This is a genomic window from Flavobacterium sp. N502536 (assembly GCF_025947345.1).
Lineage (GTDB): Bacteria > Bacteroidota > Bacteroidia > Flavobacteriales > Flavobacteriaceae > Flavobacterium.
The window spans coordinates 749,728-980,413 of the sequence record NZ_CP110011.1; the positions used below are offsets into that span (position 1 = coordinate 749,728).

Annotated in this window: 194 protein-coding genes, 9 tRNA genes, 4 pseudogenes and 1 riboswitch (1 of these 208 cut by a window edge); of the genes and pseudogenes, 121 read left to right on the top strand and 86 right to left on the bottom strand. The window is 36.7% G+C overall.

Annotated elements, in window-relative coordinates; translation table 11 throughout:
* Nucleotides 1–250: 250 nt before the first annotated feature.
* Nucleotides 251–1,099: a transketolase gene (locus OLM61_RS03340; RefSeq protein ID WP_264525093.1), complete on the top strand. Its 849-nt coding sequence runs from the start codon at nucleotides 251–253 to the stop codon at nucleotides 1,097–1,099.
* 72 nt (nucleotides 1,100–1,171) lie between these two features.
* Complete coding sequence (locus OLM61_RS03345; RefSeq protein ID WP_017498449.1) at nucleotides 1,172–2,125, top strand: transketolase family protein; 954 nt, start codon at nucleotides 1,172–1,174, stop codon at nucleotides 2,123–2,125.
* A 323-nt stretch (nucleotides 2,126–2,448) separates the two neighbouring features.
* On the opposite strand, the gene OLM61_RS03350 is transcribed toward OLM61_RS03345, so the two are convergent.
* Nucleotides 2,449–3,639, bottom strand: coding sequence for an FKBP-type peptidyl-prolyl cis-trans isomerase (locus tag OLM61_RS03350; RefSeq protein WP_264525094.1), 1,191 nt, complete (start codon nucleotides 3,637–3,639; stop codon nucleotides 2,449–2,451).
* 79 nt (nucleotides 3,640–3,718) lie between these two features.
* Here OLM61_RS03350 and OLM61_RS03355 point away from each other — a divergent pair, with 79 nt between their 5' ends.
* Both OLM61_RS03355 and OLM61_RS03360 read left to right on the top strand, forming a co-directional pair.
* Entirely contained in the window at nucleotides 3,719–4,108 is a 390-nt protein-coding gene (locus OLM61_RS03355) for an RNA-binding S4 domain-containing protein (protein ID WP_264525095.1), read from the top strand.
* Nucleotides 4,109–4,279: 171 nt separating this feature from the next.
* On the top strand, nucleotides 4,280–4,780 hold the full coding sequence (locus OLM61_RS03360; RefSeq protein ID WP_264525096.1) for a phosphoribosyltransferase domain-containing protein: 501 nt from the start codon (nucleotides 4,280–4,282) through the stop codon (nucleotides 4,778–4,780).
* On the opposite strand, the gene OLM61_RS03365 is transcribed toward OLM61_RS03360, so the two are convergent.
* Nucleotides 4,772–5,290, bottom strand: coding sequence for a shikimate kinase (locus OLM61_RS03365; RefSeq protein WP_264525097.1), 519 nt, complete (start codon nucleotides 5,288–5,290; stop codon nucleotides 4,772–4,774). The two genes, OLM61_RS03360 and OLM61_RS03365, sit on opposite strands and share 9 nt — an antisense overlap.
* Before the next feature lie 127 nt (nucleotides 5,291–5,417).
* On the opposite strand from OLM61_RS03365, the gene OLM61_RS03370 reads away from it, so the two are divergent.
* The 7 genes from OLM61_RS03370 (at nucleotide 5,418) to OLM61_RS03400 (ending at nucleotide 8,494) form a co-directional block, all read left to right on the top strand.
* Nucleotides 5,418–5,490: transfer RNA gene (locus OLM61_RS03370), tRNA-Lys, on the top strand.
* Between the two features lie 38 nt (nucleotides 5,491–5,528).
* Nucleotides 5,529–5,601, top strand: a tRNA-Lys gene (locus OLM61_RS03375).
* Between the two features lie 41 nt (nucleotides 5,602–5,642).
* Nucleotides 5,643–5,725 (top strand) — tRNA-Leu (locus OLM61_RS03380).
* Nucleotides 5,726–6,010: 285 nt separating this feature from the next.
* The gene (locus tag OLM61_RS03385) at nucleotides 6,011–6,838 is read left to right on the top strand and encodes a phosphatase PAP2 family protein (protein ID WP_264525098.1); all 828 of its coding nucleotides are present in this window, start codon (nucleotides 6,011–6,013) and stop codon (nucleotides 6,836–6,838) included.
* A gap of 412 nt (nucleotides 6,839–7,250) precedes the next feature.
* A tRNA-Lys gene (locus tag OLM61_RS03390) sits at nucleotides 7,251–7,323 on the top strand.
* A gap of 41 nt (nucleotides 7,324–7,364) precedes the next feature.
* Nucleotides 7,365–7,437: transfer RNA gene (locus tag OLM61_RS03395), tRNA-Lys, on the top strand.
* 112 nt (nucleotides 7,438–7,549) lie between these two features.
* Nucleotides 7,550–8,494, top strand: coding sequence for a DUF4421 domain-containing protein (locus OLM61_RS03400; protein WP_264525099.1), 945 nt, complete (start codon nucleotides 7,550–7,552; stop codon nucleotides 8,492–8,494).
* Nucleotides 8,495–8,572: 78 nt separating this feature from the next.
* On the opposite strand, the gene OLM61_RS03405 is transcribed toward OLM61_RS03400, so the two are convergent.
* Nucleotides 8,573–9,895 carry a serine hydrolase domain-containing protein gene (locus OLM61_RS03405; RefSeq protein ID WP_264525100.1) on the bottom strand — a complete coding sequence of 441 codons (1,323 nt, stop codon included), beginning with the start codon at nucleotides 9,893–9,895 and terminating at the stop codon, nucleotides 8,573–8,575.
* Nucleotides 9,896–10,181: 286 nt separating this feature from the next.
* Between OLM61_RS03405 and OLM61_RS03410 the strand changes: the two genes are divergently transcribed.
* From OLM61_RS03410 to OLM61_RS03445, 8 genes are all read left to right on the top strand, one after another.
* Nucleotides 10,182–10,682, top strand: a complete 501-nt coding sequence (locus OLM61_RS03410) for a tetratricopeptide repeat protein (RefSeq protein ID WP_264525101.1) — start codon at nucleotides 10,182–10,184, stop codon at nucleotides 10,680–10,682.
* 126 nt (nucleotides 10,683–10,808) lie between these two features.
* Nucleotides 10,809–11,771 (top strand): ion channel, encoded by a 963-nt coding sequence (locus OLM61_RS03415; protein ID WP_264525102.1) that lies wholly within the window; start codon nucleotides 10,809–10,811, stop codon nucleotides 11,769–11,771.
* Between the two features lie 71 nt (nucleotides 11,772–11,842).
* Entirely contained in the window at nucleotides 11,843–12,742 is a 900-nt protein-coding gene (locus tag OLM61_RS03420; protein WP_173967592.1) for a MerR family transcriptional regulator, read from the top strand.
* A 36-nt stretch (nucleotides 12,743–12,778) separates the two neighbouring features.
* On the top strand, nucleotides 12,779–14,245 hold the full coding sequence (locus OLM61_RS03425) for a phytoene desaturase family protein (protein ID WP_264525103.1): 1,467 nt from the start codon (nucleotides 12,779–12,781) through the stop codon (nucleotides 14,243–14,245).
* A gap of 3 nt (nucleotides 14,246–14,248) precedes the next feature.
* Complete coding sequence (locus OLM61_RS03430; RefSeq protein WP_264525104.1) at nucleotides 14,249–15,088, top strand: phytoene/squalene synthase family protein; 840 nt, start codon at nucleotides 14,249–14,251, stop codon at nucleotides 15,086–15,088.
* A 33-nt stretch (nucleotides 15,089–15,121) separates the two neighbouring features.
* On the top strand, nucleotides 15,122–15,562 hold the full coding sequence (locus tag OLM61_RS03435; protein ID WP_264525105.1) for a sterol desaturase family protein: 441 nt from the start codon (nucleotides 15,122–15,124) through the stop codon (nucleotides 15,560–15,562).
* A gap of 911 nt (nucleotides 15,563–16,473) precedes the next feature.
* The gene (locus tag OLM61_RS03440) at nucleotides 16,474–16,938 is read left to right on the top strand and encodes an SRPBCC family protein (protein ID WP_264525106.1); all 465 of its coding nucleotides are present in this window, start codon (nucleotides 16,474–16,476) and stop codon (nucleotides 16,936–16,938) included.
* A gap of 95 nt (nucleotides 16,939–17,033) precedes the next feature.
* Nucleotides 17,034–18,329, top strand: a complete 1,296-nt coding sequence (locus OLM61_RS03445; protein WP_264525107.1) for a cryptochrome/photolyase family protein — start codon at nucleotides 17,034–17,036, stop codon at nucleotides 18,327–18,329.
* Nucleotides 18,330–18,427: 98 nt separating this feature from the next.
* Here the strand turns inward: OLM61_RS03445 and OLM61_RS03450 are convergent, their stop codons facing one another.
* Nucleotides 18,428–19,732 carry an ABC1 kinase family protein gene (locus tag OLM61_RS03450; protein WP_264525108.1) on the bottom strand — a complete coding sequence of 435 codons (1,305 nt, stop codon included), beginning with the start codon at nucleotides 19,730–19,732 and terminating at the stop codon, nucleotides 18,428–18,430.
* Nucleotides 19,729–20,391 (bottom strand): TetR family transcriptional regulator C-terminal domain-containing protein, encoded by a 663-nt coding sequence (locus OLM61_RS03455; RefSeq protein WP_264525109.1) that lies wholly within the window; start codon nucleotides 20,389–20,391, stop codon nucleotides 19,729–19,731. Before OLM61_RS03455 ends, OLM61_RS03450 begins: the two co-directional genes overlap by 4 nt.
* 98 nt (nucleotides 20,392–20,489) lie before the next feature.
* On the opposite strand from OLM61_RS03455, the gene OLM61_RS03460 reads away from it, so the two are divergent.
* Together OLM61_RS03460 and OLM61_RS03465 are read left to right on the top strand one after the other, a co-directional pair.
* Nucleotides 20,490–20,696 (top strand): NAD-dependent epimerase/dehydratase family protein, encoded by a 207-nt coding sequence (locus tag OLM61_RS03460; protein WP_264525110.1) that lies wholly within the window; start codon nucleotides 20,490–20,492, stop codon nucleotides 20,694–20,696.
* Nucleotides 20,630–21,400 (top strand): TIGR01777 family oxidoreductase, encoded by a 771-nt coding sequence (locus tag OLM61_RS03465; RefSeq protein WP_264525111.1) that lies wholly within the window; start codon nucleotides 20,630–20,632, stop codon nucleotides 21,398–21,400. Before OLM61_RS03460 ends, OLM61_RS03465 begins: the two co-directional genes overlap by 67 nt.
* Nucleotides 21,401–21,403: 3 nt before the next feature.
* Here OLM61_RS03465 and OLM61_RS03470 read toward each other — a convergent pair whose 3' ends face one another.
* The 4 genes from OLM61_RS03470 to OLM61_RS03485 all read right to left on the bottom strand — a co-directional run bounded on the left by OLM61_RS03470 (nucleotide 21,404) and on the right by OLM61_RS03485 (nucleotide 24,801).
* Nucleotides 21,404–21,973 carry a YceI family protein gene (locus tag OLM61_RS03470; RefSeq protein ID WP_264525112.1) on the bottom strand — a complete coding sequence of 190 codons (570 nt, stop codon included), beginning with the start codon at nucleotides 21,971–21,973 and terminating at the stop codon, nucleotides 21,404–21,406.
* Between the two features lie 265 nt (nucleotides 21,974–22,238).
* Nucleotides 22,239–22,631 carry a VOC family protein gene (locus tag OLM61_RS03475; RefSeq protein ID WP_264525113.1) on the bottom strand — a complete coding sequence of 131 codons (393 nt, stop codon included), beginning with the start codon at nucleotides 22,629–22,631 and terminating at the stop codon, nucleotides 22,239–22,241.
* Between the two features lie 157 nt (nucleotides 22,632–22,788).
* Nucleotides 22,789–23,337 carry an acyl-CoA thioesterase gene (locus tag OLM61_RS03480; RefSeq protein WP_264525114.1) on the bottom strand — a complete coding sequence of 183 codons (549 nt, stop codon included), beginning with the start codon at nucleotides 23,335–23,337 and terminating at the stop codon, nucleotides 22,789–22,791.
* 90 nt (nucleotides 23,338–23,427) lie between these two features.
* Nucleotides 23,428–24,801 (bottom strand): DNA recombination protein RmuC, encoded by a 1,374-nt coding sequence (locus OLM61_RS03485; RefSeq protein WP_264525115.1) that lies wholly within the window; start codon nucleotides 24,799–24,801, stop codon nucleotides 23,428–23,430.
* A 159-nt stretch (nucleotides 24,802–24,960) separates the two neighbouring features.
* Here OLM61_RS03485 and OLM61_RS03490 point away from each other — a divergent pair, with 159 nt between their 5' ends.
* From OLM61_RS03490 to OLM61_RS03510, 5 genes are read left to right on the top strand one after another with little or no spacing between them, the layout of a single operon-like run.
* Nucleotides 24,961–25,836, top strand: a complete 876-nt coding sequence (locus OLM61_RS03490) for a protease complex subunit PrcB family protein (protein WP_264525116.1) — start codon at nucleotides 24,961–24,963, stop codon at nucleotides 25,834–25,836.
* A gap of 8 nt (nucleotides 25,837–25,844) precedes the next feature.
* Nucleotides 25,845–26,243, top strand: coding sequence for a hypothetical protein (locus OLM61_RS03495; RefSeq protein WP_264525117.1), 399 nt, complete (start codon nucleotides 25,845–25,847; stop codon nucleotides 26,241–26,243).
* A 50-nt stretch (nucleotides 26,244–26,293) separates the two neighbouring features.
* The gene (locus OLM61_RS03500; RefSeq protein ID WP_264525118.1) at nucleotides 26,294–26,845 is read left to right on the top strand and encodes an RNA polymerase sigma factor; all 552 of its coding nucleotides are present in this window, start codon (nucleotides 26,294–26,296) and stop codon (nucleotides 26,843–26,845) included.
* Nucleotides 26,842–28,635, top strand: coding sequence for a hypothetical protein (locus OLM61_RS03505; RefSeq protein WP_264525119.1), 1,794 nt, complete (start codon nucleotides 26,842–26,844; stop codon nucleotides 28,633–28,635). The genes OLM61_RS03500 and OLM61_RS03505 overlap by 4 nt, the downstream gene beginning before the upstream one ends.
* A gap of 52 nt (nucleotides 28,636–28,687) precedes the next feature.
* Nucleotides 28,688–29,209, top strand: a complete 522-nt coding sequence (locus OLM61_RS03510; RefSeq protein WP_264525120.1) for a MepB family protein — start codon at nucleotides 28,688–28,690, stop codon at nucleotides 29,207–29,209.
* Between the two features lie 126 nt (nucleotides 29,210–29,335).
* Here the strand turns inward: OLM61_RS03510 and OLM61_RS03515 are convergent, their stop codons facing one another.
* Complete coding sequence (locus OLM61_RS03515) at nucleotides 29,336–32,767, bottom strand: T9SS-dependent choice-of-anchor J family protein (RefSeq protein ID WP_264525121.1); 3,432 nt, start codon at nucleotides 32,765–32,767, stop codon at nucleotides 29,336–29,338.
* Between the two features lie 334 nt (nucleotides 32,768–33,101).
* Between OLM61_RS03515 and OLM61_RS03520 the strand changes: the two genes are divergently transcribed.
* Complete coding sequence (locus OLM61_RS03520; protein WP_264525122.1) at nucleotides 33,102–33,677, top strand: pseudouridine synthase; 576 nt, start codon at nucleotides 33,102–33,104, stop codon at nucleotides 33,675–33,677.
* A 113-nt stretch (nucleotides 33,678–33,790) separates the two neighbouring features.
* Entirely contained in the window at nucleotides 33,791–34,249 is a 459-nt protein-coding gene (locus OLM61_RS03525; protein ID WP_264525123.1) for a tRNA (cytidine(34)-2'-O)-methyltransferase, read from the top strand.
* 63 nt (nucleotides 34,250–34,312) lie between these two features.
* Here the strand turns inward: OLM61_RS03525 and OLM61_RS03530 are convergent, their stop codons facing one another.
* The 3 genes from OLM61_RS03530 to OLM61_RS03540 form a co-directional block, all read right to left on the bottom strand.
* Nucleotides 34,313–35,089: an ABC transporter ATP-binding protein gene (locus OLM61_RS03530; RefSeq protein ID WP_264525124.1), complete on the bottom strand. Its 777-nt coding sequence runs from the start codon at nucleotides 35,087–35,089 to the stop codon at nucleotides 34,313–34,315.
* Between the two features lie 91 nt (nucleotides 35,090–35,180).
* Nucleotides 35,181–36,209: an iron chelate uptake ABC transporter family permease subunit gene (locus tag OLM61_RS03535; RefSeq protein ID WP_413614370.1), complete on the bottom strand. Its 1,029-nt coding sequence runs from the start codon at nucleotides 36,207–36,209 to the stop codon at nucleotides 35,181–35,183.
* A gap of 5 nt (nucleotides 36,210–36,214) precedes the next feature.
* On the bottom strand, nucleotides 36,215–37,357 hold the full coding sequence (locus OLM61_RS03540; RefSeq protein WP_264525125.1) for an ABC transporter substrate-binding protein: 1,143 nt from the start codon (nucleotides 37,355–37,357) through the stop codon (nucleotides 36,215–36,217).
* A gap of 178 nt (nucleotides 37,358–37,535) precedes the next feature.
* Between OLM61_RS03540 and OLM61_RS03545 the strand changes: the two genes are divergently transcribed.
* The 9 genes from OLM61_RS03545 to OLM61_RS03585 all read left to right on the top strand — a co-directional run bounded on the left by OLM61_RS03545 (nucleotide 37,536) and on the right by OLM61_RS03585 (nucleotide 45,889).
* A complete protein-coding gene (locus tag OLM61_RS03545) occupies nucleotides 37,536–37,898 on the top strand; it encodes a DUF5522 domain-containing protein (RefSeq protein WP_264525126.1) in 363 nt (120 codons plus the stop codon).
* Between the two features lie 24 nt (nucleotides 37,899–37,922).
* Entirely contained in the window at nucleotides 37,923–38,297 is a 375-nt protein-coding gene (locus OLM61_RS03550) for a four helix bundle protein (protein WP_264525127.1), read from the top strand.
* Between the two features lie 48 nt (nucleotides 38,298–38,345).
* A complete protein-coding gene (cobU, locus tag OLM61_RS03555; RefSeq protein WP_264525128.1) occupies nucleotides 38,346–38,855 on the top strand; it encodes a bifunctional adenosylcobinamide kinase/adenosylcobinamide-phosphate guanylyltransferase in 510 nt (169 codons plus the stop codon).
* A 132-nt stretch (nucleotides 38,856–38,987) separates the two neighbouring features.
* Nucleotides 38,988–40,667, top strand: a complete 1,680-nt coding sequence (gene cobT / locus OLM61_RS03560; protein ID WP_264525129.1) for a nicotinate-nucleotide--dimethylbenzimidazole phosphoribosyltransferase — start codon at nucleotides 38,988–38,990, stop codon at nucleotides 40,665–40,667.
* A 44-nt stretch (nucleotides 40,668–40,711) separates the two neighbouring features.
* The gene (gene tnpA, locus OLM61_RS03565) at nucleotides 40,712–41,143 is read left to right on the top strand and encodes an IS200/IS605 family transposase (RefSeq protein ID WP_264525130.1); all 432 of its coding nucleotides are present in this window, start codon (nucleotides 40,712–40,714) and stop codon (nucleotides 41,141–41,143) included.
* A gap of 225 nt (nucleotides 41,144–41,368) precedes the next feature.
* Entirely contained in the window at nucleotides 41,369–42,154 is a 786-nt protein-coding gene (locus tag OLM61_RS03570) for an adenosylcobinamide-GDP ribazoletransferase (protein ID WP_264525131.1), read from the top strand.
* The gene (cobC, locus tag OLM61_RS03575) at nucleotides 42,139–42,675 is read left to right on the top strand and encodes an alpha-ribazole phosphatase (RefSeq protein WP_264525132.1); all 537 of its coding nucleotides are present in this window, start codon (nucleotides 42,139–42,141) and stop codon (nucleotides 42,673–42,675) included. Before OLM61_RS03570 ends, cobC begins: the two co-directional genes overlap by 16 nt.
* Before the next feature lie 67 nt (nucleotides 42,676–42,742).
* A riboswitch (cobalamin riboswitch) is annotated at nucleotides 42,743–42,946 on the top strand.
* Nucleotides 42,947–42,972: 26 nt separating this feature from the next.
* Nucleotides 42,973–44,826 (top strand): TonB-dependent receptor plug domain-containing protein, encoded by a 1,854-nt coding sequence (locus tag OLM61_RS03580; protein ID WP_264525133.1) that lies wholly within the window; start codon nucleotides 42,973–42,975, stop codon nucleotides 44,824–44,826.
* A gap of 4 nt (nucleotides 44,827–44,830) precedes the next feature.
* Nucleotides 44,831–45,889: a YncE family protein gene (locus OLM61_RS03585; RefSeq protein ID WP_264525134.1), complete on the top strand. Its 1,059-nt coding sequence runs from the start codon at nucleotides 44,831–44,833 to the stop codon at nucleotides 45,887–45,889.
* A gap of 354 nt (nucleotides 45,890–46,243) precedes the next feature.
* Here the strand turns inward: OLM61_RS03585 and OLM61_RS03590 are convergent, their stop codons facing one another.
* A complete protein-coding gene (locus tag OLM61_RS03590) occupies nucleotides 46,244–47,716 on the bottom strand; it encodes a S41 family peptidase (RefSeq protein ID WP_264525135.1) in 1,473 nt (490 codons plus the stop codon).
* A 160-nt stretch (nucleotides 47,717–47,876) separates the two neighbouring features.
* On the opposite strand from OLM61_RS03590, the gene OLM61_RS03595 reads away from it, so the two are divergent.
* The 6 genes from OLM61_RS03595 to OLM61_RS03620 all read left to right on the top strand — a co-directional run bounded on the left by OLM61_RS03595 (nucleotide 47,877) and on the right by OLM61_RS03620 (nucleotide 51,782).
* Nucleotides 47,877–48,386, top strand: a complete 510-nt coding sequence (locus OLM61_RS03595; RefSeq protein WP_264525136.1) for an RNA polymerase sigma factor — start codon at nucleotides 47,877–47,879, stop codon at nucleotides 48,384–48,386.
* The gene (locus OLM61_RS03600; RefSeq protein WP_264525137.1) at nucleotides 48,373–48,831 is read left to right on the top strand and encodes a hypothetical protein; all 459 of its coding nucleotides are present in this window, start codon (nucleotides 48,373–48,375) and stop codon (nucleotides 48,829–48,831) included. Before OLM61_RS03595 ends, OLM61_RS03600 begins: the two co-directional genes overlap by 14 nt.
* Before the next feature lie 16 nt (nucleotides 48,832–48,847).
* Nucleotides 48,848–49,375, top strand: coding sequence for a DUF4252 domain-containing protein (locus tag OLM61_RS03605; RefSeq protein ID WP_264525138.1), 528 nt, complete (start codon nucleotides 48,848–48,850; stop codon nucleotides 49,373–49,375).
* A gap of 1 nt (nucleotide 49,376) precedes the next feature.
* The gene (locus OLM61_RS03610) at nucleotides 49,377–49,916 is read left to right on the top strand and encodes a DUF4252 domain-containing protein (protein ID WP_264525139.1); all 540 of its coding nucleotides are present in this window, start codon (nucleotides 49,377–49,379) and stop codon (nucleotides 49,914–49,916) included.
* 161 nt (nucleotides 49,917–50,077) lie between these two features.
* Entirely contained in the window at nucleotides 50,078–50,476 is a 399-nt protein-coding gene (gene yiaA, locus OLM61_RS03615; RefSeq protein ID WP_264525140.1) for an inner membrane protein YiaA, read from the top strand.
* A gap of 247 nt (nucleotides 50,477–50,723) precedes the next feature.
* The gene (locus OLM61_RS03620) at nucleotides 50,724–51,782 is read left to right on the top strand and encodes a T9SS type A sorting domain-containing protein (RefSeq protein ID WP_264525141.1); all 1,059 of its coding nucleotides are present in this window, start codon (nucleotides 50,724–50,726) and stop codon (nucleotides 51,780–51,782) included.
* Between the two features lie 61 nt (nucleotides 51,783–51,843).
* Here OLM61_RS03620 and carB read toward each other — a convergent pair whose 3' ends face one another.
* Together carB and rpmH are read right to left on the bottom strand one after the other, a co-directional pair.
* Entirely contained in the window at nucleotides 51,844–54,699 is a 2,856-nt protein-coding gene (gene carB / locus OLM61_RS03625; RefSeq protein ID WP_264525142.1) for a carbamoyl-phosphate synthase large subunit, read from the bottom strand.
* Nucleotides 54,700–54,845: 146 nt separating this feature from the next.
* On the bottom strand, nucleotides 54,846–55,007 hold the full coding sequence (gene rpmH / locus OLM61_RS03630) for a 50S ribosomal protein L34 (RefSeq protein ID WP_008464848.1): 162 nt from the start codon (nucleotides 55,005–55,007) through the stop codon (nucleotides 54,846–54,848).
* A 166-nt stretch (nucleotides 55,008–55,173) separates the two neighbouring features.
* Between rpmH and OLM61_RS03635 the strand changes: the two genes are divergently transcribed.
* Nucleotides 55,174–55,689 (top strand): hypothetical protein, encoded by a 516-nt coding sequence (locus OLM61_RS03635; RefSeq protein WP_068845085.1) that lies wholly within the window; start codon nucleotides 55,174–55,176, stop codon nucleotides 55,687–55,689.
* Nucleotides 55,690–56,312: 623 nt separating this feature from the next.
* On the opposite strand, the pseudogene OLM61_RS03640 reads toward OLM61_RS03635, so the two are convergent.
* A pseudogene (locus OLM61_RS03640) lies at nucleotides 56,313–56,971 on the bottom strand (alpha/beta hydrolase).
* Between the two features lie 288 nt (nucleotides 56,972–57,259).
* Here OLM61_RS03640 and OLM61_RS03645 point away from each other — a divergent pair.
* A complete protein-coding gene (locus tag OLM61_RS03645) occupies nucleotides 57,260–57,571 on the top strand; it encodes a GNAT family N-acetyltransferase (protein WP_264525143.1) in 312 nt (103 codons plus the stop codon).
* Here the strand turns inward: OLM61_RS03645 and OLM61_RS03650 are convergent.
* The 3 genes from OLM61_RS03650 to OLM61_RS03660 all read right to left on the bottom strand — a co-directional run bounded on the left by OLM61_RS03650 (nucleotide 57,568) and on the right by OLM61_RS03660 (nucleotide 61,417).
* A complete protein-coding gene (locus OLM61_RS03650; RefSeq protein ID WP_264525144.1) occupies nucleotides 57,568–58,998 on the bottom strand; it encodes an anion permease in 1,431 nt (476 codons plus the stop codon). The two genes, OLM61_RS03645 and OLM61_RS03650, sit on opposite strands and share 4 nt — an antisense overlap.
* A gap of 20 nt (nucleotides 58,999–59,018) precedes the next feature.
* Nucleotides 59,019–60,095 carry an OprO/OprP family phosphate-selective porin gene (locus OLM61_RS03655; protein WP_264525145.1) on the bottom strand — a complete coding sequence of 359 codons (1,077 nt, stop codon included), beginning with the start codon at nucleotides 60,093–60,095 and terminating at the stop codon, nucleotides 59,019–59,021.
* Between the two features lie 92 nt (nucleotides 60,096–60,187).
* A complete protein-coding gene (locus tag OLM61_RS03660) occupies nucleotides 60,188–61,417 on the bottom strand; it encodes a hypothetical protein (RefSeq protein WP_264525146.1) in 1,230 nt (409 codons plus the stop codon).
* Between the two features lie 268 nt (nucleotides 61,418–61,685).
* Here OLM61_RS03660 and OLM61_RS03665 point away from each other — a divergent pair, with 268 nt between their 5' ends.
* From OLM61_RS03665 to OLM61_RS03675, 3 genes are read left to right on the top strand one after another with little or no spacing between them, the layout of a single operon-like run.
* Entirely contained in the window at nucleotides 61,686–63,068 is a 1,383-nt protein-coding gene (locus OLM61_RS03665; RefSeq protein WP_264525147.1) for a TolC family protein, read from the top strand.
* 12 nt (nucleotides 63,069–63,080) lie between these two features.
* Entirely contained in the window at nucleotides 63,081–64,034 is a 954-nt protein-coding gene (locus OLM61_RS03670) for an HlyD family secretion protein (RefSeq protein WP_264525148.1), read from the top strand.
* A gap of 2 nt (nucleotides 64,035–64,036) precedes the next feature.
* Nucleotides 64,037–65,197 carry an ABC transporter permease gene (locus OLM61_RS03675; protein WP_264525149.1) on the top strand — a complete coding sequence of 387 codons (1,161 nt, stop codon included), beginning with the start codon at nucleotides 64,037–64,039 and terminating at the stop codon, nucleotides 65,195–65,197.
* A 141-nt stretch (nucleotides 65,198–65,338) separates the two neighbouring features.
* Here the strand turns inward: OLM61_RS03675 and OLM61_RS03680 are convergent, their stop codons facing one another.
* From OLM61_RS03680 to OLM61_RS03690, 3 genes are all read right to left on the bottom strand, one after another.
* Nucleotides 65,339–66,973, bottom strand: a complete 1,635-nt coding sequence (locus OLM61_RS03680; protein WP_264525150.1) for an ABC-F family ATP-binding cassette domain-containing protein — start codon at nucleotides 66,971–66,973, stop codon at nucleotides 65,339–65,341.
* 262 nt (nucleotides 66,974–67,235) lie between these two features.
* Entirely contained in the window at nucleotides 67,236–68,411 is a 1,176-nt protein-coding gene (locus OLM61_RS03685) for a GlmU family protein (RefSeq protein WP_264525151.1), read from the bottom strand.
* A 260-nt stretch (nucleotides 68,412–68,671) separates the two neighbouring features.
* Nucleotides 68,672–68,926, bottom strand: coding sequence for a type B 50S ribosomal protein L31 (locus OLM61_RS03690; protein ID WP_008464817.1), 255 nt, complete (start codon nucleotides 68,924–68,926; stop codon nucleotides 68,672–68,674).
* A gap of 261 nt (nucleotides 68,927–69,187) precedes the next feature.
* On the opposite strand from OLM61_RS03690, the gene OLM61_RS03695 reads away from it, so the two are divergent.
* From OLM61_RS03695 to OLM61_RS03720, 6 genes and pseudogenes are all read left to right on the top strand, one after another.
* Nucleotides 69,188–69,718 carry a DUF4199 domain-containing protein gene (locus tag OLM61_RS03695; RefSeq protein WP_173965264.1) on the top strand — a complete coding sequence of 177 codons (531 nt, stop codon included), beginning with the start codon at nucleotides 69,188–69,190 and terminating at the stop codon, nucleotides 69,716–69,718.
* A gap of 8 nt (nucleotides 69,719–69,726) precedes the next feature.
* Nucleotides 69,727–70,683 carry a glycosyltransferase family 2 protein gene (locus OLM61_RS03700; RefSeq protein WP_173965263.1) on the top strand — a complete coding sequence of 319 codons (957 nt, stop codon included), beginning with the start codon at nucleotides 69,727–69,729 and terminating at the stop codon, nucleotides 70,681–70,683.
* Between the two features lie 143 nt (nucleotides 70,684–70,826).
* Nucleotides 70,827–72,553: pseudogene (locus OLM61_RS03705) on the top strand (phospho-sugar mutase).
* Nucleotides 72,554–72,559: 6 nt separating this feature from the next.
* Nucleotides 72,560–73,600 (top strand): PDDEXK nuclease domain-containing protein, encoded by a 1,041-nt coding sequence (locus OLM61_RS03710; RefSeq protein WP_264525152.1) that lies wholly within the window; start codon nucleotides 72,560–72,562, stop codon nucleotides 73,598–73,600.
* Nucleotides 73,597–75,426, top strand: coding sequence for an ABC transporter ATP-binding protein (locus OLM61_RS03715; RefSeq protein ID WP_264525153.1), 1,830 nt, complete (start codon nucleotides 73,597–73,599; stop codon nucleotides 75,424–75,426). Before OLM61_RS03710 ends, OLM61_RS03715 begins: the two co-directional genes overlap by 4 nt.
* 131 nt (nucleotides 75,427–75,557) lie before the next feature.
* Nucleotides 75,558–76,259 (top strand): hypothetical protein, encoded by a 702-nt coding sequence (locus tag OLM61_RS03720; protein WP_264525154.1) that lies wholly within the window; start codon nucleotides 75,558–75,560, stop codon nucleotides 76,257–76,259.
* A gap of 59 nt (nucleotides 76,260–76,318) precedes the next feature.
* Here the strand turns inward: OLM61_RS03720 and OLM61_RS03725 are convergent, their stop codons facing one another.
* From OLM61_RS03725 to OLM61_RS03745, 5 genes are read right to left on the bottom strand one after another with little or no spacing between them, the layout of a single operon-like run.
* Entirely contained in the window at nucleotides 76,319–76,738 is a 420-nt protein-coding gene (locus OLM61_RS03725) for a hypothetical protein (protein WP_264525155.1), read from the bottom strand.
* A 24-nt stretch (nucleotides 76,739–76,762) separates the two neighbouring features.
* Nucleotides 76,763–77,485: a hypothetical protein gene (locus OLM61_RS03730; protein ID WP_264525156.1), complete on the bottom strand. Its 723-nt coding sequence runs from the start codon at nucleotides 77,483–77,485 to the stop codon at nucleotides 76,763–76,765.
* Between the two features lie 46 nt (nucleotides 77,486–77,531).
* Nucleotides 77,532–78,161, bottom strand: a complete 630-nt coding sequence (locus OLM61_RS03735; protein ID WP_264525157.1) for a hypothetical protein — start codon at nucleotides 78,159–78,161, stop codon at nucleotides 77,532–77,534.
* The gene (locus OLM61_RS03740) at nucleotides 78,158–80,575 is read right to left on the bottom strand and encodes a carboxypeptidase-like regulatory domain-containing protein (protein WP_264526355.1); all 2,418 of its coding nucleotides are present in this window, start codon (nucleotides 80,573–80,575) and stop codon (nucleotides 78,158–78,160) included. The genes OLM61_RS03735 and OLM61_RS03740 overlap by 4 nt, the downstream gene beginning before the upstream one ends.
* A gap of 53 nt (nucleotides 80,576–80,628) precedes the next feature.
* Nucleotides 80,629–82,323 (bottom strand): M23 family metallopeptidase, encoded by a 1,695-nt coding sequence (locus OLM61_RS03745; protein ID WP_264525158.1) that lies wholly within the window; start codon nucleotides 82,321–82,323, stop codon nucleotides 80,629–80,631.
* Nucleotides 82,324–82,502: 179 nt separating this feature from the next.
* Between OLM61_RS03745 and OLM61_RS03750 the strand changes: the two genes are divergently transcribed.
* From OLM61_RS03750 to rny, 3 genes are all read left to right on the top strand, one after another.
* On the top strand, nucleotides 82,503–82,793 hold the full coding sequence (locus OLM61_RS03750) for a hypothetical protein (RefSeq protein ID WP_173965255.1): 291 nt from the start codon (nucleotides 82,503–82,505) through the stop codon (nucleotides 82,791–82,793).
* Nucleotides 82,794–82,801: 8 nt separating this feature from the next.
* Nucleotides 82,802–83,095 carry a cell division protein ZapA gene (locus OLM61_RS03755; protein ID WP_012022231.1) on the top strand — a complete coding sequence of 98 codons (294 nt, stop codon included), beginning with the start codon at nucleotides 82,802–82,804 and terminating at the stop codon, nucleotides 83,093–83,095.
* Between the two features lie 209 nt (nucleotides 83,096–83,304).
* Nucleotides 83,305–84,867: a ribonuclease Y gene (rny, locus tag OLM61_RS03760; RefSeq protein ID WP_264525159.1), complete on the top strand. Its 1,563-nt coding sequence runs from the start codon at nucleotides 83,305–83,307 to the stop codon at nucleotides 84,865–84,867.
* 72 nt (nucleotides 84,868–84,939) lie between these two features.
* Here rny and OLM61_RS03765 read toward each other — a convergent pair whose 3' ends face one another.
* The 3 genes from OLM61_RS03765 to OLM61_RS03775 form a co-directional block, all read right to left on the bottom strand.
* Nucleotides 84,940–86,460, bottom strand: a complete 1,521-nt coding sequence (locus OLM61_RS03765; RefSeq protein WP_264525160.1) for a sensor histidine kinase — start codon at nucleotides 86,458–86,460, stop codon at nucleotides 84,940–84,942.
* A 150-nt stretch (nucleotides 86,461–86,610) separates the two neighbouring features.
* Nucleotides 86,611–87,507, bottom strand: coding sequence for a site-specific tyrosine recombinase XerD (xerD, locus tag OLM61_RS03770; RefSeq protein WP_264526356.1), 897 nt, complete (start codon nucleotides 87,505–87,507; stop codon nucleotides 86,611–86,613).
* A gap of 77 nt (nucleotides 87,508–87,584) precedes the next feature.
* Nucleotides 87,585–88,166: a porin family protein gene (locus OLM61_RS03775; protein WP_264525161.1), complete on the bottom strand. Its 582-nt coding sequence runs from the start codon at nucleotides 88,164–88,166 to the stop codon at nucleotides 87,585–87,587.
* 426 nt (nucleotides 88,167–88,592) lie between these two features.
* On the opposite strand from OLM61_RS03775, the gene OLM61_RS03780 reads away from it, so the two are divergent.
* The 3 genes from OLM61_RS03780 (at nucleotide 88,593) to OLM61_RS03790 (ending at nucleotide 92,472) form a co-directional block, all read left to right on the top strand.
* Nucleotides 88,593–89,159, top strand: a complete 567-nt coding sequence (locus OLM61_RS03780) for a porin family protein (RefSeq protein ID WP_264525162.1) — start codon at nucleotides 88,593–88,595, stop codon at nucleotides 89,157–89,159.
* Between the two features lie 149 nt (nucleotides 89,160–89,308).
* Entirely contained in the window at nucleotides 89,309–89,722 is a 414-nt protein-coding gene (gene aroQ, locus OLM61_RS03785; RefSeq protein WP_264525163.1) for a type II 3-dehydroquinate dehydratase, read from the top strand.
* A 260-nt stretch (nucleotides 89,723–89,982) separates the two neighbouring features.
* Entirely contained in the window at nucleotides 89,983–92,472 is a 2,490-nt protein-coding gene (locus tag OLM61_RS03790; RefSeq protein WP_264525164.1) for a DUF5686 and carboxypeptidase regulatory-like domain-containing protein, read from the top strand.
* A 191-nt stretch (nucleotides 92,473–92,663) separates the two neighbouring features.
* Here OLM61_RS03790 and OLM61_RS03795 read toward each other — a convergent pair whose 3' ends face one another.
* The 4 genes from OLM61_RS03795 to OLM61_RS03810 form a co-directional block, all read right to left on the bottom strand.
* Nucleotides 92,664–93,542 carry a cation diffusion facilitator family transporter gene (locus OLM61_RS03795; protein WP_264525165.1) on the bottom strand — a complete coding sequence of 293 codons (879 nt, stop codon included), beginning with the start codon at nucleotides 93,540–93,542 and terminating at the stop codon, nucleotides 92,664–92,666.
* A gap of 87 nt (nucleotides 93,543–93,629) precedes the next feature.
* Complete coding sequence (gene murA / locus OLM61_RS03800; protein ID WP_264525166.1) at nucleotides 93,630–94,943, bottom strand: UDP-N-acetylglucosamine 1-carboxyvinyltransferase; 1,314 nt, start codon at nucleotides 94,941–94,943, stop codon at nucleotides 93,630–93,632.
* A 199-nt stretch (nucleotides 94,944–95,142) separates the two neighbouring features.
* On the bottom strand, nucleotides 95,143–95,865 hold the full coding sequence (locus OLM61_RS03805; RefSeq protein ID WP_264525167.1) for a DUF4290 domain-containing protein: 723 nt from the start codon (nucleotides 95,863–95,865) through the stop codon (nucleotides 95,143–95,145).
* 3 nt (nucleotides 95,866–95,868) lie between these two features.
* Entirely contained in the window at nucleotides 95,869–96,165 is a 297-nt protein-coding gene (locus tag OLM61_RS03810; RefSeq protein WP_264525168.1) for a DUF493 domain-containing protein, read from the bottom strand.
* A 292-nt stretch (nucleotides 96,166–96,457) separates the two neighbouring features.
* Here OLM61_RS03810 and OLM61_RS03815 point away from each other — a divergent pair, with 292 nt between their 5' ends.
* The 6 genes from OLM61_RS03815 to OLM61_RS03840 all read left to right on the top strand — a co-directional run bounded on the left by OLM61_RS03815 (nucleotide 96,458) and on the right by OLM61_RS03840 (nucleotide 102,112).
* Nucleotides 96,458–97,375 carry an alpha/beta hydrolase family protein gene (locus OLM61_RS03815; protein WP_264525169.1) on the top strand — a complete coding sequence of 306 codons (918 nt, stop codon included), beginning with the start codon at nucleotides 96,458–96,460 and terminating at the stop codon, nucleotides 97,373–97,375.
* A 154-nt stretch (nucleotides 97,376–97,529) separates the two neighbouring features.
* Nucleotides 97,530–98,063, top strand: a complete 534-nt coding sequence (locus OLM61_RS03820; protein WP_264525170.1) for an ATP-binding protein — start codon at nucleotides 97,530–97,532, stop codon at nucleotides 98,061–98,063.
* Nucleotides 98,064–98,128: 65 nt separating this feature from the next.
* Entirely contained in the window at nucleotides 98,129–100,024 is a 1,896-nt protein-coding gene (locus OLM61_RS03825) for an ATP-dependent DNA helicase RecQ (RefSeq protein WP_264525171.1), read from the top strand.
* A complete protein-coding gene (gene fmt, locus OLM61_RS03830) occupies nucleotides 100,024–100,971 on the top strand; it encodes a methionyl-tRNA formyltransferase (protein ID WP_264525172.1) in 948 nt (315 codons plus the stop codon). Before OLM61_RS03825 ends, fmt begins: the two co-directional genes overlap by 1 nt.
* A gap of 179 nt (nucleotides 100,972–101,150) precedes the next feature.
* On the top strand, nucleotides 101,151–101,423 hold the full coding sequence (locus OLM61_RS03835) for an HU family DNA-binding protein (protein WP_017498096.1): 273 nt from the start codon (nucleotides 101,151–101,153) through the stop codon (nucleotides 101,421–101,423).
* A gap of 128 nt (nucleotides 101,424–101,551) precedes the next feature.
* Nucleotides 101,552–102,112, top strand: coding sequence for a YqgE/AlgH family protein (locus tag OLM61_RS03840; RefSeq protein ID WP_173965240.1), 561 nt, complete (start codon nucleotides 101,552–101,554; stop codon nucleotides 102,110–102,112).
* On the opposite strand, the gene OLM61_RS03845 is transcribed toward OLM61_RS03840, so the two are convergent.
* The gene (locus OLM61_RS03845; protein WP_264525173.1) at nucleotides 102,109–102,948 is read right to left on the bottom strand and encodes an aminotransferase class IV; all 840 of its coding nucleotides are present in this window, start codon (nucleotides 102,946–102,948) and stop codon (nucleotides 102,109–102,111) included. The genes OLM61_RS03840 and OLM61_RS03845 overlap by 4 nt on opposite strands.
* A 55-nt stretch (nucleotides 102,949–103,003) precedes the next feature.
* Nucleotides 103,004–103,396, bottom strand: coding sequence for an START-like domain-containing protein (locus OLM61_RS03850; protein WP_026984135.1), 393 nt, complete (start codon nucleotides 103,394–103,396; stop codon nucleotides 103,004–103,006).
* 155 nt (nucleotides 103,397–103,551) lie between these two features.
* On the opposite strand from OLM61_RS03850, the gene OLM61_RS03855 reads away from it, so the two are divergent.
* From OLM61_RS03855 to OLM61_RS03885, 7 genes are all read left to right on the top strand, one after another.
* Nucleotides 103,552–103,625 (top strand) — tRNA-Met (locus OLM61_RS03855).
* Nucleotides 103,626–103,740: 115 nt separating this feature from the next.
* Nucleotides 103,741–103,998 (top strand): hypothetical protein, encoded by a 258-nt coding sequence (locus OLM61_RS03860; RefSeq protein WP_264525174.1) that lies wholly within the window; start codon nucleotides 103,741–103,743, stop codon nucleotides 103,996–103,998.
* A 545-nt stretch (nucleotides 103,999–104,543) separates the two neighbouring features.
* A complete protein-coding gene (locus OLM61_RS03865; RefSeq protein ID WP_264525175.1) occupies nucleotides 104,544–104,954 on the top strand; it encodes a hypothetical protein in 411 nt (136 codons plus the stop codon).
* Nucleotides 104,955–105,166: 212 nt separating this feature from the next.
* Nucleotides 105,167–105,730: a DUF6642 family protein gene (locus tag OLM61_RS03870; protein WP_173965236.1), complete on the top strand. Its 564-nt coding sequence runs from the start codon at nucleotides 105,167–105,169 to the stop codon at nucleotides 105,728–105,730.
* Entirely contained in the window at nucleotides 105,731–106,654 is a 924-nt protein-coding gene (locus OLM61_RS03875; protein ID WP_264525176.1) for a helix-turn-helix domain-containing protein, read from the top strand.
* Nucleotides 106,655–106,725: 71 nt separating this feature from the next.
* Nucleotides 106,726–106,926: a hypothetical protein gene (locus OLM61_RS03880; protein ID WP_264525177.1), complete on the top strand. Its 201-nt coding sequence runs from the start codon at nucleotides 106,726–106,728 to the stop codon at nucleotides 106,924–106,926.
* Between the two features lie 44 nt (nucleotides 106,927–106,970).
* Nucleotides 106,971–107,543, top strand: a complete 573-nt coding sequence (locus OLM61_RS03885) for a pentapeptide repeat-containing protein (RefSeq protein ID WP_264525178.1) — start codon at nucleotides 106,971–106,973, stop codon at nucleotides 107,541–107,543.
* Between the two features lie 75 nt (nucleotides 107,544–107,618).
* On the opposite strand, the gene OLM61_RS03890 is transcribed toward OLM61_RS03885, so the two are convergent.
* From OLM61_RS03890 to OLM61_RS03905, 4 genes are all read right to left on the bottom strand, one after another.
* The gene (locus tag OLM61_RS03890; RefSeq protein ID WP_264525179.1) at nucleotides 107,619–109,172 is read right to left on the bottom strand and encodes a fibronectin type III domain-containing protein; all 1,554 of its coding nucleotides are present in this window, start codon (nucleotides 109,170–109,172) and stop codon (nucleotides 107,619–107,621) included.
* A 34-nt stretch (nucleotides 109,173–109,206) separates the two neighbouring features.
* Entirely contained in the window at nucleotides 109,207–111,003 is a 1,797-nt protein-coding gene (locus OLM61_RS03895) for a RagB/SusD family nutrient uptake outer membrane protein (RefSeq protein WP_264525180.1), read from the bottom strand.
* Between the two features lie 18 nt (nucleotides 111,004–111,021).
* Complete coding sequence (locus tag OLM61_RS03900) at nucleotides 111,022–114,252, bottom strand: SusC/RagA family TonB-linked outer membrane protein (protein ID WP_264525181.1); 3,231 nt, start codon at nucleotides 114,250–114,252, stop codon at nucleotides 111,022–111,024.
* 685 nt (nucleotides 114,253–114,937) lie between these two features.
* Nucleotides 114,938–116,104 (bottom strand): MFS transporter, encoded by a 1,167-nt coding sequence (locus OLM61_RS03905; RefSeq protein WP_264525182.1) that lies wholly within the window; start codon nucleotides 116,102–116,104, stop codon nucleotides 114,938–114,940.
* A gap of 102 nt (nucleotides 116,105–116,206) precedes the next feature.
* On the opposite strand from OLM61_RS03905, the gene OLM61_RS03910 reads away from it, so the two are divergent.
* From OLM61_RS03910 to OLM61_RS03935, 6 genes are all read left to right on the top strand, one after another.
* A complete protein-coding gene (locus tag OLM61_RS03910) occupies nucleotides 116,207–117,040 on the top strand; it encodes an AraC family transcriptional regulator (RefSeq protein ID WP_264525183.1) in 834 nt (277 codons plus the stop codon).
* A 70-nt stretch (nucleotides 117,041–117,110) separates the two neighbouring features.
* Nucleotides 117,111–117,497 carry a hypothetical protein gene (locus OLM61_RS03915; RefSeq protein ID WP_264525184.1) on the top strand — a complete coding sequence of 129 codons (387 nt, stop codon included), beginning with the start codon at nucleotides 117,111–117,113 and terminating at the stop codon, nucleotides 117,495–117,497.
* A gap of 165 nt (nucleotides 117,498–117,662) precedes the next feature.
* Nucleotides 117,663–118,193: a DUF3347 domain-containing protein gene (locus OLM61_RS03920; RefSeq protein ID WP_264525185.1), complete on the top strand. Its 531-nt coding sequence runs from the start codon at nucleotides 117,663–117,665 to the stop codon at nucleotides 118,191–118,193.
* A gap of 2 nt (nucleotides 118,194–118,195) precedes the next feature.
* Nucleotides 118,196–118,756: a helix-turn-helix domain-containing protein gene (locus OLM61_RS03925; RefSeq protein WP_264525186.1), complete on the top strand. Its 561-nt coding sequence runs from the start codon at nucleotides 118,196–118,198 to the stop codon at nucleotides 118,754–118,756.
* Nucleotides 118,757–119,042: 286 nt separating this feature from the next.
* Complete coding sequence (locus tag OLM61_RS03930) at nucleotides 119,043–121,280, top strand: multicopper oxidase family protein (RefSeq protein ID WP_264526357.1); 2,238 nt, start codon at nucleotides 119,043–119,045, stop codon at nucleotides 121,278–121,280.
* Between the two features lie 197 nt (nucleotides 121,281–121,477).
* On the top strand, nucleotides 121,478–121,657 hold the full coding sequence (locus tag OLM61_RS03935) for a hypothetical protein (RefSeq protein WP_263361872.1): 180 nt from the start codon (nucleotides 121,478–121,480) through the stop codon (nucleotides 121,655–121,657).
* Between the two features lie 294 nt (nucleotides 121,658–121,951).
* Here OLM61_RS03935 and OLM61_RS03940 read toward each other — a convergent pair whose 3' ends face one another.
* Nucleotides 121,952–122,404, bottom strand: a complete 453-nt coding sequence (locus OLM61_RS03940; RefSeq protein WP_264525187.1) for a DUF4442 domain-containing protein — start codon at nucleotides 122,402–122,404, stop codon at nucleotides 121,952–121,954.
* Nucleotides 122,405–122,636: 232 nt separating this feature from the next.
* On the opposite strand from OLM61_RS03940, the gene OLM61_RS03945 reads away from it, so the two are divergent.
* The 5 genes from OLM61_RS03945 (at nucleotide 122,637) to OLM61_RS03965 (ending at nucleotide 127,108) form a co-directional block, all read left to right on the top strand.
* Complete coding sequence (locus OLM61_RS03945) at nucleotides 122,637–123,116, top strand: DUF4870 domain-containing protein (RefSeq protein ID WP_264525188.1); 480 nt, start codon at nucleotides 122,637–122,639, stop codon at nucleotides 123,114–123,116.
* Nucleotides 123,117–123,344: 228 nt separating this feature from the next.
* Nucleotides 123,345–123,677: a PadR family transcriptional regulator gene (locus OLM61_RS03950; protein ID WP_017498072.1), complete on the top strand. Its 333-nt coding sequence runs from the start codon at nucleotides 123,345–123,347 to the stop codon at nucleotides 123,675–123,677.
* A gap of 3 nt (nucleotides 123,678–123,680) precedes the next feature.
* Nucleotides 123,681–125,414, top strand: a complete 1,734-nt coding sequence (locus OLM61_RS03955) for a PspC domain-containing protein (protein WP_264525189.1) — start codon at nucleotides 123,681–123,683, stop codon at nucleotides 125,412–125,414.
* Between the two features lie 3 nt (nucleotides 125,415–125,417).
* Nucleotides 125,418–126,152: a head GIN domain-containing protein gene (locus tag OLM61_RS03960; protein WP_264525190.1), complete on the top strand. Its 735-nt coding sequence runs from the start codon at nucleotides 125,418–125,420 to the stop codon at nucleotides 126,150–126,152.
* 86 nt (nucleotides 126,153–126,238) lie between these two features.
* Complete coding sequence (locus OLM61_RS03965) at nucleotides 126,239–127,108, top strand: DUF2807 domain-containing protein (RefSeq protein ID WP_264525191.1); 870 nt, start codon at nucleotides 126,239–126,241, stop codon at nucleotides 127,106–127,108.
* A gap of 330 nt (nucleotides 127,109–127,438) precedes the next feature.
* Here OLM61_RS03965 and trxB read toward each other — a convergent pair whose 3' ends face one another.
* Entirely contained in the window at nucleotides 127,439–128,386 is a 948-nt protein-coding gene (gene trxB / locus OLM61_RS03970) for a thioredoxin-disulfide reductase (RefSeq protein WP_264525192.1), read from the bottom strand.
* A 355-nt stretch (nucleotides 128,387–128,741) separates the two neighbouring features.
* On the opposite strand from trxB, the gene OLM61_RS03975 reads away from it, so the two are divergent.
* The gene (locus OLM61_RS03975) at nucleotides 128,742–130,631 is read left to right on the top strand and encodes an alpha/beta hydrolase-fold protein (RefSeq protein ID WP_264525193.1); all 1,890 of its coding nucleotides are present in this window, start codon (nucleotides 128,742–128,744) and stop codon (nucleotides 130,629–130,631) included.
* Nucleotides 130,632–130,789: 158 nt separating this feature from the next.
* Here the strand turns inward: OLM61_RS03975 and OLM61_RS03980 are convergent, their stop codons facing one another.
* From OLM61_RS03980 to OLM61_RS03995, 4 genes are all read right to left on the bottom strand, one after another.
* Nucleotides 130,790–132,475, bottom strand: a complete 1,686-nt coding sequence (locus OLM61_RS03980) for a cadherin-like beta sandwich domain-containing protein (RefSeq protein ID WP_264525194.1) — start codon at nucleotides 132,473–132,475, stop codon at nucleotides 130,790–130,792.
* Between the two features lie 801 nt (nucleotides 132,476–133,276).
* Nucleotides 133,277–133,336 (bottom strand) — tRNA-Pro (locus tag OLM61_RS03985).
* Between the two features lie 64 nt (nucleotides 133,337–133,400).
* Nucleotides 133,401–133,460, bottom strand: a tRNA-Pro gene (locus tag OLM61_RS03990).
* Between the two features lie 674 nt (nucleotides 133,461–134,134).
* Nucleotides 134,135–134,209, bottom strand: a tRNA-Pro gene (locus OLM61_RS03995).
* 202 nt (nucleotides 134,210–134,411) lie between these two features.
* On the opposite strand from OLM61_RS03995, the gene OLM61_RS04000 reads away from it, so the two are divergent.
* From OLM61_RS04000 to OLM61_RS04035, 8 genes and pseudogenes are all read left to right on the top strand, one after another.
* A complete protein-coding gene (locus tag OLM61_RS04000; RefSeq protein ID WP_264525195.1) occupies nucleotides 134,412–136,937 on the top strand; it encodes a DUF2339 domain-containing protein in 2,526 nt (841 codons plus the stop codon).
* Nucleotides 136,924–138,156 carry a hypothetical protein gene (locus OLM61_RS04005; RefSeq protein ID WP_264525196.1) on the top strand — a complete coding sequence of 411 codons (1,233 nt, stop codon included), beginning with the start codon at nucleotides 136,924–136,926 and terminating at the stop codon, nucleotides 138,154–138,156. Before OLM61_RS04000 ends, OLM61_RS04005 begins: the two co-directional genes overlap by 14 nt.
* Nucleotides 138,157–138,392: 236 nt before the next feature.
* Nucleotides 138,393–139,160 carry a ParA family protein gene (locus OLM61_RS04010; RefSeq protein WP_173964366.1) on the top strand — a complete coding sequence of 256 codons (768 nt, stop codon included), beginning with the start codon at nucleotides 138,393–138,395 and terminating at the stop codon, nucleotides 139,158–139,160.
* Between the two features lie 5 nt (nucleotides 139,161–139,165).
* Nucleotides 139,166–140,068, top strand: coding sequence for a ParB/RepB/Spo0J family partition protein (locus OLM61_RS04015; RefSeq protein ID WP_264525197.1), 903 nt, complete (start codon nucleotides 139,166–139,168; stop codon nucleotides 140,066–140,068).
* Nucleotides 140,068–140,628: a DUF5683 domain-containing protein gene (locus OLM61_RS04020; RefSeq protein WP_264525198.1), complete on the top strand. Its 561-nt coding sequence runs from the start codon at nucleotides 140,068–140,070 to the stop codon at nucleotides 140,626–140,628. The genes OLM61_RS04015 and OLM61_RS04020 overlap by 1 nt, the downstream gene beginning before the upstream one ends.
* Nucleotides 140,629–140,666: 38 nt before the next feature.
* Nucleotides 140,667–141,368, top strand: a complete 702-nt coding sequence (gene dapB / locus OLM61_RS04025) for a 4-hydroxy-tetrahydrodipicolinate reductase (RefSeq protein WP_264525199.1) — start codon at nucleotides 140,667–140,669, stop codon at nucleotides 141,366–141,368.
* 66 nt (nucleotides 141,369–141,434) lie between these two features.
* A pseudogene (gene lepB, locus OLM61_RS04030) lies at nucleotides 141,435–142,987 on the top strand (signal peptidase I).
* Nucleotides 142,988–143,078: 91 nt separating this feature from the next.
* Nucleotides 143,079–143,696, top strand: a complete 618-nt coding sequence (locus tag OLM61_RS04035; RefSeq protein WP_264525200.1) for a WbqC family protein — start codon at nucleotides 143,079–143,081, stop codon at nucleotides 143,694–143,696.
* 162 nt (nucleotides 143,697–143,858) lie between these two features.
* Here the strand turns inward: OLM61_RS04035 and OLM61_RS04040 are convergent, their stop codons facing one another.
* A complete protein-coding gene (locus OLM61_RS04040) occupies nucleotides 143,859–145,169 on the bottom strand; it encodes a S28 family serine protease (protein WP_264525201.1) in 1,311 nt (436 codons plus the stop codon).
* Nucleotides 145,170–145,346: 177 nt separating this feature from the next.
* Here OLM61_RS04040 and OLM61_RS04045 point away from each other — a divergent pair, with 177 nt between their 5' ends.
* Nucleotides 145,347–145,946 (top strand): aminopeptidase P family N-terminal domain-containing protein, encoded by a 600-nt coding sequence (locus tag OLM61_RS04045; protein ID WP_264525202.1) that lies wholly within the window; start codon nucleotides 145,347–145,349, stop codon nucleotides 145,944–145,946.
* Between the two features lie 11 nt (nucleotides 145,947–145,957).
* Nucleotides 145,958–146,566 carry a M24 family metallopeptidase gene (locus OLM61_RS04050; protein ID WP_264525203.1) on the top strand — a complete coding sequence of 203 codons (609 nt, stop codon included), beginning with the start codon at nucleotides 145,958–145,960 and terminating at the stop codon, nucleotides 146,564–146,566.
* Nucleotides 146,567–146,636: 70 nt separating this feature from the next.
* Here the strand turns inward: OLM61_RS04050 and OLM61_RS04055 are convergent, their stop codons facing one another.
* The 9 genes from OLM61_RS04055 to OLM61_RS04095 form a co-directional block, all read right to left on the bottom strand.
* Complete coding sequence (locus OLM61_RS04055) at nucleotides 146,637–150,488, bottom strand: M43 family zinc metalloprotease (protein WP_264525204.1); 3,852 nt, start codon at nucleotides 150,486–150,488, stop codon at nucleotides 146,637–146,639.
* A gap of 412 nt (nucleotides 150,489–150,900) precedes the next feature.
* Nucleotides 150,901–152,358 carry a SusD/RagB family nutrient-binding outer membrane lipoprotein gene (locus OLM61_RS04060; protein WP_264525205.1) on the bottom strand — a complete coding sequence of 486 codons (1,458 nt, stop codon included), beginning with the start codon at nucleotides 152,356–152,358 and terminating at the stop codon, nucleotides 150,901–150,903.
* Nucleotides 152,359–152,372: 14 nt separating this feature from the next.
* A complete protein-coding gene (locus OLM61_RS04065) occupies nucleotides 152,373–155,579 on the bottom strand; it encodes a SusC/RagA family TonB-linked outer membrane protein (protein WP_264525206.1) in 3,207 nt (1,068 codons plus the stop codon).
* A gap of 262 nt (nucleotides 155,580–155,841) precedes the next feature.
* Complete coding sequence (locus tag OLM61_RS04070) at nucleotides 155,842–158,004, bottom strand: S9 family peptidase (protein WP_264525207.1); 2,163 nt, start codon at nucleotides 158,002–158,004, stop codon at nucleotides 155,842–155,844.
* Nucleotides 158,005–158,006: 2 nt separating this feature from the next.
* The gene (locus OLM61_RS04075; RefSeq protein WP_264525208.1) at nucleotides 158,007–159,302 is read right to left on the bottom strand and encodes an aminopeptidase P family protein; all 1,296 of its coding nucleotides are present in this window, start codon (nucleotides 159,300–159,302) and stop codon (nucleotides 158,007–158,009) included.
* Between the two features lie 3 nt (nucleotides 159,303–159,305).
* Nucleotides 159,306–160,541, bottom strand: a complete 1,236-nt coding sequence (locus tag OLM61_RS04080) for an NAD(P)/FAD-dependent oxidoreductase (protein ID WP_264525209.1) — start codon at nucleotides 160,539–160,541, stop codon at nucleotides 159,306–159,308.
* 72 nt (nucleotides 160,542–160,613) lie between these two features.
* On the bottom strand, nucleotides 160,614–161,624 hold the full coding sequence (locus OLM61_RS04085) for a 4-hydroxyproline epimerase (protein WP_264525210.1): 1,011 nt from the start codon (nucleotides 161,622–161,624) through the stop codon (nucleotides 160,614–160,616).
* Between the two features lie 3 nt (nucleotides 161,625–161,627).
* Nucleotides 161,628–163,211, bottom strand: a complete 1,584-nt coding sequence (locus tag OLM61_RS04090) for an aldehyde dehydrogenase (NADP(+)) (RefSeq protein WP_264525211.1) — start codon at nucleotides 163,209–163,211, stop codon at nucleotides 161,628–161,630.
* Nucleotides 163,212–163,292: 81 nt separating this feature from the next.
* Nucleotides 163,293–164,207 carry a dihydrodipicolinate synthase family protein gene (locus OLM61_RS04095; RefSeq protein WP_264525212.1) on the bottom strand — a complete coding sequence of 305 codons (915 nt, stop codon included), beginning with the start codon at nucleotides 164,205–164,207 and terminating at the stop codon, nucleotides 163,293–163,295.
* Nucleotides 164,208–164,385: 178 nt separating this feature from the next.
* Here OLM61_RS04095 and OLM61_RS04100 point away from each other — a divergent pair, with 178 nt between their 5' ends.
* A complete protein-coding gene (locus OLM61_RS04100; protein ID WP_264525213.1) occupies nucleotides 164,386–165,231 on the top strand; it encodes an AraC family transcriptional regulator in 846 nt (281 codons plus the stop codon).
* 139 nt (nucleotides 165,232–165,370) lie between these two features.
* On the opposite strand, the gene OLM61_RS04105 is transcribed toward OLM61_RS04100, so the two are convergent.
* The 6 genes from OLM61_RS04105 to OLM61_RS04130 form a co-directional block, all read right to left on the bottom strand.
* Nucleotides 165,371–166,387 (bottom strand): endonuclease/exonuclease/phosphatase family protein, encoded by a 1,017-nt coding sequence (locus OLM61_RS04105; RefSeq protein WP_264526358.1) that lies wholly within the window; start codon nucleotides 166,385–166,387, stop codon nucleotides 165,371–165,373.
* Nucleotides 166,388–166,435: 48 nt separating this feature from the next.
* Nucleotides 166,436–167,299 (bottom strand): rhomboid family intramembrane serine protease, encoded by an 864-nt coding sequence (locus OLM61_RS04110; protein WP_264525214.1) that lies wholly within the window; start codon nucleotides 167,297–167,299, stop codon nucleotides 166,436–166,438.
* 43 nt (nucleotides 167,300–167,342) lie between these two features.
* A complete protein-coding gene (locus OLM61_RS04115) occupies nucleotides 167,343–168,155 on the bottom strand; it encodes a rhomboid family intramembrane serine protease (RefSeq protein ID WP_264526359.1) in 813 nt (270 codons plus the stop codon).
* On the bottom strand, nucleotides 168,155–170,101 hold the full coding sequence (mutL, locus tag OLM61_RS04120) for a DNA mismatch repair endonuclease MutL (RefSeq protein ID WP_264525215.1): 1,947 nt from the start codon (nucleotides 170,099–170,101) through the stop codon (nucleotides 168,155–168,157). Before mutL ends, OLM61_RS04115 begins: the two co-directional genes overlap by 1 nt.
* 218 nt (nucleotides 170,102–170,319) lie before the next feature.
* Nucleotides 170,320–170,892: a 6,7-dimethyl-8-ribityllumazine synthase gene (gene ribH, locus OLM61_RS04125; RefSeq protein WP_264525216.1), complete on the bottom strand. Its 573-nt coding sequence runs from the start codon at nucleotides 170,890–170,892 to the stop codon at nucleotides 170,320–170,322.
* 77 nt (nucleotides 170,893–170,969) lie between these two features.
* A complete protein-coding gene (locus OLM61_RS04130; protein WP_264525217.1) occupies nucleotides 170,970–171,749 on the bottom strand; it encodes a tetratricopeptide repeat protein in 780 nt (259 codons plus the stop codon).
* Nucleotides 171,750–172,128: 379 nt separating this feature from the next.
* Between OLM61_RS04130 and recF the strand changes: the two genes are divergently transcribed.
* The 12 genes from recF (at nucleotide 172,129) to OLM61_RS04190 (ending at nucleotide 182,794) form a co-directional block, all read left to right on the top strand.
* Entirely contained in the window at nucleotides 172,129–173,229 is a 1,101-nt protein-coding gene (gene recF / locus OLM61_RS04135; protein ID WP_264525218.1) for a DNA replication/repair protein RecF, read from the top strand.
* Nucleotides 173,230–173,344: 115 nt separating this feature from the next.
* Entirely contained in the window at nucleotides 173,345–174,043 is a 699-nt protein-coding gene (locus OLM61_RS04140; protein WP_264525219.1) for a thioredoxin domain-containing protein, read from the top strand.
* A 10-nt stretch (nucleotides 174,044–174,053) separates the two neighbouring features.
* Nucleotides 174,054–174,731 (top strand): DUF2461 domain-containing protein, encoded by a 678-nt coding sequence (locus OLM61_RS04145; RefSeq protein ID WP_264525220.1) that lies wholly within the window; start codon nucleotides 174,054–174,056, stop codon nucleotides 174,729–174,731.
* A 194-nt stretch (nucleotides 174,732–174,925) separates the two neighbouring features.
* The gene (locus OLM61_RS04150; RefSeq protein ID WP_264525221.1) at nucleotides 174,926–175,987 is read left to right on the top strand and encodes a glycosyltransferase; all 1,062 of its coding nucleotides are present in this window, start codon (nucleotides 174,926–174,928) and stop codon (nucleotides 175,985–175,987) included.
* A 3-nt stretch (nucleotides 175,988–175,990) separates the two neighbouring features.
* Complete coding sequence (locus OLM61_RS04155) at nucleotides 175,991–176,413, top strand: hypothetical protein (RefSeq protein WP_264525222.1); 423 nt, start codon at nucleotides 175,991–175,993, stop codon at nucleotides 176,411–176,413.
* A 116-nt stretch (nucleotides 176,414–176,529) separates the two neighbouring features.
* On the top strand, nucleotides 176,530–177,633 hold the full coding sequence (gene hisC / locus OLM61_RS04160) for a histidinol-phosphate transaminase (RefSeq protein ID WP_264525223.1): 1,104 nt from the start codon (nucleotides 176,530–176,532) through the stop codon (nucleotides 177,631–177,633).
* A gap of 132 nt (nucleotides 177,634–177,765) precedes the next feature.
* Nucleotides 177,766–178,779, top strand: a complete 1,014-nt coding sequence (gene murB / locus OLM61_RS04165; RefSeq protein ID WP_264525224.1) for a UDP-N-acetylmuramate dehydrogenase — start codon at nucleotides 177,766–177,768, stop codon at nucleotides 178,777–178,779.
* A gap of 77 nt (nucleotides 178,780–178,856) precedes the next feature.
* Nucleotides 178,857–179,471, top strand: coding sequence for an FMN-binding negative transcriptional regulator (locus OLM61_RS04170; RefSeq protein WP_264525225.1), 615 nt, complete (start codon nucleotides 178,857–178,859; stop codon nucleotides 179,469–179,471).
* A gap of 83 nt (nucleotides 179,472–179,554) precedes the next feature.
* On the top strand, nucleotides 179,555–180,661 hold the full coding sequence (locus OLM61_RS04175; protein ID WP_264525226.1) for a glycosyltransferase: 1,107 nt from the start codon (nucleotides 179,555–179,557) through the stop codon (nucleotides 180,659–180,661).
* Entirely contained in the window at nucleotides 180,652–181,203 is a 552-nt protein-coding gene (locus OLM61_RS04180) for an RNA polymerase sigma factor (RefSeq protein WP_173964399.1), read from the top strand. The genes OLM61_RS04175 and OLM61_RS04180 overlap by 10 nt, the downstream gene beginning before the upstream one ends.
* Nucleotides 181,204–181,358: 155 nt before the next feature.
* Nucleotides 181,359–182,189 (top strand): energy transducer TonB, encoded by an 831-nt coding sequence (locus OLM61_RS04185; RefSeq protein ID WP_264525227.1) that lies wholly within the window; start codon nucleotides 181,359–181,361, stop codon nucleotides 182,187–182,189.
* A 224-nt stretch (nucleotides 182,190–182,413) separates the two neighbouring features.
* Complete coding sequence (locus tag OLM61_RS04190) at nucleotides 182,414–182,794, top strand: PH domain-containing protein (protein WP_264525228.1); 381 nt, start codon at nucleotides 182,414–182,416, stop codon at nucleotides 182,792–182,794.
* Nucleotides 182,795–182,861: 67 nt separating this feature from the next.
* On the opposite strand, the gene OLM61_RS04195 is transcribed toward OLM61_RS04190, so the two are convergent.
* Entirely contained in the window at nucleotides 182,862–183,725 is an 864-nt protein-coding gene (locus tag OLM61_RS04195) for a M48 family metalloprotease (RefSeq protein WP_264525229.1), read from the bottom strand.
* Between the two features lie 331 nt (nucleotides 183,726–184,056).
* Here OLM61_RS04195 and lipA point away from each other — a divergent pair, with 331 nt between their 5' ends.
* The 3 genes from lipA (at nucleotide 184,057) to OLM61_RS04210 (ending at nucleotide 188,208) form a co-directional block, all read left to right on the top strand.
* Nucleotides 184,057–184,923, top strand: a complete 867-nt coding sequence (gene lipA / locus OLM61_RS04200; protein WP_264525230.1) for a lipoyl synthase — start codon at nucleotides 184,057–184,059, stop codon at nucleotides 184,921–184,923.
* A gap of 90 nt (nucleotides 184,924–185,013) precedes the next feature.
* A complete protein-coding gene (gene gap, locus OLM61_RS04205) occupies nucleotides 185,014–186,012 on the top strand; it encodes a type I glyceraldehyde-3-phosphate dehydrogenase (RefSeq protein ID WP_264525231.1) in 999 nt (332 codons plus the stop codon).
* 27 nt (nucleotides 186,013–186,039) lie between these two features.
* Nucleotides 186,040–188,208: an ATP-binding protein gene (locus OLM61_RS04210; protein WP_264525232.1), complete on the top strand. Its 2,169-nt coding sequence runs from the start codon at nucleotides 186,040–186,042 to the stop codon at nucleotides 188,206–188,208.
* A 20-nt stretch (nucleotides 188,209–188,228) separates the two neighbouring features.
* Here OLM61_RS04210 and lpxK read toward each other — a convergent pair whose 3' ends face one another.
* On the bottom strand, nucleotides 188,229–189,245 hold the full coding sequence (gene lpxK / locus OLM61_RS04215) for a tetraacyldisaccharide 4'-kinase (RefSeq protein ID WP_264525233.1): 1,017 nt from the start codon (nucleotides 189,243–189,245) through the stop codon (nucleotides 188,229–188,231).
* Nucleotides 189,246–189,350: 105 nt separating this feature from the next.
* Between lpxK and OLM61_RS04220 the strand changes: the two genes are divergently transcribed.
* The 3 genes from OLM61_RS04220 to OLM61_RS04230 all read left to right on the top strand — a co-directional run bounded on the left by OLM61_RS04220 (nucleotide 189,351) and on the right by OLM61_RS04230 (nucleotide 192,280).
* Complete coding sequence (locus OLM61_RS04220) at nucleotides 189,351–190,445, top strand: Nif3-like dinuclear metal center hexameric protein (protein ID WP_264525234.1); 1,095 nt, start codon at nucleotides 189,351–189,353, stop codon at nucleotides 190,443–190,445.
* Nucleotides 190,446–190,448: 3 nt separating this feature from the next.
* Nucleotides 190,449–191,228, top strand: coding sequence for a zinc ribbon domain-containing protein (locus OLM61_RS04225; RefSeq protein WP_173964407.1), 780 nt, complete (start codon nucleotides 190,449–190,451; stop codon nucleotides 191,226–191,228).
* Nucleotides 191,229–191,416: 188 nt separating this feature from the next.
* Nucleotides 191,417–192,280, top strand: a complete 864-nt coding sequence (locus OLM61_RS04230) for an alpha/beta fold hydrolase (RefSeq protein ID WP_264525235.1) — start codon at nucleotides 191,417–191,419, stop codon at nucleotides 192,278–192,280.
* Between the two features lie 140 nt (nucleotides 192,281–192,420).
* Here OLM61_RS04230 and OLM61_RS04235 read toward each other — a convergent pair whose 3' ends face one another.
* Entirely contained in the window at nucleotides 192,421–193,101 is a 681-nt protein-coding gene (locus OLM61_RS04235) for an ArsR/SmtB family transcription factor (protein ID WP_264525236.1), read from the bottom strand.
* 75 nt (nucleotides 193,102–193,176) lie between these two features.
* On the opposite strand from OLM61_RS04235, the gene OLM61_RS04240 reads away from it, so the two are divergent.
* The 3 genes from OLM61_RS04240 to rluF all read left to right on the top strand — a co-directional run bounded on the left by OLM61_RS04240 (nucleotide 193,177) and on the right by rluF (nucleotide 195,774).
* Nucleotides 193,177–194,325 carry a cytochrome P450 gene (locus OLM61_RS04240; protein WP_264525237.1) on the top strand — a complete coding sequence of 383 codons (1,149 nt, stop codon included), beginning with the start codon at nucleotides 193,177–193,179 and terminating at the stop codon, nucleotides 194,323–194,325.
* A gap of 10 nt (nucleotides 194,326–194,335) precedes the next feature.
* Nucleotides 194,336–194,680, top strand: coding sequence for an antibiotic biosynthesis monooxygenase family protein (locus tag OLM61_RS04245; RefSeq protein WP_264525238.1), 345 nt, complete (start codon nucleotides 194,336–194,338; stop codon nucleotides 194,678–194,680).
* 281 nt (nucleotides 194,681–194,961) lie between these two features.
* Complete coding sequence (gene rluF, locus OLM61_RS04250; RefSeq protein WP_264525239.1) at nucleotides 194,962–195,774, top strand: 23S rRNA pseudouridine(2604) synthase RluF; 813 nt, start codon at nucleotides 194,962–194,964, stop codon at nucleotides 195,772–195,774.
* Between the two features lie 107 nt (nucleotides 195,775–195,881).
* On the opposite strand, the gene OLM61_RS04255 is transcribed toward rluF, so the two are convergent.
* The 11 genes and pseudogenes from OLM61_RS04255 to OLM61_RS04305 all read right to left on the bottom strand — a co-directional run bounded on the left by OLM61_RS04255 (nucleotide 195,882) and on the right by OLM61_RS04305 (nucleotide 210,809).
* Nucleotides 195,882–196,808, bottom strand: coding sequence for a magnesium transporter CorA family protein (locus OLM61_RS04255; protein ID WP_264525240.1), 927 nt, complete (start codon nucleotides 196,806–196,808; stop codon nucleotides 195,882–195,884).
* A 192-nt stretch (nucleotides 196,809–197,000) separates the two neighbouring features.
* Nucleotides 197,001–198,386 carry a DUF4173 domain-containing protein gene (locus OLM61_RS04260; protein ID WP_264525241.1) on the bottom strand — a complete coding sequence of 462 codons (1,386 nt, stop codon included), beginning with the start codon at nucleotides 198,384–198,386 and terminating at the stop codon, nucleotides 197,001–197,003.
* Between the two features lie 144 nt (nucleotides 198,387–198,530).
* Nucleotides 198,531–198,821: a winged helix-turn-helix domain-containing protein gene (locus OLM61_RS04265; protein ID WP_264525242.1), complete on the bottom strand. Its 291-nt coding sequence runs from the start codon at nucleotides 198,819–198,821 to the stop codon at nucleotides 198,531–198,533.
* 8 nt (nucleotides 198,822–198,829) lie between these two features.
* Nucleotides 198,830–199,453: a hypothetical protein gene (locus OLM61_RS04270; RefSeq protein WP_264525243.1), complete on the bottom strand. Its 624-nt coding sequence runs from the start codon at nucleotides 199,451–199,453 to the stop codon at nucleotides 198,830–198,832.
* Between the two features lie 470 nt (nucleotides 199,454–199,923).
* Nucleotides 199,924–200,807 (bottom strand): annotated as a pseudogene (locus tag OLM61_RS04275) (bifunctional 5,10-methylenetetrahydrofolate dehydrogenase/5,10-methenyltetrahydrofolate cyclohydrolase).
* 131 nt (nucleotides 200,808–200,938) lie between these two features.
* Nucleotides 200,939–202,291: a signal recognition particle protein gene (ffh, locus tag OLM61_RS04280; RefSeq protein WP_264525244.1), complete on the bottom strand. Its 1,353-nt coding sequence runs from the start codon at nucleotides 202,289–202,291 to the stop codon at nucleotides 200,939–200,941.
* A gap of 323 nt (nucleotides 202,292–202,614) precedes the next feature.
* Nucleotides 202,615–204,300 (bottom strand): MBOAT family O-acyltransferase, encoded by a 1,686-nt coding sequence (locus tag OLM61_RS04285; protein WP_264525245.1) that lies wholly within the window; start codon nucleotides 204,298–204,300, stop codon nucleotides 202,615–202,617.
* A gap of 1 nt (nucleotide 204,301) precedes the next feature.
* A complete protein-coding gene (locus OLM61_RS04290; protein WP_264525246.1) occupies nucleotides 204,302–205,723 on the bottom strand; it encodes a GDSL-type esterase/lipase family protein in 1,422 nt (473 codons plus the stop codon).
* The gene (locus OLM61_RS04295; protein ID WP_264525247.1) at nucleotides 205,716–207,200 is read right to left on the bottom strand and encodes an SGNH/GDSL hydrolase family protein; all 1,485 of its coding nucleotides are present in this window, start codon (nucleotides 207,198–207,200) and stop codon (nucleotides 205,716–205,718) included. Before OLM61_RS04295 ends, OLM61_RS04290 begins: the two co-directional genes overlap by 8 nt.
* 398 nt (nucleotides 207,201–207,598) lie before the next feature.
* Nucleotides 207,599–208,681 (bottom strand): HmuY family protein, encoded by a 1,083-nt coding sequence (locus tag OLM61_RS04300; protein WP_264525248.1) that lies wholly within the window; start codon nucleotides 208,679–208,681, stop codon nucleotides 207,599–207,601.
* A 19-nt stretch (nucleotides 208,682–208,700) separates the two neighbouring features.
* On the bottom strand, nucleotides 208,701–210,809 hold the full coding sequence (locus OLM61_RS04305; RefSeq protein WP_264525249.1) for a TonB-dependent receptor plug domain-containing protein: 2,109 nt from the start codon (nucleotides 210,807–210,809) through the stop codon (nucleotides 208,701–208,703).
* 104 nt (nucleotides 210,810–210,913) lie between these two features.
* Between OLM61_RS04305 and OLM61_RS04310 the strand changes: the two genes are divergently transcribed.
* Nucleotides 210,914–211,816 (top strand): DUF6607 family protein, encoded by a 903-nt coding sequence (locus tag OLM61_RS04310; protein WP_264525250.1) that lies wholly within the window; start codon nucleotides 210,914–210,916, stop codon nucleotides 211,814–211,816.
* Between the two features lie 683 nt (nucleotides 211,817–212,499).
* Here the strand turns inward: OLM61_RS04310 and OLM61_RS04315 are convergent.
* The 4 genes from OLM61_RS04315 to argS all read right to left on the bottom strand — a co-directional run bounded on the left by OLM61_RS04315 (nucleotide 212,500) and on the right by argS (nucleotide 220,637).
* Nucleotides 212,500–213,963: a SusD/RagB family nutrient-binding outer membrane lipoprotein gene (locus OLM61_RS04315; protein ID WP_264525251.1), complete on the bottom strand. Its 1,464-nt coding sequence runs from the start codon at nucleotides 213,961–213,963 to the stop codon at nucleotides 212,500–212,502.
* Nucleotides 213,964–213,977: 14 nt separating this feature from the next.
* The gene (locus OLM61_RS04320; protein WP_264525252.1) at nucleotides 213,978–217,133 is read right to left on the bottom strand and encodes a SusC/RagA family TonB-linked outer membrane protein; all 3,156 of its coding nucleotides are present in this window, start codon (nucleotides 217,131–217,133) and stop codon (nucleotides 213,978–213,980) included.
* Nucleotides 217,134–217,836: 703 nt separating this feature from the next.
* Nucleotides 217,837–218,547 carry a YgdI/YgdR family lipoprotein gene (locus OLM61_RS04325; protein WP_264525253.1) on the bottom strand — a complete coding sequence of 237 codons (711 nt, stop codon included), beginning with the start codon at nucleotides 218,545–218,547 and terminating at the stop codon, nucleotides 217,837–217,839.
* A gap of 311 nt (nucleotides 218,548–218,858) precedes the next feature.
* Nucleotides 218,859–220,637: an arginine--tRNA ligase gene (argS, locus tag OLM61_RS04330; protein WP_264525254.1), complete on the bottom strand. Its 1,779-nt coding sequence runs from the start codon at nucleotides 220,635–220,637 to the stop codon at nucleotides 218,859–218,861.
* A 310-nt stretch (nucleotides 220,638–220,947) separates the two neighbouring features.
* Here argS and OLM61_RS04335 point away from each other — a divergent pair, with 310 nt between their 5' ends.
* Complete coding sequence (locus tag OLM61_RS04335; RefSeq protein ID WP_264525255.1) at nucleotides 220,948–223,362, top strand: TonB-dependent receptor domain-containing protein; 2,415 nt, start codon at nucleotides 220,948–220,950, stop codon at nucleotides 223,360–223,362.
* A gap of 96 nt (nucleotides 223,363–223,458) precedes the next feature.
* Here OLM61_RS04335 and OLM61_RS04340 read toward each other — a convergent pair whose 3' ends face one another.
* Nucleotides 223,459–224,130 carry a copper homeostasis protein CutC gene (locus OLM61_RS04340; protein WP_264525256.1) on the bottom strand — a complete coding sequence of 224 codons (672 nt, stop codon included), beginning with the start codon at nucleotides 224,128–224,130 and terminating at the stop codon, nucleotides 223,459–223,461.
* 188 nt (nucleotides 224,131–224,318) lie between these two features.
* Complete coding sequence (locus OLM61_RS04345; RefSeq protein ID WP_173968299.1) at nucleotides 224,319–225,326, bottom strand: 3-oxoacyl-ACP synthase III family protein; 1,008 nt, start codon at nucleotides 225,324–225,326, stop codon at nucleotides 224,319–224,321.
* Between the two features lie 263 nt (nucleotides 225,327–225,589).
* Here OLM61_RS04345 and OLM61_RS04350 point away from each other — a divergent pair, with 263 nt between their 5' ends.
* Nucleotides 225,590–228,004, top strand: coding sequence for an alpha/beta hydrolase family protein (locus OLM61_RS04350; protein ID WP_264525257.1), 2,415 nt, complete (start codon nucleotides 225,590–225,592; stop codon nucleotides 228,002–228,004).
* Between the two features lie 97 nt (nucleotides 228,005–228,101).
* On the opposite strand, the gene OLM61_RS04355 is transcribed toward OLM61_RS04350, so the two are convergent.
* From OLM61_RS04355 to OLM61_RS04365, 3 genes are all read right to left on the bottom strand, one after another.
* Nucleotides 228,102–229,052: an ABC transporter ATP-binding protein gene (locus OLM61_RS04355; RefSeq protein WP_264525258.1), complete on the bottom strand. Its 951-nt coding sequence runs from the start codon at nucleotides 229,050–229,052 to the stop codon at nucleotides 228,102–228,104.
* Between the two features lie 105 nt (nucleotides 229,053–229,157).
* Nucleotides 229,158–229,853, bottom strand: a complete 696-nt coding sequence (locus OLM61_RS04360) for an OmpA family protein (protein WP_264525259.1) — start codon at nucleotides 229,851–229,853, stop codon at nucleotides 229,158–229,160.
* Nucleotides 229,854–229,871: 18 nt separating this feature from the next.
* Nucleotides 229,872–230,375: a lipocalin family protein gene (locus OLM61_RS04365; RefSeq protein WP_173968295.1), complete on the bottom strand. Its 504-nt coding sequence runs from the start codon at nucleotides 230,373–230,375 to the stop codon at nucleotides 229,872–229,874.
* A 204-nt stretch (nucleotides 230,376–230,579) separates the two neighbouring features.
* Here OLM61_RS04365 and htpG point away from each other — a divergent pair, with 204 nt between their 5' ends.
* A protein-coding gene (gene htpG / locus OLM61_RS04370) for a molecular chaperone HtpG (protein WP_264525260.1) crosses the window boundary here: on the top strand, nucleotides 230,580–230,686 show its start. Its footprint extends 1,777 nt past the window's final position; 107 of the gene's 1,884 nt are visible here — the first part of the coding sequence; the start codon lies at nucleotides 230,580–230,582; the stop codon falls past the right edge of the window.

Consider the following 230,686-nt stretch of genomic DNA (forward strand, 5'->3'; position numbering starts at 1 on the left):
TGAGTTAATTTGGTAATTAGTCAATTGTTTTCTTTGAATTCCTACAAACCCTGATGACACACAAAACAGGCTTTAAAATTATGGCCCTGCCTCTTTTTGGCTTTATAAAATCAAAACAATTCTGTTTTTCTCTATGCTGATACCAAAAAGAGCAATAATTTCGTCATTTAGTACAAACTAAACCAGAAAATCATTTGTCTCCCCGCAAAATAAAAATTACTTTTGCACCAGTTTAACTTTTACACATAAAATGAAGCCTAACACACAACAATTAAGCGATTTAACTATCCAAGTAAGAAGAGACATTCTTCGAATGGTACATGCTGTCAACTCAGGTCACCCAGGTGGTTCATTAGGTTGTACTGAATTTTTGGTAACACTGTACCAAAACATTATGGAGCGTAAAGAAGGTTTTGATATGGACGGAATTGGAGAGGACATTTTCTTCCTTTCAAACGGACATATTTCTCCTGTTTTTTATAGCGTACTAGCACGTAGCGGTTATTTCCCTGTTTCAGAACTTGCCACTTTTAGATTACTAAACTCCCGTTTACAAGGACATCCAACAACTCACGAAGGATTACCTGGAATTCGTATGGCTTCTGGTTCATTAGGACAAGGTTTATCTGTAGCTCTTGGTGCAGCTCAGGCTAAAAAATTAAATGGCGACAATCATTTGATTTATTCTTTACATGGAGATGGTGAATTACAAGAAGGTCAAAACTGGGAGGCTATCATGTATGCTTCTGCTAAAAATGTAGACAACCTTATTGCAACTATCGACCTTAACGGAAAACAAATTGACGGAACAACTGACGAAGTTTTAGCAATGGGAAGCCTTCGCGCTAAATTCGAAGCTTTTGACTGGGACGTTCTTGAAATTAAAGAAGGAAACAATATCGATGCTATTATTGCCGGTTTAAACGAAGCTAAATCAAGAACAGGAAAAGGAAAACCAGTTTGTATTTTGTTATATACAGAAATGGGTAACGGAGTTGATTTTATGATGCACACACATGCATGGCATGGTAAAGCACCAAACAACGATCAGTTGGCAAGTGCTTTAGCTCAAAACACTTCAACTTTAGCAGATTATTAAAAAATGCTTTAAGCCTTAAGCAATAAGTTTTATGCCTATTGCCTACAGCCTACAGCCTATAGCAAAAAATAAATGAAAAAATATACAAATACAGGAAGTAAAGATACTCGTTCGGGTTTTGGAGCGGGAATGACTGAACTAGGTCAAAAAAACGAAAATGTTGTAGCCTTATGTGCGGATTTAATTGGATCATTAAAATTTGATGATTTCAAAAAAAATCACCCGGAGCGTTTTTTCCAAATTGGTATTGCTGAAGCAAATATGATTGGTATTGCTGCAGGTTTAACAATTGGAGGAAAAATTCCTTTCACAGGAACTTTTGCTAACTTCTCTACAGGAAGAGTTTACGATCAAATTCGTCAATCAGTTGCTTACTCTGATAAAAATGTAAAAATTTGTGCTTCTCACGCTGGTTTAACACTAGGTGAAGACGGAGCAACACACCAAATCCTTGAGGATATTGGATTAATGAAAATGTTACCGGGAATGACTGTAATCAATACTTGCGATTACAATCAAACTAAAGCGGCTACTTTAGCATTGGCAGATCACCATGGCCCTGCTTACTTGCGTTTTGGACGTCCGGTTGTACCTAACTTTACACCTGCTGATGAGCCTTTCGTAATTGGAAAAGCAATTTTATTAAACGAAGGAACTGATGTTACCATTGTTGCAACAGGACACTTAGTTTGGGAAGCTCTTATCGCTGCCGAAGCTCTTGAAGCAAAAGGAATCTCTGCTGAAGTAATCAACATCCACACTATTAAACCACTTGATGAAGAAGCTATTCTAAAATCATTGGCCAAAACAAAATGCGTGGTAACTGCAGAAGAGCACAACATTCTTGGAGGTCTTGGAGAAAGCGTTTCAAGAGTATTAGCTTTAAACAATCCTGCACCACAAGAATTTGTAGCTGTTAACGATAGTTTTGGTGAGTCTGGAACTCCAGAGCAACTAATGGAAAAATACAAATTGAACAACCAGGCGATTGTTGAAGCTGTAGAAAGAGTAATCAAAAGAAAATAAAATCAATTTTCTTACCGTATAAAAAAACCTCGAAAATTACTTTTCGAGGTTTTTTGTTTTAGTACGCAGGCTTGCGAAGAAAGAAGAAAGAGTAGCCGAAACTTTGGCAAAGTAGAATACCCGCAAGACGCTAAGTTTTTTCTCCACATATAAAAAAAATCTGTAACCCGAGCGATAGCGAATTGGCAAAGCAAATTTACAAGGAACAAAATTTTTAAGCCCTGCTAATCTGCAAACCTGAACACATAAAACACTAGTTGTTAACCATAAAAAAACCCCGAAATCACTTTCGAGGTTTTCATTTATTTATTGCAAACTAAAATTTAATTCTGCTTATAAGGATACGTTTTATCCAAATGAATTTTTAATCTTGGTTTATCTGTATAATCCGCTTCTATGTATTTTCTTGAATTGGTATACGATTCCGGTTTACCAGGATCTGCAAGCGCTCCAGTTGGTCTTCTCGGAATACCTCTTGGCTCGGTTTCATCTACGTTAGGAGTTAACGGATTGTCTACAAGCGGCTCCCAAGGATAATATTTACTTACACCATAATTAATACCATTTACGATACCTACTTCACCCGCAGGTTTTGTAATCTCAAATCGGGTTGTAAAACCATCTCCATCATCGTCAAAATCAAGGAAATCAGAAATTCCGTCACCATCCGAATCATCTACTAATCCACCCGGTGGATTTGGGTATTTTGTTTTGTTAATATTGTAATCGTACAAATAGCCGTCTCCATTAATATCTTCTAAATAATCAGGAACACCATCACCTACTATAGTTCTGTCACCTGTAGCCGGAGAAATACTAGACTCATTATCCATTCTTTGAAGATCGTATAATTTAACACTAAAAACGATAGGAGTGTAAGCCGGAATAGCGTCACTAACTCTCTCGTAATAAGCCAGTCCTGAAGGCAAAAACATAACTCCTGCTCCAAAACCACTATAGGTAATAACTCCATTAGCATCTGTACTTGAAGTACCCGTCTTAAACTTTGGAAAAATCTCCGACCAACCTTCGATCACTGTCTTCTCAGGGGCATATGGAAACAAATTAAAATCTTTCTGGAAATTATTCGAAGTATCAAAAACCTTATTACTCAACAAAGTCCCTGTATAAGAACACACAATTCGATCTGTATTGGTTGGCGCACTTCCAGTTCCTTCTCTTAAAACCAAATAATACACATTATAAGTGATGTCATTACTATAGACCGGTCTTGTTTTTAAAGCATAGGTTTTTTGATCCCAAATCGAAACATTTCCGTCACCGGCAACTATTTTTTTGATCACCACATCCTGATCTTCCGGAGTTCCAGGACTGTTGACAACCGTCATATAATTGGTCTTTAAAAATTTGACAATAGAATCATTATCAGCTTTATATTGCGTTGCATAATCTCTTAACGGAACCGTCACCACCTCATCATCATCCTTTTTACTACAAGAAACGAACGAAATACCCGCAAGCAATAAAATAAAATAATATTTAAATTTATTCATTATTGTTAATTTTTTAGGTGCGCAAGATACAATATTGATTTATTTTTGTAAAGATTTTAACTTTGATTTTAGAAAAATTATGAGAATAGACAAATACCTCTGGTGCGTGCGATATTACAAGACCAGAAACATGGTTACGGAAGCCTGCAAAAAAAACCATATCACTGTAAATGGACAAGTTGCAAAGCCATCCAAAGAGGTTTTTCCTACTGACAGAATCACCTTTAGAAAAGATCAGATTACACAAATTATAACCGTGCTCGACATTCCTGAAAACCGTGTTGGCGCAAAACTGGTTGACATTTATCGAAAAAACGAAACTCCTCCTGAAGCTTATGCGCATCTGGAATTGCTAAAACTATCCAAAGAACACTATCGCAAAAGCGGTACCGGGCGACCTACCAAAAAAGACCGTCGTGATATTGACGAATACGGCAATGAGATTTTTGACGAGGAAGAGGAAGTTTAATTTTCAAATCCCAAAATCCAAATCCCAAAACTTAAATTCCAAATTCCAAAACTTACGTATGTAAAAATTTAAAACCTCAACACTATAATTTTAAAATTCCTTTCTGAACTTTGGATTTTGGGATTTGAAAATTGGATTTTAAATTAGTTATATTAGCAAAAAAAATAAATCATGAGCAAAAACATCATCTTAACCAATCAGGAAATCGAACACAAAATAAAACGTATCGCTTATCAGATATATGAAACTTTTGTTGATGAAGACGAAGTTGTAATTGCCGGAATCGCTTCAAACGGTTCTGTTTTTGCTCAAAAGCTTGCTTCGGCCTTAGCCAGTATTTCAACACTTAAAGTTTCTCTTTGCGAAGTTAAAGTTGACAAACAAAATCCGCAGTTGCCTATCACTACGTCATTAACCAAAGAAGAGTACGAGAACAAAGGCTTGGTACTGGTTGACGATGTCTTAAATTCGGGCACTACTTTAATATATGCTGTTCGTCATTTCTTAGACGTTCCGCTTAAAAAATTCAAAACAGCAGTGCTGGTAGACAGAAACCACAAAAAGTATCCTGTAAAAGCTGATTTTAAAGGAATCTCTCTGTCCACTTCTTTACTAGAGCATGTGCAGGTCGTTTTTGATGAAAACGGCGACAACTATGCCTTCTTAAGCTAAAATTGCTAAAATATCCTGAACCGTTTCTTCGACAGTCTTATCATCAACTGTAACTTTATATTGTGCCTGGTTGTAATAATAGCTTCTGTCGAATAAATGTTTCGCGATAAACTCTTTCATTTCCTCTTCATTCATATCCGCAATTAACGGGCGTTTGCTTTTATTATGAATCAATCTTCCGTACAAAGTCTCTATCGAAGCCTTTAAATATATAGAAACCACACCATCACCTTTTAGCAATTCATGGTTATTGGCATAACAAGGTGTCCCTCCGCCTAAACCTATAATACTATTTTCGGAAGACTGGAGCAATTCTACAAACATTTCGTGTTCTAATTTTCTAAAATAAATCTCCCCATGCTGCTCGAAAATCTCATTTATGGATAAATTGACTCTATTTTCGATACATTTGTCTAAATCCAGAAACGGAATATTTGTAATTTTTGACATATTTTGGGCAATCGTTGACTTCCCGCAACCCATATATCCTAACAATACGATTTTTTTCATTTTAATAATACCTTATAAACTAAGAGGTTGTAAATTTTGATTAAAAAAAGACAAATTTATAATAAATAAGCTTGGAAATAATAAAAAAAACTTCTTATATTTGCACCCGCGTTCAAGAAGCGAAAATGACTCGATAGCTCAGTTGGTAGAGCACATCACTTTTAATGATGGGGTCCTGGGTTCGAGCCCCAGTCGGGTCACAAACTGTGATTCACAATTTAAGTTTCTTGATAGCATTGACTCGATAGCTCAGTCGGTAGAGCACATCACTTTTAATGATGGGGTCCTGGGTTCGAGCCCCAGTCGGGTCACAAAGGTCGAGTATTAATTTACTTGACCTTTTTTAATTTTCGGCCATGTGGAGAAACGGTAGACTCGCCATCTTGAGGGGGTGGTGCTCGCAAGGGCGTGAGGGTTCAAATCCCTCCATGGTCACTTTAAAAAGCGCAAACCTGTACATACAAAGGTTTGCGCTTTTTTTATTGCGGTATTTCCCGACTTCTGCCTGACAGTTTTAGTAAGTGAAACCTATATTTCACATGATCTGTTTTTCTTTTTTATCTAACCCTCAAAAACAACCACTACACACTTACAACCAATTGTTTACCAAACAATAGCAAATATTACAATACGAATTTCCGCTGTTTGTTTAACTCTACTTTTGTTCAGAATTTACCAAAATTCACAGCATCTAACGGATTAAAAACAAACAATTAACAAATGAAACCCCATAGTAATGACACTTATTCAGGAGTTAAACCTTTCTTATTCTTCCCTCCCCTGTTTATCTTAGCCGCACTTATTTTATTTCTGTACAACAAAGACGCTTTGTGTATTACTAAATACATACAGATTCAAAAAGACAGTTTCTTTTTTATCAATCATCATTTGGGACAATATCCAAATCTAATATACAACCTGACCCAGTTTGGAGACTGTTTGGTTTTTTCTTCTTTCATAAGCATTTTAATTGTGTACACTCCTAAAATATGGGAATCTCTACTATCAACCCTAATAGTCACTTTGATATTCTCCTGCCTGCTTAAACACCTATTTGCCGTTCCAAGACCTGCAGCAGTATTTGACAATACCAGTTTTTTCATCACAGGAAAAGCAATTTGCGCCCACAATAGTTTACCATCTGGACATTCCATCACAATTTTTGCGACACTCACTATTTTAATGTTTCCATTTGCACCCAAAGATTTGAAATGTAGAATTTTGTATTATTTCACCTTCATCATCTTAGGATCTGTTCTGGCTTTTACACGAATAGGAGTAGGCGCTCATTACCCGCTAGATGTGGTAATAGGTAGTATTATTGGATATATTTCAGGACTTCTTGGTATTTTTATCAGTAGAAGATATAACATTTGGACCTGGATTAATAATAAAAAATACTACCCCATTCTTATTCTTATATTTGTGATTTGCAGCATTCTATTAATCTGCAGAATAATTAATACTAATTTGATTATCTTTTACTTAGCCCTCATCAGTCTGGTCTTTTCATTATATAAACTTATTAGCCTTTATATTAAAAAATAATCTAAGGATATCACATTTTGTTTTACTAATGAGTGTCTGACTTTCTGTTCTTTCATTTACCATTTTACGACTATGTCTTTAACAATATCGACTATAAAAGCTCTAATGGCATCGTATTGATTATATGCTAAATTGTTCGAAAACGAACTGACGATAATCGCTCTATTCAAATGAAATCTAAGCCGGGGAACTCAAATACCATCCAAAATCTACAAATTTTCTACAAAACCATTCCAATTCTATACCGTCAAGATCACAAAAAAAGTTAGCCCCGTCAATACACTTCCTCTTTTTTCCCAGCTTACACCCTACGTTTCAACATGTTACTTCTTTATTAAATTTAAGTTAAGAGAAGCTATGAAATATCAAAAATAACTTCTTATATTTGCACCCGCGTTCAAGGAAAGAACATGACTCGATAGCTCAGTTGGTAGAGCACATCACTTTTAATGATGGGGTCCTGGGTTCGAGCCCCAGTCGGGTCACAAAAATTGTGATTTAACAAAATACTTTCCTTGATAGCATTGACTCGATAGCTCAGTTGGTAGAGCACATCACTTTTAATGATGGGGTCCTGGGTTCGAGCCCCAGTCGGGTCACAAAAGGTCAGGTATTCATTTACCTGACCTTTTTTTTATTTTCTTTGTTGTCGAGAAACGATAAAACTTCCGCCTAAACAATAAGCTCAATCATTTTCCGTTCGACAATCTAATGAAATCCTACTTTTCGCTACTGCTTACTTTTGTTCTCCCGTATTTTTGCATTGCGCAAACCGACACCACCTACATCAAACCTTTTGAAAACAAAGCTTCCGTAAGGACTTATTTGTCGATGAAATTCATTTCGCTGCAACAGGAAACCAATGGAGACATTAAAAAATTCATGCCCAATACACCGATGAACCTGGGTCTTGGTATCTCTATAAAAAACACCATAATCGATTTTAGTTACGGACAAGGCCTGAGTTTCATGAAAGACAAGGAAAAAGGAAGAACCAAAGCACTCGATTTTCAGATTCACAATTACGGACGAAAGTTCATCATTGATCTTTTCGTTCAAAAATATCGTGGTTTCTATATCGCCGACGATGCCGGCAAAAACGTACAATTATATCCTGATTTAAAAATCCAGCAATATGGAGCCTTTGGACAGTATGTTTTTAATAACAAAAAATTCTCGTACAAAGCTGCTTTTATGCAAAACGAAAAACAATTAAAATCAGCCGGAAGTTTCCTGCTTGGAGGAGGCGTTTATTTTTCGAAAATAAACTCTGATAGTTCTTTTGTATACAAATCTAAAAATGCATTGCGCAACTTTCAATTTGGCGTTAGTGGAGGTTATGCTTATACCTGGGCGATCAGCAAAAGATGGTATACGAGCGGATCGGCAACAATAGGCGTTAATGTTGGTACCGAAAGAATAAACGATTTTGGCAAACAAAGAATAGAAGTGTATCCCACCTTTTTCCCGAGAGTAGCCTTTGGATACAACAAGGAAAAATGGTCACTTGGCTTATCGTATATCAACAATGTCATATTCTCTTCTTTCTCAGACGACAACAAAAGCAACATTGGTTTGTCTTCGGGCAATTTCCAGATTGGTGCCATCTGGAGGTTAAACACCAACCCTTTTTCAAAAAGAGAGAAGTCAGAATAAAACAACCAGCATTCTTCTCCTGAAGATAAAAAACGAGCTCCAGCCCGAAGCTGCAATTTTTCCAAAAAGCCCCAACATCTACTTGCGATTTATCAAAAATTCCGCTACAGCCTCATAAGCCGGTAAAGAATATGGATCATTTGCAGCGTTACCCGCAACTGGGTTAGACGCAAAACGCACAATGACCATATCAGCTTTCGGATCGATGTAAATAACTTGTCCATGTACGCCACGTGCACAAAACGCTCCATGCGCATTATGAGTAATCCACCACATATTTCTATAACTCCATCCTTTTAAGAGAGAATATCCGGCCTTGGCAAACGCTTGTTTGTTACCCCCTTTTTTAATGTCGTCGATTGCCGCTTTAGAAATAATCTGCTGCTCACCCACTTTTCCATTGTTTAAAATGAGCTGACCAAAACGTGCCATATCTCTCAAACCAAGATTAAAACCACCTCCTGCAAAAGGCGTTCCAATCGCATCTACAGAAAAATATCCATCTTGCTCCACTCCTATTTTTCTCCATACTTTTTCAGACAGAACCTCAGCCACCGTTTTCCCGGTAACTCTGGCAATTATCCACCCCAAAACATCCGAATTAACGGTTTTATATCCAAAACTATCTCCGTGAAATCCTTTTTTCTTAACGGTTGGCAAATATTCATAATAGGTTTTGGCCCCAGTATAATCCTTAGGTTTTGGTAATGGATTTCCGGCTGCCGAAAACTTCCATATTTCGGCATCAGGATCTGCGTAGTCCTCGCTAAACTGTAGCGCATTAGTCATATCCATCACCTCTCTCACAGAAGCATCACCAAAGGCAGACTCTTTAAGTTCAGGAATATAATAGGAAACGGTTTTTGTTGTGTCGATCAAACCTTCTTTTGCCAATAGAATACCAAGTGTACCGGTAAACGATTTTGTAACCGACATGGCCGCATGCTGACCGTCTGCTGCTAAAGCTCCAAAGTACTTTTCGTATACAATTTTCCCGTGATGCATCACAATCACACCATCGGCATAGACTTTTTGCAAAGACTCTTCCCAAGTCATCGTTTTTGTTTCGCCCAAAGGAACAAACTTAATTTTATCAATATCTTTATTGCTGTTTTCTGCTAATGGTATTGCTGTACCCAATCCACGCGAAACATTTACGGTTGGCATAAACTGACGCATATGAGCCACACTCCATCGAAGAGCCGGAAACTGAAAAAAGCTTCCGTCCTCAAATCGCGGAATCTTATTATCCGGTGGCGGAAAACCTTTCATCCATCCCATCTTTACCGGATCACTCTGTGCCGCATCCGGATACTTTGTTTTTTCCTGAGCAGCGGCGCCGTTGCTCCACAAAACCATCAAACTAAATACTAATGGAGACAAAAAAAAGACTTGTTTCATATTATCATACTTTAATTAAAGAGTCGTAAAAAATCAAACAGAAGAAACATTATGTCCATCATTTCAGTTCGCAATAGAAAAACATAACGATTTACGCTAAGTTAAGAACTTAATTTCAAACAGCTTATGAATCACATCAAATAAGCAACATTGGTGAGTGTTTAAAACCTGTTGATTTTGCAAAAAAATAATGAATATTTCATAAAAGAACTTCTCCTACAAAACAAAAACTTTACTACATTCGTTTCCGAATTATTAACCTACTAACCTAATCCCAAATTGGTTTATGAAAAAATTTTTATTACTATCATTTCTTATGATCACTTGTGCTACCTGGGCACAATCAGCAACCGGCTATTTTGACAAGGCCATAAAAAAAGCCGAAGCAGGCAACACTAAAGGAGCAATTTCCGATTACACAAAAGCCATCAGCATGAATTCAAAATTTGTAGAGGCTTACCAAAATCGCGGTGTTGCAAAACTAAAACTCAACGACCTCAAGGGTGCCCTTGCTGATTTTAGCAAAACCATCGATCTTGACAGCATGAATGCCGATGCTTTTACCGGAAGAGCCAACGTGAACTACAAGTTAATGAATTTCAAAGAGGCTGTTGCAGACTGTACTTCCTCTCTGGGTTTGAACCCAAAAGATTATATCGCTTACAACCTGAGAGCTTTGGCTTACAACAAAATGGGCGACCAAAAAAATGCCTGCAAAGACTTCACAAAAGCAATTGAATTAGGCAGCCAGAGTGCTATCAAAAACAAAGCAACTTTTTGCAAATAGAGCATCCTTTCCAAACAATAAACACCAAAGCAATCTGTAGAATCTAATTTACAGGTTGCTTTTTCTTTACAGCCCATTTTCTGGTCTGAAAGATATTTTTACTTTTGTTACCTAAACCAAAAAGCAATGGCGCTTCTCAAAAAAATAAACCAAAAAGCTCAAGCCGATATCAATTCCGGTTTCGGACCAAATGCAAACAGCTACGGAAATCGTTTTGTAAACAAAAACGGAACTCCTAATGTCGAAAAAAGAGGAATGCACCTGCTGCGCCGCATTAGCTGGTACCACACCATGATCGACATGCCAAACTGGAAATTCATGCTTATTTTGTTTTCTTTTTACATTGGCATCAATTTTATTTTTGCAATTGCCTATTATGCCATCGGAATTCAGCATCTTGACGGGATCAAACAATCGGAAAGTGTACTGACGCAGTTTGGACAGGCTTACTTTTTTAGCGCGCAGACTTTTACTACTGTGGGTTACGGACACATTAGTCCCACCGGTTTTTTGACAAGCGCCCTTTCGGCTGCCGAAGCTCTGATTGGATTATTAAGTTTCGCCATAGCCACAGGTTTGTTCTTTGGAAGATTTAGCAAGCCGACTGCTTTTTTAAAATTTGCCGACCACGCCTTAATTTCGCCTTACCGGGATAAAAGAGGTCTGATGGTACGTCTTGTTCCTTTTAAAAATACCAATTTTACAGATGCAACAGCCAAAATGACACTGGGATTAAGTATGGAAGAAAACGGTGTGAAAACCAATAAATTCTACAGCTTAGATCTGGAACTGGAACGAATAAATGCCCTTTCGTTAAGCTGGACGCTGGTGCATCCCATAACAGAAAATAGTCCTTTGTACAATTTTACTCAGGAAGATTTTAAAAAAGTACACGGTGAAATATTAGTTTTCATTACCACTTTTGACGATATGTACAGCAATACCGTTGCAGCACGAACGTCCTATACTTTTGACGAAGTGATTTACGGAGCCAAATTTGAAACGATGTACAACAGAAGTAAAGATGGCTCTAAAACGATCCTTCATTTAGACAAATTAAACGATTACCAATCGGTAAGCCTCTCATAATCTATGATTTTACTCAAGTTATAAAGGTAATTTGAGATTTTATTCTATTTTTGTTTACTAAATAGCCAATAATGATAAACAACATTAAAACTGTTTTCAGCATAAAAGATCTTGAAAACTTATCCGGCATAAAAGCGCATACCATTCGTATCTGGGAAAAAAGATACAATATCTTAGAGCCCATGCGCACTGACACCAATATCAGGCTTTACAATTTGCAAAATCTGCAAAAACTCTTAAACATAACATTATTACACGAATACGGTTATAAAATATCTAAAATAGCGACCTATCCCGAAGAAAAAATTCCACAACTGGTTCGCGAAATCATCTCCAAGAAAAACTCACAGAATTACGCCATTACTTCCTTCAAGATGGCAATGATGAATTTTGATCAGGAAATCTTCTTCAATACTTTTGACTGGCTTATTTCGGAAAAATCCTTTCGGGAAGTTTTCAAAGACCATTTTCTTCCTTTACTAAAAGAATTAGGATTATTATGGCAATCCGAAACCATCACTCCGGCCAATGAACATTTCATGAGTCACCTCATCAAGCAGAAAATCTTAATTTATACCGAGAGCCTTCAAATTCTAAAACCAACTAAAACCAACAGGATTTTTGTACTATCGCTCCCTCTGAATGAAATTCATAAAATAGGGTTACTCTATCTGCAATACGAGATTCTATTAAATGGATACAAAACCATCTATTTGGGCGAAAGTATGCCCATCGAAAACCTGCAGGATTTAACCAAGCATTTTGAAAACATTACGTTTGTATCTTTCATGACTATTCAGCCCGATCGCAACGTAATCAATCAGTATGTAAAATCGATGGGACAAAAATTACTTCAAAAAAACAACGAAATCTGGCTTATGGGTAATATGGTTGAGCATATCGACCAGAAGGTTTTATCGGAAAGAATACGCGTTTTCGATTCAATGGAAGAAACAATCAGTATGCTGTAATATTTTGTTTAAAGTTTTTGTATATTTGTTAAACAAATGAAGAAAACAATAGCAATAATAGGATCGGGCTTCTCTTCTTTAGCCGCTTCGTGTTACCTTGCACAGCAAGGCAATACAGTCACGATTTATGAAAAAAACGAGACTATTGGCGGCAGAGCCAGACAATATAAAAAAGACGGCTTTACTTTCGACATGGGACCAAGCTGGTATTGGATGCCGGATGTTTTCGAACGTTTCTTTCGGGACTTCGACAAAACCCCGTCTGATTATTACGAACTCATCAAACTCAATCCGGCTTACAGGGTGTATTTTGGTCTAAATGATTTCATTACGATTTCAGATAATTTAGAAGAAATAAAAAACACCTTCGAAGAAATTGAAACCGGCAGCGGTAAAAAACTCGAAAACTTCATCCGCCAGGCCCAAAGCAATTATGACATTGCTATTAAAGAGTTGGTCTATCGCCCCGGAGTTTCGGCACTCGAATTAATTACACCCGAGACTACTTTAAAACTGAATCAGTTTTTCAGCACGGTAAGTGCCGATATCCGAAAACAATTCACGAATCAAAAGCTAATACAAATTCTTGAATTTCCCGTTTTATTCTTAGGAGCAAAACCTGCCAAAACACCGTCATTTTACAATTTTATGAATTATGCCGATTTTGGTTTAGGAACCTGGCATCCCAAAACCGGAATGTACGATGTCGTACGCGGAATCGAAAAACTGGCCCTGGAATTAGGAGTAACGATCAAAACCAACTACGCGATTGAAAAGATTGTCGTTACAAACAAAACAGCAACAGCGCTTTTAATTGATGGAAAAACGATAGAGGCGGATGTCATTTTAAGTGGCGCCGACTATCACCATACCGAGACTTTACTGGACACTGAACATCGCGTTTATTCTGAAAAATATTGGGAGAGCCGAACTTTTGCTCCCTCATCTCTTTTATTTTTTGTGGGATTTGATAAAAAAATAGCCAACGTCACCCATCACTCTTTGTTTTTTGATGTTGATTTTAACCAGCATGCCGCTGACATTTACGACAATCCGAAATGGCCCGACGAACCACTATTTTATGCCAACTTCCCTTCTAAAACAGATCTGTCTGCTGCACCACTAGGAATGGAAAGCGGTTTTTTTCTCATTCCGTTAGCACCCGGAATACAAGATAACGAGGCACTTCGTGAAAAGTATTTTGAAAAAATAATCACGAGATTTGAACAAGTGACCCATCAACAAATAAAAAATAGCATTATATTTAAGAGATCATTTTGTAAGAATGATTTTGTTGACGATTACAATGCCTATAAAGGAAATGCGTACGGAATGGCCAATACATTATTGCAAACTGCTTTTCTGAGGCCAAAACTAAAAAGTAAAAAAGTTCGTAATTTATATTTCACGGGGCAATTAACTGTTCCCGGTCCAGGTGTTCCGCCTGCTTTAATTTCAGGAAAACTAGCAGCTGAATTAATTCAAAAATCTTTTAGATCTTAACCGATGAAATCACTATTCGACACTGTTTCTTTCAAATGCAGCAAACTGGTTACGCAAAGCTACAGTACCTCGTTTTCGCTGGCGGTCAAAATGTTGGCGCCGGGTATTCGTGATGCGATTTACAGCATTTACGGATTTGTACGCTTTGCCGACGAAATTGTCGATTCTTTTCATGATTTTGAGAAAGAAGGTCTTATTGGAGATTTCGAAAAAGAATATTATAAAGCGATGGAAAAGGGAATTAGTCTTAACCCTATTCTTAACTCTTTTCAGCATACCGTAAAACAGTATAACATTACTGACGATCTGATTCAGGCATTTTTAAAAAGCATGAAACTCGATCTTATCAAATCCAATTATCCAACGCAAACCGAGTATGAAGAATACATTTATGGCTCGGCAGATGTGGTAGGTTTAATGTGCCTGAAGGTTTTTGTAAAAGGAAACGAACAAAAATACGAACAACTCAAAAATGAAGCAACCCGACTGGGATCAGCCTTTCAGAAAGTTAATTTTCTGAGAGACCTGAAAGAAGATAATTTGGTTTTAAACCGAAATTATTTCCCGGGTGTAAATTTAAATTCCTTTGACGAAGAAGCAAAAAACACCATAATCGCCGAAATTGAGGAAGATTTCAGAATCGCGTATCAGGGTATTGTAAAACTGCCTATTGAAGCCAAATTTGGCGTTTATACCGCTTACATTTATTACAGGAAACTGCTTCAAAAGCTTAAAAATACACCCTATTATGAAATTGGAAATTCGAGAATCAGGGTTTCTAATTATACGAAAGCCGGGCTTTTAGCACAATCTTTTGTAACGTATAAATTAAAATTAGTTTAAAATCAATTTCGAACGCTATAGCAATTAAACAAAATGATTTCTTTTTTAATCTTTTTAGGTGTTTTTTTATTCATGGAATGTGTGACCTGGCTCACCCACAAGTACATCATGCATGGACTGATGTGGTATTTTCATGCAGATCACCACCAACCCAAATACGAAAATACCTTTGAACGCAACGATATCTTTTTTGTCATTTTTGCTATTCCGAGTATCGTCTTATTTTATTTTGGCGTTCAGGGCGGATTCAACTATTTATTTTTTATTGCCTGTGGGGTAACGCTATATGGTGCATGTTATTTTTTAATTCACGATGTTCTCATCCACCAGCGTTTTAAATGGTTTAAAAACACCAAAAACAAATATTTAATTGGCTTGCGAAAAGCACATAAAATACACCACAAACACTTAGGTAAAGAAGACGGAGAATGTTTCGGGATGTTGTTTGTCCCTTTTAAATATTATAAAATTTAACACATCGATTTTAGGAATACGACACCTAGATCGGCAAAGGTTAAAATGAATTATGGGCAGGTTAATTAAATTTCAAAAAGAAACGAAGATCGTTGTCGTGATTTAAAGCTGTTGCGAAATGTATCGTTCCGCTGGAACTCATTCCCAAGACGCTTTTTTTCAACGGATTAAAATCCGTTGTTACAAAATTTGTCGTTCCTTCGGAACTTAATTATTCGATTGTTTTTGTCTTTAACGAACCATAAATCAAGTACATAAATCAGATAGAATAAAAAAACAAAGCAGGGTCAGTATAATTAAAATTCGAAAAGAAGCGAAAATTATTTGCCATAGTTTAAAGCTGTGTGAAATGTATCGTTCCGCTGGAACTCATTCTCAAGACGCTTTGTTTGCAACGGATTAAAATCCGTTGTTACAAAATTTATCGTTCCTTCGGAACTCTAGCGTCGTAAAAGAGCCATGGGCTCGAGCAATATTATAGCGACGGATTTTAATCCATCATAGAAAATAGACATCATAATAAAAGAGCCATGGGCTCGAATCATATTGTAACGACGGATTTTAATCCATCATAGAAAATAGACATCATAATAAAAGAGCCATCGGCTCGAATCATATTGTAGGACGGATTTTAATCCGTCGTAAAAATAGACATCATAATAAAAGAGCCATAGGCTCGAACCATATTGTAGCGACGGATTTTAATCCGTCGTAAAAATAGGCATCGCAATAAAAAGAGACATCGTAATAAAAAGAGCCGTAGGCTCGGCACATATTGTTTTCGGGATTAATCTAACCCTTTAGTGTCATTAAAAAAAATGATTTAACACATCAATTTTAGAAATACAACACCCAGTTCACCAGGTATTAAAATGAATTACATCCAACGCGTTAAAATTTAAACTGATGTTATGAAAGTATATAAAATAGAAACCGTACAGCATGTAAACGCTACTATCGAAGAATGTTGGGCTTTTTTTTCAAGTCCAAAAAATCTTCAGACGATAACGCTCGATAATATGAGTTTCGAAATTCAGGATTTTGACAACAAGCGCATGTATCCCGGGCAAATCATTACCTATACGTTGAAACCTCTTTTGGGTATTAAAATTAACTGGGTCACGATCATCACGGTTTCAAAAGAGAATCATTATTTTGTAGACGAACAGCGTTTTGGCCCCTACGCCCTCTGGCACCACAAACATTTTTTTGAACCTTCAGAAACGGGAACAAAAATGATCGATGTTGTGCACTATGCATTACCATTGGGCTATCTGGGCAGGATCATGAACAGACTTGTCGTAAAAAACAAACTCAAAACTATTTTTGATTATCGCTACAACAAAATCGAAGAGCTCTTTAATTCAAAAGTCTAAAGCATTCATACAACTTTACCACAGCAGAAAAAGGGATTTAAAAACTCCTTTCCCAGTGAAAGTTGTGACAAAAAATTCAAGCAGAAAATACTACAATGACAAAACAAAAAATTTCTTTTTTCTGGTTCCGACGCGATTTGCGTTTAGAAGACAATACGGGCTTATTTCATGCCCTGCAATCGGGATTTCCGGTAATTCCATTGTTTATTTTTGATGATGAAATTCTGGAAAACCTTCCGAAAAAGGATGCACGCGTTCAATTCATTTTTGATTCGCTTCAAAAAATAAACGAACAACTAAAAACAATTGATTCTTCTGTTTTAATTAAAAAAGGAACGACGATCAATGTCTGGAAAGCACTTATAGCCGAATTTGACATTCAGCATGTTTTCTTCAATAAAGACTACGAGCCTTTTGCCATCCAACGTGATACCGCCATTGAGCAATTATTAGCGCAAAACAATGTAGCAGCCCATTCCTTCAAAGACCACGTGATTTTTGAAGAGAAAGAAATCACAAAAGCTGACGGGCTTCCGTATACCATTTATACGCCATACAAAAACAAATGGCTTGAAAAATACCATCTCCTGGGGCAGGCACCTGAATTTGACACCAAACCCTTATACGGGAATTTCAGCAAAAATGAGTTTGTCTTTCCGGAATTAGCTGAAATTGGTTTTGAAAAAAGTGCTATAAAAGTACTCCCTCCCGATTTAAGTCAGATTTCCAATTATAAAGAAACACGCGATTTTCCTGCTTTAGACAGTACTTCCTACCTTTCACCGCATTTGCGTTTTGGAACGGTTAGTACGCGCAAACTAGTCAACTGGGCCAATCGCAAAAACCAAACCTTTTTGAGCGAGCTGATCTGGAGAGAATTTTTCATCCAAATTTTATTCAGTTTCCCGAATGTTGTGAACCAGAACTTCAAATCAGCTTACGATGGTATTCAGTGGCGCAATAACGAAGCCGATTTTAAACGCTGGTGTTCCGGAACTACGGGTTATCCAATGGTCGATGCCGGAATGCGTCAGCTCAATGAAACGGGTTATATGCACAATAGGGTGCGTATGGTGGTCGCCAGTTTTTTATGCAAACATTTGCTCATTAACTGGCAATGGGGTGAGGCATACTTTGCCGAAAAATTACTGGATTTTGAACTGGCTTCCAATGTCGGTAACTGGCAATGGGCAGCAGGAACAGGCTGTGATGCCGCGCCTTATTTCAGGGTTTTCAATCCCGAGATTCAACAAAAAAAGTTTGACGAAAAAGGAATCTACATCCGTAAATGGATTCCGGAATTCGATTTAGGATATAATGAACCGATGGTGGATCATGCTTTTGCTCGGGATCGGGCGATCGAAACTTATAAAAAGGGAATTTTGAGATAGTTTTTTTTTGTTTCAGGTTTCAGGTTTCAAGTTTCAGGTTTCAAGTTTCAAGTTTTTTGCAACGTGAAACTTGAAACTTGAAACCTGAAACATTTTTTTTAATACTTCACATAATTCTCTACTACAATCTTCGCTTTCAAATCAAACATCAGATTGTACAAACCAAAGAAGGTTCTATTCATGTAAATAAAATGTTTAGATCCTCGATTCCCATTCATTTTTTTAAGATTGGTATCGTTGGTAAATCGCTCCCCTAATTTGGCAATATTTTCAAAGAAAGTCTCATCGGCAAAATCGAAAGTCTCGTCCTGAAAAGGTTTGGTAAAAAGGGACAGCAGGTCATGAAACATTTCTGTAAAATATTCGATCTCTGAAGCTGAATCATCGGGACGAAGAATTTCCAGTTCGAATAATTTTTGATTGAAAAGCGTTTCGTCGGTGATTACGTTTTTATTGATTAGTTCGAAGTACGGCACATAAAAATCATCCGGAATTTGCTTCATACAGCCAAAATCGAGTGCAATCAGCTGGTTGTTTTCATCCACCAGGAAATTTCCGGGATGCGGATCGGCATGCACTTTTCGCAAAACATGAATTTGATACATATAAAAATCCCACAGTGCCTGACCTATTTTGTCTCCCACTTCCCGATCTGTATTTTTAGCGGTGAACTCTGAAAGATGTATTCCGCTCATCCAATCCATCGTGATGATTTTCTCTGAAGAAAATTCAGGATAATAATCGGGAAAAAGTATGTTTTCGATTTTACTGCAGGCTTCTACCACTTCTTTACTTTGTTGGAGTTCCAGCAAGTAATTGGTTTCTTCAATCAGTTTATCTTCTACTTCTTTAAAGTATTTATCAGAATCTTTTCCCTGCAAATTAAACATTCTGATAGCGATTGGTTTTACCAAAGCCAAATCAGAGGAAATGCTATTGGCAACACCCGGATATTGAATTTTAACGGCGAGTTTTTTACCGTTTTTCACCGCCAGATGCACCTGACCAATACTGGCCGCATTGACAGAATTAGCATTAAACTCGTCAAAAATCTCATAAGGTGTTTTCCCAAAATTGGTTTTAAACGTTTTCAAAACCAAAGGGGCTGATAACGGCGGAACAGAGAATTGTGATAACGAAAATTTCTCTACATAGGCCTGAGGCAAAAAGTTCTTGTCCATACTCAGCATTTGAGCCACTTTAAGCGCACTTCCTTTCAGGCTTTTGAGTCCGTCGTAAATATCTTCTGCATTATTTTCATTCAATTTATCACGGGTCAAATCAGAGTTTACCATTTTCTCCGCATAATGCTTGATATAGTTTACTCCAATCTTTGCACCGGTTTGCACCAATTTACTGGCTCGTTCTATTTTTGAGGTAGGGATATAATCGATTGTTTTCATTGCTTGCTGTATATTTTCTCTTTAAACAGAAATTTTCCAAAATCTATCAGATGATTCATTGGGGCAACATTCATCAGTTCGAAAGATGCATTAACTGATTTCTCGATAAAAATATCTGTTTTTTCAAAGGCCGCAGACGAATCCTCTATCCAGAATTTTATGGTCATCATCAATTGCAGCCAGGCTGATTCCTGAAGGGCTTTTTCCTGAAATTTCTGAAATTTTTCCTGTTCCAATCTGTAGTCATCGGTAAGTATTTCCGACACATATTCTTTGAACGCTTCTCGAAGTGAAGTCAACTGTACTAAATTTTTAAGCGGGTTCCTGTCTATTTTCAGAGCTTGCAGCACATAACTTCTATTAGCCGTTAAAATCTCAAAAAAAGTAAAGTAGAAGCTTAACATTTTGTTTTTCATGTCATATTCGTGATAGTCCGCATTTTTATGCAGCAAATCAACTGTGTTTGCAAAAAACAATCTGAATATTTCTTTTTCTAAACCTTCCAATGTTCCAAAAAAAGCATAAAACTCAGCTTCCGTAAACTCATTTTCTTTCGCAAAATGATATACCGATTTTGGTTTTTGCCCCTTTTCTAAAACTTCCTCCATATATTTTGAAACGATATCTTCTCTTGTGATAGTCTTATTTTTAGTCGCCATTTCATTAAAATTTAGAATTTGCCTTAAAGGTAAGGAATGTTTAAGTACCTTTACTTTGCCTTAAACAAAATGCACTGTTAAATATATTATAAACTATCATGGCAAAGAATGTTTTACTAACCGGAGGCACTGGATTTGTTGGAAAACAACTAACCGATCTACTCATTGACAACGGGTTTACGGTATCGATTTTGAGTCGTACTGCCCGGGAAAACACCTCACTAATCACCTATTACAAATGGAATTTAAAAGTGATTATATCAACGAAGAAGCGATTCTTCAGGCTGATTATATCATTCATTTAGCAGGTGAAGGAATCGTGGAAAAAAGATGGACCAAAAGACGTAAAAAAGTCATTTTAGAGAGCCGTGTGCAGCCCATCGATTTGATTTTTTCGATCTTACAAAAAAACAATAAAGTGCTGGATGCTTTTATCTCGGCTTCGGCAGTTGGAATTTACGGTGCCGTTACCAGTCCTACTGTCTGCACAGAGGATACCGCTCCCGCAAATGATTTTTTAGGTGTAACCTGTGTGGAATGGGAACAAGCAGCAGCTAAAATTAGCGCTTTAGGCATTCGGACTGCTAAAATCCGAACCGGAATTGTTTTGGGGAGAAATGAAGGCTTTCTAAAAAAACTGGGACCCAATTTCAAAGCCGGTTTTGGTGTAGTGTTGGGCACAGGAAAACAATACCTTCCCTGGATTCATATTGACGATTTGTGTCAGATTTATTTAAAAGCACTTACAGACGAAAATATAAAAGGTCCGTATAATGCCTGCATCACAGACAATACTACGAACCTTAGTTTTTCAAAATCACTTGCCAAATTGTACGGTTATAAAATCTGGCTTCCAAAAGTACCTGCCTTTATCCTTAAAATTATTTTAGGTGAAATGAGCGAAGCCATCCTGAAAGGACAACGGGTTTCATCTGAAAAAATACAAAAGACGGGTTTTGAATTTCAATTTACCGATTTGGAAAGCGCGCTGGTTAACTGCCTGAATTAGGCGTTACTTTAAAGTTAGATACATCGGATCTCCGCCTCTGACCACTGCGATTAATTCGGTATTCACCGTTTTAGCAATCTTAGCCGCGATTCTGTTCGGAATTTCTATATTAAAATCAGAGATCAAAATCGGAAAATCGGAAACAATCTGGATTCCGTCTCCTACTTTTTTGATCATAGCATTTACCATAATCATTTTCGATTTTCCGCGCAATACCAACTTGCCTTTGATTTGATATTCTTTTTCGATTTCGTCTATATCTTTCAGATCAAATTTTTCAATTTTCCCTTTAAAAACAGCTTTGGGATACCGACGGCTCTCCATATAATTTTCATTAAAATGTTCTTCCATCAGGTCTAATTTAAATCGAAAATCTTTAACAATCAGGGTACAAATAAATGTACTTGTCCGAGGCTCCACAACAATTGTGACCTGTCTGTTTACCGCTTTTACATCCTCAAAAAAGGGTACCGAAGCTTCAAAGTTTATCGTTCCGGTACTGGTAAAAAGTTTATCCTGGGCAATCACAGAATGAGCAATAAACAGCAAAACTAATAGTGTAATTTTTTTCATAATCGTTAAGAATTAAACAATTATGTCATTCGATTTTTTCCTTTTTTAAGAAGAGAAATAACTGGACTTAATACGAGCATAAAAAAATAGAATGGCAGTACTCCGTTAAAAATAGCAACCCAATCATTTATACTTAAAGTTACGATATTTTCAGCAGTATGGTTCTCTATTTTTGCTAAATATTTGTGAATGTTTCGCTTATAAAAAAAGGTTTTAAAGGGAGCCTTCCTACCGTCATTAGGAGATCCGAAACTTCCTGATGTTCTTATTGCATCGGAGTACAAATCTCAATCAAAAACCCATCCAGGTCACGCACATAAGCGACTGTTTGCCCCCATGGTTTTTGGGTTGGCTCTTTTACTAACTGAGCCCCTGAAGAAGTTGCTTTCGTCACCAATTCTTCTACGTCATCGGTTACAAAACCCAATTCAATAGCAAAAGGTTTATGCTCCGGCTTGCTTTCGATAAAACCCTCTTTCAGATTTTGGGCTGCTAAGTTTTTTGAAGCAAACGAAATTGTGGTTTCGCCTGTACTCAGTTCGCCATAATCCCCCTCCGGAGTTACAAATTTTCTTGAAAATCCAAATGCATTTTCATAAAACGACACGGACTTTTCTACTTCTTCGACATATAAAATTGTATATCCAAACTTTACCATTTGTATTTGATTTGATTGTAAATAAAATATCTTAATCTGCTGGGGTGATGATTTAACACATAGAAACATAGATTTTCTAACCGAAAAAGGCGTTTCACTTTTCACATCCTAAAACCCATATTACCTTATTAAAACGACTTGGTATCTAAGCAGTATCCTAGTGAATCTCTAAAAGCACATTATACTGGTCTAAGCTTGCCAGATCTTCGATAGAATTAACGTCAGTCATTCTCGCGTGTTCTTCTACTTCTTTTTTAGCTTCAATTTGTTTGATGCATTTTCTAAAACGTCGCACCTCTTCTAAATTGGACAGTATCAGTCCCGGAACAGGCACACTTTTTCCTTCTTTGTCTTTGGCCACCATTGTAAAATAAGACGAATTGCAATGTTTGATGGCTCCGGTCTGAATGTTTTCGGCTTCCACGCGAATCCCAACAATCATCGAACTTCTTCCAACATAATTTACGGATGCTTTCATGGTAACCAATTCGCCAACCTCAATTGGTTTCAGGAAGTTTACGGTATCAACAGAAGCGGTTACACAATAATTACCGCTAAACTTTGAAGCAGACGCAAAGGCAATCTGATCTAATAGCTGCAAAATATACCCTCCGTGGATTTTTCCACTAAAATTGGTATGCGAAGGCAGCATTAACTCTGAAATACTTATTTTCGATGAAGAAACGGGTTTAAAATCTGCAGTCATATTTTTTTATTTGTAGTTATAATGGACAAAGTTTTTCGGCGAACAGTCCTGACGAAACGGTAACCCGAAGCAAATCTTTTTCCTTTTTATTTAATTTAAAGATTGATTTTCATCTGAATTCGAAGCTCTTGCAATAATATTTTCGGGGAGCGCCTTTTTGGCTTTCGCCCCCATTTTCTTTAATTTTTCGACACTTGAAACTAAATTCCCTCTTCCGTCTACGAGCTTGCTCATGGCATTTTCGTACTCCGTTTTGGTATCTTTTATTTTATTTCCTATTCGTACCAGATCGGTTACAAAACCTTCAAATTTATCGTAAAGGGCTCCTGCCTGTCTGGCAATTTCAAAGGCGTTTTCCTGTTGCTTTTGGTTCGTCCACATACTGTCAATCGTTCGTAAAGTTGCCAGTAAGGTTGTGGGGGTGACAATAACGATGTTTCGGTCAAATGCTTTATTGTACAAAGTCGAATCTTCGTTTAAAGCAATCGCAAACGCAGGTTCAATCGGGATAAACAGCAGCACAAAATCGGGGCTCTCAATCTGATACAAATCGTGGTAATTTTTACCTCCCAACTGCTCGACATGTCTTTTAATAGAGTTTACATGTTCTTTGAGAAAATCTACTTTGAGGAGCTCCGATTCTTCATTGATCCATTTTTCATAGGCCACCAGCGAAACTTTCGAATCGACGATCATCTTTTTACCGTCGGGCAAATTGATTACAACATCGGGTAAAACTCTGTTCCCTTCCGCATTGGTAAAGCTTTGCTGTACTTCGTATTCTCTTCCTTTTTCTAAACCTGATTTTTCTAAAACACGTTCCAAAACCAATTCCCCCCAGTTCCCCTGCATTTTACTGTCGCCTTTCAAAGCTTTGGTTAAATTTAAGGTCTCTTTACTCATTTGGGCATTCATTTCACTCAGTCCCAGAATCTGCTGGCGCAAAGCCGCATGGTAATCGATACTCTCTTTGTGTGTTTGTTCTACTTTTTGTTCAAAACCCTGAATTTTATCCTGTAAAGGCAACAGGATACTTTTCATGTTTTCACTGTTTTGTTCGGTAAATTTTGCCGATTTTTCCTCGAGAATTTTATTGGCTAAATTTTCAAACTCTTTGGTAAATTTCTCCTGCAGTTCGCTGACTTCATTTTTTTGTTCTTTGTGACGTTCCCACAAGTTTTCAAAATCGACCTCTTTTTTAGAAAGCTGAATCGCCAGACTGTCTTTTTCGGTTCGTATGTTTTCTTTTTCCGAACTGATGGAATAAAGCTGTTTCTCAAAACCTCTTCTTTCATTTTCCAACTGCTCTTTCTGTAGTTGCAATTGATTGACAGTTGCCTTCAGCCTTTCTTCCAGACTTACTTTTTCGGATTGAAATCGAGCGGCAAACAACAATTTCCCTAAGTATATCCCCAAGCATAACGCTACTACAAAAGCCAACAAGTACGGAAGAAGTTCAGACATATTTCTGTTTTTATATGAAGTAAAAGTACGCAATTATACGTAGTCCATAATTCTAAATTAGAAATTTCACGATCACTTTTTAAATGAAAAAAAAATATTTTTCACGCAACCATTTCAAAAAAAAGGCATCTACTAATTATAAACTATTAAAATTTTATCATGAAAAAATTAATGTTGAGCTTGTTTATAGCTTTTGGATTCAGTGCCTGCTCCCTAAATAATGAAGATATGAATGTAGCTTGTGGAGAAAGTGAAGACTTAGCTTTTACCGGAATTCCACTTTTGTGCAACTATAGTGTTAAATCTTTACCTACCAATCCTGTCGCATTTTTAGCCGGCTCTGAAGAAAGACTGAATGCTTACTTCACCAAAAAAGAAAATACATGTCCAAATGCTACGATTATACCTATCGATTTTACTAAAGATATGCTCGTTGGTATTTTTGCAGGACTTAAACCTACAAACGGTTATCAAATTAAAATAACCACGATTGTGCAAAACAAATGTGAAGTTTTAATCAACTATTACGAAAAATCACCTGAAGTGGGCGAAGTTGTTGCTCCGGGAGCTACCTATCCATCAGATTTTATTCTGATCCCAAAAACAATCAAAACCATCCTGTTTAATAAAGTAGCCGAAAATCGCGATGCTGTCATCGTTGGGAGCTTTAGCGGTCAATGTACGGGTGCAGACTGTCAAAAATTTTATCAGATCAACGATTTTAATATTCAGAAGTTTCTAAACGTTAAAGCCGGTGCTTACGATTTTAATCAATACCGATACACTGCCACGACTAAAAAAGGAGATTATACGGCATTCTTGAAAACGGTACCAGCTGAGATTTTAGCCTTAAAAGGACAAACTAAAACCTATGGTTCTCCGGACGCTGCAGATCAGGGAGGTGTTTATTTTGAACTTCGTCAGGGTATAACTGTTACGAAAGTTTTTATTGACAACAACGATACAGCCGATCAAAGCGCTGAAGTAAAGGCTTTCAAAAAAGTGATTAAGGATAAAATTGCAGCTCAAAAATAATCGGATTTATGAAAAAATATTTCTTATTTAGTATCCTATGCTGTCTCTTTTCGTCGGCATATTCGCTGGAAGCTACGAGTATCAATTCCGGTTCAATTGTGAACACGTGGATTTGGGAAAAATCAATTGGAGGAAGCGATAATCCTTATACGGCAACTCCAAAGACGATCGGGTTTAACAAAAAAGTTGTTTTTACGCCTAACGGAAGAGTGATTACCTATAAAAATGATGTTGAAATAAGAAATAGCACTTATAAAGTCGAAAAAGGAATTGGTTATTTTGATCAGGCCGAACATGACCTAATCACCTTTGAGGGGAAGACATATATCATAGAAAACCTTGACAATCAAAACCTAACAATAGTCAGTAATAACACTGATGCCTCTCGTACTATTTACAAAAGATAGTTTTATAAGCTTATAAAACCTATTTTTGCAAAACCAAAAAAACCACTTTTTTGAAAGACGATTTAGAAAAATACATACGGCTGTGCATCAAAAATGACAGAGAGGGACAACTGAAAATCTATCAGTTGTTCTCTCCTGTTTTATATGGTATTTGCCTAAAGTATATGAAAAACGAAGACGATGCCAAAGATGTATTTCAGGAGGCTTTTGTCATTGTATTTCAAAAAATCGGCCAATATAAATTTGAAGGAAGCTTTGAAGGCTGGCTAAAACGTATTTTCATTAATAAGCTGATTGAAAGCCTGAACAAGAAGAAAAAAGAAAGTTTCTTTTTGGATGTTTTTGATCCGGACACCGATTTTGTTGAAGAGGAGGAATTAGATATTGCTCCGGTTGAACAGGAAAAACTGCTGGAATACATTCGGGATTTACCCGATCAGTACCGTACCGTTTTCAACCTGTATGTTTTTGAAAAACTAAAGCATAAAGAAATAGCCGAACTTTTAAAAATCTCTGAAGGAACATCAAAGTCAAATTTAAACCGTGCCAAGCACATTTTGCAAAAAAAAATACTGAGCATAAAAAATTTTAAAATAGCATGAAAAAGCAAAATATAGAAGATATTTTTTCATCAATGGAAGACTTTACAAGTGTTCCACCCCCTGAATTATGGGGTCAGATTGAAGAAAAATTGGACCAGCCTAAAAAGAAAAAGAGAGCTATTCTTTGGTGGTCAGCTGCTGCATGCTTATTATTAGGCTTGCTGCTTCCTTCTGTTTTACATTTTAATTCTACTTCGGCAGTTAAAACCGTAAAAAATGGTGCTGTCGAAGACAATACTGTTGTTTTAGAGGAGAAAAATAACAATACCAATTCTAACCCTACCATTCAAAACAAAGACAATGGAGCTGCTGAAACTACTACGCAGCAACAATCAAATGGTACCGGTGTTGATCCTGTCTTAAAAAACGGGACTGCGCCATCGGTTCTTCCTATCAAAAATCAAAATCAAAAAACGACAGTTGCTCATGCTGACAAGCCAAACAAAACCAATTCGGAAAATGCTACTCTAAATTCAGCCGTTACCAAAAGAAACGAAGCTCAGACTGCTACCGAAAAAGCAATTGTTTCAGCAAAAGCAAATGTATATTCTTCCAATCCATCCAATGCGTTTAATGGGGTTTCGAAAAATCAATTTTTAAATCCGGAGAGAAAAGCTGCTCCTCAAAGTTTAGCGGAGAAGACTTCTGTTTACGGCAAAACCAATGGGTTCAATTCAAATTCAAAAAGCCAACTTCTAAGTGCTGATAAAAAAGCTGCGAATCAAATTTTAGCGGAAAAAACTTTTAGCGCCGGAAAAACAAATCCGTTCAGTCCAGGTTCTAAAAATCAGGTGTCCGGTTCTGTTTTTGAGGAGCAACAAAACCCTAAAAACAATTTTGGTATCGCTTTAAATAACCCGGGTTCCTTTTCAAATCCTCATGCAAAAGCTTCAAATGAAAATGCAGTATCTGGCAGAGAACTAACAGGTAATCCGAAAAGCAATTCGAAATTCACTACTGTTTTAAGCAAGCAGGATTCCGTTCAGCTGGCCGAACTACAAAATTTAGAAAAAGGCATTATTAGTCCGGAAAACAAAAAAGAAAAAGAAGAGAAACTAACGGTTCCGAAAGGCGAAAAATGGGCTGTTGAAGTTTTTGCCGGAGTCGCCAGTTCAGAAAATTATAAAAATGACAAAACGCTGGGTAATGTAAACGATTCTAAACAAGGTAGCACGTACGGGGTTAAAACGAAATACAAAATCAACAACAAATGGGCCGTGGGTTCCGGTTTTAAGATTAACGAGTTAGGACAAAGCGTTGCCAATGTATCTTACATCAGCAATGGCCCTCCTAATTCGGCTATGACTTCTAATGACTATTTCAATCAAAATGCAACTGTGGTTGCGGCATCACCTCAGATTAGCACCAATGACGGTTATATCTTTGTTTCTAAAACCACGACCAATGCCTTGAAACAAAACAATATTGAAAGTAATACGATTGAAAGCGGAAATTTAGACCAAAGCTTGCGATACATCGAAATGCCTTTGGAGGTTTCCTACTCCATTTTTAACAAAAATAAGACCCGTATCAATCTGAATACAGGCGGTTTTGTGGGCAAACTGATTTCAAACAATATGGCTTTAAACGGAAATTCAATTGGAAAAAATGTTAACGCCAACGATTACATCTACGGTTCTACTTTAAGCAGTACTGTACAATATCGTGTTTATAAAAAAACAAGTGTTTTTGTGGAGCCTGCCATGAATTATTACATCAATCCGTTAAACAGCCAGTCTTTCAATCAGTTTCAATGGGGATTGAATTTTGGATTGAATGTTTCTTTTTAAAGTTCTTTTTGTGGTAATTTTACCCAAAATTACTTAGAAAAAAAACGATAACATGACCATCAAAAACAGTTGGACCGATCTGAAAATATTACCCAAAGATCTTATCATTGCTAAAGAATTGCTTTATGATTGTTGCAGTTTAGATGTTACCCAACCTCATCCGGAAGCAGAAAGCAGCGATTATGATGCGTATCGCTTTCAGTTCGATCAAAAGCAAATCTGCTACAGAACGGCAAAAATTACGCCTACGAAAACGGGACAATTTGTAACGTTATGGAAACGCAATGCAACAGGTATTATTGAACCATTTGATTTCTCAGACCCTATTGATTTTGTGATTGTGAGTGTCAGAAAGGATGATTTATTTGGACAATTTGTTTTTCCGAAAGCTGTTCTATTGGAAAAAGGGATTTTTACAACTCCGACAAAAGAAGGCAAAAGAGCCACCAGAGTTTATCCGCCCTGGGATGAAACCACAAGCAAACAGGCGCAGAAAACACAGCAATGGCAACTGAATTATTTTCACGTCATCACCCCCAACGCAAACCCGACAGCATTCAAAGCATTATTTTAAATACAAAAAAGCAGCCCAAATTACTTTGGACTGCTTTTTCTTTTTTATTCAAAACTACTAGCAAACTGTTTAAAAGAAACTACAAATCAATTTCCTTCTCACATTTTACATTTTACGTTTCACTTCTTACTTCTTAATGATCTTTCCTTTGTAAACCACTTTGTTGTTTTCGGTTAAAGTATAAAAGTAGATTCCCGATTGCAGGTAACTTACCGGAACAGCCGTTGTGCTTAAATCCTGTGTCGCATTGATTTCAACAGGGTTTCCAAGTAAATGACCAGAAAGGTCATAGAATTTTAATTTCAACTTTTTATCAGTAGCTGTTTTCACCACCACGTTAACAACATCGGTCGTTGGATTAGGATAAGCCTGAACAAAATAACCGTTCTTCGTTTCAAAATCGATCACAGATAATGTTGGTTTCAATTCAAAACGAGCAATTACAGGACCGTGGTCTGAAGTTGTGTTGGTATAATTGGCAATATCGTTACGCGGATCATAAACAGCAGTTGAATTTTTAATGTACTGATCGTTTAATTCATTTGAAATCATGATGTGATCTAAAAACCCATTTGAACTTAAATAACTGTAAGCTCCCGCTTTACTAATTTCTAAAGTAAGTGGCGTATAATTGGTCACATCGTCTACAAACACCTTATAAGTTGAAGGGTTTGGACTGATAACTGATTCATCTACATCATCGTTATAGTCTCCTAAAATAATCAAATTCGAATTGGCGTAATAAGTATCTAAACTGTCTTTTAACACTTTTGCATCGTATTTACGCATGTTGTATTTGTTCATATCCGATCCGCTATTGGCACGTGCGTGAAGATCTACTAAATTAAGCAGTTTTTTTACCCCACCAATATTGGTTTCGATTTGTACCATATAAGGCAGACGGCCTGAAGAGAAGAAATCTCCATCGTCACCATCAGGACTTGGATAACTATTTAGTGTTACCGTTTTAGCACGGATCTGATCGTACAAATCTTTAAACATTACTCTGGTGTTTTTTACCGTTGCTGTTTGCGTATTGTAAATCACCACTAATTTCTGAGGTGGGAAATTTGGGTCTAACGGTTTAAAAGAATACGACCATGAAGGTGAAATTACTTTATCGAACGTTTTACCGTTAACGCTTATTTTTTGTACCAAAGCATCTAAAGCCGGTTCATCCGAAACTTCCTGAACAACGTAAACGTCGGCATTTAACTTGTTCATTACTTTTGCTACATTTTCAATTTGTAACGCGTCGTCTGTAGGTCCAAATTCTTTATTCGTCTTGTCTTTTACATCGGTTCCAAAGAACTCCAGGTTATAAGTTACGATATCAAACGTATCTGCTTTTGGTATAGAAGAACCTGTAAATGATCCAATTTGTTTGTTTAAAGCAGTTCCGCTTACGGTTAAAGCACCTGAGATCGTTAGTGCTTTTACAGATGGCACAAACCTTGCGTAAATCTTTTTAGATGCTGCGGCATCGGCTGCATTAACTACAATAGTCGATTGAAATAAAGTATTATCTAAAGACAATTGATAATCTGCAGGAGCTGTAAGCGTAATATCTCCATGCCCTTCTGCTTTAATTGAAAAAGCCTGAGCTCCCGAAACTTCGCTTAAATTTACATCTCCAAAATCTAAAACAGGGTTTGCATCTATATAACCAGTCTCATTGGTAATAGCAAAATCATCAAACGACCATTCAGCCGCATTGTTTGCTCCTCCGGCAGTAGTTTCATAAACCCATGCCAAATAAGTATGGTCTGTTTTGTAACCTTCTAATTTAATGTATTGCGATTGAGCATAAGTTCCTGTTGTAGTAGGGAATTTTCCATCAAGTACCGTCCAGGTCGCATTTTCCGGATTACTCTTTCCATCGTAATCGGTAGAAACCATTAATTTCAAATCGGTACCTGCATAAAATTTACGGGAATAATAAGAAAGCAGGATCGTTTTATCAAATTTGGCTGTATTGTCCAGACGTAATTTTGGAGAAATCAACCAATCTTTACTCGGTCCGTTATCGCTATAACCGTTCATGATTACTGCTCCTGTTCCCGAATTTATATTTCTGGCCACAGTTGTTGTAATCCATTTATTTGCAGTACCGGCAACATTATACTGTGTCCATCCGCTATTGCTTAAAACATTTGCATCGTTAAAACCTTGTGTGTAAGGATCAATTCCTGTTCCACTAAGCGCTACTGTTTTAGTTGCTGCTCCAAGATTCTTATTTTCAATTTGTCCTGAAAAACTTCCAAGAGCATCTGGCGTAAATCTGGCGTAAACAGTTGGTGTTGCTCCTGAAGCAAAGTCAGACGCAGCATAAACAACTGAAGTTCCAAACGCAGTTCCGTCTTTCGAAACGGTAAATTTTCCGGTAGCCGTTACAGTAACATCGGTTGTGATGTTGGTTCCCTGAATCTGATAATTAAAATTATCTGAGTTAAAGCCTGTTTCTGAAAATCCAAAATCTAAAGCAGAAACCGTTGTTACCATAGAAGGAACTGGTGCACTTAAAATTGAAGCATCAACTTTGGCAGGAGTAGCCAATAAATTTCCAAAAATATCTTCGGTAACAGAGTAAACCGTATAATCGGTATCCAGTGTTAACCCTGAAAAAGTTTTAGTGTATACCTGAGTAATATTCGTAACATCTAAAAATCCTGATTGCAAAGCGGCAGCACTATTAGCATCCTGACCCGCTTTTATTTGTGCGGCTGTTGGTGCTGCACTTCCTCCCGGTACTAAAACATAATACGTTTTTCCTACCTCATCTAATTTATCAGAGAAATCAAAACTTTCCGATAAGATATTGCTTGCTTTTGGGTAGCCAACTGCGCTTACTGGTGCAACAATATCTTCTCTAATATCTAAATCATCAATCGCAAATGAAGGACGTGCTCCTCCACCAACATTCTGTTTAGCGATCCATCTAATCTGAACAATTGGTTGATTGTTACAGGTAGCAGGTAAATTAGTTTTAATTGTGGTACTATTAATTGGTTCAGTCTTATTTACATCTAATGGAACCGTCTTGTCACTTAAATAAGCCGTTTCCGGTAAGGTGATAAAAGGCCCTGTGGTTCCTATTCTGTATTGCAGTGCCATTTCATAAATACAAAGATTAGTCGTTCCGTTATAAGGATTACGAATGACCATGGCATCATATTTCACCTGGATATTTTTACTGTTGGTAGCTACAAACGCAAAACCTATTGCTGCATCTAAACTGTTTGTATCCAAGAAGCCAATCTTCCCGTTATAATTGTGAACACCTCCTGAATTAGTGTTTGCAGTACTACTGGCTCGAAGATTTTGGTTAGTCGCGGTTAAGGCTGTATTATAGCTTGTCCCCGGGGCACCAGCATTAGCAGTCCAACCCTGAAAACCTGGTGGATAAGTTGTTGATCCTGCCGCTAATGTACTAAAATTTTGTACAAATTCAGGCGTTATAGATTGAGGGGTAGGCATGGTTTGGGCAAAAAGATTCCCAGACCAACAAAAAAAACTTAAAAAAGCCATGAGATGGCGTACAGAGTAGTTGTTTTTCATACAGTTTAAAAAAATAGAGTTTTTAGAAATCAAATTTATATTGTTTAAAGTTAACAGAATATTGTGAAAACATAAACTTATCGTATCGCGCTTTTGTGAAAATTTTCAAGCAAAAATCAAATTTTACGTCAGTTCTTTCAATTATTCTTAGATCTGACGGGGCTTCACGAGATATTTATTTTTTGTACGAATTAACATGCTCTTGCTTTTTATTCAAGCATTTCTTACTTAAAATTTTGCCTCAAAAAAAAGGAAATTCCGAGCTTTGAATAATTGCAGCAGAAGTTTATGTCCTTTATGAAACAACGTTATCTTTGCAGTCAAAAAATACAGCATGCACCAACACTTCCTTCTTTTTAAACCTTACGGTTATCTGAGTCAATTTATATACGAATTAAAAAGAAAGAAAAAGCTTTTAGGAGAGTTGTATGATTTCCCTGAAGGTACCATGGCAATCGGCCGACTTGATGAAGACTCCGAAGGACTTCTTTTACTCACGACGGACGGAAAGGTAAGCGAACTGGTGCGAAGCAAAAAAGTGGATAAAGAATATTACGTTCAGGTCGATGGCCTTATTACTCCTGAAGCAATTGAGGCATTACAAAAAGGCGTTGAAATAGGTTTTGATGGCGGCAAATATAAAACCAAACCCTGCTCGGCTTTTATCGTTACTGAGATTCCTGATTTTGGTCCGAGAGCCAAAAAAATCAGAGACGAGCGACATGGTCCAACCTCCTGGGCTTCGATCACCATAAATGAGGGCAAATTTCGTCAGGTTCGAAAAATGACGGCAGCCGTTGGATTTCCAACTTTAAGATTGGTTCGTGTTCGCATAGGAAATGTATATTTGCAAAACTTAAAGGCCGGAGATGTGCTGGAAGTAACCGAATTTCAATTAGATAATGAGTGAATTTGGAAATTAGATAATTACGGGGACGCTTAATTCAATAATCAAATTCCAAAACCCAAATTCCAAATTCCAAAACTCACAACTCACAACCCATAACTCATAACTCAAAAAAAATGCTAAACATAGTTCTTGTAGAACCTGAAATCCCAAATAACACCGGAAACATTGGACGTTTGTGCGTTGGTACAGAAAGCAGGTTACATTTGATTCACCCATTCGGATTTGTGATCAACGATAAAAACCTGAAGCGTTCGGGACTGGATTACTGGGTGCATCTTGAGGTTACGGAATACCAAAATATTGAAGAGTGGATTCAGCAGATTCCGGATCAGTCGCGTGTTTTCCTGATGAGTTCTCATGCCGAAAAATCATATCTGGAAACAGAGTTTCAGGATGGAGACTGGTTGGTATTTGGTAAAGAGAGTGTTGGTTTGAGCAAAGAGGTCTTAGCACGTTTTGAGAATCACCTGACGATTCCGATGTCAAAATTAATCCGAAGTTTCAACATTGCCAATTCTGTGGCTTTTGTGGTTGGAGAAGCAAAAAGACAAATTGCATTAAAGAATATTTAATTACTTACTTCTGTGGGGGTTTTACCCTTTCTTTAAGATTGGTAAATCACTCCCTGAGATTTTCTAAGCAATCACAAACTTTCCTTTTTCGGCATCAAAAACAATATGTTCATCCTTGAATAAGGTTTCAAAACTTCCTTTGGAAATTAAATTACAGGGCGCGTCCTGTACCACTAATTCCGAAGTCATAATAATCATTTCATCGCTTAACTGAATCGCCAAATCGATATCATGGGTCGAAAATAAAATACATTTTTGCGTTTCCTCTGTCAGTTTCTTAAGCAGTTTGAATAACGAAACTTTGTGCAGCAAATCAAGATGTGTTGTGGGTTCGTCCAGAATAATCAGCGGAGTATCCTGCGCGAGTGCCCTTGCGATTAAAACCTTCTGCAATTGTCCGTCACTAATTTCGAAATGCTTTTTCTGAGCCAGATGCTCGATTTGAGTTAACTGCAAAGCTTCGTGCACTTTCTCGATATCCGTCTCACTTAAAGTACCAATCCAGTTGGTGTAAGGCTGACGTCCCAAAGCCACTAATTCGAAAACCGATAAATTACTCGGTGGTAGTTTTTCGGTTAAAACCAAACTTAAATTTTGGGCTAACGCTAAAGGTCTGTAGCTGCTTATATTTTTATCATTCAAAAAAACTTGTCCACTTAGCGGATGCTGAATTCCGGTAATCGTTCGAAGCAAAGTCGATTTCCCAATTCCGTTTGCTCCAATTAGCGAAATAAGTTTCCCCGAAGTTAAACTCAAATTTAAATTTTCAGCAATGGTCACAACTCCTTTCTTCGACTTGTAGCCGATACTAAGGTTTGTGGTCTTTAAAATAGTAGTCATTGTTTAAAGGTACTAAGGTTCTAAGCTGCTAAGGTTCTAAGTTTTTTTTTAAGTAATCTGCGAAAATCCGTTGAATCTGTGGCTAATTTATTTATTGAAAATTACTTTTTCGCATGAGTAACCAAACGACAATTGGTGCACCAATTATAGAAGTGATGGCATTAATTGGCAGGGTGGTTTCTAATCCCGGTAGTTGTGATGCCATATCGCAAAACAACATGATTATTCCTCCGTAAAAAAAAGTACTCCAGTATAAAACTGCGTGATTACTAGTTTGAAATGTCAGCTTTGCAATGTGGGGTACCGCCAGACCTATAAAGGCAATTGGCCCCGCAAAAGCAGTAACACTTCCGGCCAGAATACTGGTCGCAAAAATAATCACCAGTCGGGCTCTCTTGTAATTTAGTCCCATACTTTTGGCGTAATTTTCACCTAAAAGCAATGCATTTAACGGTTTGATACTTCCGGCACTCAAAAACAGTCCAAAAACAACACAAACCGCCAAAATCGAAATCGAAGTCCAGGAAAGATTCCCGAGACTTCCCAACGACCAAAAGGTAAATTTCTGCAGTTGTTCCGCCGAACTAAAATACGTCAAAACCCCAACGATAGCACTGGTAAAACTCCCAAACATTAATCCGACAATTAAAATTGCCATCGTATTCCGCAAACGCTGTGCAACCAGCAGTACCAGCATCAAAACCAAAACACTTCCCGTTGTAGAGGCCAGTACGATTCCGAATGGCGATAACAAAACCGAATTTAAAAATGAAGGCAGAAAACCCGCACCCAAAATTACAACTGCGACTGCCAGAATTGCTCCCGAACTTAGTCCAAGAACATCAGGTCCTGCCAACGGATTTCGAAACAGCGTCTGCATCAGCAAACCGCTTACAGACAATCCCACTCCAACCAAAACTGCTGTAATTGCTTTGGGCAGGCGATAATTAACAATAATGTATTCCCAGGTCGATTTACTGGCGTGGTTTCCGGTCATACTATTATACACTTCCTTAAAAGGTATGGTGACTGACCCCAGACTAATGTCTAAGAAAAACATAAACAACAGCGCCAGACCGAGTACTGAAAACAGTATTATATTTCGTTTTTTATGAATCAATGAACTTAGTTTAATTTAGAGGCAAAAGTAAATTCATAACTAGGCAACAGCTCCGGGTGAAAAATCTTGATATAATCTTTTAACACTAAGTCGGGACGGCTTGGAGCCAGCTCATAATAAACTGTTCCTCCGGTTGCTCCGGATTTACCTTCAAACGTATAAACATTTTTAGATTTAAAAGCATCAAACTCCTTATAATGCGTATTGATTTTCCCGAACTCGTCCAGGGTCTTAAAGGAGCCCGCGGCAATCCAGAAATTAGCTGTTTTTGCTTTCACCAGTACTTTCTCAAAAGACAAGCCTTCGCTTCCCGTACCTTTCAAATCTGCCCATAAATAGTTGGCCTGAGCATCTTTCATAAACTGCGCTACCCAGCTGTTTCCTTTGGCTACATACCAAACATCTTCGTACATAGAACCGTATAGAACAGTTGAAGTCGCCGGTTTACCTGCCACTAATTTTTTAGCCTGCTCATAGCTCAGAACAATCTTGTCAAACAGTTCCTTTGCCTGTTCTTCTTTACCAAATAAGGCTCCGTAAAGTTTAATCCATTCTGCTTTTCCAAGTGGAGATTGCTCCATCCAGTCGGCCTGGATTAAAACATTTAAACCGCTTTTTTTCAAATTGTCAAGCATCGGATTGTTATTGTCTACTCCAAAAGTCACTATTAAATCCGGAGACAACTCTATTAATTGTTCGATATTCAACTTCTCGTTCTGACCTACATTTTTAACAGTACCTTTGTCTATTAAAGCTCTGGTTTTTTCAGATGAAATATAATCGGTATGTGGAAAACCAACAAGTTTATTTTCAACTTCGAGCATCTCCAGGAACGGAATATTGGTCGTTGAAGTCACTACGATTGATTGTAAAGGAACTTTGATTGTGGTGTACTTTTGTAAACTGTCCGGTACTTTTGCTTCTTTTTCTTTCAAAACATAAGTAAACTTAGTTTGCGCATCCGGCCATGGCTCTGAAACCGTTACTACTGAATATCCTTCATGTTTTACAATTGAAAGTCCGGACGCAAACTCGATACTATTTTTTGCAATTTCAGTTTTTACGCTTTCCGGAGCTTCATTTTTTTTGCATCCGACAAGAAGAAAAAATGGTAAAATAAAAATCAATTTGGGTAGTAAATGTCTCATATTTAGGTTCTATTATTTTTTTAAGGAATCCGGTTTCATTCTGCTACTTTTATGGCATGTAATTTGACTCGTATTCGTTTTAAATTTTACAATTTCATTACTGACAAAGGTAACGCAATTTCTAAATTTTTTGTTTACCTTTATTCTTACAAAACCAAATAAACCTCATTTTCCCTCCATGAATCCCATAAAAACAAAAGTCTGCTCGAGCTGTGAATCCTCTTTCAGCTGCGGAGATACTTCAAATGAAAACAAGTGTTGGTGTAATGATTTCCCTCCTATTTTTAATCTTTCTTCCGGTGGAGACTGCCTTTGCCCTGTTTGCTTTAAGGAGGCCTGTGAAGATAAAATTGATGCCTACGTAGAAACTCTTACCCCTCAAAAAGCACTTAAAAATAAAGCAATATCTTTACCCAAACAAGAAAAACTAATTGAAGGCATTGATTATTATATCGAAAATGGAAATTATGTTTTTAAATCCTGGTTTCACTTAAAAAGAGGAAGCTGCTGCGGAAACGATTGCCGACATTGCCCGTATTAAATTATTAATTGTTAATTGTTGATTATGAAAGAGAATATTATCAAAGACAAAAGTTTTGCTTTTGCGATTCAGGTAGTCAAATTGTATCAATACCTGTCTATTGAGAAGAAAGAATTTATACTTTCCAAACAACTCTTACGATCGGGAACAAGTATTGGTGCAATGATAAGGGAAGCAGAACATGCCGAAAGCAAGAATGATTTTATTCATAAATTTGCAATTGCCCAAAAAGAAGCCAATGAGACTGTTTATTGGCTAGAATTACTAAAAGCAACCAATTACTTAAATGAAAAAGAGTTTGCGACTATTAATAATGACGCCATTTCAATATTAAAATTAATAACAAGTATTATCAAAACGACCAAAAGTCAAATCCCCCCTAAACAGCCTCTTCTTTAAACTAACAATCAACATTTTACAATCAACAATTAACAATCAACAATTAAAATGATTTACCTAATAACCGGAGGCGAGCGATCAGGAAAAAGCAGTTACGCCCAAAACCTGGCCTTACAACTTTCAGACACACCTATATATGTAGCCACCGCCAGAAAATGGGACGACGATTTTCAAAACAGAATCGACAGACACCAACAGGAACGTGACGAACGCTGGACCAATATTGAAAAAGAAAAACACTTAAGCGAAATTGACTTTTCTGAAAAAGTGGCTTTAATTGATTGTGTCACCCTTTGGCTGACGAACTTTTTTATAGACCACAAAAATGATGTCTCCTTAAGTTTAGAAGAAGCAAAAAAGGAATTTCTGGCAATAGCCCAGCAGGAAAACGCTACCTTGATTATTGTAACCAACGAAATCGGAATGGGCGTACATGCCGAAACTCATATTGGCAGAAAATTTACCGAATTGCAAGGCTGGATGAATCAGTTTCTGGCCTCAAAAGCAGATGAAGTAGTTTTAATGGTTTCCGGAATTCCCGTTAAGATAAAAGGATAGCGATGAAAATAAATTCCAATTTTTTAAATTCCAAATTCCAACGCTATACTTTATCTTTACTTAAACTTTAAAATTCTTTTTTGAATTGATTTGAAAATTGGAATTTGGAATTTAAAAACTTGGAACTTACATATGAGCCATTTAGACGATATATTAAAATCACGTCGTGATACCCGCCACTTTACAAATGATGAAGTCCCTGACGAAGTGATTCAAAAAGCTTTGCAGGCGGGGCACTGGGCCCCATCTGTTGGATTAACCGATGCTACCCGCTATTATCTTATCAAATCGGTTGAAGTCAAAAGTGCCATCAAAGATCTTTTTTTAGAGTACAACAAAAAAGCCGAAGAACTTACCGACAATCCCGAACAAAAGGAGCACTATAAATCCTTAAAACTCGAAGCGATTGAAGAAGCCCCTATTGGACTCATTATCGCTTACGACCGATCGGTGTTAAACCAATTTACAATTGGAACAGTAGGCAGCAATGAAGCTGTAAAATTCAGTTCGGTTTGTGCGGCCCAAAACATCTGGCTTTCCCTTACAGAACAAGGGTACGGAATGGGCTGGGTGTCTATTTTGAACTATTATCAGTTTAAAAAAATTCTTGATTTACCAGAAAACATCGAGCCACTGGGCTACTTCTGTATCGGAAAACCAGCTACCAATTACGACAATCAACCCATGTTGCAGCAATTGCACTGGAAACATAAATCAGAAGCTCCGGACTGTACTGAAATTAAAAGTATCGTTCAGAATCAGGTTTCCCATTTTCCTTTAGAATCTAAAACAACAAACAGCAATAAGAGCAATTTCAGTACCCTGCTACAGGAGAAAATAGATTCTAAAACCAAACCTATTGGTGCTTTAGGAACGCTCGAGACTCTGGCTTTTCAGATGGCCACTGTTTTTGAAACTTTAAATCCCAAAATCATAAATCCCGCTATTGTTGTTTTTGCTGCAGATCACGGTATTGCCAATCATGGGGTAAGCGCCTATCCGCAAGATGTTACAAGACAGATGGTCAGTAACTTTCTCGAAGGAGGTGCTGCCATTAATGTTTTCTGCAAGCAAAATGACATTCAGCTATCGATCGTAGATGCCGGTGTGAATTATGATTTCCCCACAAATGCCAATCTGATTAATGCCAAAATAGCCAAAGGAACCCAATCCTTTTTACACCTTCCGGCAATGAGTGAAACAGAACTACAATTGTGTTTCGAAAAAGGAAAATCGATTGTTGAAGCTATCGCAAAAAAAGGTTCAAACTGTATTGGTTTTGGAGAAATGGGAATCGGAAATACCTCTACTGCCTCTGTATTGATGAGTCTTCTCACCGGATTTTCTATCGAAGAATGTGTGGGAAAAGGAACAGGTGTTGAAAACGAAAAACTACTTCAAAAACAAAACCTGCTTCAAAAAGCCATTGAAAATTACACAGGCCCGGCAGAGTTAAACCAGCAACTGGCCTATTTTGGCGGTTTTGAAATCATGCAGATTGCCAGCGGAATGTTAACTGCTTTTGAGCATAATATGCTTCTTTTGGTTGATGGTTTTATTTGTAGCGTTGCCTTTTTAGTTGCTTCCAAAATAAATCCTGCCATTCATAAAAACGCTGTTTTCTGCCATTGCTCCGCCGAAAAAGCGCATCAGAAATTATTGAATTATTTAGAAGCGAAGCCCATTTTAAATCTGGATTTACGCTTAGGCGAAGGTACTGGCTGTGCGATTGCTTTTCCAATTATTAAATCGGCCGAAGTTTTTTTGAATGAAATGGCCAGTTTTGAAAGCGCGGGAGTCAGTAGGAAGTAATTAAAGTGATTATTTTACGTTATGTAAGAAAAAACACTACAATTATGCCGTTCATAAAAATATACATTCACTTTGTTTGGAGTACAAAAAACAGATTCCCATTCTTAAGTTCAACAGAATTAAGACAAAAAGTGTGGAAGCATATTAAAGAGAATGCAAGAGAAAAAGGAATATATGTGGACTTTGTAAACGGATATTCGGATCATTGTCATTGCCTTATTTCATTAGGATCTGATCAAAATATTCAAAAAATAATGCAATTGGTCAAAGGAGAATCATCCTACTGGATCAATAAAAATAATTTAACTAAAGAAAAATTTGAATGGCAGGATGAATACTTTGCTGTTTCTGTTTCAGAATCTTCAATAGACAAAGTAAGAAATTATATTAAAAATCAAGAAATTCATCATCAGAAAAAAACTTTTCAGGAAGAATATGATGAATTTATCAGCAAATTTGATTTTCATAAACAATAGATACATAAATAGAATTTGGCTAAAGCCATTCTAACCCTAAATACAACGGCCTCCAGATAAATCTGGAGGCAATGTAAAAATTACATATTTATAAATTATTTTTTATACACCCTCCAGATTTGAATACAATACAATACAATAGATATAGAATAGACAACATCTTTAGATGTTGGAACATATATTAACAACCAAAAAGGCTTTAGCCAAACAAACAATCCTCTTAAAATGAAAAAAGAACTCCATATCTTCTTTACCTGTTTAATGTTTTACACCAGAATCCCCTGTCCTAAAAACATCAATCATGATCCGGACTATTTAAACAAGGCAACGCGCTATTTTCCTTTTATAGGTTGGATTGTGGGAAGCATTTCTTTCTTGGCTTTCTACCTTTCTTCGCTTTTTCTATCTACGGAGACGGCTGTTCTTTTGGCAATAGTTACCTCGATACTGACAACCGGAGCTTTCCACGAAGATGGTTTTGCAGATGTTTGTGATGGTTTTGGCGGCGGGTGGACCAAAGAAAAAATCCTGCTTATTATGAAAGACAGCGCAATAGGTGCCTACGGAGCAATTGGTTTGGTGCTGCTTTTTTTACTGAAATTCAAACTACTTGCTGAATCCGTTACTCTTTTCACTACTAACATTTTTCTAATTTTCCTTTTGTTCATTTCTGCTCATTCTTTAAGCCGTCTGGCGGCAATATCTATCATTTTTACTCATGAATATTCTCGTGATGATGCTACCAGTAAAAGCAAACCAATAGCCAAAAAACACAGTTGGAAAGAAATTACAGGTTCCTTTTTCTTCGGATTAATTCCTTTATTGGTGTTTTCTTATTTTCAGTATAAATTCCTTTTAGCTCTAATTCCGGTATTTATTATGCGTTACTTCTTAGCCCGCTATTTTCAAAAATGGATTGATGGTTATACAGGTGACTGTCTGGGAGCCACGCAACAGGTTTGTGAAGTAATCTACTATTTAAGTATTCTTTTGATATGGAAGTTTATCTAGTTCGCCATACCGAAACCACTTGCGAAAAAGGAATCTGCTACGGCCAGTCTGATGTAGATTTGGCAGTTCCGTTTGAAACTATTTTTGAAGAAATTGTTTCGCAATTGCCCTCAGAAGCCCTACTCTTTTCTAGCCCATTAAAACGCTGTGTTAAGTTGGCCGAATACATTCAGCATAAGACAAACCCCATTTCCATAGTTAAGGACGACCGTTTGATGGAAATGAATTTTGGTGACTGGGAACTGAAAAACTGGGAGACTATTCCATCGGAGCAGCTTAATCCGTGGATGGAAGATTTTGTCACAACACAGGTACCCAACGGCGAGTCGTTTACAGCACTTCATGAAAGGGTGGACGCCTTTTTAAACGAGCACATTTTAAACGCTCAAAACACTCCTGTAGTAATTGTCTCTCATGCGGGTGTAATCAGAAGTATTTTATGCCATCAGTCTGCATTGCCTCTGAAAGATGCCTTTAACAACAAAGTAGCCTTCGGACAGGTTATTAAAATAGAGTATTAAGTTACAATTTGTTTCGAATTCCTTCTAAAAACTAAAACAAATTTGAAAATTCAATAATTTTAACTTTATCTTTGCACAAAATTAAGGTTGTGTTCATTCATACACATTAAAAGGGAATCAAGTAATAAATCTTGAGCTGTACCCGCAACTGTAAGCTTTGTTCTGAAAAGAATGCTTGTTGTTAACTACAAAACCACTGCTCGCTCTGGCGAATGGGAAGGTAAACAACAAGACGCAAGCCAGGAGACCTGCCTTTGTAACCAATATCGAGCTCTCGGGAAAAAGAGTGTAGAAATTATGGCTTTAAAAAAACTTTTTGTCTTTTACTTCTTGTGCTTGTGTCAGATTATCTCGGCGCAAAGTGATTCTATTACCAAACTTAAAAATGTTGTCGTTTCCGACGCCAATCTTAAAAAATACTCCAGTTCGCAATCGGTTTTAAAACTAAACGATTCTGTTATTGGCAAGAATGAGGCTTTACTGACTGATTTATTAAACTTTAATTCGACTATTTACTTTAAAGAATACGGTCGTGGAATGCTTTCTACCGTATCCTTTAGAGGTACCACATCATCACAAACAGCAGTCATCTGGAACGGAATCAACATTAACTCTCAAATGAATGGAAGTACCGATTTTAATACCATTCCCGGTTCCGATTATAATTCTATCAGCGTAAAAGCAGGAGGAGGAAGTGTTATTTACGGCAGTGGAGCGGTTGGAGGAACGGTGCATTTAAATAACGATCTGACCTTTTATAATCGATTTGAGAATACTTTAAAACTGGATTACGGAAGTTTTAATACGATTGGAATTAATTACAAAACCAATATTTCAAACGAAAAATGGAGCGCTCAGATTGGTTTCTCTAAAAACAGTTCGACAAACGATTACAAGTATCTGAATCAATACAACTGGAAAGGCGAACAGCGCTGGAATCAAAACGGTCAATACGATGTTATATCGCTAAATGCAAATGCAGGTTATAAAATTGATGCCAAAAACAGTTTAAAATTATATACCCAAACTTCAAATACAGACCGAAATACTTCACTGGTTTCTGAATCTGAAACGAAAAGCAAATATGTCAATGGTTTTAATCGAAACTTATTAGAGTACGATGGTGATTTTGGCAGGTTCAAAACCAATTTAAAAACGGCCTATATTTTCGAAAACTATAAATATTATGCCGACAATTCCAGCAATATTTATACCTACGGAAAAACAGAAAGCTTAACTACAAAAGCGGATCTGGGCTATCAATTGCTAAAATCCATACAACTAAATGGTATTCTGGATTACAACCGAACCAAAGGATACGGAAGTGGTTTTGGAGATAATGTGAGAGAAATAAGTTCGGCAGCTTTACTTATAAAACAAGAGGCATCCCCTAATTGGAAAAACGAATTTGGTGTTCGCAAAGAGTTTACCGACAATTATAAATCTCCTGTACTATTCTCAGCGGGTTCTTCTTATCAGTTTGGGAAATTATATAATTTGAAATTGAATGTATCCCGAAATTTCAGAATTCCAACTTTTAATGATTTGTATTGGGAAGAAGGCGGAAATCGTGATTTAAAACCGGAGAGTTCTTATCAGGCAGAAATTGGAAATATTTTTACCGTTCAGAACTTTTCTTTGACTCAGACTTTTTACTACATCAAAATAAAAGATCTATTGCAATGGGTCCCCGGAAATAATGGCATCTGGAGGCCACAAAACACAGACAAAGTGAACAGTTATGGGGCCGAAACCTTATTGAGCTGGAAAAAGAGTTTTGGCAAAAACAACCTGACTGCTAATGCGACTTATGCGTATACAGTTTCAGAAAATGTCGAAACCAAAAAGCAATTGTTTTTTGTTCCTTTTCATAAAGTTACTGCAGCCATTGCCTACTCCAGAAACAACATTTCAGCCCATTATCAATTTCTCTATAATGGCTTTGTATACACGCAGGCAGACAATGATCCTGAAAAAATCGTGTCGGCTTATACGGTTTCAAACGTTGGCCTGGATTACGATTTTAAACTTTTATCTTCTTTCAGGGTAGGTATTCAGGTGCTGAATGTGTGGAATACATTTTACCAAAGTCTGGAACACCGACCAATGCCGGGAAGAAATTACAACCTGTACTTAAACCTTAAATTTTAATATAATGAAACTGACTAGATTATTTTTATTGGCATTAAGCGTATCGCTTTTTGTTTCTTGTTCTAATGACGACGACTCCGACAATCCTAAAGGAGTTTATGATAATGGAATTTTCATCTTAAATGAAGGAAATTCTACTGATGGTGGTTCTGTTTCTTTCATCTCTGACGATTTAAACACTTTCACTAAAGATGCTTACAAAACGGCAAACACTACTGATTTTGTTGGAAAATATCTTCAAAACATCTTTTTTGACGGAGACAAGGCCTATATCATTGCTGGTGGTTCGAATGTGATTAATGTAGTAGACCGTTATAGCTTTAAACTATTAGCTAAAGTTGAAACTGGTTTAAACGCACCAAGATACGGTGTTGTAAAAGACGGTAAGGCTTATGTAACGAATGCTAATACGTATTGGTCTAAAACAAACCCAGCTGGTAACACTGATGATTTTATCGCTGTAATTAATTTAGCTACCAACAAAGTAGAAACTACAATACCATTAAATACAACAGCAAACCATATCGAGCTTCACAACAACAAGCTTTATGTAACAGAACCTTACAATAGTGACAAATTACTTGTGGTTAACCCGGCTACAAACAAATTGGAAACTTCATTAACTATTGGTTTTGGAGCAGATACTATGGAAGAGAAAGATGGTATTTTATACGCAATCAGAAGTTCTTATGGAGAAAGAAGCGAAATTGTAAAAGTAAAATTATCAGATAACTCTATCACTAAAATCACTTTCCCGGAGTCACTTGACGGAGTTAAAAACTTAGATATTTACAACAACAAAATATACTATACCTTAAATACGGCAGTTTATGCGATAGATTATACAGCAACTACGGCTTCAACTACTCCAATTTTCCAATACACTTCAACTTCTGATTATGGAAAAATGTATGGTTTTGCTGTAAAAGACGATAGAATCTTTATTGCCGACGGAGGTGATTTTAAATCAAACAGTAAAGCTTACATCTACAATTTGAGCGGAACATTACAAAAAGAATTAACAGTTGGTGTTGGACCAAACGGTTTCTACTTCAACGATTAATTTTTAGAATTAGTTTTGGTTTTTGACCAAAAAAAAGAGGCTGTCCGAAAAGTAAGGACAGCCTCTTTTGTTTTTATAAATAATTTTAGATTGAATTATAATCCAAAAGCAGTTTATTGATCGGCAAAAATTATACGTCTTAATTCAACGCTGATTTGACGGATTCGCTATCGCGAAGACGCTGATAAAAACGGATTCTAAAAATTAAAAAAACTTTTAAATGAGGAAAAAAAATCTGTTTTTTATCCGCGTTTTTACGAAGTAAATCTGTTTTATCCGCGTCGAACTAAAGTAGAGACTTAAACCAAATAACATAATGAGAGAAAGTTCATACTTTTCGGACAGCCCTTTTTTTTATTTCAATGCTCGTAAAAGTCCCTCGGGAGCTTTTTCAAGATACATTTGGTTTTTAATTCCGTCCATTGCTTTAGCATCTGTAAAGCCTTTCAAAGCTACCCCACTGTCCTCGCCTGTTTTTTTCGCGCTGACTCCGGTAATTTGAGACACCACCACACTTAACAACGGCTCTGTTGGATCTCCTAAAACTCCTAAATTAGTAATACGCTCCAGTTTTTCATACGTTGGTTTTAAACCGTCTGTGTACTCTCCAAAATCAGCAGCATTCACAATTTTCAACACCAAAGGCTGCATCGCATACTTGTGATTTGGATTTCTGTTTGTTTTTCCAAAAGTTGGAGAATCGTATAATGTTACCGATCCTACGTTTTTCCCAACAGTAGTCTCTCCTACCTGAATTACTGAAATATAAGGCACTAACCCATTGATCACTAATTCACTTGCAGAAGCCGTACCACTTGTTGTGATAATATAAATTTTGGTTAGGTTCAAACTATTAATCGCAGTACCATCAATCTTATCTACAAATTTATTCAGCAATGACTCAGGGTCTTCACTTTCATAGAATTCATTGATTTTTGCATTCCATCTCTCTTTCGAAAAAACCTTATTGGTAAACTGCCCTGTAATCATACTGGCCAAACGAGTTGCCGTTTGTATCGAGCCACCTCCGTTGTATCTTAAATCTAAAACAAAATCGGTAACACCCTGTGCTTTTAGTTCTCCAAAAGCCGCATTAAGCTGCGAATCATAATTGGCATAAAAACCATTATACATCAGGTAACCAATTTTATGACCTCCGGCTGTAATAACCTTATTGATAAAAACCGGATTTTCGTCTAAAGTTGTTTTTACCAACGCAACTGTTTTTCCATTACTTTCAAAACTGGTACCGGTATAGGAAGCCATATTTAAAGTATAAGAGTCAGCTGCCAAAAGTGCCTGATAATTGGAAACCGTCAATGAAGTTCCATTCACTCCGGTAAAAAGGTCGCCTCTTTTAATGTCTTTTTTCGAAGCATCAGAATTAGGAATAATATAACGTACATAACCTACTAAATCAGTCGTACTTCCGGGTTTGTAACTAAGTCTAAAATCTACACCTGCATTTTTTGAAGTTCCCTGAAGTTCCTGCTCTAAAACGGTATAGTCATCTACAATCCAGCTAAAACGATCAATGGCCTGACCTTTTGGAAACTTGCTAATAGGTTTGTTCAATAAATCCTGAAATAAATCCTGTGGTTTAGAATACCCGCTCAAAAAATTATTTAATGCTATCTGATCGCTAAAACGGTCATCGGCTAAATTAGGAACATCAGCCTGCCATAAATAAAACTGATTCAAGCCTTTCCAGATAAAATCGTTTACCTGTAACGACGCCGGAGCCGCTACATCGTCCTGATCTTCGCAGGATTGCAAAGAAAAAGCAAGTAAAAATAATAACAGTACACTCTTTAATATTGTTTTCATATAGGGATCTCTTATGTAGTATTAACGTAAAAATACTATCTTTAGTTTTAACTCTAAGAATTTTATTGCTTTTTTATTGTAAAATTTTTAAACCTCCGTGTAACAAAAATAATAGTGTCTCGTCTTCACTATATAAGCTAACGAATAACCAATAGATTTTATGAATCAGAATGTGTTTATAGAATTAATAAATCCTTTTAAAGACAAAGTTTTTCGTCTGGCAAAAAGATTATTAACCAGTACCGAAGAAGCCGAAGATGCCACTCAGGAGATTATGGTTAAACTATGGAACAAAAAAGATACTCTTGAAACTTACAATAGTGTTGAAGCTGTTGCGATGACAATGACCAAAAATTATTGTCTGGATCAGTTAAAATCAAAAAGAGCCGGAAATCTTAAAATTGTCCATAATAACTATACCGACCGGGAGCCTCAACTGGACAAGAAACTGGAAGATTCGAATAGTTTAGAATGGGTTGAAAAAATTATAAGCCACTTACCCGAACAATTACAGATTTTAATTCAGTTGCGGGATGTAGAACAATATGAATTTGATGAAATTGCAAAAATTGTCAATATGAACGAAACGGCTATCAGAGTAGCACTTTCAAGAGCGAGAAAAAAAATAAGAGAATCAATGGTTAATACACACAGTTATGGAATTCAGTAAAATAGAAATTATATTAGAAAAATACTTTGAGGGAGAAACAACTATTGCCGAAGAAAATCAATTAAAAGAATATTTTTCTTCACCGGATGTTGCGCAGCATTTGGAACAATACAAACCTATGTTTGGTTATTTCTCTCAGGTAAAAGAACAGAAATCGACGCAGACAATACCACTAGAAACTAAAAAACGAAAAGTAGCGTGGTTATCGATTGCAGCTTCAGCTGTTGTTTTACTAGGAGTTGGAACCTATTTTTATGTAAGCGAAAAAAATGTAACTCCGGTTACAGCGCAAACTGAATTAGGAACCTATGATAATCCGGAAGAAGCACTTGCCGCAACGCAAAAAGCTTTGGCTTTATTATCAAACAATGTTAATGTAGGTATCGAAAGTGTACAATACATTAAAGAATACGAACAATCAAAAAACAGAATTTTTAAACAGTAATTAAATCTTAATCCAAATGAAAAATTTTATCATAACACTAGTTTTAGCATTCGTTAGCCATACTTTTTATGCTCAGGGAGCATTTGACAAATTTGATGGTCAGGACGATGTAACCTCAGTAATCGTAAACAAAAAAATGTTCGATTTAATGAGCAAAGTGAAAGTTGACGCTTCTGATAAAGAAACCCAACAATACATTAACTTAATTAAAAAGTTAGACTACCTAAAAGTGTTTACCACTAAAAATCCTAAAGTCGAAGCCGACATGAAAGCTTCAGCCGACAAATACATCAAAACAGCCGGATTAGAAGAACTTATGAAAGTAAACGACAGCGGAAAAAATGTACGCATCATGGTAAGATCAGGTGCAAGCGATACGCAAATTAAAGAATTACTGATGTTTGTTGACGGTGCAAAAAACAACGAAAGCGTATTACTTTCCCTAACAGGTAATTTTGACTTAAACGAAATCTCAGTACTGACAGATAAAATGCAGCTTCCTGGTGGTGCTGACTTAAAAAAAGCTTCTAAAGGCAAAAGATAAGATGAAAGCAAACGTTATTACCTCAGCCCTTTTAGTTTTACTAACTTTAGTAAGTTGTAATTCTACTCCTTCCTTACAGAAGTATTTTGTTGAAAACACAGACAATAAAGATTTTATCGCACTTGATATTTCGTCAACAATCTTAAATGTGGAGAAAGCAAAATTATCTGCGGAACAAAATGAAGCTTTAAAATCATTCGAGAAAATGAATATCCTGGCTTTTAAAGAAACACCTAAAAATCAGGCACAATTTGAAACAGAACGCGGCAAACTAAAAGAGATCCTGAAAAATCCAAAATACCAGGAATTAATGAAGGTTGGCTCAGGTAAAGACGGAGCATCTATAAGCTATGTAGGGCCTGACGACAATATCGAAGAGTTTGTGGTTTTTGCCAACAAAAAAGAAAGCGGTTTTGTAGTGGTGCGTGTACTGGGAAAAAACATGAATCCGAACAACATCATGACCCTGATGTCGGTTTTGAAAGCCTCTAAAATTGATATGGAACAATTAAAGCCTTTACAGCAGTTGATGAAACCATAACTTCTTACTTGTATTAAAACGAAAAAGCTCCATAATTTGGAGCTTTTTTTATTTAACATTTTTAGAAGATTATACTGAATAATACTGCTCGTGTTTGTTTTAATATGAACTGATTTTATCTATATTTGTTCATCAACCAAAAAAAAATTATTACACTAATTATGGTACAAAAAACATCGAATGCCTTTATAGCGGCATCCTGGGTAGCTCTTGGAGCAGGAACAGTTGGATTTATAGTAGGACTTGCCAGAGCCGAAATGTTATTAAATGAAAAAGGATATTATTTCACCGTTTTAATGTTTGGACTGTTTGCCGTAGTTTCATTACAAAAAAGTGTGAGAGACAGATTGGAAAATCTTCCGGTAACCGATATGTATTACGGAATCTGCTGGTTCGGAACTCTTTTATCTATTGTTTTATTAATCGTAGGCCTTTGGAATGCTACGATCTTGCCAAGCGAAAAAGGGTTTTATACTTTTGCTTTTTTACTGGCCCTTTTTGGTGCTATTTCAGTACAAAAAAACACGAGAGACAATATGGCGTACTCTTCAGATCAATAATATTTCGACTGAACTTAATCAAAAACAACTTCCAAATTAAACCACAAAAAAAGCTCCTTAACCGGAGCTTTTTTTTATGATCTTATTTTGTCATCTGTGCGAATATTATTTCCTATTGTGTTATTAAAGCAATCGCAGCAAACCAAATAAATCCATTTTTATAACGGAAACTACATTATTAGCAGCATTTACTACAATTATCGTAGGAATTTTCATTAAAATTTTACTTTTATCAAAATTAACTACTATGAAAAAAATTCTACTCTTAGCCTTATTATCAGCCTTTAGCCTTAGTGCTCAAACCCCTTCTGATTATGTAACAGAACTTCCAGATGCATCCGGGATTGCATTTGATTCAAACGGAAATTTATATATTGCTGATTATAGTACTAAAAAAATTATCAAAGTAACTCCTGGCCTTGTGCAAACTACTTTTGCTTCAGCAGATATTACCCCAAAACAAATCGCTATTGACACTAATGACAATCTTTGGATAACTGAAGCTAATGAAAACAAAGTCACCAAAATAACAGCTGGCGGTGTTGCAACGGGTTACGCTGCTAGCGGGACTCCCTATGGAATTGTAATCGATGCAACCGGAAACGTTTTTTATTCAGAACTAAATTCTGGTTACATTAAAAAAATAAGCACAACAGGTACAGTCAGCACTTTTTTTTACGATCCCACTACTCTTAAATTTCCAACAGGAATAATTTTTGACAAAGCCGGAAATTTAATTGTTGGTGATTACATGGATGAATTCCTAAAAAAAATAAATCCAGCCGGTGTGCTTACAAAAACCACTTATTCCTTAAAAGAAAAAATAACACAAAAATTTTTCGCTTTTGCTTCAAATGGCGATTTATACATTTCTTCGGGTCAAACCATTTCTCGTTTAGCTGCTGCTGATGGCAATCTAACCCTATTTTACGATTTTGGCGCAAATTGCCCTATACAAGGAATCACTATTTACAATGGAAATCTCTACGCAAGCATTTACGATCGAAATGGTGTTAAAAACAAAGAGTGCAAAGTGGTAAAAATACCTGTCCAAACTTTAGGAATTGAGAACAAACCTGCTGCCGAAAGCATTAGAGTTTACCCAAACCCTGCTATCGACTATTTGTATGTTGAAAGCAAAAACGAAGTGGTAAAAACAATTGAGTTATACGACATGACTGGCCGTTTAGTTAAAAGCTACAAACCTCTTGATGTCAAGGGTAATAAAATCGCTTTACCGGGCTTAACTTCCGGAAACTATATTTTAAAAATTAACAACACTTCTAAAAAGATTATAATCAATTAATTCACTACTATTAAACAAAAAAAAGCTCCAATTATGGAGCTTTTTTTATCAGGATTTGAGATTATTTACTCAAATACATTTTTCTTCTTGAATACAATTCGTAGAACTGATCGTCTTTTAAGTCATCAATAAACAGGATGCTTTCTCCAGTCGATTTCATTTCAGGTCCTAATGCTTTGTTTACATTGTGGAACTTACTGAAAGAGAAGACCGGTTGTTTGATCGCATATCCTTTCAACTGTGGGTTAAAGTCAAAATCAGTTACCTTATTGTGTCCTAACATTACTTTTGTAGCATAGTTTACATAAGGCTCTCCGTATGCTTTTGCAATAAACGGCACCGTTCTGGAAGCTCTTGGGTTTGCTTCGATGATGTAAACTGTATCGTCTTTTATCGCAAACTGAATGTTGATCAAACCAACTGTTTTCAACGCTCTTGCTATTTTTTTCGTATGATCTTTGATCTGCTGCATTACGAACTCTCCTAAGTTAAAAGGAGGTAAAGTCGCATTACTGTCTCCAGAGTGAACTCCACAAGGCTCGATATGCTCCATAATTCCGATAATGTATACATTTCCGTCAGCATCACAAATCGCATCCGCTTCCGCTTCGATTGCTCCCGCCAAATAGTGATCTAAAAGCAGTTTGTTTCCTGGAATCGTTTTCAACAAATTGATTACGTGCTCTTCCAGCTCTTTCTTGTTGATTACAATTTTCATTCCCTGACCTCCTAATACATAAGAAGGACGAATTAATAACGGGAAGTCTAAAGTATCTGCAAGTGCAGAAGCTTCGTCAGCTGTTTCTGCAATTCCGAATTCCGGGAAAGGAATGTGTAATTCTCTCAATAGATCAGAGAATCTTCCTCTGTCTTCCGCTAAATCAAGCGCATCAAAACTGGTTCCGATGATTTTTACTCCGTATTTAGATAATTTTTCAGCCAGTTTCAAAGCCGTCTGTCCACCTAACTGTACGATAACACCTTCCGGTTTTTCATGCTGAATGATGTCGTAAATATGCTCCCAGAAAACTGGTTCGAAGTATAATTTGTCAGCCGTATCAAAATCCGTCGAAACTGTTTCAGGATTACAGTTAATCATGATCGTTTCGTATCCGCATTCTTTTGCTGCTAAAACTCCGTGCACACAAGAATAATCAAACTCGATTCCCTGTCCAATTCTGTTTGGTCCGGAACCTAAAACGATGATTTTCTTTTTCTCTGTTACAACACTTTCGTTGTCTACATAACGCTCACCGTTTGCTTTTTCGATTTCTGCCTCAAAAGTCGAGTAGTAATAAGGTGTTTTTGCCTTAAACTCAGCCGCACACGTATCTACTAATTTAAACACACGGTTGATGTTTTTATCCATACGCAAAGTATGTACTTCGCTTTCCAGACAGTTCATCATGTGCGCGATTTGTCTGTCGGCAAAACCTTTTTGTTTGGCTTCCAGTAAAAGTTCTTTCGGAAGATCCGTTATCTTGTAATTTGAAATTTCTTTCTCTAAAGTATAAAGCTCTTCGTATTGTTTCAGGAACCACATATCGATTTTTGTGATTTCATGAATACGACTCAACGGAATTCCCATTGCGATGGCATCATAAATTACGAAAACACGATCCCAACTTGCAAAAGTTAGTTTCTCGATAATTTGCTCGTAGTTTTTATATCCTTTTCCGTCAGCGCCTAAACCGTTTCTTTTAATTTCTAAAGATTGGGTGGCTTTGTGTAAGGCTTCCTGGAACGAACGTCCGATTCCCATTACTTCTCCAACAGATTTCATCTGAAGTCCTAAAGTTCTGTCGGCACCTTCAAATTTATCGAAGTTCCAACGTGGTATTTTTACAATTACATAATCTAAAGTTGGTTCAAAAAGAGCCGAAGTCGATTTTGTAATTTGATTTTGCAATTCGTCCAAGTTGTACCCTAAAGCTAGTTTAGAAGCAATTTTAGCAATTGGATATCCGGTTGCTTTTGATGCTAAAGCTGATGAACGGGACACACGAGGGTTAATCTCGATGGCTACGATATCTTCTTTTTCATCTGGTGAAACTGCAAATTGTACGTTACAGCCTCCTGCAAAATTTCCGATACTACGCATCATCAGGATTGCATAGTCACGTAATTTTTGGAATGTTGTATCTGATAATGTCATTGCCGGTGCTACTGTAATCGAGTCTCCGGTATGAATTCCCATTGGGTCCATATTTTCGATCGAACAGATGATCACAACGTTATCATTTTTATCTCTTAAAAGTTCCAGCTCATATTCTTTCCATCCCATTAAAGCTTTGTCAATCAAAACCTCATGTATTGGAGAAGCTTCAAGCCCTCTTGTTAAAAGCTCATCAAAATCTTCTTTTTTGTAAACCACTGCAGCTCCTGTTCCTCCAAGTGTAAATGAAGGACGAATTACCAATGGGAAACCAAATTCCTGAGCAATTTCTTTTCCTTCCAAATAAGAAGTAGCTGTTTTTGCAGGCGCAGTTGGTACATTTATTCTTTCCAGAAGTTGTTTGAACTGCTCTCTGTCTTCTGTAATATTAATTGCATTGACATCAACCCCAATCAATCTTACTCCGAAATCCTGCCAAATTCCTTTTTCTTCTGCTTCCAAACATAAATTCAGTGCAGTTTGTCCACCCATTGTAGGCAAAACAGCATCGATTTGTGGATGTTCTTTCAGAATTTCAATAATCGATTTTGTCGTTAATGGTTTCAAGTAAATGTGATCGGCCATACTTGGGTCGGTCATAATTGTCGCTGGATTCGAGTTTATCAAGATAACTTCAATCCCCTCTTCACGAATAGAACGTGCAGATTGAGAACCTGCATAATCAAATTCGCAAGCTTGACCAATAACAATAGGTCCTGACCCTATTATTAAAACTGATTTTATTGATGTGTCTTTAGGCATTTTAATTTGTATTGTGTAGTTATATAAAGTACTTTAAAAAACATTCGTAGTCTATTCTAAACTAGAACGTTGCAGATTTTTTACCGACAAGGTATAAAAAAAGGCGATACTAAAAAAGTAACGCCTTATTTATGTTTATAGAAACATTATTTCTTGTGTCTAGGTTCGCTAGAAACAGTTAATTTATGTCTTCCTTTAGCTCTTCTACGCGCCAGAACTTTTCTTCCATTCGCAGAAGCCATTCTGTCCATAAATCCGTGCTTATTTCTTCTTTTTCTTTTCGATGGTTGAAATGTTCTTTTGCTCATTGTTTTGTATCTTTAAAATGGTATCTAATATCTGTTTTTCTGTTTTGAATATCATTATTCCAAAACCGAGTGCAAATATACAAAGACTTTTTTTTCTGGCAAGTAGTTTTATAAAAATATTTTTAATTCCTTTTACTATCTTTGCAATCACAAATTTACAATAATTATGTTTCACAAAAATATTAAACTTATTTTGGCCGGACTTCTTGTAGTCGCAGGCATTTGGCAATTTACAGAGAGTAATATCGGTAATGGAATTTTCCTTATATTATTAACTGCAATTCCAATTTTCCTTTACTTTAAAAACGAATTTATTCTTTTAGCTTTCCTTAAATTAAGAAAACAAGACTTCGAAGGAGCTAAAAAATGGCTGGCATACATCAAAAACCCTGAAGCTGCATTAGTTAGAAAACAACAGGGATACTTTAATTACTTACACGGTATTATGTTATCTCAAACCAATATCAATCAGGCAGAGAAACATTTCAAAAAAGCAATCGAACTTGGATTGTCTATGGACATGGACCTTGCAGTAGCAAAATTAAACCTTGCCGGAGTTGCAATGTCACGCAGAAGAAAACTGGAAGCGACTAATTTATTAAACGAAGCTAAAAAATTAGACAAACAAGGAATGCTGAAAGAGCAAATTTCAATGATGAAAGAACAAATGAAGAAAATCTAAGGTCTTCAAATTCCAATATTGGAAGTTTCAAATTCCAAATCCCAAATTCCAAAAGAGTTTGGGATTTTTTATTTTCTTTCTAATATCAAAGATTAACTTCAAATTTGTCATTTCGACCAAAGGGAGAAATCACACAAGAAACTCCGCAAGCTACTAAAGAGCTATTCTTCATCGATCTATTAGCAAAATGACAATATTGCGCGTAAAAGAAATTCCAATACTATAAATTCCAAATTCCAAAAGATTTACGGAATTGCTGGTGTGACTCCTCGTTCCTCGGAATGACAAGATTGCGCGTAAAGAAAATTCCAAATTCTGAAATTCCAAATTCCAATAAAAAACCGAAGCAGTTTGCTTCGGTTTTCTTTTACCCTCTGTTTGTCATTTCGAGGCACGAGAAATCACATGCGTTAATCAACAAAGATTGGCGACAATCTGTGTGGAGTTTCTGGTGTGATTCCTCGTTCCTCGGAATGACAATATTGCGCGTACAGGAAATTCCAATACTATAAATCCCAAATTCCAAAAGATTTACGGAATTGCTGGTGTGATTCCTCCCTTTGGTCGGAATGACAAGATTGCGCATAAAAACTTGGAATTTGGAATTTAAAAAATTTGGAATTTTAATTTTCCAAGATGATCGAAGGCAGATTCTCGTTCAGCCATTTGTATTTATTAAGAATCATAATATGCGTCCCTCCTTTTACCACAATACAGCTGTTGATGTACTTAATAGGAAAAACATCGTCCTGATCGCCGTGAATATGAACCACATTGGGATCAATTTCGCTTCTGTTCCACAAAATAACCGATTCGACCGCCCATTGTAAATAATTAAGATCGCGCACTGCCAGGAACTTTTCATACAGTTTAATACGCTTGTTTACTTTTTCTCCAAAAGAGTACTTCGCCAGATTTTCGATATTCAAAATTAATTTCATCGGAATGAGCTTGTAGGCTTTTGTTGTTTTTCCGATTTTCATTCTTCTTGGAAATTCGGCATTACTTCTAACACTCGAAATAACAATTACTTTTCGGGTTGGTATATGTTTGGCGATCTCCTGCACTAAAATTCCCCAAAGGAAACCCCGATCAGAACCGGATTTTCGTGTTTAATATTTTTAGAGATTCGCAGCGCATAATCCGACAGTGCTTCTTTGGGCTGCGGAAGTTCCCATTCCAGTAAACACACCTCAAAAACAGACTCGTCTAAATTGATTCGTTCAAAAATAGCAGGACTCGCCGCAAGACCGGGCATAAAATATACAGGAATTTTACTCATTTGACAGAAAGAGAGTTAGGGTTACAGCTTTAATTTCAAGCTAAAATTACTTTTTTTAGTAATATCCACTGCAAATCTTACACCATAATTTATTGCCCGAATCAAATAAAAGCAATAAACACGCGCAATTCAGAGTGAATGCACCGCTTAAAAAAATAATTCCATATTGAAAATCAAATGATTAACTTTGCATTCCTATTAACTGATATCGAAACATTTTTCCACAATGTTCTTTATAAAGTTACTCACGTTCTTTTTATTATTATTTTTTAATCCAATCCCCAAAACATGACTAATATGGAACCTATTGAAACTATGGAAATCAAAGACAACACTTTTGCTAGACAATTTGAAACCATAGTCCCTGAAGGATTACTTTCTGTGGAGTATTCATTTCAGGAAAAGAAAATTTTCTTAACCAAAATCAACACCCCTGAAGGTTTTGACAATCAGGCTACAATTGATGCTTTACTTAAAAACATCATGGAAATTGTTATAGAAAAGAAATTTAGGATTATGCCTATCCATCCAAAAATTGTATTGTTTATTAAAAAAAATCCGGAATACAAAGAATTACTTCCTCCGGGAATCCGAATTTAAAAGTAGCCAATTAATCGGAGCCACAACCCTCCTATTACCATATAAATAAAAAGCATAACCAAACCGGTTATCAGGCCTTTGACCCACCAGCTTTTCAAATCGACATAACCGCTTCCGAAGAAAACTGGTGCCGGTCCGTGTCCGTAGTGCGTTAAAGTTCCGTAAAGAGAACCTACAAACCCCAACATAAAAGCCAACAGCAGGCCGGGAATCCCAAGTGAAATTCCGACACCCAATAATGCCGCATACATTGCCGCTACGTGGGCTGTTGCACTTGCAAAAAGATAATGGCTAAAAAAGTACACCAATACTATAATAGGAAAAGCCATTTGCCAGCTTAAACCGCCAATTTCGGCTTTTACCAAATTACTAAACCAGCCAATAAATCCAAGCTCATTGAGCGAACTTGCCATCATCACCAAAACCGAGAACCACACTATGGTATCCCAGGCTCCTTTTTCGGCTTTTACATCATCCCAGGTTAATACCGAAGTCAGTAGTAAAATTACCAGCCCGATAAAGGCAGTCGTAGTTGCATCAATAGAAAACAGGTCGCCTGTCATCCAAAGAAATAAAAGAATAAAAAAAGTCAACAGCATCATCCATTCGTTGCGGGTAATTGCCCCCATATCTTTTAGTTTCTGAGCTGCAATTTGTGGAGCATCTCCGGTTTTTTTCAATTCAGGAGGATAAATTTTGTACAATACAAACGGAATTACAAAAAAAGCCACCAGACCTGGAACTATCGCTGCCGTTGCCCATGAAATCCAGCTAATTTTAATTCCCAGATTCAGTGCAAATTTCTGGCACATCGGGTTACTTGCGGTTCCCGTTAAGAACATTGACGAAGCAATCAAATTGGCATTGTAACTGCTCAGGGTTAGATAGGATCCTAATTTTCGGTGCGTTTCAGGCTGATCCGGCATTGAACCAAAACTCATTGACATGGATTTCATGATGGGATAAATAATTCCGCCTCCTCTTGCTGTATTACTCGGCACGGCCGGAGCCAGAACCAAATCGGCAAGACCCAGCCCGTAAGCCAGTCCCAGCGAACTTTTTCCGAATATCCTGATGAACAAAAAAGCAATTCTGTTTCCCAAACCTGTTTTTATAAATCCTCTTGCGATAAAAAACGAAATCCCAATAAGCCAAATTACCTTATCACCAAACCCTTTGAGTGCGAGCGTAATCGATTTTCCTGCATCTCCGGGAGCCAGAACTTGTGTAAAAGCGGTTAACGCAATCGCAATCATACACATAGTCCCCATAGGAGCTGCTTTTAAAATGATTCCAAGAATGGTTGCCACAAAAATCGCAAACAAATGCCAGGCTTCATTAACCACACCATCCGGCGCAGGAATAAACCAAATTGCAAGTCCGGCTGCAAGTGTTATCAGGGTTTGAGGTATTTGTACTTCTTTCATAAAAAAGGAATTAAGTTATATTATAAACGGAGTTGTAACTGAATCAGGAATAGATTGTCGTTGTAAAATGAGGTGTCGGGAATGTTTTTATCGAAATGATCTATTTCAAATCCTAATTCTATTCGTCCCGTATATGCTTTCCCGAATTCAAGACTTAACATTGGCGTATAGGTCTGACGAACGTTTGAATTGACTTTGTAATTATTATCAAACGACTCAAAACGGCAGGACAGTTCCAGCGAAGTCAGTTTTTTGTAATCAACCAGGTATCTCAAATTGGGTAAAAAATAAATCCCTCTCATTTGATAATCATCCACATTTGGAGTTCGGGTATCTGCGGGTAATGAAAAATACAAATTGTGATTGGTTCCTTGTTTGTATTCTATTTGCAAATCAAAAGTAAACCGGTCGGTAAGCTTAAAATCACTGGTAACATCAATCCCCAAAGCAAAAACTTTCTGATCTGATCTTTTTCCAATTCCACCATTTAAACCCAAGTTAATTTTATGCTCTTTAGACAAACCGAAAACCCATCTTGTTGCATACAATTTGCCGTTATCATTGTCCTTTTCCTGATTTTTTCCGTTACCATTTAAAACCGATACCGCATAATTTACAGGAATTTTCCCGAGATCAAATGCCCCGCTTGCCGAAGCTCCAATTTGAAAACTCGTCCAGCCATTTTTACCAAACTCATAATACTGATTGGAAAAATCAAATGATTTTATGATATCTACAGGAACCAGCTCTTCTATACCAAATGCCGGACGAAACTGACCTCCTGTTAACGCTAGGTATTTGCTAAATGTATATTTTCCGTAAGCATTTTCAAGAACTTTGGATTTCGGATCTGATTTAAAGTCGGCTAAATTCACCAAAATCACGACCTCTGTGGCTTCGCTCAGTTTGGTATTCAACCCGACACGCATTCTTTTAATATCAAACGAACTTTGTGTTACATCGCCAGTGGAATGATGAACTCCCAAAACATCCACATTTTTACCCGTACTTTCCAAATAGCGCGCTTGAAAAAGTCCTTTGAACTGAAATTGCGGATACTTCACCTCATTTTCAGCGGGAGCAGTTTGCGCCTTCATAAAAAATGGCGCTATACAAAAAAGAACAATTTTTAGGAGTAGCGATTTATTCATAAATACTGTAAATCAAAAATTAATCTAACATTCACCATTTAACCTTGCCTTCTATTAGGACTCGAACCCCGATTTGTAGCCGGTGGTGTGGTATTTCTGGTACCTGCCGGTCGGGACGCAGGACGTGTTGTAGGCTGCGTTGGCCGTGTTACTGGTCGGGTAGTTGGATTTGTTGGCCGATTGGACGGCTGCGCAGGTCTCACCGCTGGGCGCGTTGACGGGTTCGTTGGCGTTACCGGACGTGTTGTTGGCCTTGTAGTTCCGGGTCTGCTTGCTTCCGGTCTTGTTGTACCGGGTCTTGTTGACAGATCAACCGGACGGGTTCCGGGTCTTGTTGTTCCGGGACGGGTTGACGGATTAGTCGGACGCGTTCCCGGGCGCGTTGTAGATGGTCGGGTTGGTCTTGTATTGGTCACCGGAGCCGGTCTCCTGTACTCTCGTCCGTTATAAGTTGCATTGTAGCGGCCACTGGTTCTGTAATTTCGAACTACTGCCGATGTATTTCTTCTGGATGCATACGTATTATAATACCTCTGATTTCTTAATCTCTCCGTTCTACGATAATAAGGTTCTCTGTAATAATGCCCATGATATCCCCAATAATCGTGATAATAAACGGGACGCCACGGACGCCAGTAAGAAGGATAATACCCCCAATACCAAGGAGATCTATACACTACATATACCGGAGAAAACAAATACAGCACTACCGGCCATACACTTACATTTGCAGTTATATAGTTCGGATTAGCAGCTGTTGTATTGTAATTGTTCGTCGTATTATTATTTACGATTACGGTACCACCTCCATTATACCCTGGATTTGGTGTTCCTCCTACTGTATCTGAAGGCTCTATTATATAGTTTTTGCCATACAAATCCTGATCTCCAATAATCTGAACATGTACGTTGTTCTTTTTGTCTTTATCTACTTCGATAACCGCTACATCCTGCTTTTCCTTACTGTTTATAGCAACCTGAAGCACGATCACATGCCTGTTCCCTTTCTTTTGACTTTCGATCTCAATATAATCGATCTCTCCGTCATTGTTTAAATCTAAATTGTTAACCTTACTGTCCTGTTCGTTCAGCACTCTTTCAAATTCCTCTAAAGTTTTGGATTTCTGAAAGACGTCTAAAACAGCATATAAATTAAGATTATCACCTGGCAAACCTAAAGCAACAGGTTCGTTATCAGTTTGAGAAAACAGAGGCAAGCTAAAGAAATGAGCTGCCAAAACTACCAAAAATATAAAACTCTTTTTCATGTTAAAAATAAGTTAATTTGGAAATACATTTACTAAGGTATGAAAAAACAGACAAACTCCAATACAGCGCAATAACTTTCTGTTACACAAGTATAAAATACTAAAAAAAAAATTAAATGCACTTTGCTTTTTAAATACCTCAACAGCACTAATGTAAGACTAATATTCTTAACTTTGTTACAATAGCTCTCTGATTGCCTCCCAATTCTTTGTGTCATCTTACAAAAACTATCGTACGATTTGTCCAATAACTGAAACAAAAATTGCAATGAAAAAACATCTACTTCCTTTTCTTTTTCTTCTTTCCTTCCAATTTGTGCAAAGTCAGATCGCCGTTTCTTCTACTCTGGAAGAAGCCATTCAAAAGGCTATCGAAAAAAGTGCTTCCTTAAAAAACAAAGATTTAGATATTGAAAAATTAAATCTTCAGGAAAAAGGAGTCTGGAACAAGTACATCCCAACAATCGAGGCCAGTGCGCTTTACTCCTATTTTGACAACAAACTTACCGTTGACCTTCCTACGGCTACGATACCTGTTGTAAACTATCCTTTGTTTGATGGAAAAACTGCTTTTAAAAACTACGGCAACATTTTTAACGGGAGTGTAATGGCAAAAACCGTTTTGTTTAGTGGCATGCAAATCCCTAACGGAGCGAAAGCAATTGAAGAAAAAACGAAAGGAACTGTCTTTTTAAAAGAATCTGAAAAAGACGAAATCACAAAGGAGGTTATCAACACTTTTGATCAGCTGGAATTGCTAAAAGCAATAGACCAATTAATCAAAGAAAGCGAGAACCGACTTGATACGGAAACCAAACGGGTTACAAAAGCAATCGAACAGGGACTTGCGATTCCGTATGACCGGGATAAGATAAAATTAGCAGCACTGGAACTGGCTTCCAAAAAGATTGAACTGGATGGCAAACGAAAGCTGATTTACAAAAAAATTCAATACTTAACCGGTTACTCCGTTGCCGATATCGACAATGTTCATTATACCTTAACGCCTTATTTAATTACGGATGAAAAATTAAGCACCCAAAACAAACAGGAAATAAAAGCTTTGGAATCTTTTAAGTCAGCGTATGAATATTTATTAAAGAAGGAAAAAGGAACTTACTTACCTACTCTCGGGGCATTTGGAGGCGTTTCTTACTCGAGTTTATTCAATGCCAACGCCACGACACCCATTGTTACAGGAATAAACCAGGCTTTGTATTTGGGACTGAATGAGCTAACCATAAGTCAGAATTGGGTTGTGGGAGCCGCCATGAAGTGGGAGGTTTTTTCAGGTTTTGAACGAAAACACAAAGTCCACGAGGCTAAAATTAATATTGAACAGGTACAAAACCAAATTGACGATGCCAAAGAAAAGCTTGAATTGCTGCTCGAAAAGAATCTGGTTGATTATACCGTTTTAACCCAAAAAATAGACATTACGCAACAACAGGAAAAAGTAGCCAGCAATAATTTAACGCTTGCCATTAAGCAATACAAAGAAGGTCTTATCAACATATCGGAACGGCTTGAAGCAGAGAACGACTCTTATAAAGCATCTGTAAACAAGACGACTACTTTAATAGAGCAAAGGCTTGCTGCTATTGAAACCATAATTGCAACGGGCGATTTGTCTAAAAAACTATCCAAATAAAAGTTCTGTTTTATGAAAAAAGCAATCATTAGCACCACAATCATTTTCCTTTTTTTAGCCTGTCAGAAAGCAAAAAAAGGAGATTTAATTCAGGGGAAAATAGAAAAAGAGCAAATTGCCGTTGTGAGTAAGATTCCGGGTAAGATTCTGAAAATATTTGTCAAAGAAGGTGATCTGGTTCAGAAAGGAGACACGCTGGCAATACTGGATATTCCTGAAGTAGATGCCAAAAAAAATCAGGCCGAAGGAGCCGTCGTATCTGCGAAAGCCCAATATAAAATGGCCGTAAAGGGTGCTACTGAAAATCAGATAAAACAATTGGAAGCCAAGAAAATGGGATTGAAAGAACAGTACGAGTTTGCTCAGAAATCGATCCGACGACTGACCAATATGCTTAAGGATTCTCTGATCTCGCAACAAACTTACGATGAAACTTTTGCCAAGTACCAGGGCGCACAGGCACAATACAATGCCGTGATTGCCGAACTGGACGATGCTAAAAAAGGAGCGCGAATCGAACAGCAAACGATGGCACTCGGACAACAGGACCGGGCGCTTGGAGCCTTGCAGGAGGTCGAAACCGCCAACAAGGAGCGCTATATCATTGCCCCGCAAAACATGAGCATCGAGACCATTACTTTAAACCTTGGCGAACTGGCCTTGCCTGGCTACACCCTATTTAATGGCTACATCTCCAACAGTACTTATTTTCGTTTTACAATTCCCGAAAAACAATTGGGCGATTTTAAAAAAGGGCAGGAAATCACCGTTCACGTTCCCTATAAAAAAGAAAACATCAAAGGAACTATCTCGACTATAAAACAATTGGGAGCTTATGGCAATATCGCCACGGCCTATCCTGATTATGAAATGCAGGAAAGCTTGTTTGAAATAAAAATAACGCCTTCCAACATTGAGCAAACAAAAGATCTCATTACCAAAACGACCGTCACCTTATCTCTTTAACTATGCAAAATTTCTTTTCATTGCTTAAACGGGAATTTCAGTTATTCTGGAAAAATAATGTCCTGAGAATCCTTTTTATTGGCGCACCTATTCTATATGGCGTTTTACTGGGCTATGTTTACGGAAAAGGCAAGGTTACCGATTTACCTATTATTGTGGTCGATCAGGACCGCTCTGAGTTAAGCTCAAAAGCAATCCAGATGTTTGAGGACAATGAAGTGATTTCGATTTCCTCCCTTTTATACGATCAGAACAACCTTTCTAAGATTGCCATTCAAAAAGAAGCCGCCTGTGTGGTTATTATTCCAAAGGATTTCGAGAAAATGACACTCACCAAAAAGTATCCTGAAATCACCACCATCGTAAACACTTCCAATGTTTTGACCGCTAACTATGCCTCCACAGCAATACAAATTTGTTTGGGGACTTTAAAAGCCGGTGTTCAGATTGAAACTTTACGAAAACAAGGTGTACCCGAAAATTTACTTGCTTCACAATACGAGCCCTTCAAAACTACTTTTATTAAAAAATACAATCGAAGTACGAACTATATGTATTTTCTCTGGCCGGGAGTTTTAGCAACCGTGCTTCAACAGGTTTTACTGTTAGGGCTGGCATTATCATTTGCATCAGAATTTGAAAACGGAACTTTTAAGGACCTGGTCAAAAAATGCCCTTCTGTTTTAAAAATGTTGACTGTAAAAATCATTCCATACCTGATCATGAGCTTTGGAATCTGGATCATCTACTGGCTTTTCACTTTGTGGTTCCGACTGCCATTTTATGAAAATCTGGCCCCGCTGACTTTCATCGCCGGAATATTTGTGCTCTCTGTTTCTTTTATCGGAATTCTAGTGAGCATCGTAGTGCCGAATCAACTGAAAGCAACCGAGATTTTAATGGTCATTGCCACGCCAAGTTTTATCCTGAGTGGTTTCACCTGGCCCTTAACTCAGATGCCTCAGGCGGTACAAGCCATTGCCAATGTTATTCCGCTCACCCACTTTTTGAAAGCGTTCCGAATATTAATTATTGAAGATGGCACGTATTCGCAAACCACAACAGCGGTCTGGAATATGATTATTATTGGGGCTATCTGTTCTGTTCTTGCCTATGTTGCCTTGTACTTTAAAAAGAGGGCCGTTCTTAAAAAAGAAATTTAATTCCTTAACTCACAATCATAAAAAAAGCACAAGAATTGAATTTCTTGTGCTTTTTAAGGTATAATTTATTTTGTTTTCTCTCCGGAGTGCAGCTATTGCTTCTACGAATTACACCCCTTCAACTATTTTACAGAGAATGTCTTATTTTTCTATTTCTCGCATAGAATCCATTTTTTTATGCGCCAGGAAGCCTGCCACATCTTCAAAATGTTCTTTTACACGTTTGTTACCAAATTCGAAAACTTTAGTAGCCAATCCGTCAAGGAAATCACGGTCGTGAGAAACCAGAATTAAAGTTCCGTCGAAATCTCTCAGGGCATCTTTAATAATATCTTTGGTTTTCATGTCCAGGTGATTCGAAGGCTCATCCAGAATCAATAAGTTAACAGGTTCCAACAACAATTTAATCATGGCCAGACGTGTTTTTTCTCCACCAGAAAGTACTTTTACTTTTTTGGTAATATCATCACCCTGGAACATAAAGGCACCCAAAATGTTTTTGATCTGCGTACGAATATCCCCCACAGCAATAGCATCAATCGTTTCGAAAATAGTAGCGTTTTCATCCAACAATGAAGCCTGATTTTGTGCAAAATATCCAATTTGTGCATTATGACCTACTTCAACGCTTCCTGAATCAACACCTATTTCTTTCATGATCGCTTTAATCATGGTCGATTTTCCTTCTCCATTTTTTCCAACAAAAGCAACTTTCTGACCACGTTCGATTACGATATTGGCATCTTTAAAAACAACATAATCCCCGTACGTTTTAGACATTTCTTTTACAATAACAGGATATTGACCTGAACGTGCAGCTGGTGGGAATTTTAAACGTAATGCCGAGGTATCTACTTCATCAACCTGAACAATCTCTAATTTTTCTAACATTTTGACACGAGACTGAACCGCATCCGTTTTCGAAAAAGTTCCTTTAAAACGATCAATGAACGCTCTGTTGTCTGCGATCATTTTTTGCTGCTCATCGTAAGCTTTTTGCTGATGTATACGACGGTCTTTTCTAAGTTCTAAATAATGAGAGTATTTTGCTTTATAGTCATAAATTCTTCCCATAGTCACTTCAATAGTTCTGTTTGTAATGTTATCTACAAACGCTCTATCGTGCGAAATTACCACAACTGCTTTTGCAGAAGTCACTAAAAACTCTTCGAGCCATTGAATACTTTCGATATCCATGTGGTTGGTTGGCTCATCCAGCAAAATCAAATCCGGTTTTTGAAGAAGAATTTTAGCCAATTCGATACGCATTCTCCATCCTCCTGAAAATTCAGAAGTCTGACGTGTAAAATCTTCGCGCTCAAAACCTAAACCTATCAAAATTTTCTCTACTTCAGCTTCGTAGTTTACTTCTTCAATAGCATAATATTTCTCGCTTAAATCTGAAACTCTTTCGATCAGTTTCATATAAGCATCACTTTCATAATCAGTACGAACGGTTAATTGCTCATTGATTTCATCGATTTCAGCTTTCATTCTAAAAATCTCGCCAAAAGCCTTAGAAGCTTCTTCCATTACAGTAGAACCGTCTTTAGTTAGTAAATGCTGCGGCAAATAAGCCACAACAGCATCTTTTGGAGTTGAGATACTTCCGGTAGAAGGTTTACTTTGTCCCGCAATTATTTTTAAAAGTGTCGATTTTCCCGCACCATTTTTACCCATAAGGGCAATTTTATCATTTTCATTGATAGCAAAAGAAACATCGCTAAATAATGTAGTTCCACCAAACTGAACTGAAATATCGTTAACTGTAATCATTATCTTCTGTGAATTTGTTTAATCGGTTAATCGTTTATTTGACCACCCATTTTTTTCGTGGTGCAAAGATAGATTAATTAGATAATTAGGCAATTAGATAATTAGAAAATGTAGCAATGTGGTAATTAGAAAATGAGATAATTAGTCAATTAGATAATTTTTGAAATGCAAATTTTATCATTAGAAAACGAGAGCCGCTATTTGCGTAAGCAAATAACGGCTCTTTAAATTATCTCATTATCTCATTATCTAATTGACTAATTTAGTCTTTTCTCCATTTTTTAGTTTCCTCAAAAATGTGCTCTAAGATTGCAGCTTCTGTTGCATCGAAGTCGATGTTTCGGCGTCCCATTACTAATTTTGCAGTTTCAAAAGCTTTTTTGGTGACATAAGTCGTAAAACCGGCTGCTCCGCCCCATGAAAAACTCGGAACAAAATTGCGCGGAAATCCACTTCCGAAGATATTAGCGCTTACTCCTACTACTGTTCCGGTATTGAACATGGTATTGATTCCGCATTTACTATGATCTCCCATCATTAAACCACAAAACTGAAGTCCTGTTTTGGCAAACCCTTCTGTTTCATAGCTCCATAATTTCACTTCTTCGTAATTGTTTTTCAGGTTCGAATTATTACTGTCTGCTCCAATATTACACCATTCCCCTAAAACAGAATCTCCTAAGAAACCATCATGTCCTTTGTTTGAATTGGCAAAAAGCACCGAGTTCTTAACTTCCCCGCCAATTCTTGACCCCGGTCCTACTGTTGTAGCTCCGTAAACTTTAGCATTTAGTTTTACCTGTGCATTTTCACACAAAGCAAAAGGACCACGAATTACAGTACCCTCCATAATTTCGGCATTCTTACCGATATAGATAGGCCCGTTTGAAGCATTCAGTGTTACAAACTCTAATTTCGCTCCTTCTTCAAGAAATATATTTTCGGGTGCAATCACATTGACGCTTTTCGGAATTGGCTGTGATTTTCGGTCTTCAGTCAAATACTGAAAATCTTCGCGAATTGCAGCATCATTTTTAGAAAAGATATCCCAGGTATGTTCTACGGTCAGACAATCTTCATTGTATTGGATGATTTCATACGAATCGAAATCAACTTCTTCCTGATTTTCATTGGTAAAAAAAGCGATTACATCCTCTCCTTTAAAAATAGCCTGATTTGTAGTCAGATTAGAAACCATTTCAGCAAGCGTATCATTTGGCAAATACGCCGCGTTAATCATTACATTTTCTTCCAATTCTACCATTGGAAATTTTTCTGATAAATAATCTTCAGTAATGGTAGTAATTGTCGAACCCAGACATGCTTCCCATTTCTGGCGAATCGTCATAATTCCAATTAATATATCGGCAACAGGTCTTGTAAAAGTAAAAGGTAATAAAGCATTCCGGACGGGACCGTCAAAAAGAATGTAATTCATAAATAATTAAATTTGATACTTGTTAAAATCTTGATTTGGTTATCAGGTTCAAAGTTACAATTATTTTATTTGTGTCATTTGTACTGTAACAGATATAGCACATTTTTTTTTAACCGCTAAGTGCGCTGAGGTTTTACGCAAAGTTCGCGAAGCTTTGTAAATAGAGCCCTTGATAGCTTTACGTAAAACTTTGTACTTGTTTTTGTTAAATAAAAAAAGCCTCCCGAATGGAAGGCTTTTGTATGATATAGAAACAGCTATTATTTTTTAGCGTGTTTTGCATATTTAGTTTTGAATTTATCAATACGTCCTGCAGTATCGATAAGTTTAGATTTACCAGTATAAAATGGGTGAGATGTTCTAGAAATCTCCATTTTTACAACTGGATACTCAACTCCGTCAACTTCAATTGTTTCTTTTGTATCTGCAGTAGATTTAGTGATAAAAACTTCGTCATTTGACATGTCTTTAAATGCAACTAATCTGTAATTTTCTGGGTGAATTCCTTTTTTCATCTTTTTATTTTATTTATTGTTTAGAGCAATTTTATTTTGAAGCTTTTCCATGGTTAGAAAAAGGTGTAAACAACTCCACTCTTTTTTGTTTAAAACTTTTAATTATTTTTAAGTGTGCAAATTTACAACTTTTTTCGAATTAACAAATCTTTTAATCAATAATTTTAACGGCCTTGTGATTTGTATTAATTTTTTTAATATATATCTAGTGTGTATTGGGAATTACTATATTTGTGGATTAATTTTAAAACATATAAAAATATGATTAATGAAGTTATAAAAAAGAATGGAATTACTTACGGTGTAATGATTGGAATTGCATCTGCATTATTTACTGCTACAATATATGCAATCGATTTAAATCTGTTCACTGCCTGGTGGATGGGCATTATCGGCATCGTAATCAGTCTGACAATCAGTATTATTTTACTTTCTAAAACCAAGAAAGAATTAAAAGGAGTTTTTTCGTTCAAGGAGGCTTTTACAACTTACTTTTTGGCAGCTGTAATTGGCGTTTTAATTTCTACCTTATTTAATATTGTTTTATTTAACGTTATTGATCCGGGTGCAAAAGACACTCTGAATGAAATCATGATCAAATATACGGCAAACATGATGCAGAAATTTGGAGCTCCTGCTTCGTCTATCAATGAAGCCATTAGCAAAATGAAAGAAAGCAGCCCTTACTCGACTTTCGAATTATTAAAAGGATCTGTTTTTGCAATCGTTATCAGTGCCATTTTTGGATTAATTTTCGCAGCATTTTTTAAAAGCAAAACTACACAAGAATAAAAAAATAAATGAATCTATCTATACTTATACCGCTTCTAAATGAGGAGGAATCACTACAAGAACTCTATTCGTGGATTATTAAAGTGATGCAATCTAACAATTACTCTTATGAAATCATTTTTGTAGATGATGGAAGTACAGATGATTCTTGGAATATTATTGAAGGTTTTTCTAACGAAAATCCGAATGTAAAAGGAATTCGTTTCATGAAAAACTTTGGAAAATCGCAGGCTTTACATGCGGGTTTCGCCAAAGCGCAGGGTGATGTTATCATTACCATGGATGCCGACTTACAAGATAGCCCGGACGAAATTCCGGGTTTATATGAAATGATTACAGCGCAGAAATTTGATTTGGTTTCAGGCTGGAAGAAAAAACGTTACGACTCTGTTGTGGCAAAAAACCTTCCTTCGAAATTATTCAACTGGGCCGCCAGAAAAACTTCGGGCGTTGAGCTGAACGATTTCAACTGCGGACTAAAAGCTTACAAAAATGCCGTTGTTAAAAACATTGAAGTTTCGGGCGAAATGCACCGTTACATTCCGGTTTTGGCAAAAAACGCCGGTTTTAATAAAATTGGCGAAAAAGTAGTTATTCACCAGGCCCGTAAATATGGCGAAACTAAATTTGGAATGGAGCGTTTTATAAACGGCTTCCTTGATTTAATCACCATCTGGTTCTTATCCCGATTCGGAAAAAGACCCATGCACTTGTTTGGCGCCATTGGATCTTTGATGTTTATTATTGGATTTTTACTGGCCGGTTATATCGGGATCTCCAAATTATACCATATGTATAACGGAATGAAATACAGTCTGATCACCAGTAACCCGTGGTTTTTTATTGCACTGACTACGATGATCCTGGGAACACAATTGTTTCTGGCCGGTTTTCTGGGCGAAATTATCCTGAGAACCAAAAGCAACGAAGCACGTTATAAAGTAGCCCGAGAGGTTAATTTCTAGCACTAAACTGTTATTAGGAATCTGGTTCTTTTTACGGCTTCCAACCGTAAAAAGAGTAAATTCTGAACACAGCATAAAATGAACTCATAACAATAAATAGTTCCTGAACTCTATTATTATTTAAATATAAAAAGACACGAATGATGAATATAGCACCTAGTATTCTAAATGCAGTAAACGAATGGTTAACGCCAACCTTTGATAGCGAAACGCAAGCTGCTGTTAAAGAATTAATGACAACTTCTCCTAAGGAACTTGAGGAAAGTTTTTATAAAAATCTGGAATTTGGAACTGGAGGAATGCGCGGTGTGATGGGTGTTGGAAGCAACCGAATTAACAAATACACACTTGGAAAAAACACTCAGGGTCTCTCTGATTATTTACATATTGCTTTCCCAAATCAGCCTTTAAAAGTTGTTATCGCCTACGATTGCCGTCACAACAGTAATACTTTGGCAAAAATTGTTGCCGACGTTTTTTCCGCAAATGGAATTCAGGTTTACCTGTTCTCTGATTTAAGACCAACCCCGAATTATCATTTGCGCTTAAATATCTAGGCTGCCAATGCGGAATTGTACTAACAGCTTCTCACAATCCGCCGGAATACAACGGTTACAAGGTGTACTGGGAAGATGGCGGGCAAATCGTTCCTCCACAGGACGCTGCAATTATCAATACTATCGAAAATTTAGGTTACGATAAAATTAAATTCAAAGCCAACGAAAGTCTGATCGAGTATATCGACTCCGAAATCGACAAAGCTTTTATAAAATCGTCTATTGAAAATGCCAGTTTTAATACACCGGCCAATGCAAAAGACGACTTGCATATTGTTTTTACTTCTTTGCACGGAACATCTATTAAATCTGTTCCTGAAACTTTATCACAGGCGGGTTACAAAAATGTACACATCGTACCGGAACAAGCCATTCCTGATGGAAATTTTCCAACTGTAAAATCTCCAAATCCTGAAGAACCTGAAGCTTTGACTATGGCCCTGGCTTTGGCGGATAAAACACATTCGGATATTGTAGTCGGAACAGATCCTGATTGCGATCGTCTTGGTGTTGCCGTTAGAAATAACGAAGGCAAAATGATTTTACTGAACGGAAATCAAACCATGATCTTAATGACTGCTTTCTTATTGAAACAATGGAAAAAAGCAGGTAAAATCAACGGAAAACAATTCATTGGTTCGACAATTGTGTCGACTCCAATGATGATGGAACTGGCCACAAACTATGGCGTGGAGTGCAAAGTAGGATTGACTGGTTTTAAATGGATTGCCAAAATGATTAAAGATTTCCCTGAGCTTCAGTTTATCGGAGGTGGCGAGGAAAGCTTTGGCTTCATGGTTGGTGATGCTGTAAGAGATAAAGATGCCGTTGCTGCAACCTTATTAATTATCGAAATTGCCGCTCAGGCAAAAGCAGCCGGAAGCAGTGTCTACAAAGAACTTTTACAGCTTTATGTTGAAAATGGCTTCTATAAAGAACACCTGGTTTCCATAACTAAAAAAGGAATGGAAGGCCTGGAAGAAATCAACCAGATGATGATCAGTCTGCGTGAAAATCCGTTAAAAGAAATCAGTGGTCAACGTGTTGTTATGATGGAAGACTACCAATCGTCAATTGCCTTAAATTTATTGACCGGTGAAGAATCTGTTATGGATGTTCCGAAATCAAACGTATTGATTTATTATACCGAAGACGGTTCTAAAATTTGTGCAAGACCAAGCGGAACAGAACCAAAAATTAAATTCTACATCAGCGTAAATGCTGAATTAGAATCGGTTCAGGATTTTGATGAAGCAGAAAGCTATTTAGACGGAAAAATACAAAATATCATTGCAGAAATGCAATTGAAGTAAAGAGTAATGAGTGACAAACCTGACACAAATGACAAACCTGAACTATTAGATTCAATCATTGGACTAATAGATCAATCACGTCATTTTGTTGCCAAGACTGTCAATCAGGAACTAACGCTCTTATATTGGAAAATTGGAAAAACGATCAATGAAGAGATTCTAAAAAATGATCGCGCTGATTATGGGAAGAAAATAATTCCATCGCTAAGCGAAGCTTTAACCAAAAGATATGGGATAGGTTTCAACAAAAGAAACTTACAGAGTTTTATTAAGTTAAACCTTGAAATACAGGACTTTGAAATTTTGCACACACTGTGTGCAAAATTGACCTGGTCTCATATTCGATCCTTAATTTACATTGAAAGCCCGATAAAACGTGAATTCTACATCCAAATGAGCATTCACGAAAGATGGAGCGTGCGAACCTTACAAGAACGCATGGACAGTATGCTTTTTGAAAGAACTGCCATCAGCAAAAAGCCGGAAGAAACAATCGTTAATGATCTGGCTTTACTAAAAAACCAAAAACAAATTAGTCCGGATTTAACTTTTCGCGATCCTTATTTTTTAGATTTTTTAGGACTGCATGACACCTATTCTGAAAAAGATTTAGAAAGTTCAATCTTAGCTCAATTACAAAATTTCATCACCGAGATGGGCAGTGAATTTGCTTTTCTTGCCCGTCAAAAAAGGATAACTATTGATGATGAAGATTTTTACATCGATTTACTTTTTTACCATCGTGGTCTACGCCGACTGGTTGCCATTGACTTAAAACTCGGAAAATTTAAAGCAGGCTACAAAGGCCAAATGGAATTGTATTTACGCTGGTTAGAGAAAAATGAACAAAAAGAAGGTGAAAACAAACCAATTGGATTAATTTTGTGCAGTGAAAAATCTCCCGAACAAATTAATTACTTAATGCTTGACAACGATGAACAAATCAAAGTCTCTGCTTATTTAACCCAATTACCTGAAAAAAAATTATTGCTGGAAAAACTCGAAAGAGCCATTGCCATAGCAGAAAACAACATCATAAATAAATGAGTAATTTTAAAAAAATAGTTCCTTTTATATATCCGTATAAAAAATACGCATTCCTAAATATCTTTTTCAATATTTTGTATGCCCTTTTTAGCACCCTTTCCTTTATGGCATTAATTCCGATGCTTCAGGTTTTATTTGATAAAACAAAGAAGGTTTATGTTATGCCAACTTACGAAGGAATTACCCATGCAAAAGAATTTGCACAAAACTATCTGAGCTATTACATTACAAAAAATACAGATCCTAATAATCCCGGATTTATACTTTCTGTAATGGTGGCACTCATTATTTCGATCTTTCTATTGAAAAATTTAGCCGACTATCTCGCTATGTTTTTCATTAATTTTTTACGAAATGGTGTTTTAAGAGACATGCGAAATGCACTTTACAAAAAAACACTGGAATTGCCTTTGGCTTTTTATTCTGAAAAAAGAAAAGGTGATGTTATTTCCAGAATTTCTGCCGATGTCAATGAGGTTCAGACTTCGTTTTTGGCCATCTTGGAGCTTATCGTAAAAGAGCCCCTAACTATTGTTTTCACCATATGCGCGATGTTAATCATCAGTGCTAAACTTACCTTATTTGTCTTTATTTTCATTCCTGTTTCGGGATATATCATCTCCTTAATTGGAAAGCAGTTAAAAAAACAGTCCGGTAAGGCACAACAGGAACAAGGAAGTTTTTTATCTACTATTGAAGAAACCATTGGCGGTTTAAAAGTTGTAAAAGGATACAATGCCGAGAATTACTTCAACACTATCTTTCAAAATTCAACAGAACGTTTTTTCAAACTATCCAACAGTATCGGGAATCGTCAGAACTTAGCATCACCTGCCAGTGAGTTTATGGGTATCACCGTGATTGCCATATTACTTTGGTACGGAGGACAAATGGTTTTAATTGAAAAAACACTTGATGGTCCTTCCTTTATTGCTTATATGGGATTAGCCTATAACATTTTAACTCCGGCAAAAGCAATCTCTAAAGCTTCATACGGCGTAAAAAGAGGTAATGCTGCAGCTGAACGTGTTCTTGAAATTTTAGAGCAGGAAAACACCATTACATCAAAAGATAAAGCGTTAGAAAAAACATCGTTCGACAATAACATCAGCGTTCAGAACATCAACTTTAAATATGAAGACGAAACGGTTTTAAAAGACTTCTCTCTTGAGATCAAAAAAGGACAAACCGTTGCACTTGTTGGACAATCCGGAAGCGGAAAAAGTACGATTGCCAATTTACTGACCCGTTTTTATGATGTTAACGACGGAACAATTTCAATTGACGGCATCAACATTAAAGACATGGACCTGCAGTCGCTTCGCAGTTTGATGGGATTGGTAACTCAGGACAGTATTTTGTTCAATGATACCATCAAAGCCAATATCGCTTTAGGAAAACTTGACGCGACAGACGACGAGATTATTGAGGCACTGAAAATTGCCAATGCTTATGAGTTTGTAAAAGAACTTCCATTAGGTATTTACACCAACATCGGCGACAGCGGAAACAAGCTTTCAGGCGGGCAAAAACAACGACTGTCGATTGCCAGAGCGGTGTTAAAAAACCCTCCAATTATGATTTTGGATGAAGCCACATCAGCATTGGATACTGAAAGTGAAAAATTTGTTCAGGTCGCTTTAGAAAACATGATGCAAAACAGAACTTCGATTGTAATTGCTCACCGTCTTTCGACCATTCAGAAAGCAGATCTGATCGTAGTCATGCAAAAAGGAAAAATTGTAGAACAAGGAACACATGACGAACTGATTGCGCATAACGGAACCTACAACAAACTGGTTACCATGCAGTCTTTCGAATCTTAAATAAAAAACAAAAGGCTTAGCCACAGATTACCCGGATTACCGAAGATTATTTTTCTATCCACGAATTAAAATCTTATATTTATCTGAGTAATCTGTGGCTTTTTTATTTAGTACCCCTTAAATCTGAAAACATGTATCTCAACAATCCGAATATAAAACTTCCAGATGACCCGGATACAATTGTCTGGAAATACTTAGACTTGTCTAAATTCCTTGATTTATTATTATCTAAGAAGTTATTCATGTCACGCTCTGACAAGTTTGAGGACCAATATGAGGGCACTTTTAGCGAACCGACATTCGAAGAGATTAAAAAACTAGCCATAGACAATCCTGATTTTTTAAACTACTACAAAACCCATAGAGAACAGGTAGCCATAAGCAGCTGGCACATCAACGAATATGAATCGTTTGCCATGTGGCAGATTTTCACCAAAAACAATGAGGGTTTAGCAATTCAGTCTACCATTAGAAGATTACAGAATGCTGTAAGACCGGAAAACAATTTCGATCAATACATTGGCGAGGTAAATTATATCGACTACAAAAAAGAGTATATCCCGTTTGATGATTTATTCTTCCCCTTTTTATTTAAGCGTAAAAGTTTTCAGTACGAAAGAGAGGTCCGAATTCTTACCGATACTTCAAAAAGCGACATTAAACTAAATGATGGCTTAAAAATCAACGTCGATCTGAAACAACTGATCGAAAAGATATACATCCATCCGAAATCGGAAAACTGGTATAAAAAACTTGTAATCGAATTAGCAGAGCGCCTGGGATTTGATTTTGATATCGAGAAATCTGATTTAGAAAGTGATATTTTGATTTAGTTTTTTAAGGGACTGAGATTCTGAGGTGCTAAGGTTCTGTGTTTTTTATATCTTAAAAATTATTCTTGCTTGAGTTTTGCAAAATATTTTTCTCTGAGATAAAGATTTTCGTCTTCGATGATTATTTGATTCTTTTTTTTCATGTAATAAAAAACGGAATCAGATTTGGTTTTCTTTACGACAGAGTCTCCAACCTGAATTTTGTCATATAAAAGGCTGTTAACCCTCCATCTAATCCCGGTATTCAAAAACAAATAATGAGGGAAACGATACCCCTCACCTCCTTCAATCTTTTTTTCATACACAACTCCTGAAAAGCTATATTCATTAGCTTCTCTATATTGCCTTTCAATATATTCTTTAGAATTTTCTTTAAAATACAATCCAATTAATGATAAAAACAAAATCGGCATAAAAACACACCATAGCACACTTACAATTTTCTGTTCTTGATTTTTCAGTTCTTCTTCAGAATACATTTAATAAACTAATTCACTCAAAGATTAAATAGGCTTATAGTTCTTTACTTCCCATTTTTTTGAAGCTAAATCAATATAGCTGTAATGCAGTACATCGTTTTTATCAAACTGCCCGTTTTGATTGGTATCTTCGATAGTTCTAAAATACAAACGATTTTTTGATTCGATTAAATTCCAGTCTACCAATTCCTGAAAGTCTTCTGAAATTTTAGTAAAACGCTCACCGCTGATATTACTCAAATACAAAGTCTTAATGTCGCTAGTATCAATTTTACCGTCTTTATTGGTATCGGAGTCTGCTAAAGTATAAACCATAATTTGGTTTTGCGTTTTATCCGCAACCGATTTTAAATAAGTAGCTGTCAAAATCAGGGCTGGTTTATCCGTCAAAGGGCGTATCGAATCTGAATCGACTTTCTGAAATTTCAGGTTTTGCAGATAACCGGTAATTTCAAATTCACCTAAATTAGAAATGGTAAAACTTACATCATTCACACTCGAAGATCCGTAACGTGCTTTTGTTCCTTTTTCAAAAACGCGCAAATCTCCAACCGGATGAATTAAATAATTTGTCCCTTCCATCTGAATAGGCAAATCGGCTATTTCAATCTGTGTTGAATCGGTTTTTGTGACAACATTGGTTTTACTGGCCGTATCGTAAATTACTTTAGGTTTCTTTACTTCATCTTTACAACTCACTAGTGTTCCGATGATTGCCATGGCTATATAGGTTAAGGATTTTTTCATGTATGCTAATTCTATTAGGATATCAAATATAGTATTTTTGATTGTATTATCTAGTTTTATTGAATTTTACTAGTGTAAAGATATTGAGAAATACAATCCCAAAATAGCCAAGAAAAAGAAACCAATACCTTTTAAACAATGCTAAAACATATTGAGACTGTCTTTCTTTTTCTTTATCTAAAAAGTATTCTTTATTTGCCTCCCCATAATAACAACCATACATATGGGTACTATTTCTTTTCGGTTTTGGTTTAGCACTCGCTAATACATATATATCATCTCTATACGGAGCCCAGGTTGGAACCTTCTCTACTTTCAAAATATCAATAACATTTACAAAAGTATTATAATCTGTTTTTGAACCAAAATGAATTTTCGCTCCATTCACAGTATCATATTTCTTAACTAAATCCCGAACAAAATACCTTAGTTCCTGCAATTTTAGTTCTTGCGTTTTGTCACCATTAAAAATAAAATCTTTGTATTTTCTTAAGTCTTTAATTTTATATTTTTCAAATTCTTCTTTATCAGGAACTAAATAAATATCCAACACCCCATAAACCTTAAAAGCATCAACTTTATAAAAATGATAAAAACAAAACAAAGGGATTAAGATTAAAGAAATCATTCCCGGAACGTAAAAAATCTTCTTTCGTTTTTCACGTTTTGCAATCATAATCTCGCATTCAGCTTTACATTAAAAACCCTCGAGGTCATATAATTTGGAATTGCATACTGATTTTTAGAATACACATCACGAACCCAGGTATTGGTAATCGCATTCTGATTATTGAAAAGATTAAAAATCTCAACTCCAACAGACAATTCTTTAAAGTTTTTCAACCATTTTGCTTTGGCAACTTTAGTACTGCCATCTACAAAAACTTTCGCAAACCCTACATCGGCCCTGCGATAATCATTCAGCCTGCTTTGATACAGGTACGGATCCGAATAAGCCGGAGCTCCTCCCGGTAAACCGGTATTGTACACTAAGTTCAGGTATAATTTTACACTCGGAATGCTTGGCATATAATCCTGAAACAACATGGCAAATTTCAAACGCTGGTCTGTAGGTCTCGCGATGTAACCTTTGTTTTCATAATTTTCTTCGGTTTTTAAATAACCAAAGCTAATCCACGATTCCGTTCCGGGTACAAACTCACCATTGAGCCTAAAATCAACTCCCTGAGCATACGCTTTCGCATTATTGTTGGCAACATATCGAATTCGCACATTATCGATTGAATACACATTGACATCTGAAAGCGATTTGTAATAAAGTTCCGTGACCCATTTGAAAGGACGGTTCCATATTTTAAAATTATAATCATTCCCTAAAACAATATGAACCGATTCCTGTGCTTTGACGTTTGGATTTACAACACCCTTTAAATCCCGCAGTTCACGGTAAAAAGGCGGTTGATGGTAAAGCCCTCCCGAAAGTCGGAAAACCATATCCATATCCCAATCCGGTTTTAAAGTAAACTGGGCACGTGGACTAAAAACGGTTTGATTTTTACCCTCTACAGCGGCTCCGGAAACATTCCAACTCTGAAAACGAGCCCCCAGATGGTACCAAACCTGACTAGATCCAATTTCAGTTTTTTTATTATACTGCGCATATCCCGAAAATCGGTTTATGGTATTAAAGTTTGTTGCCCGCACATCCTGATAAGGCAATAACGGCCCGGTGTACGGCGTATAAGGCTGATTACTTTTAGGTAAAAAAGCAATCGGCGGATTAATCGAAAACCCTGCCGAATCGATCATCTCCCACTCGTTAATTCGATCGCGGATAGATTCGCGGGTATATTTCAAACCAAATTCTAACTGACTGTCATTTTTCCATTCTTTAAAACCTTTGATCTCTGCATTGGCAATCAAAGCATCCAGATCATTTCGGGCGTGACTTAACTGTGAACCAATTCCACGCGTAAAATCGACATTTGTAACATCTTCATTTTCTATAGTCCCCAGTCGATACTGTGCCAGTATATCAAAATGCTCCTGCTCTACGGTATGAAAAAGAGAACCTATGAATTTTAAAGTCAGACTCGGAGAAACTTTGTAAGTCGTTTTCAGGGCACCAAAATAAGTATTGTAGCGATCGCGCTCTTTTCCTTCATAATACACCGCCAGCGCCATAGGCTGATCTATGGTTCCGAATTTTGTTTCGCGGGTCAGAGGCTGATACAAATATTTGTTTTGAGAAATATTACCTAAGAAACTAAGCTGCCATTTTGCAGAAATATCATAATTAATATTCGTTTGAATGTCAGCAAAAGTCGGTGTATAATTGGTTTGTGTATCCTGACTGTTTACCAGTAAACTGTTGTTTCGGTAACGAACACCGGTTACGGCAGACCATTTTTTATTTTTAGAAACCGCGTCAACCGACATACTTCCGCCCAATAAACTGGCTTCCAGAGAAGCACCAAACTGAGTTGGTTTTCGGTACGTAATATCTAAAACAGAGGAAAGTTTATCGCCAAATTTTACCTGAAACCCTCCAGCCGAAAAATCGACATTTTGTACAAGATCTGTATTGGTAAAGCTCAGTCCCTCCTGTTGTCCCGAGCGAATTAAAAACGGACGGTAGACTTCGACCTCATTGACATATACCAGATTTTCATCGTAATTTCCACCACGAACAGCATATTGAGAACTCAGTTCATTATTTGAATTTACACCGGGCAGTGTTTTTAATATATTTTCGATTCCGGCATTGGCTCCGGGAATTTTCTTTATGGCGGCAACATCCACATTGGTGATCCCCTGCACCCTTTTTTTATTTTTAGAAGAAACAAAAACTTCTCCCATTTGTTCTTCCGAACTGCTCATTACCGGATTGAAAACAAAAACTTCATTTGATGTCAAATGCACTGTCAGACTCATCATTTTTAGAGAGACATGTGTAAAAATCAAAGAGATCTTTTTATCTGACGGCACTATGATTTCATAAAAACCATTTGAATCAGATTGCGAAACATTGCCGGAAGAGCTAATATTTACGCCCGCCACAGGATGATTCTCACTGTCCAGAATTATACCTTTCACATGAGCCTTCTGAGCAAATGAAATACTGCTCATGCATAAAAAAAGAAAAACGGCTATTAACTTATTTTGATTCAAATGCTTTGGTTTTATTTTTGTTGGCTTCTAAAAAAATGAGTTTCAAAGATAGCAGAATTTCCTACATTATCAATCACTTCTATTTTTAAATCATTTGCCCCTTCTGCCACAAGAGTGTCATCAAAAGTATGGGTAATTTTTCTCGTTTTGCTTTCATATTCAAACAAAATCCAATTTCCATTTAAATAACCGTTATACGATTTAATTCCCGAAGAAGCATCATTAATGGTAAATTCAATTTTTTTCGTTCCGGTAATCCACTTGTCCTGAATTGGCTTTGCGATTTTAATGGTCGGTGCAATGGTATCTAAGACCAAACCATACTGTCCTAATATTTTTGACTTGGCCGTAAAAACATCTCCTTTTCTTAGCGTTCCATTATAACTGGCGTTGTTTCCGCTAAATCTTCCAATAAAAAGTTTATCCTTTAAAGCTTCCGGAAACGAACTGTCTTTAATTGTAATAGTAAAATTAGAATGCACCGGAACAGTATCGTCATGAATATAAATGCGATTATTTTTAACATCAAAGTTTAAATTAAAATCATCATAAAAAGTTCCAGCCGGAAAAAATACAGCCATATTTTCTTTTTCGAAATTCGAATCTTTATTGACTTTGATAAAATACTTCGACGTTACAGGCTCCTCTTTTACGATTGGTGTTGCGGTGTCGTACTCAATTGGAACGGTAACCGCACTTAAATTCCCAAAATAATCCGAAACCTCAATTCGATAACTCGAAGTTAAATTTGGCTCAGCCGAAACCACACCACGCAACGAATCGGTCTTAATAATACTCAACGCATAAGGTGTTTTCATAAAAAGTTTCTGCGCCCGCTGTCCTGATTTTTTATATTTTCCATAATCGATGAACGCATTTATGTAACGCATTTCATCAAAGGAATAGGTATTAAACTGATAATTGTAATTTTGATTTCCGTTGACAAAAGTAGAGACATTAAAAACTCCGTTTTTATTAAACGAAACATCGTCATAATCTACAGCTGAAATTCCGAAGCCTATTTTACCATTGGCTTTTACTTTGCTTGCCACATAGGTTCCGTCTTTTTGAAGGGCAACATTTAACAACAATGGCTGTCTGGACTGATTTACAGTCGTGTTTTCCATTGGATAAACATAAACACTCAAAATACTTGGTTTCTTACTGTCTTTTATGTTTTTATCGAAGCCAAAAAATATCGGATTAATAACAAACTCTGTTTTGGTATCGCGAATTTCAAAATGCAAATGCGGTCCTTCTGAAGAACCTGTATTTCCCGAAAGTCCAATAAGCTGACCTTTTGTTACCGGTAATTCATTCGGTTTTGGGAATACTTCGATCTCATATGCCTTTTCTTTATAGTGCGTTTTCATGACATAATCCAGAATTGGACCAACAGGGGTTTGCAAATGTCCGTACACCGAAGTATAGCCGTTTGGATGGGTAATGTAAATACATTTCCCGTTTCCAAAAGTGGAGATTTTAATTCTCGACACATATCCATCGGCAATGGCATGCACATTTAATCCTTCTCTTTGATTTGTTTTTAAGTCAAAACCCGCGTGAAAGTGATTCGGTCGCAACTCCCCGAAATTACCGGAAAGCTGCATCGGAATTTCAAGTGGCGGACTAAAATAATCTTTCGGATATTGGGTCTGTGCGAAAATAAACGGGCAAAAAAACAGACTAAGCAGTGAAAATCTCATAAGCAACATTTTTGCTAAGATAAAAAATTAAGAGGCGAAAACCGAGCAGAATGCCACAAAAATACAATCGATTGAATTTCATCTATTTGTTTATTTTTAATGTAAAAAAATCGATAAAAAATTGCATTAATAAAAAGGAATACTAACTTTGTAGGATTAAGTAATGAATAGGATTTATAATGAGTGTAATTGCCGAAATAATTGATACTCTTGAATATAAAGTCGAAAAGCTTTTTGAGAAATCAAAGGGCCTGGAGAATAATAATCAGGCTTTACAATTAGAACTAACCAAAGCTGCGCAAATTATCCAGAAACAATCTGAAGAAATTGAAGCTTTGAAAAAGCAATATGAAACACTTAAGATAGCCAATTCGTTGCTCGGCAGCGACAACAACAAGAGAGAGACAAAGCTTAAAATAAATTCATTAATTCGCGAAATTGATTACTGTATAGCACAACTATCAGATTAAAAAACGACATGGACGGAAAGCTTAGAATTAAAATATCAATTGCAGACAGAGTTTACCCGTTAACGGTGGAGCCAGCTCAGGAAGAAGGACTTAGAAGTGCTTCTAAAAAAATTGATGCCATGATCAAGCAATTCGAAGAAAGTTACGCGGTTCGCGATAAACAGGATGTTCTGGCGATGTGTGCCCTGCAATTTGCATCACAAGTCGAACAAAAACAAATTGATAACGCAATCGATGGTGAAGAAACTATCGAAAGAATTAAAAGATTAAATTCGCTATTAGATCAATATCTCGAAAATTAAACGTTCTTTTACAACAACTAAGATACTGCCTACATTAGTTCACAATTGGTAAACTCAACACTAACAATTTAGAATGAGCAAATCGTCGCTACTATAGTATGCCATGCTTCGGCTTGGAAACTTGAACAGTGAGTTAGCTCAAAACTTGTCTTTACGAGTTTATTCAAGCAATTAATGTAGGCTTTTTTTATATATAAATTTTAACAAACATGGACATAATAACGATCATTATTTCAGGTATTGTAGGGATTGCAGCAGGTTTTGCAATTGCTAAAATTATCGAAAAAAGCAATATTTCTAACCTCATTAAAAACGCAAAAAAAGAAGCAGCTTCTATTTTAAAAGATGCTAATTTAGAAGCAGAAAATATCAAAAAAGATAAAATCCTTCAGGCAAAAGAGCGTTTTATCGAACTAAAATCAGAGCACGAACAAGTTATTTTAGCAAGAGATAAAAAAGTAGCAGAGGTAGAAAAAAGAGTACGTGATAAAGAATCACAAGTTTCAAACGAACTTTCGAAAGCCAAAAAAGTAAACGACGATTTTGAAGCTAAAACACAGGAATACAACAATAAAATTGAAGTTTTAGACAAGAAACAAACTGAAGTTGACAAATTACACAAAAGTCAATTGCAGCAGCTTGAAGTAATTTCAGGACTTTCTGCTGAAGAGGCAAAAGAGCAATTAGTAGAAGGCTTAAAAGCTGAAGCTAAAAGCAAAGCCATGTCTCATATTCAGGACACAATCGAAGAAGCTAAACTTACTGCTCAGCAAGAAGCTAAGAAAATTATCATCAATACGATCCAGAGAGTTGGAACGGAGGAAGCAGTTGAAAATTGCGTTTCTGTTTTTAACATTGAATCAGATGACGTAAAAGGTAGAATCATTGGACGTGAAGGCCGTAACATTAGAGCTCTTGAAGCTGCAACGGGAGTTGAAATCATCGTTGACGATACACCGGAAGCGATCATCCTTTCCTGCTTTGATCCGGTACGTAGAGAAATTGCACGTTTGTCTTTACACAAACTTGTAACTGACGGACGTATTCACCCTGCAAGAATTGAAGAAGTAGTTGCCAAAACAGCAAAACAAATTGACGACGAAATTATCGAAGTAGGTAAACGTACGGTTATCGACTTAGGAATTCACGGTTTACACCCTGAACTTATTAAAGTTGTGGGTAGAATGAAATACCGTTCTTCTTACGGACAAAACTTATTACAGCACTCGAGAGAAGTTTCTAAACTTTGTGGTATCATGGCAGCCGAATTAGGCTTAAACGTAAAACTAGCTAAAAGAGCCGGTTTACTTCACGATATTGGTAAAGTTCCGGATACTGAAAGTGACTTACCTCACGCTTTATTAGGAATGCAGTGGGCTGAAAAATATGGTGAAAAAGAAGAGGTTTGTAACGCCATTGGAGCGCACCACGACGAGATCGAAATGAAATCATTACTTTCTCCTATCGTTCAGGTTTGTGATGCTATTTCAGGAGCAAGACCAGGTGCAAGACGTCAGGTTTTAGACTCGTATATTCAACGTTTGAAAGATCTTGAAGAAGTAGCTTACGGATTTAGCGGTGTAAAAAATGCCTATGCAATTCAGGCAGGTAGAGAACTTCGTGTGATTGTAGAAAGTGAAAAAGTTTCTGATGACAATGCTGCGAATTTATCTTTTGAGATTTCACAAAAAATCCAAACCGAAATGACGTATCCAGGTCAGGTAAAAGTTACTGTAATTAGAGAAACCAGAGCGGTTAATATCGCGAAGTAATCTTCTCACTATTTATAAAAAAGAACGGCTATCAAATGATAGCCGTTCTTTTTTGTATCTATTTCCTATATTCTAAATATCGTTAAAGATTATTTTAAAACTCGTTCCTACTCCTACTTTACTTTCTACTGAGATACTTCCTTTCATCGCCTCGATCTGGTTTCTGGTAATATACAAGCCAATTCCGCGCGCTTCCTGATGTTTGTGAAAGGTTTTATACATTCCGAACAACAGATCGCCATAAACCGCTAAATCGATCCCTAAACCGTTGTCTGTAATCTTTAACGATTTATATCCTTCGGGTTCAATCGAAAAATCGAAGATCACAACAGGATCCCGGTCCGGATGCGCATATTTGATCGCGTTTGTTGTAAAATTCAGCAAAACACTTTCCAGATAAGCCGGATTAAAATTAATCGTCAGATACTTCGGAACATTGTTTACAATCGTAACGTTTGTTTGTTTATCATAACCTTTAATGGTTGAAATTGTTTTCTCAATATACTCCGAAAGCCTCAAAGGCGCTACGGCAATATTGATATTACTTTGTGTTTTAACAATCTGCGTTAAATTGGCAATCGTATCGTTCAAATCATTAGAAACGGTTCGCAAATGCTCTAACATTTCGTTAACCGTTTGTTTATCCACATCTGCATCTATAAAATCCAAAATAGACTTTATATTTCCGGCCTGCGTATTTAAATTGTGCGAAACAATATGCGAGAAGTTTACCAATCGGCTGTTTTGATCACTATACAGTTTCATTGTTTTCAAGAGTTCTAATTCTTTCTCTTTTTGCAAAGAAACATCGGTATGCGTGCCAATTACACGCAATGGTTTTCCGTTCTCATCCCTTTCAATAACCTTTCCGCGGTCTAAAATCCATTTATAATTGCCACTGGATGTCATTACGCGATGGTAATTTTCGTAATAGGGAATCTTATTATCAAAGTGTTCCTGAATATCGGAATAGTATTTTGGAAGATCGTCGGGATGCACAATCTTATCCCAGCGTTCCGGATCATCAAAAATATCAGTCGATTCCAACTCCAGGATCTTTAAGGACAATGACGAATAGAAGACCGTATTGGTCACCATATCCCAATCCCAAATTCCGGCCGTCGAAGCCTCCAGAGCAAATTGAAATCGTTCTTCGGAAATACGTAATTTTTCCTCTTTATCCTTTAGTTCCGTAATGTCCGAAACATGCCCGAAGAAACTAACCCGCCCGTCAGGAGACCGTTCGGTTTTGGCCGAAACCTTAAACCAACGCATTCCTTTTTTAGGCAAAAGAGCTCTAAATTCAACATTCCAGGGCTGTACTTCCTTACGTGCTTTGACCAAAGACTGAAAAAAGAGATCACGATCCTGAACAAAAATCCGATCGTAAATAACCAATTTAATGTCATCGGTAAAATCCTTTACACTAAGCTCAAAAATGGCATCAGCTGACTTGCTGACCAAGGGGAAAGTATACTTGTTTTCGCTGTCGACAACAAACTGAAACAGCAAATCCGGCATTTCGGCAAGCAATTTTTTATAAAAATTATTTACCTCTAAGCAATTCTCATTTCCATATAAATCAAAAACCATATATCACTTATTTATGTAGATTGAAATATTAAAACAATGATCTCAATAGCTAAAATAAAAGTTAAAACAATCACTTTTATTCGCTGATTAACACAAAACTTTATACAATATATTACTTTTTGATTTAAAAACGACTTCCTGCTTCAAAAATTATTTCCTAGGATGAAAAGATAACATTACTTCTTTCAGAAAACTCCTGTCCAAATGCACATAAATTTCAGTAGTCGTAATAGACTCATGTCCTAACATCAACTGAATCGATCTTAGGTCGGCACCATTTTCGAGTAAATGAGTTGCAAAAGAATGTCTTAGTGTATGCGGACTAATACTCTTATGCAGGTTGATTTTCACCGTCAAATCTTTTATAATGGTAAAAATCATGGCACGTGTTAGCTGATTGCCTCTTCGGTTTAAAAACAAAGTATCCTCACAGCCTTTCTTTATTTTAAGATTCACACGAATTTCCTTCTGATAAAGCTGTATGTATTTTTGAGTCACTTTTCCCACAGGAACAAAACGCTCTTTATTTCCTTTTCCGGTAATTTTCACAAAGCCTTCGTCAAAAAATAAATCCGAAATTTTCAAAGTAACCAATTCGGAAACCCGAAGTCCGCAACCGTATAAAGTTTCGAGCATCGCACGATTGCGCTCGCCTTCGTTAGTACTCAGATCAATTGCGGCAATAAGTGCATCAATTTCTTTTACCGATAAGGTATCCGGCAGTTTTCTTCCGGTTTTGGGAGTTTCAATCAACTCCATCGGACTGTCATTTCTATAATCTTCAAATACCAGATAATTAAAGAAACTTTTCAGACCCGAAATAATTCGCGCCTGCGAGCGTGGGTTGACTTCTTTGGCAACTGCATAAATAAACTGCTGTACCGTTTCATCATCAATTTTAAGCGGAGAAATTTCGATGCGGTTCGATTCCAGAAAAAGACACAGCCGTTCGATATCAAAACCATAGTTTTCGATAGTGTTTTTAGACAAACCTCTCTCGATGCGCAGATACGACTGATAATCTTTTATGTAACGGTCCCATTTCATAGGCACAAAGTAAAACATTTTTAGGCATAAAAAAACCTTCCCGATTAAGGAAGGTTCTTGAATACTCTTTTCAAAAATTAGAACTTGTATGCTAAAGATAACGCAAGGTTACTATTTTTAGCACTGTCATAATAATCGTCTGAATTGTCGATATCTTTATCCGAAAGAGGAGATAAACCAATTGTGTAACGAAGACCTACTGAAAGATTGTCTGTAAAACTGTATCCCGCTCCTAAGTTAAAACCAAGATCTACTGATCTGGTAAAATCTTTAATGTCATTACCTTCTGCTTTAGCCGATAACAATACACCCAGCTGTGGACCAGCTTCAACGTTGAATTTTTTATCAATGATGTAATACTTAGCCACTACCGGAATGTTCAAGTAGTTCAATTTAATATCAGCGTCATTCCCTGAAAATCCATCAACTTTAGTTCCCTGAGTCGAGAACAAAAGCTCTGGCTGAATAAAAAATCGCTGAACAACATGAATTTCTGCAAAACCTCCAACGTGAAAACCTATAAGCGATTTAGTGTCTTCAACATCACCTCCAACTACTGTTGAAATATTAAGACCTCCTTTTACTCCAAATCTAGTTTTTTGCGCATTAGCAAAACCAAATACCATTACTGCTACAGCAGCCAAAATTATTCTTTTCATTACAATTTGTTTTTTTGGGTTATTCGAGATCAAATATAAAGATAACCTTATTAAAAATGAACTTGCATTAAAGAAAATAAAATAGTAAATACAGCTTAAGGCTCTTAGACCTAAAAACATATCCTAATTTAGCAGGCTTTACCGTCCCATTTTAAGAATAAAATCAAAGCGCGAATATCAAAATAAACTTACTAAATAAAACAGCTATAAAATTTAATTTGAAATAAAAATCTGATTAATTTTGAATTTTGAGTGCAAAAACAGATTCGCAATAAACTTCTTAAATAGAGTGAATTACAGCCTAAAAATCAACAAACATGGGAAATTTAGTAATTATTTAAACCAAAATATAAAACAATAAAATCCTAATTCTGTAGTTTTGACTAATATATAACATTTAAAAACATCAATTTTAAAAACACTTTTATGAAAAAAATAATCTTAGCAGCTGTTTTGTTCATCGCAACTTCAGCTACAATTCAGGCTCAATTAGTACAATTTGGAGTTAAAGCAGGGGTTAACTTTGCAAGTCAACCTGGAGACGCATCATTACAAGGTGTAGCTTTTGACAAAGAAGGTATCACAAGCTACCACGTTGGTGTAGTTGCAGAAGTTAAATTATTAGAAAAATTCTCTATTCAACCAGAGCTTTTATATTCTACTCAAGGTGCAACTTATAAATTTAAAGATGCTCAACAAGACTTTAAAAACAAATTAGCTTATTTATCTGTTCCTGTAATGGCTAAAATTTATATGACAAAATCATTAAGTTTAGAAGTTGGACCACAGGCTTCTTTCTTAGTAAGTCAAAAAGACGACGTAAGATTTAATGATGCTAACACATTCGACTTCGCTCTTAATGCCGGATTAGGATTAAAAATCACTAACAGTATTTTTGTTCAGGGTCGTTATAGTTTAGGTTTAACAGATGTTTCATCAAGTGCAGATGTTAGAAATTCAGTAGTTCAGCTATCTGCCGGATTCTTATTCTAAAAAATATATCACATACTTTTACAAAAACCGTTCTATTAATTGGAACGGTTTTTTTATTTTTACAGCTATGCAATGACAAAAGTCAATAGCAATGACAATGGCAATACCAATTGCATTACATTTCACATTTCACACATCACACTAAACCCATGAAAATCTGCATCATCAACGGACCCAATTTGAATCTTTTAGGAAAAAGAGAACCGGAAGTTTACGGAAGTCAAACTTTTGAAGATTATTTTGAAACGTTGCAGGCTAAATTTCCAAACGTTGAACTTTCCTATTACCAAAGTAATATTGAAGGCGAATTGATTGGAAAAATTCAGGAATGCGGTTTTACTTTTGACGGAATTATTCTGAATGCCGGAGCTTATACCCACACGTCTATCGGATTGGGAGACGCCATGAAAGCTGTTACGACTCCCGTAATCGAAGTACATATTTCGAACACCTACGCGCGTGAAAGTTTCAGACATCAATCCTATTTATCCGGAAATGCCAAAGGTGTTATCCTTGGTTTTGGACTAAAAAGTTACGAATTGGCGATCCAATCTTTTTTGTAATATGTAAGCTGTAAGATGAGAGCTGTGTGCAACAGCTTAAATTTACCAGTTGATAATTTGATTAACGATTTTTGATTCGTGGAACGTTACCAAATGCGTTAGTTTTTGGATTTACAATTTAAACAAATAAAACGTTTCAGATCACACATTTTACATCGTTCATCGGACATTTTACAGCTAACATTTCGCAACTTGTAATTTAACAAATTTTTAATAGGCTCATTTTTAAGTTATTCTATTTTTGTGAGAGAAACACTTACATGAAAAACTATACTTTCCTCGCCTTTTTATTTTTTTCTATTTCAAACTTCGCCCAAATTAAGGGAACCGTAACCGACGAAAAAGGTGCTCCTTTGCCTTTTGTTTCCATCTTTGAAGAAAACACCTATAGCGGAACAACTTCTAACGAACAGGGTAAATTTCAACTTACGGTAAAAGAACCCGGCAAAAACAAAATCGTTTTCCAGTATTTGGGGTATAAGACTCAAAAGATAACGATTCCTGCCGATGCAAAAACAACACTTCCGGATGTAAAAATGTCTGAAGAAAGCTTTGCTCTAAACGAAGTGGTAATCGACCCTAAAAACAATCCTGCCAACGCCATTATTAGAAGTGCCATTGCCAGCAAAAAAGACAACTCCGACAAAGTTGCCCGATATACCGCAGATTTCTATTCGAAAGGAATGTTTAAGGTGAAAGATTTGCCTAAGAAGATTCTGGGAAAAAAAGTAGATCTGGGTGACGATATGGCTTCTAATTTGGACTCAACGGGAACAGGAATTCTGTATTTATCTGAAACCATCTCCAAAATTACTTTTGAAAAACCCAACAAACTAAAAGAACGAATTATTGCCTCTAAAATCTCAGGAAACAACAAGGGATACAGCTATAACACCGCTTCAATGTCGACTTATGATTTTTACGAAAATACTTTAGACTTCGATGTAAAACTCATTTCTCCTATTGCCGATAATGCCTTCAGCTATTACAAATACAAACTCGAAGGTTCTTTTTATGATGACAACAAGCAGCAGGTTTATAAAATCAAGGTAATTCCAAAACGTGACAAAGAGCCTGTTTTTGAAGGCTATATTTACATAGTCGACGACAGTTTTGCTATTTATGCTATTGATCTGGACATCAAAGGCTATCGCATGAAAAACGAATTCACAGAAGTGATGAGCCTCAATCAAAGCTTTAGCTACAATACAAAAAACAAAATCTGGATCAAAAATGCCCAGACCTTAGATTTTACAGCCGGTATTTTTGGAATTAAGTTCTCTGGAAAATTTAATTATGTGTATTCTAATTATGAGTTTCCGGCCTCTTTTGAAAAGAAAACATTCGGAAATGAAGTGGTTGCTTTTGAACCTAATGCCAACAAAAAAGACGATGCTTTCTGGAACAACATTCGTCCCATCCCGCTAACGATCGAAGAAAGCACCGATTACACCAAAAAAGATAGTCTGCTCGTTATTAGAAAATCTCAAAAATACACCGACTCTGTTGATGCCAAAAACAACAAGTTTAAAGTGACTGATTTGCTAATGGGGTACGATTATAAAAACACTTTCAAAAGACATTCTTTTGACTATAAAGGTGTATTAAATTTGGCTTCTTTAAGTTTTAATACCGTTCAGGGGTTTAATTTAGATTCCGGTTTCTCTTTTAAAAAGTGGAGTGAAGATGAAAGCAAAACGACTTCGATCAGTACCACTTTTAATTATGGTTTTTCAGAGGATCGCTTTAGAGTTACTGGCGAATTCAGTCATAAATTCAACAATATAAATTATGCTTTTATCAGAGTTTCAGGAGGAACGAAAGTCGCCCAGTTCAATGGTGCTCAACCAATCAGTAAGCTGGTCAATTCTGTAAGCTCATTGTTTTTTAAAGACAATTATATGAAGCTGTACAATTTGGAGTTTGCGCAGATTAACTATTCGCAAAATGTTCTAAATGGCGTTAACCTGAGTGCAAACGTAGGTTACGAGCAGCGCAAACCGCTTTTTAACACTACCGATTATTCTTTCTTTAAAAAAGAGGACTTCTACTCGTCAAACAATCCACTGGCACCAAACGATTTTACGACTCCGGCATTTAGTCAGCACCATTTGTTTAAGACTTCTTTAGGCGCCCGAATTAACTTTGGAAACAAATACATTTCAAGACCAGACGGAAGATATAATTTTAAAGACGATAAATTCCCAACCCTTTTCTTGTCTGTTGAAAAAGCATTTGCCGCCAGCGAAAAGAAATATGAATTTGAAAAAATCGGAGCGGCGGTGTACTACGATTTATCTTTGGGTAATAAAGGGGTATTAGGCATGACTTTTAAAGCCGCAAAATTCTTTAATGCTGATAATATTTCGTTTATCGATTACAAACATTTTAACGGAAACCAGACTCATATCGGAACCAGTGACCGTTACCTGAATGTTTTCAACCTAATGCCTTATTATACCAACAGTACGAATGACCGTTATTTTGAAATGCATTTGGAGCACAACGACAAAGGTTTTATCATGAATAAAATCCCGATTTTGAATCTTTTAAAATCAACCATGAACATCGGTTTTCACTCACTGGCCATACCGGACAGAAAACCTTACACGGAGTTTACCGCTGGTTTAGACAATTTAGGATTTGGCAAGTTTAAGATCTTCCGACTGGATTATGTACATTCCTATCAGGGAGGAATCCAGCAAAATGGAATTGTATTTGGATTGAAAATCCTGAACGCACTAGACTAGGTGCAAAGTTGCAAAGGTTCAGAGAGACAAAGATTTTGTGCAACTTTCTCAAAGATTGAAATAAAAAAATCCGTTTACTCTTTTATCAAGAGTAAACGGATTTTTTCAATATGTATCAGTTCGAGTGAAGTCAAGAACTCCGCAAAGTATAGACCTTTGCCCCTTTGAACCTTTGCCCCTTTGAACCTTTTTTAACAATGATAATCATCCGGCTCAATATGAATCAGAACATTGCCTAATTGTGGAATTTTCTCTTTTAAGGTATCCTGGAGTTTGTGTGATAATTCGTGTCCTTCTTTCACCGAAATCTTAGCCGAAACTATGGCATGAAGGTCTACGTGATAGCGCATTCCTGCTTTACGGATGAAACATTTTTCGGTACCCAAAATACCGGGAACGGTTAAAGCCTTTACACGGATTTCTTCGACTAAATCATCATTCAGATTTTCGTCCATAATTTCACCCAATGCCGGTCTGAAAATTTTGTAACTGTTGTATAAGATAAAAAAAGCAGCAAAAAGTGCCGCCCAATCGTCTGCTGATTCATACCCTTTCCCCATGATTAATGCGATTGAGATTCCGGTAAATGCGGCAACAGAAGTAATCGCATCACTGCGATGGTGCCAGGCATCTGCCGCTAGTGACGAACTATTGGTTTGTTTGCTTCGTTTCATCACCAAACGAAACGAATATTCTTTCCATATGATAATTGCTCCCAGAACATAAAGCGTCCAGGATTTTGGCAAATCGTGTGGTGTCTGAATATTAGCGATACTTTCATATCCAATAATTGTAGCCGAGGTAATCAAAAAACCAACCACCAAAAATGTGATTAAAGGTTCGGCACGACCATGACCATAAGGGTGATTCTCATCAGCAGGCTTGTTGGAATACTTGATTCCAAATAAAACCAAAAAAGACGAAAAGATATCAGTAGTAGATTCAATTGCATCGGCAATTAGGGCATAAGAATTGCCAAAAAAACCTGCCAGCCCTTTTAAGATGGCTAAGCAGGTGTTTCCTATAATACTGAAATAAGTAGCTTTTACAGCTTTTTGTTCATCTGTCATTTAACGACATTTTTTTTTGTCACGAACTCACAAATTATACACAATCTTAATCGTTGTTTTAACTCGTGAATTCGTGGCAATTTTCTTTTAAGCTCTTACGATTTTTGCTCCAATTGCTCTCAATCGCTCATCGATACGCTCGTATCCACGGTCAATTTGTTCGATATTTTGGATAGTACTTGTTCCTTTTGCTGAAAGAGCTGCGATCAATAACGAGATCCCCGCACGAATATCAGGAGACGACATTGTTGTTGCTTTCAGTTGAGACTCAAAATTATGTCCCATAACCACCGCTCTGTGCGGATCGCATAACATAATTTTTGCTCCCATATCAATTAATTTATCTACGAAAAACAAACGGCTTTCAAACATTTTCTGGTGAATTAAAACATCACCTTTTGCCTGTGTTGCCACCACCAAAACGATACTCAATAAATCAGGAGTGAATCCTGGCCAAGGTGCATCGGCAATTGTCAAAATAGAACCATCAATATCTGTTTTTACTTCATACCCATCTTTATGAGCAGGAATGTAAATATCGTCATTGCGTTTTTCAATAGTAATACCAAGTTTTCTAAAGGTGTTTGGAATTAAACCTAAATTTTCCCAGCTTACATTTTTGATTGTAATTTCGCTTTTAGTCATCGCTGCAAGACCAATCCAGGAACCGATTTCAATCATATCCGGAAGAATTCTGTGCTCGCATCCGCCAAGGCTTTCAACACCTTCGATCGTTAGTAAATTCGAACCAACTCCGGTAATTTTAGCTCCCATAGAGTTTAGCATTTTACACAACTGCTGTAAATAAGGCTCACAAGCAGCATTGTAAACGGTAGTTTTTCCTTTAGCCAAAACAGCTGCCATCACAATGTTTGCCGTTCCGGTTACCGATGCTTCATCAAGTAACATATCTGTTCCGGTAAGACCTTCTGCAGGAGATTCTACTCCATAAAAATGATCTTCTCTGTTGTATCTGAATTTTGCTCCAAGGTTAATAAAACCTTCAAAGTGAGTATCTAATCTACGACGTCCAATTTTATCCCCTCCTGGTTTTGGAATATATCCTTTACCAAAACGAGCCAAAAGTGGCCCAACAATCATAATAGAACCACGAAGTGCTCCACCTTCTTTTTTGAAAGCTTCTGTTTCCAAATATCCAACGTTAACTTCATCTGCCTGAAACGTAATCGAACCCGGCTCATTTCGTTGAATTTTAACTCCTAAATTACCTAATAAAGTGATTAGTTTATTAATGTCAATAATATCGGGAATATTATTAATTCTCACCTTTTCTCCTGTTAGAAGCACGGCACATAAAATTTGTAATGCTTCGTTTTTTGCTCCTTGCGGAGTGATTTCTCCTTTTAAAGGAATTCCTCCTTCGATTTTAAAAATTCCCATATTTCTTTTTTAGGTTCTGAGTTACTGAGGTTCTAAGGTTCTAAGTTTTTCTTAAAAAAAGACTTAGCAACTTAGCTTCTTAGATACTTAGCAACTTTTTTATTTATTTATTTTAGGTTCTAAGTTTGAGGCCCTAAAGCACTAGTTTTTTAAGAGAAAAAACTTAGAACCTTAGCCCCTTAGACACTTAGCTCCTTTCTTATTTCTGATTATTATTTTTCTGAAAAGGCTTCGTTTTTCCTGGCCCTTTATTGTTTTTATTGCTTTGGATTTTTGGCTGTCCTGGCGGCGTAATTTTGTTGGACATACGTTTGTTGGTACGCAACAAATCGGTTGTATTTAAAAGCTCCTCCGTGCTTTGCAACAAATTGATTTTACCTCCCGACAACTCATACAAATGCTCAAAAATCACATCGTCTTTAACAGTATCTTTGTTCCAGCTCAGGTAAGACTTTTTCATGTGATTGGCAATGACCAATACCAATGCATTTTTCATCTCGCCATCTTCCCATTTATTCGCAACATCTATCATATACTTGATATTATTACCATAAAATCTGTATTTTGGAAAATTCTGCGGATACTGTAAAACGTCCGGTTTTAACTGTAGAACATCGCGGGACGGAATTGGATATGGCGATTCAACATTCAATTTAAAATCAGACATGATAAAAAGCTGATCCCATAATTTATGTTGAAAATCCGGTACATCACGCAAGTGCGGATTCAGACTTCCCATTACCTGAATAATGTATTTCGCAGCTTTGTTACGCGTTTCAGCATCTTCAATTGCAGTAGCCTGATCAATCAGTTTTTGCAAATGACGACCGTATTCTGGAATGATTAACCGTTGTCTTTCAGAATTATATTCTAAGTTAAAAACAACATCATTCGCGACTTCTTTTCTATATTTTTCGTTCATAAGTTATAATGAAACTATACCTTCTATGGTAGAAACTTCTTTGTATTTGCCAATCACTTCGTCAGCACTATGCATGGTAACATCAACAGAAACACTGGTAAATTTACCGGTTTTCGACTTTGTTGTTTTGATAACCGCACCCATATTGTTAAAAGCTTTTTCAACGCGCTCTACATTATCGTCTACTGAAGGTACAATGAATTTATACAAGTATTCTGCTGGCCAGGTATTTGAATTGTCTAACTCAACTTTTAATCTCTCGTAAAATTCAGCGGTGTTTTTTTCTTTATCGTTCTCCATTCGTAATTAAAAATAAACGCAAATATACGGTTTTGATTTCAGACTTTCGATTTTAGATTTTAGATTTTTTTCAGACTTAAAACTTTGTTTTAAAGGAGCAAAGTTACAGCAGTTGAAAGGTGCAGAGAAAAAAACTTTACAACATTATCTCTTTGTCAAATTTCATCTTATATTTGGGAATTCATCGCAAAGAAATTTGCTCGCAAAGTCACGGAATCGCAAAGTTTTTTTCACATTTTCTATAATTTGACTTTGCACCTTCCCGACTTTGCATGATTCAAAACACATTACCATGAAAACGCGCATTTTCCTTCTTCTGGTTACTTTTATATTTAATTCAATGAAAGCACAGGAAGTTAAAACCATGACTTACTTCCAAAATGACACGATCAAACTGGATTTAGATTTATACTTGCCTCAAAAGAAAACAAACGAAAAAACACCCTTGATCCTTTTTGCTTTTGGTGGCGGATTTTCTGGTGGAGAACGCACAAGTGAAAAAGATTTCGGACTGTTTATGGCAAAAAACGGCTACGCGGTTGCCAGCATTTCCTATACCCTGTACATGAAAGGAAGTGATTTTGGCTGCAAAGGAACTTTAACCGAAAAAATAAAAGCCATTCAAATGGGCGTTAGCGATATGTGGCAGGCTACTTCGTTTTTAATTCAGCATGCAAATCAGTACAATCTCGATACTTCCAAATTCTTTATTTCCGGAATCAGTGCGGGTGCCGAAATTGGCTTTCATGCCTCTTTTTGGGATTACAAACTCATGAATTTATACGCCAGCAATTTACCCGAAAATTTCAAATACTCCGGTTTCATTGGAGGCTCCGGAGCCATTATGGATATCAATTTAATCACCAAAGAAAAAGCAATTCCAATGTTACTGGCGCACGGAAATAACGACACAACGGTTCCTTATAGCGCAGGTTCACATCGCTCCTGCCCTACCAATGCTTCAGGCTGGTTAATTTTGTTTGGTTCCTATGCGGTGTACAACCAAATGAAGGACCTTCATAAAGATATTGAACTTATTACATTTTGTGGCGGTGGGCATGAATTTTCCGGCTACCTTTTTCACGACGGAAAACAATATGTTCTGGATTTTGTAAACGATGTTTTAAAAGGAAAGAAATTTAAATCGCATATTATCATCCCTTCAAAAAAGAAAGATGTAAATTCCGGAAAATATTTATTTTGTGAGTGATTGTTTTAGGTAGCGAAATTTAATCCTAAAATCACAAGATCATAGCGAAGAGCAGGACTTTTATTTCTTAAAATTGCGAAATCGTCCGCTTAAGGCAAAATAATCTTTTTAAATACCAATAAGTTTAGGTAAATTTGCGCTTTATTTTTAGAAAGTGCAAAAACAAATTATAGTTCTCATTGGTGGCCCGGGAACGGGAAAATCTACTCTTATCAACGAATTGGTAGCTCGTGGCTACTGCTGTTACCCTGAAATTTCAAGACAAGTTACACTCGAAGCACAACAAAGAGGCATCGATCAATTATTTTTGGAACAACCTTTATTGTTTAGCGAAATGCTATTGAATGGCCGAATTAAACAATTCGAAGACGCAAATGAAGAACCTCACAATGTAGTTTTTATCGACCGTGGAATTCCCGATGTCGTGGCTTATATGGATTATATCAATGATGATTATCCGGAGAGTTTTGCAAAGGCCTGTGAGGATTTTAAATATACTAAAACTTTTATTTTACCACCCTGGGAAGAAATTTACGAGAGCGACGCAGAGCGTTACGAGAATTTTGATCAGGCACAAAAAATTCAGAAACATCTTGTTGATACCTATAAAAAATACGGTTACGACTTAATTGAAGTACCTAAAGATACGGTTGAGAACAGAATTCTTTATATCTTAGATAAAATTTAGGCATATGTTTAAAGTTGTAAAACTAGAAACTGATTTCTAAATTTTTTAACTTTAAAACAGGACCAATGCCAGAAGCGCAAGAAATTCTCTTAAAATACTGGAAACACGACAGTTTTAGACCGTTACAAAAGGAGATTATTGACTCCGTTTTGAATGGCCAGGACACTTTTGCATTACTCCCCACAGGTGGAGGGAAATCGATTTGTTTTCAGGTTCCGTCTATGATGAAGGAAGGCGTTTGTTTAGTCATTTCGCCTTTGGTCGCCCTAATGAAGGATCAGGTAGCCAACCTGCAGAAACGCAACATAAAAGCGATTGCGCTTACTGGAGGCATACATACCGAAGAAATTATTGATCTACTCGATAATTGCCAATACGGAAATTACAAGTTTTTATACCTTTCTCCCGAAAGACTTCAATCGGACTGGATATTGGAACGCATTAAAAACCTTCCCATTAATTTAATTGCAATCGACGAAGCCCATTGTGTTTCTCAATGGGGACACGATTTTCGCCCGGCTTACCTCAAAATTTCAGAACTCAAGAAGTATTTTCCAAAAATTCCTTTTTTAGCTCTGACGGCAACAGCAACTCCAAGAGTCATTGAAGACATTAAAACAGAGCTAGGACTCAAAGACCCCCTCTTTTTTCAGCAATCTTTTGAAAGAAAAAACATTGCTTACATGGTCTTCGAAGTGGAAGACAAACTGTACCGCACCGAACAAATCTTAAAGAAAAACCCGCAGCCTTCTATTATATATGTACGAAACCGAAAATCGTGCCTGAACCTGTCAACACAACTCCAATCGTTAGGATTCACCGCAACTTATTACCACGGTGGACTTTCGCCTAAAGAAAAAGACAAAAACATGCAGTTGTGGATGTCGGAACAAACGCAGGTTATTGTAGCCACCAATGCGTTTGGAATGGGAATCGACAAAGACAATGTAAAAACGGTTATCCACACACAGCTCCCCGAAAACCTGGAAAACTATTATCAGGAATCCGGAAGAGCAGGCCGAAATGGAGAAAAAGCTTTCTCGGTATTGCTTTTCAATAATTCAGATGCCAACCAGACTGAACAGCAGTTTTTAAGCATCTTACCCGATAAGAAGTTTCTGAAAACCATGTACATCAAACTCTGTACTTATTTTCAAATTGCTTACGGAGAAGGCTTAGACGATTCCTTTTCTTTCAAACTGAATCATTTTTGCAACAAATACGACTTCCCTACCCTAAAAACCTACAATGCCTTACAGTTTTTAAACCAGCAGGGAATCATTACTATGACACAGGAATTTTCAGAAAAAATCACCCTGCAATTTTTAATTGAATCAAAAGAAGTGATTCGCTATACGAGTCTGAATCCAAATGACGAAGAAATCATATTGACGATTTTAAGAACGTATCCTGGAGTTTGCGAAATGAAAACACCATTTAATCTTTCGCTAATTGCAAAAAAATCACAGCACACAGAAGAACAGGTTGCTACTCTTTTAGAAAAACTAAAAGGAAAAGAAATCATTGAATACAAAGCCAAAAACAACGACGCGACTATATTATTTAACGAAGTTCGTGAGGATGAACTCACCATAAACCGCGTTTCAAAATACCTGGAAAAACAGAATGAGCTCAAAAAAGAACAACTTTCGGCTGTTCTCTATTATATAAAAGAGAGCAAGACCTGCAAAAACCGACTGATTCTGGATTACTTCGGAGAAGAAACCACTGAAAACTGTGGCGTTTGCTCCTATTGTATTACTCGAAAAGGAAAAATTACAGAAGCTGATTCGATTGCCGATAAAATTCTGCATTTATTAAAATCAACCACTTTAACCTCCAGAGAAATTCAGACTCAGATCAAACTGGACGCCAACGACATTATTGTGGTGCTTCAGGAATTATTAGAAAACAATCATATCACCGTACTGGCGAATAATAAATACACTTTAAAATCATAATGGAAAAATTGAGAATTATTTTCATGGGAACTCCGGAATTTGCTGTTGGCATTCTGGATACCATTCTTAAAAACAATTACGACGTTGTTGGCGTGATCACTGCAGCAGACAAACCTGCAGGGCGTGGACAAAAAATAAAATACTCTGCAGTAAAAGAATATGCACTGGCAAACAACCTGACCTTACTACAGCCTACGAATTTAAAAGACGAAAGTTTCTTAGCCGAACTAAAAGCGCTGAACGCCAATTTGCAAATTGTGGTAGCTTTTAGAATGTTGCCAAAAGTAGTCTGGGAAATGCCAAGCCTTGGAACATTTAACCTTCACGCTTCCTTACTACCAAATTACCGTGGTGCAGCACCTATCAACTGGGCAATTATCAACGGAGAAACCAAAACCGGAGTTACCACCTTCTTTATAGATGACAAAATAGATACCGGAGCAATGATCCTAAACTCGGAAATTGCAATTGAACCGGAAGAAAATGCCGGGCAACTACACGACCGACTGATGTTATTAGGCAGCGAAACCGTTATTGAAACTTTAAAAGTGATTGAAAACGGAAATGTAAAAACTACTATCCAGGAAGATACTGCCGAAATTAAAACCGCCTACAAACTAAACAAAGAAAACTGCAAAATCGACTGGACAAAATCAGGAGCCGAAATCAACAATCTGATTCGTGGTTTGAGTCCGTATCCTGCATCCTGGTGTTTCCTAAAAGACAAAGAGGAAGAACAAAGCATCAAAATATATGAAGCAAAACTACTTTCCGAAACACATTCACATGAGACCGGAAGCCTGATTTGCAGTAAAAAAGAAATAAAAGTTGCCGTTCAGGATGGGTACATTCAAATTTTAAGTTTACAGCTGCCGGGAAAAAAAAGAATGCAGGTGGCAGAATTGCTAAATGGCATCACTTTTTCGGATACGGCAAAAGTCTATTAAGCTCAATAAAACAGGGGTTTCTACCTGATTTTGACCTGCTAACGCCTCGCTTTATGAACAAAAAAAGCAAGTTATTAACAATTTTTGCTAAAATTAAAGAAAACACTTGCAAGGAACGGATTTCCTACTAAATTTGTGTATTAACAATTTTTTTTAACCAACAATTAATAACTAATATTATGAACAAATCAGAATTAATCGATGCTATCGCTGCTGATGCAGGAATCACAAAAGCTGCGGCAAAATTAGCTTTAGAATCATTTTTAGGAAACGTAGGAGCTACTTTGAAAAAAGGTGGTAGAGTTTCGTTAGTAGGTTTTGGATCATGGTCAGTATCTGCTAGAGCTGCTAGAGACGGTAGAAACCCACAGACTGGAAAAACAATTCAGATCGCTGCTAAAAATGTAGTAAAATTTAAAGCTGGAGCTGAATTAGAAGGTGCAGTGAACTAAGTAAGAAAGTTCCCTTAACTTATAATATAATCAAAACCTTCCTTATGGAGGGTTTTTTTATGCGGTTTAACGATTTTATTTGGGATTTTAGAAATTTTATGATTAAATTTAATAAAAATTGTAGCCGTATGATTTCAGAAAAATTAAAAAAAGGACACCTGCTTATTGCCGAGCCTTCTATAATTGGAGATTTATCATTTAATAGATCGGTAATTTTATTAGCAGACCATAACAAAGAAGGATCAATAGGTTTTATCATTAATAAACCCTTAAAGTATACTATTAATGACTTAATACCTGAAATTGATGCCACTTTCAAGATATATAACGGAGGTCCTGTTGAACAGGATAACCTTTATTTTATCCACAATATTCCTGAGCTAATCCCAAATAGTGTTGAGATTTCTAACGGGATTTATTGGGGAGGCGATTTTGAATCCACCAAGGACCTAATAAACGATGGATCTATCAGTAAAAATAACATTCGTTTTTTCTTAGGATATACGGGTTGGGATGAAAATCAGCTTGAGAATGAAATGCAGGGAAATTCCTGGATCATCACCGATAATAGTTATAAAAACAAAATTATCGGAAAATCGACCACCCATTTTTGGAAAGAGCAAATCATTGAACTTGGAGGCGACTATGTTATTTGGTCAAATGCACCTGAAAATCCATATCTGAATTAATTTTCAGAAATGGATTCATTTAGTTTTTGCACTAATAAGTGAGCCAAATTACTAGTAAACTCTTTTTTTCGATATTTGGTTATCGGCTGTACCCCCATGATTACATTAGTCAGAAATAATTCATCTGCTTTTTGAAGATCAAACGGAGAAATTATCTCCTCTACAACTTCTATGCCTTCTACTTTTTTAGCCAAAGCTAAAATCTGTTTGCGCATTATTCCATTTAAACAACCTTCAGAAATTGGCGGGGTAATTAGTTTTTCCCCCACAACCATGAACAAATTCCCTTGTAATACCTCAACAACATTTTTAGTATCATTTAGCAAAACACAGTTGGCCAGGCCATTTTCATGAGCAAAAATACTTCCGGTTACATTTATCATCTTATTTGTCGTTTTAATAGACGATAATAATTGTTTGGTCACATAGAAGTCTTTATACAAATCCACTTCGTATTCAGCTGTATTTAAAGCATATAGAACGCTTTCAAGAGCGGTTGCGTGAATCAAAAAGGAAACTTCATTCGTTTTAGGCAAATAAAATCCGCCTTCCTTTCTAAAAACTGTAATTCTGGCTCTGGCAGCTGCCGAAATACCTTTTTGTTGCACCAGACTTAAAAGCTGCTCTTCAAAATACTCCATGGTAAAATTCATTGGAATTTCCATTCGAACCACACGCATAGAAGCCATTAATCTGAAATAATGATCTTCAAGGAACAAGATTTTATTATTGACAATTTTTACTGTTTCAAAAACACCATCTCCGTATAAAAACGCACGATTTTGAGTTAATACATTCTCTTCTTCTGCTACTATAGTTCCGTTAAAATTGATCATAAAAAAAACCCTGAATTTTGTTCAGGGCAAATATAAGGTATAAAATAGAATTTTACTAAACAGATCCGATAAGATGTTTCAGATCCGAGATCTGATTCTCCCACAATTGTTTAGCTTCTCCTACTTCTTCTTTTTCAGCAAAATCGACTACCATCAACGACACATCTTTGGTTAATTCATCCACCAGGATATGCAGTTCAAAAAAATATTCAGTGTCTTTACTACTCTCATCCACCCATTTGAATTTGACTTTCTCACCTGTTTTTTTGGAAGCCAAACGTGCTTTCTCCTGCGAATCATTCCAAATAAAGGTAAAGAATTCTCCTCTTGAGTTTACATTGTCGGCGAACCATTCAGATAAACCAGATGGTGTTGATATATATTGATACAATAATTGTGGCGAAGAATTGATCGGAAACTCGATTTCGTAACGTATTTTTGGATCCATGTGCTACTTTTAATTTTTTTGGAAATATAAGAATATATGTCCGAAAACAATGCATTTTTAAAAATATTTTTTTTTCTTCAATTTATGCTTGTATGCTTTAATATTATTTCTATCTTTGCACCCGCAATGAGGAACTCGGTTCTACTTGCAGTCTTGGCGAGGTAGCTCAGTTGGTTAGAGCGCAGGATTCATAACCCTGAGGTCACGGGTTCAACTCCCGTCCTCGCTACAAAAAACAAAACCCTAATCATCAATTGATTAGGGTTTTTTATTTAAAGTTATCACTTCTAAAGCAACGAATTAGAGTGAGAAATTTTAGAAAAAACACCTACAATTCGAACAATATGGATATAGTTAAATTTAAAATCACATCAAAAACGATAAAAGTAGAAGTACGCAATTCGAATAATTATGTTTTTAATTTTAATACTGCTTTAGAAATTGAAAAAGAAGACAGAGAGGTTTTATTACGACTTTATAATGCATTAGACCTTCTTTTTAAAAAAGAAACTTCTCCTGAAGTAAAAAACTATATTTCACCCAATCAAACCAATATACTGGATCAGATTTCGGCTGCTGATAATTTAGAGCAGGAAGAATAAACCATCGCCCGTTTATGGTTTACGATTAAAATTTATTTTCTAAAAAGAGGAAGTCTCAAAAGTGAGGTTTCCTCTTTTCTATTTTCTTTAGATCCCTACAGAATGTTTTAGATCTATAGAAATCTTCTTACTACAACTGATTTTACAATTAGCACTCCCTTCTGACTTCAGTATCCGAAACGATTAAAAAAACCGCGAAAAGACAAGAGCAAATCGATGCACTATAAAACTTTTCATAGAGAAGTACTTACTTTTAAAAAAAGCGGCACAAAATATGGTAAGTGTTTTCATGCTCAGGCTTTCACCTCGCAACACAAAGCAAAATCAGGTATTTCTACTTAGTGTATTAATGTATTAAAAAACGAATTTTGCTGCCAAGTACGTGAAACCGTAAGTTATTCTCTGAAAACTAATCTATTTTAGCAAAATAAAAAGAATAAAAATCACAAAAAGAAAACTATAACACACTAACCATAAAATTAAAATCATTAAAAAAACGAACCATGGAAAAACTTTGGTGTTGGCGTTGTAAAATGGAAGTTCCTATGTTACACACAGAAGAATACCGAATTGCAACCAAACTCTATCGTGATGGCTTTGAACAAGGAAAATGTAATATGACCAGGACAGAGCGATTCAGTGAACTTCTTGATTATTATAAGCAATTAACCGGATTTAAAGAAACCGATCCTAATGCTATTATGCACCACCGAATTGATCTTTATGGCCCGCCTTGTGAAAGTTGTACTAAACCTTACCGAACGCCACATGCAACATTTTGTGCTGCGTGCGGACATAAAAGAGTAGCTGTCGCAACCAACTACAATCACCCTTCTCCTTCTCCTTCCATAATAGAAGAACAAAAATGGTGGCAAAAACTGTTGGTTCCAATTAAAGTAAATCACCCTGCGCCCGCTCTTTACTCTTTAATCACAAAACTTCACTTAAATCCATAGAAGGCAAAAGAATGAAACTCAATCTTAAAATCCATTTTTAATGTACTAAAAGTGGATTTTTTATTTCCGGAATCTACGTTTCTTTCTTTAATGTCAAAAATGCGTTAAAATACCTTTCCGACGGTAATTTTTCGACAATTAAAAATACTTTTGTGAAAACGAAAACAAGGGGATCTTTTCATCACAGATCAGTAACCGGAAAACACAATGGTATGGATTACGAAAAATTCATCTTCTGCCTTGAAGGTGTTCCTGACGTAGAGAACAGCACTGTTACCCAGGTGGTAAAAAACCTGGAAGAGATAGCTATTGATCAGGGGATTGCCAGCATTTACAAAACCTGTGACACGATTGAAAGCTTAGAAGAAAGTTTAAATGTGTTACTTTATGAAGATCATAATTTTAAGGATTACGAGATTATCTACTTAGTAATGCCGGGCGAACCTAATAACATCTGCCTTCATGATTACTATTACAGTCTGGAAGAAATTGCAGAGCTGTTTGAAGGAAAAATGAAAGGAAAGATTATTCATTTTGCCAATTTAAAAGTACTTGATCTAAACGACGACGAAGCACAATACTTTTTAGACATTACCGGTGCACGCGCTATTTCGGGCTACGGCTCTACCTACAACAAAATAGCCAGCTGCAGTACAATCGACAAAGCTTTTTTTAGTTTGTATCAGGAAAATGACGATCTCACAGAAGTCGTAGAAGAGCTCTATCAAAAACACTATGCCCTGTGCAAATTACTCGATTTTAGACTGTATTATTAAATGATGAAAAACAAGACAGCCGGAACGATAAAAACATACGGTGCAAAAGGATTTCGGGAAAAGTTTCTGGGACCGGAAAATCCAATACAACTGTTGTTCAGATCGAATTCTGATCATTTTTTTTGTTTAAAAACAGAAGAAATGATGCAGCTTCGTTATGCCGTCCCTCCATCAAAACACAGCTGTCATACTATAATTTTTGTAACCTCGGGAGTTCATTTTGTAAAAATTGGTTTCGAAGAATACCAAACCAATCCCAATGAAATGATCATCGTTCCTGCCGGGCAGATTTTTTCTATCGAGCACATTAACACCAAACACGTTGGTTTTATTTGTCAGTTTCATCCGGATGTTTTAATCGGGAAGTACGGCAACAGCGAAATGTTAAACGATTTTGATTTTCTTAAAATTGGAGGCAATCCTAAAATCATGGTCTCTGAAGACAACTTTCATTTCATAATCAATCTCTTTAATCGCTTACAGGCAGCCTATCTTGAATCGGAAACCAACAATTCTGATATTGTTCAGGCTTATTTAATGGCTTTGTTTTTTGAAATGAATAAAACTGCTCCCAAAACCTCGAAAAACAGTACTGCCGCAGCTGTTATTGCTGCAAAGTTCAAAAAACTCATTTACGCGAACATCAAAACGCAGCATCAGGTTAATCATTATGCTTCTTTGCTTAATATTACACCCAACCATTTGAACAAATCGGTCAAATCGGCAACGGGTAAGTCCGCAGCCAAATGGATTGATGAGACCATTATAACCGAAGCCAAATACCTGCTATACCAAACTACTTTTTCGGTAAGTGAAATTGCAATGCAGGTAGGACATGAGGATCATTCTTACTTTAGCCGTTTCTTCAAAAAACAGGAAGGAATCACTCCCATTCAATATCGAAAATTGATTGATAAGTCCTAATTATTGCCTTTTGCATCCTATAAAAGAGAGAAGGATTTATTGAAATTTGCTCCGTAAAAAAAAGCAAATTTATGATCTATGTTTTCAAAACTTCAATTGATACAAAATCAAAGCTGGAATTCGCAAATGCCTTACTTGACGAATTGCTGCCCAATGCGATATGGAATTTTGACCTGGAGGACTGCGATAATATTTTAAGAATCGACAGTGAAACAGAAATAACAGAAAGGATTCTTAAGAACGAGATTTTCGACTGTATCGAATTAGAATAAAATCACACTTCCCCAACCCTTTTCTTCACCCTCAATTTATTAGTATGGAAACCGCTTTGCATCAAAACAAAACCTTTGACACTATTGATTATTCTGATCAGAAACTATCGGATAACGAATTTGTAAACTGCGATTTTATCAATTGCAACTTTTCCAAAAGCGATTTCACTTCAATTGATTTTTCAGATTGCACTTTTAAAAACTGTAATCTTTCACTCGCGGTCCTTAAAAATACAGGTCTTAAAAACATCAAATTTATTGGCTGCAAATTAATGGGTCTCGATTTTAGTGCCTGCAACAGTTTTTTATTCTCGATGTCTTTTCAGGACTGTCTCCTTGATTATTCCACTTTTATCTACAAAAAACTAAAGAAAACCAGTTTCGTCGACTGCTCTTTAAAAGATTCTGATTTTTCAAATACTGATTTGTCGCATGCCGTTTTTAAAAACTGTGATCTTGCCAATGCCACTTTTGTGGAATGCCTTTTGGAAAAAACCGATTTTAGAACGTCACGAAATTATGCTTTTGACCCCTCAGAAAATAAAATCAAAAAAACTAAAGTATCTCACGCCGCACTTGCCGGTTTGTTAGAAAAGTTTGATCTGGATATTGAATAATTTTCCTCATTGCCTTAAACAAAAAAGGGACGTCAAATCAATGACATCCCTTTTTATAAACAACCTTTGAACTAACTATGGCCTCCATTGCGGATCTCCAATTTTTTTATCAATTAGAACTTGATTTTTAATGGTAAAATTTCCTGCTGCGCTGTTTACAAACTGAGGATCTAAAGTCCCGTAAGTTCCCGAAGCATCATATTTCACTGCCGCTATACCAGCCGTATGCAGTGCAGTCGAATTAAAATAATTATTATTTAAGAATGTTGGCGCTGTAGTTGAAGCCTGATTGGTATACATTGCCAATGGTGTATCAAAAAGTGTGTTGCGAATTGTGGAAGCATTACTAGCAAAACGCACATACAAAATTCGATTCGAAGCGGTCATCGCTTTATTTGAAATAGTACAGGCATCTACCAAAACAGTAGTTGTTAAACCTGTTCCCGTAATATTCAGCGCGTTATCGATACGAATGAAATCCCTGCCTGTAGCACAATTATTAAAAGTACTGTTTCTAAGGATAAGCGATGCCAGATGCGAGGTTCTAAAATCGATACAATCCCCCTGAACAGTCAGAATATTGGTGACCACAGTATTTTCAACTGTTACCGATGCAATTTTAGTAATACCGGTCGCTGTTTGCGTTATAAATGATTTTACAAAATCATGAACATTACAGCCACTAATCAAAAGCGCCCCGTAAGCCGTACTTACGTCATTGTATTTCACCGCGTCACTTTGGATTTTATCTCCGTTAATATCTAAATCGATTAAACTTACCTTTGTAGCTCCCGCATTCAACGTAAATTTATTATGAAGCAATGGTTTATTATCCGCTCTCAAACCTCTGATTGTAATTGGTTTGTTCAGGATAATTTCACCAGTATAAACATTGTATTCCCCAGGCATCAATACCAATACAGCATCGGGATTTGCCGCTGCAATTTTCGCATTCAAATCGTCTGTAGGTTTCACTAAAATTCCGGTTCCAATATCAATTCCGGTGGTAAAAGTAACCACTCCTCTCTTTTTAGTTCCGTTAAATAACGTGACCGTATAAGCTGTTTCCCCTGTTAATCCAGTAACTGTTGCCACACCGGCCGTTTTTTCGGCAGCTGTAATGGTGTGTGCAATTCCGCCAGGCGCTGCGGTAATTTGAGTTACTGAGCTGTTCGGTGTCCATCTTAGCGTTACCTGCGTTGCTTCAATATCGGCAGACTGTACAGGGAAGAAGATTTGCTCGGACAATGTTGCTGCTGTTGTTACCGACCATTTCGAATCAGCAAGTCCGGCTGAACTGACTGCCTTTACCCGTATCGAATAAACTGTTTCTCCTTCCAATGCTACTTTTACCGGAAGTTCTTTAGCCGTCACATTAACCGTTTTGTAAATCGTTTTAAAGTCGGGATCATCCGCACTGAATTCTACAGTATAATGATCCACATCCTCTTTGGCCGTCCAGTTTAGTTCGACCGTGGTTTGATTTTTAACCGCTGCTTTAAGTTCGATTGGAGAAAATAGGCTGTTGGCTCCTATATCTTGCAACACTGCTTCATTGTAACTTTCGCAACCGGCAACTACCACTAAAAATACAGCCAGCAACCCTTTAAATATATCTTTTGCGTTCATAATTCTACAACTATAGTTTGTTTGTTAATTGTTTTTAGTTTCCGAAAACCCAGTCGTTTACTAACTGACCATTGCTTCCGTCAATAAACGTTTGCCAGATGGGCCAAAATTGTCTTTTATCAGGATTGACTCCGGCTTTGTACAATGTGGTTATTTTATTGTCGTCCAGTTTATCCCAGCTTTTTGAAGTGTAATCAGCACCCTGCGCCTGTGTTTCACCACGGTTCAATCCGTAAACTTCCAATGTCGTATTATCTGCTTTGTATTTGTAATATAAGGTCGATGGCACAGTCGCATATTCGTCGCTGCGGGCTTTCAGGCGGGCCATTTTAATTTTGGCTTCGTCTAATTTTGCTTTCAATAAATTCCAGCGCATCAGGGCAAACTTACGCTCCATTTCTCCTGTAAATTCGTATTTATTTTCCTCGATAATTGCATTCATCATGGTTTGCTTGCTGGTCAGACCATCTACATAAGCATCTACTTTTACAGCCTGGCTTCCGGAAGCAAAAGCTCTTCGTCGGATTTCTTTTAAATAAATGGCAGCCGATCCGGGCCCTTCTAATTCGTTAGCCGCTTCAGCAGCAATTAAAAGTACTTCGGCATAACGCATATAAATTTTGTTTACCCCATCGTCATTTGGTGCCGTAACGATACGGTTCATCCATTCAAAACGGTATTTACCAAAATACCAGGTTTGCAAATCTGTAAGTTCCTGTTTTGCTTTACCATTTACTACAGCTCCCCATTTGTACGGAACACAGGTAACATCTCTGCGGCTATCGGCCTGATCATAGTCATAAAAAACAAAAGGCAATGGTCCGTTCACCCCTCCTTTGTTTGTTCCCATTTGCTGAAACTGATCTGAAGCATCGTGACGCACAGCAAAAGTAAATAAGACTCTGCCTCTTGTAGCTGCAAAGGGAATTTCCCAAAGTGATTCTCCTCCGGCTGCTATATTTTCCTGATTGAATTTTCTCCATAACCCTTCAAAAGTCGGCTCTAAATGTGCCGAACCACTCGCAATTACAGCGCGGCACTCGTCTAATGCCAGTTTGTACATGGTACCTACTGAAAGTGCAGGATCTGTACTGCGTCTCACCCCATCTGAATATTGCTGAAAACCGCTGGCCATCATTGCCAAACGGGCTCTAAAACCTTTTACAAACGCTTTGTTGATGCGCTCTGTACTTGTTGTTGCCGCGGTCTCATTAGGCCATGCCACCAAATTTGCAGCTTCGCCCAGATCAGCGATTAATTGCTTATAAATTTCATCACGGCTCGTTTTAGGCACGTAAATGGTCGAAGTAGCAACCGGTTCAAAACGTGCAGGAACATCTCCCCAGTTTCGTACCAGATCAGCATAATAAATCGCACGTAAAGCCAACGCTTCTCCCAACAACTGCCCCATCGCTGTATTCGGTAACGGATTGCCATATTTACGCAGCCCTCTGATACACAAGTTCGCACGCTCAATTCCTTCATACATCATTGCCCAGGCATTTTTTGCCGAGTTCATTTCTGTGTTATCAGCCTTGGCATCATAAACTACTAAGTCCGATTTGGCATTGTCGCTTGAAGAAGCCAAAAGCCATTCCGTATCTGTATTCAAACCCTGATAAGTCAAAAGCCTTCCTCGGTAGGACTGTTCTTCTCCAAATGAGACTTTTATTCCGTCAACAGCACCCTGCGCTAGTCCTGCCGTAGAAAAAATAAGCTGTTCGTCTAATGTTGATTGTGCAGGAGTATCAAAGTATTCCTCTCCTAAATCCTGGCAGGAAGTCAACAAACCCGAGATTATCAATCCTGCTATTATTACTTTATATTTCATTTTGTGATAAGTTTTAAATTAGAAATTAAGGTTTAAACCAAAAACCAATTGTCTGCTGCGCGGATAAGCCGAATAGTCAACTCCCGGTGTCAGCGGCGTTTTTCTTCTTGTTGAAACTTCAGGATCCGGACCAGAATAATTCGTAATTACAAACACATTAGTTGCTGTAAGATAAAATCTTAGTTTACTTACGCCCAACTTAGACGTTAAGGCTTGTGGCGTACTATAGCCTAAAGTCAGCGTATTTAACCTGAAGAACGAACCGTCTTCTACTGCCCAGTCTGTAAACATAAATTTCTGCATATAAGGAGACCACATGGTAGTGTTGGCATTCAGCGCTTCTAAAGCAGTAGGATCTGTTACCAATTGCCCTGACGCTGGATCTAAATTTGTCCATCTTTTGCCGTCTGCCATTTCGGTACTTAAATTTTTGTACTGCCCGTTTCTGTTTGAGGTTGAAAACTCGGCTTTATTGGCGTTGTAAATATCATTTCCAACACTCCAGTTGAAAGCAGCTGAAAGATCAAAACCATAAGCATTCGCATTAATAACTAAACCTCCTGTGTGTTTAGGATTTGAATTTCCAATCACTTTTTGATCGGAGGCCGTAACTTTATTATCGGCAGAACCGTCTGCATTTTTCAACTTCATCATTCCGGGCTGTAAAGCTCCTACAACACTGCTGGCATCTACAACACCTGCTTTTAAAGTATATTTTCCTCCTGCATAATCAAAGTCTGAAACTTCGTATCGTCCGTCACTTTGATAACCGTACATTAATCCCATTGGAGAACCAACATTTACTACATAATCATTGCCAACATCTGTCGATGCCCAGTTGGTGTTTACTCCAAAATTATCCATCACCCCAAGAGAGTTAATTCTATTTTTGTTCATCCCAACATTCACAGAAAAACTTAAACCAAAATTTTTCTTTTCAATGGCTATAAAATTCAAGGTAGCTTCAAAACCGGTATTTTGTGTTTCTCCCATGTTTCTAAACTGCGTTTTATATCCCGTACCTCCTACCGGAAACTCGATCAGCAAGTCTTTCGTTACATTTTTATACACATCAAAAGTTCCATTTAAACGATTTTTGAAAAATCCAAAATCAAGACCAATGTTTTGTGTTACGGTGGTCTCCCACTTCAAATCGGGATTGGCCAAAACACTCGATGGCGACCAATAGCTGTCGAAGCCGTTGATGAAGGAATTTGTACCGGACATATAACTCTGAACCGTTTGCCCGACAGGAATATTATTGTTTCCTGCTTCACCATAACTCAATCTTACCTTAAGAAGACTCAGCCAGGACGCCTCTTTCAGAAAGCTCTCTTCCGAAATTTTCCATGCGGCTGCCGCTGCCGGGAAATACCCCCAGCGGTTGTTTCCTAAAAACCTGCTGGAACCATCGGCACGAAAAGAAGCCGTTAACAGGTAACGATCTTTGTAATCGTAATTTAAACGTCCGAAAAAAGACAATAATTTATCGTCGGGGCTGTAAAAATTATCAACGGAAAAAGGAGTTCCCTGAGTGGTTAATTTCTTAGCCTGATCCAGATTAAAGAATTCCGGATAATTTAAAAGGGTTGTTGTTACGGTGTTTGAAGTGCTGGTAATCATTTCTTCTCCCAAAAGTGCCGTTAAATGGTGGTTTTCTCCCAGTATATTTTTGAAATCATAGTTTAGGGTATTGGCATTTCTAAAACGCACATCTTTACGATCGCTCATGACCATACCCGGTTTACCTGCGCCAATTTTAGCGGTACTCGAAAAGTAAGTAGAGGAACCGTAAAAACGATAATCGGAATAATTGGAATTATCCAGTCCCAAATCACTTTGAAATTTTAAATCTTTGGCCAGTTTCCATCCAAAGCTTCCTAATAAGTTGTAATTTTTTCTGCTCTGCTGACGGTCGTTATCGGTTATGGCTAAAAACGGATTTACCAGATAGCTGTTTACAGACTGGTCGTCGTTATCTGTCGTTAATCCCGGCATCGGAATTGGCGCGTAACCCACACTATGACGCAAACGGCTGTCTAGTGATGAGGCCTGATTTTGATCGTTCGCCCCTCCGCCATTGATATCCGTATCGGAGTAACGTACGGTAAAACCAAGGTCAATTTTGTCGCTTGCTTTATTTTTTACAGCCAATGACAGGTTGTTTCTTTTAAAATTCGAACCTACCATAATGGCTTTCTCATCGTAGTACGCGTAGTTAAAGTTGTAACTCAATTTTTCATTGCCTCCGCGAATTCCTAAATCACGGCTATTGACTTCACCACGGCGACCATAAACCTGTTTTTGCCAATCGGTACCTTTTAGTCCGTTGTACAAATCGCGATCCTGCCAATTGCCAAAATACTTTGTATACGAGCTTGGATTGGTCATTATCGTTTTGTCTGTCTGATCCAGCAAAGCATATTCGTACTGCCATTTCACAAAATCATCCACCGGAAGTACGTCAATTTCTTTGGCCATGTTTTTCATGCCATAAAACATATTGAAGCTAACGGCCATTTTACCGTCTTTCCCTGTTTTAGTGGTAATAATGATTACTCCGTTTGCTCCTCTGGATCCATAGATAGCAGTAGAAGAAGCATCTTTCAATACGGTCATCGATTCTACATTTGAAGCCGCGATATCATTCATGCTGTTTACCGGAAAACCATCGACAATAATTAAAGGCGAAGCATCCTGTGTTAAGGACCCACCGCCACGCACTCTGATTTTAATATCGGCATCCGGCGAACCCTCACTCGAAGTAACCTGAACTCCGGCGATTCTACCCGTTAAGGCTTCTGCAATATTAGAAACCGGAACTTTCTTCAGGTCATTTCCTGAAATAGAAGAAACTGCTCCTGTTAAATCTGATTTTTTAACGGTTCCATAACCCACCACCACAACTTCATTTAAAGCATTTGAATCTTCGATCAGCACAATATCAACTTTCGTTTTTCCGGCAGCGTTGACTTCTTTGGTTTTAAAACCTATAAATGAATACGTCACTATTGCTTTAGGATTGCTCAGTTTTAATTTGTAACGTCCGTCAAAATCTGAAGAAGTTCCATTTTTTGTTCCTTTCTCTAAAATATTAACACCTGGCAACGTGAGTCCTGCAGCATCTTTAACGGTTCCTTCGAGTGTAATACTTTGAGCATTCATTTGATTGCTGGCCAGTAAGCACAATAAGAAAACAACTGCAAAACAACAATTTGCTCCTTTGTTAAATAAATCTTTAAAATTCATGGGGGTGATTGTTTTAGGTTATTAATTGGTTATTCTAAGTGGTTATTTCTTTTTTATCCCGTTACTTTTTTTTACTGCTCATAAATTCCTGATTTCTTTGACAGCAACTCTTTTTTTCGAGCTGTTTACGGTCTTGCAAATAAGGTAATTTTTCGTCATTAAAAAATTTGTAATCGATTACACAAACTTAAATATTTTTTTGAGATAAAAAATTAAAAATCCTAAAAATTTCCTAAAATAAATAAAACATCAAAAATAAAACCGCTTTTTTATGTGACATATGCAATTTAATCTAGGGATAAATATTAAATATATTTTTGTTTTTTTGACAATTGTTGCGATTTCATAAAAAAAACAATCGATTACAAGACAAGTCATTGTGATATTATTAAGATTCATTTTTTCGTTCAGCAATTCCCTGTTTGCCCAAAAAATACCATAACAAACTGCTTCAATAAAACGGAATTTAATATTGAAGGACAAATATCCGGGGCGCAATGTCATCCCATTCCTATTAATCCTAATTGTAGCATACCACAGCCACACTTCAAATCGATTCAAAATGAATAGAAGGCAAAAAAAGAGTCTCTGAACCCGATTGGTTCAAAGACTCTTTTACTAATACGATAACCTCTTTTAAAAAATTCACATAACAAACTCCTCTAATAAGGATGTGACAAAAGAATTATGCTTTCTGAAGTTGTAAATTGACTTTGTGTTTTTGCATTAAAGCAAACGTAATTACCATTCCGCTTAGCGCCATACCAAGACCTATCAAATTTGGCGAAGCATAACTGTATCCGGCAGACAAAGGCAAACCTCCTAAAAAGGCACCCAAGGCATTCCCAATATTAAAGCTTCCCTGAAGGGCTGCCGAAGCAATCATCTCGGCACCCTTAGCCGTTTTGATCATCAACATCTGAATTGGAGCAATCACCGAAAAAGAAATGGCTCCCGTTAAAAAGGTCAGGAATAAGGACACGTATTGATTGAAGGAGAAAAAATACACCAGAATCAAATCAATCGCCATCACAAAAAGCAAAGCCAATACGGTAGGTGCAGGAGAATATTTATCGGCCAGTTTCCCTCCGGCAAAATTTCCTACTACCATTCCCAAACCTGCCAGAATCAAAATGTACGATACATCCTCCGCTTCAAACTTAGAAACATTGGTCAGTAAAGGTGCGATATAACTAATCCAGGCAAAGAGACCTCCAAATCCGATGGCCGTAATTCCAATAATCAGCCAGGCTTCTGTTTTCTTAAAAAACAGCAATTGGGTTTTCATATTGACATTCCCGCTTTTTTCCAAATTGGGCATCCACAAAGAGATAAACAAAAAGGTGAGCAAACCTACCGCAGCGATTAAAACAAATGTATAACGCCAGATAAAATTATGTCCTATATATGTACCAATGGGCACTCCAATTAAATTGGCTAAGGTTAAACCCGAAAACATAATCGCAATTGCCTGAGCTTCTTTGCCCTTATCGGCCAAACGGCTCGCAACTACCGCTCCAACTCCAAAAAAGGCACCGTGCGGTAATCCGGAGAGAAATCGGGAAGCGAATAAAAAGTTATAGGTAGGCGCAATAATCGAAAGCGCATTAAAAACAGTTAGCATTAAAGCTAATATCAAAAGCATTTTTTTGGGTGCTAAATTTCTTCCCAGGATTACCAATAGCGGAGCACCTATTACAACACCCAGTGCATAAGCCGAAATTAAATATCCGGCAACCGGAATGGAGACCTTCATGTCTGAGGCAATATCAGGCAACAAACCCATCATAACAAATTCGGTAATACCAATTGTTAAACCTCCTAATGAGAGTGCGATAAGACTTTTTTTCATTTGTACTAAATAGAAAGGAATAGAGTTTCTATGCTGCAAATTTAACACCGTTAACCTTAAAATAAGTTGTACATTTGCGACATAAACTTGTAAATTTAAGTTATGCCGAAATTTAATCAGTTTGAAAAGCTTGTGATTCATGAATTTGAAGATGACGTATTTCCTCATGTTCCGCACACCCACACCTATTATGAAATTATTTATATCAAAAAAGGAAACGGAATTCACCATCTGAACCACAACTTATTGCCGTATAAATCGGGGGATTTGTTTGTGATTTCTCCGGAAGACGAGCATTATTTTGAGATTAAAAAAAGAACGCGTTTTGTCTATATCAAGTTTACAGACAATTATTTCGATTCCAACAAGAATCTTTTCTGCGACGATTTACTCCTCAATACACCCGAGGATTTTATGCGGAATAAATTGCTAAAGGAGACCCTTTTAAAATTAGACGATCCCTGCAAAACCATTTTAAAAAACACGATCGAAAACATTACGGCCTATAATTGCAAAACCGATGTTTCGAGTTCGCCTATTGTTTTTTATCAAATTCTTTCCATTTTTGGTTTGATTAAAGAAACCATCCGTTGCATGAACCTGCAATTGAAGCCCGCCCCTATCGATAACGAGCAAATTGCAACTTATATCCATCAAAACATTTACAACCCAAAGCTGGTTCAGATTAAGGTGATAGCAGATCATTTTAATATTGCTCAAACGTATTTCAGTGCCTATTTTAAAAGAACTTTTGCTATAAGCTATCGCGATTACATTCATAATCTGAGAACTACTTTAATCGAAAAACGAATTCACAACAACCAGTTGCCTATTAAACAAATTGCACACGAGTTTGGTTTTACTGACGAAAGCCATCTTTCCAATTACTTTAAGAAAAGGAAAAACATGAAACCTACCGATTATAAAAAGCTGTAATTATTGAAATCTTAAAAAAATCTTGACGGTAAAAAAAAATACCTAAATTTGTACTTCTAAATTATTTTCGTTGACAAGAAAAGTTCACATAGTATTTCTATTCTTAACCTTTGGCTTCTTACTGTTGTCAAATGTTGGTTATGCCTGTGGAAAAACGACTGAAAAAACTTCTTGTGAAAAGAAAGCCAGCCCGAAGAAAGCGGCATCGGATACTTGCGAAAAGGATTGCTGTAAAAAAGAGGACAGCTCCAAAAATGATTCACACGGCTGTAGCCGAAAATGTGATCATTCCGGTTGTACAACATCCGGGCTTCAGTTCAGCTTAATGGCGACGAACGAGTTTGAATTCAACAGAAATCTATTTAATTTCTCCCTTGAGAAAACCACTCCTTATTACAAAAACATCAGTATTTCTGATGGTTTTACTTCTATTTGGTCACCCCCAAAAATAAAATAATTGTATTGCTGACAGCCCTAATTGCGTTTTGCAACGACTGTTTTAGGACTTACAGAAAAAAATCACAGCCTGCGTCTCACCCTATTTTTGAGACCAAAACCTGTCATAACAATCTTAAATTATTTAACTTAGAGGAAATTTAATCCTCTACTAAAATCGTATAAAATGAAAAAATCAATTTCAACAATAGTAGTAGTAATCTTAGTAGCTTTCTCTGCTAATATTATCCTGGCCAATTCCATAAAAAAAGAAACAACGACAGTAGAAGTTACTGCTGCAAGTCAGTTACAAACCGTTTATGATGCTTATTTTACGGTAAAAGATGCCTTAATTAAAAGTGATGCCAAACTTACTTCGGCGAAAGCCAAAGATTTACTGACTGCCATTACAGCTGTAAAAATGGACCAGTTAAAAGGGGACGAACACAACGCCTGGATGAAAGTCCTGAAAAAAATAACTGCCGACGCTAAAAATATTTCGACTACAACCGATCTTAAAAAACAGCGCGAAACTTTTAAATCACTTTCAAAAAATACTTACGAACTTATTAAAGTTTCAAAATCAGATCAGGCCGTATACAAACAATACTGCCCAATGGCTGATGCAGACTGGTTAAGCAAAGAAAAAGCCATTAAAAATCCTTATTATGGTTCGTCAATGCTAACCTGCGGAAATGTGGTAGAAACGATCAAGTAAATATGAAGCTCTACATCAAAAACATGGTGTGTGGACGTTGTAAAATGGTAGTGAAGTCTGAGCTTGAAAAACTCGGACTTCATCCTATTACTGTTGAATTAGGCGAAGTCGAACTACAGGACCCCATTTCCAAAAATCAAAAAGAAGTACTGCTTAAAAATTTACAGGCTCTGGGCTTTGATTTTATCGATGACAAAAAAAGTAAAACGGTTGAGAAGGTCAAAAACCTCATCGTGGATCTGGTGCATCATAAAAACAACGACCTCAAAGTTACGATGTCTGATTATTTAGTTCAAAATCTCCATCAGGATTACAGCACACTAAGCAATTTATTCTCGGAAATTGAAAACACCACTATCGAAAAGTACTTTATCAGCCAGAAAATAGAAAAGGTAAAGGAGCTACTTGTTTACAATGAACTGTCATTAAGTCAAATCGCAGATACGCTCAACTATAGCAATGTAGCACATTTGAGCAATCAGTTTAAGAAAATTACAGGCTTTACTCCTACCAGCTTTAAACAATTGAAGGATAAAAAACGCATTGAGATTGAGAATTTATAAGATTCGATTTCTCGCAAAGACGCAGAGGTGCTAAGTTTTTCTATTCGCCTAAAACGGAAAATGCTGCAACTTCACTTCTTTGTGAGGTTATGAAAGCGTCTAAGTCTTTGCGATAAACAACAGACTTCCCAAATCTTACAAATCATTCTCAAAATTGTACAACCCAAAGTAATTGTTAGTTCAGAAATTTGCAGTGTAATACTTAAAGTACAGCAACAATGAGGTAGCACTCTGTTATTTCAGGAATGCTGTGCGGTTGCGAAATCTAAACCTTTAAAAAATGAGCATGAAACTACATACTATTATACTCGCCTTTCTAATTGCCTTTAGTGCAAAAGCGCAAAAAGTGGTTCGTTACGATTTACATGTGCGTGACACTATTGTGAATTTTTCGGGAAAAGAAAAACGAGCGATTGCGGTTAACGGGCAAATTCCGATGCCAACGCTGACTTTTACAGAAGGTGATGTTGCCGAGATTTACGTCCACAACGACTTAAAAAAAGAAAATACGGCCCTGCACTGGCACGGATTGTTCCTTCCGAATAAGGAAGACGGTGTTCCGTATTTAACACAAATGCCTATAAAACCGGGAACCACACACAAATACAGCTTCCCTATTATTCAAAACGGAACGTATTGGTACCACAGCCATTCGGGCTTGCAGGAACAAATTGGTTTGTACGGACTTTTTATCATCAACAAAAAGAAAGACGATAGCACAATTAGAAAAGGAATCGACGATTTGCCAACCGTTCCTGTTATTTTAAGCGAATGGACCGATTTGAAACCGGAAAATGTACAACGAATGCTGCACAATGCCAACGATTGGTTTGCCATCAAAAAAGGAACTACCCAAAGTTATGCGGAGGCTCTTAAACAAGGACAGTTTTCGACGAAAGTAACCAACGAATGGAAACGTATGAATGCTATGGACGTTAGTGACGTTTATTATGAGAAATTTCTAATTAACGGTAAAAACGAACAGCAACTTTCGCAATTTAAAGCAGGCGATAAAGTCAGACTGAGAATTGCCAACGGAGGTGCTTCGAGTTATTTTTGGCTGACCTATGGAGGCGGAAAAATAACGGTCGTGGCCAGTGACGGAAACGATGTCGAACCCGTAGAAGTGGATCGGCTAATTATTGCGGTTTCTGAAACCTATGATGTTGTGGTTACCATTCCGGAAGATAAAAAATCCTTTGCTTTTCTGGCTACAGCCGAAGACCGAACCGGTTCCGCTTCCTTATTTTTAGGCGAAGGAGCCAAACAGTCTGTCGCTCATCTTCCGAAATTAAAATATTTTGAGGGGATGAAAATGATGAACGATATGATGAAAATGAACGGTGAGATGAACGATATGGGTATGAAAATGTCTTTGAATAAGATGGATATGAATGCCGTTATGTATCCTGAAATTACCGGAGGAGGTGAACTTGAAAAGATGGAAGATCATTCCAAGCACAATATGGAAGGCATGAACATGTCTGCCGATACAACGGAAGTTGCCGGAATTACGACACTTAATTACGGGATGCTGAAATCACCAACCCCAACGACACTGCCCAAAGATGCTCCGGTAAAAGAGCTTCGCTTCGAGTTATCCGGAAACATGAACCGCTATGTCTGGAGTTTAGACAATAAAGTAGTTTCTGAAACTGATAAGATCTTAATTAAAAAAGGAGAAAATGTTCGAATTGTATTGTACAACGGATCGATGATGCGTCATCCCATGCATTTACACGGACATGATTTCAGAATTCTGAACGAACATGGTGAATATTCTCCACTAAAGAATGTGATTGACATTATGCCAATGGAGACCGACACGATCGAATTTCAGGCCAATGCTGACGGAGACTGGTTTTTTCATTGTCACATACTGTATCATATGATGGCCGGAATGGGTCGGGTTTTTACTTATGAAAATTCAGCGCCAAATCCGTTAATACACGATCCGAAAATGGCTTATAAGATGTTAAAGATGGACGACCGCATGTTTCATTTTATGGCTGAAAATGATTTTGCCTCCAATGGAAACGACGGAGAAGCGATGTTGGGCAACACCCGTTGGAGCATTGGTACCGAATGGAGATTGGGTTACAACGACAAACACGGTTATGAAACGGAGACACATATTGGCCGTTACATTGGCAAAATGCAATGGTTTATGCCTTTTATCGGTTTCGACTGGCGCTACAGAAGAATGGGAATGGACGAACAGGAACAAAATCTCTTTGGGCAAAAGAATACCAAAGACAATCGTTCGGTGCTGAGTGCCGGTATCGAGTACACCTTACCTATGCTGGTAAAAGCGCAGGTCGAAGTGTATACCGATGGAAATGTGCGAATACAGTTTGAACGAAAAGACATTCCTCTTTCCAGACGTCTGCGCATGAATTTGATGTGGAATACAGACAAGGAATACATGGCGGGACTAAAGTATATCGTCGGAAGAAACTTTGGAGTTACGACACACTACGACAGTGATATGGGTGTTGGCTTTGGGGTAAATTTGAATTATTAAGCAAAAAGACATCTTTAATTCAATCGTAACATACTGATTTAAAAGGCCGAAACACCCCCTTTAAATGTTATTCCGAAAATTAATTTATTACAAAAACATTAACTAAACTGTAAGAGTTAACACCGGAAACTCTTTTTATATTTGAACCATTATCGTCAATTAGAAAACAAAATTATAAAACCATAAATTAAACAAAAATGAAAAAATTATTTACCGTTTTAGCTCTTGCTTTATTTACAATTGGTATTCAGGCACAAGACACTAAGCCAGCTCCTAAAAAAGAAAAAGAGAAAAAAGAATCTTGCTGTAAAAAAACAGATACTGCAAAAAAAGACGATGCAAAAAAAGATAAAAAATCATGTTGCGTTAAAAAATAAACGAAACTTGTTTCAACAAAAAGACCTCAATTACTTGAGGTCTTTTTTATTTCTTAGCACGACCCAACCAAAGGGAACGGACGAAGTAATTGACACAAACTAAATCAGATATTCAGCATTTGACTTAAAATTTTATACTAATTCGGGACAAGAATGCCTGTTTTTAATTCCCTTAACAAAGCTCGAAACATTGTCAGAGGTCCTTATTGTAAACTCCGGATACCTGAGTATTTGGCAAACATAATTTGTGAAATCACTCCATCCGTTCCCTTAGGCCGGATCCTGATGAAAAAACTATTTAATTCGAACGCTCCACTCAAAATCCATTTCAGAAACCTGAGTACCGCTCTCATCTGTTCCAATCGATTTCATCCAGAAGGTTTGCCCCTCGCCTGTTTTGATTGTTCTTTGAATAGCATCGGCTATTAAATGTCCGTCGTTACAAACAAAGGTTATTCTTCCTGTTGCTTTTTTAGTAAAATTCCCCTTATTGTTGGCTACCAGCATCGAAATCTTTTTTCCGCTTTGTTGAATCTGAGAGATCACCAATGCTCCGGTAGTTAGTTCCGCAGCCATTGCCTGAACGGCAAAATACATCGAGTTAAACGGATTTTGGTTGATCCATCGGTGTTTGACGCTTACCACGCATCTGTCTTTGTCGATTGCCTTTACACGCACACCACAAATGTAGGCCGATGGTAGTTTGAATAATACAAATTTATTGAGTTTAGAAACAGATAATGCCATGGTATTTATTTTTTTTATGTAAAAATACAAAAAAACTATGCACGCACAATAAATTCTAAACACTTTCCAGGATTACCAATAAAATCAAGTATTCCGAATGGTTTTCAGTCAATTATAGTGATCTGAAAAATTTTAATCTTGTTAAAATTTTGTTAATGTTTGGTACTATGCAAAACAAGATACTGTCTTTTAGATATATATTTGCATAAGAAATTACTATATACTTTTAATCATGGAAACAACAACACCACTCATCATGGAAACGACCTCAGAAAAGAACACTGCAACGTTCACACATTTAAGTACATTAAGTCAGTACATCATTCCGTTTGGGAATTATATTTTCCCAATATTGATCTGGACGAGTTACAAAGACAAATCAGAATATGTAAATCATCACGGAAAGCAAGCTTTAAATTTTCAATTGAGTCTTTTGCTTTATACGTTAGTTCTGGCTCTGATTGCAATTCCGATTTTCGTTACTGTTTTTTTACAGAACCTTCCAATGGAAGCTGTTTTTAACGACGAAGATTTTATCATCAGAAACTTTGACTTTAATGGAAATATTGCTCTTTTAAGTATTGGAGCAACAGCAGTTTTACTTTTTGGAGTATTAAAATTTGTTGAATTCTTTTTAGTGATTTATGCTTCAATAAAAGCGTCAAACGGAGAATTATACAAGTATCCGTTAACGATTCCTTTTATCAAATAAAGGGTTAAAAGTTAAAAGTTATAGGTTAAGGATTTAGCCCTGATAGAAGTGAAAATCCTTTTGTGCCGGGTTCGGCACAAAAGATTGAAACGGATAGCAGGAAAAAGCTCCTAAAAAAATCAATCATCAATCACCCGAGCCGGAAGGGCAAACCGGCAACTCAATCATCAATCAATCATCATCAATCAAAAAACGAATTGTTCAATCTAAAAAAAACAAAATGAAATTATGAACATTGAAAACACAAAAGCACAGATGCGCAAAGGTGTTCTTGAGTTTTGCATCTTATCGGTACTAAAAGAAAAAGACGCATATACCTCAGAAATACTAGACACTTTAAAAAACGCAAAATTACTAGTTGTTGAGGGAACAGTTTATCCACTTTTGACTAGGCTGAAAAACGACGGTTTGCTTAATTATCGATGGGAAGAATCTACATCAGGACCACCAAGAAAATATTATGGATTAACCGAAATAGGACAAACATTTTTAAACGAACTTAGCGGTACCTGGACAGAATTGTCTGACGCCGTAAAACTAATCACCAATCAAAATCAATAAGTCATGAACAAAACAGTAAATATTAACTTAGGCGGTATGGTTTTTCACATCGATGAAGACGCATATTTAAAACTGACACGCTATTTTGACGCTATAAAACGATCCCTTACCAATTCTTCCGGACAGGACGAAATTATTAAAGATATCGAAATGCGTATTTCTGAATTATTAATTGAGAAACAAAAAAGCGACAAACATGTTGTAGGACTGAAAGACGTTGATGAGGTGATTACCGTTATGGGACAACCTGAAGATTATATCCTTGAAGACGAAGAAAAAACAAGCCAGTCTTTTAGCGACTACGGAGCAAGAAAGCACAAAAAATTGTACCGTGACAAAGAAAAAGGTATGATTGGTGGTGTAGCAACCGGTTTAGGACATTATTTTGGAATTGATGCAGTTTGGATCAAGATTATCTTCTTAATATTTGTTTTCGCAGGTTTTGGAACCGGAATCTTAGCTTACTTTGTTCTTTGGATTGTGACTCCGGAAGCGATTACTACTTCAGAAAAACTGGAAATGACTGGGGAACCGGTTACCATTTCGAACATTGAAAAAAAAGTTCGCGAAGAAATTGAAAACTTATCTGATAAATTCAAAAATGCAGATTATGACGCAATGGGAAACCAGGTAAAGTCGGGAGCTGAGAGAATAAGTAGTTCATTTGGAGACTTTATCATGACGGTTTTTAAAATATTCGCTAAGTTCTTAGGAGTGATTTTAATTATGTCAGGAATCAGTGTTTTGATCATGTTACTGATTGGTGTTTTCACTTTAGGAACGAACGTTTTTGTTGATTTTCCATGGCAAAACTTTGTAGATGCCGGAAACTTCACAGATTATCCGCTTTGGTCATTTGGTTTATTAATGTTCTTTGCTGTTGGAATTCCATTTTTCTTCCTGACTCTTTTAGGTTTCAAATTGTTATCTCCGAACCTGAAGTCTATTGGAAATATTACCAAATATACTTTGTTAGCAATTTGGATTATTGCAGTTGCAATCGCCATCAGCATCGGAATCAAACAGGCAACTGAGCTTTCTTACGACAATAAAATGGTAGAGAAAAAAGCGATCAACATTACAGCAAAAGATACGCTTTACGTAAAATTCAGATACAATGATTATTATGCAAAAGACCTGAACCACCATAGTGATTTCGAATTTGTACAGGACTCAGCCAACAATCAATTGATCTATTCTAACGATGTTCGCTTGCATGTTTTACATACAGATGAGGCTGCACCTTACATTCAAATTGAAAAAACAGCCAGAGGTAACTCGTTTATCAACGCGAAACAGAGAGCAGAAAAAATCAATTACAAGTTTGAGATTAACGGAAATCGTTTAGTTTTGGATAATTATTTTCTGACAGATGTAAAAAACAAATTCAGAGGACAGGAAGTGGATGTATACTTGTACTTACCTGAAGGACAGTTGTTCAAACCAGATGCATCTGTACAGGATTACGACGCTTCTGAAAATGATTTTTTCAACTTACACTTTAGCGGTAACTACAGCTACAAAGTAGAAGGTTCAAAAATTAAATGCCTTGACTGCCCTGCCGAAGAGAATGAGTATGGGGACGAATATGAGGATACAACTGAAGAAAATTACATCGAGAAAGATACCGTAAATGGAGTTTCCATTGAAGTGAACGGAAAAGAAATTTTAAACGCAAAGAAAACCAAAGGAAAATTAACCACTGATAAAAACGGAGTTGTAATCAAAATTAACTAGGCCATGATAAAAATAATCATTCATATTACAAAATTCATTATTGCAGCAGTTACTGCATTATTGTTTGCCTCTTGTAACTTTAATGTGAATACTATTAAAGGAAGCGGAAATGTTACTACTGAAAAAAGAATTGTTCAGGGCAATTTTACGAAAGTATCGGTTAGTACTGCAATCGATCTGATTATTATCCAATCTGATTCTACGGAAATTGTTGTTGAAGCAGATGATAACATCCAACAGGAAATCATAACAAAAGTGGAGAATGGAACTTTATATGTTAAATGCAAACAAGGCTCTTTCCGTGATATTACCAAGAAAAAAGTAACGGTAAAAATGCCTGTTATTGATAAATTAGAATCTTCAAGTGCTGCCACGATTACGAGCAAAGGCCTGATTCAGGGTCAGGATATTAATCTCGAAGCTTCAAGTGCTTCAACATTAAATGTAAATATCGAATCGGATAACATTACTTGTGATTCAGACAGCGGAAGTTCTATTGGACTGGAAGGAAAAGCATTAAAAATGCAGGTCTCAGCTTCAAGCGGCGGTAGTATCAATGCTCATAAATTATTTGCAAATGATATTCATGCAGAAGCTTCAAGCGGAGGAGATATAAATGTTCACCCAATTGTAAACCTGAAAGCAGCGGCCAGCAGCGGCGGAACTATCAATTATGACATCACTCCAAAAACAATTGAAAAAACTGCAAGTTCAGGAGGAACGATTAGTAAGGAATAAACCTTATTTATCTGTTAAATATAAAAAAATCATTCATCGAAAGTGGATGATTTTTTTATATTTGTCAAAATCAAATCTTAGAATTAATGAAAAAAAATACAGCCTTACTCCTATTATTATTGGTTACTACTTTAACTTTTGCACAACGAAGAGAAAAAATAAAAGGTTCTAAAATTGTAACGACCTCCGTAAAAGAAGTTGGTGCATTTGATGGCATTGAAGCTGATGACAATTTAGAAGTATACCTGGAACGAGGTGAGAAAAACGAAATTAGAATCGAAGCCGATGACAACCTGCACGAGATCATCGGAATGGATTTAAGAGAAAAAGTACTTCGCCTGTACACCACCAAAGAGAGTACTATTTTCAAAAAACTAGTGGTTCACGTTATCTATACCAGTTCGTTAAAAACGGCAATCGCTAAAAATGAGGCTGTAATTTATGCGATTCAGGAGCTTCAGTTAGACGACATCACGTTCCACAGCTTTGATTATGCCAAATTATTATTAAACGTAAACTCTAAAAAATTCAGTTTGTTTGCAGATGACAAATCCAAAACAGAACTGAACTTAAAATCGGAAGATGCTACTTTACAGTTGAGCAAAAATTCTTCTATCAAAACATTAGTTTCTGCTATAAAATTCAAATGTGACTTATACCAAAAAACAACTGCCGCTATTGAAGGTATTGCCGAAAAAGCGACTATTCGTTTAGACAATAACTCCGTTTTTACAGGAATTAAATTTACTTTAAAAGAGGCCAATGTTACCACCGAAGGTTCTGCCGTTGCCACGATACTAGCCGAAAACACGCTGGCGATTGCAGCCGGAGACAAATCGGAGATCTCTTTATTTGGGAATCCAAAAATCGACCTTACCCGTTTTAGCGAAGAAGCCAAACTGATCAAAAAAACAAGTCCGGTAAAAGCTAAAGCCGCTACGCCGTTGCAGGGGTAGAGTTTGTGGTTTGGAAAGGTTTCAAGTTTCAGGTTTCAAGTTGGAATGAGGGGAATTGATAAAGCGATAATGAACACCTAACCTACTAATCTCGCAGAAACGCAAAGACGCAAAGTTTTTACTTTTTAAAATATACCGGGCTGACTAACTGGTAAACAAAAAACAAAAAGTCCATTCGCAAAAACGAATGGACTTTTTCTATTTTAAGAGTTCCAACAACTTGAAACTTGAAACTTTCAGACTTGAAACTCTCCTTTGTTCCTTTGCACCTTTGTTCCTTTGCATCTAAAACTTAGAACCTAAGAACCTCAGTCCCTCAGAACCTTTCCTCTACTCCTTCGCAGCAAGATATCTCTCTGCATCCAGGGCAGCCATACATCCGGTACCCGCAGCAGTAATTGCCTGACGGTACACATGATCGGCAGCATCTCCGGCTACGAAAACACCTTCTACATTTGTTTTAGAAGTTCCCGGAACATTTACGATATAACCGGTTTCATCCAATGTGATGTACTCTGAAAAAATATCGGTGTTTGGTTTATGACCAATAGCAACAAAAAATCCGGTTGCCGGGATGTCAAAAACTTCTCCGGTAGTTTTGTTTTTTGCTTTTATCGCATGTACTACGCTGTTGTCTCCTAAAACCTCAACAGTATCGTGATTCATTAAGATCTCGATATTTTCGGTTTTACGAACGCGTTCTTCCATGATTTTTGAAGCTCTGAATTTTTCACTTCTTACCAACATCGTTACTTTTTTACAAAGTTTAGACAAGTAATGTGCTTCCTCACAAGCTGAATCTCCAGCTCCAACAATAACAACTTCCTGATTACGGTAGAAAAACCCGTCACAAACAGCACAAGCCGAAACTCCGCCTCCCATTTGCAAATAATGCTGCTCTGATGGCAAGCCTAAATATTTAGCCGAAGCCCCTGTAGAAATAATAACGGTTTCACAGTGTAACTCGATTGTATCGTTAATCCAAACTTTATGAATATCTCCTGAAAAATCAACTTTTGTAGCCCATCCATCACGAATATCAGCACCAAAACGTTTTGCTTGTTCTTGTAACTGAATCATCATTTCCGGTCCTGTAACACCATCAACATATCCTGGAAAATTTTCCACTTCGTTAGTTGTAGTCAACTGACCACCTGGCTGCATTCCCTGATATAAAACTGGATTCATATTTGCTCTGGCAGCATAAATAGCCGCAGTGTAACCCGCCGGACCAGAACCAATAATAAGGCATTTAATTTTTTCGATTGTATCTGACATAATATGATTGTATTATTAATTAATGGTCACAAAAATAAGTTTTTATTGTCGGAAATAAGAATGGATTGCATTAGTTTTAACTATTCTCTAATAGAGAATTTATTCCCGTCGGGAAATTGAAAATCTTTTCCTGCTTTGTCTCTACAATTAATCGATAAGGTTATTGGAACCGCGTTCACAACGGGAGATTTATTTTGATTAAATACTCCTGCTATTTCAGCCCTTTTCTAAGTTTGAAATCGCTTCGGCTGACAACCAAAAGAACCCGCCTCTTTTAAAATCTGAATTTAATTTTTACTTATATTTGACAGGCTTATTGATCGGGTATTTAAAAACAAAAACACTAGCTATCAATATGAAAACAAAGGGCTATTTTTTGTACTTCGTATGGTGTATGGTCCAGATCGTATCCGGACAGTCTTTGCGATCAGACGAAATTCGCTTTTTAAATTTCACTCCTGTGATCGACGGAAAACCGGATCGCCAACTACTGCATTTGAAGCAAAAGGAATTCCATCACTTTTTTTCGTTCGACAATGTGGGCGCCAGCCGTACGAAGATCACTTATTTAATGGGTTATACTCCCACGCATCTCTATTTGTATATCGAGGCCGCAGCCGACAGTATTACCTATCGGGACAGAGGATTTATCAATGGGGACGGATTTAAATTACTGCTGGCAAAACGGCAAAAAGATTCCCTTACCGACGAGTATTACGATATTGCATTTTCGCCTTCTAAAGACAAAAAATACTGGGCAAGAAAAAGAATCTGGGATTACAACAGAAATCAAAGCCATGGAAAAAAGTTAAGTTCTGAAACCCACTTTGAGGAAGCCTTTTATGACGGGAAAGCCAGATTTGAAATCTTATTGGCATGGAAAGATGTTGAGCCTTACCATCCGTGGTTTTCCAACCAATTGGGATACAACCTTTATTTTGCAAAAGCAATCGCAAACGATGCTGCTACCGGTTATTCGGTTGTTAAAGATGAAGGCATATGGGATGAGGAAATTCCGAAAAGAAACTTCATTCCAATTGTTTTTGAAAAACCCAAAAACAACAATACAGCCGCTCTGATCGCTAAACTTACCCAAAGAAACATCCGCGTTGATGATGCTGTGCAGCTAGATTTGATGACGCTATCAAAAACGGCCGAAAACAGATCTATTGAAATCACGATTCGGGATAATTCTTCCAAAATAGTGCTGGATACCAAAATCAACTGTACTCTTAAAAATAAAATACAGCACAAACTTACTTCCTTTAAATTCCGCAATCCGAAACCGGGTGTTTATCATTTTCTTAGCCGTTCGGGTAAGGATACGATTGGACAGTATGATTTTGTTGTTTTTCCCAAATTTAATTTTGACAGCATCCGTTCGCAAATCACACAGAATCAACATCATTTAGCCTACGGCACCGTAAATACCTTATTGTTCAAAGCAAATGAAGTAGAAAAGCAGCTATTTCAATTAAAGTCTTATGAAACCGGCAAGAAACTATTAGAGCAGTATTTTCTTTTTGAGACGGAGTTGCTCTCTTTTTTAAAAGGAAATGACCCATACAAAGGCATTACAAAACCTTACCGAAGAGCTTTTAAATCAAAATACGACAACAGCTTTCAGCCTTACACGATAAAGCTTCCCCCGGACTATTCTCCTGCAAAAAAATATCCTCTTCTGGTATTTCTTCATGGCAGCGGACAGGACGAACAGACTGTGCTGAATCAGGCCAGAAGCGGAGGTGATTTTATTGAAGTAGCTCCATTTGGCAGAGACCAATACAATTGTTACGATTCCGACAGTTCGCAAAAGGACATTGTGGAAGCCATAGAAGATGTACTCGCACATTTTTCGGCTGACCCAAATAAAATGATCATTGCCGGATTTTCGATGGGAGGTTATGGTGCCTTACGAACCTATTATCAGCATCCTGAACTTTACAAAGGGGTGGCTGTATTTGCAGGCCATCCGGATTTGGCAAACGACTGGCTGGGTTCCGGACATCCGAATTTTCTGGAGGACCAATTTCTTACTCCCTTTTCAAAAATCCCTGTTTTTATTTATCATGGCAGAAAAGACGGAGCTTTGCCGGTTGCCAAAGCAGAAGAATTAATACGTAAACTTAAATCAAACGGAATTCAGGTAACCGAAAGAATAATGAAGGACAAAACCCACGAATATCCTGATGACGAAACGAACCGGATTTATTTTGAGTGGCTGACCAAAATCGCCGAAAAGTAATGCTTCTGATTCAAATAAAATCCGAAAAACTCTGATAACGGCAAGAAAAACAAACCATTGCACAGAAACAAAAAGGTCTCTTTTAAATTGTTTTAAAAGAGACCTTAGCTTGTTGGAATTACTTTTTTCCGTATATTTCAAAAAAAGAATAGTATCTTTTATTGTACCATAATTTTCTCGGTTGATTCTGCTCCATCCTGACGTACTTTCAGGATATAAACTCCTTTTTGCAAACCTTGAATAAGCACTTCTTTATTAGTGGTCTGAACAGAAAAAACCTTTTTACCGGACAGATCAAACAGTTCCACCTCCATTACAACAACCGATCTGGTTTGTATGTATAACCTTCCATGTGGCACAGGATTCGGATAAACTACAAAACCTTCAATTTCAGTATTCACTACTCCCAAACTATTTTTTTCGACTGTTACCGTATACGTTTTTGCTGTACCATCCTGAGCTGTAACTTCTATTGTAACAGCGGTACTGGCCCCGGCAGCTAAATTTATTTCCGGCGAAGGTTTTCCACTAGCCACTGCTGCTCCATTTACTTTAACCGTCGCATTAGCGTCGCTGGTAACCGGCGTTACCGTTATGCTATTCACGTCAGCAGCTACCTTTGCGGTATAAGCTGTCGTTGCGGAGGAAAAAGCAGTACTCAGAGCTCCGGCACTCAAACTTAAATTACTTAAAGTAGCTATATTACTCAGCGTAGTAACTGTTGCGGGATTACTGGTATTTGTTGTGGTTAAATAAACAGGATAGGCAGGGTGGTCTCCGTTTAACTCCACGACCATAACCTGATAGATTTCCCCCGAATCCAGCCCTTTTATTTCTGTTTCATTGGTAGATAAATAATACCCAATAACATACCAACCTGATGCTCCAATTTGATCACCCATACCATAAACAGTGTCCGATAAAAAATACTTATTAGGCAAAACAGGGATATCAGCTGTACCTGCATGCATCAACACCATCCTCCGGTTTCCGTTTCCATTGGTCCACTGCACCCTGGTACCGGTCGCGGTTGTATTGGTAAAAGTAAGATTACTTGCCTGAATCGTTGGTGACGGGTTGAACCTGATAACATCTATCATATATTTTTTTACAGCACCATCCTTGGCTGTAACTTCTATTGTAATTGTAGTAGGATTAGCGGTTTGCAGATTACCAATCACTTGCGAAGGATTTCCACTAGCTACTGCTACTCCATTTACTTTTACTGTCGCATGGCTATCGGTGGTAACCGGTGTTACTGTTATACTACTAACGGCATTAGATACCGTGACCCAATAATCTGTAATTCTGGATGAAAAAACCTTATTCCAAATTCCGTCACTAGTACTCAAATTACTTAAAGTAGCCACATTGTTAGGTATAGTCAGTGCCGCAGGGTTACTGCTGTTTGTTGTTCTTAAATAAAATTTATTATAAGCAATATCATTATAATAATCAAGCACCTGTACCTGGTAGATAGCCCCGAAAGTTAAATCTCCCACACTCACCATATTATTGTCTGCAGCAATAGCGACACAATACCAGCCTGATGTGTCAATTTGACTTCCCGAACCAAAAAAAGGACTAGGCCTGTAATAAACGTTATCGACCGGCATGGCATTGGGGCTGGCAGTTGTTCCTTTGCGCATAAATACTGCCCTATGATTTCCATTTCCTGGTTTCCAACTAATAGTAGCTGTTGTTTCTGTGATATTCGTAAAAACAATATCGGAAGCTTGAATCGTAGGTGCCTGCGCCACCGCCGTTTGAAAAACTGAGAAAAAAGCGATCACATAAACCCAAAAAGGCTTTTTTGTAAAAAAGAAAGTAAAAGTACAAGTCATATTGAAATTATTTTTTGAGTTATTAATTATCTTTCCGACATTTATTATAGGATAATTCCTAATTATAAACGACACGATAAAATAACACAAAAAAAACACTGCACTTTTTCAGAAGTAATAATCGTAACGATAGTATCAATAACTGTAGCTTTGTTTTGAACAAGCGTGGTACTGTTTTAAAAAAAATAAACGCATTGAAACCAAACACAATCACCGTACCTACCCACCGGTTAAAAACGTCGGCTATAATTTAAGTTGAGAGCAAAAAAAAAGTCTTTCCAAAAAATGAAAAGACTTTTGTCGGGGTGGCAGGATTCGAACCTGCGGCCTTCCCGATTCCTATCGGGACGAGATAACCGTTCGAATATTTCATTTAAGTGTAGAGCAAAAAAAAAGTCTCTCCAAAAAATGAAAAGACTTTTGTCGGGGTGGCAGGATTCGAACCTGCGGCCTTCCCGATTCCGATCGGGACGCGATAACCGTTCGAATATTTCATTTAAGTGTAGAGCAAAAAAAAAAGTCTCTCCAAAATATGAAAAGACTTTTGTCGGGTGCCCCGATTCGAACCTGCACACTTCCCGATTCCGATCGGGACGCGATAACCGTTCTGCCTATTTCATTTAAGTTTAAAGCAAAAAAAAGCCTTTTCAAAAAAACGAAAAGCCTTTTGTCGGGGTGCCCCGATTCGAACCTGCGGCCTTCCCGATTCCGATCGGGACGAGATAACCGTTCGAATATTTCATTTAAGTATAGAGCAAAAAAAAAGCCTTTTCAAAAAAATGAAAAGACTTTTGTCGGGGTGGCAGGATTCGAACCTGCGGACTTCCCGATTCCGATCGGGATGCGATAACCGTTCTGGCTATTTCATTTAAGTGTAGAGCAAAAAAAAGTCTTCTCAAAAAAATGAAAAGACTTTTGTCGGGGTGGCAGGATTCGAACCTGCGGACTTCCCGATTCCGATCGGGATGCGATAACCGTTCTGGCTATTTCATTTAAGTGTAGAGCAAAAAAAAAAGTCTTCTCAAAAAAATGAAAAGACTTTTGTCGGGGTGGCAGGATTCGAACCTGCGGCCTTCCCGATTCCGATCGGGACGAAATAACCGTTCTACCTATTTCATTTAAGTGTAGAGCAAAAAAAAAGTCTTCTCAAAAAATGAAAAGACTTTTGTCGGGCTGCCCCGATTCGAACCTGCGGCCTTCCCGATTCCGATCGGGACGCAATAACCGTTCGATATATCATTTAAGTTGACAGCAAAAAAAAAGTCTTTCCAAAAAATGAAAAGACTTTTGTCGGGGTGGCAGGATTCGAACCTGCGGCCTTCCCGATTCCGATCGGGACGCGATAACCGTTCGAATCTATCATTTAAGTTGAGAGCAAAAAAAAAGTCTTTCCAAAAAATGAAAAGACTTTTGTCGGGGTGCCCCGATTCGAACCTGCGGCCTTCCCGATTCCGATCGGGACGAGATAACCGTTCGAATATTTCATTTAAGTGTAGAGCAAAAAAAAAGTCTTTCAAAAAAATGAAAAGACTTTTGTCGGGGTGGCAGGATTCGAACCTGCGGCCTTCCCGATTCCGATCGGGACGCGATAACCGTTCGGATATATCATCTAAATTTAAAGCAAAAAAAAAGTCTTTCCAAAATATGAAAAGACTTTTGTCGGGGTGGCAGGATTCGAACCTGCGGCCTCCTGCTCCCAAAGCAGGCGCGATAACCGGGCTACGCTACACCCCGTAAGCGGGTGCAAAGATAGAACTATTTTTTACTTATCCAACAACAATTTTAAAAATATCAGTTTTTTTTATTTTCAAAATAGCAGCAGAGCTTCCAAAGTCTACTATCGTCTTTTTCTATTAACACGAAAAAAGCTTAAAAGCCCTCATCGTATCAAAATGTTATTATATTTACAAGTTCATAACATTAAACTCGTTTCCCTATGGAAGGTTTTCTTTTAGCCCTGATATTTTGTTTTTTATTTTATATCCTTAATACCATAAAAGGACGTTTTGATCATCTTGAAGAGGATATTCAAAAACTCAGTAAAAAACTTGATTTATTAAAAACAGCTGAAAAAACAACTGAAAATATTTCGGTTGCTCCAATTCCGGTTGTCAAAAAAGAAGATTTTAGGACAATCCCGGAACAATCCAATCCAAATATTCCTGAACCTGTTCAACCCAAAGTGGTCGAGGAAAAAATTCCTATCGCAACGCCAACAGAAGAAATTAAGGAATCAGAACCTGAAAAGCCACTAACTCCCGCAGCAATACAAGCTGCTTCAACAGTAGAAAAAACAACTCCGCAACAGCTTACTCCTGTAGCACCTGAAAAATCATTCTGGGAAAATTTCAAAGAAAAAAATCCGGATCTGGAAAAATTTATCGGAGAGAACTTAATTAATAAAATCGGAATTTTAATTCTCGTTTTAGGAATAAGCTATTTTGTAAAATATGCTATCGACAAAGACTGGATTAACGAACCTGCACGTGTGGGAATTGGTATTTTATCCGGAGCGCTGGTTATGGGAATTGCGCATAAATTGCGTAAAAACTATGCGGCATTCAGCTCTGTTATCGTTGCAGGAGCCATCGCCATTTTTTATTTCACCATTGGAATTGCCTTTCACGATTATCAACTGTTCAATCAAACGGTTGCTTTTAGTATCATGGTAATCATTACAGCTTTTAGCGCCTTAATTTCTTTATCGTATGACAGAATCGAGTTGGCCGTACTTTCGCTTATCGGAGGTTTCGCGGTTCCGTTTATGGTTAGTACCGGCGCAGGAAACTACGTTGTTCTGTTTACTTATATTGCTATTTTGAACATCGGAATTCTGGCTATCGCCTCTTATAAAAAATGGAATCTGGTTAATATTCTCTCTTATATCTTTACTGTCTTATTGTTTGCAGCGTGGCTATCGAAGGATTTAAAATCAGATCAACCACATTACGCCGGAGGTTTCCTCTTTGCATTCCTCTTCTACTTTATCTTTATTTTAATGAATATCATTAACAATATCAGATCAAAAGGCGAATTTTCACGTACCCAACTTACGATCCTCGCGAGCAATACGTTTTTGTTTTATGCCGCCGGAATGGCTATTTTAGCTTCTTATCATAGTGAATTAAGGGGCTTGTTTACCACTGCTTTGGCGTTCTTAAATTTAATCTACGCCTGGTTTTTGTACAAAAAATTCGAACTCGACCAAAAAGCAGCCTACCTGCTTATCGGACTAACCCTTACTTTTGTCACATTAGCGATCCCTATCCAGTTTGAAGGAAATTATATCACGTTATTCTGGGCTACAGAAGCTGTTTTATTGCTGTGGCTGGCACAAAAATCAAAAATAACAAGTTATCGATTTGGTGCAGTAATTGTTCACATCTTAATGATTTTCAGTCTGATCATGGACTGGAATCATTACTACAACAATAATCTGCCTTTAAACATCGTCCTAAATCCAATTTTTATAACGGGTGTTTTTGCTGTGGCTTCTTTGTTTGCCATTTGGTATTTGTTAAAAAATGAAACCGAAGATTCCACCCTCTTCAATATCACTTTCAATCCGGAAACCTACAAGAAATTTATTGCAACTGTGGCTATTACAATAGGCTATTTTACCGGTTTGTTTGAAGTTATTTTTCAATCCAATCAGTATATCGAAAACCTGTACAGTGCGATTGCATTCCCTATTTTATATCACTTATTGTTCTCGGCCATATTTACATCATTTTTGATCCGAAAAAAAACAGAAACAGGATATCAGGGCGCTTTACTAATAGCTCTTTCAAATATTGTTTTATTCACCTTCTGGTTTTCCAATTATCCATTTTTTGAACACAGAGACCTTGTTACTACGGGAACTGGCACATCCATTGCTTTTTATCTTCATTATATTTCGCTGCTTATCACGATTTATTTTGGCTATCAATTGTTTAAAATTTACAAGAAAGTGGATTTCACTTTTCTTCAGAGCCGATATCTCATCTGGGGTGCCGCTTTCTTTGTCCTTTACATTACCAGCTCAGAGGTAATGTTGCATGGTCTTGTTGTAATGAATACTCCCGTTACTCCTCATGATTTGCAGACGACCGTATATACCAATTACAAATCCAATTTGCCTTATCTGCGTGAATTAATAGCAGCTGACTCTATTCAGCTGGCGAGTATCAAAATAATCAAAACCGGATTTCCTATTCTTTGGGGTATTCTGGCTTTTGTATTTTTAATTATCGGAATCAAAAAGCAACAAAAATCTTTACGAATAATCGCTTTATCTTTGCTTGGATTGACCATTTTAAAATTATTTGTATACGATATCAGCAACATTTCCGAAACCGGAAAAATCATATCATTTATCCTTCTGGGAATATTAATTTTAATTATCTCTTTTGTATATCAAAAAATCAAAGTGTTAGTTATTGACGAAAACAAGCCAAAAGACACCAATGAAACTAAATAAATTTATCTTACTCCTAATTTTTGCCAACCTTTCTTTCGGGCAATATCAGACTACCGGAAAAATAAAACCCATTTCAGAGCAAGGTTTCCACGAAATTATTTTATCTCCGGAAATTCGATCTTATTCGAAACAAGATCTTAGCGATATCCGATTATTTGATTCAAAAGGGAATGAGATTCCGTATTTTATCCAGACGCCTAAAAACATCAGTTTAAACACTTTTGAAACGTATACAATTGTCTCCAAAACAACTATTCCTAAAAAAAGTACGACTGTTATCATTGCAATTCCGCCGAATAAAAAACACCATGAGATTTCACTTTTTATTGCAAATTCTGATGCTGAAAAAAAATACACGGTTTCGGGAAGTGATGATCAAAAAGAATGGTTTGGAATTTCCAATACCCGAATTTTAGACGACCTGAACAGTACGTCGGAAACCAGTGTTGCCAAAACCATATCCTATCCTTTAAATACCTATCATTACCTAAAAATTGATTTCGACGATCAAAAAACGCTACCGGTTAACATCTTAAAAGCAGGCAATTTCACCAATCAAATTCAGAGAAATGCTTTACAGGAAATAAGCTCCGGCAAATCAAATACAACAGAAAACCATTCGAAAAAAGAAACACAAATTCAGACACTTTTTGATGCTCCGCAAATCATCAACCAAATTTCGTTTGAAATTGCAAAACCTGCTTACTACAACCGTAAAGCTGTTTTATACAAAAAAGTAAAAAGACAGTTAAAACGAAAATCAATAACCACGGAAGAGGAAATCGCAACTTTCGAATTAAATTCAAATGTAAAAAACACTTTTACAATCCCCGAAATATTCGAAAAAGAGCTTTTTATAAAAATAGAAAACAACGACAATCAGCCTCTCTCGATTTTAAAAGTGAAGTTCAGTCAGAACCCGCTTTCGATGGTTGCCGAGTTAAGTTCAATGGAAAATTATGTTCTTAAAACCGGAAACAAATCGATGACTGCTCCGGAATATGATCTTTCTGCTTTTAAAAATAGTATTGCTTCCAATTTACCACAAACGGCTGTGTACGATATTCAGCAAAAAGCTACCCTAAAAAAACAAAGCGAAAACAAATCTTTCTGGCAACAATCCTGGTTTATGTGGCTTTGTATTTTGTTTGGAGGTGCTATCCTTTTATTTTTTACAACCAGCCTTGTAAAAGATTTAAAACAGAAAAATGGGCAGTAAACTTTTCCCGATTTTTAATTCTATTTTTCTGACTAAAGCAGAATTCTGTTCCTTTTTTACCAAAAGAAAGCAAAAAATAGCGCGAAATTTCGCTCCTGCTTTTTCATTATCGTTAAAATAAAATCCAGAAAACACGCACCATACAACGATTAGCCGAAGTTTCTTAAATGTTAACAAAATAGATTTTCAGAAACCATAAATAATTGTATTTTTACGGTTCAAAATTCAGAAAATAAATGGGCAAAATCATTGCGATTGCTAATCAAAAAGGAGGCGTTGGAAAGACTACTACATCTGTAAATCTTGCTGCCTCATTAGGTGTTTTAGAGAAAAAAGTATTATTGATCGATGCCGATCCACAAGCCAATGCTACATCTGGCCTTGGGATTGACGTAGAGTCAGTTGAAGCCGGAACGTACCAAATCCTGGAACACAGTATAACACCAAAAGAAGCCGTTTTAAAATGTACAGCTCCAAATGTTGATGTGATACCTGCACACATTGACCTTGTTGCCATCGAAATCGAATTGGTTGATAAAGAAAACAGAGAGTACATGCTTAAAAAAGCATTGGAAAGTGTGAGAGACGAATATGACTATATCATTATCGACTGTGCACCTTCTCTTGGTTTATTAACCCTGAATGCTTTAACAGCGGCTGACTCAGTAGTTATTCCAATTCAATGTGAATATTTTGCACTTGAAGGATTAGGAAAATTATTGAACACCATAAAAAGTATTCAAAAAATACACAACCCAGATCTTGACATTGAAGGATTGTTACTAACCATGTACGATTCGAGACTGCGTTTGTCTAACCAGGTGGTAGAAGAGGTTCAAAAACACTTTAACGATATGGTTTTTGACACCGTTATTCAGCGAAATGTAAAATTAAGCGAAGCACCAAGTTTTGGAGAAAGCATCATTAATTATGACGCAACCAGTAAAGGAGCCGTTAATTACATCAATTTAGCTCAGGAGATTATAAAGAAAAACAGCAAATAGTTTTTATGACAAAAGCAATTAAAAAACAAGCCTTAGGAAGAGGATTATCAGCGTTATTAAAAGATCCGGAAAACGACATTACATCAGTAGAAGACAAAAATGCTGACAAGGTTGTTGGAAATATCATTGAGCTTGAAATAAGTGCTATCGAAATAAATCCGTTTCAGCCCAGAAGCAATTTTAATGAAGAGTCGTTACGTGAATTAGCCACTTCTATTAGAGAGCTTGGCGTAATTCAGCCTATTACTGTTCGTAAATTAGATTTTAACAAATACCAGCTAATTTCGGGAGAGCGTCGTTTGCGCGCTTCGACTTTAGTAGGTTTAACGCATGTTCCGGCCTATATTCGTATTGCCAATGACAACGAATCATTGGTTATGGCTTTGGTTGAAAACATTCAGCGTCATGACTTAGATCCAATTGAGATCGCACTTTCATACCAGCGTCTGATTGACGAAATTCAACTTACACAGGAGCAAATGAGCGAGCGTGTGGGAAAAAAACGTTCTACTATTGCCAATTATTTACGTCTTTTAAAACTGGATCCGATCATTCAAACCGGTATCCGTGATGGTTTTATCAGTATGGGGCACGGTAGAGCGATCATTAATATTGAAGACTTAGATGTTCAGACGGATATCTACCAAAAAATAGTAAGTCAGAACTTATCTGTTCGTGAAACCGAAACTTTGGTAAAAAATTACCACGAAAGTTTAAAACCAAGACCGGAAGGAAAACCTAAAGCGGATTCTTCTTTTATGGTTAGAGAGACACAGAAAAACAGCTTCAACGATTATTTTGGTTCGAAAGTTGATATAAAAGTAGCCGGTAACGGTAAAGGAAAAATCACCATTCCTTTTGATTCGGAAGCCGACTTTAACAGAATAATAAAATTAATAAACGGATAGTGAATAAAATTGTCCCCATAAGTCTATTGTTCTTTCTCATAGGAACCGTTTCTCTTTTTGCCCAGGTAAAAAAAGACACGGTTTTGGTTGTTAAAGACACTAGCAAATTGCAGGAAATCGATCCGCTTACGCCTGCAAAAGCAGCGTTCTACTCGGCGATTTTACCTGGTTTAGGTCAGGCTTACAATAAAAAATACTGGAAAATTCCTTTAGTTTACGGAGCGATCGGTACGAGTTTATACTTCTATCTCGACAATAATAAAAAATACAACAATTATCGCGACGCCTACAAACGAAGACTGGAAGGCTTCAATGACGATAACTACAAATTTCTGGACGACAGCAGACTTATTGCGGGTCAGAAATTCTATCAGCGAAACAGGGATTTATCACTATTGTTTGTAGTTGGTTTTTATGCCCTGAACATCATTGATGCCAATGTTGACGCTGCATTGATTCAGTTTAACGTAAACGAAAGATTATCCTTGCGTCCGGAAATTTATCCCGACACTGTAACTTTCAAACCAAACGTTGGACTAACTTTTAATTACCACTTTTAAATAACTTCTGTTATTTGAATTTTAAAAAAATACACGAAATGAAAATTGCGCTTTTAGGATACGGAAAAATGGGTAAAGTAATCGAGCGAATTGCTTTGGAAAGAGGTCATGAAATTGTTTTGAGAAAAGACGAATTCACTACTTATGACGGCCTTTCAACAGCCGATGTCGCTATCGATTTCAGCATCCCGACTGCTGCCGTTGACAATATTTCAAACTGCTTTCATGCTAATGTTCCCGTAGTTTCAGGAACAACGGGCTGGTTAGAACATTATGACGAAATGGTAACGCTTTGCAACGAAAAGAAAGGCGGTTTTATCTCAAGTTCTAACTTTAGTTTAGGAGTTAACATTTTCTTTGAACTGAATGAATACCTGGCCAAAATTATGGCTCAGTTTGATTCGTATAAAGTTACGATGGAAGAAATTCATCATACACATAAACTGGATGCACCAAGCGGTACAGCCATTTCTTTAGCCAAAGGCGTGATCGAAAACAGTAATTATGCCAACTGGACTTTAGACGAAGCCAAAGACAACGAAATTCATATTGAAGCCAAAAGAATTGGTGAAGTTCCGGGAACTCATACGGTAACTTACGATTCGGCTGTAGACAGCATCGAATTGAAACATACCGCACACAACCGCGAAGGTTTTGCCCTTGGAGCTGTGATCGCAGCAGAATGGCTTGCCGGAAAAACAGGTATATACTCTATGAAAGACGTATTAAATTTAAAATAAACAGTTATAAAAGGTTGAGGTGAATTTCAAACTAGACCCCTGCCCTGAAACTTTAAACAAAATATTATGACACTATATTATTGGTTTGTATTTTTCTTAGCCGTTCAGATTATTCACTTTCTGGGAACCTGGAAATTATATCAGGCTGCCGGAAGAAAAAGCTGGGAAGCTGCAATTCCGGTTTACAATTCGATTGTTTTGATGAAAATAATCAGTCGCCCAACCTGGTGGACTTTATTACTTTTCATCCCAATCATTAACCTGATTATGTTTCCTGTTGTTTGGGTAGAAACCTTAAGAACGTTTGGCAAAAAAACAACTTTAGATACTCTTTTAGGAATCTTCACTTTAGGTTTCTATATCTACTATATCAACTACACTCAAAAATTAGTACACAACGCCGACAGAAAATTAACGTCAGAAAATAAAGCAAGCGATACCCTGAGCTCTTTACTTTTTGCAATTATTGTGGCAACACTTGTACATACTTATTTAGTGCAGCCTTATACAATCCCTACATCGTCTTTAGAAAAATCATTATTAATTGGTGACTTTTTATTTGTTAGTAAAGTAAATTACGGTCCAAGAGTACCTATGACTACCGTTGCATTACCGATGGTTCATGACTCTATCCCTTTTGTAAAACAAAAATCTTATTTGAAATGGCCACAATTGCCTTATTTCAGATTACCTGCCTTAGAAAAAATAAAACGAACAGATATTGTGGTCTTCAACTGGCCAGTCGATACGGTTCATTATTTCTATGAGCCAAAAGGAAGACCCGGCGTAATCAAACCTATTGATAAAAAATCGAATTACGTAAAAAGATGTGTAGGTATTCCTGGAGACAGCCTGTCTATTAAAGACGGATTTGTTTTCATCAATGGAAAAAAATTAGTTTTACCGGAAAGAGCAAAACCGCAATACTCTTATTCAGTAGCCATAGACCCAAAAATACCTATCGATTTTGAATCTTTGGTTAGAGAACTGGATATCACAGACGGAGCAGGATTTAAAAGCGAAAAAAGAGACACTCTTTATTTCAGAGCTTTAACCGAAGCCAGTGCAGAGCGCCTTAAAAATACACCGGAATTACAGCTGTAAAAAGAGAAATAGACCGAGGAAATGACAATGCTATTTTCCCTCATATCAACAAATGGAATCAGGATAATTTTGGTCCAATCTATATTCCGGAAGCAGGAAAAACAGTTGCCTTAACCAATGAGTCACTGCCTTTTTACAAAGACATTATTACCACTTATGAAGGAAACACTTTGCAGCTGGAAGGTTCTAAGTTCTTAATCAATGGTAAACCTGCTACGACTTATACCTTCAAACAAAATTACTATTGGATGATGGGAGACAACCGTCACAATTCCGAAGATAGTCGTTACTGGGGTTACGTTCCTGAAAATCATATCGTAGGAAAACCGGTTTTCATCTGGATGAGCTGGGATACTAACGGTAAAGGAATCAATAAAATTCGCTGGAGCAGAGTTTTCACGACTGTAGATGGCGAAGGTCAGCCTCAATCGTACTTTAAGTATTTCTTATTTATTCTTGCAGCCTATTTTGTTGGAGAATATTTCTGGAGAAAAAGAAAAGAAAACAAAGCATAAAATAAAAAAAGTTATTTTTGTCTCAGGTTTCAAGTTTCAGGTACATTCAAAACCTGAAACTTGAAACCTGAAACTTTTAAAGCAATTACAGATGAACTCTCTCTTACTTCCTACTTATTTTCCATCGATAAGCCACTTTGCAGTTATGGCCCAATCTGAAAATATTACTTTTGAAATGGAGGATAATTTTCAGAAACAAACCAACAGAAACCGTACATACATTTATAGTCCAAACGGGATTCAGTTATTAAACATACCGGTTAAACATTCAAAATCTGCTCATCAGAAAACAAAAGATGTATTAATCGAGAATGAATTTGACTGGCAAAAACAGCATTTCAAATCATTGGAAGCCGCTTACAGAAGCTCTCCGTTTTTTGAGTTTTTTGAAGATGATATTCGTCCTGTTTTTGAAAAGCAGCACACTTTTTTAATGGATTTAAATCTTGAGGTACTGGACATCACTACTAAATGTCTGCGCATGAAATTAGAGTTCGGCAAAACTACCGAGTACTTTCATGAAGTAGAAAATATCTCTGATTTCAGAGTTTTGGCTAACGGAAAAAGAGACCTTAATGCCTTTGAAAAATACACTCAGGTTTTTGACGACAAGCATGGTTTCATCAATAATCTAAGTGTTTTGGATTTACTTTTTAATGAAGGTAAATTTGCTATGGATTATTTAAAAACACAAAAAATACTGGTTTAAGATTTAGGTTTAACCGCAAAGAGCGCAAAGATATTCGCAAAGTTCGCAAAGCTTATTTAGTATAGCTTTGCGAACTTTGTGTTTGTATAAAATCTTATCACTAAAAATCCTTACGGTCTTTAAGGTTAAACCAACGAGAGATTCTCACCGCTCCTTTTCTGATTAATTTAGTTCTACTTTATCGTCAGCTGCTTTTAGCTCCAGCCATCTTGACAATGTTTCCATAATTCGTTTTCGATCGTTCTCCGGAAAATCTTTCACTCTCGTGGTGTGGCTACCGGTGGGAAGAACCATTTTTAAAGCATCCAGTTTCGGATCGGGTGTTGGGGCACAGGAATACCAGGTATCGTAACCGCCGTAGATATACAAAATTCTGTTTCCTTTATTTTCTACATATTTACGCACTTCTTTGATGTATTTCGGATTGTATTTTATAGCCACTCCTTTGGGAGCAAATCGATCATTAGAAGTACTTTTTACCACCTGTAACAAATCAGCAACCGGAGAAAAATCAAAACCATAATAGCCTAATTCTTTCAAATGCTGATAGTAAGACGGCAGGTAATGAAAGTACATTTTATCATTATATGTTCTAACGCCTGAAACCTCATCCAGATAATCAAACAATTCTTTTGGAGTTGCAGTTACTTCCGGAATAGCCTCGCATTTTCCGCCCCATTGCCAAAAAGAAAAAGGAAATTCTAAAACCGCATATTCTAATGCTTCAGCCAAAGGCACTTCTGTAAAGGTCATTTTCTTTGCTTCGGCATATTGTTTAAATTCTTTTAGTACGGCTTCTCTATTTTCTAAAACTGCTCTTTGAAAGGCTGTAATTTTTGCCCTGCAGGCTGCTGTTCCCACTATTTTTGTATGTTCTACCGTTCTGAGATCTTCCGTCGTGTTAATCAACGGTGCCACATAAGGCATAGCCACATCAACGTCATTTGGGTATTTTGACTTGTAAATCAGGGCTGTTTCTCCTCCTTTACTTATTCCGGTTGAAATCCATTTTCCTGTGTAGATTTGCTTGAGTTTCATTACAAGATCATGGTAATCGGCAATGGCCTGATCGTTTGTCAAGTATTCCCACGGAAGTGGTTCTGGTCTTGACTTTCCGTAAAAGCGATATTCAACCGCAATCTGATTTGCGTTTAACAACTTACTTACCTCGCTTTTAATATTGTTTGTATTGTAACCATGAGTTTCAATTACCATAGGACTATTAAAATTAAGATGCGAGAGATAAACGTAATGTTTAAATGTTCCTTTTTGCGGATTTTTATGGTCTAACGGCTCGTCTAAAATGAGCTGGTACGATTCTGTGTAACCTTCCAAATTTTCTATAACCGTAATTTCGGCTTTCGGAAACAAGGCCGTAAGTTTCTGATGTAAATCGGATGTGCCCTGTGCTGAAGCAAAATGCGAACTCAGTACAACACACAATAGCAATAATAAACGCTGTATACTTTTCATTTTTTAAAGTTTAGTTGATTTTCTAAAAATACTGGCATTACCAACCAAATTCCAATAGTATATTATCCTTAAATTATTATATTTTACCTACTTTGAGTTAAAATAGCACTATCCGGAAATATTGACTTATTTTTAATCCGGAAAAACAAAAAAACAACTAACCTTAAAACAAAAGATATGACTATTGGAGTTGGCGGATCTAACGCTATTGCAGAATTAGAAAAAATACAGGATATGACACTGAATGTAAAAGCCATTCAGCCGGAGGAATATCAAACGCGCATCGATAAAGCAGTGTCGCTTATCAAAACAACAGGTTTTAAAGCGGTGTTCCTTAATGCAGGAACCAATTTATACTATTTTACAGGAACGAAATGGAACCCTTCTGAAAGAATGGTGGGCGCTCTTTTGTTTGAAGACGGCAGTCTGGAATATATCGTTCCAAAATTTGAGGAAGGTACTTTTAGAAAATTCATGCAAATCGATGGCCACCTGAATTGCTGGGAAGAACATGAATCTCCTTCTGTTTTATTTGGAAAAATACTGCAGGATAAAGGTGTCAATAGTGGTAAAATTGCACTGGATGAATCAGCCGGTTATTTTTTAGTTGATGCGATCGTGAAAGCCAATCCTGGTTATGATTTTGAAAACTCCCAGCCTATTACTACCGGCTGCCGTATTCAGAAATCAGCAAATGAAATTGCTATAATTCAACAGGTCAAAGAAATTACTATGGTAGTACAGCGTGCTGCTGCCCGTATTTTACATCCGGTATAAAAGCCGCAACGGTGGTTGATTTTATCAATAAGGCGCATATCAAAGCCGGAATTCCTACAGGATCTTATTTCTGCATCGTGTTGTTTGCCGATGATTCTCAATATCCGCATGGAGTAACCACTCCACAGGACTTAAAAGAAAATGATGTTGTACTTATTGACACCGGCTGTCGTCTGGAAGGTTATTTGTCTGACATTACCCGAACTTATGTGTACGGAACTCCAACCGAAGCCCACATAAAGATTTGGAATTTAGAAAAGGCCGCACAAAAAGCAGCTTTTGATGCCGCACAATTAGGAGCAACTTGTGGTTCTGTAGATGATGCCGCACGTAAAGTAATTGCAGCAGGAGGCTTAAGTGCCGATTACGAACTTCCGGGATTACCTCATCGTGTAGGTCACGGAACAGGATTGGACATTCATGAACACCCTTACCTTGTAAGAGGCAGCACTACTGTTTTACAGGAAGGAATGGTGGTAAGCAACGAACCTATGCTTTGTATTCCGGGGCAGTTTGGAATTCGCCATGAAGATCATTTTTACATGACCGCTGAGGGTCCAAAATGGTTTACCACTCCTATGCACAGTATTGACAATCCGTTTGGGATTGGCATTGATTAAGTTTTATTTTAAAGACATAAAAAAGGGGAAACGATATCGTTTCCCCTCTTTCTTTTTACAACCAAATTTATTATTTAACCAATAATTTTTTAGTATCTGTGAAGCTTCCATCTGTAGCTACCACAATATAAACTCCTTTTCTAAGGCGATTTACCTCATAAGAAGTTGCATTTCTTACCACATCCACTACGTTTCCTGTACTGTCGTAGATCGTAATTTTGATATTCGACGTGTTTAGATTAGCGAAGTTAAAATTAACAACATCTGTAGCCGGGTTTGGATACAATGTAAATGATCTTGTAGTGTCAGCCTGAACTGCTCCTGCACTTCCGTTTTGTAAATCGATTGAAAGCGGGGCACTCCAGTCACTGGTATCAGTGGCATTTTTAGCTCTAACTCTAAACTGATAAACCGTTTGCGTACCTTGTTTTGGAATCCACAAATAATAAGTGGTAGAAGTTCCAAAAGTTGTCCATCCTGTAGTCGCATTATTCAGCTGTACTTCATAACTTGTAGCATTAGCAACGGTGTTCCAGGAGGCATAAAATCCGGATGTATATACTCCTGAATTACCAATATTCGTTGGTGTTGGCAAGGTCACCGGATTTGGTGCAGTACCCGCAACTACGGTATAATCTTCTACTTCCCCATCGCCGATGTTACCACAAGCTGTTGACGGGTTTGAATAGTATTTCATTACAATACGCATTCTGGTAGTTCCTGTAAACGCAATCGGAGTAAAACTTCCCGTTGCTGTTCCGGTAGAAGAAATTCCATCGATTACTTTTTCAGAAGCATCAAAAACATTGTTTTTGTTGTAATCGATCCATACTCCCCAATATTCTAAATACGATCCTCCAGAGAAACCTGCTGCCAGGCTTACATTTGTTGCTGTTCCCGGAGTTACTGTTACCGTTTTAGAAGTAAAATTGGCATAACCGCCGGCATCTTTACCAGATGTATTTGTAAAACTTCCAATGGTCACTGCGTTAATATATTCGTAGTTACTGTTGGCCTGAGCAGTACAATAAGCTGAACCTGCAGCAAGAGTTGCCGTTACTTCATTTGAATAGGCTGAATAAACGGTATTTGCTTTTGCACGTACTCTGTATTTATAAGTACTTCCAGCAGTTAAACCTGTGTTGGTATACGTAAGCGCTGTACTTGGCAATGTTGTTATTTCGGCAAAAACATTATCTGTTCCTGCTCTTTCTACTACGATGTTTGTCGCATTTGTCGCATTGTTTACCCACGTCAACTGTACTTGTAAGCTGGTGTTGTTAACCGTAGCCGCAAGACCTGAAGGTGCCAGAACGGTTGTAGGAGCCTGAGTTCCTGCCTGAATGGATTCGTTTGGTTTGGTATTGTAAGCAAAGTCTAAAACGGAATAACCAACGCCTCCTGCTTCTACTTTTACGTGTAGCCAGCCGTAGCATATACGTCCTCTGCTTGTGTATTCAAAACCAATGTAACCTGTTTGATTGTCCCAGGCGGTATACGTTGCTGTTCTTAAATCTAACTGATCCGGATATGCTGCTCCCGGAGTCACAAAATTACTTGATGCTCCAATGGTAGTTCCCTGAGTAATCAAACTGATGTTTCGGGTACCTGCCGGTCCTACTAATCTTTTGCCATAGGTTTCTACTTTTAAAGCTGCAGCTGCAAATTGCCACGCTCCGTATTCTGTGTTGTCTCCGATTCCTAAGTCAAAATATTGCCAAGGTTGTGCTGCCGAAGCAACATAATCGGAATTGTTTACATAAAACACACCATAAGGCGCATCAAATTTCAGATTGATTGTTTTTGATGCATTATCCAATGTCGAAATTCCTCCTGTAATAGCAGCATCTTTGAATGTAATTGCTACCGCAGCATCATTTGCCGGAAGATGTGCTGTTGCTTTTCCGGTGAAAGAAACCACTACTTTATTATTTCCTGAAAGCGTCAAAACCGCTGTTAAGCCTGAAGGAACTCCTGTGATGGTATAATCAGTTCCTGCCGTTAAAGTTCCCGTGCTTTTCGTAAAAGTTCCGTTGTTAGTGGATAACGAAATGGTGCTGGTAGTGGTAACACCTCCGTCATTAGCTTCGGCTTCGTACAGTACACTTTCAGACAGAACCACTGCCGTTTTGTTGGTCATACCTGTATAGATAGGCGTGTTAGGCTGTGTATTATAAGCATATTCCGAAACGGTGTAACCATCTCCGTTAGCCGCAACATCTATCTTGAACCATCCATAACAAGTGAGTCCTTCGATTTTATATTCAAAACCAACATATCCTGATTTTCCGTCCCAGGCTGTATAATTTGCGGTTCTTAAATCCAGCTGATCCGGATATGCTCCCGGAGCTACCATATTACTGGCTGGTCCAACGGCTGCATTTTGTCCTAATAGCGTAATGTTTCTGGTTCCACTTTCGCAGACTAATTTTTTACCATAGGTTTCAATTTTCAGGGCATTGGCCGCATAACGCCAGGCTCCAAATGAAGTATCATCTCCTTTTGCAATATCAAAAGGTTTCCAGATTAAAGCGGAAGAAATATTAATGTTAGGCATGTCTACAAAAAAGATTCCGTAGGGATCGGTAAATCTCAAATTGTAAAATAAAGAGGTACAAGACAAACCTGTGGTTCCTCCGGTAAATGCCGCAGGTAAAAAGCTGATTCCTGCTGTTGTATTTTGTGCTGCTGCATGGTTTGTTGCTTTTCCTGAAAGCGTTACCGTCACTTGTCCGTTTGAGTTCACCGTTACCACTGGCGTAATTCCTGCCGGAAAGGTGTGTGTAAAATGGGTTCCTGCAGTCATTGTTCCTGAACTTAGCGCAAAGGTTTTCCCTCCGCTTAAGGTAACTACTGAGGCTGTATTAAAGGCTCCGTCATTGACAACGGTTTCTTTAAAACTAGTTCCGGTTGCCACTAAACTGCTCTCAGTAGAATTCACTCCGGTATCAATTAAATTTTGTGGCTGCCAGAGCGTGATTCTGGCTGGGTGCTGTAAAGCTGCCAACATTCTGTCGATCTGCCCCTGAGTATACATTTTGTAGCAGCCTTGCGCTCCATTGTACCCCATGTAGTTTTCGATGTTTACTTTATCTCCTGTACAATTGGTTCCCGGTGTACAAGCCAGAGTGTGCTTAGCGTCTTCGGCAGGAGTGTCGGCAACTTCATCTGTGCCGGAGCAGCCTCCTTCGAAGGTATGAATCAGGTTTAAGAAATGTCCAAATTCATGTGTCAGCGTTGCTGAAAATTCTTTGCTGTAAGAGTTGTCGTAAAGGTAAGCTCCATTAAAAACAACACGCGCTGTATTACTGGCGGTCATTTCTGAACTTGGATACCACGCAACTCCCGAGTTGTTAAAAACTCCTTCGTTATACAAATCGTTCTGAATATAAACGTTCATGTATTTTTTGTTGTCCCAGGCGTCGGCGGCAATCTGGTCGTCATAACCTCCGCCATTTCCGTAACCGTTTTTAGCAGCATGGAAAACAACTCCGTTGGTACATCCTCCGTTAGGGTCTTTTTTTGCCAGTTTAAATTCGATGTTTAGAGTTCCTCTTCTGGCCTGAAAGAAAGGTTCAACGGTTTGATAATCTGCGTTTCTTCCGTTAAAATCGTCATTTAATTGTGCCAGGTGGTTGACGATTTTTTCATAGGTAATCGTTTTGCCGCTTTGTACGTCTCCATAAATATGAAAAACAACGGGAATGGTGTAGGTAGTTACTGCTGCACTTTTTGAAGTTTTGCTTTTACGCTGAAGTGCAAAATTGTTGGTAAAGGTTTCAAAATCCTTTTTTTCCTGAAGTGATTTGGGGCTACTCCGATACACTTTGGCGTTTTCTTCTGTCGTCCGGCAAGGAAGTCCTTGCGCGCTTATTTTTCCTATCGAAAAAACAAGCATTAATACTAGTAGTTTTGTTTTCATTTTTTGTTGGATAAATTTGTTGGCATCAAAATTAACTGCATAGTTTCTAATTTATTGATACTATGTTATTTAAAAACAATATATAATTAACAGCTTTTTAACTATAAAAAAACACACTATTAAAAAATATTACATATTTCATGCGCTTTCACAAACAAATAAGTTATTTTATTAAACAAAAACCAAAACAACCACAAGAATCACATTAAGAATAAACTCTCTTTTCAACCTTCAAATTTCAAATCCCAAATTCCAAACTCCAAATTCCAAATCTCACATTTTACATTTTACATTCCACATCTCACATTCCACATCTCACATTCCACACAAACCTTCTTCCCCTTATTTTTTAAACAAAAAAAACCGGAACCCAATTAAAGGCCCCGGTTAAAAACAGGAAAACTAATTCAAATTAAAATTTATCCCAGAAAATTTTTGTAGTCATTAAATCTCCACCTATAGCAGAGGAAGCTGCTTCATAATTTTCTTTGTTTAATGTTTTATCGAAGATTGAATAGATGTTACGAACTGGCACTTTTCCTTTAGCTGCGTCTACAGCTGTTGAAGGCGCCTGTAAAACAGGAAAATCTAATCTTCTGTATTCTGTCCATGCTTCAAATCCTCTGTTGTAATAAGCAATCCAAAGCTGGTAAGCAATCTTTTCTTTGGCTGTTCCGGCAGCAGTTGCAAAATCAACATCTGCTCTGTCCAAATAGGTTTGAGCATCTGTGTTGGATACTCCCCAAAACTTCATGCTGGCCTGGATTCCTTTTTTATAATATTCTTCTGCAGTACCTCCTACATTAAAACCTCTGTTAGCAGCATCAGCCAAAAGGAAACAGGTTTCAGTGTAATCAAAAAGTACTCCCGGGTTTGTTTTTTCTTTTAATCTTAGCCCCATGTTAGAATAGTCACCATAAGTAACCTGTTTCGCATAAGGCGCTCCTTTATATTTGCCTGACTTTTTAGAAGCCGGATTAAAGAAGGTATCACGTCTTGGGTCATTTTTAGCATTCAGTTCATCTACAAAAAAGGCCGTAGGTATGGTTTGACTTTCATTTACCAAAGTGTCATACAAAGGATTCATGTCTACCAATGAAGAGAAATATTTAAACAATGCCGTTTCAGCTTCGCTTGTCATAACTCCTGAGCTATAAGCACTTTCTACTATGGCTTTTGCTTTTGCAGGCTCAACGTCAGCAAGGTGTAATCCTAGTTTTAGTTTTACACTGTTGGCCAATGTTTTCCATTTACCCACGTCTCCTTTGTACACTAAGTCAGCTGTGCCAAAACTTTCTTTACCGGCATCCATACTGGCAATTGCAGCATCAAGTCTTGCAGCAAGATCAAAATAGATGGTTTTGGCATCGTCGTATTTCGGATAAGGGTGCAGATTAATATCTAAAGCTTCAGTGTAAGCCACATTCCCAAACAAATCAACAAGGGTTTGGTAAGCCATTACAATCTGAATATCCAATATTGCAATTTTGTTTTTCTTAATGGCAGTTTCAACAGCTCCTAATGCTTCTTTGGCTGCAACTTGTTTTTGCGCATTTACTAAATCCTGTAATACATCGCGATACAACAAAATGGCATGAGAGTTCCCTAAGTTTCTTCTTTCCATATTGTAGTTGACCTCATCGGTATAGGTTGTAGTGCTCCAATATTGAGCATATCCTCTAAAATTATTGTTGTTTACCGAAGCATTGGTCAGGAAGAACGCATAGTTTACCTGCGCACTGGTCATAAGCGCACCCGGTAAAACGGTCGTATACGCTTTTTCGTCCTGATTTAAATCTTCTAAGTTATCACATGAAGCAACCGAAAGTAAAATGGCTCCTGCAAAAAATATCGTTTTTACTATTTTCATTTTGTTGTTGTTTTTTAGAATTGAACTTTCATATTAAAGCTGTACTCTTTTGATGTTGGTAAAACTCCTGTTTGGAATCCCTGAAGATTTCCTGAAGAAAGTCCCGCTTCCGGATCAGCATATGGTAAATTTTTATGGATGATCCACAGGTTACTTCCATTAACTGCAAAAATCATATTGGTGATGAAAGTTTTTGCCAGGAATTTTGATGGCAATCTGTAGCTCAATCCTAACTCACGTAGTTTCACATAAGAAGCATCATAAACATATTGCTGCTCTGGCATTGAGTTGTAGAAAGAATACCCGTCTGCACCTTCTACACTAACTACTTTATCATTTGGAGTTCCGTCTGCTTTAACACCCGCTAACAAAATCCCTCCGCCATTGGCAAGCGGCTCTCTTTGTGGGTTTCCTAAATGGTTGTTAGAAACTGTACTTTCGTAGATTCCTGTAGTATGTCCGAAACGTTGGTCTAATGAATAAACGTCTCCTCCTTTTTTCACATCGATTAAGAAATTCAATGAGAAGTTTTTATAGGTAATTACGTTGTTTAAACCTCCAATCCAGTCCGGATTTATATCTCCAATTGTTGCTCCGGCTGTTTGTTGGTATCTTCCGTTTGAACGAATTACTTTTTCTCCATTTAGATAAGTAAATCCAGAACCGATTAACTGACCTATTGGTTTTCCAACTTCAGCAACGTAACCTACTCCCTGGAAAGATCCTAACGAAATTCTGTCAGCTCCTCCTAATGAGATTACCTCATTTTTGTTGGTAGACCAGTTTACTTTTGCTTCCCAGCTAAAATTAGCTGTCTTAACCGGAATTACAGATAAAGTTACCTCGTATCCTTTGTTCTGAACGTCTCCTCCGTTGATCCATGCTCTGGTATATCCTGTTTGTGTAGGAGTTTCAACAGAAAGAATCTGATTGGTTGTATTGGTTTTGTAGTAAGAGAAATCAAGACCTACACGGTTTCTGAACAATTTAAGCTCAATACCCGCTTCAATACCTTTTGTCAACTCACTTTTTAGATTAGCATTACTTTTGTTATTTTCTGTAGAAAAACGAATTCCGTCAGGTCCAAAATTATCGTTCTTTGGATAAGTTGCTGCAATAACAGCGAAAGGTGCATCGTTTCCAGTCTCAGCATAATTCAGACGCAATTTTCCAAAAGAAAGCCAGTCAGTCTTGATGTGATTGCTAAAGATGTAAGTTCCTGTAATCGAAGGATAGGTATAAGTACTATTGCTTGATGGCAATGTTGAAGACTTATCTACACGATAACTTCCCTCTAAGAAATAAGTTTCCTTAAAATTGAAACTTGCATTCGCATAAACACTGTTTGTACCAATAGTAACCTGAGATTCTGATGGACTGTTTATTTTGTCGATAGAATTATTCAAAGCATAAATTCCAGGTACTACCAATCCGCCATTTGTTGCAGCAAAGATTGAGTTACTCAAAGAACGTCTTGAATTGGCACCAACCATTCCGTTAAACTTAATATCATCTGTGATATTCGTTTTGAAGTTCATGATCAAATCAAAGTTGATCTCTCTGAATGTTTTGTCAAATCGGGTATACTGACCGCGTGCATTAGGCGTTCTTTTTGATCCCACAGCGATGCGCTCTTCCTGCAACTGGTGGTAAGAATCTACAGATCCTTTACCAATTACATCAAACCAATTGGTGATTTCTGTACTTAAAGCAAAGTTCCCGAAGAAACGGTCACGGCCTAAAGTATTGTAGTTGTTGTACCTCTGGAAATAAGGGTTGTCGTGAAACTGAATCGTTAAATCAGTTGGTCCTGCCACACTCCAGGTCGTATTTTGTCCCGTAAGATTATAAGCATCTTTTAAGTCCTGAAAATCTACACTTGTAGAAAACCATTGTCTTACACTGCTCAGGTAGTTGTTTCCTCCGTCACCATAACCCGTTTCGTTCATTCCTTTAGCATTTGCTTTTAAGTAGTTCGCAGAAACTGTAAGTTTAGTTTTAGGAAGGATGTTGTAACTTGCCGAGAAGTTAAAATTGTCTTTACGGTTGTTACTGTTTGGTAAAATCCCCTGATCCATGTTGTAGTTGGTATAACCAAATCTAAAATCTCCTTTTTCACCAGATCCTGTAAAAGCGATGTTATTGATGTACGTAAAGCTTTTTTGATAAAAATCATTTGGATTTTTCTTTACCGCTGTCCAAGGTGTTGCTTTTCCATAACCTGGCAATTCAGGATAGAATGAACTCCAGTTGTACACCAATAAGTTCGGATCAAATCTAGGCCCCCACGAAGCATCATCGGTTGCAGCATAAGGATGCATTCCACTTCCTAAATCAACTGTACCGTAAAAATCACCGTATCCTCCACCGTATTGATTCTGATACTCCGGTAAAGTTTTTTTATCGACTACTCCAACGGTTACTCCTGAGCTGAAACTTACACCCAGACCTCCTTTAGATTTACTTCCTTTTTTCAAGGTTACCAAGATTACCCCGTTTGAAGCTCTCGAACCGTACAAAGCAGAAGCCGCAGAACCTTTTAAAACGTTCATGGTTTCGATATCATCAGGATTGATGTCTGAAGCAGCATTTCCGTAATCGTATCCACCAGTGTTACCACCACTTTTTTGATCGGCACTATTCGTATTATCATTGTTCAAAGGAATACCGTCTACAATCCATAAGGCCTGATTGCTCCCTGTTAATGACGTTGTACCACGAATCACTACGTTTGTCGAACCTCCAATGTTATTGTTACGTCTGATTTGTACACCGGCAATTTTACCCGAAATAGAGTTCGCTACGTTACCTGAGTTTACTTTTGTCAGATCTTCTCCTTTGATTTCCTGAGTGGCATATCCAAGAGATTTCTTTTCTCTTTTAAGTCCCAAAGCGGTAACTACGATCTCCTGAAGCTGCTCTGAGTTTGGAGTTAAAGATACGTTGGCTGCGTTACCTGTAACGGTCACTTCCACAGTCTTCATCCCAATATAATTAAAGATTAAAACAGCATTCTGACTTGTCTTAATAGAATATTTACCGTCAAAATCTGTTTGAGTTCCCGTTTTTGTTCCTTTAATCAATACACTCGCACCCGGCAAAGGCATTCCTGCATTATCTGAAACAATCCCCGATACAACCCGCTCCTGTGCGAGCGCAAATTGTGCTAGCAGTACAAAAAAAAGTACTACCGTTTTTCTTTGAAAAAACTTGAATTTCATAAAATGGTTTTATAATTAGTATTGGCAAATGTTTTGCTTTTTCCATAATTTTTATGATAATATATTACCGCAAAAACCTATTATATTACCCTTTTATTACATATTTAATATTTTTACATGTATTATCTTACCCTAGTAATTTTGCACGAAATACGTATCTTTTTTCTCACTTTTCATGTTTTTTTGACTGATTTTAGCCCACAAAAAAAGGGAGAAATCTCTTTTACAGAAATTCTCCCTTTTTTAGGCTTCTAAAACGATACTATTTTGCTCCCGGAGGACATTTTTCTTCTACAAATTTTATAAAAGTATCTATCAAATGTTTTTGAGTTCCTTCGCCTTCATGAATACTATGCGTACGATTTGGGTAAATCATTAAGTTAAAAACTTTGTCGTATTTGATGAGTTCATCAATCAAAACTTCTGCATTTTTGTAATGTACATTATCGTCGCCAGTTCCGTGAATGTAAAGCAGATTTCCTTTTAAATTCTTAGCGTGGGTTACCGGGGAAGCCTGCAGGTAAGCTGCTGCATTTTCATCCGGCAAGCCCATATAACGTTCGGTATAAATGTTATCGTAAAAATGCTGATCGGTAACCGCAGCAATCGCAACACCAGTTTTGTATATTTCGGGATACTGAAACATTAAATTTAAAGTTACTGCTCCGCCTCCGCTCCATCCGTGTACGGCAACTCTGTCTTTATCAATAAAATTCCACTTCAAAACTTCCTTTGCGGCCATTGCCTGATCGCGGGTATTGACGATTCCGATGTTTTTGTAAATCGACTTTCTCCATTTCGTTCCTTTCATAACCGGAGTTCCCCTGTTGTCCATGGCAATTCCTATGTATCCTTTTGGAATCAACAGGTCTATAAATCCGTTAAAGTAAGGCATATCGTTTGCTACCGAAGCCATTGGCTCTCCGTACACATAAAAGAATAACGGGTATTTTTTTGTCGGATCAAAATCAAGAGGTTTTGCCATAATTCCGTCGACTTCCACTCCGTCAACTGTGGTTACTTTGAATTTTTCCAAAGAAAACTCACGTTCCGGTTTTGTAAAAACATCCGCTTCTTTTGGCAGTATTTTTTTATGGTCTGACAGTGAAACCAACCGTATATTAAAGTCGCGGTTGATATTAGAATTGATATGTTTTGCATACGAGCCATCAGTAGAAAACTCATACTCATTGGTCCCTTCAAATACTTCCGGAGTTATTCTTTTTGTTTTGTGTGAATTCAGATTCGTTTCATACAAATAACGCTGGGTTGCATCTTTAGGACTTGCGATATAATAAATTGATTTGGTCTTGTCGTTATACGCTTTAAAGTAAGCATCAAAATTTCCGGTGGTAATCAGTTCTTTCTTTTTTCCGTCACGGCTGATTTTATAAACATGCATCCACCCATCGGCATCCGAACTCCATAAAAAAGATTTACCGTTATCAACAAACTGACAAGGAAAACCATCATACACGCCCGAAGAAATATCAAAAACATCAATCCATTCTGCCGATTTTTCCTGATAGATTAAAGTGGCTTTACCGGATAGTGCATTGCAATTGTAAAACGAAACCTGATTTTGATTTCTATTCAGTTGTATGACCATTACCTCCTCTTTAGCCACCCATTCCATACGAACCAAATAGTTATTATCCGGTTCTCCCGGAATATCCAGCCAGTTGGTTTTTACAGTAGCGATGTCAACAATCCCAATTTTTACAGAAGAAGGTTTTTCTCCGGCCTTAGGGTATTCTACCGGAACTACAAACGGATACAAAGCAGCGGTATTGTTTATCATTAAATGAAACTTTGTTTCTGAAGCATCTACACGCCAAAAAGCAATGCTTTTACCATCGGGACTCCAGCGAAATCCGTCACGCGCTGCAAGTTCTTCTTCATAAACCCAGTCAAAAGTTCCGTTGATTACCTTGTCTGTTCCGTCGGTGGTTAAAGGCGTTATTTTGCCTGAAGCCAGATTTTCAAGGTAAATGTTGTGCTTTGAAACGTAAGCTACATTTTCGTTATCGTTAGAAAACTTAGCAAACATTAGGGAAGATTCTTCTAAACTAGCCCCAAGTTTTCTTCCTTTTCCGGTGGTTAAGTCAAAAAACCAATAGTCGCCTCTGGTCTTGGCTCTCCATACTTTTTTTGAATTGGTGTATACCAAAACTTTGGTTTTGTTCTGATTCCAGACCAATTCTTCGACCTCTCCTTTAAATCCTGCGCTTGTTAATTGCTGTTGGGTTAAAACAGTGGTACTTTTATTCAACTGATCGACATCATAAACCAAAATATTCTCTCCTGAATTCACCCAAAAAGAATGCGAATTCGGCAGCCATTTTAATTCATTAATATCAATATCTTTTTGCGCCAATATACTTGAGCAGACAAAAAGAAGCAGTAAAAAGTGTTTTTTGATCATGGTTATTTGGTATTTAATAGCTGTTCTATTTCTTCAATTTCAATGGGCATTTCTTCTGATAAATTGATGTTTCCGTCGTCTGTCAACAAATAATCATTTTCCAGTCGGCAGCCAATTCCTTCTTCGCGAATGTAAATTCCCGGCTCACAGGTAAGCACCATTCCTTTTTCGAAAGGTTTGGAATACAATCCGACATCATGAACATCCAGTCCGAGGAAATGAGCCGTTCCGTGCATGAAGTACTTTTTGTAAACAGGATTCTCGGGATCCTGAGCCGTGATTTCTTCTAACGTAATCAATCCCAGTTTCACCAATTCGGCTTCCACAAGGCTTGCCATCTGCACTTCGTAGTCTTTTGATAAAACGCCCGGTTTCAAAAGCTTTGATCCCTCTTTTAGGCAATGCAAAACCGATTGGTAAATTTCTTTCTGACGAGGCGAAAATTTTCCATTTACCGGAAGACAGCGCGTGGTATCTGAATTGTAATTTCCATAGCAAACACCAAAGTCTACCAAAAGCAGCTCGCCATCTCTACAAACCGAATCATTGGTGTTGTAATGTAAGGCACAGGCATTTTTACCTGAAGCAACAATGGGCTTGAACGCATGGCGGTTTCCTCCATTTTTAATATAGTGATACGCCAGCTCTGCCTCCAATTCATATTCTTTTACATCAGGTCGTACCGCTTTCAACAGTGCTTTAAATCCGTCGACACTTATGGCAACTGCTTTTTGGATTAAAGCAATCTCCTCGGCTGATTTTACCGGTCGAAGTTCTCTTGTTATTTTGGCAACACGTTCGTATTGATGCAGCGGGTATTTTTGTCTGCACCACTGAATCATTCGATCCTGACGTGTATTCATTTCTGAGGTTATTCTTTTAATGTGCTCGTTGTGGCCTAAGTAAATCGCATCTGCTTCAAAAGCAAATAACTGTAGGGCTTTTTCAAATTCATGCACCCACTTTACATTCTTGATTCCTGAAATGGCGGTCACTTTTTCTTTGGTCAAAAAATCTCCGTCCCAGATTAAAGTATGTTCGCTCACTTCTTTTACAAATAAAATGGCTCTGTTTTCTTCTTTAAAAGCATCGGGATAAAGGACTAAAATAGTTTCGTCCTGCTCAATTCCGGACAGATAAAACAAATCATTATTTTGTGCAAAGCCCATTACATCATCAGCATTATTTGGCATCACATCATTTGAAGTCAGTATGGCCAAACTGTTTTTTTGCATTTTTTCGACAAACCTCTTTCGGTTATTTTCAAATAAAGAAGCCGGAATTGAATCGTATCTCATAGTTTATAATTGAAACATTTTAGTATCAACAGAAGGTGTTTTGCCTGAAATAATCTCTGTAATTATTTTTCCTGTTGCCGGTGCAAGGCTTAACCCCATCATGGCATGTCCGGTGGCGAAAGTCAAATTTACAACTTTTTTTGCACGGGCAATAATCGGCATTCCCGAAGGTGTACAAGGTCTGAAACCAAACCAGGTATCCTTGTTTTCAGGCATTTCAACCTGCATCTCCGGATAAAACTCATTAATGCTGTTGATGATTCCCTGTAGTCTGTTTTTATTAATTTTGGTGTCTCCGGTATGGGTAATTTCCATAGTTCCTCCAAAACGAATATCATTATTCATAGGGGTCACCGCAACTTTACCTTCACACAAAATAGACGGAATCGAAGGTTTGTGATTTTTGTCCTTCAGCGTAAAACTGTATCCTTTTCCCGGTAAAATAGAAACCGAAACGCCCAGCTTTTTAGCCAACGAAGGACTCCAGGAACCTGCTGCCAATACTACTTCATCAGTAGCAAATGTGCCTTTGTCTGTTACGACTTTTGTGATTTTATGATGATCGAAAACAAAATCCTGCACTGTGGTACCGGAATGGATTTCTACTTTTAATCGTTTTAATTCTTCTTTGATAAATTGCATGAATTTTTGCGGATACAAATGCGCATCGCCTTTGTAGTGTATCCCGCCCAAAACATCGGTTTTGGTACCATTCTCCAATTTTGCAATGGCTGCAGCAGAAAGATAGTCAACCTGCAAACCTAATTTTTCTGCCTCTCTTGCTTCATGAAACATTTCATGAGCTACTTTATCGGTTTTGTACAACATTAAAAGGCCCTTTTCTTCATAGAAAAAAGAGTTGTTTTCTCGGGCAAAATCCTGATACAATTCCTTACTCAGCAACGATAAATCGCGAAGTGCCGGCATTGCTTTTTCTACATGTTTTTCATTCGCGTGTTTGTAAAACTGAAGTCCCCATTTGATCAGATTTGCATCTAATCTCGGTTTTACATAAAACGGACTCTGACTGTCAAACATCCATTTCATTCCCTGAGCAATCATTCCGGGTTGCGCCAGCGGAATTATATGCGACGGAACTATCATTCCCGCATTTCCATAAGAACAGCCGTCATCCATAGGAGACTGATCAAAAATAGTTACCTCATACCCTTCTTTAGCCAGATAATAAGCTGAACACAAACCTATTATACCTCCTCCAATTATACTTACTCTTTTCATTTGTTCGAAATTGAAAAATTCATTGAAGAAGAATTTTATCCTCCTTCAATGAATCTAAATTTTTAATATTTTTTAAATCACCTGAAAACCATAAGCATACGGGTCATTTTCTTCATCAATGATGATGGTATTGTAACCGTATACTTTTGCCCAGCCCTGAATACTTGGTACGATTGCCGGAATGTCTCCAATGGAAGTTTCTTCTACAACTTTTCCAATAAACTTACTGCCAATGTAACTTTCGTGAATAAATTCTTCTCCGGCTTTAAGTTTCCCTTTAGCGTGCAGCTGTGCAATTCGTGCCGATGTTCCGGTACCGCAGGGCGAACGATCGATCGCTTTGTCTCCGTAGAAAACTGCATTTCGGCCGGAAGAGGTTGGATCTAAAGGTTCCCCTGTCCACAACATATGACTCACATCACGAATGGTATCGTTTTCCGGATGAATAAAATAGTCCGGATATTTGGCATTGATTCTTTTGCGGAGTTCCTGACTCAGCTGGACAATTTTACCTGCCGAAAAATCCTGAATTCCTGAAAAGTTTTGCTGTGGGTCTACAATTGCATAATAGTTCCCGCCATAAGCGACATCAAAAGTAATTTCGCCCAGTTCAGGACAATCAATTGTTAATCCCTCTGCTGCTAAATAAGATTTTACATTAGTCAGACGTACCCAGTCGACTTTATTTCCGGTTTGCTGGTACTCGATATTCACGAGACCCGCAGGTGCTTCCATTTTTATTTTCCCTGGTATTTTTGGGGTAATCAAACCTTCTTCGATGGCAATGGTAATGGTACCAATTGTTCCGTGACCACACATCGGCAGACAACCTGAGGTTTCGATAAATAAAATCCCAAAATCGTTGGCAGGATCACTTGGCGGATATAAAATACTTCCGCTCATCATATCATGTCCGCGAGGCTCAAACATTAACCCTTTGCGGATCCAGTCAAATTCTTTTAAAAAATGCTGGCGTTTTTCACTCATATTAGCGCCTGTCAAGTTTGGCCCTCCTCCTGCCACTACTCTTACAGGATTCCCGCAAGTGTGCGCATCTACACAAAAAAAAGTTTTCTTTACCATTTATTATATCTGGGATTTTGTTTGAATATTATTTAAGGTTCTTAAAATCTGTAATGGATTTTCATTTTGCAATTCTGCAGGCAACAATTCATCTGGCCAATTCTGATAGCTAAATGGTCGTACCCAGCGATAGACTGCATGAATTCCAACCGCAGTAAATCTCGAATCAGAAGAGGCCGGATAAGGACCTCCGTGAATCATTGAAGGACAAACCTCAACTCCTGTAGGAACTCCGTTAAAAATCAATCTTCCTACTTTGTTCTGCATCGCTGCAATGAGTTCTTCCTGATCTTTTAATTCTTCAGATTCTCCAATAATTGTTCCTGTTAATTGTCCGTCTAACTGATTGACGATTTTTAACAGCTGTTGCTCATCGTCGCATTGTACCAGTACCGAAACAGGTCCGAAAACCTCATGGCTTAAGGTTTTATTTTCTAAGAACGTTTTTCCGTCTACCGTAAGCACTTTTTGTACCCCGTAATTTGGTGCTGCTTCACCTTTGTATTCTGCAATTTTGGTAACTCCATTTTGAGCTATCAGCGCTGCCGATCCTTCTTCAAAACCTTCTTTCATTGAAGGATGCAACATACAAAATGGTTCTATTTTTTCAATGGCCTGAGTTAATTCTTCCGAAAATTTATTTAATTCGGCTCCCTTAATTCCAAACAACAATCCCGGATTGGTACAAAACTGACCTGCTCCAAGCGTAATGGATCCCGCATAGGCAGTAGCCCATTTTTGACTGTTTACCGCTACTGCTTTTGGCAAAAGTACTACCGGGTTCACACTTCCCATTTCGGCAAAAACCGGAATAGGTTCTGGTCGCTGTGCTGCAAGATCAAACAAAGCTCTTCCGGCACGAATACTTCCTGTAAAACCAACCGCTTTCACCAATGGATGTTTCACCAATGCAGTTCCAAGTGTTGTTCCTCCACCAATAAGATTGGAGAAAACTCCTTCGGGCATATTTGTTTTTTGCGCTGCTTTGATAATCGCTGAGGCAACCATTTCACCGGTTCCTATATGCATGGAGTGACTTTTTACAATCACAGGACAACCTGCTGCTAAAGCCGAAGCCGTATCGCCGCCAGCTGTTGAAAATGCAAACGGAAAATTACTGGATCCAAAAACCACAACTGGGCCTAAGGGTACCAAAATTTTACGCAAATCTTCTTTTGGCGCAGGAACTCTGTCCGTTATTGCCGTATCAATTGCAGCCTGAACCCAGCTCCCTTCAATGAGCATTTGGGCAAACGCGCGTAGCTGACCAACCATTCTTCCGCGTTCTCCCTCTGCTCTGCCCATTGGAAAGCCGGATTCACTGCAATACTGAACTAACAAATCATTTCCTAAAGCTACGATTTCATCTGCAATAGCATTTAAAAAACCTGCTCTTTCAAGACCTGAACTTTTTTTATAGGTACCAAACGCCTGATGCGCCAAAGCAACTGTTTCTTCAATTTCTTCAGGAGTTGCTTCTGTAAAAACCCAGGGATTTTCGACATTAAGCTGCGGATTAAACGTTTTGAATGTCTTATCACCAGCGGCCTTAAGTGTACTTCCCACGTAATTTTTTCCTGTAATCATATTTCTTTTTTGTTGTTTGAATAAATACTTTACAATTCTTAAAAGAAGAAATTTGTAAAACCAATTGTTTTCAGCGTACGTTTACAAGTTTTTATAATCAGGCAAAGTAGGTCTTGATTCTAAAGATCTGGCAATAATTCCCAAAACTTCTTCTCTATCCGCTCCCTGAAGCGGTAATCTCGGTGCACGAACATATTCTGTTCCAATACCTGTTGCTACTTCTGCAAGCTTAATATTTTGCACTAAAAATGAATTGATATCTAACTCTAATAAAGGAAGAAACCATCTGTATATTTTTAAGGCTTCGTCAATTCGGCCTGCTTTAGCCAATTTGTATATCGCAACAGTTTCTTTTGGGAAAGCACATACCAAGCCTGAAACCCATCCGTCAGACCCCATTAGTAAACTTTCTAAAGCCAGCGTATCTACACCTGATAAAATCTTTAATCGATCGCCAAAACGGTTAATCATTCTGGTTACATTCGAAATATCTCTTGTTGATTCTTTTACTGCCTGAATGTTATCAAATTTTAACAATTCTTCAAACATATCCAATGTAACTTCAATTTTATAATCTACCGGATTGTTATATATCATTATTGGAAGTGAAGTATTTTTTGCCACTTCAGAAAAATACGTTACCGTTTCAAAATCAGAAGCTTTGTAACGCATTGGAGGCAGCATCATCAATCCTTTTGCTCCATCTTTTTCTGCTTTATTGGCTGCTAAAATTGCAGCACGTGTAGTTTGTTCTGCAATATTCATAATTACCGGCACCTGGTTGTTTACCATGCTAACGGTACCTTTTACCAATTCACTTCTCTCTTCTTCTAAAAGAGTGCTGGCTTCTCCTAATGTTCCGCCAAGAATTATTCCTTCAACACCTGCTTCTAATTGTGCTTGTAAATTAACTTCAAACATTCTGAAGTCTAGTTTATCATCTGCAGTAAATTTTGTTGTTACTGCCGGCATTACGCCTTTCCATTGAATACTCATAATATCGATTTTAATTAAAACCAAAATTATTTATATTGAACAAAGCAGGAGGATTAAAAATTACCTCAAAACAATACTATATTACCCTATATAAGACGATTACACAAAAAACCAACTAATATATTGCTATTTTTTTGACAAAATAAAATATATTTGAAGTAACTAACCTTGACCAACCATGAAAGTTTTTCCATTTAAAATCCCCAAATCTGGAGAGGATCCTCTTATATATCAAGAGGATAGAGAGATCGTTTTTTACGACAAACTCCATCAACACGAAGAAATTCAAATTAGTTTTATCGAAAAAGGGCAGGGCGCCATTTTTGCCGGCGACACCATTTCGCACTATCGCGAGGGAGACATTTTAATGATTGGCAGCAATTTACCACACGTTTTCAGAAGTGAAGTATACGAAAACGAATCTTCCATCATGCGCACCTTGTTTTTTACGACAAACTCTTTCGGAAAAGAATTCTTCACGCTTACCACTTTCAAAAACATCCATCCTTTTTTGGAAAGTAGTAAAAACGGGTTCATCATTCACAATGCGCCCAAAAAGATTACCAAGTCGTTTAAAAAGCTAAAAAAAGCCGATAATTACGAACGATTTATACTGTTCTTAGAGATCATCAAATGGCTTTCCAACAGCGACAGAGAGCAGCTCTCGAATCACCTGTACGACAAAAAGATTACGGATAATGAAGGCAAACGAATGCAGACTGTATTCGAACACGTCATGACCAATTATCAGAAAAACATTAACCTGGATGAAATTGCTTCGATTGCCAATATGACTAAAAATGCCTTCTGCCGGTATTTTAAAGTCCGGACCAACAAGTCGTTTTTTCAGTTTTTAATCGAAGTGAGAATTGAACATGCCTCGAAGCTGTTGGCCAACAACAGTGAGCTTTCGGTTCTCGAAATTGCCGAATTATGCGGCTTTAATAACATTTCCAATTTCAACCGAAAGTTTAAGGAACTAAAGCAGACTTCTCCGTTGCAATATCGGAAACTGAATCTGTAGGCCGTTTACTTTGGCTTAACCGCAAGGGACGCAAGGATTTTTTTCTTGTTAGATTCTATATAAACACAAAGTTCGCAAAGCTATAGATAAAGCTTTGCGAACTTTGCGTAAACCTTAGCGCGCCTTGCGGTTAAAAAAACTATTCAATTGATAACCTAGTCATAATAGGATAATGATCTGAGTTTTCGAAGTCAGGAAAACTTTCAAATTGTTTCACTTTCATTTTACTGTCTGTAAAAATATAGTCAATTCGTGCCGGGTAATAACGGAACTTATAGGTTGCTCCAAACCCTTCTCCTGCTTCTTCAAAAGCATCTTTCAGCTTTCCTTTGATATTTCGGTACACATACGAAAACGGACTATTGTTCATGTCTCCACAAATAATAATCGGGTTCTTGCACTGTTTGATATTTTCTTTAAAAATCTCAGCCTGCTCCTGCTGCTGTCTGAATCCTTTACTGATTCGGGTATAAATTAACTGTGATTTCTCCTGATTGACATGATCAATATTATTAGAAATATCACTCACATCCGGCGAAATTTTTATGGATTGCAGGTGCATGTTGTACACACGAATAACATCTTTTCCTCTTTTGATATCCGCATAAATGACGTTATTGTCTGAGTTTGGGAAAACAATGTTTCCTTCAAATATGATAGGGAATTTTGAAAAAATGGCCTGACCCGTTTTAATTTTATTTCCGTCAATAAAAATATAGCGGTGCGGGTAGACTTTCAGATCCAGATGGGCTGAGTTGGAATATTCCTGAATGCAGAGAATGTCGGGATCTTTTTCGTCAATAAAAGCTTTAATATTGGAAGGAATATCATCGCGATCGAGCCATTTAAATACGTTAAAAAGGCGTACATTATAACTCATCACCGAGAAGTCTTTTTCATCGCGGACGTATTCTTTTGCCGAGAATTTATAAAATTTACTGATAAAAGTAATTCCGGTTAGCAGTACCAAACCAGACAAGATAAGTCGTTTTTTAAACTGAATTCCCCAGTAAACGAAGAACAATCCGTTCAGAACGAAAAAAGCCGGCATAAAGAGCGTTAGAACCGACAGTAGCGGAAAACTCTTTGGTGCCAGAAAGGGTAAAATATAAATACTAAACGTCAGTACAGTTAGCACTATATTCAAAAAGAACATTATTTTATTAAACCATGAAAGGTTTTTCATATTGTGGCCCTAAAACGATTATTTTCCAGCTTTAAATAAAAACTCTTTTTCTTCTTTGGTCAGACAATCATAACCAGACTGGCTGATTTTGTCTAAAATTTCATCAATCTGTTGTTGCGTTTTGTCTTTCGTAACAATTCTTGACGTCACTTTTTCAGTAGGTTTTTTGTAATTTTTATGTACTTTGGTGAAAGGGGTCGATGGGGATTTTCTAAAAAGATTGGCAAAGAAATCTAAGGTTCTCGAAACAATTTTACTCAGATCGGTACCGTTTTGCAACAGCTTCATAAAAAGAAATCCGAAGAATGCTCCTGCCAGGTGCGAGATATGTCCGCCGGTATTGTCTAAACGAAACTGCATTAAATCTAAAACCAAAATGACAGCGGTAATGTGCCAAAGCTTAACATTTCCGATAAGCAGCAAACGTACATTCATGAGAGGCTGATAGGTTGTAACTCCCACCAAAATAGCCATGATGGCTGCCGATGCTCCTACAATAGGTGCCGAAATATTTAAGAAATAAAAACTCAATGCAAAAACAATTCCGGAGAAAATAGCTCCTAAAATATACAGTCCGAGATATTGCTTCTGCGTAAAGAAAGTCAGGAATAAATTACTTGCAAAATTTAAAACCATCATATTAAACAACAGATGCAGAAAACCATAATGAAAGAAAGCATACGTTAGAAACGTCCAGGGTTTGAACATAAAAACCGCAGGGTCTGACGACAGTGCCAACCAGTTTGGAAATGCAAACTGAGCATTAGAAAAATTATAAAAAAACACTAACGAAATCAGGAAACAGCCAATGTTCCAATAAATAACACGCAGGGCTATTCCGCCTAATCTGTATTGTAGTTTTAAATCGTCCAGAATATTCATAAAAGCTTTCTTTAGTTTTTATTTGCAATATTAAAGTTAAAAATTAATTCCAACGGTTGTTATTAAACTGATTCTTTTTCCAGTACCACATCATAAAATACCCAATCACTGCTCCACCAATATGGGCAAAATGAGCAATTCCTGTGCCTCCTCCTCCAAAGATAGAATCTCCTTTAAAACCTAAAAATAAATCAATTGCCAAAATTCCAGGCACAAAATATTTTGCTTTAATCGGAATCGGTATAAACATTAAAGCCAGCTCTGCATTTGGAAACATAAAAGCAAAAGCAACTAAAAGTCCGTAAATAGCACCGGAAGCTCCTACCATTGGCACCTGAGTAATTACAGAGGCTTCAAATAATCCTTTAAATCCGGCTTCATCAAGATTGGTCTTTCCAACCTTCTCTAATATTGGTTTAATTTGTTCTAAAAACAAATCTGCCCTAAAGTTGACTCCATCACTAAAATTTACATTTAAGATCTGATGTAATGTTGCATCCGACAAACCTAAACTTCTTACTGGTTCTAAAGCCGACTGAAATTGTAAATAGTTTACTCCTATTTGTAATAAAGCAGCACCTAATCCACAAGAAATATAAAAGAAGATAAATTTCTTACCACCCCAAAAATGTTCCAGGGCCGAACCAAAAGAAACCATAGCAAACATATTGAAAGCAATATGCAAAATACCTCCATGCATAAACATGTGAGTGATAGGTTGCCAAAGCTTAAAAAAGTCACTTTCCGGAAAAAAAAGAGCAAAAAACTGTTCGGAAACCGGCACTAGCTGGGCACCTATAAAAAATATGATATTAATTATAAGCAGTTGTTTTACTACAGGAGTCATATTATTCATCATAAGGCAAACTTTTTATCAATATCTTCCACACGCATGGTGATGAAAGTAGGTTTTTGAAAAGGTGATATGTTTGGATCTTTACAGGCAAATAATCCGTTTACCAGATTATCCTGTTCTTTTTCGGTTAAATACGATCCGGTTTTAACCGCTAAACTTTTTGCCATTGATTTCGCAATGGTATCATTCTGACTGTAACTGTTGGCCGGAATTCCGTCCTGCAAATCACTTAGTAATTGTTCGATAACAAGCGAAACTTCACTTTCGGTAATATTTACCGGAATACCCGAAATCACGATATGATCGGTCTGTGCATTTTCAAAAACAAAACCAGTTGTTTCCAAAGAAGGTTTCAGTTCTTCGATCAGTTTCATTTCGGCCGCGGAATAAAATAAATCCAACGGGAACAATAATTGCTGACTCGAAGCCTGATTTACGGTCATATTCAATAAAAACTGCTCGTACAAAATACGCTGATGTGCTCTTTGCTGATCGACAATCACCATTCCGGATTTGATTGGCGAAACAATATATTTTTTATGAATCTGATACGTTCCCTGACTCGCCTGTTCAATCTCGTTGTCGTTAAACAGCGACGAGGTTACTTCTTCATTTTCGAATGTAAATGGAGAACTTTCGATACTCTCCGTTTCTAAGCCTACATACAAACTTTCCCAGCTTGCTGTAGGTTCTACTCTTTTCGAATAACCCGAATACGAACCGCCTCCTGAACTATAGCCCGAACCAGACCCGGAACTCGATCCTGATCCTGATCCTGATCCACCACTAAAACCAGAGCCTGACGCTGATTTCGAATAATGCTGATTGGTCTTGTCGTCTGTAAACGGATTAAAAGTACCATCTACCTGAATCGTTGGTGTTTCGGCTTCTAAATCTTTATAATGGTAAGGGGTATCTAAATTGGCATCGCGGTCAAAATCTAAAACCGGCGCCACATTAAACTGCCCTAAACTGTGTTTTATCGAGGCTCTTAAAATAGCATATAAGGCCTGCTCATCATCAAACTTAATTTCTGTTTTAGTTGGATGAATGTTGATATCGATGGTATTTGGCGGAACTTGCAGGTATAAAAAATAACTGGGCTGCGAACCGTCTTTCAAAAGTCCGTCATAAGCCGCCATGACAGCATGATGCAGATAACCGCTTTTAATGAAACGATCGTTGACAAAGAAGAATTGTTCTCCTCTGTTTTTCTTCGCAAACTCAGGTTTACATACAAATCCCTGAACGTTGATTATTTCTGTATCTTCACTAACCGGAACTAATTTTTCATTGGTTTTACCGGACATGATTCCGACAATACGCTGACGATAACCTGCCGCAGGCAAATTATACATTTCGCTTCCGTTGTGATAAAAACTAAAATGAATATTGGGGTGTGCCAAAGCCACACGCTGAAACTCATCCATCACATGACGAAATTCAACGGTATCCGACTTTAAGAAATTACGGCGGGCCGGAATATTAAAAAATAAATTTTTAACCGCAAACGATGTTCCTTTTGGAAGAACGGCCACTTCCTGCGACACAAATTTACTTCCTTCGATTACAATATGCGTTCCCAGCTCATCCTGTTCCTGCTTGGTTTTCATTTCCATGTGCGCAATCGCAGCGATAGAAGCCAGTGCTTCTCCACGGAAACCTTTGGTTCCGAGTGAAAACAAATCTTCGGCCTGACGAATTTTTGAAGTAGCATGACGTGCAAAACACAAACGTGCATCGGTCACCGTCATTCCAACTCCGTTATCAATAACCTGAACTAACGATTTTCCGGCATCTTTAATAATCAATTTAATGTCAGTTGCTTTCGCATCAACAGCATTTTCTAACAGCTCTTTTACAACCGAAGCAGGTCTTTGAACCACCTCTCCGGCAGCAATTTGATTCGCAACGTGATCAGGAAGTAATTGAATGATACTCGACATTAAAAAATTTGGGTTAAAGGTTGTCCGTTGATTTTATTGAAATTAATCCGTAAAATCTCGGGGTAATATAATTAATTGTGTCCTGGTTTTTTAAACCAAGGTGTACAAATTTAATGAATTTCTGTTGGGTTTTAGAATAACAGCTATCATAAAAAAAACAAAAAACCTATACTATTTTTACACAGTATAGGTTTTAGTATCTTTAAAACAATTGTGTTTTATTCTTTCTCAATTTTAATCGGTGTTTCTTCTATCTGAATTGCTCCTGAAGACAACAAAGGCTGATGGAACGGATGTGACAAAGAAGCCTGTTGGCGAATGTATGCCATTTTGATTGCTGCAATGGCAGCCTCAGTCCCTTTGTTTCCGTGAATTCCTCCACTTCTGTCAATTGACTGTTGCATGTTATTGTCTGTTAAAACACAGAAAATAACCGGAATATCAGTCTGAACATTCAGGTCTTTTATTCCTTGTGTTACTCCTTCGCAAACAAAATCAAAGTGTTTTGTTTCGCCCTGGATCACACATCCAATTACAATTACTGCATCTACATTTTGCGTTTGCAGCATTTTTTTTGCACCATAAATCAGCTCGAAACTCCCTGGAACATTCCAACGAATAATTTGCTGAGCCGGAACATCACAATCTGTTAAGGCATCAAAAGCGCCGTTGTAAAGTCCTTCTGTAACCGTTTCATTCCATTCAGAAACAACAATCCCAAATCGAAAATCTTTCGCATTTGGGATTGTGTTTTTATCGTATTCCGATAGATTTTTATTTTGAGTAGCCATCTGTATATTTTAGATATTAAATTTCAGATTGCTAAAATACAAATCTAAAATCTAAAATCTGAAATCTGCAATTAAAATTATTGTGCTAATCCAATCAATACATCAACAGCTGCAGCTTCCGGAGTTGCATCGTAGTTGTCTTTGATATCTGTTAAATATTTCAAAGCATCTTCTTTTTGACCTAAAGCCAAAGCTGTTTTACCTGCTTTTAACAAGAAACGAGGTGTAGTGAAATCATTTTTATTCGATTCAGCTGCTTTTACATAATAGTCTAAAGCTTCTTTTTGTTGGTTCTTTTGAGAATAAGCATCTCCAATAGCACCAATTGCCAAAGCACCTACAATAGCTTCTTTTGATTTAAACTCTCCTAAATACTTAATTGCATCATCATATTTACCAATATTCAAAGAAGCAATACCTGCATAATAGTTCGCTAAATTTCCGGCATCAGTTCCTGAGTACTCGTCAGCAATTTTAACGAATCCGAATTTACCTTCAGAACCATTTAAAGCCAGTTTGTATAAAGAATCGCTTGCTACACCGTTAGTTGCTTTTTCAAAGTTTTGCTGAGCAACAAACATTTCGCTTGCAGCCTCATCCTGCTTAGGAGCTTCAACAAATTTTTGGTAAGCCAAATAGCCAATAGTAGCAATTGCAATACCAGCAACTAAACCAATAATGATTTTTTGATTTTTAGCTACCCAATCCTCAGTTTTTGAAGCAGTTTCATCTAATTTAGAGAAAACTCCAGCCGTTGTGCTGTCTTTTTCATCAATAATTACCTGTGTTTCCTCATTTACTTCTTTAACTTCTTTCTCTTTTGGTGCTTTATATCCTCTTTTATTGTAAGTTGCCATTTAAAATTAATTTAGTGAACGGCAAAAATAAAATTTTTATTGAAACCGACGTAAAAAAAATCAATTTTATCACTATTTTACAAAAAATAATTTCATTCACAGCAAGTCCTTCCTCTTCAACCGGAAAATAATTCACTCGCAAACGCATCAAAAGCCTTTTATATCGATAATTTTCGATAATTTGCACCCTCAAATTTTTGATGATTTTAAACATCACTTTTCTAAGCCAAAACTATTTTTTTGCCACTGATTTTAACGATTTACACCGATTAAAGGGTATCAGTAGAGAAATCCTTTTAAGCAATTTAAGCTGTGGCAGAAGAAAAAGCGCAAAGAGTTGCTTAGAAAGCATCAAATTTTATCTTAGAGTGCCTAAAAAATGTATTTAAACAAAATTTCTTTATTCAATTACAAAAATTTCTCCGAAATCAGTTTTGATTTTGACCGCAAGATCAATTGTTTTGTCGGCAAAAACGGAATTGGCAAAACCAATGTGCTCGATGCTATTTATCATCTTGCTTACGGGAAAAGCTATTTCAATCCGCTGGCCGTTCAGAACATCAAACACGGAGAGGAGTTTTTTGTGATTGATGCCGAACTAGAGAAAAACGACAGAACCGAACAAATTGTCTGCAGTTTAAAAAAAGGACAGAAAAAAGTTTTAAAAAGAAACGGCAAAGCCTACGATAAATTTTCGGATCATATTGGCTTCATTCCACTTGTCATTATTTCTCCGGCCGATCGCGATTTAATCGTAGAAGGAAGTGAAACCCGCCGTAAATTTATGGACAGCGTGATTTCGCAATTAGACGCTACCTACCTGCATCAGTTGATTCAATATCAAAAAGTAATTGTACAGCGCAATGCCTTACTAAAGTATTTCGCGCTGAATCATACCTTCGACAACGATACTTTGTCTATCTATAACGAACAACTGAATGGTTTTGGGCAATCGATTTTTGAAAAACGAAAAGATTTCCTGGAGCAGTTCATACCTATATTTAATGTACACCATCAGGCCATAACCGGATCGGAAGAAACGGTACAATTGGTTTACGAAAGTCATTTGTTCGAAAAAGACCTTTTAAGCCTGTTACGTGAGAACATCAATAAAGACAGGGCACTGCAATACACCAGTGTAGGCATCCACAAGGACGACTTGTCGTTTGAAATTGATTCACATCCCATAAAAAAATTCGGATCACAAGGGCAGCAAAAATCTTTTCTGATTGCGCTGAAACTGGCTCAATTTGAATTTTTAAAAAAACAAAGCGGTGTCAAACCTCTGTTGTTATTTGACGACATTTTTGATAAATTAGACGAAACCCGTGTTGCCAAAATCATCGAAATGGTAAACAGTGACACTTTTGGGCAGCTTTTTATCTCCGACACACATTCGGAACGCACCGAAACCATTGTAAAATCAACGCACCAGAGTTACAAAATATTTAAATTAGATAATTTGACAATGAGAGAATGAGATAATTTGGCAATGAGAAAATTAGATAATGACTTTAAATTATCTCATTAGCTAATTATCTAATTGCCACATTAAAAATGATTATTTTAGCAATTATATTTTAAAACTACGTCTTATGAAATTCCCCAAAATTCTATTCCTTATCATTTCAGTTGTATTACTTTCCTGCAACGAAAGAAAATCAGGTATTATGGAGGAGATAACTCCGAAAGATTTTGCAGAAAAAATTAAAACAACCGAAAACCCTCAAATACTGGACGTCCGAACTCCCGAAGAATTTGAATCGGATCATATTGATCGTGCTGTAAATGTAAATTGGAACGATGATAATTTTACAGACAAAGTTGCAACTTACGACAAATCGAAACCTGTTTTTGTTTATTGTTTAAGCGGCGGAAGAAGTAAAAAAGCAGCCGCAAAACTAAATGAGATGGGCTTTACCAGCATTTATGAGTTAGAAGGCGGTATCATGAAATGGAATGCGGATGGTTTTTCTAAACCTTCAGCAGCACAGCCTGGAATGACGATGAGTGATTTTGACCAACTGTTAAAGACCGACAAAAAAGTACTGGTTGACTTTTATGCCGAATGGTGTGGTCCCTGCAAACAAATGGAACCGTATCTTTTGAAAATGCAAAAAGAAATGGCCGACAAGGTAATTATTGTTCGCATTGACGTAGACAAAAACAAAAATTTGACCGCTCAAATGAAAATTGAACAGCTTCCTACCATGGTTTTATACGAAAACAAAGCCGTAAAATGGAAAAATATTGGTTTTATCAAAGAAGAAGACTTAAAAAAACAACTGCAATAACACTATCGATATGCTAACAAAAGAATCATTGCAATTTTTAGAAGACTTAAGAAAAAACAACAATCGGGATTGGTTTTTGGACAACAAAAAGCGATACGAGATTTTCAAGAAAAACTACCATCAACTGGTTAGTGATTTACTGGATGTGATGAAACCTATGGATCCTTCGCTGGAACTACTGGAGGTTAAAAACTGCACGTTCAGAATCAATCGCGACATTCGATTTTCCAAAGACAAATCACCCTATAAATCCCATTTAGGAATCTGGATGTCGACCGGAATCAAAGGACTGAATCGTGCCGGATATTATGTACATATCGAACAAGGAGCCAGCTTTATTGCCGGAGGTTATTATTCGCCTGAAGCCGAAGATCTAAAGAAAGTTCGCAAAGAAATTGCTTTTTTCCATGATGATCTTGAAGCCATTCTTAACGACAAAAACTTTAAAAAAGAATTTGGCAGCCTGGATGTAAACGAAAACAACTCGCTTAAAAATCCGCCGAGAGGCTACGAAAAAGACCATCCTGCGATTGAGTTTTTAAAATTGAAAAGTTTTACGGCTACTCAAAAATACGATATCAACGAGGTGACTCAAAAAGATTTCGTTTCGAAAATGAGTAAAAAACTCATCGCTTTAAAACCTTTAAACGAATTCATCAACCGTGCTTTAGACACGGAGGAATTTTAGAGAAAACACACCGCCACGAATTCACAAATTGTTTAAATTAATTCGTGAATTCGTGGCGAAAAAAAACTTCAAAAAAGATATACTGCGCCCCAAAAACAAGAGGTAAAGTTTGACAACAGATTTCACAGATGGATATACAGTAAAAAATCCTTTAAAAATCTTTTAATCTGTGGCAAAAAAATTAAGTTTGCCGAATGAAAAAAAGGAAAATACTTTTTCTTGGAGAATCTTATCGTGCTGACGCCATTACGTGGATGAACGGTTTGAAAGAATTTGGCGGTTTTGAAATTTGCACCTGGGAACTTCAAACCCCCAACAATTCAAAGCTCAACCGATTCAAACGTATTTTAGAATATCTTTTTTCTCCTCTTTCCATTCGAAAAAAAATCCGACAGGAAAAACCGGATATGATCATTGCCGAACGAACCACCAGCTACGGTTTTCTGGCAGCAATTTCGGGAATGCATCCCATTGCAATTGCACAACAAGGCCGAACCGATTTGTGGCCCGAAGGTTCGATCCTGCTTCCTTTTAAAAAAATCATTCAGAAACACGCTTTCAAAAAAGCCAATTTAATACACGCCTGGGGTCCGGTGATGACTGTTTCGATGAAAGCGATTGGCGTAGACATGAGCAAAGTTTTAGTACTTCCAAAAGGAATTGATTTATCCCTTTTCTCCCCTTCTATCAATAACTCCACTAAAATCGAAGCTATTGTTACGCGTTCTTTACAGCCGGAATACCGCCATGATTCTATTTTAAAAGCTTTCGGAATTTTACACCAAAAAGCAATCGACTTTTCATTGACCATTGTTGGCGACGGAACCCGACTGCAATCTTTAAAAGAGCTGGCAGCAGCACTTCAAATTGAAAACAAAGTAATTTTCACCGGAAGAATTCCGAATACCGAACTTCCACGATTATTACAGCAATCCAATCTCTACATCAGCATGCCCATTACCGAAGGCGTATCGGCATCTTTATTTGAAGCAATGGCTTGCAACTGCTACCCTGTAGTTTCAGATATTCCAGGAAATCAAAGCTGGATCAGGCATCGCGAGAACGGGCAACTGATTGAAATTGACAATATCGAAATGCTTGCCGAAGAATTAATCTGGTCTTTTGAAAATTCGCAATCTCGAAATAATGCCATTCTGGAAAACCGAAAATTTGTGGAAGAACACGCAAATTACAACCTCAATATGAAGATTATTTCAGATAAATATCATGAGTTGCTGGATTTAAATCTTAAATAAAGAATGGAAAAAGTATTACAGATTGTTCCTTTATTTTTTAGCTTAGGATATCTATTCTTTTATATGTTAACAGGTGAAAATTCTAATCCAAAAACTTTCAGGTACAATCAACTTTTTGAAGCTGACAAATTAATAAAACATTTAATATTTGCTCTTATATTTTCTATAATCGGACTCGTGAGATATAATTCATCTCAATTAGATGCCTTTTATTTTCTTCCAATATTATTCATTTTAGCTATTAAAATCTCTAATCCTTTATTCCGGCTTTTATATAATCGCAACATAATTATTGCCCTTCGCTGGGACAAACCTCCAAAAGGAAAGAATGGAATTAAAATCTTAGATCGAATAATAGGAGTCGCAATTGCGGCATTTTCCTGTACAGGTCCGATTCTTTTAAAACTCTTAATAAAGGTTATTTAATAAAATCCATAAGCTGAATGATTTAAAAACAACCTAATCTGCACAAAAAACGTAACTTTCTTCTCTCGACGACGACATACATTTCAGTGAATTGTTTAATTTAATCTAATCGAGAAATGAGTAACAGAAGAATCTGGCTAAAACAAATAGGTTTAGGCACAATAGGATTAGGCTTTGGCCAGTTTAAAACATTTGCCAATGGCACCAATGAGTATATTTTACCAGACTTAGTAGACCACACTCCCATCTTACTCCGCTCTAACGAAAACCCATACGGCCCGTCTCCGAAAGCGCGATTAGCAATGGCAAAAAGTGTCAACATCAGCAATCGATACGGCTGGAATCTTTCACCGGAACTCATTACCCTGCTGGCAAAAAAGAATACGGTTTCCGACAACAATATCCTTTTAGGTGCAGGCTCCACTGAGATTTTAGATTTAATTCTTCAATATGCTGCCCTAAAAAAAGGCAACTTTATATTGGCCGAAACCACATTTGATTACTGGACAGCGCCTGCCGAAAAACTAGGGATAAAAAAAATCACTATTCCGCTAACCAAAGACAAAAAGCATGATTTACCAGCCATGTTAAATGCCATTGATGCCGATACCAAAATGGTGTATATCTGCAACCCAAACAATCCGACAGGAACACTGTGCCAAAGAGAAGAACTGATTGCTTTTATAAGAGAAGCCACCCAAAAAACAATCGTTTTTGTCGATGAAGCTTATATCGATTTTACAGACGAACCATCGTTAAGTGATTTGGTCGCTACCAATAAAAACCTGATTATTACCAAAACTTTCTCCAAAATGTACGGACTGGCAGGTGCCCGCATTGGTTACGCTGTTGCACATTCTACGATCATTGATGAGCTTAGCATTTTAAAATCATCTCCCAATTTATCAGTAAGTGTGGTTTCGATAGCTGCCGCAATTGCTTCTTTAAATGATGCCGATTTTATTCGTCAGGTACGTACCTCCAATCAGGAAGCCAAAAAATATACCATAGCACAACTTACACAACTCAATTTAACCTGCATTCCCTCTTATTCCAATTTTATTTATTTCTCTTTAGAAAATTACAAAAAAGACTATTTTAAACAATTGCAGGACCACAATATAGTGGGAACCAGAATTTACGAAGAAAATGGCAAATGGACGAGAATTACAATAGGCACAATGAAAGAAATGCAGCGGTTTATTGAAGCTCTAAAATAAGACGCCAAAAAAACATTTACAACGAAGCTTTGTTTCTTTTATTGGTCGTTATTTTTTAGAAACCCAATGCAAATAAATTATAATCCTTACTTTTGGAGTCAGAATTAATTCTTCAAAAAAAGCCTTTTATTTATGGAAATCCAATCCAATTTTTCTTTAAAAAACTACAATACTTTTGGCATTGAAGCCAAAGCAAGACAATTTGTTGCCGTACACACGGTAGCCGAATTGAAAACCATTTTAGAAGAAAATAAAAACGAGCAAAAATTCATTTTAGGCGGAGGAAGCAATATGCTTTTAACGCAGGATATCGACGCTCTTGTCATTCATATTGATTTAAAAGGCAAAAAAATCATCAAAGAAGACGATGATTTTGTCTGGGTAGAAAGTCAGGCCGGTGAAACCTGGCACGACTTCGTACTTTGGACGATCGATAATAATTTTGGCGGTTTGGAAAATATGTCACTCATTCCCGGAAATGTAGGTACTACGCCGGTTCAGAATATTGGTGCTTACGGAACAGAGATCAAAGATACTTTTGTTTCGTGCGAAGCGATGAATATTGCCTCTCAGGAAATAAAAACGTTCACCAATGCCGAATGTAAGTTTGGATACAGAGAAAGTGTCTTCAAAAACGAAGTAAAAGACCAATATATCATTACAGCGGTAATTTACAAACTGACGAAACGCAATCATAAAATCAATATTTCTTACGGGGATATTATGGCAGAACTAGCCAAAAACAACATTACGGTTCCTTCCTTAAAAGAGGTGAGCAATGCTGTGATTGCGATCAGACAAAGCAAATTACCAGATCCGAAAGAATTAGGAAATAGCGGAAGTTTTTTTAAGAACCCGATTTTACTAAAAACTGATTTCGAAAAAATCCATCAGAAATTCCCTGAAATGAAATTTTATGAAGTTTCGGAAACCGAAGTAAAAGTTCCGGCTGGCTGGCTAATCGAACAAGCTGGTTTTAAAGGAAAACGTTTTGGCGACGCCGGAGTTCATAAAAACCAAGCCTTGGTTTTAGTAAATTACGGAAATGCAACCGGGCAGGAAATTTTGGCCGTTTCCAAAGAGGTACAGAAAACTGTTTTTGATACTTTCGGAATTCAGATTGAAGCGGAAGTAAATGTAATCTAGAAGTTAGATTGTTGGATAGCTATCCTTAAGCCTTAGCACCTCAGTTCCTTAGTACCTCTGAACCTAAAAAAGAAAAAATGTACACACCAGACTTATACAAAAACGAAGACCCGGAATCGATCCGAACTTTTTTGAAAGAAAACAGTTTTGGCATCCTGATCAATCAGACGCACGGAAAATTATGTGCGACACATATTCCGATTGAGCTGGAAGTGAATTCAGACGGAAAAGAGATTTTACAGGGTCATCTTTCCAAACTCAATCCGCAAGCCGAAGGTTTTGCCGAAAACGATCAGGTTCTGGCTGTATTTACAGGTCCGCACAGCTACATTTCATCGTCCTGGTACGATCACGAAAATGTTCCAACCTGGAATTATATCGCTGTACATGTTTACGGCCGAATTAAAATTGTCGACGAAGCTACCTCAATCGAGCAACTTAAAAAATTAGTCGACAAATACGAAGTCAATTCCAAAAATCCCGTTCGTGTGGAAGATTTATCAGCGCGAACCATGCGTGAAGCCAGAGGTATTTTTGGCTTCGAAATTGAAATCGACGAAATTCAGGCTACCAAAAAACTCTCTCAGAACAGGGACGATCACAATTATAAAAACATAATTTCGGAGTTAGAAAAAACCGAAAACCCTCAGGCTATTGCTGTTGCGAAAGAAATGGCAAAATGCCGAAAGTAAATTCATTTTAACCATTGAAAATTACGATTTCATGAGTACATTTGCACTCGCAAGATTCAGAAATTAAAAGACATTAAAATCAGATGCTTATAACTTTATTTTACTTCTTTATTGCTATTGTTTTCATTCAGATTTTCTACTATTTAGGAATTTTTGGAAAGTTTGCTTTCGGCAAACCACAAGAAATAACACCGAAAAAAATTCCGGTATCCGTTATTGTCTGTGCAAAAAATGAAGAAGAAAATGTTAAGAAATTCATCCCCCTGCTTGCAGAACAAAACTATCCTGATTTTGAAATTGTTTTAATCGACGATGCCTCAAGCGATGAAACTCTTGAAGTATTTGAAGAATTCGAAAAGCAGTACAACAATATTCGTCTGGTTAAAGTACAAAACAATGAAGCTTTCTGGGGAAATAAGAAATACGCCCTGACTTTAGGAATCAAAGCCTCCAAAAAAGAGTACCTGTTATTTACCGATGCCGATTGTTACCCCACTTCAACAGAATGGATCACAGCAATGACTTCACAATTCACGATGAACCGAACGATTGTTTTGGGTTATGGCGGTTATGAAAAAATTGAGCGCTCTTTATTAAACAAAATCATTCGTTTTGAAACCGTTTTAACAGCGGTTCAATATTTTTCATGGGCTAAACTAGGACTTCCTTATATGGGTGTAGGACGAAACTTAGCGTATAAAAAGGAAGAATTTTTTAATGTAAATGGGTTCATCGAGCACATTCAGATTCGTTCAGGCGATGATGATTTATTTATCAATCAGGCAGCAAACAAAAACAATACAACCATTGCGTACACGCCTGAAAGCTTTACCTACTCTAAACCGAAAGAAACTTACAAAGAGTGGTTCACCCAAAAAAGAAGACATATTTCTACTGCAGAACATTACAAATCTTTTGACAAGATGCAATTGGGACTATTTTTTGTCTCACAATTGTTTTTCTTTTTGGCAGCAATCTTATTATTAGCATTTCAGTTTCAATGGATCGCTGTGCTCGCTATTTTAGCGACACGTTACACTGTAGCATGGACCGTTATAGGATTTTCTGCGGGTAAACTAAAAGAAAATGACTTAAAAGTTTGGTTTCCTGTTGTCGAAATCATACTTATATTCACACAAATTAATATCTTTATAACTAATATCTTTTCAAAACCGGTATATTGGAAATAAATTCTAAAATAGAAAAAGCTAAAAAAGGCGATCAGATCGCCTTTACTTTTTTATTAGATTATTTCTGGAACGAAGTGTACGGCTTTATGCTAAAGCGTACCGAGAATGAAACTATTGCTGAAGATATTACGATCGAAACCTTCTCTAAAGCTTTTGACAAAATAGCCAGTTACAATCCCGAATTTCAATTCAACACCTGGTTAATTGCTATTGCAAAAAACGTTTATATTGATTTGTTACGTAAAAAGAAAACCAGTCTTTTTATAGAAATCACAGACAACGAAGACCAACAGGCCTACAACATTGCCGACCCTACTCCCTCTGCCGAAGATGCTTTAATTAAAGAACAAAATCTTTCGCGCTTACTTCAATGCATCAAAGAATTAAAACCTCACTACCAGGAGGTCATTCAATTGCGTTACTTTCAGGAAATGACTTATCAGGAAATAGCCCTGAAAATCAACGAGCCTTTAAGCAACGTGAAAGTAAAATTACTTCGCGCTAAAAAATTACTAGCAGAAATCATCGAACGCAACAGATAATTTATTATCTTTAGGTAAAGAATAAAATATCCATGTGTTTTTTCTTAAAAAACCTAATTATTCACATACTAAAACAACAACCTTTTCGTTGTTAGCTAAAACCAAAACCGTACTGCCTATGATTTAATGTTACTTAACCTTAAAATCCATAAATCATGACTAAATCAAACATCTACGAAACCAATTGGACCGATCTTGTTTTCGAAAACAAGAACAAAGAGTACGGCGCGTATCAATTACGCCACGAGAGTTCAAAAAACTCAGTTACAGCGCTATTTATGGGATTGCTATTATTGGCAGGTCTGGGAAGTGCGTCGGTGTTGATTAATAAGTTTGGGGCACATGAGCCTGTAGAAACAGAACCAACCGTTCTTACTGATCCCTTAACACCTGTAGATCTAACTCCGATTCAGGTAAGAACTGAACCACCAGCTCCGGTTGTACCTCAACAAAGCGCAGCTACACCACCTGTTACCAGTACACAATTGGTAAATCCGGTTGTGACAGCTACGGCTCAGGCCACACCTGATGTTATTGCACCAAACACAGGCAATCATCCTGTAGTTGACAATACGAATGCCGGAACAGGACCCGTTACTGCAAATCCTATCCCGGGAAATAATGGCGGCGGAGAAGTTGCGCCTTCAACAGGCACTACCAACACCCCGGTTAATCCCGTAAATTTAGACAAGCTACCAGAATTTCCGGGAGGAATGGCTAAGTTTTATTCATACGTAGGAAACAATTTCAACAAACCGGAATTGGATGCGGAAAGAACATTAAGAGTATATGTATCGTTTGTAATTGAAAAAGACGGTTCCATTACCGACATTATGGTAAAAAACGATCCAGGATACGGAATTGGTAAAGAAGCCATCAGAGTATTGAAATCATTAAAAACAAAATGGAGCCCTGGTATTTTAAACGGAAATCCCGTTAGAACTGCCTATAACCTCCCAATCACAATAAAAACGGAAGCAGAATAATAAAAACGAAAAAGCAGAACTTAGGTTCTGCTTTTTTTATGTCTTTTTTGAAACCGCTAAAAAAAACCTTTTTACACTACAGCATAAATCACACAAAGCAGCAAAAGAAACTAAAGCTTTGCGGCTTCGTAACTTTGCAGAAACCCTTTCCATCTTTTTATTTTTACTTACTTTTACCACTCCTAAAAAGGAAAATCAAATCTATTAAAATTAAAAACTAAAAAATGGGAATATTTTCAGCTATTCTTGGCAACGCCGGCTCTGTGAGTCAGGACGATTTACTTAAAAAATACGGGCAACTTTTAACCGATAACGAAGAAATCGAAATGGGTTTTAAACTCATCCGTGATACTTTTATCTTCACCAACAAAAGATTAATTCTGGTTGACGTACAGGGAATAACAGGTAGTAAAACAGAATACAAATCAATTGCCTACAGAAGCATTACCCGTTTTAGCGTAGAAACAGCAGGAACGTTTGATCTGGATGCCGAACTAAAAATTTGGGTGGCAAGCGAATTACAACCAAGTATTGTAAAACAATTTAACAAATCTGTAAATGTGTACGATGTTCAAAAAGTACTTGCATTTCACGTTTTAGGTTAAACCTTATACAACAAACCCGACAGGTTTTAAAATCTGTCGGGTTTAGTATTAAAAATTCGATCTAAAATTATTTTTTCTTTTTAGCAGGTGCTTTCTTAGCCGGAGTTCCTTTTTTTGCCGGAGCAGTATTTACAATTTTTTGCTGTACATACGCTTTATACAAACCATCTTTCTCTGCTCTTTTCTTAGCATCTTCAGCTCTTTGTTTGGAATCCGGGTGCGAACTCATCATCTGATCAATAAATGAAGCTTCATTTCCTTCGCTCATCTTAGCCAGAATTCTAAAAGCAGATTCTTCGGCATTTACATTATAACCATTCTTTTTCAGGAAATCATAAGAAAACAAATCGGCTTCTGCCTCTTGTTTACGGCTGAATTTACTATCGATAATCGCACTTCCGATTTTACCCAACTGGCTGTCGGTAACACTTGCAATAGTTGCCGATTGTGAAGCAGCTCCTTCCAGCAAAGCTTCTTTTCTATAGGCCGCTTTAATCGCATCCTGAGAGTCATGATTGGCTACGTGTCCAATTTCGTGACCAATTACGGCAAGCAATTCATTGTCATCCATGATATCCATTAATCCCGAATACACACGCACACTTCCGTCAGCAGTAGCAAAAGCATTGACTTCTTTTAATTTATAAACTTTATAGTTTAACGTATATCCGTCCCCTTTTGTATATTTTCCAAAAACCCTGTTTAGTCTTACAGTGTAAGGATCGGTCGCAGCTGCAACTTCGTGTTCAGCATCCATTTTATCAACAGCAGCTTTTGATAAAGCAGCAGCATCAGCATTACTAAAAGTAAAACCGCTAACTCCTTTTTGAACAGCACTCATCGCTTTTTCACCAAAATTAATCTGCGCGTTTACTTTCGTAAAACCAAAAGCGGCAAACAAAACTCCCAATACTATAAATTTCTTTTTCATGTTTTATATGATTACAATTTAACAACAAATGTAGTACAAACCCAATTCCGTTTTGATTCGGTTACCACTAATTTTTTAACAAATAAAGATATAAATTTTAAATGAGTAAAAATGAGCAGTCAGTCAAAATCATTGCTCTTATTCCATTTCACAAACAAAAAACAGGTATTTCAATAAGCATCAATGCTTTAAAAACAATAATTTAACACCCTCGCAAGATTATCACCAAAAGTGCGTTTTAAAAACTCTGTGCACATCAATACCAAATTAAATCTTAAACGAATCTCCAAATAAACTACATTGCTTATCTTTGTACTTTGAATTTTGATATATGGAAACAATCATTGAAAATATACCAACGGGAAAACCTAAATGGTTAAAGGTTAAACTTCCTATTGGACAAAAATATACTGAACTACGTGGTTTGGTTGATAAATATAGCCTAAACACTATTTGTACCTCCGGAAGCTGCCCAAATATGGGAGAATGCTGGGGAGAAGGTACAGCCACTTTTATGATTCTGGGAAATGTATGTACCCGTTCCTGCGGATTTTGCGGTGTAAAAACCGGACGCCCTGAAACGGTTGATTGGGACGAGCCTGAAAAAGTAGCCCGTTCGATCAAAATTATGAACATTAAACATGCCGTAATTACCAGTGTCGACAGAGATGATTTAAAAGATGGCGGATCTATTATTTGGATTGAAACGGTTAAAGCAATCCGAAGAATGAATCCGAATACTACTCTTGAAACTTTAATTCCGGATTTTCAGGGAATCGAAAGAAACATCGACCGAATTGTTGAGGCCAATCCTGAAGTCGTTTCACACAATGTTGAAACAGTTCGCCGTTTGACCCGTGAAGTACGTATTCAGGCCAAATACGATCGTAGTCTCGAAGTTTTACGCTACCTGAAAGAAAAGGGAATCAACAGAACCAAATCTGGAATTATGCTGGGTCTTGGAGAAACTGAAGAAGAAGTTTTTCAGACGATGACTGATTTACGAAATGCAAATGTTGACGTTGTTACTATTGGCCAGTACCTACAGCCAAGTAAAAAACATTTGCCTGTAAAAGAATTTATAACGCCTGATCAGTTTGCTAAATATGAAAAGTTTGGCCTTGAATTAGGTTTCCGTCATGTAGAAAGCGGCCCGCTGGTTCGTTCTTCTTACAAAGCACAAAAACACATTTTATAAAAAAGTCTAACCGTTTATTTGTTCAATCGTTTAATCGTAGCTACGGTTAAACCAATCGACGATTAAACGATGTAACAAACAATCGAAAGCTTGAAAACAAGAATTGCTATAAACGGTTTTGGAAGAATCGGCCGAAATTTATTTCGCTTACTTCTAAACCATCCTGAAATTGAAGTAGTTGCCATCAACGACATCGCCGATAACAAAACCATGTCGCATTTAATAAAATACGACAGTATTCACGGAGTCTTACCCTTTAAAGTCAGTCATGACGAAGAAGGGATTATTGTTGACGGAAAACATTTTTTCTTTTTTCACGAAAAAAGCATTTCTAATCTGGACTGGAAACGTCACGACATCGATCTTGTAATTGAATCAACAGGAAAGTACAAAACACACGAGGAATTAAACGCCCATATTGAAGCTGGTGCCAAAAAAGTAATTCTTTCGGCGCCATCAGAAGTTGACACCATCAAAACGGTAGTTTTAGGCGTTAACGAAACGATTCTGGACGGAAGCGAAAACATTGTTTCAAACGCGAGCTGTACAACAAACAATGCGGCTCCGATGATCAAAATCATCGATGAATTGTGTGGAATTGAACAAGCCTATATCACAACCATACACTCTTACACCACAGATCAGAGTCTTCACGACCAGCCACATAAGGATTTGCGTCGTGCGAGAGGTGCAAGTCAGTCGATTGTTCCAACAACAACAGGTGCAGCTAAGGCATTAACAAAAATTTTCCCTAACTTGCATCATAAAATCGGAGGATGTGGAATTCGCGTACCCGTTCCTGATGGTTCTTTAACCGATATCACATTTAATGTAAAACGCGCTGTTACGATTGAAGAAATAAATAAAGCATTTGAAGAAGCCTCAAAAACAAATTTAAAAGGAATATTAGATTACACTGAAGATCCAATTGTTTCAGTTGATGTAATTGGCAATACGCATTCGTGTTTGTTTGATGCTCAATTAACTTCGGTTATTGACAAAATGGTAAAAGTTGTGGGCTGGTACGATAACGAAATTGGCTACTCATCAAGATTGATCGATTTGATTTTACTAATAAGAAAAACTTAAAGATTCATTGTAAAAGCATAGCCATACATGAAACACTATCTTTTTATTGTTGTTTGTCTATTAAATTCGTTTTTGTACTCTCAGGCTAAAAAGAGTACAGACAGTGTCTTCTATTACAACAAATTAACAGACGCCAGTCTCAGCAATAAAAACTACGATAAGGCTATTTTTTACACCAAAAAGTCCATTGACTTTTGCGAAACAAACGATAAAGCCGAAAACCTCGCCAATCAGACTTTTAAGCTTGGAAAGATTTATTACAGCCAAAAAAATTACCAAGAAGCTCTGAAAAACTTTCATCGTAGTGTTTTTCTATTTCAAAATATAAAACCAACCTGTACCAAGGCTCTGGCTTTACATTATATTGGTCTGACAAATACGGTAAAAGGCAATTACCAGGCGGGGGAAATCTATTATAAAAAAACCGAAGAGCTTTTAAACCAATTAAAAATTACAGATCCGGCCGAAGTGTTGAGTTATCAAAAAGCGATAGCCTTAAAAAACAACAAAAATCTACCCTTAGCTGCCCAAACTTTTCGTAAAATAACACAGGAAACAGACCTTCCGGCAAACCTAAAAGCCAAAATCGACTCCTATTATCAACTTGGTTTAATTGAAACACAACTCAAACGAAATGATTCGGCTATTGTTTATTTCAACAATGCTTTAAGCTATAATGCCAAAACCAATAACCTGGCTCAAAAATCAAAAATCGTCTTAGCGATTAGTCAGTACTACAGACAAAATAAAAATTTTGACCTTGCCTACTCCTATCTGGAAGAACATTATCAATTAGAGAATTACATCTTAAAATTAAAAAACAACAAAACGGATCGGAATGAATTTGAAAAATTCAAAAAGAACGAATCCTTAAAAGACAGTATTAAAAAGGAAAGCGAAGAAAAAATCCAGTTAAAAACCTATCGTTATTCTAAACTGGTGAGTATTTTGGCGATTGCCCTTATTTCGATTTTGTCCCTTTTGAGTCTGGCTTTGTACAAAAACAACATTATTCGAAATCAGAACAACTTACTCCTGAGAGAAAAAAACAAAGAACTCATATTGGCCAAAAACAAAGCAGAAAAAGCCTCAAAAGCCAGATCTGAATTTTTATCAACGGTAAGTCACGAATTGCGGACACCATTAAATGCTATTAATGGAATTACCCATTTGTTACTCGAAGACAATCCTAAAAAAACACAATTAAAATATTTAGAATCTTTAAAATTCTCAGGGAACTATCTGACCACTTTTATCAATGAAATCCTCGAAATTAATAAAATCGATTCCACAAAAGTTGAAATAGAAAACATCAGTTTCAATCTTAAAGAGTTACTCTTCAACATTCAGAGTTCTTTAAAGGAGCTAGCTACGGCCAACAAAAACTACTTTAACCTTGAAATAGACGAAAGCATCCCCGATAATTTAATTGGAGACCCGACAAAACTGTCTCAGATCATTCTGAACTTAATCAACAATGCTTTAAAATTCACTCAAAACGGACATGTGAGTGTCATTGCAAAGTTATTCGAACTGGAAGGCGACAATGCAATTGTTTACTTTGAGATTGTTGACACCGGAATTGGTATCCCTGAAGACAAGCTTCAAACTGTTTTTGAAAGCTTTTCGCAAGGATCCATAGAAGTAAACAGAAAATATGGCGGAACCGGCCTTGGACTTACCATTGTCAAAAAACTAATTGAACTTTTGGGGGGAGAAATCAAACTAAAAAGTGAAGTAGGCAAAGGTTCGACTTTTACATTCAAATTAAATTTTAAGATTAACAAAGAGCAATTGAAAACTATTGAAGAAATAAAACCCTATAACGATACGCAATTAGAAAACAAGGCGATTCTGTTGATTGAAGACAACAAAATCAATCAGATGATTACCCGAAAAATGTTGGAGAACAAAAACATTTCCTGCGAAATTATCGACAATGGTGAAGATGCTGTTGAGCTTTTAAAAGTAAAACGATTTGATATGATTCTAATGGATGTTCACTTACCGGGAATCAACGGAACTACAGCGACAAAATTAATCAGAGAGTTTGACAAAACAACTCCGATTATAGCCCTTACCGCTATTTCGCTTGACGAAAACAGAGACATGCTGCTATCTTACGGCATGAACGATGTGATTACAAAACCATTTGTTCCGGACGAATTTTACAGCATTATAGCCAAGTTTTTCTAACTAACGCTACTCTCAAGAAATTATAACCCTGCTTTTACATACTCCAGCACGGTAGTATCGAAATTTTGCTGGTGGTTGATAAACGTACTTTTTATAGGAAGATAATACAGGATCGAAGCCAACTTTGAATCTTTTAAACGCACATAATCTTTCTCGGTCGTAATAATTTTCCTCCCCTGCGCTTTATGCTGAATGGTTTCTAAATCGGCATCCGAGAAATGGTGATGATCGGGAAAAGTCAGACACTCGTCTTTTTCATTTTTTAAATAATCAAAAAACGGAGTCGGTTTTGCAATTCCAGCCAAAAGCAATTTTGATTCTGATTGGATATCGTGTACTGCAATTTTCTGGTCTTTACTATAAATAAAATCATCATAATCAATAAAAGTAAAATAGAGCTGTTGCGAGCAGCTGAGCTTTAACTTCAGTCTGATTTCTTCCTGTTTCTGTTCTGATAGCTCTTTCGGACATTTTGTTATGATGACAATATCGGCTCTGTTCGCCCCGCTTCTGCTCTCTCTTAGATTTCCGGTTGGCAGCATAAAATCATCGGCATACAAATCGTCATAGGAACTTAGTAAAATATAAAACCCTGCTTTTACTTTTCGGTGTTGGTAAGCGTCATCTAACAAAATTACCTGTGGTTTTTCTGTTTGCGAAAGCAATTGCGTGATTCCGTTTCTTCTGTTGGCATCAACAGCTACCTGAATATTGGGGAATTTTTGATAAAACTGAAAAGGTTCGTCGCCTAAAATTTCAGCATTAGAACTCTCACTGGCCAATACATAACCTTCTGATTTTCGTTTGTAACCACGGCTGAGCGCCGCCACTTTATAACGATCCGACAAGAGTCGGATAAGATATTCGATTTGAGGGGTTTTACCCGTTCCGCCAACACTAAGATTTCCAACAGCAATCACCGGAATATCAAATGAAACAGATTTCAAAATTCCTTTGTCAAAAAGAAAATTCCTTACGGCAGTAATGAATCCGTATAAAATGGCAAAGGGGAAAAGTATTTTTCTAAGTACATTCATTTTACGAAAGTATAATATTTTTCGTTAATTTGTTTCAAGTTTCCGCCATAACCTGGAACTTGAAACCTGAAACTTGGAACTTGAAACCCAAAACAAAACTAAAAAATGAAAATCAAAGATATAATAGCGGTCCTTGAAGAAATGGCCCCTCTGGGGTATGCCGAAGATTTTGACAATGTCGGACTCTTAGTGGGTAATACCGAAACTGAAAGTACAGGAGTTTTGGTTTGCCATGATGCCTTAGAGCAGGTTATTGAGGAAGCAATTGCCAAAAACTGCAATCTGGTGGTTTGCTTTCACCCTATTTTATTCTCCGGAATCAAAAAAATCACAGGAAAAAACTATGTGGAACGCGCCATTTTGAAAGCCATCAAAAACGACATCGCTATTTATGCCGTACATACCGCTTTAGACAACCATTCGCAAGGGGTTAATAAAATATTTTGTGATGCATTAGGCTTAGTCAACACAAAAGTTTTGGTTCCGAAACAAAATTTTATTCAAAAGTTAGTTACTTATACCACTGTCGACAATTCCGAAAAAGTGAGAAATGCCATGTTTGAAGCCGGTGCCGGAACCATTGGAAATTATGACAATTGCAGTTTTAATACAGAAGGTTTTTTCACGTTTCAGGGAAATGAAAACAGCAATCCGGTCATTGGAGAAAAAGGAAAATTACATACCGGAACGGAAATAAAAATTGAAGTTATTTATGAAAAACATTTGCAGTCAAAAATTCTGAAAGCACTTTTTTCCAGTCATATCTACGAAGAAGTTGCCTATGAAATTTATAACATACAAAACGCACATCAGAATATTGGCCTCGGAATGATCGGCGAATTTGAGAGCGAAATGGATGAAAAAGACTTTCTGCTTTTTGTAAAAGACAAAATGATTGCCGACGGAATACGCCATTCGGCCTTTCTGGGCAAAAAAATCAAAAAAGTAGCTGTTCTTGGGGGCTCAGGAAGTTTTGCCATAAAAAATGCCATTCAGAGTGGAGCCGATGCTTTTTTGACTGCCGATTTAAAATACCATCAGTTTTATGAAGCAGAAAACCGACTTCTTTTGGCCGATATTGGTCATTTTGAGAGCGAACGGTATACAAAAAACTATATTGTTGATTATCTTCGAAAAAAAATCCTTAATTTTGCAATCATTTTATCAGAAGAAAATACAAATCCAGTTAAGTACTTATAGAATATGGCGAATACGAAAGAATTAAGTGTTGAGGACAAGTTAAGAGCAATATACGATTTACAGCTTATTGACTCCCGAATTGACGAAATCAGAAACGTAAGAGGAGAACTTCCTTTAGAAGTAGAGGATTTAGAGGATGAAGTTGCAGGTTTAAGCACGCGTTCAGAGAAACTGAAAAGTGAACTTGAAGTGATTGAGGATCTTATCAAAGCAAAGAAAAACGCTATTGACGAGCACAAAGAGGTTATCAAAAAATACACAAAACAACAAGAATCAGTTCGTAATAACAGAGAATTTAATTCTTTGACTAAAGAGGTTGAATTTCAAGAATTAGAAATTCAATTGGCTGAAAAGCAAATCAAAGAAATGAAGGCTTCTATCGAACATAAAAAAGAAGTTATTTCTAATTTAAAAGAAAAACTTGACGCAAAAAGTTCTCATTTAAAACATAAAAAATCAGAACTGGATGCAATTATGTCTGAAACTCAAAAAGAAGAAATCTTCTTAACAGAGAAATCTGCTGAGTATTCAGGTCAAATTGAAGAAAGATTATTAGCTGCTTATGTAAGAATCAGAAGTAGTGTTCGTAACGGTTTGGCAGTTGTATCTATCGAAAGAGGAGCTTCAGCAGGATCATTCTTTACAATTCCACCACAAACTCAGGTAGAAATTGCTTCAAGAAAGAAAATCATTACTGATGAGCACTCTGGAAGAATTTTAGTTGACAGCGCATTAGCTGAAGAAGAAAAAGAAAAAATGGAACAATTGTTCTCTAAATTCTAAATACAAGTCCCGATCCAATCGGGACTTTTTTTTTGCATTTATTTTTGCCACAGATTAAAAAGATTAACACAGATGGAAAACCACTAAAGAGTGAAATAAAATCCGTTATAAATCACTTTAATCTGTGGCAAAACATTTTTCACCCAATTTAGAATCATATTTTTTACCTTTAGAAAAAAAATTACGTTTTGGGAATTAAAAAAGGAATACGCTTCATCACATTAAAATCGGTCGGATCTTACATTAACTTTTTAAGTTACGTTCGCCCACAAAAAGCCGTTGAGCTTTCTTATGCACTTTTCAGTCAGCCCAGAATTGGGAGACTTCAGAAGGACAGCCTGCCCAAAGTATTAAGAAATACCGAAACAGAAACGTTTCATCATAACGAGCATCATTTTCAAACCTACATCTGGAAGGGTAACGAAACTAAAATATTGCTTGTTCACGGCTGGGAAAGTAATGCTTCCCGCTGGAAAAAAACGCTGCCACATCTTCAAAAATCAGGAAGCACCATTATTGCGATTGATGCTCCTGCACACGGACAAAGCAGCGGTAAAGAATTTAACGTTCCGCTCTATGCCGAATTTATCAATAAGGCGGTAGAAAAATACCAGCCCACCATTATTATCGGTCATTCTATCGGAGGTGCTGCCTGTGTTTACCATCAATACTTGTTTCCCAACACCAGTATCAACAAAATGGTCATTCTTGGCGCTCCATCCGACCTGAAAACACTGATCGACAATTATATCTCAATGTTGAGTTTAAACACCAAAATGTTTACACTTTTAGAAGGCAAATTCATGAATCGCTTCAATTTCAAACTCGAAGATTTTTCCGGACAACGCTTTGCCTCCCAATTTAATGTTTCGGGTTTAATCGCACACGACACTTCAGATAAGATCGTTGCTTTTGAAGAAGGAAAAAAAATTGCGAGCAATTGGAAAAACAGTCAGTTTATTGAAACGAAAGGCCTAGGCCACGGAATGCATGACGACGAGTTGTATCAGAAGGTTATTGAATTTTTGTTTGCTGCTGAGGAAAGGAGCTAAGGTACTGAGGCACTAAGTTTTTTTATTGCTTTTGATTACGATAAAGGAGAAATATTCGTTAGTAATTCCGCAACGAAAACCCGATCTATGTCGAGTTTCGTGTGTCATCTCTCCCCTCGGTTGAGATGACAAGATTGCATTTAAACAACAATTTTAAAATTCTTCAACAATTCTTTTTCACCTTTTCCTGTTATTATAACTGCTCTTGAATCTTTCGTTCTTCTGATCCAGTCTTGCTCCAGCATTTTATTCAACAACAAGGTTCCTACTGATCCCGCGATATGATTTCGTCTTTCGCTCCAGTCGAGACATGGTTTTAAGAATATTCGTTTTTGCTTTTGGGCTTCTTCTAAATTAATTCCGAAATCTGAGAACCATTTTTCTCCTTCAGGACTAATTCCGAAAGTGTTATTATTTTCGATTATTATTTTTTGTTCGACTAAACTATTGGCTAAAGCCACTCCTATTTTACCCGCCAAGTGATCATAACAAGTTCGGCAATATTTTATTGGAGGATAATTTTCGGTTTTCTTTTTTGATGAAATCTCCGGCTTCGGAATTAGGTTTGCCATTGCTTCAACGACATAAGCAACTTCTTTACTAGAAAACCTGTAGTATTTATGTCGACCTTGTTTTTCGACAGCCAATAAATTTGCTTCAAGAAGTTTGCCCAAATGCATACTCATATTTTGCGGCGATGTATTTACAGCAACTGAAAGTTCTGTGGCAGTAAAAGCCCTTCCGTCTAGCAATGTCCACATAATAGCTGCGCGCGTAGCATCACCAATTAATCCTGCCGCTTTTATAAATTGATCTTCCATTTTAGGTTTTCATAGTTAAATATAGAATGAAGTATTCTTTTGTAAAGTTAAATAACTTTGCTAAAAACAATCTACATGACCGCTACTTTATTCCTTCAGTCCGATGTGCAAGATCCTTATTCAATCTATAAACTGATGCTGGATCAAAACCCCATACATTGGGACAAAGACAATAAAATCTGGGCAATTTACTCCTACAGACATTGTGTTGAAATTCTAAAAAATCCAAAAGCTTTAATTCCGGTTATCAATTTAAACAACGAACAAAAATTAAATAAACACGCATTAGATATTCTGACTAACTTAACAAGATTATCAAATGGAATTGAACACACTATAAATCGCGAAATTGCCACTTTACTATTTTCAAACCTAAAATCTGTCCACATCACGGCATTACTTTCTCAATTGATAAAAGATGATGTAATCGAAAACAAAATTGATTGGGTAAATTCGGTTTGTAAAAAATTACCGCTTTTGGTTCTTTTGAAAAGTTTTGGTTTTAAGGAAAATGATTCTGCTTTTATATTAGATAATATCGAAGCTTTAGTCCAAATAATGCTTCCGGCTAAAAGTGAAGAACAAGTAAAATGGATCAATGAAATTTCTGAAACCATATTTTCTATCACTGAAAAATATTTATCATTCGATTTCTATGAATCTTTATCAAATAAATTATTAGAATCAGAAACTCTTTCGCTTGACGAAATAAAAAAAATAGCGACTAGTAATTTGATCGGATTTTTTATTCAGAGTTATGACGCCGGACGAGGAATTTTGAGTAATTCATTATTACAAATTCTTGCTAACAAAAGTTTTTCAGATAAAGGCGAAATACAAAAATCAGTTATAGAAACGCTACGATTTGATCCGCCCATTCATAATACAAGACGAATTGCAAATGGAGATATTACTATCGGCGAAAGCCTAATTAAAAAAAATGACCCTATATTAATTGTACTTGCTTCGGCAAATCGTGATTCTGAAAAGTTTAAAAATCCTCTTATTTTTGATTTTGAGAGAAACAATAATGACGAAAATCTAACTTTTGGAATTGGTGGACATATGTGTCTTGCAAAACATTTTTCAATTAATTTGGCGACTGAAGTTTTATGGTTTCTATTTCATGAATATAAAACAATCACACTTCTAGAAAATAATATAAAATACGAACCCCTGATTAATGCCAGATTACCAAAACATATCTGGATTTCGATAAAATAAAAAACAAAATATGATAGCTGTAATTTTTGAAGTAATCCCTAACGAAGGAAAAAAAGAAGAATATCTGAACATCGCTGCAAGCTTGCGACCAGAATTAGACCATATCGATGGATTTATTTCGATAGAACGTTTTCAGAGTTTTAGCGATCCTGACAAAGTTTTGTCGCTGTCTTTCTGGAGAGACGAAGAAAGCATTCAGCAATGGAGAAATCTTGAAATGCATCGTCATGCGCAAGCAAAGGGGCGAAATGAAGTTTTTAAAGATTATCACTTAAGAATTGCCTCAGTAGTTCGCGATTACGGAATGTTTGACCGGAAAGAAACTCCTTCGGATAGTTTGTCATATCATGAATAGAGGTTCAAAGTGGCAAAGGCTCAGAGGTACAAAGTTTTTTTTTAAGACATTATCTTACAGTTAAAGTAACGCATTCTTGACAATTTTTAGAATAATAAATTTATGACAGAATCCGTTTAATCCGCGTCTTTGCGGAGCGAATCCGCATCATCCGTGTTCTATAAAACGTTTGTGAAGATTTCGTGCCTCAAAAAACAAGATTGTGTAAAATTCACAATCCAACAATCTAAAGTCTGGAATCTAAAATTCTAAGAAGTCTAAATTTTGACTACTTTTGCAGTATGGAAGAGAATTTAAAACGTCTGAATAAATTTATAGGAGAAACTGGGTATTGCTCTCGTCGTGAAGCCGATAAACTTATTGAAGAAGGACGCGTAACAATAAATGGTGCCGTACCGGAAATGGGAACAAAAGTTTCGCCGGATGACGAAGTACGTATTGATGGAAAGCTTATTGTAGAAAAACACGAAAAAATGGTGTATTTGGCGTTCAACAAACCTGTTGGAATTGAATGTACCACCAATCTCGAGGTTCGAAATAATATTGTAGATTATATTAATTACCCGAAACGTATTTTCCCAATTGGACGTCTGGACAAAGCGAGTGAAGGATTGATTTTTATGACGAATGACGGTGATATTGTCAACAAAATTCTGCGCGCCAGAAACAACCACGAAAAAGAATATACGGTAACGGTTAACAAACCTATTACAGATCGTTTTATTCAGCGAATGGGAAATGGTGTTCCGATTTTAGACACAGTTACCCGAAAATGTAAAGTAGAGCAAATCAGCAAATACACTTTCAAAATTATTCTGACACAAGGTCTGAACCGCCAGATTCGTAGAATGTGTGAATATTTGGGATATGATGTAACGGCTTTAAAACGTATCCGAATTATTAATATTTCACTGGATGTTCCGGTGGGACGTTACCGCGATTTGACTGATGATGAAATTAAAGAACTAAACCGCTTAATTGAACCATCGAGTAAAACAGAGGAAGCAAGTTTGCCAAAGGAAGAAGCTCCGAGACGAAGAACAGAATTCATCTCTAAACACGATCCCCGATTTAAGAAAAAAGGAGATTACTAAACCGATAAAAAAATCCCATTGATTTATAACCAATGGGATTTTTCTTTTTTCGTATTTTTTATATATCAAAAACAATGCTGCTATGTATTTTTATAGCCAACACTGTATCAAAACCATCTTCTTCTTTTAAATAGGAATGCCCCACAGGAAGACAAAATAACAGATACAAAAAGCAATATCCAAAAACCAAATTTACTTTCTTCCATGCCATTTGGCACGTTCATTCCATACAAACTGGCAATCAGAGTAGGAATCATCAGAATAATAGAAATCGAAGTCATTTGCTTCATAATATTATTCATGTTATTCGAAATTACCGAAGCATAAGCATCCATCATCCCCGTCAAAATATTACTGTAAATATTAGCGGTATCCTGTGCCTGACTTAACTCGATATCTACGTCTTCCAGCAAATCAGGATCAAAATGCTCCCGGTGTGCTTTTAGATTTTTAATTCGATGAAACAAAACATCATTCCCTTTTAAGGAGGTAATAAAAAACACCAAACACTTTTCGATTTGCAAAAGCGCCTGTAATTCTTCATTTTTAATTGATTTCTCCAGATTATCCTCCGCTAGTTTTATCTTTTGATTGATTTGCTTCAAATATTTCAAATACCAGACACTTGACGACAATAACAGTCTTAAAACTAAATCGAAGTTGTCTTTTATCAGTATGTTTTTTCTTTTGCTGTATTGTACAAAATCGGAGATAATTTGTGTTTCATAAAAACTGATGGTCACACAAATATCTTCTTTAAAAATCAGCCCCATAGGAACGGTCTGAAAAGGAAGTTTCACGTCGTTGCTTTTTATTGGTACGCGCATGATAAACAAATTCCAGCCATCTTCAGACTCCAAACGAGGTCTTTCGTCAATATCTTCAATATCATTATAAAAGGCTTCGGGAATTTGAAGTTCGTCCAGTAAATACTTTTTTTCAGTTTCTGACGGAGATTCAATACTGATCCAGCAGTTTGGAGTCCATTCTTTAGTCTCGATTAATCCGTTGTTGTTTTTGTAAAAGGCTTTCATTTCAAAATTGCAGGGGTTATTGTAGCAATTTGAAAAACTTCAAAAGCTACTTTAATTAAATACTAACGAATCATAATCGTCCATTGGAGAAGTTTTTTTTAAGTGCTGCAAAAGTATCCTTTATTTTTATAACCAAAAACAATTGGACATTAAAAAACCGTCTTAATACCATAATTAAGACGGTTTTAGAAACTATTTAGTATTCACAAACTCATAATAGAGTGCTTTCGACAGAAAAGGATCATTCTTATGGTCTTCTACACGATTCTCTTCCAGATAACCTTGTCCTTCACCCCCAATATTTAGGGTTGAAAAGTAAGCATTGCGGCTTTCATCATTAAAATGCAAACTTCTTAAAAACCTTGGCTCAACTCCTTTATTTACTGAGATATTATAGTTTGTAATAAGATTTCCCCAATTCACAAAACTGCACAACAGTATGGTTCCATAAAAGCACCAAACCATTTGATTGAAAAGATAGGCATTTGTTTTTTGTCGGCTGATTTTTAAAAATGTAAAGATCAAACCCATTACCGCCAAAATCAGAAAAGCATAAACCCCCAATCTTTTATAAGTCAACCCGAAGAATGAAACATACTCTGAGTTTTTAATAATGGTACTGACAATCAAAACACCGTTTAAAGCAATCCATATTTTAGCCAGCTTTTTAAGAGGAGCCGCTTTTTTATCAAAATTAAACCCTCCTTTAAAGTAGAACAGTATCACTCCGACAGCCATAATAATCGAAAAGATTACGGCATTTACTCTTTCGTGAGTCGCTGAGCTGAGTTTAGAAGCTTCAACGGTTTCAAAAAATTGCTCGTAATTATAGGTAATGATAAAAACCAGCAGCATGAAATTTAATAAGACTAATGTAATCTCACCGCTTTTTCTTTCAAAGTCTAAATCCAGAAACGAAAATGTCTGCTGATTTTTGATTTCGCTGATGTTGTTAAATTCATTATCTAAAAGTTGATTCTTTTCATAACATATTTCGGGAACCCAATAATTCCAAAAACTAAATGAAATGTAAAATCCTAAAACTCCTAACACGATGAGCTCAAAAAGATTAAGATCTAAAGTATAATCCGTTAGCAGGGACGAAAAATGCTCGCTCCCAAAAGAATAAGCAGTAAAGAATACGGCAAGAAAAATCAGGGGAATAACAACATAAGCCACTAGTTTTTTCGCGAAATTATTGTGGATTTTTTGTTCCGGAAGCCATTGGCTGAACATAAAAACACGGCCTAAAGTGGCAAACGCATTTAAAAACACAAGCGGAAATATCTGAATTATTTTAAGTTCCGGATCCTGTGTTCTGAAATGCAAAAACAAAATGGACATTGAAAGTGCCAAAAATGACGGAAAATCTCCGTACCAGGCAAAAGCCAGACAAGATAAGACCGACGTTACTACCAGAATCAAATGTGATCTTTCGGTAAACCTGTCCTGAAAAAAATAACAGATCAGTCCGATAAATAATAAGCCAAAAATAGCAAGGTTAACGCCCATTGCTTCATTGTAAAAAAGCAGTATAAAAATTAAACTGCAAGCTGGGATAATTTGATGTTTTTTCATAAGTGTTGCATTAAGTTAATAGTATTCAATAGGTTACCACCCGTTCTTTATTGATTTTGTTTTACTTTTTTTTAAGGCGATTTTATCATTTTAAATTTAAAAGTACTTTGCATTTCAAAGTATTTGGATAAAAAAATAGCGTTATTACGATTTCATCAATTTTTCAAGATAAGAAAGATGCTCTTTGAAAGCCGCACGTCCTCTGGGAGTTACCTGATAAGACGTTTTAGGCTTTTTGCCCACAAATTCTTTTTTTACTTCAATATATTCTGCTTTCTCAAGCGCTGAGGAATGACTCGCCAAATTTCCATCGGTGATGTTCAGGAGGCTTTTCATCTCCGTAAAATCCACCCACTCGTTGACCATCAGTATGGACATTATCCCCAATCTGACACGGCTTTCAAAATCTTTATTTAGTTTATCAATAATTCCCATGAAATGGATTATTTATACTTTTTGAACATTATTAATCCGTACAAGATATGCAAAATACCAAATCCAATGATCCAAAAAAGCAAACCATATCCAATAAAAAATAGAGAAACAAATCCTAAAAACAACTCACAGAAGCCCAGATATTTAATATCCGAAAAAGTATACTTTTCAGCATTTATCAAAGCCAGTCCGTAAAAAATTAAAGTAGCCGGTGCAATTAAGCCATAAATCTGATGGTAAATTAATGCCAGACAAAATATACCGCCTGCCAATAATGGAACCGCCAGGTTAAAAAGCATCTTTTTAGTTGCCGAAGTCCAAATAGGCAAATCATACTTTCGGCTTTTTCTAACCGTAAAAAGTAGTCCGAAAGAGAATGCAACAACTAAAATAATCAAGCCAATAGAGACTAGTTCTGAAACCAGGTCAGCAGAATAGGAATAGTTTTGTTCATACCCTCCGCCAAAATACTCGAGATTCTTTGCTTTAAATAATTGATATACATACAATCCACCAATCAAAGCAGAAAGTCCCGAAAATACCCCTGAGAGTCCGCTTAACGATATAAATCTTGAAGAGCGCTCCATCATGGAACGGATATGTGCTAAATCTTCTTGGTGCTTCTGATTCATAAATAAAGTACTTTGAGATACAAAGTTATATAATAATTTGAATTGACAAGAAAATTTTTCAATAAATTTTATTTAAAGGAGAAATTCCAAATCGCAAAAACCCAAATTCCAACTGGCCGTTAGATTTTTTTTCTATGTCTTTATGTATTCCCGAGAAAAAAACAAGGCTTGAGCATTGTCCGCGGATGAAACAGATTTGCTTTGCAAAAACACGGATTAGCACGGATTATTTCTTCTAAAAGAAAAATTCCAAATCCCATTCTGATTTTTGGAATTTGGAATTTGATTATTTTTATTCTGTGCTTTTGTCTAATCCCGACGAAACAATAAAGCTCAAATAATTCCCGCGGATGAAACAGATTTGCTTTCCAAAAATGCGGATTAGCACGGATTATTTCTTACAAAAGAAAAATTCCAAATTCCAATTTGAGTTTTGGAATTTGGAATTTGGAATTTGTTTTTTTTATTTCTTATTTTTCTGTACTACGCATCTTTCTTGCTAAAAGTGTATTTTTAAGCAACATTGCGATTGTCATTGGCCCTACTCCACCAGGAACAGGTGTAATATATGATGCTTTTTTACTTACTCCATCAAAATCAACATCACCGGTAATAACATATCCTTTTGGACTTGAAGCGTCTTCTACTCTTGTAATTCCAACGTCGATTATTACTACTCCTTCTTTTACCATATCGGCTTTTAAGTAATTCGGAACTCCTAATGCCGTGATAATAATATCGGCACTTCTGGTGTATTCTTCGATATTTTGGGTACGACTGTGCGTTAGTGTAACTGTCGAATCTCCGGATTACCTTTGCGGCTCATTAAAAGACTCATTGGGCGACCAACGATATGGCTTCTACCAATAACAACGGTATGTTTACCTGCTGTTTCAATGTTGTAACGCTCTAGCAATTGCATGATTCCAAATGGTGTTGCAGGAATGAAGCTGTCCATTTCTAAAGCCATTTTTCCGAAGTTGGCAGGATGAAAACCATCTACATCTTTATCGGGATTGATGGCCATTAAAATCTTTTGTTCGCTGATGTGTTTTGGTAAAGGTAACTGCACGATAAAACCGTCAAGGTTATCATCTTCATTGAGTTCTTTAATTTTTTCCAGTAGTTCAGCTTCAGTAATTGTTTCAGGTAAACTCACCAAAGTCGAATCAAAGCCTATTTGCTGGCAAGATCTTACTTTACTTCCTACGTAAGTTAAACTTGCTCCATCCGTTCCAACGATTACCGCTGCCAGGTGAGGTACTTTCCCTCCCGCATCTTTTATCGATTGAACTTCGGCTGCAATTTCGTTTTTAATGTCTTCAGCTGTTTTTTTACCGTCTAGTAGTTGCATTGTGTGTTTAAAGTTAAATGTTCTAAGTTAAATGTGAGAAGCTAAACTTCTCTTATATCAATTTAATTAAAAAATTTAAGGTCTAAAATTCCAGTGTATTACTTGAAACTTTAAACCTTAAACTTTTATTTTTATCTCGGCATTCCGCCTGGCATTCCTTTCATTCCGCCCATCATCTTCATCAGATTTTTTCCACCCGGACCCTGCATCATCTTCATCATCTTGCTCATTTGGTCGAACTGCTTCATTAACTGATTTACCTGCTCGACTTTGGTTCCGGAACCTTTAGCGATTCTGGCTTTTCTTTTTACGTCGATAATCGAAGGTTTGCTTCTTTCTATTGGGGTCATCGAGTGAATGATGGCCTCAATATGTTTAAATGCATCATCTTCAATCTCTACATCTTTCATGGCTTTTGAAGCACCCGGTATCATTCCAACCAGATCTTTCATATTACCCATTTTCTTTACTTGCTGAATCTGCGTAAGGAAATCGTCAAAACCAAATTCGTTTTTAGCGATTTTCTTTTGAAGTTTTCTGGCTTCTTCTTCATCAAATTGTTCCTGCGCTCTTTCTACAAGCGACACAACATCACCCATACCTAAGATACGCTCGGCCATACGATCCGGATAGAAAACATCAATTGCTTCCATCTTCTCACCTGTACCCACAAATTTGATTGGTTTGTTTACAACCGATTTAATCGAAATTGCAGCTCCACCACGTGTATCACCATCTAATTTTGTTAAAATAACTCCGTCAAAATTCAGAATATCGTTGAAGGCTTTGGCTGTATTCACAGCATCTTGTCCTGTCATGGCATCCACAACAAACAAAGTCTCCTGAGGCTCTATTGCTTTATGAACACGAGCAATTTCATCCATCATTTCCTGATCTACTGCCAAACGACCTGCCGTATCGACAATCACGACATTAAAACCGTTTGCCTTAGCATGTTTGATTGCGTTTTGAGCAATTTCAACAGGGTTTTTATTTTCCGGCTCTGAGTAAACCTCAACGCCTATTTGATCTCCCACAACATGTAACTGATTGATCGCCGCAGGACGGTAGATATCACACGCTACTAAAAGAGGTTTCTTGTTTTTCTTCGTCTTTAAGAAATTGGCCAGTTTTCCTGAGAAGGTCGTTTTTCCCGAACCCTGAAGTCCTGACATTAAAATAACTGAAGGATTTCCGGAAAGATTTACACCGGCAACATCACCACCCATTAATTCAGTAAGTTCATCTTTAACCAACTTCACCAACAATTGTCCTGGCTGAAGTGTTGTTAAAACGTCCTGACCAATTGCTTTTTCTTTTACTTTCGTAGTAAAATCTTTAGCAATTTTAAAGTTAACATCGGCATCAAGTAAGGCACGACGAACTTCTTTTAAAGTATCGGCAACGTTTACTTCTGTAATTTTACCGTGTCCTTTTAATATATGGAAGGCTTTATCTAACTTATCGCTTAAATTATCAAACATACTTTTTTCTTTATTTGAAGTGCAAAGATAATCTAATTAGACATTTCAGGCAATTTTTATTTAATCACATTTAAACTTGAAGTGTACGCTAATTTTACCGCAAAGAGCGCAAAGTTTTACGCAAAGCTCGCTATGATTTTTTTCTTGCAAAGAGACGCGAAGTCGCACTATTTTTTCCCGCTGATTTAGCTGATTTTTTTTGCATACTTAATCTAAAGAAAGAATCTGCCCAATCTGCTAAATCTGCGAGAACAAAAAAAGGCGCAAAGATTAAACCTTTGCGCCTTTGTAACTTAGTTCCTCTGAACCTTTGAACCTATTTTCTAAAACTGGAAGTAAATAAACGGCTGTGAACCGGCAACTGCTGTTGCGTAAACAATCCAATATACAAATCCTAGTACGATTGCTTTTCCAATCAGTGGTGTATTATCAAAGGCCCATTTCATTTTCGAGGTAATCACTTCCGGTAAGAAGTGCCATACGTATCCGAAAAGCATCAATAAAAACACGTTTTTATATCCTAATATGATGGCTTGCCAATTCTCCGGTTCGAATGTTAGCTGACCAATGTTATTGATTACCTGTAAAGCCGTTTCAAAATCTCTGGCGCGGAAAAATATCCAACAGAATACCACAAAATGAAACGTAATGACGATCGAAAAGAATCTCCACAAAAACCCGGAACCTTTGCCTTCTTTTTTGGAAGGGAAGAACTCCATGAATATTTTATGAACCGCTAATGCCAAACCGTGTAAGGCTCCCCAAACAATAAATTGTGCTCCTGCTCCGTGCCATAATCCGCCCAAAAGCATGGTGGTAAACAAATTAAAGTTGGTTACCAGCGTTTGGTTTTTCTTTTTCGAAAGTAAAAATGTCAGACAGAAAAGCACTATTGCACCAATCGCTATCCCTAACGGAATAAAGCTCTCGTTTATATTTGAAATCCCCCAAAGCAATAAGCCAAAGAAGAATAAACTCGGGAATAAAAATCCGGCAAATGTTCCTTCACGGTTTCCACCAATAGAAATATATAAAAAGTCTTTCAGCCAGGTCGATAACGAAATATGCCATCTTCTCCAGAAATCTGTAATAGAAGTCGATTTATAAGGTGTTCTAAAGTTGGCCGGCAGTTTGAATCCTAACAACAAAGCGATTCCGATTGCCATGTCTGAATATCCTGAAAAGTCGCAATAAATTTGAATGGCATATCCATAAGACGCCATTAAATTTTCGAAGGACGTATAATTCATCGGTGTATCAAAAACACGATCGACGAAGTTTATAGAGATGTAATTTGAAATTACGGTTTTCTTAATCAATCCGCCAATAATCAAAAACAAGGCATTGTTTACATCCTCTCTGGTCAGATTTAATTTTTGATAAATCTGAGGCAGGAAGTCTTTCGCCCTAACGATTGGCCCTGCCACCAGCTGCGGGAAAAACGAAACGAAAAACAAGTATTCGATATAGTTTTTGGTTGGCTTGATTTCTTCACGATAAATCTCAATAATATAACTCATCGACTGGAAGGTATAAAAGGAGATTCCAACCGGAAGAAAAATATCATGTAGTTGGTAATTCCCATGAAACATATCATTGAAAGTAACAATCATGAAGTTCATGTATTTGAAATACCCCAACAATCCCAGATTCAGGATTACACTTATCACCAGATAAATTTTCTTTGTACTGTCTTTTGCTTCTCTGTAAATAATCTGACTCAGACCATAATCAACAACGGACGAAAGCAATAACAGTAAAAAGTAAATCCCGCTTGACTTGTAATAAAAGAAAAGCGAAAAGAGAATAACGTATGTTAATCTCAAATAAAATGTTTTGCGTAAAAAGGCATACACAAAATAAAAAACGAGAAATAATCCCAAGAACAAACCGGTATTAAACAGTAATTTTTCTTCAGGATTGTATATAAACCAACTTTTGGCCTGTTCTAAAGTAACTTCACCAAAATTCTGAATAAACCAATTATTTATGCTATCAATTGTAATCAACTTAATTCTTTAATTTAAAATTATCGTATGCTTTTAAAAATGCTTCTGTAAACAAGTTCCCTTGTTTTTCGTATCCTTTTTTAGAATAATGAACCCAATCCGGCCCAATTAATCCTGAGGATTTTAAACTCCGAATTCCATCCATGCCCCCAAGCTCATCGTATAAATCCCAAACTGCAAAACCATCTGTTTTTGCAATTTCAATGATACTTTTTGCATAATCGCGGACATAAACATTGGGTCTTCTGGCTTTGAGTAAAGAGGGAGGCGGCGTCATTACAATGATAGAAACATTACTATTTTGTTCTTTTACATTTTTTATAAAATCGCGTAACTCCTTTATATAGGCCGATGCCTCCATATGATCGTAGCTTTCGTTTGTTCCCAGCGAAAAAATCATAAGATCGGCATGCAGTGCTTTTAACTGTTCAAAAAACAACGGGTATTTGTTATAATCTGAAAACTTGGCTCCGTTGACTCCAATGCTGCTGTAAATTAAACCCGGTGCGTCTTTTTCTAAAACTATCCCGTTCAGTTCATACTTTGAAGCCTCTTTATTCGGAAGCAGAAAAATACGATTCAGCGTTTTTTCAGAATTATAATAATGAGTAAACGAATCGGATTCCAGATTTAACGGAACAAATTCAGAGCTCGTGATATTTCTGGGCTTGGTTTCGTTGGTTCTGATTTTCAATGTTCGTCCCGCGCGAATATTATTAGACTTTAGATGATTGTCTTTTCTGATATCGGCCACCGAAACATTGTATTTATCCGCAATGGTAGAAATAGCTTCTCCTTTTTTAATTTTATGCGTGATTACTTTACGCTCTGTAGACTGAATCGTTCTGATTTGAGAAGAGGTTGCCAAATCAAACATATTCTGATTGTGAGGCGTAATGATCTTAATGGTATTAAAATTATAAGCCGGATCTTTAACATTCAGCTCAACGGCGAAACCGCCATTGTCTCTCCAAAGTGCAATTCCGCTTAATCCAACCGGAACATTTTTGAAAGGGTGAATGTTTCGATAACTTTCCCATCCTCTGTTCGAACGAAACCGCTCGTTGTAAGAACCGTTTGTCTTGGCCAGCTGATGCGGAAAAACAAGCCCGCGACCGGCGTTACCAAATTTTTGTTGCAGGTTTTTCCTAATCTCATTTGTCATCAAATCACTCTGGATATGAGAATCTCCAACGTGCACCACATTGATTTTTCGACTATTTTGGGTTTCGTTCGACTTTAATTTCAAAAAAAACGGCACCAAAACTTCTGCATTATAGATTCTGTCTCCCGAAAAAGAATCAACAGCTGCTGTATCGACTTTATGAATCATATTTTTTGGAATTGGAATTGGATCTGTCTTTGGTGTTTTATCGTTTGTTGAGAAAAAAAGACAACAAAAGAAAATAATTAGTCTATTCATTTACGCTATCTGTTTTTACAGCAACGGAATCTGTATTGGTTTTCCTGACTGCTTTCCGTTTAGTTGCATCAGCTTCTCTGTTTACTCGCAATACTTTATATTGCTCGTATCCTTTATTCAATTGATCGTATAATAATTTACCAATAGCTTTTGCGCCACGCTGGTTAAAGTGGGTGTAATCTTTATTGGCTTTTGCCGGAGATTCATCTACCCATTTCACCATCGATCCGTCACCTCCCATTAAGGTGTACAAATTCACAAATCCGGATTCGGTTTCAAGTGCATATCTTTTTTGCGCTCTCATTAAAGGAACAACAGCTGAATCGGTTTTCATTTCCAAATCGTATTTGGTCGATTTATCAGCCGTCGAGATAATCAAAATAGAAACTCCCGGAAAAGATTCCTTAATTTTATTCACGGCTTTGGTCATTCCTCTTTGGTACCAATTGTAATTCTTGGTTCCGTAATTTAAAACGTTGGTTCCGTAATGCAAAATAACCAGGTCGTACTTCAGACTGTTATTGAATCCCTGCATCACATTGGCATTAAACATCGAAATTGGCAAACCTGAGTTCCCTCTTTGCGAGAAGTTGTCTACATGGATTCCGCTTCCGTTATCAAAGTTAAAACCATAGATTGGAATCGAATCGGAATGAATAAAATTAGCTTTAAACCCTTTTATACTTCCTGAAGTTACTTTTAGGGTGTTGATCAGATTGTTTGGAACAAGGCTTTTTCGCAAGGTATCTCTTCCGATAATGAAGTTCACGTTTCCTTTTTTAGACCCCCTTCCATAATACAATGTTGGATTGTCTAAAGTTGTCGCGTGTTTGTTCAATCCGGCTTCATACTGAACCCAGGTTGTATTTGATTTATCATTTGCAAAAAACACGTGGCCATTTACTCCAAAAGGACTTGTTGGGTGTTTTACGTTCAGATACGATTGCATTTTCCAGTTTTTGGAAGACGACGATTTCACAGAACCTCTTGATGCAGCAGATTCTGAGTTAATCGAAACAAAACCAACTCCACTACCTCCAAAACGTTCCTGGTAATTGACACGAACATCCTGCACAATTAAATCTCCATCGGTCATAGAATCTCCGTAATAAGCGATTCTGACTTTGGCTTGCGGATTCTTTTCCAGCTGGTATAATTTTTCGTAAAAAGAAATCAGGTATTGATATCCTTTATAGTTATCGAAAGTTTCAGATGGAAATTCAATTCCTTCTGAGGCATCAAAAACGATTTTTTCTCTCGCTTCTTTTTTCTCGTCTTCGGTCAGACTGTCTCCTTGCTGTTCCAGAGAATCATTTGCGACTGACTCCAAAAGCAGACTATCGATAAGTACGTTTTTAGAATTTACTTTACTATCCGAAAAAATTTTATCGGGTAAGATTTGCTTAAATCCAATGAAAGCGATGAATGCCAATGCCACAATTGCAAAAGACTGAAAGAAATAAGATTTTGTATTCACTCGTAATAATAAATTTGAAGAAAGGATTCGTTAAAATTTCTATTCAAAATTCCTACTAATTCCTTATAAAAAAGTATGGGCAAAGATAGAATTAAACATTAATTTATAGATTGTTTTTAACATTAAAATAAAACAAAAAAAAGAGGCTGAATAAATCCAACCTCTTTATCAAAAAAAAAATAAAAAAAACAAAGCTAATGATTAACTAAATTTTAAAGTGAACAGAGCTTAATTGACTCAATGTATTCTTATTGCACTATAATTTTACCTGTTTTAATTTCTTCACTTCCCGAACGGATTTTATAGAAATAAAGTCCTTTAAAAAAATAAGAATTCAGATAATTACAGCTTAAAAAAAACCTCGAACAATTTATTATTCGAGGTCTCTTATTTTCTTATTATTTCAAGATTGCGTACTCTAAAGTAACATAACCTCTTATTCCTGCTTCGTTTGTCATCGCCAGGAATTTAACTTTATAGTAGTTATCGGCAGCATCTTTAACTACATAAAAACGATCTGTTCTAACACTTGGTAAAGTAGTTGGTCCACCACCACTTCTCCAGTTAGATCCAATAACTCTCTGATCTGTTTTAGAAAGTGTGAAGTTTGTTTCAACAACATTTGCTTTTGTGAAATTTGCATAAGTTACATCAGCCGTAGTTACAACCTGATAAACCTGAGTTCCAGATTTTGCATTTGTTGTAATAAAGTCAGAGTATCCGTACGTCACTTCACCACTACCCATATTTAAATAGTTAGTAAATACTGTAAAGTTTAAGTCCCATTTTGCTTTTTGAGGCTCAACAGAAACTGTATTTCCTGTTGCTAAGCTGAAAAATGTAAAGTTAAAATCAGCTTCTTTTGAAATTACTTTTTCTGTAAATGTAGTAGAAGTCAAATCAGCATATTGAATTTTGTATCCGTTTCCGCTTCTTAAGATTCTAACTTTTTTCCATCCTCTTGCATCACCGTCAACACTTACAGCCCCTTTTGCCGGTACTGCTGTTGAAACTTTAAATCCAAGATTAACTAAATATACTTTGTTATCAGCATCCGTTGCAGAAACTTCAGCGATAGCAGTTCCAATTCCTGCTCCGGCTCCAGCTAAAACACCAGTTGGATTGTCAACATATCCGTTTGATGCAAGTGTTTCACCTGCTCCAACTGAAACATTAGCATCGATTGTTTGTGATACTGTAATATCTGATGTAGCTAATTTTTTAACTGCCATCTTAACAGATCCGTTCAATACAACTCTAAAATCAGCACCTGTTGAAAATCCAAAATCCCAAGATTCTCTGTTTACTGATTTAGATTCTGCAGCACTTAAATCAAGGTAAACCTGATTTGGTTGATTTGGTCCTCCAACTGCTGGTTGTAAAGTTGCTCCAACGGTTGGGATTTCAACCGGAGTATCGTCGTCACTTGAGCATGATGCAAGTGATAAGAAAGCGAATGATAGTAATAAAAGTTTTTTCATTGTATTTATGTATTAATATTTAAAGATTAAGGTTATATGCTAATTTTAAAAAGTAAGAACGTCCGTAAGCAAGCATTAAGTTCGAAGATGTTGAATGAGCCCCTCCACTTGTTCCGGTTCGATTTACATCTGTTATATTCAAAATATTTCGTGCTCCTGCTGTTATTTCAAATTTGTCTTTAAAAAGATTTTTTCGAATAGAGGCATCAAGCCAATTACTCGGTGCTATAGTAGACAATATGAATTCCGAACCTGAAGCTAGGAATTGTTGGCTTCTTCCATTGTATTTATAATATCCGGAAATAATTGTTTTCCATTTTGAAATATTATAAGACGCACTTGCATTTAAATTAAAGGAGTAAAGAAATGAATCATCTGAAACAATTTGCTGATTGTCTATAAGTTGCGAAACACCTATTAATGCAGCTCCAACATTGACTGTCAACCCATCTATTCTAATTTGATTGGTTGCAGAAAAATTCCACATTTTGTATTTGTTGATATTCTTGTATTGATATTCAGGAGTTCCTGTATTGTCATTTTTACCTATAAATACCATATCAATTCTATCGTTAACATCCATATAACTTCCTGAAATCATATTGGAAAGCTGTAAACCGGAAGAAAATGTGGTAAACTTCTTAAGACTAACTTCATAAGAAGTACTTGTCTCGGGAATTAAATTTTCATTTGCAGCAAAAAAATGTCCATCAAAAATTTGATTCGCATATAATTCTTCAAAGTTTGGCGTTCGATAACCATTTCCATAAGAACCTCTAAGTTCCAATCCTTTATCAAATAAGTATCTTAATGCAATAGATGATGCGTACTGATCTTTGAATTTAGACTGTGCCGAAAATCGTATTCCGGGTTTTATAGAAAATCGTTCAGAGGCTATGATCTCTGAAGAGGCAAAAAAATCGTAGTTTTCAATTGTTTTATAAACAGTTTTTAGATTATTACCCTGTGCTTCTACTATCGAAAGTCCTCTGTTATTTACAAACTCATAACCTAGTTGTAAATCGACCTTTTTATCAGAGAAAAAATTACTGACAGTTCCTGTAGACGAAAGCACTTCCATCGACTGGTCTTTTACTTTAACATTCGTGTCTTCTGTTTTAGTAAACAAATAGTATCTGAAATCTTCTACCTCACGCTGCTGTTTCTGATGCGTAAGGGATACATTATAATACAATTGAGAGAATAACGTTCCACTTGCATTCAAATTATGAAAGTATCTATTGGTAAAATATCTTTTATCGTCGGCATAACGATAAGATCCCAAAGTAGGACTGAAATTCGATTGTACTGTACTATTATAAAAATCTACATTTTCATCTAAGTATTCGAATTTGTAGAAAAATCTAAAATTATCTTTTTGGTAGGATATCAAAGCAGTTCCATTCAACTGGTCTTTTGGCAGCCAGCTATAACCGCGTGTAAAATCAGCCTCGGAATAATCTTTCCCTTTTCTGCCATTTAAAAATCCCTGAAAATCATTTCGATTTGCTCCAACACTTACAAACCAATTTTTATTGAAGGTATGTGCCACACGTAATGATTGAATGTGACGTCCTTTATCAAAAGCAGAAAATTCTTTGCCCACAGTTTCTTCCTGTACAGCGGCATTAATATCCCATTTGTACTTCGAAGATTTTTTGGTAATGATATTCAAAACTCCACTCACAGCATTGGCACCATACGCCACTCCCATTGAACCTTCTACAATTTCAATATGATCAACATCATTAAGATTGATTTGGGATAAATCAGTATTGTTACCTAATCCCGCTTCATTAACTAATGGAATATTGTCTACCAGAATTTTAAAATATTGAGCATCCAATCCGAAAAGAGAAACTGTTGAACGTCCGCTTGTTCCACTTGGTCTTACTGTAATATTTAAATACTGATTTAAAACATCCGCTAAATTATTTGCTGCTAAATTTTGTATGTCTTTATTAGAAATCACACGAACATTAAACACCGATTTTTTTATAGACTGTGGTTCAAACTGCCCGGTAACCACCACTTCAGAAAGTTTATTTACAGCCGTGGTATCCTTCTTCTGTGCAAAAGAAATTTGACAAAAAAGAAAAGCTGCAAAAAAGATAAATTTGATTTTCATTATTTTTATTCATTCTTAATAATGGCGCAAATATATAAACTATTTTTATTTGTTCTAAATTAAATCCATATATTTGCGAAAATTTAAAAACAAAATATTACGTTATGATTTCAAAAAGCCTCTATTTTTCAGCTGTTATGGCTTTGACTTGTAGCCTTGGTTTCAGTCAGGATAAAAAACAACAAGACATCAAATCCATCAAATCTATGTGTGGTTGCTACGAAGTGAAGTTTAATTTCGCAGAAACTTTTCAATACGCTAAAGATTCTGCAACTTATAAACCCTCTCAAACGAAACATGAATCTGCTTTGGAATGGGTTGAGTTATTAGAAGACACTCCTAACAAAATTGTAATGCAACACTTATTAATTGTAAGTGACGACATGATCATCAAACACTGGAGACAAGATTGGCTGTACGAAAACACTGACCTATACACTTTCAACAAAGGGACTTCATGGAAATATAAAAAACTGGACAAAAAAGCCGTTAAAGGACAATGGAGTCAAAAAGTATATCAGGTAGACGATAGTCCACGTTACGAAGGATCTTCTACATGGGTACACGTAGACGGACAAGACTACTGGGCAAACATTGCTGATGCACCACTACCAAGAAGAGAGCAAACAAAACGTAACGATTATAATGTTTTAAAAAGAAGAAACATTCACGAAATTACAGCTACAGGATGGAATCATGAGCAAGACAATGACAAATTGGTTCGTGATGACAGCGGAAAAGACGTTTTGCTAGCTCAAGAAAAAGGTTTAGACGTTTATACTAAAGTAGCAGATATTAAATGTATCGCTGCTCAAAAATGGTGGAAAGAAAACAACGCACTTTGGAAAAATGTTCGTGACAAATGGCAAACGCTTTTTGACAGACACCAGGATTTAAACCTTGAAGCTAAAGTAGACAGAAAAGCACTTTACTCTCTTTTGTTTGATTTAAAACCAACTGCTACAAAAGCAGAAACAGATGCAATCATCAACAAGTTTGTAAAATAAAAATATTTGTGTTAGTTACAAAAAAGCCGATAGTTTCAACAACTATCGGCTTTTTTTATGCCTAAAAAAAACCGTCTGAAAAAATCCAAACGGTCTATTACCTTCTATGTTTAATTAAGAGCTATTAGCTTACTAATTCAAAACAGCATAAAATTAAAATTAATAAAAGGTGAGTATCTTTAATATTTTGTGATAAGTATCGAGATTATTTACTTTGGCTATAAGAAAAAAACTCTTGAGAAGATGTTTAGAGTCTGTAAATAAGGAGATTAGAACCTCATTATATCTTGTTATTTAAAGCCGGAAAATTAGTATATCATTTAATGCCATACAAGTAAATATGGTACTATTTTTTTACTTTTTCACAAGGCTAAAATCCAGCACTTTGACTATCTAGCCCCCGAAAAACAAGGTAAGAATCAAAAAAGCTAAAACAAAAAGAGCCGATAGTGTTGTAACTATCAGCAGAGATTACCAGTTTATCATTAAGACCAAAACTTGCAAATACAGGAAATGCCTTAATCAATTCAGTTTTGATGTATTTTAGTTGTGCTGAAAAAACCATAACATTTGCTTGTAGTGTTGCTTTTGTATTCTTTTCTTAGGAAAAAGGTAATGAGTCTAATGCAAAAAACGCTTCAAAAATAAATTTTGAAGCGTTTCGTCATATGTTAATGACTTAATTATGGTCTTGTATCCCAAAATACTTTAACATTCATACCTGTTTTTTGCTTAGCATTTTCAGGGTTTAAATCGATTTCTGATTGAGGATAAAAAAACGATCTAGGAAAGTATGGTACAACTGCATTTGAAGGCAAAGTTAAAACAGGGTATCCTGTTCTACGAAAATCAGACCAAGGTTCTAAAACAACACCATAGCTAGCGATAAATTTTTCGTTTATTATTTGTTCAAGTTGTTGAGCAGGAGTACCTGTTAATGTACCATTTGCTGCTAAGTAAGTAGTAATAGCTGCCGGATCAACACCTGCACTTAACATTGAAGCTCTAATACCTTCTTGGAAAAATGTTTGAGCAGTACCTGGAGAACTAAACCTTAGTGATGCCTCAGCTCTAATAAAGTTGTACTCTGCAAATGTTAACATTCTAATAGGAGCAGCTCCTGAGTATTCGTTTTCGGTTTGTGTTCCCCTTAAATAAGTGTGCAATTTAGAATAGCTACCTGGTGAAGCTGGAGCGCCGGCAACGGCACCAACATATAATCCTGAATTTGCAGGTAATTGTGTAAAATAGAATGGTCTTCTAGGATCTACTTTAGCATTCATCATATTCACTATTTTTGCATTAGCCACTAAATAATTAGCTCTGGTTGTTTCAAATTGGTCAATAGGATTTCTAGCGTTAGCAGCATCAACAAAATTCATTTGAAAACTATCCGAATTACTTACGAAAAAAGAAGCAGAAGAATTTAGTAATTCATCGATTTTAGTTTTAGCAAAAGCTGGATTTTTCTCACTGTAATGCAAGAATATTCTCAACTTTAAAGTGTTAGCAAATTTTATCCAGTTGTTTTTAGTAGTTGAAAACGCCCCTGGATATATTGAACTATTAAGATTTGGAGAAATTGTAGAAGTTGTTGCATTTACTTCGGCAATTCCCTGGTCTAATAACTTCACTAATTCTGTGTAGATAACTTCGTCAGAATCATACTTAGGTTTAACATTGGCAGATAACTGTTGAGTGTCATAATAAGGTATGCTTCCCCAAGTATCAACAGCAAGTTGATAAGTGTAGGCCTTTAAAATCTTGGCAACTCCTGAATAGTGAGGGCTATTTGAAGCTCCCGCAGCTTTTATTATGTTTTCTGCATCATTTAGTATGTTGGCATATAAAGAAGACCATGTGTTATTTAAATCTGAGCCAACAATTTGAAACTGTTCGTAAAATTGAGTCTGAGTAGTTGCACCAGTAGACTGTCCTGAATACTGTTGCATTATCAAAGAAGAATATCGATTTACATCGCTACCAGCAAAGAAACCTATACTGACAGTCAGAGAGGTTAATTGCTGTTCAATTGGAGCGTTTAAAAGACTGTTTGGGTTCTCATTGGTATCACCAAATTCGCAGCCAGTCACTAAAAAAGCAACTAAAAGTATAGAAGCTAATATTTTGTTTTTAATATTTTTCATATTTAATATTATTACTAAAGTACTATTTTAAGATTAAAACCAATTGTTCTTGTATTTGGTAGTGAGTTAAATTCTAACCCTTGTGCATTACTAATTCCTAAAGCATTTTGTTCTGGGTCAAAGTGTGGATAATTTGGTGCTTTCAGGAATAAATTTCTTCCAAATACTCCAAGTTCAAATTGCTTGATTCCGGTATTTTCTAAAAAACTAGAATTTAGTTTATAGGAGAAAGACATTTCTCTAACTCTAAACCAAGACGTATCATATATAAATCCTTCGGCAGCAATATATTTTCCAGTGTTACCATAATAGGACTGAGCACTTACTTTTGTTGTATTTGGCTTACCTGCATTTGGACCACTGGCATAAACGCCTTCATAAAGATATGGTTTGGTAACAGTAACATTATCGGCTTCAAATCTAGGAAATTCAGCAGTCTCTTCTGCTACACCATTTCGTTGTACATCGGCTATATTTCTTGAATATTGGTCTCCACCTTGACGGATGTCAAGTAAAACGTATAAACTAAAATTCTTGTAGGTAAAGTTGTTTGTTATACCCATTGTAAAATCAGGATTTGGATTTCCTATTTTCTCTACAGTTGTAGTTTGCAATGGTAAACCTGTCGCAGGATTAATCAACATTTGTCCTGAAGCATCGCGTTGGTATTTAGAACCATAAATTTGACCATATTCATCTCCTGCAACTAAACGAATATTAGGAGTTGTAAAACCACCTAAAAATATATTGGTTACTCCTGGAGCCAATTCTTTAACTATAGATTTATATTGCGTATAATTTACACCTAATTCCCAAGAAAAATCTTGAGTTTTGATTGGTGTTCCATTAACTTGAAGTTCAAAACCTTTTGTAGAAAGCTTACCTGCATTTTTAAAAACGTTTGAAACTCCTGATGTTGCTGAGACTGGAACGCTTAAAATAACATTACGAGTATTACGTTCATAATAGGTAGCATCTATACTTAATCGATTTTGAAAAAAGGCCATTTCAGTTCCAAAAGCAATCTCTTTAGTGAATTCTGGTGTAAGTTTTGGATTACCTGCTTCATTACCAAGAGTAAAACCAGCATTATCATTAAAAGGAAAAGTAATTTGCGGCCCAAATCCATCACTTGGATTCGCTTGTACAAAGTATGTATTTGTAGCATATTCAGGAGCCCCTTTTCCTACTTCTCCAGCACTTGCTCTGAACTTAATTAAGTTAATTTTGTCATCAAATTTAATAGAAGGAAATGCTTCTGTTAATACAAAACTTCCGGATACTGCTGGATAGAAAATAGAATTGTTTTCTGGCGATAATGTAGATGACCAGTCGTTTCTGGCTTTAAGGTTTATCGATATGAAATTTTTATAATCCAAAGCAACATCAGCAAAAACTCCGAACACTTTTGATCTGTAAATTTCTGACGCTGGATTGTATGTAATAGCATTACTGAAATTTTTAAAGCCAGGTACTACTAAATTTATTCCTGTAACGTCCATATCATACCTGTAATTGTTAAAAAATTCATTACCAAGAGTTCCTGTAAAAGTGAAATCATTGAACTTTTTGTTGGCATTTAATGTAAGATAAGTGTTGATATTATGTACGGTTGTATTGTCTTCACGTAAACCTCCAATTTGAGTTGAACCTTGTATAAAAGGAGCTCCTCTATTTCCTTTTTCGTCAAAACCTGTGTTAAGTTTATTGAAATAATCTGAACCAATTTTAAAATCAGCATTTAACCACGAGGTAAAATCATATCTGGCACTTAAATTAGCCAATACTCTATTTACTTTGTCTCTATATTGATTGTTTTTAATAGTCCAGTATGGGTTATCCTCCCCACCAGCATACAACTGACCACCTACGGCATTTTCAAATGGCAAGCCGCTTAAATTATATGACCTTGGTGTAAAATAACCTCTAAATAATGGATTGGATAAGTTATTACCTTGTGAAGTTCTTTTAGAATTTGTGTTCGTATAGGTTATATTAGCTCCTACAGTAAACTTGTCAGTAATTTGATTGGTTCCTGATAAGGTTAAATTAGTTCGAGATAATTCGTTATTGTCAATAACATATGTTTCTTTTGTGTTACCAAGAGCAATTCTATAGGTAGACTTTTCAGATCCTCCGGCAAAACTTACATTGTTTTGCGCATTATACGATGTTTTGAAAATATCACTAACGTTATTTTTATATGCTCTTAATACTTCAGTTTGACCATAAGAATTGACAATAGTTTGTCCATTAATTTTTGGTCCCCATGATGAAGCTGTCATACTACCTGCAATATTAGCATTACCAATTTGCGCAGGTGTTAAAGTACCATTAAGACCTTGCGCATATTCATTTTGATAGTCCGGCAAACGATTTGCTACTCCTATATTAAAACTTGAGTTAAAAGTAACAGATGATCTTTCTCCTTTTTTACCTTTTTTAGTAGTAATTAAAATTACACCAGATGCACCTCTAGATCCATAAAGAACAGTTGAAGCAGCATCTTTTAAAACAACTACGTTTTCAATGTCTTCAGGATTAATGTCGACTGCACGGTTTGAATTAGTTGGCCCTCTTTGTAATGCATTACCTCCACCAGAGTTATCGATAGGCACACCATCTACAACATACAATGGTTGGTTGCTTCCAGTAAATGTTGTTAACCCTCTAATTATTACACTAGAACCCGAAAAAGCTCCTCCTGATCCAGTTACTCGAACACCAGCAATCTTACCCACTAGTTGATTGGTAATGTTTGACGCTTTTGCAGCAGTAAGGTCTTTCGCTTCAATTTTCGTTGTAGAATAACCCAAGGATTTTTTATCTCTTTTTATTCCAAATGACGTTACTACAACACTTTCTAACTGTTGTGCGGCATCATCTAATAATTTCACATTAATGGCAGAAGAGGTAGCAGCTATTTCCTGAGATTTCATTCCGATATAGCTAAATACCAAAATTTGGCTTGAAGTTGCTTTAATAGTAAACTTACCATCAAAATCTGTTTGCGTTCCAAATTTAGTTCCTTTCACCAGCACACTCACTCCCGGAAGAGGCATTCCTGATTGGTCAGAAACGATTCCTGAAACAGCTCTACCCTGCGCAAACGAAAGTTGCGTTACAAGTGCCAAAAAAAGCACTAAGAATCCATTTAATTTTAGTTTCATTTTTCTTGTAATTTTAAAAATTTGGTGCAACTTATAACTTTATAATAATTTTAACAAGACTTTTCAATTATTTAACATTTAATAAAGTCATAAAAATATTACTTTTTAACTATACACATTGAAGAACAAAACTATAACTCACAGATTTACAGAGATTAAAACAAAACGTAAGAAGAAAAGAATATGTAAGAATTATGCCTGACCGTATCATTACAAAAAATTCAAAAAACTACTTTTTATTTTAAGTTTTAAGGAAATACAGGCAAGCAAAAAAATTATCGAAAATTCAATGATCTATTAAAATAAAAAAAACCGTCTGAAGTTTCCTCAGACGGCATATCCCTTATTGTTTTTCTCTAAAAGCTTACTAATTCAAAATAGATAAAAATGAATATAAGGAAAGTATTGTACAGATAACAGAAAGCTAAAAATGTTCTATTATATTTCTTTTTACTAGGAGAGGATTAATCTTTTAACTAACGATCCGAAGTTTTTCAATAGTTAATTAATGACTGGAAGTATTGTTTTTGCTTTACAAATATATAAGATTTTTAATACAATAAAAATATTTTGCAATAAATTTTAAAAAATTTCTTACAAACAATGCAGATTTAGATTCTATTCAAAAAAAAGAGCCGATAGTGTTACAACTATCGGCTCTTGATTTCACTATATATAGGAAACCTAATTTCTATAAAAAATATTAGTTAGCTTCTGCACATTCAGAATACGTAACAATATGTTTCGTTAAATCAGTCCATTTAGGCTCCGGATTTGCAGCTATTATTTTCTCACAGCTTCCCCATAATGGTACGAATTCTTTTTTATAATCTTTTTTCTTTAATAAAAATGCCGGTGAATCTTTTTTAGCTACATAGTACGATTTTGCATCTCCGCCAATAAATTTCACACCACCTACTCCTAAAGAAGTAGTTTCTTTTGCATAAGGATCACAGTATACTTTAAATTCTTTACTGAATGAAGGATTAAGTAATTGCATTAACAATTTGCTGTTTTTCTTTTTGATTTTTACATCAGCAGTTTCAAAATAAGCGTATCCGTCATTTAAAAAATCCTGGTTCAACTTCGTATCGTTCCATTTTTTGAAGTCTTCAAGAAAATTAAGTTTCTTACCTAAGTTGTCTAATCCACTTGGCGGTAAGTACATGAATTTAATATCTTCCGGTTTTAGTTTGTGCTTTTTTCCGGCTCCGTCTTGTAATTTGATAAACTCAATCAAACCTTTGTCTCTATCAATATCTTTAATAGTACCGTTAATTTCAGTACCATCAGCTAAAGTGATGTAAGCTGTTTTACTGTGAGAAAATCCATAAGAAGGCGAAATCAAATCTTGAGCATTCACGTTGCAACACGCTACCAGAAGCACTAGTAGTAAAAAGGAATTTTTAATCATTTGTTTTTTGGTTAAATTGTTTGCCTACTCTTGCGATTTTCGGCTTCCTCGATTATTTTTTTAACAGAATTCTCTACGTGACATCCTGTATTTAGTGGTACGGCAAATCTTTTTTACAAATCTTTTTCTTACTGTAAACATAACCATAAAAACGAGATTTACAAATGATAAACTGTGTTTTTTACACGAAAATTCAGCAAAAAAGCAACTGTATTTTTCGTCTTAATTACTTTACATTTTAAAAAAAAATAGCGCAAAAAAAAGCCAATAGTAAAACTATTGGCTTCTCCTTTTTATGTGTTTTAGTTCTTTTACATACGCTCCGGAACTTCAATTCCTAATAAAGTAAATGCTGCTTTAATGACCTCAGCAACCTTTTGCGAAAGCTGTACTCTGAAGATCTTTTTAGTTAAATCCGTCTCTCCCAATATGTGTACTGACTGATAAAAGGAGTTGTATTCTTTTACCAGATCATAAGTATAGTTAGCAATCAGAGCCGGACTATGATTTTGTGCCGCGTTTTGAATTACTTCCGGGAAAAGCTCAATTTGTTTGACCAATTCTTTTTCTTTTTCGTGTAATTCTTCTGTATTGGTTCTAGCCGAAAAATCAAAATCGGCCTTACGGATAATCGATTGAATTCTCGCGTAAGTGTATTGAATAAATGGTCCAGTATTTCCGGCGAAATCAACAGATTCTTCCGGGTTAAACAAAATACGTTTTTTAGGATCTACTTTCAAAATGTAATATTTCAACGCTCCAAGACCAATAGTTTGGTACAATTTGGCTTTTTCTTCAGCTGAATAACTGTCCAGTTTTCCTAAATCTTCTGAGATTTGTTTGGCAGTATCCGTCATATCCTGCATCAAATCATCAGCATCTACAACGGTTCCTTCACGGCTTTTCATTTTTCCGGAAGGCAAATCAACCATTCCGTATGACAAATGATACAAGCTTGAAGCCCAGTCAAAACCTAATTTTTTCAGAATCAGGAACAATACTTTAAAATGATAATCCTGCTCATTACCCACGGTGTAAACCATTCCGCCTACATCCGGCATATCTTTTACACGCTGAATTGCAGTTCCAATGTCCTGTGTCATATATACCGCAGTTCCGTCAGAACGCAAAACAATTTTACGGTCAAGACCTTCATCGGTAAGATCAATCCAAACTGAACCATCAGGATCTTTTTCGAAAACTCCTTTGTCTAAACCTACCTGAACAACATCTTTTCCTAACAGGTATGTATTGCTTTCGTAATAGTATTTATCGAAGTTAACCCCCAGATTTTTATAGGTAATAGCAAAACCATCATAAACCCATTGGTTCATCATTTTCCAAAGCGCAATTACAGCTTCATCTCCAGACTCCCATTTTTTAAGCATTTCTTGTGCTTCAATGATAATTGGGGACTGTTTTTTAGCTTCTTCTTCGGTTTTACCGGCTTCCATCAGTTGAGAAATCTCTGCTTTGTACGCTTTATCAAACTCAACATAATATTTACCTACTAATTTATCTCCTTTCAAATTTGAACTTTCGGGAGTTTCGCCATTTCCAAACTTTTGCCAAGCCAGCATCGATTTACAAATATGGATTCCACGGTCGTTAATAATTTGTGTTTTATATACTTTTTTTCCTGATGCTTTGATAATTTCGGCTACCGAATACCCCAACAAGTTGTTACGTACGTGACCTAAGTGCAATGGTTTATTGGTATTTGGCGAAGAGTATTCGACCATAATCGCTTTGTCCTCCGGATTTGGTGTTACATATCCAAATTTTGTATTGTCTTTTATTTCATTAAAGAAATTCAAATAATAACTATCGGCAATAACGATGTTCAAAAATCCCGAAACCACATTAAAGCGGGCTACTTCGGAAACATTTTCAACTAAGTAATTTCCAATTTTATTGCCCAGTTCAGCAGGATTGCTTTTGATCACTTTCAACAAAGGAAAAATCACCATTGTGATATCGCCTTCAAATTCTTTTCGGGTCGTTTGAAATTCGATTTTATCAACAGTAACATCAAATAATGCTTGTATTGCTTTTTGTATAGAAGGAGTAAGAATTTGTGATAATGACATGTAAACTTATTTTAAAGTGAGCAAATATACTGCTTATTCATCAATTACAGAAAATCAAAAACATATTAAATGGTATAAAACAATCCTGAATTCTTAAAAAGCCTTCGCTTTCAAGTGTTAAAATTATCCAAAAATCAAAAAGCTAACCTGTTATAAAACAGACGATCTTATAAAAATATATTTTTTTTTCACTTTTTTCTGTAACATATCTATGGCAAAAGAGTCTTAATAAGAACTTCAAATTAGTTTGAGGGCAAAAAAACAAAAACAAAAACAATCATCATCAATCTTCCAAAATCATCATTACATTATGAAACTAAAATTCTTTCTGTTTGTATTACTGGGTGTAATAACAACAGCAAATGCACAGAATTCAGGAACTGTTTCCGGAAAAATTACCGAGAAATCAAATAACGCGCCTATTTCTTACGCGACAGTTTCTATCAAAGAAAACGGGAAAGTCGTTACAGGGGTTAACTCTGATGACCACGGAGATTTCTCTATCAAGAATCTGGCTTTAAAAAGTTATACGATCGAAATTCAATACATTGGATTTAGAAAATATGTTGGTTCTTTAATTTTAAGCGACAACAAAAAAACAGCTACCATTAATGTGTCTCTTGAAGAAGAAGCAACGCAGCTTAAAGGAGTAAATATCGTAAGTGAGCGTTCGACAATCGAACAAAAAATTGACCGAAAAGTAATTACTGTCGGAAAAGATTTGACTACTGCCGGAGCTTCTGCATCTGATATTATGAACAACATCCCGTCTGTGAATGTAGATCAAGACGGAAAACTTTCGCTTCGCGGAAACGATAATGTACGTGTATTGATTGACGGAAGACCTTCGAATATTGATCCAGCTCAGTTGTTGAAACAAATTCCATCGACCTCTATCAAAAAAATTGAGTTGATTACCAACCCAAGTGCCAAGTACAATCCGGAAGGAATGTCAGGTATTATCAATATCATTTTACACAAAAACAGCAATACTGGTTTCAACGGAAGCTACAGTGGTGGTATCACTTTTGGAGAAGTTGCTAAATACAATCAGTCTTTGGATTTGAACTATAAAACCGGAAAAGTAAATTTCTTTGGTAACGTAGGACAAAATTTCGGAACTTATTACAACGATGGTTTCATCAACAGATACGATCAGGACATTCGTCAGAAAATTGATGTTGTGAACGAAAATGATTCTTACCTGTATAAAATTGGAATGGATTATTTCATCAATGACCACAATACGATCTCTTTTTATACCAATCAGAATAAATCAAACGGTAAGTTTTTTGTAGACACGAATATTGATTACAGTAATGTAGCCAGTTCTGACATTAAGAATATGCTACAGAAATCAAAATATACAGGTCCGGATAACGTAGGAACTTATAATTTGGCTTACAAACATATCTTTAAAAAAGAAGGTCACACTTTAGATTTTGAAGCCAACTACAGCAACAATAAAGAAACGCAAAATGCTGGTTTTGATACACAAATAAGAAAAAAAGACAATAGTACAGACAGCCAGTCTTATATCGATTATATTGCCGGTACTCGTAAATTAAGTACTTTAAATGTTGATTACGTAAATCCATTAAACGAAAAAACTACTCTTGAAGCAGGTGCAGAAGCCAGAATTACAAAAACGGATAACGATTATATCACCGGTAATCCGCTTGCAGCACTTCCAATTTCTAATTACACTTACGATACTGATATTTATTCTGCTTATGTAACATTTGGTCAGAAATTCAAAAAATTCAGTTATCAGGTAGGAGCTCGTTTTGAAAGCTATAAAGTTGTAGCCAACTTAAATCATGGTCTGGATAAGTTTAATGATGATTACATCACCTTATACCCATCGGCTTATTTGACTTATAACCTGAATGAGAAAAACACTTTCCAATTGAGCTACAGCCGTCGTGTAGACCGTCCGAGTTTAGAGCAGACAAAACCTATTCGTGAGTTTTCTACGCCTTTAATTACAGCATTAGGAAATCCTGAATTAAGACCTCAATTCACGAATTCGGTTGAAGTAAATTATACTAAAACTTTTGAAAAAGGAAGTTTTACTGCAGGTGTTTTTGTGAGAAGCATCAACGACCAAATCAGCAGAGTTTTACTTCCGGATGACACAGATCCAAGTGGTAACAAACAAATCCTGACGTATTCGAACTTTGACAACAATACTTCTTATGGTTTTGAAGCTTCGTTCACTTATAAAATTGCAAAATGGTGGGATATTTCACCATCTATTGACTTCTCAAGCATTAACCAACAAGGTATAGTGTTTGTATACGATCCGGTAACTCAAAAAAGCAGCCCTTTGGATAGAAAAATTACTGTTGGTGCTTTTAACGGTCGTATGAATTCAAACTTTAAAGTAAACAAACGTTTAAGTTTCTTATTGTTCGGATTTTACAGAGGAGAAGTTGAAGGTCTTCAAAATAACAGTCACGCGATGTACAAAATGGACATGGGGTCCCGTTATACCTTGTTAAACAACAAAATGAACATTAGTTTACGTTTTAACGACGTGTTCAATACAATGAAATATGCTTTCGATTCTCAGTATCCTTATTCACACTCAGGACAATTTTCATGGGAAAGCCAAACCGTTTATTTAGGTTTAACATACAACTTTGGAGGTGCGAAAATCAAAAACCTGCAACGTAAACAAAGAGAAGACAATACGAATAAAGGCGGTGGCGGATTATTTTAATCCAACATTACCAATCGATTTTAATAGTTTCGTATAAAATGAAGAAGCCTGGAGTTTGCCAACTCCAGGCTTTTTTTATTCTTTATTAACTATATTTTAGAGAAAATTTTTTAACTCTTTTATTTCTTCAGGATTTGCTGTTTCTGTCTGATCTGTAATGGCCGACGAATGATAAAAAGTAGGCTGTAGTTTTTCCTGTAATAATTTAATGTTCGAAGAGCGCAAACCTCCTCCTGGCATAATTTCAATTCGGTCACCCGCTAATTTTTGAATCACAGCCAAATCAAAAATTCCTTCTTCAACATTTTTGCCTCTTCCTGAAGTTAATATCGTTTGAAAACCGCATTCAATTACCGCTTCCAATCCTTGTTCGATCGAATTTACGACATCAAAAGCACGGTGAAAAGTACACGAAAGCGGACTGGCCAATTGTACCAATTCCAAATTCTGTTCTTTATTTACACTGCCGTCCTGGTTTAAAATTCCGAAAACAAAACCATCAACTCCAAGTGCTTTCAATTGTTTAATATCTTGTTTCATTTCCAGAAACTCTTCTTCCGTATAAACAAAATCACCACCACGAGGCCGGATAATAACGTGCATTTTGATGGTTAGTTTTTCGCGAACTCGTTCTGCAGTTATCAAATTTGGCGTTGTTCCGCCAAGCTGCATATCATCACATAATTCGATTCTGTCCGCACCATTGTCTTGCGCAATTATCGCCGATTCGTAATTGAAACAGGCTATTTCCAGTTGATTTTTTTTCATTTGATTGATTTAAAATTGCATCGGCTTGATGCTGCTGAACAAAAGTATAAATTAAAAACGGAACGGTCAAAGCAAGAGAAGGCAAAGGTTAAGGTAACCCAACGACGGCTTCGGCTCCGCTGAGCCGGACATAAAAAAACCTGCTCTAAAAAAGAGCAGGTTTTGAAATATAATGCAAGATGAATTAATTACCATTTAATAATTGCGCTTGCCCAGGTAAAACCACTACCAAAAGCAGCCAGAACCACTGTATCTCCTGATTTAATTTTCCCTTGTTCCCACGCTTCTGTCAAAGCAATCGGAATAGAGGCAGCAGTAGTATTTCCGTACTTCTGAATGTTATTGTGCACCTGATCGTCACTCAATTTGAATTTGTTCTGAATGAATTGCGAAATTCTTAAATTCGCCTGATGCGGAATCAACATATCAATATCAGAAACCTGCAAACCATTTGCTTCTAATCCTTCGTTGATGACCTCAGCAAAACGAACTACTGCATTTTTAAATACAAATTGTCCGTTCATGTACGGGTAATAACTCTCGTCGTTCGGGTCATTATCTGCAATAATATCAGTCACCCAACGCGCTCCCATTCCTGGTGCCTGCAAAGCCAATTCTTCAGCATGCTGTCCTTCTGAATGCAAATGTGTCGATAAAATTCCTTTTGTCAAATCTTCTTCACGGCTCAAAACCGCTGCTCCTGCTCCATCTCCAAAAATTACCGAAACGCCACGACCACGGGTTGTCATATCCAGTCCTGTTGAATGTACTTCTGAACCGATCACCAAAATATTTTTATACATTCCGGTTTTGATATATTGATCGGCAACCGACAATGCATAGACAAAACCTGAACATTGATTTCTAACATCCAGTGCTCCTACCGTACGCAATCCTAAATCACGTTGTACCAAAACTCCCGGCCCTGGAAAATAGTAATCCGGACTTAAGGTAGCAAATACTACAAAATCAATATCTTCTTTGGCTACGCCAGAACGTTCTATAGCAATTTTAGCTGCTTTTACTCCCATTGTAGTTGTGGTGTCTTCTCCACGAATAATATGTCTACGCTCCTGAATTCCTGTTCGTTCCTGAATCCATTCATCATTGGTATCAATTATCTTAGACAAATCATCGTTGGTCACAACATTTGAAGGGACATAATATCCTAAGCCCGCTATTTTTGAATGATACATATTCTTTTATTATTTGTTAAAAAATTGTAATGCAAATTTAAGTATAGTTTAAAACATTAGCGTCCAAATTAGTGTTTTTTTCGTAATTGGCAATTTAATATACTTTAATTATACATCGAATTCTGACAGTTTAGATTCTGAAAAAACAGTTTTCGCCTCAAAAACGTGAAAAGTATCAAAAATAACTCCTAAAATGTAACAAGTTTAAAGTACTTTAGTCAAACATATACGAATACCTATTTTAAATCCGTAAAATTCAAATTATGAAATTAAAGGTCACATTACTCTTGTTTCTTAACATTGGCTTTTTTGCCTTTGCACAGGAAAATCTCACCTACCAAAAACCATCAAAATCTATTTTAGATTTAGCCGATTACGAAAAAGCTCCTACGGTATCTATGGATACTAAAAAAGAAAATATGTTGCTGATGTACAGAAGTACATACAAAACACTAGACGATTTAAATCAGGAAGAACTTCGATTAGGAGGTTTAAGAATTAATCCGGTAACAAACATTTCGAGCTCTGTAACGTATACCACCAATCTTAAATTAAAAAAAATTAGCGGTAAAGAAGGAGAAGTTCAGGTTACAGGATTACCTGAAAATGCAAAAATAAGCAATATCCTTTGGTCTCCGAATGACAAGAAAATATTGTTTTCGCACACCACAAATACTGGTGTTGAGCTTTGGTTTTTGGATGTTGCAACTGCAAAAGCAACCAAACTTACCGAAGCAACGGTTAATGCCAATTTAGGAAACCCGTTTAGCTGGTTTTTAGACAATGAAACTATTTTGGTAAAAATGCTTCCGAAAAACAGAAAACCATTACTGGATGCTAAAAAAGATCTTCCAACAGGTCCGATTATCTCTAACACTGCGGGAACAAAATCTCAAAACAGAACCTACCCGGATATGTTGAAAAATCAAAATGACGAAATTAATTTTGAGAACATTATCACTTCTGAACTGTACAAAGTTAACCTTAACGGAACTGCTACTTTGTTTAAAGAAGCAGCCATGTATTCGGGAGAAAGAATTTCACCAGACGGTAATTATATCATGTTAACAACGATTCAAAAACCGTTTTCATATGTAGTGCCTTTATTCAGATTTCCATCCCGAACTATTGTTTATGATGCAAGAGGAAAAGAGATCAAATTGGTTAATGATGTTCCGTTAAACGAAATAATCCCTAAAGGTTTTATGGCTGTTCGAAAAGGGAAAAGAGAAATGACCTGGAGAAATGACAAACCGGCAACCTTATCTTATGTGGTAGCTTTAGACGAAGGAGATCCTGCAAACAAAGTTGATTTTAGAGACGAAGTTTTTCTTTGGGACGCTCCATTTACAAATGAGGGAACATCTTTAGTAAAAGTACCTCAACGTTATGCCGAAATTACATGGGGGAACGACAACGTTGCTTTTTTAACGGATCAATGGTACGATACCCGTAATACAAAAACGTATTTCATCAATCCATCTAATCCTGCACAGCAGCCAAAAGTAATTACAGACAGAAACCAACAGGATGTTTACTCAGATCCGGGCGTTTTCGAAACCAGAAAAAACGAATACAATAAGTACGTTTTAGCCATCGAAAAAGACAATGCTTACCGTATTGGAGAGGGATACACTAAAGAAGGACAATTTCCATTTATAGATGAATTCAATCTTAAAACATTACAATCAAAACGTATTTACACTTCAACTTACAAAGACAAAAAAGAAGATATACTAGAAATTGAAGATTTTAAATCTGGGAAAGTTTTAGTACAAATTCAGTCTAAAAGTGAGTATCCTAATTATTACTTCAGAAATATTAAAAAACAAAACAGCTTAACACCGATTACTTCTTTTAAAAATCCGTTTGAAAGCATTAAAAATGTGAGCAAAGAGGTGATCAAATACAAGCGTAAAGATGGTGTTGAACTTTCGGGAACTTTATACTTACCTGCCGGTTATGATAAAGCAAAAAAAGAGAAACTCCCTTTATTAATCTGGGCTTACCCGGCTGAGTACAAAGACAAAAACAGCGCAGGACAATCAACTCAAAATTCAAACGAATTTACCACTCCTTATTACGGTTCATTTGTGTATTGGGTAACCAAAGGATATGTAGTTTTAGACGACGCTGCTTTCCCAATTATTGGAGAAGGTACTACAGAACCAAATGATAATTTCATTTCTCAATTGGTAGACAATGCTGCTGCTGCGATTGATGCCGTTGATGCTTTAGGCTACATCAACCGTAAAAAAGTAGCTGTTGGAGGACATTCTTATGGCGCTTTTATGACAGCTAATTTACTAACGCATTCCAACCTTTTTGCTTGTGGAATTGCCCGAAGTGGTGCTTACAACAGAACACTGACTCCATTTGGATTCCAGACAGAACAACGTAACTACTGGGAAGTTCCGCAAGTTTACACGGCAATGTCTCCTTTTATGAATGCAGACAAAATGAAAACACCTCTTTTGTTAGTTCATGGTGAAGCCGATAATAATCCGGGAACTTTTACTTTACAAACAGAGCGTTATTACCAGGCTTTAAAAGGTTTGGGAGCAACTGCAAGAATGGTTATCTTACCTAAGGAAGCACACAGTTATGTGGCCAAAGAAAACATCCTGCACCTGTTATGGGAACAAGATCAGTTTTTAGAAAAATACTTAAAAAACTAGATTAACCTAATCTATAAAACAAACCTGACAGGTTTTTGAAACCTGTCGGGTTTAATATAAAAAGCCCTAAACTTACAGTAAGTTTAGGGCTTTTATTTTATAGGTAATTCAAACCTAGAAATATTTCCTGTTCCAGAGGCAAATCTATTTCACTTTCAAAAAACACCAGTTGTCTTTTATAAACCGTTTCAATGAGATAGTGATTTCCTCTAAAATAAGTTCTTCTGATTTTTACCGGCAGATTCGATTCGGTAACCATTTTAAACTGATGCGGATACACCAGCGTTTTATGCGTTTGATCTTCATAAGGAACCAACAAATGCGTCGGGACCTCGTTTACCTCTCCAAAAAGCGAGGCTACATACTTTGTTTCGGGATCCTCGTAAATTTTGGTTGGATTATCCTTAATAATGATTTCTCCGTTTCGCATCACAATTGCTTCATCGGCAAATGACAAAGCATCTGTACTATCATGTGTTGCAATGATACAGGTAATTCCTTTTTGCTTTAAGTAACGAAATAAGTTTCGGCGCAATGCATTTTTTCGGAAAGCATCAATTTGACTGAAGGGTTCATCCAATAAAATGACTTCGGGTTCTAAAGCCAGAACTCGCACCAAAGCAACTCTTTGCTGCTGTCCTCCACTCAAAAACTTAGCTTTTACATTCGAGAACTGCTCCATTTCTACCATTTCCAACAGCTCCTGAACGCGCAGTTTTTTCATATTTGCAAAACCATTCGACAGAAACTTCCCTACATTTTCAGCTACTGTTTCAAAAGGAGACAAATCAAAATCCTGTGCCAGATATTTCATAAAAGGCATTCCGGGAATCAGATTGTATTTTGGACCTAAAATAGGTTTTTCATTGTAAAAAATCTTGCCTTCGTCTAAGTTGTACAAACCGTACATTAACTTTAGAAGTGTACTTTTTCCACAGCCGCTTTCGCCAATAATGGCAATATTCTCACCTTTATTTATGGTAAAAGAAACGTTTTTTATAACAGGGTTTTCGGTGTACGAAAAAGAAATATTTTGAATGTCAAGCATGGGTCGTATTTGAAAGGCCAAATTTACAATGTTTAATTTCTAAAGTCAAAAAAAAGCTGCTTCAATTATGAAACAGCTTTTAAGAAATTTTATTGCGTTTGAAAACTATTTTCCAGCCTGAGCTTTAGCGTCATTTACCATTTTGTCATTTGCAGTGATCGAAAACTCTACACGACGGTTTTGCGCTCTTCCTTCCGGAGTATCGTTTGGTGCAATTGGATCAACAATACCTAAACCTGAAGTTTTGAAACGGCTTGATTTTAATCCTTTTGAAACCAAATAAGCTTGCACAGAAGCTGCTCTTTGTCCTGAAAGTGTCAAGTTGTATTCTGGTCTTCCTGTATTATCAGTGTATCCGAAAATTTGAATATCCGTATCTCCGTATTCAGTAAATACAGGTACCAATTTATCTAAATTTGCTTTAGCCTGAGATGTTAAAGAAGATTTATTCGTATCAAAACGAACTGCATTTTCATTTAAAGTTAAGTGAATTCCTTCTCCTACTCTTTCTACATCTGCACCTGGTAAAGCCTGATCAATTTCACGGGCTTGTTTGTCCATTTTATTTCCAATAAGAGCACCAGTTCCTCCACCTACAGCAGCTCCAATTGCAGCTCCTAAGGCAGCGTTTCCGCCTTTTCCTAGGTTATTTCCTAAAACAGCACCTATGATACCACCCGCAACCACTCCAATTCCGGCTCCTTTTTGAGTATTATTTGCATTCTTTACCGAATCACAACTTGTAAAAAAACTTGCCAATACAAGTAAACTACTCAAACCTAAAACTGTTATTTTTCTCATCTTTCTCTATTTTTAATATTAATTGGCTCTTTGAAACTGGTAAACTACATCTTTCGTTTGTCCACCCACATTAATGTTATCGATCAACTGAAATGAACTTTCAGTTAAACCTGCAACTTTTAGTAAGTAGCCATCTCTCACTTTTTTTGCTTTGATACCCGCATCCAGAATTTTAAGTACAAACAATCCCTGATTGTTAATACTCCAAACAATCGGAGAACTAAATCCGGTACAGCTTGCTGCTGTCAAAGCCATCGTTCCCTTATTATTATTGGAGATAAAACTCCACGTACTTCCAATAAAACATTTAGAATCTGCAAGATCGAAAGAATTTACCTTGATATACTCAGAACCTGGATAAGATACATTGGTTAATACCCAATTTCCTTTAAGAGCTACTTGAGAAGGTCTGTCAAGTTTAGTCGATAACGTAGTTGCTCCGGATGAAGCTGTTGTAGACGAAGCTGATTTACACGCGAAAAACATCGTGGCGATCATGCAAATGAAAATAATTTTCTTCATTTTGTACATTTTTTTTAGAGTTAATACTGACACGTTTAACAATTATTATACCACAAAGATACAATTCATAGGGATACCCTCGGTTTCAGAATCTAATTATTTTCTTTCAAAATTAACACTTGCGCCATTTTGTCACCTAAAAAAACATTGGTATTCTATTTGAAGAAATGAAAATCATCACATTAAACTAAAAAATTAAAAAATATGACAACAGGTAAAATTAATGTTTCGGTAGAAAACATCTTTCCCTTAATCAAAAAATTCTTATACAGCGATCACGAAATTTTCTTGCGTGAGCTGGTTTCAAACGG

Bases quoted from the DNA above. Each gene is read 5' to 3' on its own strand.
- OLM61_RS03340 (WP_264525093.1), top strand. From the start codon at position 251: ATGAAGCCTAACACACAACAATTAAGCGATTTAACTATCCAAGTAAGA.
- OLM61_RS04315 (WP_264525251.1), bottom strand. From the start codon at position 213,963: ATGAAAAATATTAAAAACAAAATATTAGCTTCTATACTTTTAGTTGCT.
- OLM61_RS03570 (WP_264525131.1), top strand. From the start codon at position 41,369: ATGAAAAAAGAACTCCATATCTTCTTTACCTGTTTAATGTTTTACACC.
- OLM61_RS04015 (WP_264525197.1), top strand. From the start codon at position 139,166: ATGACAAAAGCAATTAAAAAACAAGCCTTAGGAAGAGGATTATCAGCG.
- OLM61_RS03460 (WP_264525110.1), top strand. From the start codon at position 20,490: ATGGCAAAGAATGTTTTACTAACCGGAGGCACTGGATTTGTTGGAAAA.
- OLM61_RS03525 (WP_264525123.1), top strand. From the start codon at position 33,791: ATGCTAAACATAGTTCTTGTAGAACCTGAAATCCCAAATAACACCGGA.
- OLM61_RS03405 (WP_264525100.1), bottom strand. From the start codon at position 9,895: ATGAAACAAGTCTTTTTTTTGTCTCCATTAGTATTTAGTTTGATGGTT.
- OLM61_RS04170 (WP_264525225.1), top strand. From the start codon at position 178,857: ATGTACACACCAGACTTATACAAAAACGAAGACCCGGAATCGATCCGA.
- OLM61_RS03605 (WP_264525138.1), top strand. From the start codon at position 48,848: ATGAAAAATTTTATCATAACACTAGTTTTAGCATTCGTTAGCCATACT.
- OLM61_RS03900 (WP_264525181.1), bottom strand. From the start codon at position 114,252: ATGAATTTTAAAGATTTATTTAACAAAGGAGCAAATTGTTGTTTTGCA.
- OLM61_RS03510 (WP_264525120.1), top strand. From the start codon at position 28,688: ATGACCATCAAAAACAGTTGGACCGATCTGAAAATATTACCCAAAGAT.
- OLM61_RS03520 (WP_264525122.1), top strand. From the start codon at position 33,102: ATGCACCAACACTTCCTTCTTTTTAAACCTTACGGTTATCTGAGTCAA.
- OLM61_RS03435 (WP_264525105.1), top strand. From the start codon at position 15,122: ATGATTTCTTTTTTAATCTTTTTAGGTGTTTTTTTATTCATGGAATGT.
- OLM61_RS03955 (WP_264525189.1), top strand. From the start codon at position 123,681: ATGAACAAAACAGTAAATATTAACTTAGGCGGTATGGTTTTTCACATC.
- OLM61_RS03345 (WP_017498449.1), top strand. From the start codon at position 1,172: ATGAAAAAATATACAAATACAGGAAGTAAAGATACTCGTTCGGGTTTT.
- OLM61_RS03930 (WP_264526357.1), top strand. From the start codon at position 119,043: ATGAAACTACATACTATTATACTCGCCTTTCTAATTGCCTTTAGTGCA.
- OLM61_RS03620 (WP_264525141.1), top strand. From the start codon at position 50,724: ATGAAAAAAATTCTACTCTTAGCCTTATTATCAGCCTTTAGCCTTAGT.
- OLM61_RS04305 (WP_264525249.1), bottom strand. From the start codon at position 210,809: ATGAAAATCAAATTTATCTTTTTTGCAGCTTTTCTTTTTTGTCAAATT.
- OLM61_RS03540 (WP_264525125.1), bottom strand. From the start codon at position 37,357: ATGAGACATTTACTACCCAAATTGATTTTTATTTTACCATTTTTTCTT.
- OLM61_RS03425 (WP_264525103.1), top strand. From the start codon at position 12,779: ATGAAGAAAACAATAGCAATAATAGGATCGGGCTTCTCTTCTTTAGCC.
- OLM61_RS03400 (WP_264525099.1), top strand. From the start codon at position 7,550: ATGAAATCCTACTTTTCGCTACTGCTTACTTTTGTTCTCCCGTATTTT.
- OLM61_RS03655 (WP_264525145.1), bottom strand. From the start codon at position 60,095: ATGAAGGCGCAAACTGCTCCCGCTGAAAATGAGGTGAAGTATCCGCAA.
- OLM61_RS03635 (WP_068845085.1), top strand. From the start codon at position 55,174: ATGTTTCACAAAAATATTAAACTTATTTTGGCCGGACTTCTTGTAGTC.
- OLM61_RS03450 (WP_264525108.1), bottom strand. From the start codon at position 19,732: ATGAAAACAATCGATTATATCCCTACCTCAAAAATAGAACGAGCCAGT.
- OLM61_RS04355 (WP_264525258.1), bottom strand. From the start codon at position 229,052: ATGCTTGACATTCAAAATATTTCTTTTTCGTACACCGAAAACCCTGTT.
- OLM61_RS03365 (WP_264525097.1), bottom strand. From the start codon at position 5,290: ATGAAAAAAATCGTATTGTTAGGATATATGGGTTGCGGGAAGTCAACG.
- murB (WP_264525224.1), top strand. From the start codon at position 177,766: ATGGAAATCCAATCCAATTTTTCTTTAAAAAACTACAATACTTTTGGC.
- cobC (WP_264525132.1), top strand. From the start codon at position 42,139: ATGGAAGTTTATCTAGTTCGCCATACCGAAACCACTTGCGAAAAAGGA.
- OLM61_RS03805 (WP_264525167.1), bottom strand. From the start codon at position 95,865: ATGAACGAAAAATATAGAAAAGAAGTCGCGAATGATGTTGTTTTTAAC.
- OLM61_RS04010 (WP_173964366.1), top strand. From the start codon at position 138,393: ATGGGCAAAATCATTGCGATTGCTAATCAAAAAGGAGGCGTTGGAAAG.
- rpmH (WP_008464848.1), bottom strand. From the start codon at position 55,007: ATGAGCAAAAGAACATTTCAACCATCGAAAAGAAAAAGAAGAAATAAG.
- OLM61_RS04130 (WP_264525217.1), bottom strand. From the start codon at position 171,749: ATGGCAACTTACAATAAAAGAGGATATAAAGCACCAAAAGAGAAAGAA.
- OLM61_RS03845 (WP_264525173.1), bottom strand. From the start codon at position 102,948: ATGATCAATTTTAACGGAACTATAGTAGCAGAAGAAGAGAATGTATTA.
- OLM61_RS03660 (WP_264525146.1), bottom strand. From the start codon at position 61,417: ATGAAAAAGAGTTTTATATTTTTGGTAGTTTTGGCAGCTCATTTCTTT.
- OLM61_RS03880 (WP_264525177.1), top strand. From the start codon at position 106,726: ATGATCTATGTTTTCAAAACTTCAATTGATACAAAATCAAAGCTGGAA.
- OLM61_RS04245 (WP_264525238.1), top strand. From the start codon at position 194,336: ATGATAGCTGTAATTTTTGAAGTAATCCCTAACGAAGGAAAAAAAGAA.
- OLM61_RS04090 (WP_264525211.1), bottom strand. From the start codon at position 163,211: ATGATTACAGGAAAAAATTACGTGGGAAGTACACTTAAGGCCGCTGGT.
- OLM61_RS04265 (WP_264525242.1), bottom strand. From the start codon at position 198,821: ATGGGAATTATTGATAAACTAAATAAAGATTTTGAAAGCCGTGTCAGA.
- OLM61_RS03935 (WP_263361872.1), top strand. From the start codon at position 121,478: ATGAAAAAATTATTTACCGTTTTAGCTCTTGCTTTATTTACAATTGGT.
- OLM61_RS03700 (WP_173965263.1), top strand. From the start codon at position 69,727: ATGAATCTATCTATACTTATACCGCTTCTAAATGAGGAGGAATCACTA.
- OLM61_RS03585 (WP_264525134.1), top strand. From the start codon at position 44,831: ATGAAACTGACTAGATTATTTTTATTGGCATTAAGCGTATCGCTTTTT.
- OLM61_RS04140 (WP_264525219.1), top strand. From the start codon at position 173,345: ATGAAATTCCCCAAAATTCTATTCCTTATCATTTCAGTTGTATTACTT.
- OLM61_RS03595 (WP_264525136.1), top strand. From the start codon at position 47,877: ATGAATCAGAATGTGTTTATAGAATTAATAAATCCTTTTAAAGACAAA.
- OLM61_RS03455 (WP_264525109.1), bottom strand. From the start codon at position 20,391: ATGGCGACTAAAAATAAGACTATCACAAGAGAAGATATCGTTTCAAAA.
- OLM61_RS03790 (WP_264525164.1), top strand. From the start codon at position 89,983: ATGAAAAACTATACTTTCCTCGCCTTTTTATTTTTTTCTATTTCAAAC.
- OLM61_RS03530 (WP_264525124.1), bottom strand. From the start codon at position 35,089: ATGACTACTATTTTAAAGACCACAAACCTTAGTATCGGCTACAAGTCG.
- OLM61_RS03680 (WP_264525150.1), bottom strand. From the start codon at position 66,973: ATGATTACAGTTAACGATATTTCAGTTCAGTTTGGTGGAACTACATTA.
- OLM61_RS04255 (WP_264525240.1), bottom strand. From the start codon at position 196,808: ATGAAAGCCTTTTACAAAAACAACAACGGATTAATCGAGACTAAAGAA.
- OLM61_RS03495 (WP_264525117.1), top strand. From the start codon at position 25,845: ATGAAAAAATATTTCTTATTTAGTATCCTATGCTGTCTCTTTTCGTCG.
- OLM61_RS03580 (WP_264525133.1), top strand. From the start codon at position 42,973: ATGGCTTTAAAAAAACTTTTTGTCTTTTACTTCTTGTGCTTGTGTCAG.
- OLM61_RS03515 (WP_264525121.1), bottom strand. From the start codon at position 32,767: ATGAAAAACAACTACTCTGTACGCCATCTCATGGCTTTTTTAAGTTTT.
- OLM61_RS04290 (WP_264525246.1), bottom strand. From the start codon at position 205,723: ATGAATAGACTAATTATTTTCTTTTGTTGTCTTTTTTTCTCAACAAAC.
- OLM61_RS03670 (WP_264525148.1), top strand. From the start codon at position 63,081: ATGAAAAAAGCAATCATTAGCACCACAATCATTTTCCTTTTTTTAGCC.
- OLM61_RS04095 (WP_264525212.1), bottom strand. From the start codon at position 164,207: ATGAGTATTCAATGGAAAGGCGTAATGCCGGCAGTAACAACAAAATTT.
- OLM61_RS04035 (WP_264525200.1), top strand. From the start codon at position 143,079: ATGAACTCTCTCTTACTTCCTACTTATTTTCCATCGATAAGCCACTTT.
- OLM61_RS04040 (WP_264525201.1), bottom strand. From the start codon at position 145,169: ATGAAAAGTATACAGCGTTTATTATTGCTATTGTGTGTTGTACTGAGT.
- tnpA (WP_264525130.1), top strand. From the start codon at position 40,712: ATGCCGTTCATAAAAATATACATTCACTTTGTTTGGAGTACAAAAAAC.
- lipA (WP_264525230.1), top strand. From the start codon at position 184,057: ATGGAAACAATCATTGAAAATATACCAACGGGAAAACCTAAATGGTTA.
- cobT (WP_264525129.1), top strand. From the start codon at position 38,988: ATGAGCCATTTAGACGATATATTAAAATCACGTCGTGATACCCGCCAC.
- OLM61_RS03480 (WP_264525114.1), bottom strand. From the start codon at position 23,337: ATGACTGCAGATTTTAAACCCGTTTCTTCATCGAAAATAAGTATTTCA.
- OLM61_RS04190 (WP_264525228.1), top strand. From the start codon at position 182,414: ATGGGAATATTTTCAGCTATTCTTGGCAACGCCGGCTCTGTGAGTCAG.
- carB (WP_264525142.1), bottom strand. From the start codon at position 54,699: ATGCCTAAAGACACATCAATAAAATCAGTTTTAATAATAGGGTCAGGA.
- OLM61_RS03945 (WP_264525188.1), top strand. From the start codon at position 122,637: ATGGAAACAACAACACCACTCATCATGGAAACGACCTCAGAAAAGAAC.
- OLM61_RS04350 (WP_264525257.1), top strand. From the start codon at position 225,590: ATGAAATTAAAGGTCACATTACTCTTGTTTCTTAACATTGGCTTTTTT.
- OLM61_RS04070 (WP_264525207.1), bottom strand. From the start codon at position 158,004: ATGATCAAAAAACACTTTTTACTGCTTCTTTTTGTCTGCTCAAGTATA.
- OLM61_RS03950 (WP_017498072.1), top strand. From the start codon at position 123,345: ATGAACATTGAAAACACAAAAGCACAGATGCGCAAAGGTGTTCTTGAG.
- OLM61_RS04360 (WP_264525259.1), bottom strand. From the start codon at position 229,853: ATGAGAAAAATAACAGTTTTAGGTTTGAGTAGTTTACTTGTATTGGCA.
- fmt (WP_264525172.1), top strand. From the start codon at position 100,024: ATGGAAAAATTGAGAATTATTTTCATGGGAACTCCGGAATTTGCTGTT.
- OLM61_RS03960 (WP_264525190.1), top strand. From the start codon at position 125,418: ATGATAAAAATAATCATTCATATTACAAAATTCATTATTGCAGCAGTT.
- OLM61_RS03385 (WP_264525098.1), top strand. From the start codon at position 6,011: ATGAAACCCCATAGTAATGACACTTATTCAGGAGTTAAACCTTTCTTA.
- OLM61_RS03940 (WP_264525187.1), bottom strand. From the start codon at position 122,404: ATGGCATTATCTGTTTCTAAACTCAATAAATTTGTATTATTCAAACTA.
- OLM61_RS03545 (WP_264525126.1), top strand. From the start codon at position 37,536: ATGAATCCCATAAAAACAAAAGTCTGCTCGAGCTGTGAATCCTCTTTC.
- OLM61_RS03695 (WP_173965264.1), top strand. From the start codon at position 69,188: ATGATTAATGAAGTTATAAAAAAGAATGGAATTACTTACGGTGTAATG.
- OLM61_RS03865 (WP_264525175.1), top strand. From the start codon at position 104,544: ATGTTACACACAGAAGAATACCGAATTGCAACCAAACTCTATCGTGAT.
- murA (WP_264525166.1), bottom strand. From the start codon at position 94,943: ATGGGAATTTTTAAAATCGAAGGAGGAATTCCTTTAAAAGGAGAAATC.
- yiaA (WP_264525140.1), top strand. From the start codon at position 50,078: ATGGTACAAAAAACATCGAATGCCTTTATAGCGGCATCCTGGGTAGCT.
- cobU (WP_264525128.1), top strand. From the start codon at position 38,346: ATGATTTACCTAATAACCGGAGGCGAGCGATCAGGAAAAAGCAGTTAC.
- OLM61_RS03835 (WP_017498096.1), top strand. From the start codon at position 101,151: ATGAACAAATCAGAATTAATCGATGCTATCGCTGCTGATGCAGGAATC.
- OLM61_RS04240 (WP_264525237.1), top strand. From the start codon at position 193,177: ATGACCGCTACTTTATTCCTTCAGTCCGATGTGCAAGATCCTTATTCA.
- OLM61_RS04155 (WP_264525222.1), top strand. From the start codon at position 175,991: ATGGAAAAAGTATTACAGATTGTTCCTTTATTTTTTAGCTTAGGATAT.
- OLM61_RS04260 (WP_264525241.1), bottom strand. From the start codon at position 198,386: ATGAAAAAACATCAAATTATCCCAGCTTGCAGTTTAATTTTTATACTG.
- OLM61_RS03415 (WP_264525102.1), top strand. From the start codon at position 10,809: ATGGCGCTTCTCAAAAAAATAAACCAAAAAGCTCAAGCCGATATCAAT.
- rluF (WP_264525239.1), top strand. From the start codon at position 194,962: ATGGAAGAGAATTTAAAACGTCTGAATAAATTTATAGGAGAAACTGGG.
- OLM61_RS03965 (WP_264525191.1), top strand. From the start codon at position 126,239: ATGAAAAAAAATACAGCCTTACTCCTATTATTATTGGTTACTACTTTA.
- OLM61_RS03690 (WP_008464817.1), bottom strand. From the start codon at position 68,926: ATGAAAAAAGGAATTCACCCAGAAAATTACAGATTAGTTGCATTTAAA.
- OLM61_RS03355 (WP_264525095.1), top strand. From the start codon at position 3,719: ATGAGAATAGACAAATACCTCTGGTGCGTGCGATATTACAAGACCAGA.
- rny (WP_264525159.1), top strand. From the start codon at position 83,305: ATGGACATAATAACGATCATTATTTCAGGTATTGTAGGGATTGCAGCA.
- OLM61_RS03725 (WP_264525155.1), bottom strand. From the start codon at position 76,738: ATGTATTCTGAAGAAGAACTGAAAAATCAAGAACAGAAAATTGTAAGT.
- OLM61_RS04210 (WP_264525232.1), top strand. From the start codon at position 186,040: ATGAAACACTATCTTTTTATTGTTGTTTGTCTATTAAATTCGTTTTTG.
- OLM61_RS03910 (WP_264525183.1), top strand. From the start codon at position 116,207: ATGCCGAAATTTAATCAGTTTGAAAAGCTTGTGATTCATGAATTTGAA.
- OLM61_RS04175 (WP_264525226.1), top strand. From the start codon at position 179,555: ATGCTTATAACTTTATTTTACTTCTTTATTGCTATTGTTTTCATTCAG.
- OLM61_RS03905 (WP_264525182.1), bottom strand. From the start codon at position 116,104: ATGAAAAAAAGTCTTATCGCACTCTCATTAGGAGGTTTAACAATTGGT.
- OLM61_RS03885 (WP_264525178.1), top strand. From the start codon at position 106,971: ATGGAAACCGCTTTGCATCAAAACAAAACCTTTGACACTATTGATTAT.
- argS (WP_264525254.1), bottom strand. From the start codon at position 220,637: ATGTCATTATCACAAATTCTTACTCCTTCTATACAAAAAGCAATACAA.
- OLM61_RS03765 (WP_264525160.1), bottom strand. From the start codon at position 86,460: ATGGTTTTTGATTTATATGGAAATGAGAATTGCTTAGAGGTAAATAAT.
- OLM61_RS03710 (WP_264525152.1), top strand. From the start codon at position 72,560: ATGAGTGACAAACCTGACACAAATGACAAACCTGAACTATTAGATTCA.
- OLM61_RS03430 (WP_264525104.1), top strand. From the start codon at position 14,249: ATGAAATCACTATTCGACACTGTTTCTTTCAAATGCAGCAAACTGGTT.
- ribH (WP_264525216.1), bottom strand. From the start codon at position 170,892: ATGGCTACTCAAAATAAAAATCTATCGGAATACGATAAAAACACAATC.
- OLM61_RS04345 (WP_173968299.1), bottom strand. From the start codon at position 225,326: ATGTATCATTCAAAAATAGCGGGCTTAGGATATTATGTCCCTTCAAAT.
- OLM61_RS04325 (WP_264525253.1), bottom strand. From the start codon at position 218,547: ATGATTAAAAATTCCTTTTTACTACTAGTGCTTCTGGTAGCGTGTTGC.
- OLM61_RS03485 (WP_264525115.1), bottom strand. From the start codon at position 24,801: ATGTCTGAACTTCTTCCGTACTTGTTGGCTTTTGTAGTAGCGTTATGC.
- ffh (WP_264525244.1), bottom strand. From the start codon at position 202,291: ATGTTTGATAATTTAAGCGATAAGTTAGATAAAGCCTTCCATATATTA.
- OLM61_RS03795 (WP_264525165.1), bottom strand. From the start codon at position 93,542: ATGACAGATGAACAAAAAGCTGTAAAAGCTACTTATTTCAGTATTATA.
- hisC (WP_264525223.1), top strand. From the start codon at position 176,530: ATGAGTAACAGAAGAATCTGGCTAAAACAAATAGGTTTAGGCACAATA.
- OLM61_RS04085 (WP_264525210.1), bottom strand. From the start codon at position 161,624: ATGGTAAAGAAAACTTTTTTTTGTGTAGATGCGCACACTTGCGGGAAT.
- OLM61_RS03720 (WP_264525154.1), top strand. From the start codon at position 75,558: ATGTATCTCAACAATCCGAATATAAAACTTCCAGATGACCCGGATACA.
- OLM61_RS04150 (WP_264525221.1), top strand. From the start codon at position 174,926: ATGAAAAAAAGGAAAATACTTTTTCTTGGAGAATCTTATCGTGCTGAC.
- OLM61_RS04310 (WP_264525250.1), top strand. From the start codon at position 210,914: ATGATTTCAAAAAGCCTCTATTTTTCAGCTGTTATGGCTTTGACTTGT.
- OLM61_RS03745 (WP_264525158.1), bottom strand. From the start codon at position 82,323: ATGAGATTTTCACTGCTTAGTCTGTTTTTTTGCCCGTTTATTTTCGCA.
- OLM61_RS03825 (WP_264525171.1), top strand. From the start codon at position 98,129: ATGCCAGAAGCGCAAGAAATTCTCTTAAAATACTGGAAACACGACAGT.
- OLM61_RS03665 (WP_264525147.1), top strand. From the start codon at position 61,686: ATGAAAAAACATCTACTTCCTTTTCTTTTTCTTCTTTCCTTCCAATTT.
- OLM61_RS04110 (WP_264525214.1), bottom strand. From the start codon at position 167,299: ATGAATATTCTGGACGATTTAAAACTACAATACAGATTAGGCGGAATA.
- OLM61_RS03475 (WP_264525113.1), bottom strand. From the start codon at position 22,631: ATGGTAAAGTTTGGATATACAATTTTATATGTCGAAGAAGTAGAAAAG.
- OLM61_RS04270 (WP_264525243.1), bottom strand. From the start codon at position 199,453: ATGAATCAGAAGCACCAAGAAGATTTAGCACATATCCGTTCCATGATG.
- OLM61_RS03875 (WP_264525176.1), top strand. From the start codon at position 105,731: ATGATGAAAAACAAGACAGCCGGAACGATAAAAACATACGGTGCAAAA.
- OLM61_RS04100 (WP_264525213.1), top strand. From the start codon at position 164,386: ATGAAAGTTTTTCCATTTAAAATCCCCAAATCTGGAGAGGATCCTCTT.
- OLM61_RS03505 (WP_264525119.1), top strand. From the start codon at position 26,842: ATGAAAAAGCAAAATATAGAAGATATTTTTTCATCAATGGAAGACTTT.
- OLM61_RS03925 (WP_264525186.1), top strand. From the start codon at position 118,196: ATGAAGCTCTACATCAAAAACATGGTGTGTGGACGTTGTAAAATGGTA.
- OLM61_RS03840 (WP_173965240.1), top strand. From the start codon at position 101,552: ATGATTTCAGAAAAATTAAAAAAAGGACACCTGCTTATTGCCGAGCCT.
- mutL (WP_264525215.1), bottom strand. From the start codon at position 170,101: ATGTCGAGTATCATTCAATTACTTCCTGATCACGTTGCGAATCAAATT.
- OLM61_RS03870 (WP_173965236.1), top strand. From the start codon at position 105,167: ATGGATTACGAAAAATTCATCTTCTGCCTTGAAGGTGTTCCTGACGTA.
- OLM61_RS03735 (WP_264525157.1), bottom strand. From the start codon at position 78,161: ATGATTGCAAAACGTGAAAAACGAAAGAAGATTTTTTACGTTCCGGGA.
- OLM61_RS03920 (WP_264525185.1), top strand. From the start codon at position 117,663: ATGAAAAAATCAATTTCAACAATAGTAGTAGTAATCTTAGTAGCTTTC.
- OLM61_RS04320 (WP_264525252.1), bottom strand. From the start codon at position 217,133: ATGAAACTAAAATTAAATGGATTCTTAGTGCTTTTTTTGGCACTTGTA.
- OLM61_RS03440 (WP_264525106.1), top strand. From the start codon at position 16,474: ATGAAAGTATATAAAATAGAAACCGTACAGCATGTAAACGCTACTATC.
- OLM61_RS04185 (WP_264525227.1), top strand. From the start codon at position 181,359: ATGACTAAATCAAACATCTACGAAACCAATTGGACCGATCTTGTTTTC.
- dapB (WP_264525199.1), top strand. From the start codon at position 140,667: ATGAAAATTGCGCTTTTAGGATACGGAAAAATGGGTAAAGTAATCGAG.
- OLM61_RS03895 (WP_264525180.1), bottom strand. From the start codon at position 111,003: ATGAAATATAAAGTAATAATAGCAGGATTGATAATCTCGGGTTTGTTG.
- trxB (WP_264525192.1), bottom strand. From the start codon at position 128,386: ATGTCAGATACAATCGAAAAAATTAAATGCCTTATTATTGGTTCTGGT.
- OLM61_RS03645 (WP_264525143.1), top strand. From the start codon at position 57,260: ATGACTAATATGGAACCTATTGAAACTATGGAAATCAAAGACAACACT.
- OLM61_RS03420 (WP_173967592.1), top strand. From the start codon at position 11,843: ATGATAAACAACATTAAAACTGTTTTCAGCATAAAAGATCTTGAAAAC.
- OLM61_RS03650 (WP_264525144.1), bottom strand. From the start codon at position 58,998: ATGAAAGAAGTACAAATACCTCAAACCCTGATAACACTTGCAGCCGGA.
- OLM61_RS03775 (WP_264525161.1), bottom strand. From the start codon at position 88,166: ATGAAAAGAATAATTTTGGCTGCTGTAGCAGTAATGGTATTTGGTTTT.
- OLM61_RS04220 (WP_264525234.1), top strand. From the start codon at position 189,351: ATGAAAATCAAAGATATAATAGCGGTCCTTGAAGAAATGGCCCCTCTG.
- OLM61_RS04235 (WP_264525236.1), bottom strand. From the start codon at position 193,101: ATGGAAGATCAATTTATAAAAGCGGCAGGATTAATTGGTGATGCTACG.
- OLM61_RS04075 (WP_264525208.1), bottom strand. From the start codon at position 159,302: ATGAGATACGATTCAATTCCGGCTTCTTTATTTGAAAATAACCGAAAG.
- OLM61_RS03360 (WP_264525096.1), top strand. From the start codon at position 4,280: ATGAGCAAAAACATCATCTTAACCAATCAGGAAATCGAACACAAAATA.
- OLM61_RS04060 (WP_264525205.1), bottom strand. From the start codon at position 152,358: ATGAAAATAGTAAAAACGATATTTTTTGCAGGAGCCATTTTACTTTCG.
- OLM61_RS04065 (WP_264525206.1), bottom strand. From the start codon at position 155,579: ATGAAATTCAAGTTTTTTCAAAGAAAAACGGTAGTACTTTTTTTTGTA.
- OLM61_RS03465 (WP_264525111.1), top strand. From the start codon at position 20,630: ATGGAATTTAAAAGTGATTATATCAACGAAGAAGCGATTCTTCAGGCT.
- OLM61_RS03730 (WP_264525156.1), bottom strand. From the start codon at position 77,485: ATGAAAAAATCCTTAACCTATATAGCCATGGCAATCATCGGAACACTA.
- OLM61_RS03740 (WP_264526355.1), bottom strand. From the start codon at position 80,575: ATGAGCAGTATTTCATTTGCTCAGAAGGCTCATGTGAAAGGTATAATT.
- OLM61_RS04045 (WP_264525202.1), top strand. From the start codon at position 145,347: ATGACTATTGGAGTTGGCGGATCTAACGCTATTGCAGAATTAGAAAAA.
- OLM61_RS03550 (WP_264525127.1), top strand. From the start codon at position 37,923: ATGAAAGAGAATATTATCAAAGACAAAAGTTTTGCTTTTGCGATTCAG.
- OLM61_RS03810 (WP_264525168.1), bottom strand. From the start codon at position 96,165: ATGGAGAACGATAAAGAAAAAAACACCGCTGAATTTTACGAGAGATTA.
- OLM61_RS03470 (WP_264525112.1), bottom strand. From the start codon at position 21,973: ATGAAAAAAATTACACTATTAGTTTTGCTGTTTATTGCTCATTCTGTG.
- xerD (WP_264526356.1), bottom strand. From the start codon at position 87,507: ATGAAATGGGACCGTTACATAAAAGATTATCAGTCGTATCTGCGCATC.
- OLM61_RS03755 (WP_012022231.1), top strand. From the start codon at position 82,802: ATGGACGGAAAGCTTAGAATTAAAATATCAATTGCAGACAGAGTTTAC.
- OLM61_RS04115 (WP_264526359.1), bottom strand. From the start codon at position 168,155: ATGAATAATATGACTCCTGTAGTAAAACAACTGCTTATAATTAATATC.
- OLM61_RS03860 (WP_264525174.1), top strand. From the start codon at position 103,741: ATGGATATAGTTAAATTTAAAATCACATCAAAAACGATAAAAGTAGAA.
- aroQ (WP_264525163.1), top strand. From the start codon at position 89,309: ATGAAAATCTGCATCATCAACGGACCCAATTTGAATCTTTTAGGAAAA.
- OLM61_RS03675 (WP_264525149.1), top strand. From the start codon at position 64,037: ATGCAAAATTTCTTTTCATTGCTTAAACGGGAATTTCAGTTATTCTGG.
- OLM61_RS03850 (WP_026984135.1), bottom strand. From the start codon at position 103,396: ATGGATCCAAAAATACGTTACGAAATCGAGTTTCCGATCAATTCTTCG.
- OLM61_RS03890 (WP_264525179.1), bottom strand. From the start codon at position 109,172: ATGAACGCAAAAGATATATTTAAAGGGTTGCTGGCTGTATTTTTAGTG.
- OLM61_RS03490 (WP_264525116.1), top strand. From the start codon at position 24,961: ATGAAAAAATTAATGTTGAGCTTGTTTATAGCTTTTGGATTCAGTGCC.
- OLM61_RS04080 (WP_264525209.1), bottom strand. From the start codon at position 160,541: ATGAAAAGAGTAAGTATAATTGGAGGAGGTATAATAGGTTTGTGTTCA.
- OLM61_RS03590 (WP_264525135.1), bottom strand. From the start codon at position 47,716: ATGAAAACAATATTAAAGAGTGTACTGTTATTATTTTTACTTGCTTTT.
- OLM61_RS03600 (WP_264525137.1), top strand. From the start codon at position 48,373: ATGGAATTCAGTAAAATAGAAATTATATTAGAAAAATACTTTGAGGGA.
- OLM61_RS04055 (WP_264525204.1), bottom strand. From the start codon at position 150,488: ATGAAAACAAAACTACTAGTATTAATGCTTGTTTTTTCGATAGGAAAA.
- OLM61_RS04335 (WP_264525255.1), top strand. From the start codon at position 220,948: ATGAAACTAAAATTCTTTCTGTTTGTATTACTGGGTGTAATAACAACA.
- OLM61_RS03980 (WP_264525194.1), bottom strand. From the start codon at position 132,475: ATGACTTGTACTTTTACTTTCTTTTTTACAAAAAAGCCTTTTTGGGTT.
- OLM61_RS04300 (WP_264525248.1), bottom strand. From the start codon at position 208,681: ATGAAAAAACTTTTATTACTATCATTCGCTTTCTTATCACTTGCATCA.
- OLM61_RS03685 (WP_264525151.1), bottom strand. From the start codon at position 68,411: ATGAATTACATTCTTTTTGACGGTCCCGTCCGGAATGCTTTATTACCT.
- OLM61_RS03815 (WP_264525169.1), top strand. From the start codon at position 96,458: ATGAAAACGCGCATTTTCCTTCTTCTGGTTACTTTTATATTTAATTCA.
- OLM61_RS04340 (WP_264525256.1), bottom strand. From the start codon at position 224,130: ATGAAAAAAAATCAACTGGAAATAGCCTGTTTCAATTACGAATCGGCG.
- OLM61_RS04225 (WP_173964407.1), top strand. From the start codon at position 190,449: ATGGCGAATACGAAAGAATTAAGTGTTGAGGACAAGTTAAGAGCAATA.
- OLM61_RS03445 (WP_264525107.1), top strand. From the start codon at position 17,034: ATGACAAAACAAAAAATTTCTTTTTTCTGGTTCCGACGCGATTTGCGT.
- OLM61_RS03780 (WP_264525162.1), top strand. From the start codon at position 88,593: ATGAAAAAAATAATCTTAGCAGCTGTTTTGTTCATCGCAACTTCAGCT.
- OLM61_RS03610 (WP_264525139.1), top strand. From the start codon at position 49,377: ATGAAAGCAAACGTTATTACCTCAGCCCTTTTAGTTTTACTAACTTTA.
- lpxK (WP_264525233.1), bottom strand. From the start codon at position 189,245: ATGAATGTACTTAGAAAAATACTTTTCCCCTTTGCCATTTTATACGGA.
- OLM61_RS04105 (WP_264526358.1), bottom strand. From the start codon at position 166,387: ATGTTCTTTTTGAATATAGTGCTAACTGTACTGACGTTTAGTATTTAT.
- recF (WP_264525218.1), top strand. From the start codon at position 172,129: ATGTATTTAAACAAAATTTCTTTATTCAATTACAAAAATTTCTCCGAA.
- OLM61_RS03715 (WP_264525153.1), top strand. From the start codon at position 73,597: ATGAGTAATTTTAAAAAAATAGTTCCTTTTATATATCCGTATAAAAAA.
- OLM61_RS04005 (WP_264525196.1), top strand. From the start codon at position 136,924: ATGAAACTAAATAAATTTATCTTACTCCTAATTTTTGCCAACCTTTCT.
- OLM61_RS03350 (WP_264525094.1), bottom strand. From the start codon at position 3,639: ATGAATAAATTTAAATATTATTTTATTTTATTGCTTGCGGGTATTTCG.
- OLM61_RS03410 (WP_264525101.1), top strand. From the start codon at position 10,182: ATGAAAAAATTTTTATTACTATCATTTCTTATGATCACTTGTGCTACC.
- OLM61_RS04000 (WP_264525195.1), top strand. From the start codon at position 134,412: ATGGAAGGTTTTCTTTTAGCCCTGATATTTTGTTTTTTATTTTATATC.
- OLM61_RS04145 (WP_264525220.1), top strand. From the start codon at position 174,054: ATGCTAACAAAAGAATCATTGCAATTTTTAGAAGACTTAAGAAAAAAC.
- OLM61_RS03975 (WP_264525193.1), top strand. From the start codon at position 128,742: ATGAAAACAAAGGGCTATTTTTTGTACTTCGTATGGTGTATGGTCCAG.
- OLM61_RS03750 (WP_173965255.1), top strand. From the start codon at position 82,503: ATGAGTGTAATTGCCGAAATAATTGATACTCTTGAATATAAAGTCGAA.
- OLM61_RS04195 (WP_264525229.1), bottom strand. From the start codon at position 183,725: ATGAAAAAGAAATTTATAGTATTGGGAGTTTTGTTTGCCGCTTTTGGT.
- OLM61_RS04365 (WP_173968295.1), bottom strand. From the start codon at position 230,375: ATGAAGAAAATTATTTTCATTTGCATGATCGCCACGATGTTTTTCGCG.